General features: G+C 35.6%; 222 protein-coding genes and 1 other annotated feature (2 of these 223 only partly in view). Of the genes, 202 read left to right on the forward strand and 20 right to left on the reverse strand.

Features of this window, described 5'->3' with window-relative positions:
- From SLH52_RS06865 to SLH52_RS06890, 6 genes are all read left to right on the forward strand, one after another.
- Positions 1-236, forward strand: partial view of a peroxiredoxin gene (locus SLH52_RS06865; RefSeq protein ID WP_214480013.1) — the final stretch only. The gene continues 307 nt to the left of window position 1, outside the view; the window shows 236 of its 543 coding nt (coding positions 308-543); the start codon falls outside the window, past its left edge; its stop codon occupies positions 234-236.
- A 323-nt stretch (positions 237-559) separates the two neighbouring features.
- On the forward strand, positions 560-1,015 hold the full coding sequence (locus SLH52_RS06870) for a TlpA disulfide reductase family protein (protein WP_320208535.1): 456 nt from the start codon (positions 560-562) through the stop codon (positions 1,013-1,015).
- Positions 1,016-1,216: 201 nt separating this feature from the next.
- Positions 1,217-2,971 (forward strand): ABC transporter ATP-binding protein, encoded by a 1,755-nt coding sequence (locus tag SLH52_RS06875; protein WP_320208536.1) that lies wholly within the window; start codon positions 1,217-1,219, stop codon positions 2,969-2,971.
- Between the two features lie 12 nt (positions 2,972-2,983).
- Positions 2,984-4,804: an ABC transporter ATP-binding protein gene (locus SLH52_RS06880; protein ID WP_320208537.1), complete on the forward strand. Its 1,821-nt coding sequence runs from the start codon at positions 2,984-2,986 to the stop codon at positions 4,802-4,804.
- Positions 4,805-5,619: 815 nt separating this feature from the next.
- Positions 5,620-7,110 (forward strand): S8 family peptidase, encoded by a 1,491-nt coding sequence (locus tag SLH52_RS06885; RefSeq protein ID WP_320208538.1) that lies wholly within the window; start codon positions 5,620-5,622, stop codon positions 7,108-7,110.
- Positions 7,111-7,414: 304 nt separating this feature from the next.
- Positions 7,415-8,071 (forward strand): potassium channel family protein, encoded by a 657-nt coding sequence (locus SLH52_RS06890; RefSeq protein WP_214480008.1) that lies wholly within the window; start codon positions 7,415-7,417, stop codon positions 8,069-8,071.
- An 85-nt stretch (positions 8,072-8,156) separates the two neighbouring features.
- On the opposite strand, the gene rnjA is transcribed toward SLH52_RS06890, so the two are convergent.
- The 3 genes from rnjA to def all read right to left on the reverse strand — a co-directional run bounded on the left by rnjA (position 8,157) and on the right by def (position 11,351).
- Positions 8,157-9,824 (reverse strand): ribonuclease J1, encoded by a 1,668-nt coding sequence (gene rnjA / locus SLH52_RS06895; RefSeq protein ID WP_320208539.1) that lies wholly within the window; start codon positions 9,822-9,824, stop codon positions 8,157-8,159.
- Positions 9,825-9,830: 6 nt separating this feature from the next.
- Positions 9,831-10,040 carry a DNA-directed RNA polymerase subunit epsilon gene (locus SLH52_RS06900; protein ID WP_320208540.1) on the reverse strand — a complete coding sequence of 70 codons (210 nt, stop codon included), beginning with the start codon at positions 10,038-10,040 and terminating at the stop codon, positions 9,831-9,833.
- 756 nt (positions 10,041-10,796) lie between these two features.
- Positions 10,797-11,351 carry a peptide deformylase gene (gene def / locus SLH52_RS06905; protein WP_320208541.1) on the reverse strand — a complete coding sequence of 185 codons (555 nt, stop codon included), beginning with the start codon at positions 11,349-11,351 and terminating at the stop codon, positions 10,797-10,799.
- Between the two features lie 526 nt (positions 11,352-11,877).
- Here def and SLH52_RS06910 point away from each other — a divergent pair.
- The 5 genes from SLH52_RS06910 to lpdA all read left to right on the forward strand — a co-directional run bounded on the left by SLH52_RS06910 (position 11,878) and on the right by lpdA (position 18,095).
- Positions 11,878-12,564 carry a YkyA family protein gene (locus SLH52_RS06910; protein ID WP_320208542.1) on the forward strand — a complete coding sequence of 229 codons (687 nt, stop codon included), beginning with the start codon at positions 11,878-11,880 and terminating at the stop codon, positions 12,562-12,564.
- A 681-nt stretch (positions 12,565-13,245) separates the two neighbouring features.
- The gene (pdhA, locus tag SLH52_RS06915; protein ID WP_320208543.1) at positions 13,246-14,352 is read left to right on the forward strand and encodes a pyruvate dehydrogenase (acetyl-transferring) E1 component subunit alpha; all 1,107 of its coding nucleotides are present in this window, start codon (positions 13,246-13,248) and stop codon (positions 14,350-14,352) included.
- Between the two features lie 3 nt (positions 14,353-14,355).
- On the forward strand, positions 14,356-15,333 hold the full coding sequence (locus tag SLH52_RS06920) for an alpha-ketoacid dehydrogenase subunit beta (RefSeq protein ID WP_320208544.1): 978 nt from the start codon (positions 14,356-14,358) through the stop codon (positions 15,331-15,333).
- A 53-nt stretch (positions 15,334-15,386) separates the two neighbouring features.
- Entirely contained in the window at positions 15,387-16,682 is a 1,296-nt protein-coding gene (locus tag SLH52_RS06925) for a dihydrolipoamide acetyltransferase family protein (protein ID WP_320208545.1), read from the forward strand.
- Between the two features lie 3 nt (positions 16,683-16,685).
- The gene (lpdA, locus tag SLH52_RS06930; RefSeq protein WP_320208546.1) at positions 16,686-18,095 is read left to right on the forward strand and encodes a dihydrolipoyl dehydrogenase; all 1,410 of its coding nucleotides are present in this window, start codon (positions 16,686-16,688) and stop codon (positions 18,093-18,095) included.
- 105 nt (positions 18,096-18,200) lie between these two features.
- Here lpdA and SLH52_RS06935 read toward each other — a convergent pair whose 3' ends face one another.
- Positions 18,201-18,593, reverse strand: a complete 393-nt coding sequence (locus SLH52_RS06935; protein ID WP_320208547.1) for a hypothetical protein — start codon at positions 18,591-18,593, stop codon at positions 18,201-18,203.
- 175 nt (positions 18,594-18,768) lie between these two features.
- On the opposite strand from SLH52_RS06935, the gene SLH52_RS06940 reads away from it, so the two are divergent.
- A complete protein-coding gene (locus SLH52_RS06940; RefSeq protein ID WP_320208548.1) occupies positions 18,769-19,017 on the forward strand; it encodes a hypothetical protein in 249 nt (82 codons plus the stop codon).
- Here the strand turns inward: SLH52_RS06940 and SLH52_RS06945 are convergent.
- The gene (locus SLH52_RS06945; protein WP_320208549.1) at positions 18,988-20,073 is read right to left on the reverse strand and encodes an FUSC family protein; all 1,086 of its coding nucleotides are present in this window, start codon (positions 20,071-20,073) and stop codon (positions 18,988-18,990) included. The genes SLH52_RS06940 and SLH52_RS06945 overlap by 30 nt on opposite strands.
- A 518-nt stretch (positions 20,074-20,591) precedes the next feature.
- Between SLH52_RS06945 and SLH52_RS06950 the strand changes: the two genes are divergently transcribed.
- Complete coding sequence (locus SLH52_RS06950; RefSeq protein ID WP_320208550.1) at positions 20,592-21,461, forward strand: polysaccharide deacetylase family protein; 870 nt, start codon at positions 20,592-20,594, stop codon at positions 21,459-21,461.
- 178 nt (positions 21,462-21,639) lie between these two features.
- Here the strand turns inward: SLH52_RS06950 and SLH52_RS06955 are convergent, their stop codons facing one another.
- Positions 21,640-22,068 (reverse strand): DUF1885 family protein, encoded by a 429-nt coding sequence (locus SLH52_RS06955; RefSeq protein WP_320208551.1) that lies wholly within the window; start codon positions 22,066-22,068, stop codon positions 21,640-21,642.
- A 160-nt stretch (positions 22,069-22,228) separates the two neighbouring features.
- Here SLH52_RS06955 and SLH52_RS06960 point away from each other — a divergent pair, with 160 nt between their 5' ends.
- The 3 genes from SLH52_RS06960 (at position 22,229) to SLH52_RS06970 (ending at position 24,140) form a co-directional block, all read left to right on the forward strand.
- Positions 22,229-22,528, forward strand: coding sequence for a DUF3055 domain-containing protein (locus SLH52_RS06960; RefSeq protein ID WP_214479994.1), 300 nt, complete (start codon positions 22,229-22,231; stop codon positions 22,526-22,528).
- A gap of 347 nt (positions 22,529-22,875) precedes the next feature.
- A complete protein-coding gene (locus tag SLH52_RS06965; protein ID WP_320208552.1) occupies positions 22,876-22,995 on the forward strand; it encodes a GapA-binding peptide SR1P in 120 nt (39 codons plus the stop codon).
- 365 nt (positions 22,996-23,360) lie between these two features.
- Positions 23,361-24,140 carry an alpha/beta hydrolase gene (locus tag SLH52_RS06970; RefSeq protein ID WP_320208791.1) on the forward strand — a complete coding sequence of 260 codons (780 nt, stop codon included), beginning with the start codon at positions 23,361-23,363 and terminating at the stop codon, positions 24,138-24,140.
- Positions 24,141-24,309: 169 nt separating this feature from the next.
- On the opposite strand, the gene SLH52_RS06975 is transcribed toward SLH52_RS06970, so the two are convergent.
- Positions 24,310-25,782: an aminotransferase class I/II-fold pyridoxal phosphate-dependent enzyme gene (locus tag SLH52_RS06975; RefSeq protein WP_320208553.1), complete on the reverse strand. Its 1,473-nt coding sequence runs from the start codon at positions 25,780-25,782 to the stop codon at positions 24,310-24,312.
- 707 nt (positions 25,783-26,489) lie between these two features.
- Here SLH52_RS06975 and SLH52_RS06980 point away from each other — a divergent pair.
- On the forward strand, positions 26,490-27,449 hold the full coding sequence (locus tag SLH52_RS06980) for a nitronate monooxygenase family protein (RefSeq protein WP_320208554.1): 960 nt from the start codon (positions 26,490-26,492) through the stop codon (positions 27,447-27,449).
- Positions 27,450-27,486: 37 nt separating this feature from the next.
- Positions 27,487-27,759 (forward strand): UPF0223 family protein, encoded by a 273-nt coding sequence (locus SLH52_RS06985; RefSeq protein ID WP_320208555.1) that lies wholly within the window; start codon positions 27,487-27,489, stop codon positions 27,757-27,759.
- Positions 27,760-27,947: 188 nt separating this feature from the next.
- Here the strand turns inward: SLH52_RS06985 and SLH52_RS06990 are convergent, their stop codons facing one another.
- Positions 27,948-28,595 carry a DUF1054 domain-containing protein gene (locus SLH52_RS06990; RefSeq protein WP_320208556.1) on the reverse strand — a complete coding sequence of 216 codons (648 nt, stop codon included), beginning with the start codon at positions 28,593-28,595 and terminating at the stop codon, positions 27,948-27,950.
- 211 nt (positions 28,596-28,806) lie between these two features.
- Between SLH52_RS06990 and SLH52_RS06995 the strand changes: the two genes are divergently transcribed.
- A complete protein-coding gene (locus tag SLH52_RS06995; protein ID WP_320208557.1) occupies positions 28,807-29,001 on the forward strand; it encodes a hypothetical protein in 195 nt (64 codons plus the stop codon).
- 285 nt (positions 29,002-29,286) lie between these two features.
- Complete coding sequence (locus SLH52_RS07000; RefSeq protein WP_320208558.1) at positions 29,287-30,087, forward strand: inositol monophosphatase family protein; 801 nt, start codon at positions 29,287-29,289, stop codon at positions 30,085-30,087.
- A gap of 214 nt (positions 30,088-30,301) precedes the next feature.
- Here SLH52_RS07000 and SLH52_RS07005 read toward each other — a convergent pair whose 3' ends face one another.
- Positions 30,302-30,487, reverse strand: coding sequence for a YlaF family protein (locus SLH52_RS07005; protein WP_320208559.1), 186 nt, complete (start codon positions 30,485-30,487; stop codon positions 30,302-30,304).
- A 167-nt stretch (positions 30,488-30,654) separates the two neighbouring features.
- Between SLH52_RS07005 and typA the strand changes: the two genes are divergently transcribed.
- The 3 genes from typA to SLH52_RS07020 all read left to right on the forward strand — a co-directional run bounded on the left by typA (position 30,655) and on the right by SLH52_RS07020 (position 33,364).
- Positions 30,655-32,496: a translational GTPase TypA gene (gene typA, locus SLH52_RS07010; protein ID WP_320208560.1), complete on the forward strand. Its 1,842-nt coding sequence runs from the start codon at positions 30,655-30,657 to the stop codon at positions 32,494-32,496.
- 248 nt (positions 32,497-32,744) lie between these two features.
- On the forward strand, positions 32,745-33,062 hold the full coding sequence (locus SLH52_RS07015; protein ID WP_214483278.1) for a YlaH-like family protein: 318 nt from the start codon (positions 32,745-32,747) through the stop codon (positions 33,060-33,062).
- A gap of 11 nt (positions 33,063-33,073) precedes the next feature.
- Positions 33,074-33,364 (forward strand): hypothetical protein, encoded by a 291-nt coding sequence (locus SLH52_RS07020; RefSeq protein ID WP_320208561.1) that lies wholly within the window; start codon positions 33,074-33,076, stop codon positions 33,362-33,364.
- A 152-nt stretch (positions 33,365-33,516) separates the two neighbouring features.
- On the opposite strand, the gene SLH52_RS07025 is transcribed toward SLH52_RS07020, so the two are convergent.
- A complete protein-coding gene (locus tag SLH52_RS07025; protein WP_320208562.1) occupies positions 33,517-33,717 on the reverse strand; it encodes a YlaI family protein in 201 nt (66 codons plus the stop codon).
- A gap of 94 nt (positions 33,718-33,811) precedes the next feature.
- Between SLH52_RS07025 and SLH52_RS07030 the strand changes: the two genes are divergently transcribed.
- Positions 33,812-34,264: a pyridoxamine 5'-phosphate oxidase family protein gene (locus tag SLH52_RS07030; RefSeq protein ID WP_320208563.1), complete on the forward strand. Its 453-nt coding sequence runs from the start codon at positions 33,812-33,814 to the stop codon at positions 34,262-34,264.
- A gap of 130 nt (positions 34,265-34,394) precedes the next feature.
- Here the strand turns inward: SLH52_RS07030 and SLH52_RS07035 are convergent, their stop codons facing one another.
- Entirely contained in the window at positions 34,395-34,994 is a 600-nt protein-coding gene (locus SLH52_RS07035) for a YhcN/YlaJ family sporulation lipoprotein (protein WP_320208564.1), read from the reverse strand.
- Between the two features lie 227 nt (positions 34,995-35,221).
- Here SLH52_RS07035 and SLH52_RS07040 point away from each other — a divergent pair, with 227 nt between their 5' ends.
- The gene (locus SLH52_RS07040) at positions 35,222-36,550 is read left to right on the forward strand and encodes a PhoH family protein (RefSeq protein WP_320208565.1); all 1,329 of its coding nucleotides are present in this window, start codon (positions 35,222-35,224) and stop codon (positions 36,548-36,550) included.
- A gap of 193 nt (positions 36,551-36,743) precedes the next feature.
- Here SLH52_RS07040 and SLH52_RS07045 read toward each other — a convergent pair whose 3' ends face one another.
- Positions 36,744-37,223 (reverse strand): peptidyl-prolyl cis-trans isomerase, encoded by a 480-nt coding sequence (locus SLH52_RS07045; RefSeq protein WP_413785502.1) that lies wholly within the window; start codon positions 37,221-37,223, stop codon positions 36,744-36,746.
- 151 nt (positions 37,224-37,374) lie between these two features.
- Here SLH52_RS07045 and glsA point away from each other — a divergent pair, with 151 nt between their 5' ends.
- The 4 genes from glsA to pyc all read left to right on the forward strand — a co-directional run bounded on the left by glsA (position 37,375) and on the right by pyc (position 43,603).
- A complete protein-coding gene (gene glsA, locus SLH52_RS07050; RefSeq protein WP_320208567.1) occupies positions 37,375-38,304 on the forward strand; it encodes a glutaminase A in 930 nt (309 codons plus the stop codon).
- Between the two features lie 96 nt (positions 38,305-38,400).
- Positions 38,401-38,682 (forward strand): YlaN family protein, encoded by a 282-nt coding sequence (locus SLH52_RS07055; protein WP_320208568.1) that lies wholly within the window; start codon positions 38,401-38,403, stop codon positions 38,680-38,682.
- Between the two features lie 162 nt (positions 38,683-38,844).
- Entirely contained in the window at positions 38,845-40,071 is a 1,227-nt protein-coding gene (locus SLH52_RS07060) for an FtsW/RodA/SpoVE family cell cycle protein (protein ID WP_320208569.1), read from the forward strand.
- Between the two features lie 85 nt (positions 40,072-40,156).
- Entirely contained in the window at positions 40,157-43,603 is a 3,447-nt protein-coding gene (gene pyc / locus SLH52_RS07065) for a pyruvate carboxylase (protein ID WP_320208570.1), read from the forward strand.
- Between the two features lie 126 nt (positions 43,604-43,729).
- Here pyc and SLH52_RS07070 read toward each other — a convergent pair whose 3' ends face one another.
- Positions 43,730-44,656, reverse strand: coding sequence for a heme A synthase (locus tag SLH52_RS07070; protein WP_320208571.1), 927 nt, complete (start codon positions 44,654-44,656; stop codon positions 43,730-43,732).
- Between the two features lie 655 nt (positions 44,657-45,311).
- Here SLH52_RS07070 and cyoE point away from each other — a divergent pair.
- From cyoE to SLH52_RS07105, 7 genes are all read left to right on the forward strand, one after another.
- Positions 45,312-46,211, forward strand: a complete 900-nt coding sequence (gene cyoE, locus SLH52_RS07075) for a heme o synthase (protein WP_320208792.1) — start codon at positions 45,312-45,314, stop codon at positions 46,209-46,211.
- A 129-nt stretch (positions 46,212-46,340) separates the two neighbouring features.
- Positions 46,341-47,411: a cytochrome c oxidase subunit II gene (gene coxB, locus SLH52_RS07080; RefSeq protein ID WP_320208572.1), complete on the forward strand. Its 1,071-nt coding sequence runs from the start codon at positions 46,341-46,343 to the stop codon at positions 47,409-47,411.
- A 44-nt stretch (positions 47,412-47,455) separates the two neighbouring features.
- Positions 47,456-49,324, forward strand: a complete 1,869-nt coding sequence (ctaD, locus tag SLH52_RS07085; RefSeq protein ID WP_214483208.1) for a cytochrome c oxidase subunit I — start codon at positions 47,456-47,458, stop codon at positions 49,322-49,324.
- Entirely contained in the window at positions 49,324-49,944 is a 621-nt protein-coding gene (locus tag SLH52_RS07090; RefSeq protein WP_320208573.1) for a cytochrome (ubi)quinol oxidase subunit III, read from the forward strand. Before ctaD ends, SLH52_RS07090 begins: the two co-directional genes overlap by 1 nt.
- A 4-nt stretch (positions 49,945-49,948) precedes the next feature.
- Positions 49,949-50,281: a cytochrome c oxidase subunit IVB gene (ctaF, locus tag SLH52_RS07095; RefSeq protein WP_320208574.1), complete on the forward strand. Its 333-nt coding sequence runs from the start codon at positions 49,949-49,951 to the stop codon at positions 50,279-50,281.
- Between the two features lie 81 nt (positions 50,282-50,362).
- Complete coding sequence (gene ctaG, locus SLH52_RS07100) at positions 50,363-51,265, forward strand: cytochrome c oxidase assembly factor CtaG (protein ID WP_320208575.1); 903 nt, start codon at positions 50,363-50,365, stop codon at positions 51,263-51,265.
- Positions 51,266-51,425: 160 nt separating this feature from the next.
- Complete coding sequence (locus tag SLH52_RS07105) at positions 51,426-51,893, forward strand: DUF420 domain-containing protein (protein ID WP_320208576.1); 468 nt, start codon at positions 51,426-51,428, stop codon at positions 51,891-51,893.
- Positions 51,894-52,130: 237 nt separating this feature from the next.
- On the opposite strand, the gene ytvI is transcribed toward SLH52_RS07105, so the two are convergent.
- On the reverse strand, positions 52,131-53,189 hold the full coding sequence (gene ytvI / locus SLH52_RS07110) for a sporulation integral membrane protein YtvI (RefSeq protein WP_320208577.1): 1,059 nt from the start codon (positions 53,187-53,189) through the stop codon (positions 52,131-52,133).
- A gap of 267 nt (positions 53,190-53,456) precedes the next feature.
- Here ytvI and SLH52_RS07115 point away from each other — a divergent pair, with 267 nt between their 5' ends.
- Positions 53,457-53,810, forward strand: coding sequence for an Asp23/Gls24 family envelope stress response protein (locus SLH52_RS07115; RefSeq protein WP_320208578.1), 354 nt, complete (start codon positions 53,457-53,459; stop codon positions 53,808-53,810).
- A 57-nt stretch (positions 53,811-53,867) separates the two neighbouring features.
- On the opposite strand, the gene SLH52_RS07120 is transcribed toward SLH52_RS07115, so the two are convergent.
- The gene (locus SLH52_RS07120; RefSeq protein ID WP_320208579.1) at positions 53,868-54,224 is read right to left on the reverse strand and encodes a YugN family protein; all 357 of its coding nucleotides are present in this window, start codon (positions 54,222-54,224) and stop codon (positions 53,868-53,870) included.
- A 460-nt stretch (positions 54,225-54,684) separates the two neighbouring features.
- Here SLH52_RS07120 and SLH52_RS07125 point away from each other — a divergent pair, with 460 nt between their 5' ends.
- From SLH52_RS07125 to coaD, 11 genes are all read left to right on the forward strand, one after another.
- A complete protein-coding gene (locus tag SLH52_RS07125) occupies positions 54,685-55,284 on the forward strand; it encodes a CAP domain-containing protein (protein WP_320208580.1) in 600 nt (199 codons plus the stop codon).
- 105 nt (positions 55,285-55,389) lie between these two features.
- Entirely contained in the window at positions 55,390-55,818 is a 429-nt protein-coding gene (locus SLH52_RS07130; RefSeq protein ID WP_320208581.1) for a CBS domain-containing protein, read from the forward strand.
- A gap of 623 nt (positions 55,819-56,441) precedes the next feature.
- Positions 56,442-57,491: a CAP domain-containing protein gene (locus tag SLH52_RS07135; RefSeq protein ID WP_320208582.1), complete on the forward strand. Its 1,050-nt coding sequence runs from the start codon at positions 56,442-56,444 to the stop codon at positions 57,489-57,491.
- 93 nt (positions 57,492-57,584) lie between these two features.
- On the forward strand, positions 57,585-57,977 hold the full coding sequence (locus SLH52_RS07140) for a YlbD family protein (protein ID WP_320208583.1): 393 nt from the start codon (positions 57,585-57,587) through the stop codon (positions 57,975-57,977).
- 20 nt (positions 57,978-57,997) lie between these two features.
- A complete protein-coding gene (locus tag SLH52_RS07145; RefSeq protein ID WP_320208584.1) occupies positions 57,998-58,234 on the forward strand; it encodes a YlbE-like family protein in 237 nt (78 codons plus the stop codon).
- 85 nt (positions 58,235-58,319) lie between these two features.
- A complete protein-coding gene (locus SLH52_RS07150) occupies positions 58,320-58,751 on the forward strand; it encodes a hypothetical protein (protein WP_320208585.1) in 432 nt (143 codons plus the stop codon).
- Between the two features lie 237 nt (positions 58,752-58,988).
- Positions 58,989-59,432 carry a YlbF family regulator gene (locus SLH52_RS07155; RefSeq protein ID WP_320208586.1) on the forward strand — a complete coding sequence of 148 codons (444 nt, stop codon included), beginning with the start codon at positions 58,989-58,991 and terminating at the stop codon, positions 59,430-59,432.
- 28 nt (positions 59,433-59,460) lie between these two features.
- Positions 59,461-59,736 (forward strand): YlbG family protein, encoded by a 276-nt coding sequence (locus tag SLH52_RS07160; RefSeq protein ID WP_214483221.1) that lies wholly within the window; start codon positions 59,461-59,463, stop codon positions 59,734-59,736.
- Between the two features lie 105 nt (positions 59,737-59,841).
- Positions 59,842-61,278 carry a stalk domain-containing protein gene (locus SLH52_RS07165; RefSeq protein ID WP_320208587.1) on the forward strand — a complete coding sequence of 479 codons (1,437 nt, stop codon included), beginning with the start codon at positions 59,842-59,844 and terminating at the stop codon, positions 61,276-61,278.
- Positions 61,279-61,715: 437 nt separating this feature from the next.
- On the forward strand, positions 61,716-62,267 hold the full coding sequence (rsmD, locus tag SLH52_RS07170; RefSeq protein ID WP_320208588.1) for a 16S rRNA (guanine(966)-N(2))-methyltransferase RsmD: 552 nt from the start codon (positions 61,716-61,718) through the stop codon (positions 62,265-62,267).
- A gap of 19 nt (positions 62,268-62,286) precedes the next feature.
- Positions 62,287-62,766, forward strand: a complete 480-nt coding sequence (gene coaD / locus SLH52_RS07175; protein ID WP_320208589.1) for a pantetheine-phosphate adenylyltransferase — start codon at positions 62,287-62,289, stop codon at positions 62,764-62,766.
- Between the two features lie 383 nt (positions 62,767-63,149).
- Here the strand turns inward: coaD and ylbJ are convergent, their stop codons facing one another.
- A complete protein-coding gene (gene ylbJ, locus SLH52_RS07180) occupies positions 63,150-64,376 on the reverse strand; it encodes a sporulation integral membrane protein YlbJ (RefSeq protein ID WP_320208590.1) in 1,227 nt (408 codons plus the stop codon).
- A 176-nt stretch (positions 64,377-64,552) separates the two neighbouring features.
- On the opposite strand from ylbJ, the gene SLH52_RS07185 reads away from it, so the two are divergent.
- Positions 64,553-65,350, forward strand: a complete 798-nt coding sequence (locus tag SLH52_RS07185) for a patatin-like phospholipase family protein (RefSeq protein ID WP_320208591.1) — start codon at positions 64,553-64,555, stop codon at positions 65,348-65,350.
- Positions 65,340-66,353, forward strand: coding sequence for a SepM family pheromone-processing serine protease (locus tag SLH52_RS07190; RefSeq protein WP_320208592.1), 1,014 nt, complete (start codon positions 65,340-65,342; stop codon positions 66,351-66,353). The genes SLH52_RS07185 and SLH52_RS07190 overlap by 11 nt, the downstream gene beginning before the upstream one ends.
- Before the next feature lie 240 nt (positions 66,354-66,593).
- On the opposite strand, the gene SLH52_RS07195 is transcribed toward SLH52_RS07190, so the two are convergent.
- Positions 66,594-67,829: a nucleotidyltransferase gene (locus SLH52_RS07195; RefSeq protein ID WP_320208593.1), complete on the reverse strand. Its 1,236-nt coding sequence runs from the start codon at positions 67,827-67,829 to the stop codon at positions 66,594-66,596.
- Between the two features lie 270 nt (positions 67,830-68,099).
- Here SLH52_RS07195 and SLH52_RS07200 point away from each other — a divergent pair, with 270 nt between their 5' ends.
- From SLH52_RS07200 to SLH52_RS07215, 4 genes are all read left to right on the forward strand, one after another.
- On the forward strand, positions 68,100-68,615 hold the full coding sequence (locus SLH52_RS07200) for a YceD family protein (RefSeq protein WP_320208594.1): 516 nt from the start codon (positions 68,100-68,102) through the stop codon (positions 68,613-68,615).
- 66 nt (positions 68,616-68,681) lie between these two features.
- Positions 68,682-68,855 carry a 50S ribosomal protein L32 gene (gene rpmF, locus SLH52_RS07205; protein ID WP_214483229.1) on the forward strand — a complete coding sequence of 58 codons (174 nt, stop codon included), beginning with the start codon at positions 68,682-68,684 and terminating at the stop codon, positions 68,853-68,855.
- Between the two features lie 91 nt (positions 68,856-68,946).
- The gene (locus tag SLH52_RS07210) at positions 68,947-69,711 is read left to right on the forward strand and encodes an enoyl-CoA hydratase/isomerase family protein (RefSeq protein ID WP_320208595.1); all 765 of its coding nucleotides are present in this window, start codon (positions 68,947-68,949) and stop codon (positions 69,709-69,711) included.
- Between the two features lie 131 nt (positions 69,712-69,842).
- A complete protein-coding gene (locus SLH52_RS07215) occupies positions 69,843-70,457 on the forward strand; it encodes an RsfA family transcriptional regulator (RefSeq protein WP_320208596.1) in 615 nt (204 codons plus the stop codon).
- Between the two features lie 109 nt (positions 70,458-70,566).
- Here the strand turns inward: SLH52_RS07215 and SLH52_RS07220 are convergent, their stop codons facing one another.
- Positions 70,567-71,043 carry an N-acetyltransferase gene (locus SLH52_RS07220; protein WP_320208793.1) on the reverse strand — a complete coding sequence of 159 codons (477 nt, stop codon included), beginning with the start codon at positions 71,041-71,043 and terminating at the stop codon, positions 70,567-70,569.
- A gap of 156 nt (positions 71,044-71,199) precedes the next feature.
- Between SLH52_RS07220 and SLH52_RS07225 the strand changes: the two genes are divergently transcribed.
- The 48 genes from SLH52_RS07225 to SLH52_RS07460 all read left to right on the forward strand — a co-directional run bounded on the left by SLH52_RS07225 (position 71,200) and on the right by SLH52_RS07460 (position 124,978).
- Complete coding sequence (locus SLH52_RS07225; protein ID WP_320208597.1) at positions 71,200-72,537, forward strand: acetyl-CoA carboxylase biotin carboxylase subunit; 1,338 nt, start codon at positions 71,200-71,202, stop codon at positions 72,535-72,537.
- Positions 72,538-72,647: 110 nt separating this feature from the next.
- Positions 72,648-72,860, forward strand: coding sequence for a biotin/lipoyl-containing protein (locus SLH52_RS07230; protein ID WP_320208598.1), 213 nt, complete (start codon positions 72,648-72,650; stop codon positions 72,858-72,860).
- Positions 72,861-72,880: 20 nt separating this feature from the next.
- A complete protein-coding gene (locus SLH52_RS07235) occupies positions 72,881-74,422 on the forward strand; it encodes an acyl-CoA carboxylase subunit beta (RefSeq protein ID WP_320208599.1) in 1,542 nt (513 codons plus the stop codon).
- 292 nt (positions 74,423-74,714) lie between these two features.
- A complete protein-coding gene (locus tag SLH52_RS07240) occupies positions 74,715-75,620 on the forward strand; it encodes a 2-dehydropantoate 2-reductase (protein WP_320208600.1) in 906 nt (301 codons plus the stop codon).
- Positions 75,608-76,000, forward strand: coding sequence for a DUF3397 domain-containing protein (locus SLH52_RS07245; RefSeq protein WP_320208601.1), 393 nt, complete (start codon positions 75,608-75,610; stop codon positions 75,998-76,000). Before SLH52_RS07240 ends, SLH52_RS07245 begins: the two co-directional genes overlap by 13 nt.
- A 91-nt stretch (positions 76,001-76,091) precedes the next feature.
- On the forward strand, positions 76,092-77,720 hold the full coding sequence (gene bshC / locus SLH52_RS07250; protein ID WP_320208602.1) for a bacillithiol biosynthesis cysteine-adding enzyme BshC: 1,629 nt from the start codon (positions 76,092-76,094) through the stop codon (positions 77,718-77,720).
- Between the two features lie 421 nt (positions 77,721-78,141).
- Positions 78,142-78,573, forward strand: a complete 432-nt coding sequence (gene mraZ, locus SLH52_RS07255; protein ID WP_320208603.1) for a division/cell wall cluster transcriptional repressor MraZ — start codon at positions 78,142-78,144, stop codon at positions 78,571-78,573.
- 288 nt (positions 78,574-78,861) lie between these two features.
- Complete coding sequence (gene rsmH, locus SLH52_RS07260) at positions 78,862-79,794, forward strand: 16S rRNA (cytosine(1402)-N(4))-methyltransferase RsmH (protein WP_320208604.1); 933 nt, start codon at positions 78,862-78,864, stop codon at positions 79,792-79,794.
- A gap of 258 nt (positions 79,795-80,052) precedes the next feature.
- Positions 80,053-80,406 (forward strand): cell division protein FtsL, encoded by a 354-nt coding sequence (gene ftsL / locus SLH52_RS07265; protein ID WP_320208605.1) that lies wholly within the window; start codon positions 80,053-80,055, stop codon positions 80,404-80,406.
- A gap of 4 nt (positions 80,407-80,410) precedes the next feature.
- A complete protein-coding gene (locus SLH52_RS07270) occupies positions 80,411-82,669 on the forward strand; it encodes a penicillin-binding protein (protein ID WP_320208606.1) in 2,259 nt (752 codons plus the stop codon).
- Positions 82,670-82,740: 71 nt separating this feature from the next.
- Positions 82,741-84,675 (forward strand): stage V sporulation protein D, encoded by a 1,935-nt coding sequence (locus tag SLH52_RS07275; protein WP_320208607.1) that lies wholly within the window; start codon positions 82,741-82,743, stop codon positions 84,673-84,675.
- A 288-nt stretch (positions 84,676-84,963) separates the two neighbouring features.
- Entirely contained in the window at positions 84,964-86,427 is a 1,464-nt protein-coding gene (locus tag SLH52_RS07280) for a UDP-N-acetylmuramoyl-L-alanyl-D-glutamate--2,6-diaminopimelate ligase (RefSeq protein ID WP_320208608.1), read from the forward strand.
- Between the two features lie 2 nt (positions 86,428-86,429).
- A complete protein-coding gene (locus SLH52_RS07285; protein ID WP_320208609.1) occupies positions 86,430-86,855 on the forward strand; it encodes a hypothetical protein in 426 nt (141 codons plus the stop codon).
- Positions 86,848-87,822 (forward strand): phospho-N-acetylmuramoyl-pentapeptide-transferase, encoded by a 975-nt coding sequence (gene mraY, locus SLH52_RS07290; RefSeq protein WP_320208610.1) that lies wholly within the window; start codon positions 86,848-86,850, stop codon positions 87,820-87,822. The genes SLH52_RS07285 and mraY overlap by 8 nt, the downstream gene beginning before the upstream one ends.
- A complete protein-coding gene (murD, locus tag SLH52_RS07295) occupies positions 87,823-89,175 on the forward strand; it encodes a UDP-N-acetylmuramoyl-L-alanine--D-glutamate ligase (protein ID WP_320208611.1) in 1,353 nt (450 codons plus the stop codon).
- A 41-nt stretch (positions 89,176-89,216) separates the two neighbouring features.
- A complete protein-coding gene (gene spoVE / locus SLH52_RS07300) occupies positions 89,217-90,317 on the forward strand; it encodes a stage V sporulation protein E (RefSeq protein ID WP_320208612.1) in 1,101 nt (366 codons plus the stop codon).
- Between the two features lie 683 nt (positions 90,318-91,000).
- Positions 91,001-91,909: a UDP-N-acetylmuramate dehydrogenase gene (gene murB, locus SLH52_RS07305; protein WP_320208613.1), complete on the forward strand. Its 909-nt coding sequence runs from the start codon at positions 91,001-91,003 to the stop codon at positions 91,907-91,909.
- Between the two features lie 335 nt (positions 91,910-92,244).
- A complete protein-coding gene (locus tag SLH52_RS07310) occupies positions 92,245-93,027 on the forward strand; it encodes a cell division protein FtsQ/DivIB (protein ID WP_320208614.1) in 783 nt (260 codons plus the stop codon).
- Complete coding sequence (locus SLH52_RS07315) at positions 93,011-93,715, forward strand: DUF881 domain-containing protein (protein WP_320208615.1); 705 nt, start codon at positions 93,011-93,013, stop codon at positions 93,713-93,715. Before SLH52_RS07310 ends, SLH52_RS07315 begins: the two co-directional genes overlap by 17 nt.
- A 114-nt stretch (positions 93,716-93,829) precedes the next feature.
- On the forward strand, positions 93,830-94,552 hold the full coding sequence (locus tag SLH52_RS07320) for a DUF881 domain-containing protein (protein WP_320208616.1): 723 nt from the start codon (positions 93,830-93,832) through the stop codon (positions 94,550-94,552).
- Between the two features lies 1 nt (position 94,553).
- Positions 94,554-94,916 carry a small basic family protein gene (locus SLH52_RS07325; protein ID WP_320208617.1) on the forward strand — a complete coding sequence of 121 codons (363 nt, stop codon included), beginning with the start codon at positions 94,554-94,556 and terminating at the stop codon, positions 94,914-94,916.
- Between the two features lie 422 nt (positions 94,917-95,338).
- Positions 95,339-96,625, forward strand: a complete 1,287-nt coding sequence (ftsA, locus tag SLH52_RS07330; RefSeq protein ID WP_320208618.1) for a cell division protein FtsA — start codon at positions 95,339-95,341, stop codon at positions 96,623-96,625.
- Positions 96,626-96,671: 46 nt separating this feature from the next.
- Positions 96,672-97,799 (forward strand): cell division protein FtsZ, encoded by a 1,128-nt coding sequence (gene ftsZ, locus SLH52_RS07335; RefSeq protein ID WP_320208619.1) that lies wholly within the window; start codon positions 96,672-96,674, stop codon positions 97,797-97,799.
- A 402-nt stretch (positions 97,800-98,201) separates the two neighbouring features.
- Positions 98,202-99,125, forward strand: coding sequence for a sigma-E processing peptidase SpoIIGA (gene spoIIGA / locus SLH52_RS07340; RefSeq protein ID WP_320208620.1), 924 nt, complete (start codon positions 98,202-98,204; stop codon positions 99,123-99,125).
- A gap of 55 nt (positions 99,126-99,180) precedes the next feature.
- Complete coding sequence (gene sigE / locus SLH52_RS07345) at positions 99,181-99,891, forward strand: RNA polymerase sporulation sigma factor SigE (RefSeq protein ID WP_410629464.1); 711 nt, start codon at positions 99,181-99,183, stop codon at positions 99,889-99,891.
- Between the two features lie 65 nt (positions 99,892-99,956).
- The gene (sigG, locus tag SLH52_RS07350; RefSeq protein WP_413785390.1) at positions 99,957-100,778 is read left to right on the forward strand and encodes an RNA polymerase sporulation sigma factor SigG; all 822 of its coding nucleotides are present in this window, start codon (positions 99,957-99,959) and stop codon (positions 100,776-100,778) included.
- 1,023 nt (positions 100,779-101,801) lie between these two features.
- Entirely contained in the window at positions 101,802-102,062 is a 261-nt protein-coding gene (locus SLH52_RS07355; RefSeq protein WP_320208622.1) for a YlmC/YmxH family sporulation protein, read from the forward strand.
- 104 nt (positions 102,063-102,166) lie between these two features.
- Positions 102,167-102,991, forward strand: a complete 825-nt coding sequence (gene pgeF, locus SLH52_RS07360; RefSeq protein WP_320208623.1) for a peptidoglycan editing factor PgeF — start codon at positions 102,167-102,169, stop codon at positions 102,989-102,991.
- 7 nt (positions 102,992-102,998) lie between these two features.
- Complete coding sequence (locus SLH52_RS07365; RefSeq protein WP_320208624.1) at positions 102,999-103,676, forward strand: YggS family pyridoxal phosphate-dependent enzyme; 678 nt, start codon at positions 102,999-103,001, stop codon at positions 103,674-103,676.
- Positions 103,677-103,796: 120 nt separating this feature from the next.
- Positions 103,797-104,243, forward strand: a complete 447-nt coding sequence (locus SLH52_RS07370) for a cell division protein SepF (protein WP_320208625.1) — start codon at positions 103,797-103,799, stop codon at positions 104,241-104,243.
- A 6-nt stretch (positions 104,244-104,249) separates the two neighbouring features.
- Entirely contained in the window at positions 104,250-104,516 is a 267-nt protein-coding gene (locus tag SLH52_RS07375; RefSeq protein WP_320208626.1) for a YggT family protein, read from the forward strand.
- Between the two features lie 71 nt (positions 104,517-104,587).
- Positions 104,588-105,361 (forward strand): RNA-binding protein, encoded by a 774-nt coding sequence (locus SLH52_RS07380; protein WP_320208627.1) that lies wholly within the window; start codon positions 104,588-104,590, stop codon positions 105,359-105,361.
- Positions 105,362-105,481: 120 nt separating this feature from the next.
- Entirely contained in the window at positions 105,482-105,973 is a 492-nt protein-coding gene (locus SLH52_RS07385) for a DivIVA domain-containing protein (protein WP_320208628.1), read from the forward strand.
- A gap of 66 nt (positions 105,974-106,039) precedes the next feature.
- Positions 106,040-106,281 (forward strand) — a binding site (T-box leader).
- 378 nt (positions 106,282-106,659) lie between these two features.
- Entirely contained in the window at positions 106,660-109,428 is a 2,769-nt protein-coding gene (gene ileS, locus SLH52_RS07390; RefSeq protein WP_320208629.1) for an isoleucine--tRNA ligase, read from the forward strand.
- Positions 109,429-109,574: 146 nt separating this feature from the next.
- Positions 109,575-109,877, forward strand: coding sequence for a molecular chaperone DnaK (locus SLH52_RS07395; RefSeq protein ID WP_320208630.1), 303 nt, complete (start codon positions 109,575-109,577; stop codon positions 109,875-109,877).
- Between the two features lie 122 nt (positions 109,878-109,999).
- Positions 110,000-110,464, forward strand: coding sequence for a signal peptidase II (gene lspA, locus SLH52_RS07400; protein ID WP_320208631.1), 465 nt, complete (start codon positions 110,000-110,002; stop codon positions 110,462-110,464).
- Positions 110,464-111,372: an RluA family pseudouridine synthase gene (locus tag SLH52_RS07405; protein WP_320208632.1), complete on the forward strand. Its 909-nt coding sequence runs from the start codon at positions 110,464-110,466 to the stop codon at positions 111,370-111,372. The genes lspA and SLH52_RS07405 overlap by 1 nt, the downstream gene beginning before the upstream one ends.
- A 198-nt stretch (positions 111,373-111,570) precedes the next feature.
- Positions 111,571-112,110, forward strand: a complete 540-nt coding sequence (gene pyrR / locus SLH52_RS07410) for a bifunctional pyr operon transcriptional regulator/uracil phosphoribosyltransferase PyrR (protein WP_320208633.1) — start codon at positions 111,571-111,573, stop codon at positions 112,108-112,110.
- Between the two features lie 160 nt (positions 112,111-112,270).
- Positions 112,271-113,605, forward strand: coding sequence for a solute carrier family 23 protein (locus SLH52_RS07415; protein WP_320208794.1), 1,335 nt, complete (start codon positions 112,271-112,273; stop codon positions 113,603-113,605).
- Positions 113,606-113,786: 181 nt separating this feature from the next.
- Positions 113,787-114,704: an aspartate carbamoyltransferase catalytic subunit gene (locus SLH52_RS07420; RefSeq protein WP_320208634.1), complete on the forward strand. Its 918-nt coding sequence runs from the start codon at positions 113,787-113,789 to the stop codon at positions 114,702-114,704.
- Complete coding sequence (locus tag SLH52_RS07425; protein ID WP_320208635.1) at positions 114,685-115,959, forward strand: dihydroorotase; 1,275 nt, start codon at positions 114,685-114,687, stop codon at positions 115,957-115,959. Before SLH52_RS07420 ends, SLH52_RS07425 begins: the two co-directional genes overlap by 20 nt.
- 8 nt (positions 115,960-115,967) lie before the next feature.
- The gene (locus tag SLH52_RS07430) at positions 115,968-117,068 is read left to right on the forward strand and encodes a carbamoyl phosphate synthase small subunit (protein WP_320208636.1); all 1,101 of its coding nucleotides are present in this window, start codon (positions 115,968-115,970) and stop codon (positions 117,066-117,068) included.
- Entirely contained in the window at positions 117,053-120,265 is a 3,213-nt protein-coding gene (carB, locus tag SLH52_RS07435; protein ID WP_320208637.1) for a carbamoyl-phosphate synthase large subunit, read from the forward strand. Before SLH52_RS07430 ends, carB begins: the two co-directional genes overlap by 16 nt.
- Positions 120,262-121,038 carry a dihydroorotate dehydrogenase electron transfer subunit gene (locus SLH52_RS07440; RefSeq protein ID WP_320208638.1) on the forward strand — a complete coding sequence of 259 codons (777 nt, stop codon included), beginning with the start codon at positions 120,262-120,264 and terminating at the stop codon, positions 121,036-121,038. Before carB ends, SLH52_RS07440 begins: the two co-directional genes overlap by 4 nt.
- A complete protein-coding gene (locus SLH52_RS07445) occupies positions 121,035-121,976 on the forward strand; it encodes a dihydroorotate dehydrogenase (RefSeq protein ID WP_214483274.1) in 942 nt (313 codons plus the stop codon). Before SLH52_RS07440 ends, SLH52_RS07445 begins: the two co-directional genes overlap by 4 nt.
- Complete coding sequence (gene pyrF, locus SLH52_RS07450; RefSeq protein WP_320208639.1) at positions 121,948-122,664, forward strand: orotidine-5'-phosphate decarboxylase; 717 nt, start codon at positions 121,948-121,950, stop codon at positions 122,662-122,664. Before SLH52_RS07445 ends, pyrF begins: the two co-directional genes overlap by 29 nt.
- Entirely contained in the window at positions 122,661-123,293 is a 633-nt protein-coding gene (gene pyrE, locus SLH52_RS07455) for an orotate phosphoribosyltransferase (protein ID WP_320208640.1), read from the forward strand. The genes pyrF and pyrE overlap by 4 nt, the downstream gene beginning before the upstream one ends.
- A 212-nt stretch (positions 123,294-123,505) precedes the next feature.
- The gene (locus tag SLH52_RS07460) at positions 123,506-124,978 is read left to right on the forward strand and encodes an alanine/glycine:cation symporter family protein (RefSeq protein WP_320208641.1); all 1,473 of its coding nucleotides are present in this window, start codon (positions 123,506-123,508) and stop codon (positions 124,976-124,978) included.
- A 347-nt stretch (positions 124,979-125,325) separates the two neighbouring features.
- On the opposite strand, the gene SLH52_RS07465 is transcribed toward SLH52_RS07460, so the two are convergent.
- Positions 125,326-127,035 (reverse strand): NFACT family protein, encoded by a 1,710-nt coding sequence (locus SLH52_RS07465; protein ID WP_320208642.1) that lies wholly within the window; start codon positions 127,033-127,035, stop codon positions 125,326-125,328.
- A gap of 177 nt (positions 127,036-127,212) precedes the next feature.
- Between SLH52_RS07465 and SLH52_RS07470 the strand changes: the two genes are divergently transcribed.
- The 16 genes from SLH52_RS07470 (at position 127,213) to spoVM (ending at position 145,061) form a co-directional block, all read left to right on the forward strand.
- A complete protein-coding gene (locus SLH52_RS07470; RefSeq protein ID WP_320208643.1) occupies positions 127,213-129,885 on the forward strand; it encodes a calcium-translocating P-type ATPase, SERCA-type in 2,673 nt (890 codons plus the stop codon).
- A 156-nt stretch (positions 129,886-130,041) separates the two neighbouring features.
- Complete coding sequence (locus SLH52_RS07475) at positions 130,042-130,917, forward strand: YicC/YloC family endoribonuclease (RefSeq protein ID WP_320208644.1); 876 nt, start codon at positions 130,042-130,044, stop codon at positions 130,915-130,917.
- A 65-nt stretch (positions 130,918-130,982) separates the two neighbouring features.
- Positions 130,983-131,246, forward strand: coding sequence for an extracellular matrix/biofilm regulator RemA (gene remA / locus SLH52_RS07480; RefSeq protein WP_320208645.1), 264 nt, complete (start codon positions 130,983-130,985; stop codon positions 131,244-131,246).
- 15 nt (positions 131,247-131,261) lie between these two features.
- Positions 131,262-131,876 carry a guanylate kinase gene (gene gmk / locus SLH52_RS07485; RefSeq protein WP_320208646.1) on the forward strand — a complete coding sequence of 205 codons (615 nt, stop codon included), beginning with the start codon at positions 131,262-131,264 and terminating at the stop codon, positions 131,874-131,876.
- Positions 131,877-131,880: 4 nt separating this feature from the next.
- The gene (rpoZ, locus tag SLH52_RS07490) at positions 131,881-132,075 is read left to right on the forward strand and encodes a DNA-directed RNA polymerase subunit omega (protein WP_320208795.1); all 195 of its coding nucleotides are present in this window, start codon (positions 131,881-131,883) and stop codon (positions 132,073-132,075) included.
- A 443-nt stretch (positions 132,076-132,518) separates the two neighbouring features.
- A complete protein-coding gene (coaBC, locus tag SLH52_RS07495) occupies positions 132,519-133,724 on the forward strand; it encodes a bifunctional phosphopantothenoylcysteine decarboxylase/phosphopantothenate--cysteine ligase CoaBC (RefSeq protein WP_320208647.1) in 1,206 nt (401 codons plus the stop codon).
- Positions 133,721-136,132 carry a primosomal protein N' gene (gene priA / locus SLH52_RS07500; RefSeq protein WP_320208648.1) on the forward strand — a complete coding sequence of 804 codons (2,412 nt, stop codon included), beginning with the start codon at positions 133,721-133,723 and terminating at the stop codon, positions 136,130-136,132. The genes coaBC and priA overlap by 4 nt, the downstream gene beginning before the upstream one ends.
- Positions 136,133-136,252: 120 nt before the next feature.
- Positions 136,253-137,212 (forward strand): methionyl-tRNA formyltransferase, encoded by a 960-nt coding sequence (gene fmt, locus SLH52_RS07505; RefSeq protein ID WP_320208796.1) that lies wholly within the window; start codon positions 136,253-136,255, stop codon positions 137,210-137,212.
- A complete protein-coding gene (gene rsmB, locus SLH52_RS07510; protein WP_320208649.1) occupies positions 137,199-138,542 on the forward strand; it encodes a 16S rRNA (cytosine(967)-C(5))-methyltransferase RsmB in 1,344 nt (447 codons plus the stop codon). The genes fmt and rsmB overlap by 14 nt, the downstream gene beginning before the upstream one ends.
- 5 nt (positions 138,543-138,547) lie before the next feature.
- The gene (gene rlmN, locus SLH52_RS07515; protein WP_320208650.1) at positions 138,548-139,645 is read left to right on the forward strand and encodes a 23S rRNA (adenine(2503)-C(2))-methyltransferase RlmN; all 1,098 of its coding nucleotides are present in this window, start codon (positions 138,548-138,550) and stop codon (positions 139,643-139,645) included.
- A 5-nt stretch (positions 139,646-139,650) separates the two neighbouring features.
- Complete coding sequence (locus tag SLH52_RS07520) at positions 139,651-140,400, forward strand: Stp1/IreP family PP2C-type Ser/Thr phosphatase (RefSeq protein WP_320208797.1); 750 nt, start codon at positions 139,651-139,653, stop codon at positions 140,398-140,400.
- Between the two features lie 6 nt (positions 140,401-140,406).
- Complete coding sequence (gene pknB / locus SLH52_RS07525) at positions 140,407-142,389, forward strand: Stk1 family PASTA domain-containing Ser/Thr kinase (protein WP_320208651.1); 1,983 nt, start codon at positions 140,407-140,409, stop codon at positions 142,387-142,389.
- A 17-nt stretch (positions 142,390-142,406) separates the two neighbouring features.
- Positions 142,407-143,288, forward strand: a complete 882-nt coding sequence (gene rsgA, locus SLH52_RS07530) for a ribosome small subunit-dependent GTPase A (RefSeq protein ID WP_320208652.1) — start codon at positions 142,407-142,409, stop codon at positions 143,286-143,288.
- Between the two features lie 3 nt (positions 143,289-143,291).
- Entirely contained in the window at positions 143,292-143,942 is a 651-nt protein-coding gene (rpe, locus tag SLH52_RS07535) for a ribulose-phosphate 3-epimerase (RefSeq protein ID WP_320208653.1), read from the forward strand.
- A 261-nt stretch (positions 143,943-144,203) separates the two neighbouring features.
- Positions 144,204-144,845 (forward strand): thiamine diphosphokinase, encoded by a 642-nt coding sequence (locus tag SLH52_RS07540; RefSeq protein WP_320208654.1) that lies wholly within the window; start codon positions 144,204-144,206, stop codon positions 144,843-144,845.
- Positions 144,846-144,977: 132 nt separating this feature from the next.
- Positions 144,978-145,061: a stage V sporulation protein SpoVM gene (gene spoVM / locus SLH52_RS07545; RefSeq protein ID WP_214482780.1), complete on the forward strand. Its 84-nt coding sequence runs from the start codon at positions 144,978-144,980 to the stop codon at positions 145,059-145,061.
- 60 nt (positions 145,062-145,121) lie between these two features.
- Here the strand turns inward: spoVM and rpmB are convergent, their stop codons facing one another.
- Positions 145,122-145,310, reverse strand: coding sequence for a 50S ribosomal protein L28 (rpmB, locus tag SLH52_RS07550; protein ID WP_214482642.1), 189 nt, complete (start codon positions 145,308-145,310; stop codon positions 145,122-145,124).
- Between the two features lie 258 nt (positions 145,311-145,568).
- On the opposite strand from rpmB, the gene SLH52_RS07555 reads away from it, so the two are divergent.
- From SLH52_RS07555 to infB, 84 genes are all read left to right on the forward strand, one after another.
- Entirely contained in the window at positions 145,569-145,931 is a 363-nt protein-coding gene (locus SLH52_RS07555; protein ID WP_320208655.1) for an Asp23/Gls24 family envelope stress response protein, read from the forward strand.
- 15 nt (positions 145,932-145,946) lie between these two features.
- Complete coding sequence (locus tag SLH52_RS07560) at positions 145,947-147,617, forward strand: DAK2 domain-containing protein (protein WP_320208656.1); 1,671 nt, start codon at positions 145,947-145,949, stop codon at positions 147,615-147,617.
- A gap of 644 nt (positions 147,618-148,261) precedes the next feature.
- Positions 148,262-148,924 carry an L-serine ammonia-lyase, iron-sulfur-dependent subunit beta gene (sdaAB, locus tag SLH52_RS07565; protein WP_320208657.1) on the forward strand — a complete coding sequence of 221 codons (663 nt, stop codon included), beginning with the start codon at positions 148,262-148,264 and terminating at the stop codon, positions 148,922-148,924.
- Positions 148,925-148,966: 42 nt separating this feature from the next.
- Positions 148,967-149,854 carry an L-serine ammonia-lyase, iron-sulfur-dependent, subunit alpha gene (gene sdaAA, locus SLH52_RS07570; RefSeq protein ID WP_320208658.1) on the forward strand — a complete coding sequence of 296 codons (888 nt, stop codon included), beginning with the start codon at positions 148,967-148,969 and terminating at the stop codon, positions 149,852-149,854.
- Entirely contained in the window at positions 149,847-151,895 is a 2,049-nt protein-coding gene (gene recG, locus SLH52_RS07575; RefSeq protein ID WP_320208659.1) for an ATP-dependent DNA helicase RecG, read from the forward strand. The genes sdaAA and recG overlap by 8 nt, the downstream gene beginning before the upstream one ends.
- Before the next feature lie 88 nt (positions 151,896-151,983).
- Entirely contained in the window at positions 151,984-152,550 is a 567-nt protein-coding gene (fapR, locus tag SLH52_RS07580; protein ID WP_320208660.1) for a transcription factor FapR, read from the forward strand.
- Between the two features lie 16 nt (positions 152,551-152,566).
- Positions 152,567-153,553: a phosphate acyltransferase PlsX gene (gene plsX / locus SLH52_RS07585; protein WP_320208661.1), complete on the forward strand. Its 987-nt coding sequence runs from the start codon at positions 152,567-152,569 to the stop codon at positions 153,551-153,553.
- Positions 153,554-153,576: 23 nt separating this feature from the next.
- A complete protein-coding gene (gene fabD, locus SLH52_RS07590; RefSeq protein ID WP_320208662.1) occupies positions 153,577-154,518 on the forward strand; it encodes an ACP S-malonyltransferase in 942 nt (313 codons plus the stop codon).
- 4 nt (positions 154,519-154,522) lie between these two features.
- On the forward strand, positions 154,523-155,266 hold the full coding sequence (gene fabG, locus SLH52_RS07595; protein ID WP_320208663.1) for a 3-oxoacyl-[acyl-carrier-protein] reductase: 744 nt from the start codon (positions 154,523-154,525) through the stop codon (positions 155,264-155,266).
- Between the two features lie 253 nt (positions 155,267-155,519).
- A complete protein-coding gene (acpP, locus tag SLH52_RS07600) occupies positions 155,520-155,753 on the forward strand; it encodes an acyl carrier protein (RefSeq protein ID WP_214482652.1) in 234 nt (77 codons plus the stop codon).
- Between the two features lie 151 nt (positions 155,754-155,904).
- On the forward strand, positions 155,905-156,621 hold the full coding sequence (rnc, locus tag SLH52_RS07605; RefSeq protein WP_320208664.1) for a ribonuclease III: 717 nt from the start codon (positions 155,905-155,907) through the stop codon (positions 156,619-156,621).
- Positions 156,622-156,935: 314 nt separating this feature from the next.
- Positions 156,936-160,499, forward strand: coding sequence for a chromosome segregation protein SMC (gene smc / locus SLH52_RS07610; protein ID WP_320208665.1), 3,564 nt, complete (start codon positions 156,936-156,938; stop codon positions 160,497-160,499).
- Between the two features lie 551 nt (positions 160,500-161,050).
- Complete coding sequence (gene ftsY, locus SLH52_RS07615) at positions 161,051-162,040, forward strand: signal recognition particle-docking protein FtsY (RefSeq protein WP_320208666.1); 990 nt, start codon at positions 161,051-161,053, stop codon at positions 162,038-162,040.
- Between the two features lie 87 nt (positions 162,041-162,127).
- Complete coding sequence (locus tag SLH52_RS07620) at positions 162,128-162,460, forward strand: putative DNA-binding protein (RefSeq protein WP_320208667.1); 333 nt, start codon at positions 162,128-162,130, stop codon at positions 162,458-162,460.
- 15 nt (positions 162,461-162,475) lie between these two features.
- Positions 162,476-163,816: a signal recognition particle protein gene (gene ffh / locus SLH52_RS07625; RefSeq protein ID WP_320208668.1), complete on the forward strand. Its 1,341-nt coding sequence runs from the start codon at positions 162,476-162,478 to the stop codon at positions 163,814-163,816.
- Between the two features lie 94 nt (positions 163,817-163,910).
- Positions 163,911-164,183, forward strand: a complete 273-nt coding sequence (rpsP, locus tag SLH52_RS07630) for a 30S ribosomal protein S16 (RefSeq protein ID WP_214482658.1) — start codon at positions 163,911-163,913, stop codon at positions 164,181-164,183.
- Positions 164,184-164,197: 14 nt separating this feature from the next.
- The gene (locus SLH52_RS07635) at positions 164,198-164,428 is read left to right on the forward strand and encodes a KH domain-containing protein (protein ID WP_214482659.1); all 231 of its coding nucleotides are present in this window, start codon (positions 164,198-164,200) and stop codon (positions 164,426-164,428) included.
- A 570-nt stretch (positions 164,429-164,998) separates the two neighbouring features.
- Positions 164,999-165,385, forward strand: a complete 387-nt coding sequence (locus SLH52_RS07640) for a YlqD family protein (protein ID WP_320208669.1) — start codon at positions 164,999-165,001, stop codon at positions 165,383-165,385.
- Positions 165,386-165,397: 12 nt separating this feature from the next.
- Positions 165,398-165,913 carry a ribosome maturation factor RimM gene (gene rimM / locus SLH52_RS07645; protein WP_320208670.1) on the forward strand — a complete coding sequence of 172 codons (516 nt, stop codon included), beginning with the start codon at positions 165,398-165,400 and terminating at the stop codon, positions 165,911-165,913.
- Between the two features lie 2 nt (positions 165,914-165,915).
- Positions 165,916-166,653, forward strand: coding sequence for a tRNA (guanosine(37)-N1)-methyltransferase TrmD (gene trmD, locus SLH52_RS07650; RefSeq protein ID WP_320208671.1), 738 nt, complete (start codon positions 165,916-165,918; stop codon positions 166,651-166,653).
- A 134-nt stretch (positions 166,654-166,787) separates the two neighbouring features.
- On the forward strand, positions 166,788-167,132 hold the full coding sequence (gene rplS / locus SLH52_RS07655) for a 50S ribosomal protein L19 (protein WP_214482781.1): 345 nt from the start codon (positions 166,788-166,790) through the stop codon (positions 167,130-167,132).
- A gap of 73 nt (positions 167,133-167,205) precedes the next feature.
- Positions 167,206-167,739 carry a signal peptidase I gene (lepB, locus tag SLH52_RS07660; RefSeq protein WP_320208672.1) on the forward strand — a complete coding sequence of 178 codons (534 nt, stop codon included), beginning with the start codon at positions 167,206-167,208 and terminating at the stop codon, positions 167,737-167,739.
- Between the two features lie 22 nt (positions 167,740-167,761).
- Positions 167,762-168,616, forward strand: coding sequence for a ribosome biogenesis GTPase YlqF (gene ylqF, locus SLH52_RS07665; protein ID WP_320208673.1), 855 nt, complete (start codon positions 167,762-167,764; stop codon positions 168,614-168,616).
- A gap of 544 nt (positions 168,617-169,160) precedes the next feature.
- Positions 169,161-169,946, forward strand: a complete 786-nt coding sequence (locus tag SLH52_RS07670) for a ribonuclease HII (RefSeq protein ID WP_320208674.1) — start codon at positions 169,161-169,163, stop codon at positions 169,944-169,946.
- 6 nt (positions 169,947-169,952) lie between these two features.
- Positions 169,953-171,692, forward strand: a complete 1,740-nt coding sequence (locus SLH52_RS07675; RefSeq protein WP_320208675.1) for a hypothetical protein — start codon at positions 169,953-169,955, stop codon at positions 171,690-171,692.
- The gene (locus SLH52_RS07680; protein ID WP_320208676.1) at positions 171,689-171,970 is read left to right on the forward strand and encodes an EscU/YscU/HrcU family type III secretion system export apparatus switch protein; all 282 of its coding nucleotides are present in this window, start codon (positions 171,689-171,691) and stop codon (positions 171,968-171,970) included. The genes SLH52_RS07675 and SLH52_RS07680 overlap by 4 nt, the downstream gene beginning before the upstream one ends.
- Positions 171,971-172,068: 98 nt before the next feature.
- Positions 172,069-173,229 (forward strand): ADP-forming succinate--CoA ligase subunit beta, encoded by a 1,161-nt coding sequence (sucC, locus tag SLH52_RS07685; RefSeq protein ID WP_320208677.1) that lies wholly within the window; start codon positions 172,069-172,071, stop codon positions 173,227-173,229.
- Between the two features lie 18 nt (positions 173,230-173,247).
- Positions 173,248-174,150, forward strand: coding sequence for a succinate--CoA ligase subunit alpha (gene sucD / locus SLH52_RS07690; RefSeq protein WP_320208678.1), 903 nt, complete (start codon positions 173,248-173,250; stop codon positions 174,148-174,150).
- Positions 174,151-174,213: 63 nt separating this feature from the next.
- Positions 174,214-175,095, forward strand: a complete 882-nt coding sequence (gene dprA / locus SLH52_RS07695; protein ID WP_320208679.1) for a DNA-processing protein DprA — start codon at positions 174,214-174,216, stop codon at positions 175,093-175,095.
- 176 nt (positions 175,096-175,271) lie between these two features.
- The gene (gene topA / locus SLH52_RS07700) at positions 175,272-177,347 is read left to right on the forward strand and encodes a type I DNA topoisomerase (protein ID WP_320208680.1); all 2,076 of its coding nucleotides are present in this window, start codon (positions 175,272-175,274) and stop codon (positions 177,345-177,347) included.
- A gap of 84 nt (positions 177,348-177,431) precedes the next feature.
- Positions 177,432-178,739 (forward strand): FADH(2)-oxidizing methylenetetrahydrofolate--tRNA-(uracil(54)-C(5))-methyltransferase TrmFO, encoded by a 1,308-nt coding sequence (gene trmFO, locus SLH52_RS07705; protein WP_320208681.1) that lies wholly within the window; start codon positions 177,432-177,434, stop codon positions 178,737-178,739.
- 66 nt (positions 178,740-178,805) lie between these two features.
- A complete protein-coding gene (gene xerC, locus SLH52_RS07710) occupies positions 178,806-179,708 on the forward strand; it encodes a tyrosine recombinase XerC (RefSeq protein WP_320208682.1) in 903 nt (300 codons plus the stop codon).
- A 26-nt stretch (positions 179,709-179,734) separates the two neighbouring features.
- Entirely contained in the window at positions 179,735-180,277 is a 543-nt protein-coding gene (gene hslV / locus SLH52_RS07715; RefSeq protein ID WP_214482673.1) for an ATP-dependent protease subunit HslV, read from the forward strand.
- Between the two features lie 20 nt (positions 180,278-180,297).
- Positions 180,298-181,695, forward strand: coding sequence for an HslU--HslV peptidase ATPase subunit (gene hslU / locus SLH52_RS07720; RefSeq protein ID WP_320208683.1), 1,398 nt, complete (start codon positions 180,298-180,300; stop codon positions 181,693-181,695).
- 139 nt (positions 181,696-181,834) lie between these two features.
- Positions 181,835-182,614 carry a GTP-sensing pleiotropic transcriptional regulator CodY gene (codY, locus tag SLH52_RS07725; RefSeq protein WP_320208684.1) on the forward strand — a complete coding sequence of 260 codons (780 nt, stop codon included), beginning with the start codon at positions 181,835-181,837 and terminating at the stop codon, positions 182,612-182,614.
- A gap of 516 nt (positions 182,615-183,130) precedes the next feature.
- Complete coding sequence (gene flgB / locus SLH52_RS07730) at positions 183,131-183,526, forward strand: flagellar basal body rod protein FlgB (RefSeq protein WP_320208685.1); 396 nt, start codon at positions 183,131-183,133, stop codon at positions 183,524-183,526.
- 3 nt (positions 183,527-183,529) lie between these two features.
- Positions 183,530-183,979: a flagellar basal body rod protein FlgC gene (gene flgC / locus SLH52_RS07735; RefSeq protein WP_320208686.1), complete on the forward strand. Its 450-nt coding sequence runs from the start codon at positions 183,530-183,532 to the stop codon at positions 183,977-183,979.
- Between the two features lie 11 nt (positions 183,980-183,990).
- Positions 183,991-184,287: a flagellar hook-basal body complex protein FliE gene (fliE, locus tag SLH52_RS07740; RefSeq protein ID WP_320208687.1), complete on the forward strand. Its 297-nt coding sequence runs from the start codon at positions 183,991-183,993 to the stop codon at positions 184,285-184,287.
- A gap of 292 nt (positions 184,288-184,579) precedes the next feature.
- Positions 184,580-186,166: a flagellar basal-body MS-ring/collar protein FliF gene (gene fliF, locus SLH52_RS07745; protein ID WP_320208688.1), complete on the forward strand. Its 1,587-nt coding sequence runs from the start codon at positions 184,580-184,582 to the stop codon at positions 186,164-186,166.
- An 11-nt stretch (positions 186,167-186,177) separates the two neighbouring features.
- A complete protein-coding gene (fliG, locus tag SLH52_RS07750) occupies positions 186,178-187,197 on the forward strand; it encodes a flagellar motor switch protein FliG (protein ID WP_320208689.1) in 1,020 nt (339 codons plus the stop codon).
- Complete coding sequence (gene fliH, locus SLH52_RS07755; protein ID WP_320208690.1) at positions 187,190-187,954, forward strand: flagellar assembly protein FliH; 765 nt, start codon at positions 187,190-187,192, stop codon at positions 187,952-187,954. The genes fliG and fliH overlap by 8 nt, the downstream gene beginning before the upstream one ends.
- A 24-nt stretch (positions 187,955-187,978) precedes the next feature.
- Positions 187,979-189,277 carry a flagellar protein export ATPase FliI gene (gene fliI / locus SLH52_RS07760; RefSeq protein WP_320208798.1) on the forward strand — a complete coding sequence of 433 codons (1,299 nt, stop codon included), beginning with the start codon at positions 187,979-187,981 and terminating at the stop codon, positions 189,275-189,277.
- A 5-nt stretch (positions 189,278-189,282) separates the two neighbouring features.
- Positions 189,283-189,732, forward strand: coding sequence for a flagellar export protein FliJ (fliJ, locus tag SLH52_RS07765; protein WP_320208691.1), 450 nt, complete (start codon positions 189,283-189,285; stop codon positions 189,730-189,732).
- The gene (locus SLH52_RS07770; RefSeq protein ID WP_320208692.1) at positions 189,732-190,340 is read left to right on the forward strand and encodes a MotE family protein; all 609 of its coding nucleotides are present in this window, start codon (positions 189,732-189,734) and stop codon (positions 190,338-190,340) included. The genes fliJ and SLH52_RS07770 overlap by 1 nt, the downstream gene beginning before the upstream one ends.
- 35 nt (positions 190,341-190,375) lie before the next feature.
- The gene (locus SLH52_RS07775; RefSeq protein WP_320208693.1) at positions 190,376-191,707 is read left to right on the forward strand and encodes a flagellar hook-length control protein FliK; all 1,332 of its coding nucleotides are present in this window, start codon (positions 190,376-190,378) and stop codon (positions 191,705-191,707) included.
- A gap of 9 nt (positions 191,708-191,716) precedes the next feature.
- Entirely contained in the window at positions 191,717-192,361 is a 645-nt protein-coding gene (gene flgD, locus SLH52_RS07780) for a flagellar hook assembly protein FlgD (protein WP_320208694.1), read from the forward strand.
- 39 nt (positions 192,362-192,400) lie between these two features.
- A complete protein-coding gene (locus SLH52_RS07785; RefSeq protein ID WP_320208695.1) occupies positions 192,401-192,784 on the forward strand; it encodes a TIGR02530 family flagellar biosynthesis protein in 384 nt (127 codons plus the stop codon).
- Between the two features lie 75 nt (positions 192,785-192,859).
- Entirely contained in the window at positions 192,860-194,071 is a 1,212-nt protein-coding gene (gene flgF / locus SLH52_RS07790; protein WP_320208696.1) for a flagellar basal-body rod protein FlgF, read from the forward strand.
- Positions 194,072-194,140: 69 nt separating this feature from the next.
- Complete coding sequence (locus SLH52_RS07795; RefSeq protein ID WP_320208799.1) at positions 194,141-194,362, forward strand: flagellar FlbD family protein; 222 nt, start codon at positions 194,141-194,143, stop codon at positions 194,360-194,362.
- On the forward strand, positions 194,355-194,783 hold the full coding sequence (gene fliL / locus SLH52_RS07800; RefSeq protein WP_320208697.1) for a flagellar basal body-associated protein FliL: 429 nt from the start codon (positions 194,355-194,357) through the stop codon (positions 194,781-194,783). Before SLH52_RS07795 ends, fliL begins: the two co-directional genes overlap by 8 nt.
- A 155-nt stretch (positions 194,784-194,938) precedes the next feature.
- Positions 194,939-195,937 carry a flagellar motor switch protein FliM gene (gene fliM, locus SLH52_RS07805; RefSeq protein WP_320208698.1) on the forward strand — a complete coding sequence of 333 codons (999 nt, stop codon included), beginning with the start codon at positions 194,939-194,941 and terminating at the stop codon, positions 195,935-195,937.
- Complete coding sequence (fliY, locus tag SLH52_RS07810; protein WP_320208699.1) at positions 195,927-197,153, forward strand: flagellar motor switch phosphatase FliY; 1,227 nt, start codon at positions 195,927-195,929, stop codon at positions 197,151-197,153. Before fliM ends, fliY begins: the two co-directional genes overlap by 11 nt.
- Positions 197,154-197,177: 24 nt before the next feature.
- The gene (locus tag SLH52_RS07815) at positions 197,178-197,540 is read left to right on the forward strand and encodes a response regulator (protein WP_320208700.1); all 363 of its coding nucleotides are present in this window, start codon (positions 197,178-197,180) and stop codon (positions 197,538-197,540) included.
- Positions 197,541-197,555: 15 nt separating this feature from the next.
- Positions 197,556-198,200: a flagellar biosynthetic protein FliO gene (locus SLH52_RS07820; RefSeq protein ID WP_320208701.1), complete on the forward strand. Its 645-nt coding sequence runs from the start codon at positions 197,556-197,558 to the stop codon at positions 198,198-198,200.
- Between the two features lie 5 nt (positions 198,201-198,205).
- On the forward strand, positions 198,206-198,874 hold the full coding sequence (gene fliP, locus SLH52_RS07825) for a flagellar type III secretion system pore protein FliP (protein ID WP_320208702.1): 669 nt from the start codon (positions 198,206-198,208) through the stop codon (positions 198,872-198,874).
- Positions 198,875-198,885: 11 nt separating this feature from the next.
- On the forward strand, positions 198,886-199,155 hold the full coding sequence (gene fliQ / locus SLH52_RS07830) for a flagellar biosynthesis protein FliQ (RefSeq protein ID WP_320208703.1): 270 nt from the start codon (positions 198,886-198,888) through the stop codon (positions 199,153-199,155).
- Between the two features lie 2 nt (positions 199,156-199,157).
- The gene (gene fliR, locus SLH52_RS07835; RefSeq protein WP_320208704.1) at positions 199,158-199,934 is read left to right on the forward strand and encodes a flagellar biosynthetic protein FliR; all 777 of its coding nucleotides are present in this window, start codon (positions 199,158-199,160) and stop codon (positions 199,932-199,934) included.
- A gap of 1 nt (position 199,935) precedes the next feature.
- Positions 199,936-201,018: a flagellar biosynthesis protein FlhB gene (gene flhB / locus SLH52_RS07840; protein WP_320208705.1), complete on the forward strand. Its 1,083-nt coding sequence runs from the start codon at positions 199,936-199,938 to the stop codon at positions 201,016-201,018.
- A 106-nt stretch (positions 201,019-201,124) separates the two neighbouring features.
- Positions 201,125-203,161: a flagellar biosynthesis protein FlhA gene (gene flhA, locus SLH52_RS07845; protein ID WP_320208706.1), complete on the forward strand. Its 2,037-nt coding sequence runs from the start codon at positions 201,125-201,127 to the stop codon at positions 203,159-203,161.
- Positions 203,158-204,327 (forward strand): flagellar biosynthesis protein FlhF, encoded by a 1,170-nt coding sequence (gene flhF / locus SLH52_RS07850; RefSeq protein ID WP_320208707.1) that lies wholly within the window; start codon positions 203,158-203,160, stop codon positions 204,325-204,327. The genes flhA and flhF overlap by 4 nt, the downstream gene beginning before the upstream one ends.
- Positions 204,320-205,189 carry a MinD/ParA family protein gene (locus tag SLH52_RS07855; RefSeq protein ID WP_320208708.1) on the forward strand — a complete coding sequence of 290 codons (870 nt, stop codon included), beginning with the start codon at positions 204,320-204,322 and terminating at the stop codon, positions 205,187-205,189. Before flhF ends, SLH52_RS07855 begins: the two co-directional genes overlap by 8 nt.
- Positions 205,190-205,197: 8 nt before the next feature.
- A complete protein-coding gene (locus SLH52_RS07860; protein WP_320208709.1) occupies positions 205,198-206,292 on the forward strand; it encodes a chemotaxis response regulator protein-glutamate methylesterase in 1,095 nt (364 codons plus the stop codon).
- A 254-nt stretch (positions 206,293-206,546) separates the two neighbouring features.
- On the forward strand, positions 206,547-208,604 hold the full coding sequence (locus tag SLH52_RS07865; RefSeq protein ID WP_320208710.1) for a chemotaxis protein CheA: 2,058 nt from the start codon (positions 206,547-206,549) through the stop codon (positions 208,602-208,604).
- 22 nt (positions 208,605-208,626) lie between these two features.
- A complete protein-coding gene (locus SLH52_RS07870; protein WP_320208711.1) occupies positions 208,627-209,094 on the forward strand; it encodes a chemotaxis protein CheW in 468 nt (155 codons plus the stop codon).
- Positions 209,095-209,098: 4 nt separating this feature from the next.
- Positions 209,099-209,740 carry a chemotaxis protein CheC gene (locus tag SLH52_RS07875; RefSeq protein ID WP_320208712.1) on the forward strand — a complete coding sequence of 214 codons (642 nt, stop codon included), beginning with the start codon at positions 209,099-209,101 and terminating at the stop codon, positions 209,738-209,740.
- A complete protein-coding gene (locus SLH52_RS07880; RefSeq protein ID WP_320208713.1) occupies positions 209,733-210,230 on the forward strand; it encodes a chemotaxis protein CheD in 498 nt (165 codons plus the stop codon). Before SLH52_RS07875 ends, SLH52_RS07880 begins: the two co-directional genes overlap by 8 nt.
- Positions 210,231-210,647: 417 nt before the next feature.
- Positions 210,648-211,415, forward strand: coding sequence for a FliA/WhiG family RNA polymerase sigma factor (locus tag SLH52_RS07885; RefSeq protein ID WP_320208714.1), 768 nt, complete (start codon positions 210,648-210,650; stop codon positions 211,413-211,415).
- 387 nt (positions 211,416-211,802) lie between these two features.
- On the forward strand, positions 211,803-212,108 hold the full coding sequence (locus SLH52_RS07890) for a hypothetical protein (protein WP_320208715.1): 306 nt from the start codon (positions 211,803-211,805) through the stop codon (positions 212,106-212,108).
- Between the two features lie 6 nt (positions 212,109-212,114).
- Positions 212,115-212,720 (forward strand): DUF6115 domain-containing protein, encoded by a 606-nt coding sequence (locus SLH52_RS07895; RefSeq protein WP_320208716.1) that lies wholly within the window; start codon positions 212,115-212,117, stop codon positions 212,718-212,720.
- A gap of 160 nt (positions 212,721-212,880) precedes the next feature.
- On the forward strand, positions 212,881-213,579 hold the full coding sequence (gene rpsB / locus SLH52_RS07900) for a 30S ribosomal protein S2 (RefSeq protein WP_320208717.1): 699 nt from the start codon (positions 212,881-212,883) through the stop codon (positions 213,577-213,579).
- Between the two features lie 159 nt (positions 213,580-213,738).
- The gene (gene tsf, locus SLH52_RS07905; protein WP_320208718.1) at positions 213,739-214,620 is read left to right on the forward strand and encodes a translation elongation factor Ts; all 882 of its coding nucleotides are present in this window, start codon (positions 213,739-213,741) and stop codon (positions 214,618-214,620) included.
- A gap of 90 nt (positions 214,621-214,710) precedes the next feature.
- Positions 214,711-215,436: a UMP kinase gene (pyrH, locus tag SLH52_RS07910; protein ID WP_214482710.1), complete on the forward strand. Its 726-nt coding sequence runs from the start codon at positions 214,711-214,713 to the stop codon at positions 215,434-215,436.
- Positions 215,436-215,993 (forward strand): ribosome recycling factor, encoded by a 558-nt coding sequence (gene frr, locus SLH52_RS07915; protein ID WP_320208719.1) that lies wholly within the window; start codon positions 215,436-215,438, stop codon positions 215,991-215,993. The genes pyrH and frr overlap by 1 nt, the downstream gene beginning before the upstream one ends.
- 105 nt (positions 215,994-216,098) lie before the next feature.
- Complete coding sequence (locus tag SLH52_RS07920) at positions 216,099-216,878, forward strand: isoprenyl transferase (protein ID WP_320208720.1); 780 nt, start codon at positions 216,099-216,101, stop codon at positions 216,876-216,878.
- A gap of 14 nt (positions 216,879-216,892) precedes the next feature.
- Positions 216,893-217,681 carry a phosphatidate cytidylyltransferase gene (locus SLH52_RS07925; protein ID WP_320208721.1) on the forward strand — a complete coding sequence of 263 codons (789 nt, stop codon included), beginning with the start codon at positions 216,893-216,895 and terminating at the stop codon, positions 217,679-217,681.
- An 81-nt stretch (positions 217,682-217,762) separates the two neighbouring features.
- Entirely contained in the window at positions 217,763-218,911 is a 1,149-nt protein-coding gene (locus SLH52_RS07930) for a 1-deoxy-D-xylulose-5-phosphate reductoisomerase (RefSeq protein WP_320208722.1), read from the forward strand.
- A gap of 14 nt (positions 218,912-218,925) precedes the next feature.
- Positions 218,926-220,194, forward strand: coding sequence for an RIP metalloprotease RseP (gene rseP / locus SLH52_RS07935; protein ID WP_320208723.1), 1,269 nt, complete (start codon positions 218,926-218,928; stop codon positions 220,192-220,194).
- A gap of 118 nt (positions 220,195-220,312) precedes the next feature.
- Complete coding sequence (locus SLH52_RS07940; protein WP_320208724.1) at positions 220,313-222,016, forward strand: proline--tRNA ligase; 1,704 nt, start codon at positions 220,313-220,315, stop codon at positions 222,014-222,016.
- 58 nt (positions 222,017-222,074) lie between these two features.
- Positions 222,075-226,388 carry a PolC-type DNA polymerase III gene (locus SLH52_RS07945; protein WP_320208725.1) on the forward strand — a complete coding sequence of 1,438 codons (4,314 nt, stop codon included), beginning with the start codon at positions 222,075-222,077 and terminating at the stop codon, positions 226,386-226,388.
- Between the two features lie 962 nt (positions 226,389-227,350).
- Positions 227,351-227,824, forward strand: a complete 474-nt coding sequence (rimP, locus tag SLH52_RS07950) for a ribosome maturation factor RimP (RefSeq protein WP_320208726.1) — start codon at positions 227,351-227,353, stop codon at positions 227,822-227,824.
- Between the two features lie 68 nt (positions 227,825-227,892).
- Entirely contained in the window at positions 227,893-228,999 is a 1,107-nt protein-coding gene (nusA, locus tag SLH52_RS07955; protein WP_320208727.1) for a transcription termination factor NusA, read from the forward strand.
- Between the two features lie 28 nt (positions 229,000-229,027).
- Complete coding sequence (gene rnpM, locus SLH52_RS07960) at positions 229,028-229,312, forward strand: RNase P modulator RnpM (RefSeq protein ID WP_320208728.1); 285 nt, start codon at positions 229,028-229,030, stop codon at positions 229,310-229,312.
- Entirely contained in the window at positions 229,305-229,604 is a 300-nt protein-coding gene (locus tag SLH52_RS07965; protein WP_320208729.1) for a YlxQ family RNA-binding protein, read from the forward strand. Before rnpM ends, SLH52_RS07965 begins: the two co-directional genes overlap by 8 nt.
- A 14-nt stretch (positions 229,605-229,618) precedes the next feature.
- Positions 229,619-230,686 carry the 5' portion of a translation initiation factor IF-2 gene (infB, locus tag SLH52_RS07970; protein WP_320208730.1) on the forward strand. Its footprint extends 1,098 nt past the window's final position, so only the first 1,068 of its 2,166 coding nucleotides appear in the window; the start codon lies at positions 229,619-229,621; its stop codon lies off the right edge, out of view.

Raw genomic sequence — 230,686 nt, forward strand, 5'->3', positions numbered from 1 at the left:
CATTAGCTGCAGATTTAAACCATGCTGTATCAAGAGATTATGGTGTTTTAATTGAAGAAGAAGGAATTGCTCTTCGTGGATTATTTATTATTAGCCCTGAAGGGGAATTAATGTACCAAGTAGTACACCATAATAATATTGGACGCGAGGTTGAAGAGGTACTACGTGTACTACAAGCTCTTCAAACTGGAGGTCTTTGTCCAGCTAACTGGAAGCCAGGTCAAAAGACACTATAATTCACTAAGTATTAACAACACTTTAAATGCAAATAGACATGTGCTTACAACTGCAACATATAGAAGGAAGGGTCTAACGAATATGTTAGACCCTTCCTTAGCATCATCGGTGTAATTATATTAATAAAGGCTGTTCAAAAAGTTTGGATAAAGGATGTAGTATTTCACGGTAAGTGGCATTTTCATCTTGCACTTATGGTAATGATAATACTAATTTGTAGTATGTGCGACTTAAAGCAACTCGGAGAGATAAAAACACGATAATACCAGCATTACGCCTTTTTATCTTCCTTTTTGAACATGCTCTTATAGGAGTGAATTAAATGAAATTAAGAGAACAAATGCCAGAATTAACCGGAGCAACAGCTTGGCTAAATGGTGAAGTAACAAAAGATCAACTTGTAGGTGACAAGCCAACGTTAATTCATTATTGGTCAGTTAGTTGTGGGTTATGTAAAGAAGCGATGCCTCAAATAAATGAATTTCGTGACGAATACAAAGATAAATTGAATGTCGTAGCAGTCCATATGCCACGATCAGAAAAGGATTTAGATATTGAGAAAGTAAAGGAAGTTGCTCTAGAACATGATATATCGCAGCCCCTTTTTGTAGATAACGACCATAAGTTAACGGACGCATTTGAAAATCAATATGTTCCAGCATATTATGTGTTTGATAAAGAAGGAAAACTGAGACATTTTCAAGCAGGTGGAAGTGGTATGAAAATGTTGACAAAGCGTGTGAATCGTGTTTTAGAAGAGTCGGAAAAAGCTGAATAATAATAACAAATGTAAGCCCAAAGTTAATTATATATTTTGGGCTTTTTGTTGTGAATAGCTTCCAGTTTTATTAATTGTTTTTATTGTCATTAATGGGAATAGAATTTTAAAAATAGAAAATAGTAGAAAAATATGATGAAACACGGTATATTTATTTATACGTCTAAAAAACACACCAATAGTTAGTTAGGAGGTCATAAGATGGAAACTTTTCGTAAACTTAAAAGCTTTTACTGGCCATACAAACATCTGTTCTTATGGTCGTTATTTTTTTCATTGTTTGTAACGGGAATTATTGTAGTGTATCCAATCATCTTACAATATACAATTGATGAAGTTTTTATTGGTGGTAAACACTCAGCTGTTCCGTATTTGGCTTTAGGCTTTGTTGGAATTATGATTATAAAAGGTATTGCAACTTTTTTTCAACAGTACTTAGGTGATATGTTTGGCATAAAATCTGTGTATCATCTTCGAAATACCCTGTATGAAAAACTACAATATTTGCCTTTTCGTTATTACGACAACGCCAAAACAGGAGATTTAATGTCAAGATTAACTGCAGATGTTGAAGGTTTTAGGTTTTTCTTATCATTCGGTATTTCAGAATTTATTCGTCTCATACTTTTAATTACAGTAAGCTTATCTGTTATGTTTTATTATTCTATGGAACTAGCAATGATAACGATTGCTGCTTTACCATTTTTAGCAATTGTTGTTTATAAGTTTGATAAGCAAGTTCATCCAGCCTTTAGAGGAATCCGTAAATCATTTGGGCGCTTAAACACTAAAGTGCAAGAAAATATTAGTGGAATTAATACAGTAAAATCCTTGTCTAGAGAAGGATTTGAAATATCAAAATTTAATACAACGAATGATGATTATAAGGATAAATATTTGCATACAGCAAATGTATGGGCTAAATTTTTTCCGTTAATGGAGTTCATAGGTAATCTATGTGTAGTAGCGTTATTAGCATATGGTGGGAACATGGTTATTAATGGAGAGCTAAACCCTGGAGAATTAGTAGCTTTTTTCAGCCTTGTTTGGTACATTATTTGGCCGATAGCAAACTTAGGGTTTGTAATTAATTTGTTTTCACAGTCAAAAGCCTCTGGTGAAAGACTATTGGAAGTTCTTGAGGCAGAAGAAGAAATTAAAAATGTTGAAACACCTATTAAAAAAGAAAAGCTTGAAGGAAATATAGAGTTTGAGCAAGTTACATTAGAGTATAGTGATGAAGATACAGCTGCAATAAAGAATATTTCTTTTCATGCAGAAAAAGGGAGAGTTATTGGTCTTATTGGGTCAACTGGTTCAGGAAAGACGAGTGTTACCCAATTGTTAACAAGATTCTACGATCCTGCAGCTGGTATAGTTAAAATCGATGGTAGAGATGTAAAAGATTACGCTCTCCATACTTTAAGAAAAAACATTGGTGTTGTTTTACAAGAATCATTTTTATTCTCATCTACAATAAAAGCGAATATTGCCTATGGAAAGCCTGAGGCGACCATGGATGAAATCATTGATGCTGCGAAGCGTGCTAATGCACATGAGTTTATAATGGAACTGCCCGATGGATATGATACGTTGTTAGGTGAAAGAGGTATGGGCTTGTCTGGTGGTCAAAAGCAGCGTATTGCCATTGCTCGAGCAATTTGTATTAATCCTAGCATTCTTATTTTAGATGATGCGACAAGTGCTGTTGATATGGAAACTGAATTTAAAATTCAACATGCGCTACAGGAAGTTATGAAAGACAGAACTACCATTATTATCGCTCATCGTATTTCTTCATTAAAACATGCAGATGAAATATTAGTATTAGAAGAAGGTAGAATTGTAGAGCGAGGGCTTCATAATGAGCTATTGAAGAACAATGGAACGTATAAAAGGATATACGATATTCAATATAAAGATCAAAAACGTATTCTTGCTACTCAGATCGGATAAGGTGGTGTGAACATGAAAAAAGAAAAACTGAATGAGTTAATAAAAGAGAGATTTCACTATTCCACAGATCAAGCTATCGATAAACCGTTTAATTGGAAACAAATGGTTCGATTGCTTAGTTATATGAAACCATATGTTAAATCATACTTACCGCTAGCTATCCTAACAGTTATTATAACTACGGCTGTACGTCTCATTATTCCGATCTTAATAGGAATCTACACACTTGACCAAGCAGTGAAATATAAGGATACAGACCTCTTGATTAAACTGGTTATCATTATCGCTGTTTTATATACGGTCTCGTATGTAGCAAATATGTTGCGTATTCGTTGGATGAATTTACTTGGTCAAAATATTATTTATGACTTACGCAAACATTTATTTACGCATGTTCAAAGGTTGTCACACAAGTTTTTTGATCAACGATCAGCGGGTTCAATATTAGTTAGAATTATGAACGATATTAATTCATTACAGGAATTGTTTACAAATGGTGTCATTAATTTATTAATGGATTTAATTATTTTAGTCGGTATTGTTGTTATTTTATTCTCAAATAGTCCATCATTAACGATTGCCATTATGGTCATTTTACCAATTATGTTTATCATATCGACAAGCTTGCGTAAAAATATACGACGTTCTTGGCAAAATGTGAGGATGAAGCAGTCTAAGATGAATTCACACTTAAATGAAAGTATTCAAGGGATACGTGTGACACAGGCGTATACACAAGAGCCTGAGAATATTACTTTTTTTGATGGTATAAACACTGAGTCTTATCTTTCATGGAAAGATGCAACAAAAAAGAACGCTCTTTTTAGACCATTTGTTGAAATGTCTAATGCGATTGGTACAGCAATCTTAATTTGGTATGGATCAATCTTAATTACTGGTCAAAGCTTGAGCGTCGGGGAGTTTGTCATGTTCGCCTTTTACTTAGGTATGTTTTGGGAACCTATTTCAAGATTAGGCCAAGTTTACAATCAATTATTAATGGGTATGGCATCCAGTGAAAGGATTTTTGAATTTTTAGATGAGAAGCCACTCGTATCAAACAAAATAGATGCAAATCCACTGCCAAATATGAAAGGTGATATTGATTTTCGTGATGTGACTTTTTCATATGACGACAAGAGAACAGCACTAGACAAAGTTTCATTATCAATTAAACAAGGTCAAACTGTAGCGCTAGTTGGGCATACAGGGTCAGGGAAAACTACGATTGCCAATTTAATAGGTAGAAACTATGATGCTACAAGTGGAGAAGTAATAATAGATGGTTATAACATAAAAGATCTTTTATTGGATAGTGTTAGATCACAAATTAGTGTAGTTCTACAGGATACATTTATATTTTCAGGTTCAATTATGGATAATATTCGTTTTGGAAGACCTGATGCAACAGACGATGAGATTTATAAAGCAGCAAAAGCCGTTGGTGCACATGATTTTATTGAAAAACTAGCTAACGGCTACGAGACAGAAGTAGAGGAAAGAGGCAATGTCTTATCGGTCGGAGAGAGACAACTATTATCCTTTGCAAGAGCATTGCTGGCTGACCCAAAAATATTAATACTTGACGAAGCAACAGCAAGTATAGATACGGAAACAGAAGTGAAAATTCAACAGGCTCTAAAAGAATTATTACATGGACGAACTGCCATCATTATAGCTCATAGATTATCGACGATTAGAGATGCTGATCATATTTTTGTCCTTGAACAAGGTAAAATTATTGAAGATGGAACACATGAACAGTTAATGGAACATCATGGAGAGTACTATAAGTTGGTTGAAGCACAATTTAGAATGCTTGAAGTAGGCTAGTAACAAACCACCGAAAAGGTGGTTTGTTTTTTTAGTAAGGTTCTTTTCGATACTTTGTATTTATTATCACTAGGATTTTAGTAACCGAAAGTAATAAATGATCATATAGTCTCTAAAGAAGAAAAGATACCCCGAACGTTATTAATATTCGTAGCTAGCTGCTATTACGGAAGGCAAGAAATTATGCGAAAACAAGCATTAGTAAGGTTCTTTTCTTACACTTTGTGTTATTGTTACTAAACTATTACCATGAAAAATTGTTTTATATGTTAGTCTTCGTTGTACAGAAGAAAAGAAGCCCCGAAAGTTAGAAATTTTTCGAGTTTAGCTCATATTACGAAAAGCAACAATTGATGCGAAAACAAGCATTAGTAAGGTTATTTTCGATACTTTGTATTTATTATCACTAGGATTTTAGTAACCGAAAGTAATAAATGATCATATAGTCTCTAAAGAAGAAAAGATACCCCGAACGTTATTAATATTCGTAGCTAGCTGCTATTACGGAAGGCAAGAAATTATGCGAAAACAAGCATTAGTAAGGTTCTTTTCTTACACTTTGTGTTATTGTTACTAAACTATTACCATGAAAAATTGTTTTATATGTTAGTCTTCGTTGTACAGAACAACAGAGTCCCCAAGCGTTTTTTACAATATTAACAGTAAATTCTTACATAGCGTATACGATAAGAATTATGTATAGTACATTTTACCTAGATTGCAAATGCAAGTAGATAATTGATAAGTAGCAAGGATTCCACTAAGAAATTATTGAATATTTACAATTGTACGATAAAAATAAGGGAGGATAAAAGATGAAAAAATTAATAAGTTTGTTTTTTACTGCATTACTAATAGTAGGTGTGGCCTTACCAACTTCTGCTTCAACGAAATCAGAAGAAAGCATCTCTTATACGATTGTTTTTAAGAAAGAACAACTTCCGAATGATGTTTCTTCAATCGTTGAGGAGCTAGGTGGTACAATAGTTAAGTCCATACCGGAGATTGGTGTCATTCAAGTCAAAGCTCCTACAGATTTTGCCAAGGATGCAATAAAACACGCTGACATTTCAGTCGCAACTCCTTCGTTAGTCGTTAATGTACCTGATTTACATTCAATCGATATAGAGGATACATCAATTGATGTAAATAATGCTTCCTTATATGATTTACAATGGGACATAAAAAGGGTGACAAACGATGGTGCTAGCTATGATATTAACACAGGAAATCATGATGTTGTCGTAGGTATTATTGACTCAGGGATAGATGTCAATCATCCTGATGTTAAAGAAAACTTGTTGCCTGGCTCAAAAAACTTTGTACCTGCAGGTGGAATCACTGGTGTAGATAAGTCCGAAACGGGTGATTTATACGATATTCAAGACCGTAATGGACATGGTACGCACGTTGCAGGAACAATTGCTGGAAACGGTGAAATTTTAGGAGTTGCTCCGAATGTAGGCTTCCGATCATATCGTGTATTCGCAGCTGAAGGGGGAGCTCATGATGCTTGGATTGTAGAAGCAATTATTGCCGCTGCTAATGATGGAGTTGATGTAATTAACATGAGCTTAGGTGGGATCATGGCTAAAGGGCAAGTGTACTTCACTGATCCAGAAACAGGTGAGAGAACAAAACTAGGTGATGATGTTGCTGAATTTGTTGCATATTCTAGAGCGATGAAATACGCAGAGAAAAAAGGAGCTTTAGTTGTGACTTCTGCAGGGAATGATGGTATAAATGCAACAAACCATAAAGAAGTTACCGAACTCGCAAATTTAAAATATGGTCCAGATGGATATGAATATATTGGTGCTAGCTTCTATGCTCCAGCGAGTATCCCTAATGTAGTGTCGGTATCTGCAACAGGTCCTTTTGATGAATTAGCTCTTTACTCTAATTACGGAAATGGGTTTGTTGATGTTGCAGCACCTGGAGGAAATTATGAGTTGTATATGGAGTATTTAAATGCGGGAATTTTTGACGAATATATAGCTAATCGTCTATTTGAGGGCGAGTTTAATCTTAGTTCAGTACCGGATGTATCTTATGAATATGATGCTGAAGGAGTAATTGTTGACTATACTTATAACGGCCCTTCATACGCTTGGCAGGTAGGTACATCTATGGCTGCTCCAAAGGTATCAGCAGTAGCGGCACTTATTTATGCCACAAACGATGATATAACACCGAAGAAGGTAAAATTGCATTTACAAAAATCAGCTGAAGATATAGGTGGAAATGGGCATGATGAATCTTTTGGAAAAGGTTTAGTTAATGCTTATTACGCCTTAACGAGATAAGTAAGTTAGCGAACTAAGTAAAAATGATTAGATAAGTAATACATGCTGAGATAAGCTTGATTGCTTATCTTTTTTTGTGTTTATACTCTTTACGTGAACTTTGTTGTTTTTTCCCTTTTATTTGAGTAACTAATATGTATAATATGATTATTATAGTCTTTAGAGAAGAGAAGAAGCCCCGAACATTAGCTATATAAGTGTACTTATATCTAAGAACGAAAAGCAACAATCAATGCGAAAACAGCCTATATTTTATGGTAAAATCAATTTGAATCATTTTCTTCACTATATTGGAGGAGTTAACGTGAAAAAAGAATTTGCAGTAATTGGACTAGGAAGATTCGGAGGAAGTATTTGTAAATCTTTAAGTGAACAAGGTATGGAAGTATTAGCTTTTGATATTGATGAAGATAAAGTAAATGAGTATGCTAATATCGCTTCACATGCAGTAATAGGAGACTCTACAGATGAGTCAATATTAAAAAATTTAGGGATTAGAAATTTTGATCATGTTATTATCGCAATTGGTGATAACATTCAAGCTAGCATTTTAACTACACTAATTTTAAAAGAGCTCGGGGTTGAAAATATAACTGTCAAAGCACAGAATGATTATCATGAGAAAGTACTCTCAAAAATAGGTGCTGATCAAATCGTCCATCCGGAACGAGATATGGGAAGAAGAATAGCGCATAATATTATTTCAAATAATGTATTAGATTACTTAGAATTATCAGATGAGCACAGCATTGTCGAAATTGTTGCAAGTGAAAAAATTGATGGTAATTCATTAATTGATTTAGACATTCGGGCTCAATATGGAATAAACATTGTTGCAATTAAACGAGGCAAGGAGATCATTGTATCACCTCAAGCAACAGAGAACATACATGAAGGGGATATATTAATTGTTATCGGGGCAGATACAGATATCAATAGATTTGAAAAACATGTGATATAAGAAAGCAAAAGGGCAAACCTCTCTGTTATGTATTCTCTATTTATAGAAAATACATTTAACAAGCGGAAAGCCCTTTTTGCTTAAGTTATACTTCCATGATGATTGGTAAAATCATTGGACGACGTTTTGTCTTTTCATATAAAAATGGTGATAAAGTATCTGTAATTTCATTTTTAATTTCTGACCATTGACTTGTGCGACGTTCCATGACTTTATTTAAGTGCTTTGTTATTAAATTCTGAGCATCATTTATTAAGTCTCCAGATTCTCTCATATAAACGAAACCTCTAGATATAATGTCAGGGCCTGCTGCAATTTTAAAGTCTTTCATGTTAATGCTGACTACAACAATAACAAGCCCTTCTTCTGATAAGATACGACGATCGCGCAAAACTATATTACCGATATCTCCTATGCCATTACCGTCAATATAAACTGATCCTGAAGGGATTTTTCCTGCAACAGATGCTTCCTTTTTGCTTAAAGCAAGCACTTCTCCATTGTCCATAATAAAGCAATCTTCTTCATCTACACCACAGTCAATAGCAAGCTTGGTGTGCATTTTTTGCATGCGATACTCACCATGAATCGGCATAAAGTACTTAGGCTTAATTAAACGTAGCATTAATTTTTGTTCTTCTTGTCCACCATGTCCAGAAGTGTGAATGTCGTTTAATTGACCATGAATAACTTCAGCACCTGCTCTTGAGAGCCTATCTATTGTACGGCTAACGCTAATTGTATTTCCAGGAATAGGTGAAGATGAAAATACAACTGTATCACCAGGGATAATTTGAATTTGTCTATGTGTGCCATTTGCAATTCTTGATAAAGCTGCCATAGGTTCCCCTTGACTACCTGTACATAGAATTGTAGTTTGATTAGCTGGAAGTCTGTTGAGTTGGGCCGTATCAATAAATGTATCTTTCGGACATTGAATGTATCCAAGCTCTTGGCCTATTTCGATAGCACCTTCCATGCTTCTCCCAAATACAGCGATTTTGCGATTATTCGCAACAGCTGCTTCAGTAACTTGCTGCAATCGATGAATATTTGATGCAAAAGTTGCAAATATAATTCGACCATCAACTTTCCTGAATATATCGTGAATGCTATCACCTACACGTCTTTCAGACATTGTGAAATCAGGATTTTCACTGTTTGTGCTATCTGAAAGTAAGCATAACACTCCCTCTTTCCCTATTTCTGCCATCTTTGTCAAGTTTGCTGGCTCTCCAACAGGAGTAAAGTCGAATTTGAAGTCACCGGTATGTACAATTTGTCCTGCAGGAGTTTTTACAACAATACCATAAGAATCAGGGATACTATGAGTAGTCCTGAAAAATGTGATTGCTGTTTTTCTAAATTTTATAATATCGTCTTCTTTAATTTCATGAAAAGTTGTTCTTCGTAATAGTCCATGCTCTTCTAATTTATTTCTAATAAGGCCTAATGCTAATTTACCACCGTAGATAGGAATATTAAGCTCACGTAATAAATAAGGAATTCCTCCAATGTGATCTTCATGTCCATGTGTTATAAACAAACCTTTGATTTTATTAGCATTTTTGACTAAATAGCTATAATCTGGTATTACGTAGTCGATACCTAAAAGTTCATCTTCAGGAAATTTAATTCCAGCATCAATTAAAATTATTTCATCTTGATATTGAACACCATATGTGTTTTTTCCGATTTCACCTAATCCACCTAGGGCGAAAACCGCTACTTGATCATTTTTTACAAATTTCATTAGTTATCAATTCTCCAATACTTTAAAATCTTCATTTCTTTGTTCGAATTCTAAATATTCACCACTTACTAGCTGAACAAACTCTATATTTAGATTTCGATCTTTTAATTTTTCTCTTACATCCCGTTCTGAATCAGCGTTAATGTACACAGTTTGGGTCTTTTCTCTCACTGGTACTTCTAGTACATCTTCTTGAAAATAAACTTTAAAAATCATTCCTATCTCTCTCCTTAACCTCCGAAATTACAATTCACTTGTTTTTATTATAAATAAAATAACATATATTTCATTTTTCTGCTGAAGTATATGAAAGTATATATTTATATTAGTTACATTCACTTATTTTACAATAAAATTGTCCACGGTGCTAATTAAATAATGAGCCCTTCAGTAGAAGGGCGTAAATGTATTTATATTATTATGCAATAGATTTTTTTCCAACAAGATCCCGCCACTGTTTCAACAATTTTTTTCTGAGTTTTTTTAGCATAGCTATGTCAACTCCTTATATATTTATTGTAAACGAACTTTAGTAATTGTTAAAGGGTATTTACAATCTTTATTAGTAGTATATGTGTTCAAGGTTAAAGTTCTCATGGGTAAAAATGGAACAGAGATATTAATCTATACACTGTAAAGATTTTCTTTCAGCAGTGACATAAACTAAAGCTGAGTCAAACAATAATGTTTTTTTGAAAAAATAGGTGGTTATATTAGAACTATACATAACTAAATTTTTTCTTCTATTAAAAATGATAAGTACTAGCGGTTAGTAATGAAGTGACATCTGTAATTTAAGAGTGGGGTATGTGTGGTAGGGTTAATGTGAATAAACATAAAGGGTTTTTATTAGAACAGTAAGATATTCCGAAGCATTTTAATAAGATAAACGATCATAGGCAATACAAATGAAACAGTCGGTGCGAAAAGCAAAGGATCAGATCCAAATTAATTAGGGTCTGATCCTTTTAGTTATCTATCAAGAGGTGTTGCTTCTTCTAACAATGTAAACGGCTCTTTTTCATTGATATGGTCATAAAACATAATGCCGTTTAAATGGTCTATCTCGTGCTGGAAGACGATGGATGGTAATCCTTTCAGGCGTATAGTAACATTTTCACCTTCTAATGTGGTTCCTTTTACTGTGATTCGAGCATAACGTGGAACGTATCCAGGAACTTCTCGATCAACTGAAAGGCAGCCTTCGCCTGTTGTTAAATATGTTTTTTCTACAGAATGACTAACAATCTTTGGATTGAATAATGCGTAGCTAAATAATGTGTCATTCACATCGTGAACATGAATTGCAATCATTTTTTTTGATACATTTATTTGAGGTGCAGCTAAACCAATACCAGGTCGTAAGTCATATTTTTCTGCCAATTCTTCATCTTGACTCATCTGGACATATTCAATCATGCTTTGTAAAATATTTATATCTTCCTTTGATGGAGGCATTGCTACTTCTTCAGCGACTTTCCGAAGTGTAGGATGGCCTTCTCTAATAATGTCTTCCATTTTAATCAAGAATGTTCACTCCTATTTAAATCTTCTATTTATTTTTTTGCTGGTTTCGCATAGATTGTTGCTTTCTGTACTAAGATATAAACAATTAGCGCCTAAGGCAACTTTTCGACTTTTAGCATTTTAGGGTTCGGATAACACCTCATCTTACTATTCTTATTAATAAAATTAACAACAATGTTTACGAAAAGAGCCTTATTTTATTATAGTCTATCAAATACATATGGAATTGTTAACAAAATCAATTATTATTTTGAACTATAAATATGTCTAGTAACAAATATGCACGTATTCGAGGTTTGTATTCATGTTAATAGACCATCCGAAACATATGTGCTCATGTGTATCTCAGTTGTTTGTAAAAAATTTTTAAGAAAGCTTGTGATATATGTAAATTAATCAGTCATTTTCAAGTAGACAAGCTCATAAATATGTATTGTACTAATCGATCATTATTTTTCTTGTACATATTGTCAAATATCATAGATATCATTATAGTAGAAGGTGTTAGGTTGTGAGGGGGATTATTGTGTATAAACAACAGAAAATAATAGGAATACTCAGTGTGCTAGTGACGTTGTTGCTTGGAACAGCCGCTTGTAGTGGCACTAGTCCTGAAGAAAAAATTTACAATACTCTAGAAGAGGTCGTATCACTTGAAGCTGATTTTGAAGAACAACAAGAACCTTTGACGGAGTTAGAGCTAAAGGATAAAGAATTATTTGATCAAATTATTTCATTAAGTATGGATGATTTTGATCAGATCGTAACCCTTTCTAACGAAGCTCTTAATGTTGTTGCGAAGAGAGAAGAACATCTGAAGAATGAATATGAGAGCATAGAAGCAGGGAGAAAGCATTTTGAAACAATTCTGTCAATTACTGATAACATGAAGGATGAAGACTTAAAAAAATCAGCAACAGCTTTATTTGAGTTAATGAGCCAACGTTATACTGTATATGAAGATCTTCACCAACGGTATAATCAATCACTTTCATTAGATAAAGAACTATATGAAATGCTTCAAATTGAGGATTTACCATTAGAACAATTAGAATCCCATATCACCAAAATAAATGAAAGCTATACTAACGTCATGGATACAAATGAAAAATTTAATCAATTGACTAACGAGTTTAATGAATCAAAGTTATCTTTTTATAAAAATGCAGGATTTGAGATTGAACATTCAGATGATTCCAATGTGAGTGAATAAAAAAATAAATGTAGCTACAGAAAGTGAGGATAATATACCTCGCTTTTTTATTATGGGACGGCTCTTTTTGTGAAAATTACTACTTTTTTTATACAAAATAACAGATTGTTGAGTTTTATGAGGGTTCATAGACTTTAAAGTAGAAAAGATACAACGAACCTAGGTGTAAACGTGCTTATATGTAATTAGAAAAAGCAACAATCGATTCGAAAAGCCTATAGAAGAGAAAAGATATTACAACCGTCAGTGGTGTATATATTTTAACTTTAGTACAACAAACAACAATCAACCCAAAAACAGCCTATGAGAAAAATAAAATATATTATAACAGATGGTTGTTATGTAATATAACAGACTGTTTTTTTGAAGAAAAATATAAATGCGGTTAACAATACGATTAACTTGAAAAAACTATGAGCATAGACATTGACGACTCCTATTTTAATGGTGTAATATTTTTATGTAATAAAAATTGTATTAATCAATTACTTTGATATGAATGATACAGATTCTATTATCCATATAACTTAAAGAAACTTATCTTATTATCTACCCTTAATATGGCTTGTTAAAGTCAAAATTGGATAATCTAATAAGTAAGCCAAAGGGTTCTAAGTTAGCACTAATTGTGTAATTACCCTGAAAATAACTAATTGGAGAAGAAAGGAAGAGGTGAAGCAGATGGGAAAAACAACCCAAACTGACACTAAAGAACAACTTTCAAAAGTAGAAGAGCATTTTCAAACACTTCAAATTTTGAATGAAGAAGGCGAAGTTGTAAATGAAGACGCTATGCCTAAGCTATCCGATGACCAACTAAAAGAGTTAATGACAAGAATGGTTTATACACGTATCTTAGATCAACGTTGTATTAGTTTAAATCGTCAAGGTCGTCTAGGATTTTATGCTCCGACTGCAGGTCAAGAAGCTTCCCAGTTGGCTAGTCAGTTTGCTTTAGAAAAAGAAGATTTTATTTTACCTGGATATCGTGATGTGCCACAAATTGTATGGCATGGTTTACCATTATATCAAGCATTTTTATTTTCAAGAGGACATTTTCATGGAAATCAAATGCCTGAAGGAGTAAATGTGATTTCACCTCAAATTATTATCGGTGCACAAATTACTCAATGTGCTGGTGTAGCGCTTGGGATGAAAAAACGTGGTAAAAAAGCAGTAGCAGTTACTTATACAGGTGACGGTGGTGCGAGCCAAGGAGATTTTTATGAAGGTATGAATTTTGCAGGAGCATACAAAGCACCAGCTATTTTCATTGTTCAAAATAATCGATTTGCAATTTCTACGCCAGTGGAAAAACAATCTGCAGCAGGTACTGTAGCTCAGAAGGGTGTCGCGGCTGGAATACCTGGTATTCAAGTTGATGGAATGGATCCTTTAGCTGTTTATGCTGCAGTAAATGAAGCTCGTGAGCGCGCGGTAAACGGTGAAGGACCAACATTGATCGAAACTTTAACTTATCGTTATGGTCCACACACAATGGCTGGAGACGATCCAACTCGTTATCGTTCTACAGAACTTGATGATGAGTGGGAAAAGAAAGATCCACTTGTACGCTTCCGTAAGTTCCTTGAAAAGAAAGGCTTATGGTCTGAAGAGCAAGAAAATAATGTGATTGAAAAAGCTAAAGAAGATATAAAAGAAGCAATTAAAAAAGCTGACGAAGCACCTAAACAACAAGTATCAGATTTTATAAATAATATGTTCGAGGAATTACCATACAACTTACAAGAGCAATTGGAAATTTATCAAGAAAAGGAGTCGAAATAAGCGATGGCCCAAATGACATTGATTCAAGCAATCACCGATGCGTTACGTACAGAGTTGCGTAATGACCCTAATGTATTGCTATTTGGAGAAGACGTAGGATTAAACGGTGGGGTTTTCCGTGCTACTGAAGGATTACAAGCAGAATTTGGTGAAGATCGTGTATTTGATACACCTTTAGCTGAATCGGGTATTGGTGGCCTTGCAGTAGGTCTAGGTTTACAAGGTTTCAGACCCGTTCCTGAAATACAATTCTTCGGTTTTGTATATGAGGTTATGGATGCGATATCTGGACAAATGGCTAGAATGAGATATCGTTCTGGAGGACGTTATCATTCTCCAGTTACAATTCGTTCACCATTTGGTGGGGGCGTGCATACACCTGAGTTACATGCAGACAGCTTAGAAGGATTAATGGCTCAGCAACCAGGATTAAAGGTAGTCATCCCTTCGACTCCATATGACGCGAAAGGTTTATTGATTTCTGCTATCCGTGATAATGATCCAGTTATCTTTTTAGAGCATATGAAATTATACCGTTCATTTAGAGAAGAAGTACCTGAAGAAGAATACACAATTGAAATCGGTAAAGCGGATGTAAAACGTGAAGGCAGCGACCTATCGATTATCACATATGGTGCAATGGTTCATGAATCTTTAAAAGCTGCAACAGAACTTGAGAAAGAAGGAATTTCAGCGGAAGTAATTGATTTACGTACAGTAAGTCCATTAGATATTCCTACAATTATTTCATCTGTTGAAAAAACTGGGCGTGCAATTGTTGTACAAGAAGCACAAAAACAAGCTGGTATAGCAGCGAATGTAGTAGCGGAAATTAATGATCGTGCTATATTAAGCTTAGAAGCACCAGTATTACGTGTAGCAGCTCCAGATACAGTATATTCGTTCTCTGCAGCTGAACCTATATGGTTACCTAACTTTAAGGACGTTATTGAAACTGCGAAAAAAGTAATGAACTTTTAATTTTAAGTTCCCAAGATAATGACTTTATGCAAAAGGACTAGGAGGTCGACAACATGGCATTTGAATTTAAACTGCCTGATATCGGAGAAGGTATTCACGAAGGTGAAATTGTTAAATGGTTTGTAAATACAGGCGATGAAGTCAATGAAGATGACGTACTGTGTGAAGTACAAAACGATAAAGCTGTAGTTGAAATTCCTTCACCTGTTAAAGGAAAAGTGTTAGAGGTTCTTGTTGAAGAAGGAACGGTTGCTGTTGTAGGTGACACTCTCATTAAATTTGATGCACCAGGATATGAAGGCCTGACATTTAAAGGTCAAGAAGAGGAAGAAAAAGAACCTGAGCAAGCTGAGAGTGTGGAAGAGGTAACTGCAGCAGTTCAAGCGGATATCCCTGAAGTAGATGAAAATCGTCGCGTAATTGCAATGCCGTCAGTTCGTAAATATGCACGAGAAAAAGGCATAGACATACGTCTAGTAGCTGGTACTGGAAATAACGGGCGTGTACTTAAACAAGATATCGATACGTTTGTAGCTGGTGGAGCTGTACAAGAAACGGAAACAGTAGAGATCGTTGAAGAAATCTCTGCTGTACAAACACCTGTTAAGGAAGAAAAGCCTGCTAAGCAACCAATCCCAGCTGGTGAATACCCTGAAACAAGAGAAAAAATTAGCGGAATCCGTAAAGCAATTGCAAAAGCGATGGTGAATTCTAAACATACTGCACCTCATGTAACGTTAATGGATGAAATTGATGTTACTAAGCTTGTTGCACATCGTAAAAAGTTCAAGAGCGTTGCAGCTGACAAAGGTATTAAACTTACATTTTTACCTTATGTCGTTAAAGCTTTAACATCAGCTTTGCGAGAGTTCCCTGTATTAAACACATCAATGGATGATGCAACAGATGAAATCGTTCAAAAGCATTATTACAATATTGGTATTGCAGCTGATACAGAAAAGGGACTACTTGTTCCAGTAGTAAAAAATGCTGATAGCAAATCTGTATTTTCAATTTCTAATGAAATTAATGAATTAGCTACAAAGGCTCGTGAAGGTAAGCTTGCACCTCAAGAAATGAAAGACGCTTCATGTACGATAACGAATATCGGATCAGCTGGTGGTCAATGGTTTACACCAGTAATCAATCATCCTGAGGTCGCAATTCTTGGTATCGGTCGTATTCAAGAAAAACCAGTTGTGCAAGATGGTGAAATTGTAGTTGCACCTGTATTAGCATTATCATTAAGCTTCGATCATAGAATGATTGATGGTGCTACTGCTCAGTATGCTTTAAATCATATCAAACGCTTGTTAAACGATCCTGAATTATTATTAATGGAGGGGTAATCGATGGTAGTAGGAGATTTTCCAATTGAAACAGACACTCTTGTCGTTGGAGCAGGTCCTGGAGGTTATGTTGCCGCAATTAGAGCAGCACAGCTAGGACAAAAAGTAACAATTGTGGAGAAATCAAATCTAGGTGGAGTATGTTTGAACGTGGGATGTATTCCATCTAAAGCTTTAATAAGTGCAGGTCACCGCTATGAAACAGCATTACACTCTGAAGATATGGGTATTACAGCACAAAATGTGTCTGTAGACTTCTCTAAAGTACAGGAGTGGAAAGCTGGTATTGTAAAAAAACAAATTGGTGGAGTTCAAACTTTATTAAAAAGTAACAAAGTCGATATTGTTAGTGGAGAAGCTTATTTTGTTGATGCAAATACAGTCCGCGTGATGGATGAAAATTCTGCACAAACGTATAAGTTTAAACATGCAATCATTGCTACGGGTTCTCGTCCAATTGAATTACCGACTTTTAAATATAGTAAACGTGTTATTGATTCTACTGGAGCTTTAGCATTGGAAGAAATTCCAAAGTCATTAGTTGTTATTGGTGGTGGATACATCGGTACAGAGCTTGGTACAGCTTATGCTAACTTTGGTACGGATGTAACAATATTAGAAGGTGCGGATGAGATTTTATCTGGCTTTGAAAAACAAATGAGCAGCATTGTAAAGCGTAAACTTAAGAAAAAAGGCGTTGAAATCTTTACGAATGCTTTAGCACAAGGTGTAGAAGAACGTGAAGATGGGGTTACGGTTACTTTTGAAGCAAAAGGTGAAACAAAAACAATTGATGCTGATTACGTGTTAGTAACAGTAGGTCGCCGTCCAAATACCGAGGAGTTAGGTCTTGAACAAGTTGGTGTTGACTTAACTGATCGTGGTGTTATTAAAATTGATAAGCAATGTCGTACATCTGTCGATAATATCTTCGCCATCGGTGATATCGTCGAAGGACCACCGCTTGCACATAAGGCTTCTTACGAAGGAAAAATAGCTGCTGAGGTAATTTCAAACCACCCGTCTGAAATAGATTATCATGGAATTCCAGCAGTTGTATTTTCAGACCCTGAGCTAGCATCAGTTGGTTACTCAGAAAAAGAAGCGAAAGAGAATGGGCTAGAAATTGTAGCTGCTAAATTTCCTTTTGGTGCAAACGGAAGAGCGCAGGCACTTAATGCAGCTGAAGGTTTCCTAAAGCTCATTACGAGAAAAGAAGATGGTTTAGTGATTGGTGCACAAATTGCTGGTCCAAATGCATCTGATATGATTGCTGAGCTTGGTTTAGCAATTGAAGCAGGAATGACTGCTGAAGATATTGCTATGACAATCCATGCACACCCAACATTAGGAGAAATTACGATGGAAGCTGCAGAGGTTGCCATCGGAAGTCCAATTCACATTTTGAAATAAATTTAAGAATGTTTACGTAACTGGAAAACCTGTTAGTACGCAGAAGTAACACGTAAATATGTGTAATAAAAAAAGGCTGTCATGAATATATAATGACAGCCTTTTTTATTCTTTATTGCCTTCTAAAGCCTCTTTTATCGGATTCATAATCTCATCCTTACTTATATGACCTTCGACTTGTGCAATAATTTCGTTATCGTACATCATCACTAGTGCTGGGTATTGGTTAATACTTATATTAACCTCTTCTGCTTGTGATGAAATAATGACCATATTTGAAATTTCATGTGGAAATTCTTTTTTCAATTCTAGTAAAGCATCGTAGTAATTTATTTCATTTTGCACATTGTTTTCATCTGAGAAAAACATCAACTGTAAATCATCTTTATTTATTTGGATACTAGAAGTGTCATTCTGTTGGCAAGATGCAATGAAAATGAATGACAGTAAAAGAAATGTAGAAAGACGCTTCATTATTTGTTCACTTCTTTCAGTCAAAATGAGTGAATGTCTCTTTTGTAATTAATATCGAAATTCTTATAATATGTAGTACTATTGTAGCATGTGAAAGTCTGGGAATAGACTATGTCATCTATTTGTTACAAAAATGAAAAATAGATGTTGCTTGTCTTGCATAAGTATTAGAAAGGGGTTAATAGAAGGAGAATAATATATGAAGACTTTAACTGTTTTTATGGTCCAATTTATCATATGGAGTGCATACAGTATTATAGAATGGTTGTCACAGCATGATGGTCGCGTGTCAAAGTCAATATTACTAGCTATATTAATCTATTTTGCATATATAATCGCACAAAAAGCAATGCAGTCTAAAAAAAGAGGCATAATAATCACGATCATTAGCCTCCCTTTATATTTTTTGTGTCGTGAACTATTCTGGGCTTTTGTTGGTATTTATTGACGTATATTCTTTATCTCGCTTTGATTGATTTCTAGTCAAGTGTTCAACTTCTTCCAGCACATCATGTATAGACAATAGTTCAAATAGCAAGACTGTTTCTTTTGGAAAATGATGATAGTATTTGGTGTGTGTTTCTCCAATTTGTTCTTTACATTTTCTGAAATTTTCATCAAGATCTTTAATTAAGTTGTAATGTTCTTCAGAAATACGGTGCTTCGGATCTTTCAATATAGTATTTATTGATATAAATGCTTGGTGAAGTTTTTCTTTATCTATATTAGTTATAATACTATAATTTGACAGATGTTGTAAATTTCCAATGTGAAATAGTATTTGTTGTAGCAATGTTAATTTTTTATGTTCAATTTGAAAATCTCTCATTTCTTTCGTAGTATGCCTATGGAATTTCCACTCAGCACGCTGATAGTGACATAGTTGTAAAGTTTTTTCATAGCTTTTGGTTATAGCTTGAAATTGTTGAACAGTTTGTGTCTTTTTGGTGTTTGTAAGACCTAAAATATCATGACCAATTACTTCAATCGTTTGAGCTGTGTCTACAAACAGCTTATCAATTGATTTATGTATAATTGGAGAGAATTTTGGTGGTAATATGATCAAGTTTACTAACGTAGATACGAACAAGCCAATGGATGTTGTTAGTAGTCTTGTAAAAAACGCAAGTATAAAATTATCACCTGTCACTGGAATCATTGCAACAGCTGTTAAGGTTGCCACTAAAATGCCATCATCCAGTTTTAATCGATGGCATAATAATATCGTACTTGTTGCTGCAAGGGCATAGGAAAGAGGGTCTTCACCAATAAAAGCTGTAAAGGTTAATGAAAATGCCGCTCCAATAGCTGAAGCCGGGAAGCGAACGACACCTTTCTTAATAGATTCTGCAGCTGTTGGCTCAATTGTTACAATAGCTGTAATAACGGCAAAAATAGCCGGAAGGTTAAGTAACTCGCATATATAAGCTGTAATAAAAACCGCGAGTCCCGTCTTAAAGACTCGTCCCCCGAATATTTTGAATTTATTTACAAATCTTTTCATTTCTTCAAACTCCGTCTCATTGTTCACCTTATCTTGTTAAATTTTGGCTGTTGTGGCCACTAAGTATAGTCACGAATACAACTAGATTCATAGCACATTAGCTATTTCTAATAAAGCCCTTCTGGTTGTTTTTATGTAGTAGAACTGTGTAGTTCACGTAAGGCTGTTTTTCGTTTATTAGTTACTTTACGTAATAAGGGCTAAATACGAATATGACTAACGTTTAGGGCATCTCTTTTTTTAAAGACTATAAAAATCATATCATACATATCAATAACACAACTATATGTAAAAAAAGCAAAATATTTTACGAAAAGAGCCTTTTTATTTCATCTTTACAGTTGGGATAGTTTTGATGAGATACTTTTCAAATTTACTTGAAAGGCCATACAGGTTGTTACCATTAATATTATAATATCAATGATAAGAAATAAGGTAATCATTTTTATTTTTTTAGAAAAAAAAATATAACTATATTATAATTAATGAGTATTTTTAATAATTGGAGGATTATACGAATGAAAACCATCACAATTGCAATTTTATCAATTTTTGCTGCTTACATAACTGGCTGTAGCCAAGGTGATGTTACTAAGGAAACTGTCGCAATTGACAATGAAAAAGTAAACAGTGAGGAGATAACGGAAGTAGACGATAGTAATTCAACAAACATAAACACAACAACGAAATCTAGTGTGGAAGAGGAATTTAATAACACTGAGGAATTGGAAATAACAGAGTTAGAACCCCAATATATAATAAATCCGAATCATTGGGGAGTTGAACCAATAGGTGATGCTAATGAAAATGTATTATTATTAACAATTGATGATGCTCCAGACAAATACAGCTTGCAGATGGCTCATACTTTACAGTCCTTGAATGTAAAAGCGATCTTTTTTGTGAATGGCCATTTTATTGATAGTGAAGAAGAGCAAGAGGTATTGAAGCAAATATATGAACTTGGCTTTCCCATAGGCAATCATACATGGTCTCATAATAATTTAAGTGAATTATCTGAAGTTGAGCAATATGATGAAATTGTAAAATTAAATGATGAAATAGAAAAAATAATTGGAATGAGGCCACATTTTTTTCGAGCTCCATACGGGGTGAATACTGAATACTCGAAACAACTAGTTGCTGAAGAAAATATGGTGTTAATGAATTGGTCATATGGATACGACTTTGACAAAAAATATATGACTGAAGAGTCAATTTTAGATATTATGGTAAATACGCCACTTCTACGTAACGGTGCGAATTTATTGATGCATGATCGAGAATGGACAAACGATGCGTTACAGGAAATTGTTATTCAGTTACAAAAGAACGGTTATGACATGGTTGATCCAGCGTTAATAAAAATCAATCCAAATGTAAATTAAGATGTCATCTTAGTTATTCATTATTGATATAATTTTCTTTCGGTTGTGGGCTAAGATCGTATTTTGATAAACTTAACTCTATAGGTAATTAGGTGGGTGGATCCACCTGATTACCTATAAATCTAGCTTACCTAATAAATTCATTTATATCTAGATGTGAATGAGCATTGTACATATGTTAATAATAATAGATCGTTCTGCCATTAAATAGGTGCAATTCTCCAGAAACTTTTTTAGCTAAAAATTTACAAAATTCATTAGCTTTCCCCTTGTCTCCGTGTGTGGATTGCTTTAACAAACTTACTTGTATATATTGTTGTTGGCGTATCTCTTTAGAATCCATGTCTTCAATGCTTTCGTTACCTATACCAACAATGATTGATTTATATTGTTTATGTTCAGACTGTAAGTGGAATAAATCATTGTTGCCATCATTAATCTTTGTTATCCTGTAAGGAAAGGCTGAATCATCATATTTCCAGTCAAGCTGCTTTCCTGTTTTGTTAGTGATCTCTTTATAATATTTAAACAGGTCTTCTACATCATCTAATGTAATATCATGTTTCTTAGATTTTGGCACTAGTTTTATGTATGCGTTGTTTGCCATTCTCTTCACTCCCAATTCTGAATATGCACGTTCGATTACATTCTAGCATTCTCATTGAGAAGTTGACAACTTCTTGAACAATTAATCCATGAACTTGTCAAAGGTTTAGAATTGATTTATAATAATATTCTGAATATTATTTTGCTGAAGGAGGTTGTTTATGAACCTATTTGAAAAATTATACGATGAGCAAGAGACGGTTAAGGTACGTTTTGTCGGTTTTACAACAACAGAAACGAGATATGATTTTGGCATCATTTACACAAGTATGTTTTTTGGAAAACCGTTAGTCGTATGTATGCAAACTGGGCGTTCAACCCTTCTAGACCCTAAAGATGTTGAGGATCATGACCATTTACACCATGTTTTCCGCCTAGACTCTAAAGATGAAGCAGCAGACCTCGCTGAATTCTTCAAAGTAAACTTACCTGTATCTCCATTCCAATCCCAATATGAATAGTGCTCATTTAAAAGATGACTTTATTGTCATCTTTTTTTCTTTATGTTTTGGCTGTTTTCGCATTGATAGTTATCATATAGAACGTAAGCATGTAGCTTTCCTTCTCATATAGCGCTTATTTCAATCCAACCGTAGTCAAAAAAAGTCCCAAATTTATGAAAAGAGCCAATATTATATTACAGATATTAAAAGCAATAATTATTTTTATGTGACATACTAATTGTGCTTGACTAAATATATGTGACATATTATTATTAAATTAAATAAAAGATAACGCTTTCAATAATTCAATTTTGTGCAGTTGTCGGGGTCGTTTGAGTGGTCATAAAACGAAAGGGGTTTGATGGATGGGAACAATCGTATGTCAGTCGTGTAACAGTACAATTGACCATTATGAGGATGAAAAAGTTACGATACTGTATGGGAAAAGTACTGAGTGTTGTTGCGAAGATCACAAAGAGAACTAACAAACAAGTATGTTCGGTTTTTGGGGAGATAACATTAAAAAATAACGTTATTGGGGACACAATTCATATGAATTGGTGTCTCCTTTTTATTGTTTCATAATAGGTATGCAGTTGTTCTCTACATAATTTAGGTTGAAGTTACTCCTAAGCAACGATTGAAATTGTAAATAAATTTCTATTAATAAGATATCATTTTCTAAGGTAGTTCGCTTAATACGAAGTGAACTTATTTTTTGAAGAAAATTGGAATTTTTATGCTAAAATAAATATACATTGTGAAATGATTGGCTTAAACGATCGAGGAAGACTGTTTCATTTATTACAAAAAAAGATAAGAGAAACAAGCTAAAAGAGAGGTGGATTTTCTGGATTTACATTATCAAGAATCTGGGGATAAGAATGCTTCATTAATGGTATTTTTGCACGGTGGTGGAGTAAGCAGTTGGATGTGGGAAAAACAAATTCAATACTTCAGTCATTATCATTGCATTACAATAGATTTACCGGAACAAGGGGGAAGTAATTATACGGAAAGCTTTTCAATTCAATTAAGTGCAGAAAAAATAAATGATTTAATAGAAAAAATAGCAAACGGTAAAAAAGTAATTGTTATTGGTTTCTCATTAGGTGCACAAGTAACTATACAAATGTTGAGTATGAATCCGAATTTGATAAATTATGCGGTCATAAACAGTGCATTAGTAAGACCTAATTCATTTGTTAGAAAAATGATTAGACCTTCTATAAAATTAACTTTTCCATTAGTTAAGAATAAATCTTTTTCAAAACTTCAAGCGAAAACATTGTACGTTGGTAAAGAATACTTTGAAACATATTACAAGGAAAGTTCTGAGATGAAATTAGATACACTTATCAGAATATTAGAAGAAAATATGTCATTTGAAATTCCTAAAAATTTTAATAAAGCAACCGGAAAAATATTAGTTTCTGTCGGTGAAAAGGAAAAAGCAGTAATGAAAAAATCAGCAACAGATTTAGTATCAAATAATAAAAATTGCATAGGGATCATTATACCTAACGTCGGTCACGGAATATCCTTGTGGAATCCTAATTTCTTTAATCAGATGATTGAAAAGTGGATACAGGAAGGTGCTTTGCCACAAGATATCATAACAATTAAGTAACAAATGTTTGTTGTGCTAACGGGAGCTTTAGTACAATCAGCTTCGCAAAAATATTACATTAAATAAACGCTCAGATGTTTACTGAGCGTTTTTACTTGTTATTTTATATGATCAATTGACTTTCAAAATATTGATAATGGTTTAACATTTCTCTCCTCATTAACTCAGTTTAGCGTATAGCTTTATGCTCTTTAATGACTCTTAATGAAAGTAGATGATTATCTTCAGGCCCTTGAACAGGTAAACCTGCCTCTAGGTTTTTTATTACGTAATTTAGGTTATCCTTTGTTATTATTTCCCCAGGAATGAAAATTGGAATTCCTGGAGGATATACCATAATAAATTCAGCGCTAATTCTTCCAGCAGACTCCTCAAAAGGAACAATTTCAGTTTCTGCATAAAAAGCATCTCGAGGAGATAGAGCTAATAATGGTATATCGGGTAACAACACCGTAGTTGGATTTGTTGATTTTGCTTGATGGTAATATTCATCTGCTAAATGGCGTAATGCTCGCAACAATATTTCTGTATCATCTTCAGTATCCCCAGGAGTGATAATACACAAAATGTTGTATAGGTCAGATAATTCAACCTCGATATTGTAATGTTTTCTTAGCCAAACTTCGACGTCATGTCCAGTAATTCCTAAATTTTTAACAGAAATAATTAATTTGGTAGGGTCATAGTCAAATGTCGCTTTTGTACCTACAATTTCATGTCCGACACAATATAAATGATTAATCTCATTAATAGACGCCCTTGTTTTTTCTGCAAGTGCGATGGATTTTTCTATTAATTCATGTCCTTTAGTAGCCAACTGTTTCCTAGCAACATCCAAAGAAGCTAGCAATAAATAAGATGTTGACGTAGTTGTAAGCATGCTTAAAATAGCTTGAACACGATTCACTGAAACGAGCCCTGATTTTATATTCAGTATAGAACTTTGAGTCATTGATCCACCAAGCTTATGAACACTTGTTGCTGCCATATCTGCTCCAGCTTGCATTGCGGATAAAGGTAACTTTTCATGAAAATGAATATGTACTCCATGAGCTTCATCAACTAATACTGGAACTTTGTGTTCATGAGCCACCTCAACAATACGTTGTAAATCTGCAGCCACTCCAAAATAAGTGGGATTAATTACAAAGACACCTTTTGCATCAGGGTGCTGTTCCAATGCTTTTGACACAGCATCTACGGTAATACCGTGAGAGATACCTAAATTCTTATCAATTTCAGGGTGTATAAAAATGGGTATGGCTCCTGAAAACACAATTGCTGACATAACTGATTTATGAACATTACGTGGCACGATGATTTTGTCTCCTGGTCCACATACCGACATGATCATAGCCATAATTGCTCCACTAGTACCTTGAACAGAGAAAAATGTGTAATCTGCGTGAAAAGCTTCAGCAGCCAATTGTTGAGCCTGCTTGATCATGCCATTTGGCTGATGCAAGTCGTCAAGTGGTTCAATATTAATTAAGTCAATCGAAAACGCATTATCACCTATAAATGAGCGAAACTCTGGTTCAATACCTTTTCCTTTTTTGTGTCCTGGAATATGGAATTGATGAGGATTTTTTTGTGAATGATCTACTAAACCAGTAAATAATGGTGTTTTATTTTGGGACAACTTTCTATGGCACCTCTTTTAATAAGCTGCTTTCGCGTGGGGTGTTGTTTTTCTTACTAATATATAAACATGTACAACTACAGGTTGTGGCACTCTTTACATCTTTATAGACTTTTACGAATTGAGTTGTTCTGATATATAGAGAAAGATTAGCAACAAGTTCTACGAAAAGAGCCTTTAATAATAAGTTATTAGTTTTTACATAAAACACAAGAATTATATCACTTTATGAAAGGGTTGCATAGTACTATCAGTCATTAGAAAGTTAAAGGTTTTTGTTAACCATCTAAACAAATAATTTAATGTTAACTATCTTGTTTTAGTACTGGTTAAGTTTACATACATTGTTATTTTTTTTGATAGGACACAAAGGCATAAAAAACGCTTAGGCTTGTTTGGAATTAAGTAGGCTGTTTTCACATCAATTGTTGCTTTTCGTAATAGCAACTCAACAATAAAATTATTAACGTTCGTGGCATCTATTCTTCTGTGCAACGATGACTAACAATGAAAAGCCACTTTTTCTGGTGCTAATTTGCTAACAACACAAGAAAGTTATACGAAAAAAGCCTTAGCAAAAGAACATTTACTATTTAATAAGGTCATTTTTTTAATATAATATTATTGCGTAGTTGTGCTATGTTAAAGGATTTTGCCCTACGAAAAGCGAAATAATTATAGTACAGGGATTTATAGGAGGTGTTCATTTGAATTGGGATACAAAGATAACAAAACTATTAGGAATTAAATATCCCATTATTCAAGGGGGGTTAGCTTATTTAGCTTACGCTGACTTAGCAGCTGCTGTAAGTAATGCTGGTGGGTTAGGCCAGATTACAGCGATGTCATTACAAACTCCTGAAGAGTTAAAGAAAGAGATAGATAAGGTTAGAGAACGAACAGATAAACCATTCGGAGTTAATTTTGCCATTGGTCAACACGGAAGAAGTTATTCACATATGCTTGATGTGGCAATTAACGAAAAAGTACCTGTTATTTCTATGACTGGTGGAAATCCAACGCCAATATTTGAACAACTAAAAGGTGTAGATGTCAAAAAACTTGTTCTTGTCGCAGCTCGAAGGCAGGCAATTAAAGCGGAGCAATTAGGTGCAGATGCCGTTATGGTAGTTGGACAAGAGGGTGGAGGGCATTTAGGGAAAAATGATACAGGAACGATCGTTTTAATTCCACAAGTAGTTAACGCTGTGTCTATACCAGTTATTGCCTCAGGTGGAATAGGTGATGGTAGGGGGTTAATGGCTGCGCTTAGTTTAGGTGCAGAGGGAATAGAGATGGGTACAAGATTTATTGCTACACAAGAATGTATTCATGCTAATCAAGTATATAAGCAGGCTCTCATAGAAGGAACAGAGGATGGGACAACTGTAATAAAACGATCCATAGGGGCGCCAGCACGAGCTATTTCAAACAATTGGACGAAAAAAATTGTTGAGCTTGAGGGCGCAAATGGTGGCTATGATCAATTAAAGGATTTTATAAGTGGTTCTGCAAATAAACGTTATATCTATGAAGGGAACATCGATGAAGGTTTTGCATGGGCTGGTCAAGTGATGGGTCTAATAAACGATTCTCCTCCTGTAAGTGAACTTTTTGATCGTATTATTAATGAGGCAGAACAAATTCGACAAACATGGGGAAACTAATATAGGCTAACATGATTAACATTAAGGGGGAATACCATTGGATTATCAATATCCAATATCGTATGATTGGAACACGAATGAAATTGTTGACGTAGTAAGGTTTTTCGAGACAATCGAACATGCCTATGAAAAAGGCATTGAAAAAGAAAAACTTATGGCAGCGTATCGAGTATTTAAAAAAATTGTACCGAGTAAAGCTGAAGAAAAGAAATTATGTAAAGAATTTGAAGAAATTAGTGGGTACTCCTCATACCATACCGTAAAAAAGGCAAAAGAAGCTATTACTAATGATGCCTTTATTAAAATGTAAGGCTCATATTGTTAATATTTTTATTAATTAGTACATTTGGGTAAGTTATAAAAAATTATCATCTTCTATGTAAATATTGCCTGGCCCTATAAATATTTTGCTATGGGGCCAAGCATCAACAGATGTGCTTGGCAAAAAGCCGAAGCTAAAAGTTCTCAAGCACACTTCAAACTCTTATTATATCTTCATTATTTTGAAAGAACGGTGGAAGATGACGTTGCTAATTTATACAACGGCATAAGCGTTTTAAAAGTGGTGTCAATGGTGTTAAGTAACTGTTTCCCATTTATATTTATCACATCATCTTTGTCAATATGAACTCCGCATAATATTTCTGCCTTTTTGATCGTTTGTAGCCTGTTAAACATATGTAGTATTTGCTCATCAGTTAAATTTTCTTGAGCTGTGGCAGTAGGTTTTGTATGATCTGTTGACCAAACAAAGCTGTTTGGAATTTGTTTTTTAAGCTCATGATATTGTTCTGCAAGTGTTTTTCCTAAGTTCTCCTTATATGGGTACTCATAGATAACTGCAAATATGATAAATAAATGGCTCCCCCACAGGCCAACTTGGAAGTGTGGTAGCATTTTATATCCTCTGGCATTACTTGAAAAGGCTACCCAAGTATCATTAGGTGGGTTTTTAGTTCGACGAGCATGTTTGGCCACATGAAAAAACATCTCATTCCCAGTTAGCGTTGTAAGAGAAGGGACAAAATGGGTGCCGATAAATTCAAATTTTGGTCTAATTAATTGCTTTATGGCTGTCATTCGATCATCTAATTCAGGAATCATAAAAGTCTCAAATTCATCTGCTGAAAAGCCTTGAAAATTCATAATTACACTCCTTACAAAATATCTTCATTCAAGAATTTATAACAAATCTTATTTTACCATAAATCATGTATACAAATTCTATCTAACATAATAGGTCTACACACATTTTTGTTCCATAGACATCTAGATCAACATAAAGATATAACAACAAATTCAAATACAATCATTCTGAAGTGAGTACTAACAGTATAAACCGAGGGGGTGCATTTACTTGAAACAAGTAATGAAATCTTTGAAGCGTAGTGATAATGAACAGCGATTAGCGGTTTTACGGTTGGAATTAGATTATGAGTTGTTGACACTTTATGAAGCCATTGTGGAAAAAAATGTACCTGAAAAAAATGAGTGTTTAAAGCGTTTAGAACAAATACGAGAAGAATTAGTGTCATTAGGATGGTATAAATAAATGCTCTTTTGTTAAATTTAGTGTAAATTGTTTGACCAAATAAGTAGGATATTAAACGGCTTTCCTTGTTTTATAGAAGAAAAGGGGCTATGTTTACACGCTTTAGCCGAGTTAATTCTTAGATGGAGTAACTACAATCATGTAAAAAACATCCATAGAAAAACACCAATTAGTATAACTGTTGGTGTTTTTCTTGTACAGTTTAAGTAAGGCTTGAATGAAGCTGGTGTTTTCTGTATGCTGAATGGTAAAAGTTATACTAATGAAATAGGGAGGCCGCTCTTAATGAGTAACAATTGGGATGAGATAGATCAAAGCGCGAAGAAGTGGATCAAAGAAGCTGGTACTGTTATACGCAATTCGTTTACGAAACAAGTAGGTATACATACAAAATCAAATCCTAATGATTTAGTGACTGATATTGATCGAGAAATAGAGCAATTTTTTATAAAAAAAATAAACAACAAATACGCTACTCATTATGTGTTAGGTGAAGAAGGATTTGGTAATGAAGTTAAAACATTGAATGGTACTGTTTGGATTATTGATCCAATAGACGGGACGATTAATTTCGTGCATCAGCAAAGAAATTTTTGTATCTCAATAGGCATTTATGAAAATGGTGTAGGTATGATCGGTCTTATTTATGATGTTGTTAGTGATGAGCTTTTTCATGCAAGAAAAGGTCATGGTGCATATTTAAATAACATCTTGTTATCACCGTTGAAAGACACGCCAATCCATGAAGCAATCATTGGAATCAATGCTACTTGGGTAACAGAAAACTGGCGCATCGATCATGCTATTCTATCTCCCATCGTAAAAGACGCAAGAGGAACGCGTTCTTATGGCTCTGCCGCGCTAGAAATGGCGTATGTTGCTGCTGGAAGGTTAGATGGATACATTACAATGAGGTTGTCACCTTGGGACTTCGCTGCAGGTATTGTAATATTAAATGAGGTAGGTGGAGTTGTAACAACTGTAAAAGGAGAAGAAATTTCATTTCTAGAAGAAAATAGTATATTTGCAAGTAGTAGCAATTTACATAACAGAATGTTGCAAAAGTATAAACTGAATGAGGGTTAAATCTACCCTTCGTGTACGAGGCCTGTTCCAATGGTCTTATTAATACGTTGTTAAATTCTTGATATTAGTTTGACGACGTTGTTAATTCACATATTCAATCATATAGCCTCATTTCCATTCCACCCGTTTTGATACTAGTCGTATGGGTGGAATGGATTTACTTCCAGTTTGTTTAAAGTTTGTCAAAACCGATAGTAGGAGCTTAAGCCTTCCGTTATAACCTTCCTTGCTCACGCATTTTCTTCTTTGTCACAAACCCGAATCCCATTGCTAAAACAAAACTAATACTCGCTGTAATAATACCAATAAGATTTTGTTCAGCAATAAATATTCCGACAGACATGATGCAAATAGTTGCGAGAATAGCGAATAATAACATAGTGAGGTTGAGTTTTTTCATATTTGTTAAAAAACCCCCAATAAAAAGTCTCAAATTGAGCTTAATTAATACTTACACCTTTAGTGTACAGAAAAATATCCATCTTTTCTACTATGAATGTGATATAATAGCCTAGTTGGTTTTTTGTCAAGGTAAAATATGAACATCAAATTTAGGAGTTGAAGACGTTGACTATTCGTCAAGATATACGAAATATAGCGATTATTGCCCATGTTGATCATGGAAAAACGACGCTCGTTGATAAATTATTACAACAAGCAGGTACTTTTCGAGTAAATGAACAAGTTGAAGATCGTGCCATGGATTCAAATGATTTGGAGCGCGAGCGTGGTATAACTATTTTAGCAAAAAATACTGCGATTAATTATAATAATTGTCGAATAAATATATTAGATACACCTGGTCACGCTGATTTTGGTGGAGAAGTTGAACGTATTATGAAAATGGTTGACGGTGTGTTACTTGTTGTAGATGCCTACGAAGGGTGTATGCCACAGACTCGATTCGTTTTGAAAAAAGCACTTGAGCAGAATTTAACACCAATTGTTGTAGTTAATAAAATAGATAGAGATTTCGCACGACCTGAAGAGGTTGTTGACGAAGTGATTGATTTATTCATTGAGCTTGGAGCAAATGAAGAACAGCTTGATTTTCCAGTGGTATATGCTTCAGCGATAAATGGAACTGCAAGTACAAACCCTGAAAAACAAGATGAGGATATGAAGGCGTTATTCGAAGGAATTCTTAAATATATTCCTGCCCCAATTGATAATAGTGATGAACCACTTCAATTTCAAGTGGCATTATTAGACTATAATGACTATGTAGGACGTATAGGTATCGGTAGAGTATTTAGAGGTACTATGAAAGTTGGTCAACAAGTATCTCTTATGAAACTCGATGGATCTGTGAAGCAGTTTCGTGTGACAAAGATGTTCGGTTTCTCGGGGTTGAAGCGCATTGAGATTAATGAAGCAAAAGCTGGAGACCTTGTTGCAGTGTCTGGAATGGAGGACATAAATGTAGGTGAAACAGTTTGTCCATTTGATCATGAAGAAGCGTTACCGGTGTTACGAATTGATGAGCCGACATTACAGATGACATTTCTTGTGAACAATAGCCCTTTTGCAGGAAGAGAAGGTAAGTTTGTAACAGCTAGGAAAATAGAAGAACGATTGCTTGCTGAGTTGCAAACAGATGTAAGTCTCCGTGTAGAAAATACTGAATCACCAGATGCATGGATTATATCTGGTAGAGGTGAGCTGCACTTATCAATTTTAATTGAAAATATGCGTCGTGAAGGATATGAAATACAAGTGTCGAAACCTGAAGTTATCGTAAGGGAAATCGATGGTGTAAGATGCGAACCAGTAGAGCGTGTTCAAATCGATGTCCCAGATGAACATACTGGATCGATTATCGAGTCAATTGGCGCTCGTAAAGGTGAAATGCTCGATATGATTAATAATGGAAATGGTCAAGTAAGGTTGGTTTTCATGGTACCAGCTCGTGGTTTAATAGGTTATACTACTGAATTTCTTTCTCTTACTAGAGGATTTGGGATTCTTAACCATTCCTTTGATAGCTATCAACCAATGCAGCAAGGACAAGTTGGTGGAAGACGACAAGGTGTTCTCGTTTCAATGGAAAAAGGCAAAGCGTCATCATATGGTATAATGGGGGTAGAAGATCGCGGCACAATCTTCGTAGAGCCAGGTACAGAAGTATATGAAGGTATGATTGTTGGTGAGCATAACCGTGAGAATGATCTAGTTGTGAATATATGTAAACAAAAACAGATGACTAACGTACGTTCAGCAACAAAGGATCAAACAACAACGATGAAAAAACCACGTATTATGTCACTTGAACAATCTTTAGAGTATTTAAATGATGATGAGTATTGTGAAATCACACCTGAATCTATTCGTTTGCGTAAAAAACTTTTAAATAAAAATGAGCGAGAGAAAATAGCGAAGAAAAAGAAATATGCTGAAATGAACAGCTAAATAGTAAACATGTTATTCGTTTTCAATATAGTATGAAATTGGTCTTGTGGCTGGTATAATTGCATTATAAATTGTATCAGTCACTTGGCTTATGTTATGCAATTTTATCGTATGGCTTAATTCCTTGACCCACTAAGTAATTGCCTCCTTAGTCTAATGGAAAACGTATGTTTAAACTAAGTGATTCTATTCTTGTGGGAGAAGAGGCGATATTGCTTTCTTAATGTAAGGAGGGATTTGAAATGGAAATTGATGTTTCTTCAAGGCTGTCATTTTTTGCCTCATTATATCAAGTAGATGACAATCCAGAATTGGGCATGTGGCTATTATACATAACGATTTTTGCATTAAGTATTGTTGTATATAAGCTGGGCTTTGCTAAAAAACTACCTTTGTTAAAAAATATTGTGATTTATGCTTTTTTAGCATTAGGTTGTACAGTGTTAACTTTTTTCGGGGCATTTTTACCAATGGCTGAAGGGTTGTTTTTTGCAGCGGTTATTTTAATTATATATAAAATTAGATTAAATCAAGCAAAAAAGCACAAAGCAAATACTAATTCCTAGGATGTGCAAACATGAAATCGTTACAAGATGCCTTGTATAATTGGTTAAGTATTAAAGTCGTTGCAGATTCGAGAAAAAATGATTCTGCTGCTCAAGATACATACGCACTTTTTACAAGTATATTAGTGGATGAACATGGACTATCAAATATTTCTGTTACTAAAGATGAAGTCATGTACTATATAAGTTACTCACAAAATGGAAGTGATTTCAAAAATCGATTTCCTATAGAGTTAATTCACGTCATGATAGATCAAATTGAACTAGAACCTGAAAAGTATATTAATTATCCTAATGAATAAAGAAAAGGTGGCTCATTACTTATGAGTCACCTTTTCTGTATGTAGAGCGGGATGCTGCTCCTTTTGTATAGCAAAGGATGATCAGTTTTAGTTCATTTCACTCTTTATTGAGTTGACTCCCTGTTCAGTTCAACTTTTTCAAGCTTTTTTGTCTACCACTCGTCCTCTGTTTTTTTGTCACGGTATAGATGAAAATTCCCAGTAGCAAGCCTCATGTTTGTTTTTTCTTCTATACGAACATAACAAGCATCACACATATATGTATGAATTGGTCTGTTTCTAAGGCGTTTTGCCTGCATTGAATCATCATCAATTGTATTTATCTGGTCACAAAGGACACATTTCACTTTCATTAAAGCACCTCATTAAATAATAATAATTTATTATAGTTTTATCTTACCACAAAAAAAGGTAAGATTATTGTATATATAACTTTGGAGGTGTTTTATGGCAAATCAAGTTGAACTAAAGCTAATTGAGCCTTTGTTTATGGCATTACAGAAGGAACGTTTCGTGACTATCGCCACAGTAGATCATGAAAGTGGAGGTCCTATTGTAAGCGCTATTTCATGGGTTTTTGCCCCAGATGAAAAACGCATTTATTTTGCGGTAGATAATAGGTCAAGAATGTTGGAAAATATGAGCCAAAATTCACTCGTTGTTATGAATGTCATTGCCAATGAATCAACGTATGCTATTTCAGGGCATGCTTCTGTAAAGGAAAATAAAATAGAAGGTATACCACTAAAGCTTGCACGAGTAGAGATTCAAATTTCTGAAGTTCGAGATGTTATGTTTTATGGTTCAAAAATTACAAAGGAACCTAAGTATGAAAAAACCTATGATGAAAAAGCAGCTGCAAAACTAGATAAACAAGTAATGGATGCTTTGAAAAAGTAGGATTAATTATATATGGCCTTTTGAGTTGGACACGATTTAGCTAACTCAACAGTAGAGTGGACGGTAGGTAAGCATTGTAGACAGGGGACAGGGAACACTCGACCGCCCCCTGCCTTTTTACATAATATGATTAGTTTTGTTGCTCTTCAGATTCCTCAATTTGTTCCTTTTCCAGCTCCTGTTTGTCTTTGTCGTTAAGTTCTCTATTTGGTTTTTTTGTTGGATCTATTTTTCTGTTTGTTTCGATAAGGTCGTTGGGAACTTCAGGCATGACTCTATTAACGATTGCAGCTAGTTCATCCATAATTCCTTTAATAGGGTGACCATTCCTTATATCTGCTGCCATTTGTTTTAACCTAACGTTCGTATCTGGATCTGCAATTACAATGGCATTTGCACCGTAAGGGTCTTTTTTTAAGCTTTCAGCGACTGAGTACTTAATCGTACTAACTTTGGACCTATCTAATTGTGAATTGACATCGATTCCTACAACAGCGAATTCACCTAATACAACAGCTGTTGCATCATTAACATTAGGTATGCTACTAGCTAAATCCACTAAATGTTTAGCCGCTTCCTGCCCATTTTTTATTTCCTTCGTTTCGTTTGTTGTATTTTTAACATTTATCATTTCAGGTGAATTCTGATTATCATTTGTTTGTTGATTTATGGTACAGCCTATTAATGTGAATAATGCGATAACAATAGTTATGAGTAGTTTGTTTGTCATCGTTATCACTCCTTAGATTTTGAATTTGAATAGCTTATATATTCTTTGTGATAAACAATTTGATTTTATTGTTTATTTAACCTTCTATCTTTATACGTCCAGACATATATTTTATCAAGCCGTCTAATAGTTTAACACGATATTGAAGGTACTCTTTGAACACATACGATAAGAGGTTCTGATGTATCTGATAGAACTGAATTATATCCATACAGGGAGGCGGAGGGTTGGATAAGATCTACGTGTTAGATACAAATGTTTTACTTCAAGACCCACATTCAATTTTTTCATTTGGAAATAATGAAGTTGTCATCCCAGCAGTTGTTTTAGAAGAAGTTGATTCAAAAAAACGCTATATGGATGAAGTTGGGAGAAATGCAAGACAAGTATCTAAGTTAGTGGATAGCTTTCGATTAAGTGGGAAACTACATGAAAAGATTTTATTAGAGAATGGTGGTGTTCTTAGAATTGAATTGAATCACCGTTCTTTTCAGCAACTACAAGATATTTTTGTCGAAAAAACAAATGATAATCGCATATTGGCAGTTGCCAAAAATTTATCAATTGAGGAACAAAACAAAGAAAATGGCAGGTTAGTCATCCTAGTTAGTAAAGATGCTTTAGTTAGAGTAAAAGCGGATGTGTTGGGGTTAAATGCGGAAGACTTTTTAAGTGATAGAGTAGTTGATATCGGTCATATTTACTCAGGCTTTACTGATTTATTTGCAAGCACCGAGGATTTTCAACAGTTTTATAATAAAGGTGATCTAACATTAGCTGAATATAGTAGTAATCAATTCTACCCAAACCAATTTATTATTATGAAGGACTCATCTGGTGGATCAGCATCTGCAGTTGGGATGATTAATGAGAAAGAGCAAAAAATTAGCAAAATGGTATTTTTACAAGAACATGTCTGGGGGATTAAGCCTCGTAATGTTCAGCAGATGATGGCTTTAGAATTATTGCTAAGAGAAGATATATCACTCGTTACATTAATTGGAAAAGCGGGGACAGGTAAGACGTTACTTACGTTAGCAGCGGGACTTTTACAAACAGAGGATTTATGTATATATAAAAAATTATTAGTTGCAAGACCAATTGTACCTGTTGGCAAAGATATTGGTTTTCTACCTGGGGAAAAACAAGAGAAACTGCGACCGTGGATGCAGCCCATATATGATAATTTAGAATACTTATTTAATACAAAGAAACCTGGTGAATTAGATGCGATTCTTGCAGGGTTAGGATCAATTGAAGTGGAAGCACTAACTTATATACGTGGAAGAAGTATACCAGAACAGTTCATCATTATTGATGAAGCTCAAAATTTAACGAAGCATGAAATTAAAACAATTTTAACAAGAGTAGGAGAAGGAAGTAAGATTGTACTTATGGGCGATCCTGAGCAAATAGATCATCCTTATTTGGATGAATACAATAATGGCTTAACTTATGTCGTAGAAAAGTTTAAAAATGAAAGAATTGCAGGGCATGTGAAACTTATAAAAGGAGAACGTTCAAAAATAGCGCAATTAGCAGCTGATATATTATGAAGGAGCACCATCTATTTAAGATGGTGCTCCAATTGTTTATAGCAATCATTTAGCCACTTTTTCTTTTGCTCTACGTGCATTTTTTCATGCTAGCTTGTTGATGATATATATGATTATCATCGTTACACAACAGCAAGAATGCTACGGACCCAATGTAAGACCTTGTGCTTCTCAATAAATGTCGGAAACAGTTTTATTTAACAATAAACTTTCTTATATGTGTGATCGGCTTTTCCTCGTTAGACCCATCAGCAAAATATATATGTATTGGTCCATTATCTTTTAAAGGCTCTCCGTTGTTGGAAAAAGCTAAAATAGCATCTTCAGCTTGTGAGAGTGAGATTGTAATTGTTTCTGTGTGAGTAACTATATTCAATGATGTAGCATTTTGTAGCGGCTCAGCATTTTCTAAAAAATGTTTTAGTAAAATACCGAATGAACCAGTTAAAACTTTTTCCTTGTCAAATTTTTTTTCCGTTTGTAATGTAGGTGGTGAAATTGCCCCTTCGCGGATTTCACGTTCCCATTGTTTTGAGACATTTGTTACATTACTTTCTGACTTATCTGCCTCTTTATTTGAAGTAAAGAATGATTTTAAATCTATTCGTCTGTCATCAAATATCCATACTGCGGGATCAAGTGTGATGTTAAATGCTACATTGCCTTCTATCATTACAATTGATGTCACTAGAATCAACCTTTCTACTTATTTCATTAGCAAAAGTATAGCGTGTTTTTAAATAATTGTCATCAGTACATCATGAATCGTTCAGACCTGGACAAGATAAAGATACACTAACAGTGAGAAACTAAGGAGAGATAGTATGGCTTGTAAATCCGCTAGTGAATTAGAGCGAACTGTTAATGCAGCTAGAGAATGTATACAGTATGGAAATGTTGCAGCATACATACCTGCGTTAGCTAAAGCTAATAAAGAAGATTTAGCTATAGCTCTATATTATCCTGATGGTACGTGCAATTCTGCTGGAGATGTGAATAAAAGGTTTACATTGCAAAGTATATCAAAGGTTATTAGTTTAGCTTTAGCCTTAATGGAGCATGGAGAAAACTATGTTTTTTCTAAAGTGGGGATGGAGCCAACTGGTGATCCCTTTCATTCAATTGCTAAGCTAGAAACAACAGTTCCTTCCAAGCCTTTAAATCCAATGATTAATGCAGGTGCTTTAGCCGTAACTAACATGATTAGTGGTAGCACAGCAAGTGAACAAATTAATAATTTTATATCATTTGTCCGTAAGCTTACAGGTGATGATCATATCTCCTTTTCATCTGAGGTTGCAGATTCAGAGTTTCATACAGCATATCTTAATCGGTCTTTAGGTTACTATATGAAAGAACATGGGATCATTAATGGAGATATTGAACAGTTATTGGATGTATACACTAAACAATGTGCAATAAATATTAATTGTACTGAATTAGCGAAAATAGCATTAGTTTTTGCGTTTGATGGCACCAATCCATGCACCGGAGAGAGAATCATTCCTGCACGCATAGCGAGAATATGTAAAACTTTTATGGTTACTTGTGGAATGTATAATGCATCTGGAGAGTTTGCAATCAAAATAGGCTTACCTGCGAAGAGTGGGGTTTCTGGAGGAATTCTTGCAGTATTACCGAATAAATTTGGAATTGGTATCTATGGACCATCTTTAGATGATAAAGGTAATAGCATTGCTGGACTAAAGATGCTAGAAATACTTTCCTCAACATTCAAGTTAAGTATATTTTAGTATTGAATAATCGCTTTTTTCTTGCTTTTTTCCTTTTTTCACGGTAATATTTATAGATAGGATTGGGGTAGTCGCTCGTGAACGGAGGGATTAATTTTGACGGCTGAAATTGCAACAAATGAACGTGAAAAAGCATACAGTCTCTTAAAAGCTGATGCTGCAAAAATATTGAAGTTAATAAAAGTTCAAATGGATAACTTAACGATGCCGCAGTGTCCATTATATGAAGAAGTACTAGATACGCAAATGTTTGGGTTATCTAGAGAAATAGATTTTGCAGTAAGATTAAGGCTTATAGAAGAACAACAGGGTAAAGAGTTGCTGGATCAATTAGAGAAGGAGCTTTCTTCCCTACACGAAGCATCGACGAAAAAATAATATGCATTAACTCAAACTATAATGATGGTTTGAGTTTTTTTGTAAACACTACATATCTTAGAATATTCAGTTTTTAACAAAACGTCAAAGGTTTTTCGTAGTTTAATGGAGAATAATAATTATAAAAGATTTTGTATTAATATGTAGTTAGGAAGAGGATATATGATAAAAAAAATGTTCAAATCATATGATTATTCAATTGTAGTTGCTGTGTTGCTATTGAGTGTCTTTGGATTATTGATGATATATAGTTCCAGTACTGTTATATCGGTAACAAGGTATGATGAATATACCGGTGGGCAAAGTGACTTTTTTTTTCAGCAACAAAAGAAATGGCTAATAATTGGCTTAATAGCATTTCTATCCACCATGATCTTTCCATATAAAGCCTATGCATCAAAAAAGATTCTTCAAGGTATTGTGTTAGGTATTATTGCCTTGTTAATATTTGTATTCTTTTTGGGTCACACAGCTGGTAATGCCCAAAGTTGGATAAAGCTAGGTATTATTCGATTACAACCATCAGAGTTTGCTAAGATGGCTGTCATTATATATCTAGCTGCAGCATATTCAAAAAAGCAATCATACATAAATCAATTTGATAGGGCAGTGTTGCCACCCATAATTTTTGTGGGATTTATTTGTATTTTGGTTGTTCTTCAGCCTGATATTGGGACAGCTACTATAATTGCTATGATTGCGACCACAATAATTATGTCATCTGGTATGGGGATAAAAAATTTAATTAAACTAGGTATGTTAGCTCTAGCGGGCTTAATTTTAATTACACCTATATTCGTTATTTTCTCGAATCAGATTTTCACAGAAAAAAGGCTGGGGCGACTTTATGGTTATTTAGATCCGTTTGCAAATGAGGATATAGTTGGTGGTGGCTACCAGCTAGTTAATTCGTACATAGCTATAGGGTCCGGAGGTTTAAATGGTTTAGGCCTTGGAGAAAGTATTCAGAAGTTTGGTTATTTACCTGAATCTCATACAGACTTTATTATGGCTATTATCGCAGAAGAGTTAGGAATGTTTGGAGTTACCTTTGTGTTATTTTTATTATTGTTTATTATCCTAAAGGGATTTCTTATTGCTCGAAAAAGCAACGATCCGTTTGGCAGTTTACTTGCTATTGGCATTTCGTCAATGATAGGTATTCAAACCTTCATTAACTTAGGCGGGGTAACTGGCTTAATTCCGATTACAGGTGTTCCACTACCTTTTATTAGTTACGGTGGGTCATCATTTTTATTATTAATGATTTCAATGGGAATTCTAGTTAATATATCGATGTTTGTTAATCGTCAATTGGAAAAATCAAAAGAAATGAATGAGCAACCAATTAAGCACCAACAAACTTTCCGAAAACCAATTTCATATTAAGTCCATCGTATGTCACAATATGTGCTAACACTGTTGCACTATTTTTTCATAACTTATTATACTTACACAGTCAAGGGGGAAAACAATGAAAACAAATCGTCGCATCAAGAAACTACTAGTAGCAAATCGTGGAGAAATTGCGATCCGTGTATTTAGAGCTTGTACAGAACTAAACATTCGTACTGTAGCCATTTATTCAAAGGAAGATACTGGATCATTTCATCGATATAAAGCAGATGAAGCTTATCTTGTAGGTGAAGGAAAAAAACCAATTGACGCATATCTGGATATAGAAAACATTATTGAAATTGCAAAAACTAACAATATTGACGCAATTCACCCTGGATATGGATTTTTGTCTGAGAATATTAATTTTGCTAGGCGATGTGAGGAAGAAGGGATTATATTTGTCGGGCCTCAATCGAAGCACTTAGATATGTTTGGAGACAAGGTAAAAGCAAGAGAGCAAGCTGTTTTAGCTGATATTCCTGTTATCCCAGGTAGTGATGGTCCAGTTAATAGTGTTGAAGATGTGGAGTTATTTGGTGAAACCCATGGTTATCCAATTATCATTAAGGCTTCTTTAGGTGGTGGTGGACGTGGGATGAGAATTGTTCGCAGTGAAGCAGGAGTCAAAGAATCTTACGACCGTGCGAAATCTGAAGCGAAGGCTGCTTTTGGTAATGATGAAGTATACGTAGAAAAACTGATAGAACTTCCAAAGCATATTGAAGTACAAATACTAGGGGATCATGAGGGTAATATTGTTCATTTGTTCGAACGGGATTGTTCTGTACAGCGTCGCCATCAAAAGGTTGTAGAAATTGCACCTAGTATTAGTTTGTCAGAAAAGCTAAGAGATGATATTTGTCAGGCCGCTGTAAAACTAATGAAGAATGTTGATTATATAAATGCTGGTACAGTTGAATTTCTAGTGTCGGGAGGAGAGTTCTATTTTATTGAAGTCAATCCTAGAGTGCAGGTTGAACATACAATAACTGAGATGATAACAGGTATTGATATTGTCCAATCGCAAATTCTTATAGCTGGGGGACAAGGGCTTCATAGTGATAAAGTAGGGATTCCTAGTCAAGAGCAAATTATTACTCATGGCTTTGCAATCCAATCTCGTGTTACAACGGAAGATCCATTAAATAACTTCATGCCAGATACAGGTAAGATTATGGCATATCGATCTGGCGGAGGATTTGGAGTGCGCCTAGATGCGGGTAATGGATTTCAAGGGGCGGTTATTACACCCCATTACGATTCACTCTTAGTCAAGCTATCAACGTGGGCTTTAACTTTTGAACAAGCTGCTGCAAAAATGGTTCGAAATTTAAGAGAATTTCGAATACGTGGTATAAAAACAAATATACCATTTTTAGAAAACGTAGTTAAACACCAAAAATTCCTGACAGGTGAATATGACACTTCATTTATAGATACGTCACCAGAATTATTTGTATTTCCGAAGCGAAAAGATAGAGGAACTAAAATGCTTTCATATATTGGCACGGTGACTGTCAATGGTTTCCCAGGAGTAGAAAAAAGAAAGAAGCCAGTATTTGATAAACCTCTAATTCCTAAATTAAAGAACTCAGAACCAATGCCATCAGGTACAAAGCAAATTCTTAATGATTTTGGTGCTGACGGACTTGTTCATTGGATTCAAGAGCAAAAGCAAGTGTTACTCACAGATACCACTTTCCGTGATGCTCATCAATCTTTATTAGCAACAAGATTCCGTACAAATGATTTAAAGCAAGTTGCTGAACCAACGGCTCGCTTAATTCCTGATTTATTTTCAATGGAGATGTGGGGAGGAGCGACATTTGATGTGGCGTATCGGTTCTTGAAAGAAGATCCGTGGGAACGTTTATTAACATTAAGAGAAAAAGTACCGAATGTACTATTTCAGATGCTACTCCGAGCATCAAATGCAGTTGGTTACAAAAATTATCCAGATAATGTAATACGTGAATTCGTAGAGAAGTCATCTCATGCAGGAATTGATGTTTTTAGAATATTTGATAGTCTAAACTGGGTAGAAGGAATGAGGCTTGCGATTGACTCAGTTCGTCAAAACGGCAAGATCGCCGAAGCAGCAATTTGCTATACAGGTGATATTACTGATCCAACTCGTACAAAGTATGATTTAACATATTATAAAAACCTTGCTAAAGAGTTAGAGCAATCAGGTGCACATATATTAGGCATTAAAGATATGGCAGGATTGTTAAAACCTCAGGCAGCCTATGAACTAATTTCATCCCTGAAAGAAACAATTGATATTCCTATCCATTTACATACGCATGATACGAGTGGTAATGGAATTTTGATGTATTCAAAAGCAATAGATGCTGGGGTTGACATTGTAGATGTAGCTATGGGCTCAATGGCAGGATTAACGAGTCAACCTAGTGCAAGTACGCTATATTATGCATTAGAAGGATCTGACAGAATGCCAACAGCAGACATCAATGGTTTAGAACAGTTGTCTCAATATTGGGAAGGTGTCCGAAATTATTACCAAGATTTTGAAAGTGGGATGAAAGCTCCACATTCAGAAGTATATGTTCATGAAATGCCAGGTGGTCAATATAGTAATTTACAACAACAAGCTAAAGCTGTGGGACTTGGAGAAAGATGGGAAGAAGTCAAACGTATGTATCGAAGAGTAAATGATATGTTTGGTGATATTGTTAAAGTTACCCCATCTTCTAAAGTTGTTGGTGATATGGCGCTGTATATGGTGCAAAATAACTTATCTGAAGAAGATGTATATGAACGAGGAGAAACGTTAGATTTCCCTGATTCTGTAGTTGAGTTGTTTTCTGGGTCATTAGGTCAGCCTTATGGTGGATTTCCGAAAGAATTACAACGCTTAATTCTAAAAGGACGTGAACCAATAACTGATAGACCGGGTGAACATATTGAGTCAGTTGATTTTTTTGCGATAAAAGAACAGCTATTCCATACATTAAATAGGCAAGTAACTGATTTTGACGCCATCGCATATGCATTATATCCAAAAGTGTTTATGGATTACATTAAAACAGGAGAACAGTTTGGCAATGTCTCAAAACTAGATACTCCAACATTTTTATACGGTATGCGCCTTGGCGAAGAAATTGAGGTAGAGATAGAACAAGGTAAAACTTTAATTGTCAAATTAGTTTCCATCGGACAGCCACAAGCTGACGGAACTCGTATCGTTTATTTCGAGTTAAATGGTCAACCACGTGAGGTAATTATCAAAGATGAAAATGTAAAATCTACGGTTGCTACTAAATCAAAAATGGATAAAAACAATCCGAATCACCTCGGAGCCTCTATGCCTGGTACTGTTTTAAAAGTGTTAGTTGAAAAAGGGGAGAAAGTCAATAAAGGTGACCATTTATTGATCACTGAAGCTATGAAGATGGAAACAACTGTACAAGCACCGTTTGCTGGTACAGTAACGGCTATACATGTATCATCTGGTGAAGCAATTCAAACAGAAGATTTATTAATTGAACTATCACAATAGCTATGTAACATTAATAAAACAAAAGGGTCTGACTTTACGCTATCATAGTGCATATAAGACTTCTCCTAGTCTTATATGCAGAAATGTAGGTGTTTAGTCAGACCTTTTTTAAACTCTAATAAATATTTAATCTTTTACTTGTAGCTTCTCATTCCTGGTACTTCTAGATGCTAATAAAACTAAATAACTTAATACACCGAATAAACATGAGATAAATAATGCATGTAATAATGCAACTATCAAATTTAATTTACTAAATATGATGATGGCACCAGTGATAACTTGTAATATTACGAGTGTGCAAGCGATAACCCATCCCCATGTAATAACTCGTTGGTGTTTATGATGTTTTAATGCCCTCATTGTAATAAAGATAATCCAAATGAAGATTATTCCTGCTGCAAACCTGTGGCCCATTTGTATCCATTCATGGCTCGTCGTAGGCAACCCCCAGGCATTATTATTATTGCACAATGGCCAATCTTTACAGACTAGGCTTGCGCTTTTATGTCGGACTAATGCTCCAGAATATACTACTAAATAACTATAAATCGTTACTGCATATATATGCCATTTCATTTTAGATGCGATGACTATTTTTTCAGCATCAAACTTTTTATCAACTTCAAAGATGAGCAATGTTAACAATAGAACCGAAGCAAAAGAAATTAATGATATACCGAAGTGTAAGGCTAATACAAATGATGATTGTCCCCACATGACAGCAGCTGCACCAATTAAAGCTTGCATTAATAAGAATACAAATGAAATAATAGCTAAAGGCTTCGTTTCTCTTATATGCCCAATCGTTCTCCATGACCAAATAGAGAGGATTAGAACCATTATTCCTACTGTGCCTGAGACGACACGATGACTTAATTCGATGACTTTTTCAGGTGAAATATTACTAGGGATTACTTCGCCTTCACATAAAGGCCATGATTTTCCGCACCCCATACCTGAATCTGTTTTTGTTACAAGGGCACCTCCTATTAATATAAAGAGCATACCGATGGTCGTTAAGACCGCAAATAATTTTAATCTTTTGTTCACTATATCACCTTCATATGTAAGAAATGAAATAACAGTCACTTAAGCAAATAACCAAACTTTATGATAGCGAAAATACGTATAAATAGCAAAGGAAAAATGCATAGTAATATTTCTGACATGTGGGATGTATAATAATGAAAATAGTCAAATTATATATTAAAAAAGTTTTTGCTCATATCCTTTCATGAAAAGAGTGTTTGATCTTGTTGTATCAGAGGAAAGGTAATTGTTAATGAAATAGGGACATATAAAGTTTGTTAAACCCTACACACATAGTGTTTATAATAGCTTTTATGTAAATAATATGGATAAAATAACACAAATTTGTGAACGAATTACTAATTTTTTTGGCTTGAATTATAATGGACAAAAAAAAAACAAAATTTATTCAAAAAAAATTCACAAAACCATCTCGAAATGTGATTTAATATACAGTGATACTATTTGGCTGACTCAAAGTTGAGCATAAACAGTTAATAAATTCACACTACGTATTTAAATCTGTTCTAAGTAATACTACATAACAGTTAAAATGCTTTGATTTTACTAGAATTGAGCATCATATTATTATACTGAAGTGAAAAGTAATACTATTAGAAATTAACCGAAGGGGGGAATTTGAATGTCTAATACGAGGACGCTGGACGAAACAAATATGTTGGAGCAAAGCACTCAACATCATTTACACGAGACAAGCGTTTGGAAGGACTTTCTTGCTCTAATTAAAATAGGGATTGTTAATTCTAATTTAATTACGACATTTACCGGATTATGGCTCGCCATGTATTTTTCAGGTGTAGGTTTTTTCGAAAATATAGATGTTGTTCTTTTAACTTTAATTGGATCAGCACTAATTATTGCAGGTTCTTGTAGTCTAAATAATTATATTGACCGAGATATAGATCATTTAATGGATAGAACGAAACAAAGACCTACTGTGACGGGTAAAGTTCAACCATCACAAGTGTTAGCTTTAGGTCTGTTGTTGACAGTAATTGGCACAGGGATATTAGCGTTTACAACAATAACTGCTGCTGTTATTGGGTTAATCGGTATTATCTCATACGTTATTTTATATACGATGTGGTCAAAAAGACTTTATACTTTAAATACAGTAATTGGAAGTATTTCTGGAGCAGTACCGCCATTAATCGGCTGGGCTGCAATAGATGCTAATTTACATAGTGTTGCTTGGATTTTATTTATTATCATGTTTGTATGGCAACCGCCACATTTTCTGGCGCTTGCAATGAAACGTGTGGAAGAGTATAGAGCCGCAGGAATTCCAATGCTCCCTGTTGTTCATGGATTTGCAATCACCAAGCGACAAATGGTTGTTTGGGTTGCATGTCTATTGCCATTACCATTTTATTTATTTGCATTAGGAATCCCGTTTTTAATTTTAGCTACTGTTCTCAATATAGGATGGTTGGTTTTAGGGTTAGCAGGTTTTAAAATGCAAGATGATGTGAAATGGGCACGCTTAATGTTTGTATACTCACTTAACTATTTGACCATTCTGTTTGTAGCAATGGTTGTCGTGACAATTATATAACTTTTAAAGTTCATATATAGTTGTCTTCTTAATTGTAGAAGTTCTTTCTCTAATAACATATATCTGTTAGAAGGAATTTATTTTATTATCTTTTAGAAACAATAAATGAAAGAGGGGTATGAAGAAGCTATGAAAAAGTGGCTACCTAATTGGCGCTTGATTTCTTTAATATCAGTCATAGCGTTATTTTTATCAGGCTGTGGAAAACCATTTTTATCCACACTACAGCCAGCGGGAGAAGTAGCAGAAATGCAGTATGACCTAATGATTTTGTCAGCAGTAATAATGGTCCTAGTTATTGTTGTTGTCACAGTTATTTTCATTTTTGTCTTATTGCGTTTCAAAGAACGTAAAGGGGAAGAAAACAAAATTCCTAAGCAAGTAGAAGGAAGTCATAAACTAGAAGTAATCTGGACTGTTATCCCGATTATTTTATTGTTAATTTTAGCTGTCCCAGTTGTTAAAGCGACATTTGAACTAGCTGACGTGACTCCAATGCTAGAGGAAACACGCGATGAAAGTGCTGTAGTAGTTAATGTAACTGCTAATTTATATTGGTGGGAATTTGAGTATCCAGATTATGGCATTATCACAAGTCAAGATTTAATCGTTCCAACAGATGAGCGGGTATATTTTAATTTAATCGCTTCAGATGTTAAACATTCATTTTGGGTACCTGCTGTTGGGGGGAAAATGGATACAAACACGGATAACACAAACCAATTTTTCTTAGAGTTTGATTCTGCAAAAACAGAAGAAGCTGGCGGCGTTTTCTGGGGTGAATGTGCTGAATTATGCGGACCGTCCCATGCGAAAATGGACTTCAAAGTGAAGCCGTTATCAAGGGATGATTTCGATAATTGGGTAAGTAAAATGCAAAATGCTACTACACCTGTGGCTTCAACTGATTTAGCAGTCCAAGGTGAGGAAATATTTAATAACAGCTGTCTTGCATGTCATGCAGTTTCACCAGAAGATACAAGACCTTTTGGAGCTCGTATCGCACCTAACTTGGCTACGTTCGGTGAACGTGAAACAATTGCAGGTGTCATAGATCATAATGAAGAAAATTTAAGAGCTTGGTTAGAGGATCCAGAACAATTCAAACCAGGAAATAAAATGTCTGGTACATATGGGGATTTACAACCTAATGATATTGATGCTTTAGTCGAATATTTAATGGGACTGAAAGTAGAGTAAATACTAGGGGATTGATCTTTATATATTAAAGGGAGGTAACATTTGTGAGTACGTTAACTCAAAAAAAGGGGTTTGGTGCTACAGTATGGGATTATTTAACGACGGTTGACCATAAAAAGATAGCGATCCTATACTTAATTGCCGGAGGATTTTTCTTTGTTGTCGGCGGACTAGAAGCACTATTTATCCGCATACAGTTATGGGCCCCGGATCAAGGATTTTTTGTTGGTGAACTATACAACCAAATATTGACGATGCACGGAACAACTATGATATTCTTAGCTGCGATGCCGCTCGTTTTTGCGATGATGAACGCAGTAATGCCAATCCAAATTGGTGCTCGTGACGTAGCATTTCCATTTTTAAATGCACTAGGATTTTGGCTGTTTTTCTTTGGTGGAATCTTTTTAAACCTTAGTTGGTTTTTAGGTGGCGCACCTGATGCGGGTTGGACTTCATATGCTTCACTAGCATTAGAATCCTCCACACATGGAATTGATTTTTATACCATCGGATTACAAATTTCTGGATTTGGTACGTTAATTGGTGGTATTAACTTTCTTGTAACGATTATTACTATGCGTGCTCCTGGAATGACATATATGCGTATGCCGTTGTTTACATGGTCAACATTTGTCACTTCAGCACTTATTTTGTTTGCGTTTCCACCATTAACAGTTGGATTCTTCTTAATGATATTTGATCGTTTGTTCGGTGCAAATTTCTTCGATCCAGCTATGGGTGGTAATACAATTATTTGGGAGCATTTATTCTGGATTTTTGGACACCCAGAAGTTTATATTCTCGTATTGCCGGCATTCGGTATTTTTTCAGAGATTTTTGCAACGTTTTCGAAGAAAAGACTATTTGGTTATTCATCAATGGTTTTTGCAACAGTATTAATTGGCTTTTTAGGCTTTATGGTTTGGGCTCACCATATGTTTACAGTTGGTTTAGGGCCAATTGCCAATGCAATATTCTCTGTAGCTACGATGGCAATTGCTGTACCAACAGGTATTAAAATCTTTAACTGGTTATTTACGATGTGGGGAGGAAGTATTCGCTTCACCACTCCGATGCTTTATGCAGTAGCATTTATACCATCATTTGTAATGGGTGGAGTAACAGGTATTATGCTTGCTGGTGCTGCGGCCGATTATCAATATCATGATAGTTATTTCGTCGTTGCACATTTCCATTACGTTATTGTCGGTGGTGTAGTTCTTGCATTATTTGGAGGGGCACATTATTGGTGGCCAAAAATGTTTGGTACAATGTTAAATGAGACACTAGGAAAAATCACTTTTTGGCTATTTTTAATTGGGTTCCACTTGACTTTCTTTATTCAACATTTCTTAGGGTTAATGGGAATGCCTCGCCGAGTTTACACATTCGCAGAAGGCAAAGGATTTGAAACCGGAAATCTAATCAGTAGTATAGGTGCTATATTCATGGCAGTAGCAACTGTCATATTGTTAGTGAATGTCATTATTACGAGTATCAAAAATGAAAAAGTTGGCAATGACCCTTGGGGTACTGGGCGAACTTTAGAGTGGGCTATAGCTTCACCTCCACCGTTCTATAACTTTAAACAAACGCCATTAGTACGTGGATTAGATGCATTTTGGATTGAAAAGATGGAAGGTAAGAAAGAAATGACACCAGCTGAACCACTAGGTGATATTCATATGCCTAATTCATCTATTTTACCATTCGTTATGTCATTAGGATTATTTATTTCAGGTATCGGCATCTTATTTATCAATGATTATAGTTGGGGATTATTCGTTGGAATTTTAGGTGGTTTAATTACATTTGGTGCGATGTTCCTACGCTCTGTAATTGACGATCATGGATTCCACATTCATAAAGAAGAATTAGTTGAAGATGATAATAAGGGGGTAAAGGCATAATGCATGTTGAAGAAAAATTAACAGCTGAAACATTTCCTGCTTCACCGGAAAAAGCTACCCTCGAAGGAAAAAATAAATTTTTAGGATTTTGGTTTTTCTTAGGAGCTGAAACAGTTACATTCTCTACATTGTTCGCTACTTATTTAGCTTTAAAAAATAGTACGAATGGTGGACCTACGTCAGAAGAATTATTTCAATTACCAATTGCTTTTGTCGCTACGATGCTGCTATTGACAAGTAGTTTAACGAGTGTGTACGCTATGTACCACATGAAGAATTTTGATTTCAAAAAGATGCAACTTTGGCTAGGGATTACATTGTTCCTTGGTGCAGCGTTCCTTGGCTTAGAAATTTATGAGTTTATGGAATATGTGCATGAAGGTCATACGTTTACGAGTAGTGCATTTGGTTCTGCTTTCTATTTTCTAGTTGGGACGCATGGAGCTCACGTTGTTTTTGGTTTAGTATGGATATTAACGTTAATGATTCGTAATGCCAAACGTGGTTTAGACTTGTATAATGCACCTAAATTTTATGTTGCGAGCCTTTATTGGCACTTTATTGATGTAGTATGGGTGTTTATTTTTACTGTAGTATACTTAATGGGAGTGGTGGGATAAATTTATGACGACAAATCATTCAAATTCCAGTAACCCGAGAGTCGATATAGCTTATCGGAGGAAAAAAAGTGCTGAAGAGATGAAGCATCATGTCATATCATTTGTATTAATGATATTGTTAACGATTGCTGCTTTTATAGCTGTTGGCTATGAGTTTTCACGTTGGTTTACAGTTCCGTTCATTATATTACTAGCAGTAATACAAGTTATTTTTCAATTGTATTATTTTATGCACATGAATCATAAAGGTCATGAAGCACCTGCTTTATTTCTTTACTCTGGGTTATTAGTTGGATTAATTACTGTTTTAGCTTTCATGACAATTGTTTGGTGGTAAATAAGAAAATCGGCATTTTGCCGATTTTCTTATTGCCTTAAAATCTAGAAAAACTTGCGAACAATAAGAGGTGAAGAATATATGGATTTATCGGTATTTGGATTTCGAGCATTGTGGAGCCCCTACTTCTTCATTTGGATTTTTATACTAGTTACATGTTATTTTTTATTAATGGGTCCGTTGCGAAAGAAATTTTCGGCAAGTAGCCCAGCTTCTAAAAAGCAAATAAGTTATTTTGTAACAGCAATGGTTTTATTGTATGTTATAAAAGGTTCACCAGTAGATCTATTAGGACATCTAATGTTAAGTGTTCATATGGTTCAAATGGCAACATTATATTTAATTATTCCACCATTACTAATTTTGGCATTCCCGAATTGGTTTTACAGATGGTTATTAAATGTCCGATATGTCAAGCCGGTCTTTTCGTTATTCTCGAAACCGCTTATTGCGCTTATTTTGTTTAACGGTGCTTTTTCCTTTTATCATATACCAGTTATTTTTGATATAGTGAAGACAAATAGCTTATTACATGCCGCTGTTACAATTGGGATATTCATTGCTGCAATGTTGATGTGGTGGCCATTAATGAATACACTTGAAGAAAATCAATCCTTATCGGGAATTAAAAAGATCGGTTACATTTTTGCTGATGGGATATTGTTAACACCTGCCTGTGCACTTATCATATTTGCTCAGGAACCGCTATATACAACTTATAGCGACCCAACCGCTTGGGTAAACGCATTAAAATTATGTGTTCCCGCTGATATGTTATCTTCCATACAGCTAACTGGACCTGAGTTGTTTAATACTCTTCCATTACTAGAAGATCAGCAGCTAGGTGGGGTATTAATGAAAATTATCCAAGAAATTGTCTACGGAGCGATTTTAGCTCATATATTCTTCCAATGGGCTAAAAAAGACCGTGAGCAAGAGGAAAAAGAGCTTGAAAAATATATGACACCTCAAACGATAAAATAGGGGAATACTAAGTGGGTCTTATTCTACACCATTCATTCTGTATGTAGATTAGACCCGTTATTTTTTAATATTCGACTAGTATATCCATTGATTATGTAAAACATTTTTACTAAAATAGTTATGTATTTACATAAAAATTAATACATAGAGAGGGAGACATATGGAACAAACAATAAAAATTCTACCTACGATTAGTACAAGCTTTATTGTTCTAAGTGCGATTTTTGTAGCAATTGGTTGGTATCTCATAAAACAACGTAAGATTGAAGCGCATAAAAAAGTTATGATATGGGCTGCTATATTTGCATTAACTTTCTTCATTATTTACTTATCTAGAACAATATTTATAGGTAACACGAGTTTTGGTGGGCCAGAGGATATTAAAATTTACTATACATTGTTTTTAATATTCCATATTATTCTTGCTACTACTGGCGGTGTTTTTGGTTTAATTACATTATACTTAGGATTTAATAATCGTATTGCAAAGCATAAGAAGATCGGACCAGTTACAAGTATTATATGGTTTTTTACAGCTATTACAGGTGTAGCAGTGTATGTCCTTCTTTACGTGTTATATCCAGGTGGAGATACCACCTCAGTCATAAGAGCAATTCTAGGTTATTAGGATGGCCTACAGCTGAAAGTCTTTAAGTATTTTGTTGTCATGATTATTACTTAGTTTAAAATGGCTAGAAGTGTTTTAGATAATGGTTTATGGTAGGGAAGATCCCTCATCAAATCCTAGTTGGGATGATTGAGAAATCACAAGCAAATTACGTAACAATGATCGTAAAAAAAAAATGGAGCACCCGTCTATATGACGATGCTCCATTTTTCATCTCGTTAAACCTTAATTTACAACCTATAGTTTAAAATTTAGCTTAATTATGCCTGCTTCTCGTGCTGAATTAAAAGCTATTAAGAGTAGCGGTCCTAAAATGAACCCTAAAATCCCTAATAGCTTTAAGCCTAAATACATTGCAATGAGTGTTGATAGTGGTGATAAGCCAATATGGCTACCCATTACTTTAGGTTCAACAGTACGACGAATAATTAGAAGTGAAATTGCTAAAATAGCTAATTTAGTTCCTAATACAACGTCCCCAGCAAACAAATGGAATAGCGCCCATGGTCCTAAAATAACGATTGATCCAATAATTGGAATGAAATCTATCGCCCAAATAATTAGGGCCATCATTAATGCAATATTAGGAGTAATAAATAATAATCCTACAAGTGATACTAAAAATATAATAATGCTTACAAGAAACTGAGCTTTAAAAAAACCAAAAATAACATAGGATAGCCTAGATGTCATAAAATTAACTTTATCTGCTGTTTTCTCGGTTAAATGTGCATTTACTCTACCCCGTAAACGTGGGAGATCTAATAGAAAAAGAAAAAGTGCAATTAAGTATACGATAAGACTAACTAAAAAGTTCGGAATATTGGTAAAAATATTTTTAACATTATCAATAGTTAATGATGAAGTTACATCATCCTTGAGATTAGAAAAAAATGATTCAACTTCAATAGTTACTACGTCTACAAACTCCTGCGGTAAATCCTGTGCAGTGTTGTATAAATTCTTTTCAAACTTTTCCCAAGCACGACTAATTTCATTTATATAAGTTGGAGCATTTTCCACAATTTTTATCACTTCTGTTACAACCTTTGTCGTAACAAAGTATCCACTAACTCCAATAAAGACTAAAAATAAAGTAAAAACAAAAAATACAGATAAATTACGTGAAATGTTTGCTTTATTTTGTAATAACTTAATAATCGGTTCTAATATTAGTGCTGTGACAAGCGCTATTATTAATGGAATAGATACTGGTAATATTAAGTATCCGATTATAAATACTGTGATGAGAATCAAGGCAATCACTAAATTACGTCTAACCTGTTTATTTAACAAGATATAACTCCTTTCTTATTGTTATCTTTTCAATTGTTTTTGCTCTGCTGCATATTTAAGTAATTTTAAAAAGCTGAATGAGTTTCTATACGATTGCACTGTTTAATAGGCTTACAAAACCAAGTGAATAGCTGTTTATATAGAGATAATCAAAATATAGTCAGACTTTGTTTACATATAAAATTATATTATGAAAAGTATTACTTCAACAACATATTTTATATACATATACTAAAAGAAAAGGGAATTTGAAAGGAGTAATAATGTATGATCACTCAATTTATGTCAAAAGGCTCCCTTAGCATTGCTGAAAACGTGTTTGCTGTGATTACCTCGATTTGTATCAATGATATTGAAGAAATCGATGGAACTGTTTATGATGTAAAAGAACAACTATATCTTTTTTTAAACAATGGACAACGACAAAAGGGAATTTTAATCAAAAATGAAAAAAATGACATTATCATTGATATTCATGTATGTGTGAAATATGGTGTAAATATATCTGAAGTATGTAAAAAGTTACAAGCATTAGTGGTTACTGAGATTGAAGCATTGACAGGAATTAGACCAACAGCTATTAACGTGATGGTTGATGAAATTCAAGTTAAAAACGCATGAAAAATTCATGCGTTTTTAACTTGCTAAATTCTTTTGACAGCTAATTTGGTAGTGGGTTTATTGAAGAGCATCAATTTCCTTCATAACATTATTTAATAAGTTATCACACTGTTCAATTAAGGATTTTGGAAATTTTTCACCTTCACCGTATTCAACACCATGAGGATAATAATGCTTTCCAAGTAGTGGTGTTAACAGTTGTATCATTGCATGACGACTACCAACGTCACCCTCGACTGCATAGCCTTGTACTCTTAAATAATATACTTCATTTTTAAACTCAAATTTACGGTCATATGTAACTCGTTCATAATCCCATTGACCTGCTAAAACAAGTCCGTTTTCCTTCATAACATCATTTAACCGTGATAACTCCACTGATTTTTCTTGAATTCCAACTGCTTCAAGTTTCATTATGTATTTCCCTCCATTATCTTTGAAAAAGATAAGTTTACTCTTGTTAATAATAGTACGAAATTGATCAAGTTGCAATGCGAAGTTATTACATTAACGTATTTAACATGTTTTGAATTAGTGTTATAAAAAAGCATTATCAAATACTTTGTAGCTATTGTTCCTAAATAGGGGGAGAAACATGTGAAGACTCAACAACCATCGTTTTAATGAAGAAAATAAACAACGTACTCTAGTTTGCTGTGTTGTTTATTGCTCTGTACGAAAAAGCAACAATTAATGGGAAATCAATCTTTAAAATATGATGATTGTTACTTCTTGATTAGAAGAATAAATTTATTATCAAAATCACAAAATTAAACAAAGTACATAAAAAAATTTAGATACAAGAGATTTTTTTACTGTATTGGTAAAACTATTTTAGAAAGGAGGAACTAATGTGAAAAAAGCATGAATTTCTATGATTACCTGTATGGTTTTGCTCGTTACATGTATGCCTAGAGCTGCTGATGGAAGAACGGTGATGTACAAAGTACAACCAGGTGATTCCTTATGGGAAATTGCAGTATTATACAACATAAAACTGTCAGTATTAATAAAGGAAAACCCACAGTTTCCGAATCCAAACATTATATTTCCTGGGCAAGTTGTTTATATCCCAACAAACGATGTCAAGACCAATATAGAAGATAGAATAATTCAATTAACTAACGCTGAGCGCTCGATAAACGGTTTACAGCCATTAAAAGTAGATCCAACTCTCAGTAGCATCGCTAGAACTAAGTCGGCAGACATGCGAGATAAAAATTACTTTTCTCATATATCGCCAACATATGGTTCGACGTTTAATATGTTGAGAGCTTATGGTGTTCATTTTCACACAGGAGCAGAAAATATTGCTGTAGGACATAGCTCAGCTGAAGAAGTTGTGAATTTTTGGATGAATAATTCAGGACATAGAGCTAATGTTCTCAACCATGAAATGACACATATAGGAGTTGGTTATACGACTGGCGGTAGTTATGGCCATTATTGGACACAAATTTTAGTACAAAAATAACCAATTTTTAAACTTTCTTACCATTTTCTAGTAGGATATATACGATTTTTACGTTCTATGTATTAGCTGTTTTTTTAATATCCATATAGAAGGAGCGAATTAACAATGAATTATGTAGGCGATGTGATGTCAACGTCAGTCGAATGCTGTACGCCATTAGATAATGTATATGAAGCTGCAGTTAAGATGAAGGAAAATGATGTAGGAGCCATTCCTGTAGTGAATAAAGATGAACTAATTGGTATGATTACAGATAGAGATTTAGTTATTAGAGGATATGCAGAGAAACGCTCTGGTTCAAATTCAGTCATTAATGTAATGACTGAACAATTGATCACGTGTAATCCTAAGACAACAGTAGAAGAGGCAGCGAATCTCATGGCAGAACACCAAATTAGGCGTTTACCAGTTGTAGAGCATGGTAATATGGTGGGGATTGTATCATTAGGGGATTTAGCAATTAATAACATGTCAGATGAAAGTGCAGGACATGCGCTAACTGAGATTTCGGAAACGGACGAACTACACCATTAACAAAGGCACTGTTAATCAGTGTCTTTGTTAATGGCTGTTTTCACGTTGATTGTTGGGGTTCGTTCTAAGATATGAGCACGCATACATTTAGCGTTCGTTGCACCTTTTCTACATTTGTAATTATTGAATTCTCATTAAACCCATCATACTGTCAATTTTCAGTGAAAATAGCAAAAAAGTTACGTCAATAGCCTTGTTAATAGAGTGAATTTTATTCTCTGTTATTATTGCTTTAAATGTTGCTTTTCGTTATAAGAGCTAAACATGATTAATATTAACGTTCGTGGCATCTTTTCCTTTCTATATATAACATTTATATTATACACATCAGGAAGCAAATGTAAGTGAAATAAAAGCCAAACGTTTGTGAATAGAGCTTTCATAGAACATTCTTTGCATACTAAGAGGTAAATACGATGATAAATTTTTCATGTTCGTATATTTCTTAGCTATAGACTGTAACAATCGTATAAAACTTAAAGTATTGATCGAATTTAGTAATAATACAACATAGTGCAGAAAACTCTCATTTGATAAATAGTCCTATGAAAATTTATTGGTCTATATAGAAAAAAAAACAATATACTTTACTAGAATTATAGAAACTGAAAGGAGGTAGATCTATGAAAAGAAAAATAGGGTTTGCAATATTTACTAGTTATCTAATTATTGGGATCATCACTTTTACGAATGATTCACGTTCAAATGAAATCAGTGAACAAGAAGAAATCATTCATGTTAATCAACAGTTGAATAGTACCGTTGAAGTTGAAAAACGTGAAATTACGTTGAATGGATTAGACTCTTTTATAGGGAAACCTAGCGAAGTTATTGAAAGAGAATTTGGGAAACCAATTAGAGTTGATAAGTCCATTTATGATTACGATTGGTGGATTTATAATCAACATCCATCACAATATATTCAAGTTGGCGTTGAAAACAATATAGTTACAACGATATATGCAATTGGAGAGGAATTAAATACAGAACCATTTATCATTGGACAACCTATCGATGAGATCACAAACACATTTTCTTTGGAGCCATCAGTATCATTCATAGCTAATAACAATAACTATCGATTTGAACTAACAGAACAAGACTTAGAAATTCGGCCGTTAGTTAAAGTTAACGATGTTTATATCCAATTGTATTTTGATAGATATTCAAATAAATTATCGAGTATTAGATACATGGATGCAAATACGTTAATAAAACAAAGGCCATATGAACTAGTATATAGAGGAGATTTATTATCTTCTGAGGAGCTATCGAAAGAGGAATTAGCTTTAGTTGAACAAGGCGTCGCAAAACAAATATTGGACCTTACAAATACAATTAGAAATCAGTATAATTTACCTTCCGTACAGTGGAACGAAGAAGCTGCCATCGTTGCATATAAACATAGTAAAGAAATGTATGAAGAAAATTATTTTTCTCACACTTCTCCATTAAGTGGGGGACTACCAGAACGTTTACAAGAAGGAAATGTTTATTACTTTTCTGCTGGAGAAAATATAGCTGCAAAGTATATTGATGGGATAGCAGTTATGGTTGGCTGGCTGAATAGCAAAAGTCACAGAGAGACGTTATTAAATGAGAATTTTACAGATTTAGGAGTTGGAGTGTACAAAAAATATTATACACAAAATTTTATTGAATCCTGGGAATAGAGAAAGACTTATGATTTACGGGAAAATGGGCGAACAACGGATTAGGTAAACTGATACATTATATTAGGTACTAGTGTATATGAGGTGAATGAGATGGAAAAACGAGCCCACCCTGATGTTAAGAAGTTTAAAGAATTTGTTAAACAACATCCTAAACTCATCAGTGAAGTACGACAAGGTGAGAAGACATGGCAAGAATTTTTTGAAGACTGGTATTTATTTGGTGATGATGATGAAATGTGGGATGAATATAAAGGACGCAATAGTAACGACAGTAGTGAAGACAATAATGAAACTAAGCCAGAGATTTTAGGAACTTTTTTATCTTCCTTAAAAAATATGGACTTAAATCAAGTTGAGCAACATTTAAATACATTTGGAGAGGCGATCACTACCCTTCAAAGTGTTTTACAACAATTTCAGCCAGAGCTGAAGCAACAGCAGGTAACGAGCGACCTTACTCCTTTTTCGTTTCGAAAAGATTAAAAAAGTGAGTTGGAAAAACTATGAGACCTACAATTTATGAATATATACAGTCAAACAAAGAGCTACAGCATTTTATACGAGTTCAACCGATTTGGTACCGCAAACTCTCGAGGAATCCTGAATCGATAAAAGTTTTTGAAAATGAAGCTAGATCGTATTATGGAAAGACTTTTCAACATAGGCTTGATTCATTTTCTAACTCTTTTCAAATGTTTTCTATGTTAGCTAATTTTTTTCAAACAGATCAAAGTAGCTAGTCTCTGTCTTAGTTTTTTTTTTTGCAAAAAAATGAATGAATTTCTCTAATCATAGCTAACAATAATGTTGTAAAGGAGTGATTACATGAAAATGTTCACAATATATTTATTGTTAGCTATGTCGATTATTCAAGCATGTGGAAATGAAAAACCTACTCCAGAAACGGATGTTACAGTATTAAGTGTACGTGATAACAACCTAGATAAGGTTGCGATTCAGGCCACTACACAACAAACTACGTCTAAGATATCTATCACACACCTTGTGAAAGGACAAGATGTGTACGTTGAGTGTTATGTACCTAATTTTGTTTTCCAAAAGGAAAAAAAGGCAAATAAAAATGGTGAAGGACATATTGAGGTCTTTGTCAATAATAAGAAAGTGGAAACAATTTCTACAGCAGCATTTGTTATTAAAGGTTTACCTAAAGGAACATACAATATAAAAATTGATCTTGTTCATAATGATTCTACTAGCTACCAACAAACAAAGGAATTTCAAGTTACGATCAAATAATTATATTGTTTGTAAAAGGCTCTTTTTAAAAGCTTTGTTGTTAATTATACAAAATGATCATAGACTTCATTGCATTGTCATTGGTTTATAAAGGATAGGTTGCCATTAAGCTATAGTATTATAAATGTGTATGTTCCTTAGTACGAAAAATATCAATCAAAAACAGCCTCGTAAAAAATAAAAGGAAAGATACACGTGTTATGAGAATATGTTATGATAATGAATGGAGGTGTGATCATGCTTGCAACTTTAGAAACAGTCGAAATTATTGATGGGGCTGAAGAATTATCAAAGATGATTCTTGATTCAGAGGTTTTTGAAAACTATAATATTTGTTTAAATAAATTGAAGAAGAACGAGGTTGCTCAATCGTTAATCGATAAATTTGTTAATATAAAAGAACAGTACGAAGATGTTCAACGTTTTGGAAAATATCATCCTGATTACAAAAAAATCTCTCGAGAAGTAAGAGAGATAAAACGTGAGGTAGATTTAAACGAAATCATTTCTGAGTTTAAAAAAGCTGAGAACTCCATTCAAGTGTTATTGGATGAAATTAGCATTATTATTGGAAAGACCGTCTCTGATTCAATTAAAGTTCCTACAGGTAATCCATACTTTGATGCTGCTTCTAGCTGTGGAGGTGGTTGTGGTGTAGGTGGGAGCTGCGGTTGTCACTAGATCAATAATCAAGCGGGGGAGTATTGTAATGTTTTCCAAAAGACAAGGGATTATAGTATGGCTTTTTTCATTAAAACAAGCAAAATTATTAAGAAAGTATGGGAACGTACATTATGTATCAAAACGTTTAAAGTATGTAGTCCTATATTGTGATATGTCTGAAGTAGACCATATGTGCAATAAATTAAATGGTCTTTCATTTGTTAAAAAGGTCGAGGTATCTCATAAGCCGTTTTTGAAGATAGAATTTGAAAATTCTAAACCTGATGAAGCTAAAGAATATGACTATAAATTAGGACTATAGCCCCTCCCAACATGGAAGGGGTTATCTATATTTTATGAGTAACAAAGAGTGTGATTATGATAAAATAATCATACTCTAGTTGTTGTTATGAGTTAGGAGATAGTTATGAGACGTTCATTGTATGCAATTCTTTTTCTTTTATCAACTGTAAGTTTGGCACTCATCATATTGCAATGGTTTTCTTACACTGGAAATACAGAACAAAAAGTAATGATGACGCCTAATAATGTCCAGTTAAATGAAACAATTCAGATTGTGCGGAAAGATAACTCATTAGTTGTAACACAATCGTATAATGGTTTAGTACAACCGATGTACGAATTATCAATTCCATCAGTTATTGAGCAAGAGCAAATGTTTTGTGAAACAGAAGATGGAGAGCAATGCCAGATTGTTTATAATGACAATAATATTACCTTAATGAATGGTAATGAGCAATATATCATTTTTACATACCATATCTCAATTGATAGTTCCTTACATTCTTTCTTGTTGGAAAATTGGTCAATAAACCTTCACTCTGAACAATTGAAAAATACTCGATTAGAAATTATTGAAGATCATTCACCTCGAGGGACTTGGGTGACAGGTGCTTCGCTGCAGAAATTTATTTCTAAAGAGAATATAGATTTTTATGCATGGGAATATGTCGATATTGATTCACCTCCAATATTTTGGACAAACAAACAATTGGATAGTGAAGAGGTTGATGAAATTACATATTATGTTAATGAAGGGAATCAAGTTGAAATATTAAATGCCCCATGGATAACACGTATGCCATCTGCACCTCCATTAACGATATTAAACATTCCTGGTGAGGATTTGGTTATTACACCGTCGTTAATCATTCATGATAAAGATGATGTTAATTTTATTGAAGAAGGTTATATAGAGAAGGTTTTATTTGAGTCTTTTTCTTATGATGAAAATGATGAATGGATTTTGAAAGTCCTGAAATCAATCCTTCTTAACAGAAGTGTTGGCGATGAATTTTCTAATAGACTTTCTGAAGAAATGTTCACTCAGTTATCTAGACAAGCTCTTGATGACTTTATTGAAATGATATTTACTTATGAAAATAAGAAGCTTTCATCCGAACTATTAGATAGGTCGTTATCAGCTATTGATTTAGGTAAAACAACGTTCTTTTCAGCAAACAATAGTCAAAGGAATCAGACTATTTCACTCTATTTTGTTGACGGGCGAAACTACTTCATTAATAGTAAGGAAATTGTTAATCGACCTGCCATTAACAGAAATGGTCAGCTCATGTTCCCATTAGAGGATGTGTTGCGCCAAGTCGGGTATAAGGTTTCATTTCTATCAGATCAAGAAACCATTTATATTGAAAAAGGGCAAGATGTTTGGAGATTTTACTTAAATAAAAACTATTTTATATATAATGAGGAAGAATGGGGATTATTATCTAAACCAATGGAACAGATTGATACTTCTGTTTATATTTATGAAACGTGGCTAACTGATTTATTCGCAGTATTGGTTCAAAAAGATCAACAAACAATTGATCTTACATCTTAATAACAAAGAAAAGTGAGCATTATAGTCTATAATTGTTTGTTTTTAAGCTAAAAAATATACACGTGTACAACTTAATTTCGTGGCATCTTTTCTTCTATTGAACAATTGCTGTTATGAACTACAGCAATAACGTTTTTTTAAAAAAATCTATAAATTAAAAAAACCCTGCAGATACCTACAGGGTCCTTCTATATCATAGGGATAATTTTCGAAATATCACCCATAGATAAGAAGGCAAAGGGAGAGGAGAAACCGGAGGAAGAACTTATGGGGAAACGTAAGTCTTCTCCGCGGTTGGCAACAACATCAATAATTTGATGTTGTTACTACTAATTATGACCATTTGAAGTGACTGTATACACTTTCAAAATATTTTTTTATCATCTATAATAAATAAGGCTTAACTTATTTACAATTTTGTAAGAATGGTGATGTTAATGAGAGTAGTTTCAGGAAGCTGTAAAGGGCTGCCCTTAAAGGCAGTGCCGGGTAAATCTACACGTCCAACAACAGATAAGGTAAAAGAAGCCATATTTAATATGATTGGTCCATATTTTGATGGTGGCTATGCTTTAGATTTGTTTGGAGGTAGTGGTGGCTTAGGGCTTGAGGCTTTAAGTAGGGGGATGGAATATTGCATATTTGTTGATCGAGATATGAAGGCTATACAAACGATTAAAACAAATGTTGAATATTGCAAATTTAATGATCGTGTAGAAATATATCGAAATGATGCAGAACGTGCGCTAAAAGCGATTGTAAAACGAAATTTACGCTTTGCTAAAATATTTTTAGATCCCCCATATAAGCATCAGAAGATCAAGAATATTATTGAATTGATCGAAAATAATCGTTTATTATATGAAGGTGGGCATATTGTCGTTGAACATTCAACAGACGTTAAGCTACCTAATACAATCGGTGGTGTTTCACAAATAAAACATGAGATATACGGAATCACTGCCATAACGATTTATCAGTATAGCTAGAAATATGGAGGTGAAGAATATGGCGAATATTGCTGTTTGTCCAGGAAGTTTTGATCCCATTACTTATGGACATTTAGATATTATAAAAAGGGGTAGAAAGGTTTTTGATAAAATCTATGTTGTTGTTTTAAACAACTCATCCAAACAACCATTATTTACTGTAGAAGAAAGGTTGGAACTGATAAAAGAGGTTACGAAAGATTTTGATAATGTATATGTTGATTCATTTCAAGGGCTATTAGTTGACTATGCACGAAGTAAGAATGCACAAGCGATTTTACGTGGTCTACGAGCTGTTTCAGACTTTGAGTATGAAATGCAAATAACCTCTATGAATAGAGTTCTAGAAGAAAATATTGAAACCTTTTTTATGATGACTAATAATCAATATTCCTTTTTAAGTTCAAGTATTGTAAAGGAAGTAGCCAAGTACAATGGTGACGTATCAGAGCTAGTTCCTGATGTAGTAGAAAAAGTGTTACGTCAGAAATTTAACTAAATACATATATAAAGTATAGCCTACTGTGCGAACAGACATCTTTTATCGAATAACTTTGATAATGTTTGCGCTTACATAATAAACGACCATCACTTTGATGGTCGTTTTAATTATAGTTGTTCCGTACTAAAACATAAGATACAGCATTTACGGCACATTTCTTATTTAAAAGATGTCAGCCACTAAACGCATTTTTTACTGTGCTAATTTACTCACAATATTAAAAAAGTTAACGAAAGGTTATTTTCGCATTGATTGTTATTTTTCGTATTAAGAAGTACACCCGTACACAACTAGAGTTCGTGGCATCTTTTCTTCTGTTCAACGACCAATTTATATTACTAATTTGATAACAATAGCAACAATGTTTGAGAAAAAGAGCTTTACGAAAAGAGCCTTATTTTTTTAATATACAGTAACACATAGCAACAAAGTGTTGTCAAGGTAATAATTGGTCCGTAAGTCCACATGATATGTAAAAAATCATAAAATATACTGAAATTAGTATTTAATGAAAAAGAAGGTATGACGTTTGATCCGTGCTCGGGTTTTACTAACGTATTAATATATAGAGGCTTCCAAAGTACATATGCAAAAAGAGCAGCAAAAAATCCGTGAAAGATACGAGCGACAAAAAAGGGCCTGAAGCGTATATCGGTTTCAGCTAGAATACTTGCAACTTGGGCCTGTACAGATAAACCACTGAAAGCAAGAATAAAGCTTGTAATCACTGCTTGGTAAATCAAGCTAATATTAGGTGTTTCACTAGTTAATTGACTTCCTAAGGTTATTTCAAATAAACCCGAAAATAAAGGAATTCCTAATTCTTTAGGAAGATCAAAAACTGCTAACATATATTCCAAAAGATAAGCTACCACAGCTGTTATATGGACGATAGTTAACAATTTATTTAAAACTGAAAATAAAATAATGAAACCACCGATCATTAGTAATGTATGTACTGATGATGTGATCGCATCCCCAAGTAATTTTCCAAGTGGCCTATTATCTTGCAGTCTAGATTCATGTGCCGAACGAAGTGCCTCATGTATAATTCTGTTACTTCTCTTATTTGAAGGCTTGCTTATGACATTTTCTTTGCCGTGAAACCTCATTATTAATCCTACGCAAATATTACCTAAATAATGTGATATTGCTAGGATAATACCTAAACTGGCATTTTGAAAAAAGCCAATAGCTACCGCACCAAAAATAAACAATGGGTTAGAAGAATTAGTAAATGATACTAGGCGCTCCGCTTCTATTGCAGTTAGCTGATTTTCTTGGCGTAATCTTGCTGTAAATTTGGCACCTGCGGGATAACCAGATGCCATTCCCATTGCCCATACAAATCCACCAACACCGGGTACTTTGAATAATGGTCTCATTAGAGGCTCCAATAAAAAACCGATAAACCGAACAACTCCAAACCCTATGAGCAGCTCAGATATAATAAAAAAAGGAAGTAAGGACGGGAACACGACTCCCCACCAAATCTGTAACCCTCTTTGTGAAGCTTCAAATGATGCTTGTGGAAAAGAAATAAGGGCTATAGCTAGCAATAAGGCAGTTGTTGCTAATATTAATGAATTTACTTTTGTTATATTCAAGAGTATTGCCTCCCGTTTTATCTTCTTTCTATACAATGGATGTAGTAGGTGTTAGAATGAAAGAACAAATGTATCATAGTTAAAAGTTGTACAAACTTATATTTCAATATACGTGTATAGCACCTTTCTTTAGACCATAAGATTGAATATAGATCATTTTTTTGGAGGTATTTCTCATGCGAGATCCTATCATTGGTCTAGCTCTTGGTTCTGGAAGTGCAAGAGGTTTTGCTCACTTAGGGGTTATTAAAGTCTTAACAGAAGAAAACATAGGAATAGACCTTATTGCGGGAAGTAGCATGGGTGCCGTTGTTGCAGCCTTTTATGGAGCTGGGCTAGACATAAATCGTCTATATAAAGTGGCTAATGCATTTAAAAGAAAATATTACTTGGATTTTACTGTTCCAAGGATGGGTTTTTTGGCAGGGAATAGAGTTAAAGAACTCATTCGTATATTTACCCATGGTAAAATGATCGAAGACTTAGATATTCCGGTAGCTATTGTAGCTACCGATTTAATAAAGGGAGAAAAGGTAGTCTTTAGAACGGGACCAGTTGCTGATGCTGTCCGTGCGAGTATTGCAATTCCAGGAATATTTGTGCCAGAAAAAATAAACAATCGAGTGCTAGTCGATGGAGGCGTTGTTGACCGTATACCTGTATCAGTCGTGAAAGAGATGGGTGCTGATATCGTGATTGGTGTCGATGTGTCACATGTTAAAAGAAATGAAAATATCTCATCCATTTTTGACGTGATTATGCAAAGTATAGACATCATGCAAGAAGAGCTAGTTAGCCATAGGGAAATTGCTTCTGATATAATGATTCGACCACATGTGGAACATATTAGTTCAAAAGCATTTTCCAACATTAAGGAGATTATTGAAATAGGCGAGGAAGAAACGAGAAAACAGCTCGAAAATATTATTACGGTTATTTCTACGTGGAAGGAGTCACAGCAAGGTGAAGACTAGAGGTTATATTAGATCGTTATTTATTGGTATTATACTTGCCATGCTAATTACTTTTGTACAGCTACCATTTTATATTACGAAACCTGGAACAGCACAAGAGCTTGCTCCTATTGTTCAAGTTGATGGTGGATACGAAGAAGAAGGGTCATTAATGCTAACAACAGTTAGAATGGGAAAAGCAAATGTTGTCTCATATATTTGGGCGAAATTGAGTGAATACCAAATGATTTACCCTGAACAAGATATTCTCCAAGATAGAAGTGATGAGGAATATTCATATATTCAATTACATAATATGGAGAACTCAAAAAACAGTGCTATATCAGTAGCATACAATCAAGCAGAAAAAAGTGTAGAGTATAAGTATAATGGTTTGTTTGTCTTTACGGTACTAGACAATGTACCAGCTAAAGATTTTTTAAAAACAGCTGATCGCATTATACGAGTAGACGATCTAGATGTGAAAAGTTATGAAGACCTTACTCATTATCTATCAACAAAAAAAGAGGGCGATGTAATTGAGGTTGTTGTTGAGAGGGATGGTGAAACGGTTGTTCAAGAAATTGAGTTAATTACATTGGAAAATAAAGAGCAAGTAGGTTTAGGTGTACAACTAATAGAAGATGTGGAACTTAACGTAAACCCAAGCGTGGAAATTAACTCTGAGAAAATAGGTGGTCCGTCTGCAGGATTAATGTTTACATTAGAAATCTATAATCAATTAGTTGAAGAAGATCTTACAAAGGGCTATGACATCGCTGGTACCGGTCAAATTTTCAATGATGGTACAGTCGGACCTATAGGTGGTATCTCTCAAAAAATTGTTGCGGCGGATAAGGCAGGGGCTGAAATCTTTTTCGCGCCAAATCAGAACGGGGCTAGTGACTCAAACTATAATGAAGCTGTAAAAACAGCTCAAGATATTGGAACATCAATGGAAATTGTACCTGTAGATACATTTGAAGATGCATTACTGTATTTACAATCTTTACAGCCAGAGTAATATTACATACTTTGCTTTCCATTGATTGCAACTGAAGGCAGATCTCTTACATAAATGTAGAGGTTGCCTTCTTTATTTTTATAGCTGTTTTTCGTACAAATAGATTAACATGTATTAATTTAAACTATAGCTCGTGGCATCTTTTATTTCATCTTCATAACGATGAAAATCCTAGCTAATCCTATCTAACAGTGCTAATTTAGAAATAATAATTGAGCATCAAAGTTTATGAATAGAGCGCTATTTAAACTTCCTAGTATCTTCATCGAATCTAATCGGTGGAGTTGAGTACTCTTGTTTAATTGCTGTCGAACATAAAGGTTCTGGTAAGATACTAGCGTATACATGTGCAGCAGTAATATCTAACATGAATAATGGGTCTTCAAAAGAAGCTGCTTTCGAAATGATTGGTAGTTGTATTTTTTTCTTTACTTCATTCAAATACTGTTGACCCCTCATATTCATACCTAATAAACGAATATATGGAGATTGGGTAGATAATTGTTGTAAGTCGTCCTTTTTAGTATTCGTTATTATATGTAGACATAGTCGCTGAAGTCGAGTCCAAGTATAACGTTTTGTCTTAATTTTTTCCATGAAAGTTATAAATGACGTCGATTCTTTTATGTACTTCATAAGTCGATATTCTAACCCTTCTTCACACTCATATGTTGATTCCAGCTCTGCTAGACTGGAAGTTAATAGCTTATATTTTAGCAATGGGAAATAAGCCTCCCAGCTATGAAATCGATCGTACTGATGATAATAATTAATCAAGTGGTTCTTTGTAGATACAGGGATGTAGTTATGTATGTCATTTAAATTACCGCTCTTTGAGAATAAAGTTTGACGTATACTGGTTGCACTAGCGATAGAAGGAGATGTAAATTCCTCATCATGATATTGAGCTCCTGTTCGAGTGATCGTTAATGGAGTTAGGTTACTATGTTGATCATGGATTGCTTTCACATAGTGATAGCCTAGAATGTTATTTGGCTTTGATAAATCAAGCTTCACATTCGTAGTTTTTATTTCATTAAAGGCAATTGATGATGCTTTCGGATAACTATAACCTTTATCTATTGCATTCTTAACCTTTTCATTATATGTTGGTGCAGCTTGTTTCAAAAATTGAGCAGCATGTTGAAAATCTTTTATTTCTCCATGCTCACTTCCAAAACAAACCTCTTCACATAATAGAGCGGATAAGATTGAAATCGCTCCATTTGCAAACATTTCAGCATTTTGTGATGCATAGGCGTAAGGTAATTCCACAACGATATCTACACCAGCTTCTAAGGCCATCTTCGTCCTCGCCCATTTAGATACTAGTGCAGGTTCACCTCGTTGTAGAAAATTCCCACTCATAACTGCTACAACACAATCAGTGCCAGTTTGCTTTTTTGTTTCTTGTAAGTGAACGTAATGTCCATTATGAAATGGATTGTACTCAACAATAACACCTGCAGCCTTCACTTATACACCTCAGTTCTAGTTTAATATTGGAAAAAATGTATACAATGACTTCTTTTATTATAATGGATATGAAAATGAAGTTCCATCTCTCAAATTCCCAGAAATTATTAACTCAAATAAATTAATGAAAATAGAAGGGTAAGGAAGCTGTTTTCGATGAATAATAGTGTTAAAGGAACGACCTATGTAAGTATGTAGATGTAAAGAAAAAATATTGACAAATGTGTTTTACAAAGCTATAATTACCTTTGTTGCCTTGAGGTGATATAATTGAAATGGACAATTCATCAACTATACCAATTACAGAACAAGGACATATTAATTGACGAAACTGTAGATGTAAGTGACATAAAACATATTGAGAAGTCAATTCGTAATATTTCACCTGTGAAAGTTACAGGTGTAGCAGATGTAAGTCATGCTAAAGTTATTTTTCACTTAACAATTACTGGTTCAATGGTTTTACCTTGCTCGAGAACATTGGTTGATGTACAATTTCCGTTTACTATTAAAACGACGGAAACCTTTTTATTTAAACAATCTGATTTTGATGATGAAGATGAGGTTCATAATGTTGAAGGAGATGTCGTGGACATTCTTCCGATCATAAAGGATAATATTCTTCTTGAAATTCCGATGCAGATATATTCAGAAAGTGTACATGAAGATCAAGTATTACAATCTGGAAAAGATTGGTCTGTTATTACAGAGGAAGATGTAAAAAATCAGATAGATCCACGTTTAGCTGGATTAGCAAAATATTTTGACAAAAATAAAGAAAATTAACAAAACGAAGAACCGGCATTATCCGGCCTTCATATGATTTTAATTCTCTTTAAGGAGGTGGGAATAATGGCTGTACCTTTTAGAAGAACATCTAAAACTAAAAAAAGAAAGCGTCGTACGCATTTCAAATTACAAGCCCCTGGTATGGTAGAATGCCCAAATTGTGGTGAAATGAAGCTTGCTCACCGCGTTTGTAAAGAATGTGGTACTTATAAAGGAAAAGAAGTAGTTAGCAACTAAATGATGTTGATTGCTGACGTTAAAAAACACAAAGAGTAAATTCTTTGTGTTTTTTTCTATATTATTATAAAAGCGGGGAGAAGGTACAAGGGTGGAGAAATTGATTATTAATAAAGACGAAAATGGCATAGTATGGGCTACAATTAACCGTTTGAGCAAAAGAAATGCAATCGATTATGATGTTATGAATAAATTGGAAGAGCTTATAAACGATGTGAGAGAGACGGTTGATATTAAAGCAATGGTCATTACTGGCGCTGGTAATAAAGCATTTTGTTCCGGAGGTGATTTAAGTGTATTTCATCAATTAAAAACAAAAAGAGAAGCATATGAAATGCTTTCAAAAATGGGTGAAATACTATACTTGCTACAGACACTTCCTAAACCAACTGTGGCACTATTAAATGGATTTGCAATTGGAGGTGGTTGTGAACTAGCAACAGCATGTGATTTTCGTTTAGCTAAGCAGGGCAGTAAACTAGGATTTATACAAAGTAAATTAGCGATAACAACTGGTTGGGGTGGAGCAACCTTATTAAATGAAAAAATTCCATATGATAAGGCACTTGAATTGCTAATGACTGCAAAAATGATTTCTGCAGAGAAGGCTTATGAAATTGGTTTTGTTAATGAAGTTTTCGATAGCCAAGACTTATTGAAAGAGTGTAAAGAATATTTGAAACCCCTACTTGAAACAGATGTACACGTACTATCCTCATATAAACAGGTATTAATTAATAAATGGAAAGCGCATCATTTAAAAGAAAGAATGTTTGCAGAAATTGAACAATGTGCATCTTTATGGGCAAGAGATGAGCATCACCATGCAGTCGAGGCTTTTTTGAATAGCAATTAATATGCTTTTTAAGGATTTATGTGTTGTATATGGATAAAACATGGATTATTTGCATTGTGATAGTTTATATATAGTCTATCTTTTCTAGTAGCAGCATATGTATTAAAAAAAAGCTACTGGGAGGTAGGATAATGTCAACGACTCGGCAGGATGCATGGACAAACGATGAGGATTTACTGTTAGCTGAGGTTGTGTTGAGGAATATTCGTGAAGGTGGAACGCAATTGGCAGCTTTTGAGGAAGTCGGCAGACGGTTATCACGAACTGCAGCCGCCTGTGGTTTCAGGTGGAATTCGTATGTTCGTAAACAATATAAGTCTGGTATTGAGCTTGCTAAGAAACAAAGAAAGCAATTAAAAAATGGGCAGGAATCAACACTTACCACAGTGGAACATAAAGAAAATGACTTTCAGTCATCTGAACCTTTAGTTGATGATTTATCATTGAAAAAAGTAATAACTTATTTGCAAGTTATCGACTCATCCCAAAATGAATACGATGAATTAGTTGTAGAAAATAAACAATTAAAAAAACGTGTGGCGCATTTAGAAAACAAAATGGATAAGGTCGATGAGGAGAATCAGTCGCTGTTAACTAATCTACGACAAGTTGAAGACGATTACAAAGCGTTAATAGAAATTATGGAACGTGCAAGGAAGATGGTTGTGCTGCAAGAAGAAGAAAAGCAAAGTAAAGTGAAATTCCAAATGGATAGAAATGGGAATTTAGAGAGGGTTGAAAAATAATCAATAGCACCTATGAAATGTACAAAAAATAAAAAAAGAAACAGTTAGATTAAAATAAACTGTTTCTTTTTTATGTCCATGTATTGAATGCGTTGAATTGGTCTATATATTATCGAGTCTGTTCTTTAACACCATTAGGATGCCATAATAACGGATTTTCACCAAAGTCTCTTTCTACATCATAAGTAGCAGCAGAAAACCCCATTTTAGTCCAAAACTCTGCTGATTTCACACGGGGGTTAGTTTTGATAGGTAGGTTAAAACTTTTCGCGAAATTGACTAAAGCGGTTCCAAAATTTTTCCTTTGAAATGCAGGTAATACTTCAAGCTTCCATAGCTCTAGATATGTTTGTGGTGGCTCGAAGTATTTATCGTATTTTGCATCAACTTTATATAAACTCATTCGAGCGACTAACTTCCCACCGTAGTATATTCCATAAAATGGAGAATCACTATTATTCTCAATAATATTTGTTTGAAGATCATCGAGCATAGATAACTCTTGTAGGCCATATTCTTTAAATTTTTTAAATTCTTCTATTGTTTTATAGTTTACGAGTAATCGTTCTATTTTATAAGTTTCCATCATAATCTTCCTCCCACATAACCTTATATTTTTATTATATAACAAAATGACACAAAATTCTGTAGAAAATAATTAGAAAGCGTTTTCATAAATAGAAGGAATATTAAAAATTTTGTAGAAATATATACAAATAAGATATAGAACAGGAGTGTGCAAATGAAGAAAATACTAATTGCGAACAGAGGGGAGATTGCCTCTAGGGTAATACGAACATGTAACAATATGGGGATTGAGACAATAGCGATTTATTCTGATGCTGATAAAAATTTACCATACGTAAATGAAGCTACTAAAGCGGTCCGTATCGGGGAATCGCCTGTTCAAAAATCATATATGGCTATGGATGCTATCGTTAAATTAGCGGTAGAGGAAAATGTAGATGGCATTCATCCAGGGTATGGGTTTTTATCCGAAAATGCAATGTTTGCAAAGTTAGTTAATGATAATGGTATAACTTTTATTGGCCCACAACATGACGTTATAGCTTTAATGGGAGAAAAAATCCAAGCACGAAAGGAAATGCAAAAGGCTGGAGTACCTATTGTACCAGGAAGTCATGAACCTGTTAGTTCAGTTGAAGAGGCATGTGTTATAGCTGACAAAATTGGATACCCAGTAATGATAAAAGCAAGTAGTGGCGGTGGCGGTGTTGGGATGCAACGCTGTAATGATGAGCAAGAATTAAAGAAGGTGGTTGTGTCAATTAAAAACCGTGCTAAAGCATATTTTGGGAATGATGAATTATTTATTGAGAAATATGTTGCCGATGCGAGGCATATTGAAATTCAAATATGTGCAGATACAGCTGGAAATATTGTTCATTTGTTTGAGAGAGACTGTTCAATTCAACGAAGAAATCAAAAGGTGATTGAGGAAACACCTTCACCGTTCCTATCAGAGGAATCGAGAAGAGCAATGCTTGATTGTGCATTAAAAGTCGCGGCACATGTAGGGTATACCAATGTAGGAACAGTTGAATTTGTAGTAGATAACGATGAGAATTTCTATTTCTTGGAAATGAATACGAGGTTACAAGTTGAACATCCGATAACTGAAATGGTTACCGGGATTGATCTAGTTGAGTGGCAAATAAGGTTGTCATGTGGGGAGAATATGCCATTATTACAGCATGAGATAAATAGTAACGGGCACGCGCTAGAATTTCGATTGTATGCAGAAGATCCAGCTACATATTTGCCCTCGCCAGGAACTCTTAATGTATTAACTTATCCATCAACAGAGGGTGTCAGAATAGATAAAGGATATGATGAAGGTTGCCAAGTTACTCCATTTTATGATCCGATGATCGCAAAGCTAGTTATACATGGTCTTGATCGAAATGATGTATTACATAAAGCTGAAAAATTGCTTAAAGAAATGAAAGTTGAAGGTATAAAAACCAACTTACCTTTACTTGAAAAGGCTATTCAAAATGAGATGTTTCGAGAAGGGTGTTATACTACCTCTTTTTTATCAAGGCAGTATTCACGCTGATTTTCTCTCGTAGATCTTCTTCTAGTTGTTTTATCTTAGTTCCAATAGTAAAAGTTTGTGAAATGACCATTTAATAGGTAAAAAACACCTGATTTGGGAGGATGTATGGTATGAAAGAAATTTATGCATCGATGGCTGGTACTGTACTAAATGTATTAGTTGAAAAGGAAGAACATATTACAAAAGGCCAACAGGTCATTATTCTAGAATCAATGAAAATGGAAATACCAATTGAAAGTTCATTAGAAGGGGCTGTTAATGAAATAAATGTGGAAATAGGAGATTTCGTAAATGAAGGAGATGTTCTCATCGTATTAGGATAAAGGGAAGGAGAATTTAAACAATGGTTCATGTAAGCGATTTAGATAAAGTTTTATCAGAAAAACTAGAAAATATTGAACGCGGAGGAGCAGAAAAGTATCATCAAAAACAAAAAGAGCAGAACAAATTATTTGTTAGAGATAGATTGAAACTACTGTTTGATAGAGGGGTATATATAGAAGATGGAATGTTCGCTAACGATCAAGCTGGGGATTTACCCGCTGATGGAGTAGTTACAGCAACTGGAACAATCAATGGACAAACAGTATGTGTGATGGCTAATGATTCGACTGTGAAGGCTGGTTCATGGGGAGCAAGAACAGTCGAAAAAATTATTCGCATCCAGGAGTCAGCCGAGAAACAAAAGGTGCCGTTGTTATATTTAGTCGATTCGGCTGGTGCGCGAATTACTGATCAGTTAGAAATGTTTCCAAATCGTCGTGGAGCTGGCCGTATTTTTCATAATCAAGTACGTCTATCTGGGGTCATTCCTCAAATATGCATTTTGTTCGGGCCGTCCGCTGCTGGCGGTGCATATATACCAGCTTTTTGTGATATTGTAATAATGGTCGATAAGAATGCATCAATGTATTTAGGTTCCCCTCGAATGGCGGAGAAGGTCATCGGTGAAAAAGTAACGCTTGAAGAAATGGGTGGGGCTCGCATGCATTGTACAATTAGTGGATGTGGTGATGTACTTGCTGAATGTGAAGAAGAAGCAATTCGCTTAGCCCAAACGTATTTAACGTATTTCCCTGCTAATTCCCAGTCTAAACCAAGTTTAATTGAGGGACAAGAATCGAGTCAAAGTAAGATGTTGGCTGACATCATTCCTGTCAACCAAAATGCGCCATTTGATATGTATGATTGTATTAACACACTTGTAGATAAAGGTAGTTTTTTTGAGATTAAGAAATTATTTGCTGCCGAGCTTATTACTGGTTTAGCTAGAATAGATGGTCGCTGTGTTGGTATTATAGCCAATCAACCGAAAGTGAAAGGCGGAGTTTTATTTGTTGATTCCGCTGATAAAGGGGCTAAATTTATTCAACTGTGTGATGCATTTCATATTCCTTTATTATTCTTAGCGGATGTACCAGGTTTTATGATAGGAACAAAGGTTGAACAGGCTGGGATAATTAGACATGGTGCTAAGTTTATAGCTGCAATGAGCTCAGCTACTGTACCAAAAATCTCAGTTATTGTTCGAAAAGCGTACGGGGCGGGGTTATATGCAATGGCGGGACCTGCGTTTGAGCCTGATTGCTGTATAGCACTTCCAACTGCGCAAATAGCTGTAATGGGTCCTGAAGCTGCAGTAAATGCAGTTTATTCTAACAAAATAAGTAACATAGACGACCCGAAAGAAAGAATAGCATATATCCAGCAAAAACAAGAGGAGTATAAACAGCATATAGATATATATAAGCTAGGATCTGAAATGATTATAGATACGATTGTATCACCAAATGATTTACGAAAAGAGTTAATTGATAGGTTTGCAATTTATGAAACTAAAGAAATAGCAGATGTCCAACGTAAGCATCCTGTTTATCCAGTTTAAATGATGCTATAATGTGAGGCGGAAAATTTTATATAAGTATTAATGTAAATAAACAAAAAGAGGATGACGTTCATTATAGTGTTATCCTCTTTTTGTTTATTTACAGAATTAATGTTGTTAAAATACGTCAGTACTAATTTTGCTTAGGTCCAAATTATGAGGAACTTTGGCACTTGTTGTTAGTTAAATTAACAACATTAGGCAGGTTTTGCGAGATTATGTAACACTGTTTCCGCTATTTTTGTTAAAATAGTTTCATAATACATAGAACCTGATATAAAAGGAGGTTTATATGCAAATAGGGGTTATTGGTGCTGGTTCAATTGGACTATTATATGCGTGTTACCTTTCAATATATCATCAAGTTACGATTTATACTCGACGCAAAGATCAAGCTAAACAAATAAATTCTAATGGTATTCAATTGATTAAGAACGGTGTTCGATCCACGTATAAGGTTACTGCAAAAGTATTAGATGATGGGTTAGAACATGAGGATATGATTATTGTTACGGTGAAGGAGTATCACTTAGAACATGTTCTGAAAACGACAAATCAATTTCGAAATGTTAATGCACTGTTGTTTTTGCAAAATGGTATGAAGCATATATCACTATTTGAGAAACTAAACAATAAAGTAATACTGGTTGGGGTAGTTGAACATGGCGCGTTAAAAATTAATGACTATACAGTAAATCATACTGGTGTTGGGATAACGAAAATTTGTTCATTTAGAAATGGAGAAGGTTTAATAGAGCCGTTTCAAAAAGGTCAACACACCGACTTTGGGATTGTAGTTGCTGAAGATTGGTATAAGGTGCTTTCTGAAAAGTTAATCGTTAATGCTGTTATTAATCCATTAACCGCCTTATATTGTGTGGAAAATGGGGACTTGCTTTCCAATCGTTTTTTTCTTTCGCGAATGAAGAACCTTTTTATAGAAGTGACTACAGTTATGGATGTTAATACAAATAATATGTGGGAACGTCTAGAGTATATTTGTATACAAACTAAGAATAATCGCTCATCTATGCTAAGAGATATTGAGAGTGGTAGACAGACAGAAATCGATGCAATATTAGGATATATCATAGCTGAGGCTGAACAAATGGGGAAAAGTGTACCAGTTAGTACTTTTTTGTATGATTCTATAAAAGGTAAAGAATTGCAGAGGGGTGATTTGTCATGTCACAGTTAGTTGCTGGAGTTTTTGCAACAGTAGTCACTATTCCAATAATTGGTTTATTTCTTGTGTATTTCATCTTGTGTAAGATCACCCGTCGTAAAAGAAATTCTATGCTAATGGCTATCGACATTTCAACAGCCTTATTTATCTTGTCAGTATATTATTTAACAGAGGTTATTTGGGGACAATCTATGTTTTGGCTTATCTTACTTGTAATCGTGTTAATTGCGATGGTTGTTGTTATTTTACAGTGGAAAATAAAACAAGATATTGATATACGCAAAGTATTAAAAGGGTCGTGGCGGTTTAGTTTTTTGTTTTTCTTTTCCGCCTACATCATTTTGTTTGTTTACGGTTTAATTGATCGTGTATTGGCATTTGTTAACACTTAATAGTTTACGAGCAAGTTCTTTCCATTTTTTAAAAATCAATGCTATACTACGGGGAGTAGATATAAAAGCAGCTAGAAAGGAAGTTAAATTCATGGAGGTTAATGATCTTTTTCTCCCTTCATTAAATAAATTTGCAACTGATTACATGGGGAATTCCAAAGATTGTCATCAGTTCTTTCATTACAATATTCATGATGCATCAGTGTATAAACAAAGAAAAGATGAGCTTGCATCAAGACGATTTCAGCGTGAGAGGCTCGTAAAGCATCTACTACGTTATCACTCTAAATTTCAACATAATGATAAATCTATACAGCATATTGAGAAGCTTCTAGATCAAAATAGCCTTGTTGTAATCGGTGGTCAACAAGCTGGATTATTAACGGGACCTTTGTATACTATTCACAAAATATTGACAATAATCCAAACGGCAAAGCAGCAAGAGAAGGAACTAAATGTCCCAGTCTTACCTGTGTTTTGGATAGCTGGTGAAGATCATGACTTTGATGAAATTAATCATCTATATGTAGAGACAGAAAAGGGCATGAAGAAAAAATCGTACAACCGCCATAATACTAATAAGCAAATGGTATCAGATATACATATAGACAAACACCTTTGTGAGCAATGGATACAAGATATCATTCAATCGTACGGTGAATCGAAATATACAAATGAAATTCTATCTATGCTTAAACAGAGCTTAAAAGATTCAGAAACTGTTGTTGATTTTTTTGCTCAAATCTTAATAACATTATTTGCTGATGAAGGGCTTATTGTTGTTAACTCGGCTTCCCCTGATCTTCGTGAGATAGAATCTGAATTTTTCCACCATCTTATCTATAACAATTCACAATTAGCAGAAGCGGTGTCTATGCAACAACATGTGTTAGAAGAAATTGGGTATAACAAAGTGTTAGATGTAGATATCAATTCTTCAAATTTGTTTTTTCAACATAGTGAAAATCGAGTTCTTTTGGAAAGAGATGGGGCTGAAGGGTATTTTAAAGGTAAGAATAATGAAGTGAAGATATCATTTGATGAACTTATTCAAATAGCTGAATCATCACCCCATTTGCTGAGCAACAATGTTGTCACAAGACCGCTCATGCAAGAATACTTATTCCCTACATTAGCATTTATTGCTGGACCAGGAGAACTTGCCTATTGGGGTGAGCTTAAAAATGCTTTTTCATTGTTCGATTTTAAAATGCCACCAATTTTACCGAGAGCTAATATTACGATTGTTGACCGAACAATTACATCAGATTTAGAGAAGTTAAACATACCAATAGATGATGTTTTACAAGGTAATTTGCTCTCTTATCGTGATGAATGGGTGAAAACCGAACTGAAGTATGACTTTGAAAGTATAATTAACAATGCGAAGGAAGAGGTTGAACAAATTCATCAACAAATTAGGCATAAAGCAACAGAAGTAGATGCTAACTTACATTCTGTCCTAGTAAAAAATGCTCAATTAATACATTCTCAGTTTGAGTTTGTTTCAACATTAATTAATCGTTCTATCGAGAATAAACATGAAGTCACATTGAAAAAGTTTCAAAGGATAGAGAACTGTTTACAACCAAATCATTTACCTCAAGAAAGGGTATGGAATATATTTTACTTTTTAAATAAATATGGGTTTGGCTTTATTCAGCAATTAGTAAATGCCCCGATAAAATATAATGGGAACCATCAATTAATTTATCTATAAATGTATGAAATGCTAGCTGAAGAGCGTGCACATTCTAGTCATATCAAGGTTTTCATCGCATTAATTGTTATTATAGGCTTAATGATATAAACACGTATACATCAAGTGTTCGTGGCATCTTTGTTACTTTTATAATTGTTGGACTAGGATGATGCATCTAACTGGCCGTTTTAAACTAGTAGAGAAACAAAAGACAGCTAATTTAAACCTCTGTATTCATGCAGAGGTTTTTTGTATGCCCTAATATTTTTCTGAAATAGGGGTTTGTTGTTGTTTACAAAACAAATATTGACTTTTTTTGTACTGAAGCAAACAAAGTCGATATTTGACTACATATGCTTTTATGCCTAAATAACAAAAAAAGGGTGGAGAGAAGTGGGGAGATGTGGTACATTAATGTTAGAAAGTGGGGTTGTGTATCATGTTTATGGGAGAATTCCATCACAACATTGATCAAAAAGGTCGTATGATTATCCCTGTTAAGTTTAGAGATAATCTAGGTGATTCTTTTGTCCTTACAAGAGGGTTAGATCAGTGTTTATTTGCTTACCCCTTGAGTGAATGGAGCATTATTGAAGAGAAGCTCAAAAGCCTCCCATTAACAAAAAAAGATGCACGTGCTTTTACTCGTTTCTTTTTTTCCGGCGCTATAGATTGTGAAATTGATAAGCAAGGTAGAATAAATATACCTATTTCACTGAGGAAATACGCCTTAATTGAAAAGGAATGTGTAGTAATTGGTGTCTCTAATCGCATTGAAATTTGGAGTAAGATAAGTTGGGATCAATATGTTTCTGAATCTGAGGAATCTTTCGCTGAAATCGCAGAAAACATGATCGACTTTAACTTTTAATGAACTAGTTTAAAGCAGGTGCTTTTTTCAAACTTTGTTGCTACTATTTCATGGTCACTGATTAAACTTGATTTTATGCGAGTTTCTAGATTATTTAGAAGAAAAGCTGCCACGAAACTTTAACTAATATCATGTTTATTACTTAGTATGAAAAACAACAATCGAAATGAAAACAGCATATGCGTAACATAGTTATTTACTTAATTGATAATTTGAACAGAGAGACAAATACTACTCAATATGTAGAAAATATGGGCAAAGTATATTTGTCTCAAGGTGGTGCTAGACATGTTTAAACATAAGACAGTTTTATTAGACGAAGCAGTAGATGGTTTAAGAATTAATCCAGACGGCATCTATGTTGACTGTACTCTCGGTGGTGCAGGTCATAGTGAATTAATTGCTAGCAAGCTATCTAATAGTGGAAGATTAATTGCGTTTGACCAAGATGAAACAGCGATCGAACATGCTAAAAAAAAATTAGCTAAACATCAAGATAAGATTACGATCATAAAGAGTAATTTTCGATATATACAACAGAAGCTAGCTGAAATAGATATTAATGCTGTAGATGGTATTTTATTTGACTTGGGAGTATCTTCTCCTCAATTGGACACGCCTGAGAGAGGTTTTAGTTATAATTACGATGCTCCATTAGATATGAGAATGGACCATCAAGCAACTTTATCTGCATATGATGTTGTAAATAATTGGCCCTACGAACAATTAGTAAGAATATTTTTCCAATACGGGGAGGAGCGTTTTTCAAAACAGATCGCTCGGAAAATTGAAGCTGCTCGAGAAAAGGAACCAATTGAAACGACAAGTCAATTAGTTGACCTTATAAAGGATGGAATTCCTGCAGCGGCACGTCGGACTGGTGGACATCCTGCCAAAAGAATTTTTCAAGCTATTCGAATTGCTGTTAATGATGAACTACAAGTGTTTGAAGATGCACTTGGACAGGCTATTGACATGTTAAAGCCTGGTGGCAGAATTTCTGTTATAACTTTTCACTCATTAGAAGATAGGATGTGTAAAGTAGCTTATAAAAAAGCAAGTGAAGGTCCCCCTCTTCCCCCTGGGCTACCTGTAGTACCAGATGAGTATAAGCCAACCTTAAAGCTCGTTACAAGAAAACCTACTTTACCATCAGCTAATGAACTAGAACAAAATAACCGAGCACGTTCAGCAAAGCTGAGAATTGCGGAAAAAATGTAACTTTTTCGATATCATTTGTCCGAGACTAATTGAAGAACCTCTAAAAAGCTATATTTTCTTATCTTTTCAAAAGGCTCTTTTCGTATCTTTTGTATAAAGAATTACAAAGTGAGAACATCTAGGTATATCTTTTATGAGGTTCATAACATGTATAAGAACGAAAAGATGCCCCGAAATGTTGTTGTTTACGTGTTACCTATATACGATTAACAACAATTTATTCGATTCACAGCCTTTAAAAAAGGAGAGAAGAAATGAATGAGTAACTTAGCACACAGAGTTCAAGAACAGCGTCAACACGAAGTCAAACATAAGCGTAAATTAGTCAAAAAGAAGAGCGCGAAGATATCATTAGGTGAAAAATGTATATTGCTAATTTTTGCAACTGCAATATTAGTTGGTGGGATAACCATCATATCAAATACAGCTACGATATATGCTTTAAATAAAGAAATTCAACAAACTGAGACTTCGATAGCTGAACAAGGAAGAGTAAATACAGATTTACAGGTGGAAATTCAAGAGCTTAGTACATACGAACGGATATGGCAAAAAGCACAGGAGCTTGGGTTACAACTAAACGAAAAAAATGTAAAAGTTGTGCAGGATTGATATTATGACGATAAAAAGAAAAAATATTAACAAAGGAGCAGCGTTGTTAAGTATTGTTTTCACACTGCTCTTTTTTATGTTGTTGACCCGTTTTGTTTTTATTCAATGGTCAGGTGAAGCAGGCGGTGAAGTATTAGCAATTAAAGCTGAAGAGAAGTATAAGAGGCAAAGAACGATAGAGGCAAGAAGAGGCTCAATCTACGATAGAAATGGTGAAGTAATTGCAGAAGACATCCCTTCTTATACAATTGCGGCTGTGATTGATGAAAGCTTAACAACCGATGAAGACGATCCAAATCATGTAGTTGATCCACGTGATACTGCAGAAAAATTAGCACCGTTAATTGGCATGAATGTACATGAGATGGTAGGGATTTTAGAATTGGATAGGAAGCAAGTTGAGTTTGGACGTTATGGTCGCAATATTAGCCATCAATTGAAAAAAGAGATTGAGGAGCTAAAATTACCTGGTATCACATTTATTAGGGATGAGAAGCGTTATTATCCAAATGGCGTGTTTGCGTCGAGTGTGGTTGGGTATACAGTGAAGGAAGAAATTGAAGACGATACACAAATTCGTAAACAAACAGTGGGTATGTTAGGGCTTGAACAATTTCTAAATGAGTACTTACATGATGAAGATGGGTATATTACGTATGAAGGTGATCAACAAGGCTTTCGACTGCCTAATAAAGAGACTAAGATTGTACCACCGGAAAATGGGAATGATGTATATTTAACGATTGACAGGAAAATTCAAAGTTTTTTGGAAGATGCTATGAACAAAGTGAATGAAGAATATACACCAGAAAAAATTATTGGCGTTATTGCAAACGCAAAAACTGGTGAAATCTTAGCAATGAGTACAAGACCATCGTTTGATCCTAACGTAAGAGATATTGAAAACTATTTAAATGATGCTATTTCCTATCCTTATGAACCTGGTTCAACGATGAAAATATTTACACTTGCTGCCGCAATTGATGGCGGTGTATATGATGGCGAGGAAGACTTTAAATCAGGTTCCTATTCAGTTCCAGGGAGTAAACCGATAAATGATATAAACACTAGCTGGGGTGTTATCGATTTTAATGAAGCGGTTAGACGCTCTTCTAATGTTGGTTTTGCCATTCTTGCATATGAGAAATTAGGTCCTGATAAATTCTACGAATATTTGCAAGCTTTTCATTTTGATCAGCCTACAGGCATTGATTTACCTGGGGAGGTAGCAGGAAGTATTTTGTTTAACTATCCCATTGAACAAGTAACGACAGCCTTTGGTCAAGGAACAACTGTAACTCCTATTCAACTCGTTCAAGCAGCAACTGCTATTACTAATGGTGGTGAAATGTTACAGCCGTATATAATCGATAGAATAGTTGATTCAAGTACGAATGAAGTAATAGAGCAAGGTGAATCAAAAGTTGTAGGGAAGCCTGTTTCTAACAATACTTCTGAAGAAGTATTAGATTTGCTTGAGCAAGTTGTTGTAGGTGAACATGGGACAGGGGCAGCTTATGATATAGATGGCTATCAAGTTGCTGGAAAAACGGGAACCGCTGAAATACCAAACCCAAAAGGTGGGGGGTATTTAGAGGGACACGGGAATTATATTTTTTCCTTCCTCGGTATGGCTCCAAAAGAAGACCCTGAATTAATCATGTACGTCTCGGTGAAGATGCCGAACATAGCACCAGATGAAAAAGGGTCTGCACCAGTCTCAAAAATATTTAATCCTGTTATGGAAAGTAGTTTAAAATACTTAAATATACTTCCTACTGAAGTAGAGGACGAACAAAATAATCTACAAAACACAGCTGTAACGATAAAATCTTATATTGGAAAGTCTGCACAGGAAGCAGTTGATAGTTTACAAAAAAGCGACCTATCCCCAATATTAGTTGGGAATGGGGAAAAAATAATAGCGCAATATCCTAACAGTCAAATTGAAGTGATAGCAAATGAAAAAGTAATTTTAGTAACCGATGGAGAATTATTAATGCCTGATATGAAGGGTTGGTCATTACGGGATGTCTTAAAGGTTGTTGAACTATTAGAATTGCAGCCAAATATAGTAGGAAGTGGTTACGTTACGAAACAAAATATTTTCCCTCATTCCGTAGTTCAAAAAGGTGATTTGCTAATCATCGATCTTCAACAACCCGCGGTAACGGCTGAACTAGAAAATGAATCATCTATGGATGGTGAGGACGCCGATTTAGAACAAGGTGAAGAAGAGGAAACAATTGAAGTGTTAGACTAAATGTGATCTGTTCTAAACAATCATGTACAAGCATATATTTGAACGAGCAATTTTATGGGAGGTTCACTTATATGCGTGTGTCTCAAGTTACAGTAAGAAAAAGGTTAACTTTAACTTTATTAGTAGGTTTACTCATCTTTTTTATTATTGATGTACGGTTAGGGTATGTTCAATTTTTATTAGGCAATGAATTAACTGAGAAGGCAGAAGGCTTATGGAGTCGGGATATAAAATTTGAACCTAAACGTGGCGAAATACTAGATCGAAATGGCGTTCCATTAGCAACAAACATAAGTGCCCCTACTGTTTGGGTTGTCCCTAGACAGATAGAAGATCCTGTTCTCACGGCAACTAAACTAGCCGAAGCATTAGACATGTCAAAAGAAAAAGCATACAAACTTGTCACTGCTGAAGAGGTGAATGTCAGAATTCACCCAGAGGGTAGAAAAATATCTCATGAGAAGGCAAATGAGATTCAGGAGTTAGACCTAGCCGGTGTATATATCGGTGAAGACTCCAAGCGTCATTATCCATTTGGCAGCTATTTATCCCATGTATTAGGGTTTGCTGGCATTGATAATCAAGGTTTAATGGGTCTTGAACTTTATTATGACAAACAGTTAAATGGTGAACAAGGCTCTGTACAATTTTATGCTGATGCGAAAGGGAAACGGATGCCGGATATGGCAGATGATTACAACCCACCAATTGATGGTAATGATTTGAAGCTAACCATTGATACGAGGGTTCAGACGATCATTGAACGTGAATTAGACATTGCTCAAGCTGCTTATAATCCAGATGGGATTATTGCAATTGCTATGGACCCTAACAACGGAGAAATACTTGGTATGGCGTCTAGACCAGATTTTGATCCAGCTAATTTTCAAAATGTTGCCCCAGAAATATACAACAGAAATTTGCCAGTTTGGAGTACGTATGAACCAGGTTCAACCTTTAAAATTATCACTTTAGCAGCTGCTTTACAAGAGGAAGAAGTTAATTTAACTGAAGATCATTTTTATGACTCGGGCTCAATTTCTGTAGCTGGATCTAAGCTTAGGTGTTGGAAAAGTGGAGGTCATGGCAGTCAGTCATTTTTGGAGGTTGTACAAAATTCATGTAACCCAGGCTTTGTAGAGCTGGGTCAAAGGTTAGGCAAAGATAAATTATTTTCTTACATTACTGCATTTGGTTTTGGAGAAAAAACTGGAATAGATTTGGCTGGAGAAGGGACAGGAATTCTGTTTGATTTGGAAAAGGTAGGGCCAGTCGAACTCGCCACAACTGCTTTTGGTCAAGGGGTTTCTGTTACGCCAATTCAACAAGTTGCTGCAGTAGCTGCTGCGGTCAATGGTGGAATATTGTACACACCCTATATCGCGAAGGAATGGATTGATCCAATAACAGGTGATGTGATAAGTCGAAATACTCCTGATGAAAAGCGCCGTGTCATTTCAGAAGAGGTATCAGAACAAGTGCGATACGCTCTAGAAAGTGTTGTAGCGCTAGGGACAGGAAAAGGTGCATATGTTGATGGTTATAGAGTGGGTGGAAAAACAGGAACTGCTCAAAAAGCTGTAGACGGTCGTTATTTAGAGAATAATTATGTTGTATCGTTCATAGGCTTTGCCCCAGCAGATGATCCTCAAATTGTTGTTTATATTGCAGTAGATAACCCAAAAAATACAGTTCAATTCGGCGGAGTGGTAGCTGCTCCTATTGTTGGAAATATAATGGATGATAGTTTAAGGGCTTTAGATGTTAAACAAAGAGATGGACAAATTGAGAAAGAAGCAACTTGGTTAGATGAACCGCAAATTACTGTACCTAATCTTGTAGGATTAACTAAGAAGGATCTTCATACGCAACTCGTAAATTTAAAGATAGACAGTAGCGGAGAAGGTGATGAAGTCATACAACAAGCTCCAGCTGCTGGCGCAAAAGTAAAGCAAGGTTCCACCATTAGAGTGTTTTTTGGTGATACAGACAAAGAACGCGAGTAAAAAAATTTTGATCTATCACTCCATTTTAGTTTATGATTATTGAATATAGAAGTAATCCTCCCCACCTATAAAGGTGGGGTAATTAATCATCAAGTTGTAATGGTTGTTCAAATAAGTGTGATCGAGTTTATGGTGATCTAAGCTACATTAGAAACAAGTATTGATGAAAAAGATAATTCGTTTTATAATTTTTTTTGTGTTTAAATTATATAGTATACATATATACATAACTTTGAATACGATGATAGTCATATCTATATAGATATAATACTGAGAGGAATTGGTTTTATGGACTTACAAACTTTGCAATCATTGTTGTATGATTTTCCAAGGAAGGTTGCGGAAAATCCAACTATTACTTCAATAGAAACTAACTCACGTGACGTAAAGCAAGGAAGTCTGTTTATTTGTATAAAAGGGTATACGGTTGATGGACACGATTTTGCACAAGAAGCGATCAATAAAGGTGCCGTAGCAGTCATTGCTGAAAAACCATTAGATGTGGATGTCCCAGTAGTCGTTGTACAGGATACGACACGTGCAGTATCAGTTATTGCAGATGCTTTCTATGACCAGCCAACTAAACGGTTTAGGCTGATCGGTGTCACGGGGACGAACGGTAAAACAACAACTACCCATATTATTGAGGAAGTTTTCCAACATGCTGGACAAAATACTGGATTAATTGGGACGAATACTATAAAAATTAATAATCAAACTTATGGCGTAAAGAATACAACACCAGAAGCATTAACGCTTCAAAAAACATTTAATGAAATGGTTGATAATCAAGTTGATACTGCAATCATGGAGGTCTCTTCACACGCCCTCGATTTAGGAAGAACTTTTGGGTGTGATTTTGATGTGGCAGTTTTTACGAACTTAACTCAAGATCATTTAGATTATCACGATACAATGGCTGAATATCGCCGTACTAAAGGGTTATTATTTGCTCAGTTAGGTAATAGCTATAATCACAGTAATCCTAAATATGCAATATTAAATGCTGATGATCATGCAAGTGATGAATTTAGAAGAAGCACAGCTGCAACAGTGATTACTTATGGGGTGGAAAATCGAAGTGATTTTATGGCAAAACATATTAAAATGACGCCTTCTGGGACGAAATTTGAATTAATAACCCCTTATGAAACATTTAAAGTATCAATGAAATTAATTGGTCTTTTCAATGCATACAATGTGTTGGCTGCAACAGCAGCTTGTTTTGTTTCTGGAATCTCCCTCTCCTCAATTATTAGTACAATAGAAACTTTAGAAGGAGTAAGTGGTCGTTTTGAAGTGGTTGATGGGGGGCAAGACTACACAGTGATTGTTGATTATGCCCATACACCTGATAGCTTAGAAAATGTGTTAAAGACGATCAATGAATTTGCTAGCTCCGATGTATACGTTGTAGTAGGATGTGGAGGAGATAGAGATCGAACTAAACGTCCGTTAATGGCTATGGTAGCCGAAAAATATAGTAACTTGCCAATATTCACTTCAGATAACCCTCGTTCAGAAGATCCTGAGAAAATCTTAGCGGAGATGGAAGAAGGAGTAAAAGGAAAGGACTATACATCGATCATAGATCGTAAGGAAGCAATTTCTTATGCGATTGGCCATGCAAAGAAAAATGATATTGTTTTAATCGCTGGAAAAGGGCATGAGACATACCAAGAGATTGGCGACCAGAGGCTTGACTTTGATGATCGTGAAATCGTACTCCAACTTATAAAGGAGCGACTATAACTATGCTTCGATACCATCATCTAAAAAAATTATACCCGCATACTAGGGGTGTTGAGGATGATATCCATTTCAAATATGTCGTTACAGATTGTAACATATTAGTGAATAAAGGGTTATATGTACCAATCAATAGTCAATGTAATGATAACAAAGATTTATTCACAGCAATAGAAAATGGAGCAGTTGGATCATTATGGAATGAAGAACGGGAATTACCAAAATATATACCTAATCATTTTCCTGTTTTTATTGTTCATGATTCGTATATAGCCTTAAAGAAATTACTTGTTTTTTATGACAATTTATTGAAATTGGAAGATATAGGAACAACTGATCGAACGGTATTTAAGGGTGATATTCCAATTGAGGAAAATGAGTTGAATATAAAAATATTAAAACTAATGAAAGGGGGGGATAATCTTGCTTGAAAAAGTAGTGCTATTTTCAATATTGATGGCATTTTTAATAAGTGTATTATTATCTCCAGTTTTTATTCCCTTCTTACGTAGACTTAAATTTGGACAGAGCATTCGTGATGAGGGACCCAAATCGCATCAAAAGAAATCTGGTACACCTACGATGGGTGGAATTGTCATTTTGCTATCCATTATACTTACTGTAATTATTATGACATCAAAATATACAGAGGTAACGGTAAATACATATTTGTTACTATTTGTTACATTAGGTTATGGTCTGTTAGGGTTTTTGGATGATTTTATTAAGGTAGTGATGAAAAGAAATCTAGGTTTAACGTCTAAACAAAAATTAGCAGGACAAATTATTATTGCTATAATCTTTTATGTAGTATTAATGCAGAATAATATTTCTACTACAGTTGCTATTCCTGGATTTGATGTTTCTATCGATTTATCTTGGGCATATATTATCCTACTTATTTTTTGGCTAGTAGGTTTTTCAAACGCAGTTAATTTAACTGACGGTTTGGATGGGCTTGTTTCAGGTACAGCTGCAGTAGCCTTTGGAGCGTTTGCTGTATTAGCTTGGAATCAAACGCAATACGATATTGCCATTTTTGCTGTTGCGGTTGTTGGTGCGGTACTTGGCTTTTTAGTGTTTAATGCACATCCAGCTAAAGTTTTTATGGGGGATACTGGTTCGCTTGCCCTCGGAGGGGCTTTAGCAACTGTGGCCATTCTAACAAAGCTTGAGATTATATTACTAATTATTGGTGGAGTTTTTGTCATTGAAACACTTTCTGTCATCATCCAAGTCATATCATTTAAAACAACTGGAAAAAGGGTGTTTAAAATGAGCCCTCTACATCATCATTATGAGTTAGTAGGATGGTCAGAATGGAGAGTTGTCGTTACTTTTTGGACGGTAGGTTTATTATTTGCAATGCTTGGATTATATATTGAGGTGTGGTTGTAATTGAAGAATACTGAACGTTTTCGCGATAAAAAAATACTTGTTTTGGGCTTAGCTAAAAGTGGCTTATCTGCAGCTAAGCTATTAATAGAACTAGGTGCCGAAGTAACAATTAACGATAAAAAGCCTTACGAAGAAGATGAAAGCACGAGAAATTTAATAAATTTAGGTGTGGACATTATTTGTGGAAGTCACCCAGTAGACTTGCTCGAAGAAAATTTTGATTTAATCGTTAAAAATCCAGGGATTCCTTATACAAATCCCATTGTGGTAGAAGCATTAAAAAAAGATATTCCAATCATTACCGAAGTTGAATTAGCTTATTCAATTTCAGAAGCAGAGTTTATTGGTATCACAGGTTCGAACGGGAAAACAACGACAACAACATTAATTTATGACATCATGAAGCAAGCACAGAAGAACCCTCTCATTGCCGGAAATATTGGGACTGTTGCTTCCGATGTTGCACAATTAGCAACAAACGAGCAAATGATAGTAACTGAATTATCCTCCTTCCAATTGCAAGGGGTTGACCAGTTTCGTCCTAAAATATCAGTAATATTAAACATTTTTGATGCACATCTTGATTATCATGGTTCGAAGGAAGCTTATGTTAAAGCGAAAGCAAAAATATTTCAACAGCAAACTCCAAAAGATTTTGTTGTTCTTAATGCTGACGATAATATCCTTGTAGAATTATCTAAAGCAGCTCAAGCTAAGAAAGTATTTTTTTCTACAAAGCAAAATTTAAGAACTGGAGCGTATGTAAACAATCATACGATTTACTTTAATGATGAAGAAATTATTAGTGCTGATGAAATTGTACTTCCAGGTGAACATAGCTTGGAAAATATTTTAGCTGCTGTTGCTGTGTGTAAGCTTCTGAATATAACAAATGATGCAATAGGTGATGTGATTAAAAGATTCTCAGGGGTTAAACACCGCTTACAGTATGTTAAAACATATCATGGTCGTAAATTTTATAATGATTCAAAAGCAACAAATATTTTAGCAACACAAAAGGCACTTAATGCTTTTTCAGAACCAATCATTTTATTAGCAGGTGGACTTGATCGAGGGAATCATTTTAAAGACCTTGTCCCTTATTTACAAAACGTAAAAACACTTGTGACATTTGGCCAAACAGCTGAGTTATTAAAAGAAGCTGGAGTGGAAGCAGGAATAAAAAACATAGTTCGTGTCGATAATGTTGACAAGGCTGTTTCTGTAGCCTATGACAACTCCGATAAAGGCGATATCATCCTATTATCTCCTGCATGTGCAAGTTGGGATCAATATACAACATTTGAGGAAAGAGGAGACATTTTTATAGACGCAGTGCATATGCTTAACTAAGGGCTTGGCCGCTCTTAATTTAGGACGTTGAGGTGTTTCTATTGTCCCCCAAAAAAGCTACTCCGGATTTTATTTTAATTCTTGTAACTTTGTCATTATTAGCAGTAGGTCTAATCATGGTATACAGCGCCAGTGCGATTTGGGCAGAATACAAGTTTAATGACTCATTTTTTTTCGCCAAACGGCAGCTATTATTTGCTGGCATAGGTGTGATAGCGATGTTTTTCCTCATGAGTATTGACTATTGGACATGGCGTTCTTGGGCAAAGGTCATTTTAATTTTCTGCTTTTTGCTACTTATAGTCGTATTAATTCCTGGCATTGGCGTTGAAAGAAATGGGTCACAAAGCTGGATTGGAGTTGGTGCATTTTCAATTCAACCTTCTGAATTCACTAAATTAGCAATGATTGCGTTTCTAGCAAAATTTCTTTCCGAAAATCAGAAGGATATTACTTCTTTCAAAAGAGGCCTTTTACCATCACTGACCTTAGTTTTTAGTGCCTTTGCTTTAATTATGCTTCAGCCTGATTTAGGAACAGGGACTGTTATGTTAGGGACTTGTATCGTTATCATTTATGTAGCTGGAGCTCGGATTAGTCATTTCGTTTGGCTTGGCATGTTAGGAATTGCAGGTTTTGCTGGACTGATTATATCAGCACCTTATCGCATGAATAGAATTACTTCTTTTATTGATCCATGGCAGGACCCACAAGGTACGGGTTTCCAAATCATCCAGTCACTATATGCAATAGGTCCAGGGGGGTTATTTGGCTTAGGCTTAGGACAAAGTCGCCAAAAATTCTTTTATCTGCCTGAACCACAGACGGATTTTATTTTCGCTATTATATCTGAAGAGCTTGGTTTTATTGGAGCGTCATTTGTCATATTGCTTTTCAGTCTCTTATTGTGGCGTGGTATTAGAATAGCGCTTGGTGCACCTGACTTATTTGGTAGCTTCCTTGCGATAGGAATTATCTCCATGATAGCTATACAAGTTATTATTAATATTGGTGTTGTAACTGGTCTAATGCCAGTTACTGGGATTACATTGCCGTTTTTAAGCTACGGTGGCTCTTCATTAACTTTAATGCTAATGGCTATCGGTGTATTACTTAATGTGAGTAAGCATTCAAGGTATTAGTGTATACGTTCGAAGAGTAGCCGTTTAACAATAAATTTTTTTCAAGAGACCCTGTTAATATAACGGGGTTTCTCGTATTTTATTATAGGCTCTTTTCACTTACGTTTGAAACAGATGCTAAAATATGATTTTTATAGTCTTTAGAGAAGAAAAGATGCCACGAGCTTTAGTTAAATTTGTACTTAACTCATTCGAAAACAGCCTTATTATAAAATAGTGTAATAGGGGTCGTTATGTTTCATAAATTAACGAAAACTTGTTGTTTCAGATGGTGTTACGAAAATGTATAATAAAGTATAATAGGCTTTTTATAACAAACTTTGTTGCAGCTGTAATTAAATAAAAGAGCAAGCTGAGTTTGATGTGAGTATCACCTTTTAGAGAAAGGCTCTTTTTGTATTTGTTGCTATTGTTATCAAATTAGTACTATAAAAAATGAATTTATACCGTTAGTCATCGTTGTATAGAAGAAAAGATGCCACGAATTCTAGTTGTGTACGTGTTTATTTCTTAATACGAAAAACAACAATTAATGAGAAAACAGCCAAGAGAAGGGACTAATTGTATTGATCTATATACGAAATTCTATAATATATCCAAATAACATAATCATATCAATCTAGTTTATAAGCTCGTAGTATTATTCAATATAGATATAACCAGTACAGAAGGAGGTTGCCAAGATGGAAAAAATAGCTGCGGAGTTGCTTCATGAAAATGTCGGAAAAGTTCGGTTAAATGAACCGCTTGCTAATCATACAACAATAAAAATTGGGGGCCCAGTAGACTTATTTGTCGAGCCAAAAGACATACCAGCTTTATACAAAACGATGGAAATAGTAAATAAATATGGAGTAACATGGCGAGCAATTGGGCGAGGATCAAATTTATTGGTGTCAGATTTGGGAATCGAAGGAGTAGTAATTAAGCTTGGAGAAGGCCTTGATCATTTGGATATAGATGGTACAAACGTTACTGTTGGAGCGGGTTATTCTATTATAAAACTAGCTACCATCATAAGCAAAAAGGGTCTTTCAGGTTTAGAGTTTGCAGGAGGTATACCAGGTTCAATTGGTGGTGCAGTTTATATGAATGCTGGTGCACACGGATCTGATATTTCGAAAATACTTAAAAGAGCGCGCATACTGTTTGAAGACGGTACGATTGAATGGTTATCATGTGAAGAGTTGGAATTTTCATATCGAACCTCTATTTTGCAAAGCAGGCGCCCGGGAATTTGTGTGGAAGCCCAGTTCACTTTTGAGTCAGGTGACCGTGAACTTATTGTCGCTGAGATGCAAAAAAACAAAGATTACCGACGTGATACGCAACCATTTCATTTCCCTAACTGTGGAAGTGTTTTTAGAAACCCCCTACCAAATTATGCAGGACAACTAATAGAAGTTGCTGGATTAAAAGGGTATGCAATGGGTGGTGCACAAATCTCTGAACAGCATGCTAACTTTATCGTTAACACTGGTAAGGCAAAAGCAGAGGATGTATTGAATTTAATACAACATGTTAAACGAACAATATACGATCTTTACGATATTGAAATGAAGACAGAGGTTGAAATAATAGGAAAAAAGTAGCATGTTTTTTCTCTGATTTCAAGTATATATTGTGATATAATAATTAACAATACAAACTATTGAAAATGTTAAACGGCATATATAACCTATGCCGTTTTGTTTCTCTTTTTCAACCCTGTTGGTAATAACGGTGTGAAAATTTCTCCAAACATATAGCTGTCTTTCGCTTCAATCGTTGTTTTTGGCATAAGAAATTAGCACGCCTACAACTAGAGTTTAATTAGCCTTTTCTTCTTTAATGATGCAATTGTATAAAACCACTATTTACTGTTTTTACATAGTAACATGAGTAATAACATGAAATGAGCTTTAAATATAGATCGGGGTGACTTTTTTTGGGGAAAGAAAAAGTTGTTGTACTTGAAGATCGGGTTCCCAAACTAAAACAGCAACGAAAACAAAAAGTAAATAGAAGGCTTATTTATTATATTCTATTTTTTTTTCTTATGATCATTACAATAGTGTATTTTCAGTCCCCCTTAAGTAAAGTTTCTTCAATATCGGTAAGTGGGAATCACCATGTTTCAACTGAAGAAATCATTGATTTGAGTGGAGTTTCGACCAAAAATAGCTTTTGGAGCGTCAATGAAAACAGCATAACACAGTCCATTTCTGCACATGAAGAAATAGCAGAAGTATCTGTTCAAAAGCAATTCCCAAACAAAGTACTTATATTAGTCACAGAGACAAGGCGGATCGGTTACATGTTAAACGAAAGTCGCTTTTATCCGATTCTAGAAAATGGTAAATCCCTTACTGATGAAAAACAATCCGTTTCATCCCCAGATGCTCCTGTATTTGTAAATTGGTCGAGCAGTGATGATGTTGACATGATGATAGAAGAATTAGTTCAGTTATCTGATGAAGTGAGCAATTCAATTTCAGAAATTCATCATACACCAACACCTTCAGACCCATTGCATATTACCCTTTATATGAATGACGGATTTGAGGTAAGTGGCACAATAACAAATTTCTCTAGAAAAATGGCTTTTTATCCGTCAATTGTAAATCACCTTGATCCTTCAGTGAAGGGGATTATTGACATTGAAGTTGGGAGTTTCTTTTCACCTTACAACCAGCATAAGGAGGAGCAGGAGAGTGAAAATCAGGGGTAAACATGTCATTTTATCCTTTGTTTCTTTAGTTATCGGTTTTCTTATCGCATTTTCTTATCATGTTACCACAAGTAACGATGGGACTCCTCGTATAACGGACAAGCAGTGGGAGAGAGATTTTCGATATCGAGAACAATTGATAGCACTAGAGGAAAAAAACCGAGAATTGTTTAATACAATTAAAGAAAAGCAAGATGAAGTAAGAGAATACGAAGAGGAATTAGCTAAACAGGAAGGCATTTATTTTAATTTAGTTGAAGATGTAGAAAAGTATAGAATGTTTGTTGGAGAAATCGATGTGCAAGGTGAAGGTATTGAAGTTACTTTGTCGGATGCAGAATACGTACCTGATGAAGAGAACGTGAATAATTACATAGTTCATGAAGGGCATGTATTTAAAGTAATAAATGAATTACTCATATCAGGTGCTTCAGCAATTGCGATCAACGGACAAAGAATTTCTCGAAATTCGTACATATTATGTAATGGACCTGTTATTGAAGTTGATGGTAATCAACATGCTGAACCATTTGTCATTACAGCTATTGGAGAAGCAAACACGCTTTATGAATCTCTTTATATTATTGGTGGTATTTACGATCAATTAGTGAGTGATAATATTTTTGTAAATATAGACAAAAAAGAAAACATCATGTTTGAACCCCTTTTAGGGGTAAGTACACAATAGTTGGATTATTAGGCTATTTTTTATCCTTTGTAGTTCATTATATAAAATGATACCAAAACAAGGCAGGCAACAACGATGCGAAAACAGGCAATTATTAAGGTCAGGTGATTTTCATTGGGCAGCAAAAAAGTTATCTCAATAACAATAATCACAGTAATTATTGGATTTATGATTGCAGTTCAATTTCAAAGTATTAACAAGCCTGTTGTCCGTGATACGAGAGATACTTGGGAAATTCGTGAGGATATTAAGAAAGAACAAGAGCTTACATTTCAGTTACATCAAGAAATTTCAAATTATAACGATAAATTGGAGAAATATAAAACAGAACGACAAGATGATGCGGTACTTAAGGAAACGTTAGACGAGCTAAAATTAAAGGCTGGTTTAACTGATGTAAGTGGACCAGGTGTTATCTTAACTGTGAAGCCGTTTTTCGCTGATATCATGCCAGGTGAACGTGTTCATACAGTTTCGCCAGAACTACTGAAAAGGTTAATTAATGAATTAAATCAATATAACGCAGTAGATATTTCTATAGCTGAACAACGGGTAATAAATACTACAGTGATTAGAGACATAAACGGCATCACAAAAATAGATGGATATCCTCTTAATAGATTTCCATTTGAAATTAAAGTAATTGCTAAGAATGAAGAAGGAGCAGAAAAATTATATAACAGATTACAGGTCTCTAGCATGATTGATGCTTTCGTTTATGATAATTTACAAGTTGTGATCTCCGATCCAATAGCATCGATTGAAGTACCGGCTTTTTCAGAAATACCTCGTATCAAAAATATGAAGCCTGTAAATGCCGAAGAGGAGGAGAAATAGTATGTGGCTTCCACTTATCGGCTTAATTCTTGGAATAATATTAGGTTTGCTAACAGATATACGCATACCAGATGAATATTCTAATTATTTATCAATTGCTATACTTGCAGCATTAGATACGCTCTTTGGAGGAATCCGGGCACATTTACAAAATGTATACGATGAGAAAGTCTTTGTGTCTGGCTTTATCTTTAATATACTTTTAGCTACAAGTTTGGCTTTTCTAGGTGTTCATCTTGGTGTAGACTTGTATTTAGCAGCAGTATTTGCATTTGGGGTAAGATTGTTTCAAAATATTGCAGTGATTAGACGAACTTTATTGTCTAAATGGAAGATTACTCACAAAAAAACTGAAAAAAATTAATTTTTATTAAAGGGAATAGATAGGATTTGTTGAATATTTTCCATATAAGAATGTGTTCAATAGGGAGGATAAAAAGGACTGAGAAGAACAAGCCGGTGAAGCATTGAAGGCTAGAGTAAAACTCAAGTACATGAAAGGTGTTTTTGTTGCCTTGTATCAAGTAGTCTTTATTACCTTTGCTTCATTTGTAGACGACATAAAAGATATACGTAAGGATACAGAAAAGCCCACTATGGTGTCTACCACGTCAATTACATACGTGCACAGAACTGCTTGTTCAAGTTCAATTTTCCCAGACCTTTAAACTTTCTTTGAAGATTGATTTGTAAAGTTTGATGTACCATTTATTGAATCGATTAATAAAGGACATATGCTCAGCATGAACAGTTATTATTTATGATTGAAAAAGGAGGTGCCAAAGAATGAACAGCAATGAAGTTTTTGTTAGTCTTGACATCGGTACATCCAATGTTAAAGTGATCATAGGTGAAATGGCAAATGATACTTTAAATATTATTGGGGTAGGTAATGTTAATTCACATGGATTAAGAAAAGGTTCAATTGTTGATATAGACGAAACCGTTCATTCTATTAAAAAGGCAATAGAACAAGCCGAAAGAATGGTTGGTATTCCCATCCAAAGCGTTGTTGTGGGTGTGTCTGCTAATAGTGTGCAACTCCAAGATGCACATGGTGTTGTAGCTGTATCGAGTGAAAATAGGGAAATTAATGACCAAGATGTAGCTAGAGTCATAGAGGCAGCGCAAGTTGTATCAATCCCCCCAGAGAGAGAAATTATAGATGTGATTCCAAAACAATTTATCGTCGATGGGCTTGATGAAATTAACGACCCGAGAGGAATGTTAGGAGTCCGCCTTGAAATGGAAGGAACCATTATTACTGGATCAAAAACGATATTACATAATTTACTTAGGTGTGTAGAGCGTGCAGGTTTAGAAATAACGGCTATTTGTTTACAACCACTCGCTGCGGGTTCGATCTCTTTATCTCGGGATGAAATGGAGTTTGGTGTAGCTCTAGTTGATATCGGTGGCGGTTCTACAACTATAGCGTTTTTTGAAAATGGACATTTAAAGGCTACAACGGTTTTACCGATAGGAGGGGATCATATAACAAAAGATCTTTCTATTGGTTTAAGAGCCTCTACTGAAGACGCTGAAAAGATAAAAACAAAGTATGGACATGCTTTTTATGATACAGCCTCAGAAGAAGAAACATTTAATGTTCCGATTATTGGTAGCGATAAAGAAGAACAATATAATCAACTAATAATCTCAGACATTATTGAAGCTAGATTTGAAGAAATGTTTGACATGATTAAAAATGAAGTAAGACAATTAGGAATTCGTGAATTGCCTGGAGGTTATGTACTTACTGGTGGTGCTGTTAATATTTCAGGATCTTTGGAATTAGCACAACAAATTTTAGCAAATAACGTGAGGGTAGCAATTCCTGATTACATTGGTGTAAGAGAACCTCAATATACTACTGGAGTAGGATTAATTCAATTTGCATATAGAAATGCCAAGCTTCAAGGCAAAAGTATTGTTGAGGAAAATGGCCCTATAGATCTATCAGAAAAAAGAGTAGCAAAAAAACCTCAACAATTAAAGCAAAAATCTAAGCAAAAAAATGAAGAAAATCTGAGTGAAAAAGTCAAGAAATTTTTCGGGTTATTTTGGGAATAACAAGATGAAAACTTCTTAGTAAATCGATAAATTAGGAGGATTTGTGATGTTAGATTTTGAAACAAATCTTGATCAATTAGCGACAATAAAAGTAATCGGTGTCGGTGGTGGAGGAAATAACGCCGTAAATCGAATGATTGAGCATGGAGTACAAGGTGTAGAATTTATAGCTGTAAATACTGATGCACAAGCGCTAAATCTTTCAAAAGCAGAGATTAAAATGCAAATCGGGGCAAAGTTAACTCGAGGTCTTGGAGCTGGTGCTAATCCTGAAGTAGGAAAAAAAGCAGCTGAAGAAAGTAAAGAACAGCTAGAAGAAGTGTTAAACGGAGCAGATATGGTTTTTGTTACAGCAGGAATGGGTGGAGGTACAGGGACTGGTGCAGCACCTGTAATAGCCCAAATTGCGAAAGATTTAGGTGCATTGACTGTAGGAGTTGTAACACGTCCTTTTACATTTGAGGGTAGAAAGAGATCTACTCAAGCTGGTGGCGGTATTGCAGCAATGAAAGATTCTGTAGATACTTTGATTGTTATCCCGAATGATAGATTATTAGAAATCGTTGATAAAAATACACCAATGTTAGAAGCATTCCGTGAGGCTGACAATGTATTACGTCAAGGTGTACAAGGTATTTCAGATTTGATCGCAACGCCAGGTTTAATAAACCTTGATTTTGCTGATGTTAAGACAATAATGTCAAACAGAGGCTCAGCATTAATGGGTATCGGTATTGCAACAGGTGAAAACCGTGCTGCGGAAGCTGCAAAAAAGGCTATTTCAAGTCCATTACTTGAAATTCCTATTGACGGTGCTCAAGGAGTCCTAATGAATATAACTGGTGGCATGAACTTAAGCTTGTACGAAGTACAAGAAGCGGCCGATATTGTAGCTTCTGCATCAGATCAAGAAGTGAATATGATTTTTGGCTCAGTAATCAATGAGAGCTTAAAAGACGAAATAGTAGTAACGGTGATTGCGACAGGATTTAACGAAACTGAAATTCCTCAAGGTAGACAAATTCGTCAATCAGTAGGTGCGAATACGCAAAAAGCAACTGCAGCAACTAGCCGTGAAAAGGAAAGTGAAAGTGTATCGAACTTTAATCCTCAGCAGACTGAGGATACATTAGACATCCCTACATTTTTACGTAATCGAAACCGCAGACGTTAATAATTTCATATTAAAAACTTCTAAGAGAGAGCATGGATCGTATTTATTGATTCGTGCTTTTTTATATTAGACTATTTTCACTTGAATTGTTGTTATTAGCACAAGATGTAAACGAGTTTACTATCGTGCAATGTATTTTTTCTTATTTATAATGGTAATGATAGTGTGAAAAATCTAAATAGATGTGCTATTTAAATAGGATTGCAACAAAGTTTAAGAAAATTACCTCATATAAAAAAGTGATTGCTGCTGGATTCATAGTTGTTTGACAATATAAGCTTAAATCCAACAAAAAATTCCTCATTAATTCCTACAAAGATTGACAGACATCACAACACATTATATATATACTAGTTTCAAATAAATATACTAACAAAGGAGCTACAAGGAAGGGGAACTTGAGTGTCTATTTATATTGACATTATATGGTTTCTTAATTTGTTATTTGATGGATCATTACTGCTGTTAACTGCAGTAATTCTAAAGAGAAGAATTAAGTTTTGGAGACTTGTGGTTGGCTCGTTAATAGGCTCATCTCTCGTTCTATTAATAGTTTCTCCACTAGCTTCCATCGTATCCAATCCATTAATCAAATTTTTATTTTCACTGATTATCATTTGGGCTGCTTTTGGATACAAGCGTTTTTCTTATTTTATCAAGAACCTTTGCACTTTTTATTTCGCAACGTTTGTAGTCGGAGGTGGTATTATTGCTTTCCATTATTTATTACAAAAAGAAGTTAACATAAATAATGGTATCTTTCTTACGACGTCAACTGGATACGGTGATCCAGTTAGTTGGTTATTTGTAATAATTGCGTTTCCATCTCTATGGTATTTTTCAAGGTCGCAGATAGATGGAATTAAAAGTAATAAGATGAAATACGAGGAAATTATTGATGTTACTATAGTTATTACCAATATCAAAATAACCATTAAGGGATTGATTGATAGTGGTAATCAGCTATACGATCCAATTTCTCGGTCACCAGTAATGATTATCGATAGTACATGTTTAGTTGAACATGTGCCTGCAGGAATTATTGAACTATCAAAAAACGTTGATATGTTAATGAATGAGATGACTGTTGATGATCCTCAATGGGAAAAACGACTTCGACTAATTCCATATAGAGGTGTAGGACAAGATCATCAAATACTATTAGCAATCAAACCAGATAACATTTCACTTCGATATGAAAATAATTGGCTAGATGTGAATAAAGGGCTCATTGCCTTAAATCATGTCAAACTTTCAAGTGACGATGAGTATCAGTGTATCGTTCACCCTAAGATGATTCAATCATCCTCAGTACAATCAGCCTAGTATGTCCTGGATCTATATCTCTGTAAAAATTGAAGGAGGAACAATTTTGAGAAATATGACAGTTCGTTTTACATATTATTGGTACAAATTATTAATGAAACTAGGTATCAAAACTGATGAAATTTATTATATAGGTGGAAGTGAGGCTTTGCCACCTCCTTTATCAAAAGAAGAAGAAGGGCTCTTATTGCAAAAACTCACGAAAGGTGATAAAGCTGCTAGATCTATTCTAATCGAAAGAAACCTTCGTTTAGTCGTTTACATTGCTAGAAAATTCGAAAATACAGGAATTAATATCGAGGATTTAATTAGTATTGGTACGATAGGTTTAATTAAAGCTGTAAATACTTTTAATCCAGAGAAAAAAATTAAGCTAGCTACATACGCATCAAGATGTATTGAAAATGAAATTTTAATGTATTTAAGAAGAAATAATAAAATACGTTCTGAAGTATCATTTGACGAACCTCTCAATATTGACTGGGACGGAAATGAACTGTTGCTATCAGATGTTTTAGGAACTGAAGACGATGTCATCACGAAAAATTTGGAGGCAAATGTAGACCGAAAATTATTGCTAAAAGCTTTACATCAGTTGAATGATCGTGAAAAACAAATTATGGAGCTTAGGTTCGGACTTATAGGTGGTGAAGAAAAAACACAAAAGGATGTTGCTGATATGTTAGGTATTTCTCAATCATATATTTCTCGACTAGAGAAAAGAATTATAAAGAGGCTTAGAAAAGAGTTTAATAAAATGGTTTAACCATTTTTGATCATTACTTTTTTTCTTCAATATGAACGTTGTGCATATTTTTCCCTCCTAAGGAGATACTTAACTTAGGACATCTACTCCTGTTAGGGGGGAAAGAATTGACTAGAAATAAAGTTGAAATTTGTGGCGTTGATACGTCAAAGCTTCCAGTACTAAAAAATGTAGAGATGAGAGAACTATTCCGTTTAATGCAAAGCGGGGACATACAAGCTCGTGAAAAATTAGTTAATGGGAACTTGCGACTTGTATTAAGTGTTATTCAAAGATTCAACAATAGAGGAGAGTATGTAGACGACCTGTTCCAGGTTGGTTGCATCGGTTTAATGAAGTCCATCGACAACTTTGATTTAGGTCAAAACGTTAAATTTTCCACATATGCTGTGCCGATGATCATAGGTGAAATTCGGAGATATTTACGTGATAATAATCCAATTAGAGTTTCACGTTCATTACGCGATATTGCATATAAAGCTTTACAAGTAAGGGAAGAATTAATGGGGAAGACATCGAAAGAACCTACAGCAGAGGAAATATCCAAAGTGTTAGAAGTTCCATATGAGGAAATAGTGTTTGCTCTTGATGCAATACAAGACCCAGTATCATTATTTGAACCGATTTATAATGATGGAGGGGATCCAATTTTTGTAATGGATCAGCTAAGTGATGAAAAAAATAAAGATTCGCAATGGATTGAAGAAATAGCTTTAAAGGAAGGTATGCGAAGATTAAATGATCGAGAAAAGCTCATTTTAAGGAAACGTTTTTTTCAAGGTAAAACCCAAATGGAAGTTGCTGAAGAAATAGGAATTTCTCAAGCACAAGTGTCAAGATTAGAAAAAGCAGCAATAAAGCAAATGAATAAGAATATTCAAAGCTGATGTCGAAGAGCTGTTCAATAATGGACAGCTCTTTTTTATGTAGGGCTGTATCGCAATGATTGTTGCTTATCGTAAAAGGAGCCAAATACGTAAACCTCAAACGTTCGTGGCATTTTTTCTCCTTTCATAATGATTAAGCTCACAAGAAATACAACATACTGTCCATTATTAATGGTAATAGTAACAAAGTTAACGAAAAAAGCCTTAGTAAAGGCTGTCTTCGCAACGAATGTTGCTTATCGTAAAAGGAGCCAAATACGTAAACCTCAAACGTTCGTGGCATTTTTTCTCCTTTCATAATGATTAAGCTCACAAGAAATACAACATACTGTCCATTATTAATGGTAATAGTAACAAAGTTAACGAAAAAAGCCTTAGTAAAGGCTGTCTTCGCAACGAATGTTGCTTATCGTAAAAGGAGCCAAATACGTAAACCTCAAACGTTCGTGGCATTTTTTCTCCTTTCATAATGATTAAGCTCACAAGAAATACAACATACTGTCCATTATTAATGGTAATAGTAACAAAGTTAACGAAAAAAGCCTTAGTAAAGGCTGTCTTCGCAACGAATGTTGCTTTTCGAAATAGGAACTGAACACGTATATATCAAACGTTCGTGGCATTTTTTCTCCTTTTATAATGATTAAGCTCAGAAAAAACACAATATACGGTCCATTATTAATGGTAATAGTAACAAAGTTAACGAAAAAAGCCTTAGCAATAACGATTTATCTCTGTAACTTTCATTACGATATGTTGATTACTCATTAAACGTTGTTTTTCCATGACGATATACACATATTTTACGAGCGGTAGTAGCAGCATCTTTCTTATATAAATCGCTATTATTGGAGAACAATCCCTAACAACAAAAGAGTCTAACAAAAAAATTCCACATTTTGATGTCTTCTAATTGTTCAACAAAAAATTGCTCATGAACTAGAGTAGCTTACACATATATTGACTATAAGGGACGTTAATTTTTGTGGAATGCCAGAATACGAGGACAGGGGAGAGTTTTTTATGGTAAAAATCTCTGAATTTCAAGCAAAAAGTGTAGTTAATGTAGCTGATGGTACAAATTTAGGCCATATTGGTGATATAGATATAAATTTGAGTACAGGAGAAATAGAATCAATTGTTATTTTTGCTAATGGCAAAGTTTTAGGGTTTTTTGGACGAGAAGAAGAAGTAGTAATACCGTGGGTAAATATTGTGAAAGTTGGTAAGGATGTTATTTTAGTTAGATATCAATCACACGAAGCTAAGCTAATAGAGGAGTAATAATACAAAATATGTAAAACGTTGTGAAAACAAATCTAACGAAATACTACAATTTGTGTTAAAATAAACAAAAGTAATGAGGCTCATAGTGAGGACTGACTGTTATGTACGAACCTTTTCAACAAATTGAACATGAAGAAATTCTTTATTTACCTTGGCATGTTTTTAATTCTAAAGTCGTAGCTGGGTTTACAACGAAAAATGGTGGATATAGTAAATTTCCGTATGAGACGTTAAATACAGGTTTACATGTTAATGATAAACCTGATACGGTGGTGAAAAATAGAGAGGCGGTAGCAAAGTTAATTAATTTTCCTATTGAAAACTGGGTATGTGCTGAGCAAATTCATGATCATACGATAACTAAAGTAACAAAGAAGGATATAGGGAAAGGCATCTACTCCTATTCTACATCTATAGATGGTACAGACGGCTTATACACTACTGATGCCGGTATATTGTTAACATTATGCTATGCAGATTGTGTCCCTATATATTTTCGGGCTAAGAATAAGGAAATAATAGGCGTGGCCCATGCAGGATGGAAAGGTTCAGTGAAAAATATTGTTGGGAAGATGGTACAGCAATGGACTGAAAATGAACAAGTTAAAAGAAATGACATATATGTTGCTATTGGACCATCAATAGGAAGTTGCTGCTATAATGTGGATGAACGTGTAATTAAACAAGTAGATACTATCTTACAAAACCATGATCTCCTTCCATATACTTTTATTGGTAATGGAGAATATAGTTTAGATTTAAAACAATTAAACCAACAATTATTGGTTGAAGCTGGCATACTAGTTGACAATATTGAAGTTTCAAATTATTGTACGAGTTGTCAAGAAGGGTTATTTTACTCTTACAGACGTGACAATGGTAAGACTGGTAGAATGATGAGCTTTATTGGTATGAAGGAGGTATAATGTCAGATTGTCTGTTGAGGTAAATTTAGCTATTATTGAAGAAAAAATAAACGAAGTGTGTGCAAAAGTTAAGCGTGACAGGAAAGATATAAATATCATAGCTGTGACAAAATATGTAACTGTTGAACGGGTAGAAGAAGCCATACAAGCAGGGATTACTCAATTTGGTGAGAACCGAGATCAAGGTTTCAACGATAAATGGGAACAAATTGGAGCAAAGGTTACCTGGCATTTTATTGGGACATTACAAACGAGAAAGGTAAAGAATATTATTAATAAGGTTGACTACATTCATTCTTTAGACCGACTATCGTTAGCTGAAGAAATTCAAAAGCGTGCTACGAAGCAAATTAAATGTTTCATCCAGGTGAACACTTCAGGTGAGGGCTCGAAACATGGTATGTCTCCGGAAGAAGTAATACCATTTATTGACCAGCTAAAAGGTTTTTCAAATGTTTTCATCGTTGGGCTGATGACAATGGCACCACATACCGATGACGTTTCAATCATTCGATCGTGCTTTCAGAAATTAAAAGAACTTCAGCAACAAGTACAAGCATTATCTTTAGCATATGCACCTTGTAAAGATCTATCAATGGGTATGTCAAATGATTACGAAATTGCGATCGAAGAAGGGGCAACATATTTACGTATAGGTTCTTCTTTAGTTGGCAATGAGCAGTAGTTAAGAAGATTGTTAGCGCATTGAAGGGTACTTTTGTATTTAGCAAAAGGTTCGATTATGAAAGCTTATATGGATTATCGTCTGAAAGGCTATTTACTAAGATGAGAGGGGAGTGTCAATATGAGCATGATGTCAAAGTTTAAGAACTTTTTTGCACTTGAAGATGAATATGATTATGTTGATGAGCAAGAAGAATATGAGCATGATGATGAAATAGACGTATCAAAACAGCCAAAAGCGGCTAATCAGAAACAAAATATTGTGAGTTTACAGAGCGTACAAAAATCTTCTAAAGTCGTATTAATTGAACCAAGAGCGTATAGTGAAGTTCAAGATATAGCTGATCAATTAAAAAATAGACGTTCTGTTGTAGTAAATTTACAACGAAACCAACATGACCAAGCAAAAAGAATTGTTGATTTTTTGAGTGGGACAGTGTATGCTCTCGGTGGGGATATACAAAAGGTAGGATCTAATATTTTTCTATGTACGCCTGATAATGTTGATGTTTCGGGAACAATTTCTGAGTTGTCAATTGATGAAGACTCTATAGGACAGAGGTGGTAAACTTATATGGAACTATTACTTAGTATTATTTTATTTGCAGTAGATATATATTTTTATGCTCTTTTTATTTACATATTAATGTCTTGGTTTCCAAACGCAAGAGAAACAAGTATCGGTCAAGTTTTAACTTCTATTTGCGAACCTTACTTGGAACCATTTAGAAAAATAATTCCACCTCTTGGTATGATTGATATATCACCAATCGTTGCAATTCTTGTATTGCGGTATGCAAGTTTTGGTTTACAGTATTTGTTTAGCTCTTTTTTACTTTAATATAGCAGTATAGATGTAAGGAATCTTTCTTAGATTCCTTTTTCTTACGCAAGATAAGGACTGAATTGCACATGAATATTTACCAACATTTTCGCAAAGAGGAGCACAATTTTATAGACCAGGTGATAGATTGGAAGAATACAGTTCAAAATACGTATAGCTATAAACTTACTGATTTTTTAGACCCTAGAGAACAAGAAATAACTAAATCTATTGTAGGCGAGAATCAAGATGTTCACGTGGAATTATTTGGTGGTGCTGAGTGGACCGAAAGAAAGAGGGCGCTTATCTATCCTGATTATTATGTTCCTAGTGATGATGACTTCAAGCTTGCTGTTTTTGAACTTGGATACCCTGAAAAATTTGTAACGATTGAACATCCGCAAATGTTAGGTTCGTTAATGGGGCTAGGGATGAGAAGAGCTAAATTTGGTGATGTAATTATACAGGATCGTATTGTTCAATTCGTCGTCGCAGAAGAGGTCGAAAACTATATACAAGTGAATCTCCAATCAGTTGGTAAGAGTAAAGTCTCAGTTAAAAGGATTAATTTATCAAGCATAGTAAACCGTAAGGAATTGTGGAGAGAAAATGTAACGACTGCATCCTCACTTCGTCTAGATATTATGATAGCAACAATATTCTCAATTTCTAGACAAAGAGCTCAACAGCTTATTAAAAATGGACTTGTTCGCATGAATTGGAAAACGATCGAGCAAACTTCATTTGAATGTAAAGAAGGGGATATCATCTCTGTACGTGGAGTTGGTAGAGGGAAACTTTTGTCAATAGAAGGTAAGACAAAAAAAGAAAAATGGCGAATTGTCGTGGGAATACAAAAATAAATTGGGATAAGAGCAGGAATTATTAATAATATGTCGAATAACTTAAAAAAACATTTACGTAGTGTATAACAAAAGTTTTTCGTCATAAAACATACATACGATTTTGTGGAGGTGGCACATGTGCCTTTAACACCATTAGATATTCATAATAAGGAATTTAGTAAAGGATTCCGAGGTTATGATGAAGATGAAGTAAATGAATTTTTAGATCAGGTTATTAAAGATTATGAAATTGTAATTAGACAAAAAAAAGAGTTAGAAGACAAGGTTACAGATTTAACTGAGAGAATAAACCATTTTACAAGTATTGAAGAAACACTCAATAAATCAATCGTTATTGCTCAAGAGACAGCAGAGGAAGTTAAAAGAAATGCTGAAAAGGAAGCAAAGTTAATTATTAAAGAAGCTGAAAAGAATGCTGACAGAATAATTAATGAATCACTTTCTAAATCTCGTAAGATTACCTTGGAAATAGAGGAATTGAAGAAGCAATCAAAAGTATTTAGAAATCGTTTTAAAATGCTTATAGAAGCTCAACTTGATATGCTTCAACATAACGATTGGGATAGTTTAATGGAGTATGAAGAAGATCCACAATCAGTTGTGAAATAGGAAAACTAGACTTGACTAACTGAAGCACGATAGCATATAATTTCTAAATATGTGTCATAACTTTAAATGTAGACGATGATAGGGACAGTAATTCTTTAACGAGTTTATTATAAAAAGCGAATCGAGGACGGTGGAAGCTCGATATAAACAAAAGGAATGAACATCACCCTTGAGTTCCTAGCTGAAATTATAAAGTAAGCAATGGCGTTTATTCACGTTACGAATAGAAAGCGGACTAATTGTTTTTTGTATTATAACAAGTAACAGTCTACAAGGGTGGTACCGCGGGAGACCTTCTCGTCCCTATTTAGGGATGAGAAGGTCTTTTTTTAGGTTCTTATCGCTACTTGGTGTTATGATAAGGCTTTTTTCGTACACTTTGTTGCTTTTTGTTACTTAAATTTGATTAACTAATGTGGATGATATGATTTTTATTGTTTGAAGAAAAGAAAAGAAAAGGTATCCATAACGTTAGTTATATTCATGTATAGCTCTTATTACGAAAAGCAACAATTAATGTGGAAACAGCTTCTTATAAAAAAGCCATCTATGTAACGTATTGTGCATACTAAAGAAGACAAGGTTTCACCACGAATGCTAGTTGTATGCTTTTATAGCGAAAAACAGTTACATATGGAAAACAGCTTTTTAATAATTATTTTATGTTAGTTTTGGAGGAATGGATAATGGAGTATAAAGATACCTTACTTATGCCGAAAACAAGCTTTCCAATGCGTGGAAATCTTCCGAATCGAGAGCCACAAATGCAACAGCAATGGGACGAGCAACATATATATGAAATGGTTCAAGAACGAACAAAAGATAGACCATTATTTGTATTACATGACGGCCCTCCATATGCAAATGGTGATATTCATATGGGGCATGCTTTAAACAAAATATTAAAAGATTTTATCGTACGCTATAAATCCATGAGCGGTTATAATGCGCCATATGTGCCAGGTTGGGATACTCATGGTTTACCTATAGAAACAGCACTAACAAAAAATAAAAAAATAAAACGTAAGGAAATGAGTGTTGCTGAATTTCGTAAGCTCTGTGAAGAATATGCGTATAAACAAATCAATAATCAACGCGAGCAATTTAAACGCTTAGGTGTTCGTGGAGATTGGGAAAATCCGTATATTACATTAGAGCCTGCTTATGAAGCACAACAAATTAAAGTATTTGGCGAAATGGCTAAAAAGGGTCTAATATATAAAGGCTTAAAGCCTGTCAATTGGTCACCATCAAGTGAATCAGCTCTTGCAGAAGCTGAGATTGAATATAAAGATAAAAGATCACCTTCTATTTATGTAGCATTTGAAGTGAAAGATGGGAAAGGGGTACTCCAAGGGGATGAAAAAATAATTATTTGGACAACGACACCTTGGACACTTCCTGCAAATCTTGGAATTACAGTTCATCCTGATCTTGATTATAGTATTGTTCAAGCAGATGGACAAAAATATGTTATTGCAACTGATTTACTAGAAGTTGTACAAAATGAAATTGGCTGGGAGAATACGACAACAGTAAAATCCATAAAAGGACATCTTTTAGAGAATGTCGTTGCTGCACATCCGTTTTATGAGCGTGATAGTCTTGTCATGTTAGGAGATCATGTAACGACAGATGCAGGTACTGGATGTGTTCATACTGCACCTGGTCATGGGGAAGATGACTTTATCGTAGGAAAAAAATACGGTTTAGACGTACTTTGCCCTGTAAATGAAATGGGTTATATGACTACTGAGGCACCAGGCTTTGAAGGGTTGTTCTATGATCAAGCGAATAAGCCAATTACTGAGAAATTAGAGGAAGTTGGAGCTTTACTCAAACTTACCTTTATCACTCATTCATATCCACATGACTGGAGAACAAAAAAGCCTACAATATTTAGAGCAACAGCACAATGGTTTGCTTCAATAGATAAAATACGAGAAGATTTACTTAACTCAGTAAAAGAAACAAAATGGGTGCCGGAATGGGGCGAAACCCGCTTGCATAACATGGTGAGAGATCGTGGGGATTGGTGTATTTCTAGACAACGTGCCTGGGGTGTACCTATTCCTGTGTTCTACGGGGAGAATGGAGAGCCTATTATTACAGATGAAACGATTGATCATGTATCGAACCTATTTAGAGAGCACGGCTCAAATATTTGGTTTGAACAAGATGCAAAAGGCTTGCTCCCAGAAGGCTTTTCACATCCTTCTAGTCCAAATGGAAAGTTTACAAAGGAACAAGACATAATGGATGTATGGTTTGATTCAGGATCTTCTCATCAAGCCGTTCTCCTCGAAAGAGACGATCTACAACGTCCAGCAGATTTGTATTTAGAAGGTTCTGACCAATATCGTGGTTGGTTTAATTCTTCCTTATCTACATCTGTTGCGGTTACTGGACATGCTCCATATAAAGGTGTATTGAGCCATGGCTTTGTACTTGATGGAGAAGGTAGGAAGATGAGTAAGTCTATCGGGAATGTCGTCGTTCCAGAAAAAGTAATGAAACAATTAGGTGGCGATATTCTACGCTTATGGGTAGCTTCAGTAGATTATCAATCAGACGTTCGAATCTCAGATGCTATATTAAAGCAAGTAGCTGAAGTATATCGCAAAATTCGTAATACATTCCGCTTCTTATTAGGGAATTTATTCGATTTTGAACCAACTAAAGACACAGTGGCATATGAAGATTTAAGAGAAGTTGATCGATATATGCTCATTAAACTCAATAAAATCATTAACAAAGTAAAGAAATCTTATGAAACATATGAATTTGCGAGTATTTTCCACGATGTTCATAATTTTTGTACGATTGATTTAAGTTCATTCTATTTAGATTTTGCTAAGGATATTTTATACATTGATGCACCAAATGATATGAACCGTCGTGCAATTCAAACAGTCATGTATGAGTCTTTATTAGCACTTACGAAGCTTGTAGCACCTATACTACCTCATACAGCAGACGAGGTATGGTCACATATTAATACTGTATCAGAGCAAAGTGTGCAGTTAGTCGACATGCCTGAAGCAACAGAATTACAAAATGCTAAACAAATTGAAGAGAAATGGGATGCATTTATGTCTCTTCGTGACGATGTGTTAAAGGCATTAGAAGTGGCTCGGAATGAAAAAGTGATAGGTAAATCATTAAATGCTCATATTGCATTATATACTACTGATGATACTAAACATCTCTTAAATGCCATTGAAGAAGATGTGAAGCAACTGTTTATCGTTTCAGGATTTGACATTGCAGGAATGCTAGAAGATGCACCAGCGAATGCACAAAAATTTGATCAGACTGCAATTGTTGTATCACCAGCTGAGGGAGAGACGTGTGAACGTTGTTGGGTTGTTTCTCAAACAGTAGGTGAGGATAAAGATCATCCAACGATATGCTCAAGGTGTGCTACGGTAGTTAAGGAACATTATACTGAATAAATGAACAACCTTAGCAGTGTGTTTTCTGCTAAGGTTTTCTTTGTTTTACGTTTATGTAATGGAAAAATGTAGTTTACAGGATATGTTGTAAATAAGCATATACTATTGTCATCAAACAACTGCTTCGTATCTTAGGAGGTTTATGTATGTATGAACAAACAGCAGAGATAAAAGCAGAATTAGAGCTTGCAAAGTTGGAACTAGAAACACGGTTAGGGCAAGTAGATAAAGATGACGAATGTACATTAAATGATGAGAAACATATGGAGATTATTCATTATGTCAAAGAAGACCTAGAAGATGTAAATAGAGCATTAGTGAAAATTGATTTAGGCGTTTATGGCTTATGCGAATCAACAGGTAAAAGAATCCCCCTAGACAAACTGCGAATATTCCCGACTGTTAGAACAATTGATGAAGTAAATTATCCAAACAATTATATACATTAAAATATAAACGTATTATTTATACAATAGCATTATTGGTGAATATATTATTATGAATTCGTTGTTTCTTTTCAAGACAATATGCTAAAATGCAGAAGTACATTATATTTCATGGAGGTACTTCTGTGTATTATTATATCTTAGCATTAGTCGTTATTTTAATGGATCAAGTAACAAAGTGGGTGATTGTTACAAAAATGGAGTATGGTGATCATCTACCAGTTATAGAAAATTTTTTATACATAACTTCACATCGTAATAGAGGAGCGGCTTGGGGCATATTGGAAGGGCAGCTGTGGTTCTTTTATATCGTCACAACAATTGTCATCATTGGCATTATTTATTATATGAAAAAACTCCCTCAAACACAGGTGTTGATACGTGTTGCGCTAGCATTAATGCTTGGAGGAGCAATCGGTAATTTTATTGACCGTCTGTTTAGAAAAGAAGTTGTTGATTTTATTAATTTTACGAATATTTTTAGTTATGATTACCCAATTTTTAATATTGCTGATGCAGCATTAGTTGTTGGAGTCATACTGGTAATTATCCATACACTACTAGATGGACGAGAGAAGGAGAAAAATTAATGGATGTTATTGAGTTAATTGTAACAAATGAACAGCGTAACGAAAGGCTTGACAAAGTGATTTCAGAGCATGGAAATGAATGGTCTCGTTCTCAAGTACAGCAATGGATTAAAGCTGGAAATATTACGGTAAATGACAAGAATGTTAAGCCTAATTATAAATGTAATATAGGGGACGCTGTGAAAATAACTGTACCAGCAGCTGAAGAACTAGATGTGATTCCACAGGATATGGGTCTAGATATTTACTATGAGGATGCAGATGTAATCGTAGTTAATAAGAATAGTGGAATAGTTGTTCATCCTGCACCAGGACATATGGAAGGTACATTAGTAAATGGACTTTTAGCACATTGTACAGATTTATCTGGTATTAACGGCGTGCTAAGGCCAGGAATTGTTCATAGAATTGATAAAGATACATCAGGACTTATAATGGTAGCCAAAAATGATGTGGCTCATGAATCATTAGTCAATCAATTAGTAAATAAAACTGTCACACGTAAATACAAGGCGATCGTTCATGGTGTTATTCCGCATGATAAGGGAACGATTGATGCACCAATTGGACGAGATAAACGTGATCGTCAAAGTATGACAGTAACTGACGAACATTCAAAAGATGCAGTTACGCACTTTAAAGTACTAGAAAGATTTAATGATTACACTTTAATTGAATGCCAACTTGAAACAGGAAGAACCCACCAAATTCGTGTTCATATGAAATATATTGGTTATCCTCTGGTTGGAGACCCAAAATATGGTCCAAAGAAAACATTACAAACAAATGGACAAGTACTTCATGCAGCAATTCTAGGTTTTGATCATCCTAGAACGAATAAATATATGGAATTTGAAGCTCCATTGCCTACAGAATTTGTCACAGTATTAAATGAGATTCAAAAATAATATTGACATTACCTTATCGTTAATATATTCTAAATGTAGTTGCATACAAGATCTTTAACCCAGTCCCGTGAGGCTGAGAAGGATACGGAAATTTATTTATGAGTAATTGTAGTAGCGCTACAATTACGAGTCCTCTCGCCACAGGTGTGAGGATTTTTTTATGCTGTTGACCACCATTTATAATCAGAGGTGATAACGATGCAAAAAGCTGTAGTATTAGATAATCAAGCTATTCGCAGAGCACTAACTCGTATTGCACATGAGATTATTGAAAAGAACAAAGGTATTAAGGATTGTGTCCTCGTTGGAATTAAAACTCGGGGTATATATCTTGTTAATAGGTTGGCAGAAAAGATTGAGCAAATCGAAGGAGACAAAATCGCAATAGGTGAACTAGATATCACATTATATAGAGATGATCTAACAAACACGACATCGAATAAAGAACCGCTTGTGAAAGGTTCTCATTTACCGATAGATATTACAAATAAAAAGGTAATATTAGTAGATGATGTGTTGTTTACTGGACGGACAGTTCGTGCGGCAATGGACGCGTTAATAGACGTAGGTAGGCCAGCTCAAATACAATTGGCAGTTCTAGTTGATCGAGGCCATAGAGAGCTACCGATAAGAGCAGATTTTGTTGGTAAAAACATTCCAACTTCTAATGCCGAAAAAATAGTTGTTAAATTAGAAGAAATTGATCAAGTTGATCAAGTAGGTATTTACGAAATTTAATCCCCTTTTTAAGGTTATCCTGTGAGATGGCTAAGAGGGTACAACCTCAAGTATGTCCATACTTGAGTAGTTTGCACACCCTCTTTGTATATAAAACAAAGAGGGTTTTTATATGGATTTTTCTAGTGTGCGTTTTACAGAGGAGGAGACAAAGTTGGAGATGAAGCAAAAGGATGTAACTCTTAATGTACAGGAAGTCCCACCCTTAAGTAAATGGATTATATTTAGCATCCAACATTTATTTGCAATGTTTGGAGCCACAATTCTTGTGCCCTTTTTAGTAGATTTAAGCCCTGGAGTAGCACTTGTTTCAAGTGGTCTTGGAACTTTAGCCTACTTATTAATAACTAGAGGTCAAATACCTGCATACTTAGGCTCCTCATTCGCATTTATTGCACCTATTATTGCAGCAAAAGCAGCTGGAGGTCCACAAGCTGCAATGTTGGGAAGTTTTTTAGCAGGTGTTGTCTATGGGATTGTAGCTCTACTTATTAAAGGATTTGGTTTGAAATGGATTATGCGCATCTTACCACCTGTAGTTGTAGGTCCTGTGATCATTGTAATTGGTTTAGGCCTAGCAAATGTTGCTGTTGGAATGGCAATGTATGAAAATGCTGGTGCACCATCAAACGAATTAATTTATAATCCAACGTATTTGTCAGTAGCTGTAGTGACACTTGCATTAACAATTATCTGTTCTGTGTTTTTGAAAGGGTTCTTTGGACTCATTCCAATTTTAATAGGTATTGTTGGTGGGTACACATATGCATTTTTTATGGGCATTGTTGATCTTACTCCGATTCGTGAAGCAAAGCTTTTCGAAGTGCCAGATTTCTATATTCCCTTTGTAAACTATACACCAAACTTGGACTGGGAAATTGCTCTTATCATGGTTCCAGTCGCCATAGTAACAATTGCAGAGCATATCGGTGATCAGATGGTCTTAAGTAAAGTTGTAGGACGTAATTTTATAGAAAAACCTGGGCTCCATCGCTCAATCTTAGGCGATGGAATTGCAACAATGATTGCAGCAACATTAGGGGGGCCACCTAATACTACTTACGGAGAAAATATAGGTGTATTAGCAATTACGAAAGTGTTCAGCGTCTTTGTTATCGGAGGTGCAGCCGTGTTTGCAATATGTTTTGGATTTATCGGTAAAATAACAGCATTGATTGGCTCGATCCCATCTCCTGTCATGGGCGGTGTATCGATATTATTATTTGGAATCATTGCATCATCAGGCTTACGTATGTTAATAGATAATAAAGTTAATTTCGGAAATACAAGAAACTTAATCATTTCTTCAGTTATTATAGTCATCGGTGTTGGTGGAGCTTTTGTTCAAGTTACAGATCAGCTGCAAATTGCTGGTATGGCATTAGCAGCAATTTGTGGTGTTATACTCCATCTTATACTACCTGGCAAAGAGTCTAGTTATGGTACTAATGAAATGTTTGAACTATCGGAAGACAAGCAACAAATAAGCGGCTAAACCTTTTAAATAAGTCCTGTGAGACTAGTAAGGGTGTAAGGTTATAAGTGTTTTTGATACGCAGAATGAATCATGATCGTATCATAACACTGAAAAGTCTTTAAAAAACACCCTACACAAATTTGTAGGGTGTTTTTTCTTAAATAAATGTAACACTAAAAACCAAAAAGGGGATCATAATATGAAACATTTACTCGCGATGAATGAGCTATCAACCAATGATATTGAAATGATATTACAAGATGCGCATCGGTTTTCTAGTGGTGAATGGACTGATATTGCTCAGAATAAATTTATAGCTAATTTGTTTTATGAACCAAGTACACGAACGAAATTTAGCTTTGAAGTAGCAGAGAAAAAGCTTGGTGCACATGTGTTAAATTTCGATGCGTCAAACACAAGTGTCCAAAAAGGCGAAAGCTTATACGATACTGTGAGAACGTTACAAGCAATTGGAGCAAATGCGGTTGTAATTAGACATCAAGAAGACCAATATTATGATGAATTACGTGAACAAATAAGTATCCCTATCATTAATGCAGGTGATGGATGTGGACATCACCCAACACAATCTTTGCTTGATTTATACACGATTAAAGAGGAGTTTGGGACATTTAAAGGGTTGAAAGTTGCGATCGTTGGCGATATTCGTCATAGTCGTGTAGCACGTTCTAACTCTGAAGTATTAACAAGACTCGGAGCTAATGTGATGTTTTCTGCACCAGATGAATGGCGTGATGAAACGAATCAATTTGGTAAGTATGTTGACATAGATGAGGCGGTACAGACATGTGATGTATTAATGCTATTGCGTATTCAACATGAACGTCATCAAGAAGGAAATGATAATGCGTCACAAAGCTATCATGAATCTTATGGACTAACAATTGAGAGAGAAAAGCAAATGCAAGCACATAGTATTATTTTACATCCAGCCCCAGTGAACCGTGGTGTAGAAATAGCAAGTGAGTTAGTGGAATGTGATCGATCTAGAATCTTTAAGCAAATGGAAAATGGAGTATATATTCGTATGGCTGTTATTAAAAGAGCATTACAATCTGTACAAGGGGGATTAATAAATGAGTATTGTACTAACTAATGGTAAGTGGTTCAACGAAAATGCGTCATTAGAATCAATTAATTTAAAAATTGAAGATGGAAAGATTGTGGAAATTGGCGAGGATATTGATACGACAAATGCACAGGTAATTGATGTTAAAGGTAAGGTCATTTCTCCAGGATTTGTTGACTTACATGTACATTTGCGTGAGCCTGGTGGTGAACATAAAGAAACTATTGAAACAGGTTCATTAGCAGCAGCCAAAGGTGGGTTTACGACGATTGCAGCAATGCCTAATACCCGTCCTGTTCCTGATACGAAAGAACAAATGAATTGGCTCCAAAAACGCATCGAAGAAACAGCACATGTCCGTGTCTTACCGTACGCTGCTATAACAACTCGTCAGCTTGGAGAGGAGCTAACGGATTTTGAACAGTTAAAAGATGCAGGCGCGTTTGCCTTCACAGATGATGGAGTAGGGGTGCAATCAGCACATAAAATGCTTGAGGCAATGAAAAGGGCAGCCGATTTAAATATGTCGATCGTTGCGCACTGTGAGGAAAATACGTTGATTAATAAAGGTGCTGTGCACGAAGGAGATTTTTCAGCAAAACATCACTTGAATGGCATTCCTTCAGTATGTGAATCAGTTCATATTGCGAGAGACGTACTTTTAGCAGAGGCAGCAAATTGTCATTATCACGTTTGCCATATTAGTACAAAGGAATCAGTAAGAGTAGTAAGAGATGCGAAACGCGCTGGGGTTAATGTTACAGCTGAAGTGACTCCACATCATCTACTGTTAACAGATGACGATATACCAGGGCTAGATTCAAATTATAAAATGAACCCACCACTTAGATCGAAGGCTGATAAAGAAGCATTAATTGAGGGATTGTTAGACGGGACAATAGATTTTATTGCTACGGATCATGCTCCTCACACTGTAGAAGAAAAATCAGAAGGAATGGAGCTTGCACCATTTGGCATTGTTGGTCTAGAAACAGCGTTTCCGCTTCTTTATACACATTTTGTTGAAAAAGGCATTATTACATTAGAAGAGCTAATAAATTATTTAACTAAAAAGCCAGCAGAAGTGTTTAATCTTCCTTTTGGAAGTTTACAAGTTGGATCCCATGCAGATTTAACAATTATAGATCTTGAATTGGAACAAACAATTGACCCTGAAACATTTGCTTCAAAAGGGAAAAATACGCCATTTGCTGAATGGACTTGTAAAGGTTGGCCTGTAATGACAGTAGTTAACGGAAAAATTGTATGGCAGAAGGGATGAATTCTTATATGAAACGACAATTAATTTTAGAAGATGGAACAGTATTTGTTGGAAAAGCATTTGGTAGTGAGAAAGATACAGTTGGTGAGGTAGTTTTTAATACAGGTATGACAGGATATCAAGAAATACTTTCAGATCCATCATATTGTGGTCAAATCGTAACTTTGACTTACCCTTTAATCGGAAATTATGGCATTAATCGAGATGATTTTGAGTCAATTACGCCTGCGATAAATGGGTTCATTGTGAAAGAATTTAGTGAACATCCTTCTAACTGGAGAAATCAATATACAATAAATGAATATTTTAAAGCGCAAAACATTCCAGGGATTGCTGGAATAGATACTAGGAAATTAACGAGAATTATTCGTCATCATGGAGCTTTAAAAGGTGCTATTTGTTCCATGGACGTTGATGTAGCTGAAATGATCAAGCATTTATCTTCAACTACACTCCCAACAAATCAAGTCGAGAAAGTATCAACGAAAAGCCCATACCCTAGTCCAGGCCGTGGTTATAAGGTCGTATTAGTGGATTACGGGATGAAACATGGGATTTTACGAGAACTAAACAATCGTAATTGTGATGTAATTGTCGTTCCATATAATGTTACAGCAGAAGAAATATTAAGACTTAGTCCAGATGGTGTCATGTTAAGTAATGGACCAGGAGATCCGATGGATGTACCAGAAGCAATAGACATGATTAACGGCATTATCGGCAAAGTACCGCTATTTGGAATTTGTTTAGGGCATCAATTATTTGCTCTAGCTTGTGGAGCAAGCACAGAAAAAATGAAGTTTGGTCATCGTGGATCAAATCATCCAGTTAAAAATCTTGAAACTGGAAAAGTAGATATTACTTCACAAAACCACGGTTATACAGTAAATGAACAGTCAATTTCAAGTACAAAATTAAACGTTACTCATATTGCTTTAAATGATGGAACAATAGAAGGCTTAGCTCATCAAGATTATCCAGCTTTTACAGTTCAATATCATCCTGAAGCTTCACCGGGTCCAGAAGATGCGAACGGTTTATTCGATGAATTTATGAGCTTAATTGAAACATACAAGAGAGAGGGAGAAAAAGTATGCCAAAACGTGTAGACATTGAGACGATTTTAGTAATTGGATCAGGACCGATCATTATTGGACAAGCAGCAGAATTCGATTATGCAGGAACGCAAGCTTGTCTAGCGTTAAAGGAGGAAGGATACCGTGTTATCTTAGTTAACTCCAATCCAGCTACAATCATGACCGACACAGAAATTGCAGATAAAGTTTACATTGAACCACTTACTACCGAATTTGTGAGTAGAATTATTCGCAAGGAAAGACCTGATGCATTAGTACCAACATTAGGTGGGCAAACTGGTTTAAATTTAGCTGTTGAGCTCTCAAAATCAGGCGTGTTAGAAGAATGCGATGTTGAGATATTAGGTACAAAACTGGATGCTATTGAAAAAGCAGAAGATCGTGAACTGTTTCGTAATCTAATGAATGAATTAAATGAGCCTGTACCACAAAGTGAAATTGTTCATACACTTGAAGAGGCACAAAGTTTTGTTGAAGAAGTAGGCTATCCAATCATCGTTAGACCCGCATATACGTTAGGTGGCACTGGTGGCGGTATATGTCATAACGAGGAAGAGCTCCATGAAATCGTATCTAGCGGTATAAAGATGAGTCCAGTTAATCAATGTTTACTGGAAAGAAGTATTGCAGGTTTTAAAGAAATTGAATATGAAGTGATGCGTGATTCAAATGATAATGCCATCGTAGTATGTAATATGGAAAACATTGACCCAGTCGGCATTCATACCGGGGACTCTATTGTTGTTGCGCCAAGCCAAACTCTTAGTGATCGTGAGTATCAATTGTTACGGAACACTTCTTTAAAAATTATTCGTGCGTTAAAAATTGAAGGTGGTTGTAATGTTCAGCTTGCTATAGACCCGCACAGCTTTGACTATTTTATCATCGAGGTAAACCCTCGTGTAAGTCGCTCATCCGCATTGGCATCAAAAGCAACGGGCTATCCGATTGCTAAACTAGCTGCAAAAATAGCAGTTGGACTAACGTTGGATGAAATGATTAACCCTGTTACGGGAAAAACATATGCTTGTTTTGAACCAGCGTTAGATTATGTTGTCTCAAAGATTCCAAGATGGCCTTTCGATAAATTTGAATCAGCAAACCGTCATCTTGGTACACAAATGAAAGCTACTGGAGAAGTAATGGCAATCGGTAGAAACTTTGAAGAATCGATCTTAAAAGCTGTTCGTTCACTAGAAGCTGATGTATTTCACCTAGAGCTAGATGAAGCAAGTACTCATAGTGATGAAAAAATTGAAAAACGCATCCGTAAGGCTGGCGATGAGCGGTTATTTTATGTAGGAGAGGCACTCCGTCGTGGTATTACAATTGAACAGCTACATGAATGGAGTGCAATTGACTTATTTTTCTTACAAAAATTTCAAAATATCGTTCATTTTGAAACTGTTTTGCAGAATAACATTGGTGATAAAGACGTGTTACATGAAGCAAAAGAACTTGGCTTTGCAGACATAACAATCGCTAAGCTATGGAATCAAACAGAACATCAAGTGTATGAATTCAGAAAACAGTCGAACATCATTCCTGTATATAAAATGGTTGATACATGCGCTGCAGAATTTGAATCTACAACACCGTATTATTATGGAACATATGAGGAAGAAAATGAATCAATTGTTTCTGAGAAAGAGAGCGTGGTTGTTTTAGGTTCGGGTCCTATACGTATCGGACAAGGTGTGGAATTTGACTACGCAACAGTTCATTCAGTTTGGGCTATTAAAGAGGCAGGATATGAATCAATTATTATTAATAACAACCCAGAAACGGTTTCAACAGATTTTAGTGTATCAGATAAACTCTATTTCGAACCGTTAACGATTGAAGATGTCATGCATATTATTGACTTAGAGAACCCTATCGGTGTTGTAGTCCAGTTTGGTGGACAAACAGCAATTAATTTAGCGAATGAACTTGCAGAACGTGGAGTGAAAATTTTAGGGACATCTCTAGAAGACTTGGATCGCGCTGAAGATCGAGATAAGTTTGAACATACAATAACACAGTTAGGTATACCACAACCTAAAGGAAAAACGGCTACTTCTGTAGAGGAAGCTGTACAAGTAGCTGACAGAATCGGTTATCCAGTACTTGTTCGTCCATCTTACGTTTTAGGTGGAAGAGCAATGGAGATTGTATATAAAAAGGAAGAGCTGCTTCATTACATGAAAAATGCTGTAAAAGTAAATCCACAGCATCCAGTACTAATTGATAGGTATATGATTGGTAAAGAAATAGAGGTTGACGCGATTTCTGATGGGGAAAGTGTATACATCCCTGGCATTATGGAACATATTGAACGAGCTGGTGTACACTCAGGTGACTCGATCGCTGTGTATCCACCACAAACATTATCGTCTGATGTAAAACAGAAAATAGTTGATTATACAACGTCACTGGCAAAAGGATTAAACATTGTCGGGCTACTGAATATCCAATTTATCGTGTATAAGCAAGATGTATACGTCATAGAAGTAAATCCACGATCAAGTCGTACGGTACCGTTTTTAAGTAAAATCACAGGTGTGCCTATGGCTAATATCGCAACAAAAGTAATACTAGGTGCGAAACTAGAACAGCTTGGTTATTCGACTGGTTTACATGAGGAAAGCAAAGGGGTATTTGTAAAAGTACCAGTCTTTTCGTTTGCAAAATTACGTCGCGTTGATATTACATTAGGACCAGAAATGAAGTCAACTGGAGAAGTAATGGGTAAAGACAATACATTAGAAAAAGCTTTGTATAAAGGGCTTGTTGCAGCTGGTATGAGAGTCCAACAATTTGGTTCGGTCCTTCTAACTGTTGCAGATAAAGATAAAGAAGAAGCTTTAATAATCGCTAAAAGATTTCACCGTATAGGTTATCAAGTATTAGCGACAAGTGGTACTGCTGATTTTCTAGCAAAAGAAAATATTCCTGTGACTGTCGTTAACAAAATCGGAACAGACAAACCTAATTTACTTGATGTTATTAGACAAGGAAAAGCCCAGTTTGTCATTAACACGTTAACGAAAGGTAAGCAGCCTGCCCGGGACGGTTTTAGAATTAGAAGGGAATCAGTTGAAAATAATGTACCATGTTTGACAAGTCTTGATACAGCACAAGCAATACTTCGTGTTCTCGAGTCGATGACATTTTCAGCAGAAGCAATGCCTCAATTTGAGCAAGCTAAAGAGGTGACACATTCATGATAATGAAAGAGGACATGGAGGTAGTTTCTCAAAGAGAAATTGCGCAAGATATTTATGAATTGATATTACAAGGTGAACTAGTAACACAAATGGGAGAGCCAGGACAATTCGTGCATATTAAAGTTTCAGAAGGGGCAGAGCCTTTGCTTCGTCGCCCAATTAGTATTGCGAATGTTGATAAAAAGAATCGTCAATTTACAATGATTTATCGTAAGGAAGGACTCGGCACACGAGTCCTTTCTAGAATAAACAATGGGACAGTCAATGTATTAGGGCCATTGGGCAATGGTTTCCCAATTAACGAAACTAAACAAGGAAACACAGCTTTATTAGTAGGTGGCGGTATCGGAGTTCCACCATTATATGAGCTTTCAAAGCAACTCGTTGCAAAAGGTGTGAAGGTTATACATGTTTTAGGCTTTCAAGATAAACAGGTGGCTTTTTATGAACAGCAGTTTTCAGAGCTTGGCTCAACATATATTGCAACGGTAGATGGATCGTTAGGTATGAAAGGCTTTGTGACTGATGTAATCGATCATTATCAATTTTCTTTTGATGTTCTATTCTCATGTGGTCCTACCCCAATGTTAAAAGTAATAGAAGACCGCTATAAAGATAAGAAGGCTTTTATTTCTCTTGAAGAACGTATGGGATGTGGGATCGGTGCATGTTTTGCATGCGTTTGTCATACACAAGAAGATCCTGAAGGTACATCGTATAAGAAGGTTTGTAGCGATGGTCCAGTGTTTAAGGTTGGAGAGGTGGTATTATGAATCGACTTAACATAGAGTTACCAGGGCTTAAGTTAAAAAATCCAATTATGCCTGCTTCCGGTTGCTTTGGCTTTGGTAAGGAATATGCAAATCTATATGATTTAAGTAACCTTGGAGCAATAATGATTAAAGCAACTACACTCGAGCCACGCTTTGGTAATTCTACTCCACGTGTCGCTGAAACTTCAGCAGGTATGTTAAATGCCATAGGATTACAGAATCCAGGGCTTGAAAAAGTGTTAGCTGAGGAATTACCATGGTTGGAACAATATGATGTCCCAATTATTGCGAATGTAGCAGGTTCGCAAGTCGAAGACTATGTTGAAGTTGCTCAAGAGATATCTAAAGCGAAAAATGTTCATGCGCTAGAGCTGAATATTTCTTGCCCAAATGTGAAAACTGGTGGCATAGCATTTGGAACAATACCTGAAGTTGCACATGATTTAACAAAACAAGTAAAAGAAGTATCTACGGTGCCAGTATATGTGAAGCTTTCACCGAATGTAGCCAATATCGTTGATATGGCAACAGCAGTTGAAGAAGCCGGAGCTGATGGCTTAACGATGATTAATACACTTTTAGGGATGCGTCTTGATCTAAGAACGGCTAAGCCTATTTTAGCGAATCGTACAGGAGGGTTGTCTGGACCAGCGATTAAACCTGTTGCAATTAGAATGATTTACGAAGTGAGTCAAAAGGTCTCCATACCAATCATTGGGATGGGGGGAGTTCAAACAGCTGAGGACGTTATTGAATATTTATATGCAGGAGCAAGTGCAGTAGCTGTAGGAACAGCAAATTTCGTGGATCCATTCGTTTGTCCAAATATCATTGAAGAACTGCCATTATTACTTGATAAGCTTGGTATTGATCATATATCAGACTGCATAGGAAGGAGCTGGAAGGAGCGTGAAAAGACCATTAATCATTGCTCTTGATTTTGCAGAACAGGAGCAAGTGAATCAATTTTTAGCGAATTTTCATGGTGAAAACCTTTATCTCAAGGTAGGTATGGAACTTTTCTATCAGGAAGGCCCTCAAATTGTTTCACAGCTAAAAAATGCCGGTCACAACATCTTTTTAGATTTAAAACTACATGATATTCCTAATACAGTAATGTCTGCCATGAAAGGAATCGCACGATTAGGTGTTGATATTATCAATGTTCATGCTGCTGGTGGGAAGCAAATGATGGAAGCTGCAATGGAAGGTCTTGAAGCGGGTACGCCTTCTGGAAATAATCGTCCGAGTTGTATTGCTGTTACACAACTGACGAGCACCTCACAACAAATGTTAAGTGAGCAACTACTTATTGATCATTCACTTGATAATGTTGTGCTTCAATATGCAAATAACGCAAAACAAAGTGGGTTAGATGGTATTGTTTGTTCAACACTAGAAGTACCGACGATTCAGAAAGAACTAGGAAAAGCGTTTGCTACTGTAACACCAGGAATTCGTCAATTAACAGACAATCAAGACGATCAAGTCCGTATTGCAACTCCAGAAAAGGCTCGCCAGTTAGGTTCCACCGCTATAGTCGTCGGGAGAAGTATTACGAAAGCGCAAGATCCGGTAGCAGCATATAAAAAAATGAAAGCAGAATGGGAAGGAGTCTCCATATGAAAGCAAAAATAGCTGAACATTTATTAGAAATTAAAGCGGTTTTTTTACAACCAAATAATCCTTTTACATGGTCTTCAGGAATGAAATCACCAATCTACTGTGATAATCGCTTAACTTTATCTTATCCTCGTGTTCGAACAGATATAGCGGACGGCTTAGTAGAATTAATTAAAGAACATTTCCCTGAAACAGATGTCATAGCTGGTGCAGCTACAGGCGGCATTGCACATGCTGCTTTGGTAAGTGAAAGAATGAATCTACCTATGTGCTACGTTCGAGGCAAGGCGAAAGGCCATGGGAAAGGAAACCAAATAGAAGGTGTAGTGTCTGAAGGCCAAAATGTTGTCGTGGTTGAAGATTTAATCTCTACTGGAGGAAGCGCGTTAACAGTTGTTGAGGCACTCAGAGCAGAAGGGTGTAATGTGTTAGGAATCGCCTCAATTTTTACGTATGGACTACTTGCAGGTCAGCAAAAATTAGATGAAGCTAATGTAAGTGCTTATTCGTTAACAGATTTTGAGGCCTTAACTGAAGTAGCTGCTAAGAATGGCTATATTACTAAAGAAGATATTTCCAAACTGTTAAAATGGAGTGAAAATCCTCAAGACGAAACATGGATGAATATCTAATAATAGTCAAAATTTTCTTTTATTTGACACTTCTTACAATTTGAATAATAATGTTATTATATGAATAAATATCCCTATTGTTTTGATAAACTGAGAATTATGAATAATCATACTAATACACTACTTAATGAAAAAAATCTTCATAGCAAAGATTTTTGAATAAAACTTTATTATTATTCTACTAAACTAAAAAACAAGGGGGATAAAATGTAATGGCAAGTGTTGTTGGGTGGCTAAATGATCATATTTGGAGTAATTATCTGATTTATTTATGTTTAGGAGCAGGCCTATTCTTTACGATTGCTACGAGATTTCTTCAAATCAGATACTTTAAGGAAATGATTAAATTAATGTTTGAGGGGAAAAGTTCCAAATCAGGAGTGTCATCCTTCCAAGCGTTAGCATTATCTTTATCTGGGCGCGTAGGTACTGGGAACATTGCTGGTGTTGCTTCTGCGATAGCATATGGAGGGCCTGGAGCAGTGTTCTGGATGTGGCTAATTGCCTTTTTAGGTGCAGGCTCTGCTTTCGTAGAATCATCCTTGGGGCAAGTTTTTAAAACAAAACAAGATGGTGAATATCGTGGTGGGCCAGCGTTCTATATCGAAAAAGGTCTTAAAATAAAATGGTATGCAGTTTTATTTGCGCTTGTTACTGTTATCGCAACTGGAATGCTTTTACCAGGTGTACAAGCTAACAGTATAGCAGCAGGAATGGACAATGCATTTGGGATAAACCCTACGATTACTGGTGTGTTGTTAGTTGTATTCCTCGCGTTAATTATTTTCGGTGGAATTAAACGTATTGTCCATGTTGCTCAAGTAGTAGTACCATTTATGGCTATAGGGTATATGTTAGTTTCAATGTACATCTTAATTACAAATATCTCACAGGTTCCTGAAGTGTTTAGTCTTATCTTTAGCAGTGCTTTTGGGACAGATGCTACTTTTGGTGGTATTTTAGGTGCAGCTATTGCATGGGGAGTCAAACGTGGTATTTACTCTAATGAGGCTGGACAAGGTACGGGACCTCATGCAGCAGCAGCAGCTGAAGTTTCACATCCTGCAAAACAAGGACTTGTTCAAGCGTTCTCAGTATACATTGACACGTTGTTTGTATGCTCAGCAACGGCATTTATGATTATTATTACTGGAATGTATAATGTTACACCAGAAGGGGAAGCGCCGATTGTCAATAATTTAGCAGATGTAGAACCAGGACCAGTATATACACAACAAGCAATAGAATCACAAATACCTGGCTTCGGAGCACCGTTTGTTTCGATTTCACTTCTTTTCTTCGCTTTTACAACAATTATGGCATACTATTATATGGCTGAAACAAACCTAGCATATCTTAACCGTAAAGTGCGACGTGTTTGGTCTGAATATTTATTAAAAGTTGCGTTGTTATTTGTTGTCTTTTATGGAAGTGTAAAAACTGCAGATTTAGCTTGGGGCTTAGGTGATGTTGGTGTTGGTAGTATGGCATGGTTAAATATAATAGCAATATTACTGTTGACGAAACCAGCGTTAAAAGTACTTAAAGATTATGAAACTCAGAAAAAAGCAGGTAAGGACCCAGTATTTAACCCTAGCAAGTTAGGTATTGAAGGTGCTGATTTTTGGGAAGAGAAATATAAAAATCACGAAGCTGATGAGTCTAAATCAACTAAAGCTGTTTAATTGTAAAGTTCTTTTCGAAAAATTTGTTGCTACGTTTACTGACAGAATGATGAGTTTTATGATAACTCAATAATTGTAAAATGTAGCGAAGATGCTACGAACCTAGATGTATACGGGCTTTTATATTAGAACGAAAAGTAACAATCAATGCAAAAGCAGCCAAATGAAAAAGTAGAGGGGGCCTGTGGCCCCCTTTTGTTATGGAAAATTATATTATAAGTTTACTATTTTTAAATTGTTTGTTTAGTTCCAATCCTTAACCTTAAAGGGTGGGTAAGTAAAAACACCTTTGAATGCTATGTATGTTCCAGTGCTTTTCAAAAATGGTAAAGGAACTTAAATATGTCTTACTCCCTCATTGATATTAATAGATCTTCATCTGGTGTGACAAAGACCGTTTGCTGGTTGTCATAAATAACATAGCCTGGTTTTGAACCATTTGGTTTTTTCACGTTTCGAATTTTTGTATAATCAACGGGTACTGAACTTGAATGCTTTGCTTTACTAAAATATGCAGCGAGATTAGCTGCTTCTAAAATCGTTTGATCGGAAGGTTGATCATGTCGTATAACGACATGTGAACCTGGAATATCTTTTGTATGTAGCCATACTTCTTCCTTTCTTGCGACTTTACTCGTTAAATAATCATTTTGTTTATTGTTTTTACCCACAAGTATTTCTGTCCCGTCACTTGCTTTATAACGTTCAATTTGAGGCTTTTCTAGTTTATTTTTCTTGTGTCCCTTTTGCTTTTTAGATCTGATATATCTTCCTTCAACAAGCTCTTCACGGATTTCTTCGATATCGCTAGCGGTTGCAGATTGAATTTGTTGCTTAAGTGTATCGAAATATATAACTTCTTCCTGAGCATGGCTAATTTGTTCATGAATGAAGGCTATAGATTTTTTCGCTTTTTGATACTTAGTGTAGTAGCTTTGGGCATTATCTGCAGGTGGTTTTCTTGGATCTAAAGGTATTGTTATAGTAGTTCCATTTTCGTCATAATAGTTCACTACTTCAACTTCGCTATCACCTTGGTTAACCATATATATATTTGCTGTCAACAGCTCACCGAGTAGTTTATATTGATCAGCATTTTTGGCTTTATTTAATGAGTTAGTTAATTTTTTTATCTTTTTCTCGTTTTTCTTTTTTTCATTATCAATAAAACGTTCTAGGTCTACTGCTCTTTGCTTGACCCTCTCTCGGTCGGCCTTGCCATAGTAGTATCGATCTAGCAAGGTGCTGAGTGATGAAAAAGTTTTAACCTCTCCCTTTATATGGTCTAAAGGGAATAAATAAAAACTCTCTTTCAAAGCATCCCTTGTTATTTGAGGGGAAATATCCATATTTTTCACTTTTTGTATGAGAGTCAAAAACGTTTTAGGTAATGAATTTCTGTTTGCAATTCCAGCTTGAAACATGACTTCTTTGGCGAACATGGGAGAAACCCCAGCAAACGTATTAACTAGTTGTTGATCAAGTTTACCAGCGTTAAAATCGAGTTTTTTCAATATACGATCTTCAGTTATTGAAAAAGGGTTTTCCTTATCTTGTGACGGCGGTGCTACATACTCAAACCCAGGTAAGATTGTTCTGTGACGATTTAAGGCTGGTGTTATATGTTTAATGGAATCAAGAATCACCTGCTCATCTTTGTCAACAAGAATAATGTTACTATGCCTTCCCATTAATTCAATAATTAATTGTTTATGAGAAACATCACCTATTTCATCCTTCCCTTTTAACTCAATAATCATAATTCTATCAAGTCCAACCTGTTGAATGTTTTGGATTATACTACCTTCTATATGCTTTCTTAGCAACATACAAAACATCGGTGGCTCAGGTGGGTTGCTGTATTGCTCTTCTGTCAAATGTATTCTCGCGTATGTGGGATGGGCAGAAATTAGTAATTTTTGATTTTTTCCTTGCGAACGAATTTGTAGTATTAATTCATTTTGAAAAGGTTGATAAATACGGCTAATACGGCCATTTAATAATAATTGTTCTAATTCGTTAGTTATCGCATATGTAAACAGACCATCAAAGGACATTGTCATTCACCCAATTCTATTTCTAATTTTGTTTTGCGTAATTTCTATTAAAACAAACCCTGTTCATCATTTGAATACTCATTAACATGAAAAGTATAGCATTTTTTTGGACAAGTGCGAATAAGCTGTCCTTAGAGATAATTGAAATAACCGTATAGTATAAGGGGTGAAGGTTGGATGAACTGGCATGAAATGCGCTTAGAAGAAGTGGAAAAAGTGATGAATTCCAACTCTGAAACAGGCTTAACAGAGCAAGAAGTAAACCAACGGCAACAAAAAAGTGGTTTGAATGAATTGGATGAAGCCGAGCGACCTTCTGCTTTTTTATTGTTTTTAGCACAATTTAAAGATTTTATGGTTTTAATACTTTTGATTGCAACTTTTATTTCTGGATTGTTAGGTGAGTATATTGATGCCATTGCAATCATTGCTATTGTCTTAATTAATGGGTTTCTTGGTTTTTATCAAGAAAGAAGAGCAGAGAGGTCAATGCAGGCTCTGAAAGAATTAGCAGCCCCCCAAGTACATGTGTTACGAAATAAACAATGGTTTCGGATTCCATCTAAGGAACTTGTGTCAGGAGATGTAATTCAATTTGTTAGTGGAGATCGGATTGGTGCCGATGTGAGGTTATTACAATCTAACAGTCTAGAGATAGAGGAATCTGCTCTAACTGGAGAATCTGTACCAGTTATGAAGGATATAAATCCAATTTTAGGTTCAAAAACTGCATTAGGTGACAAAAGCAACATGGCATTTATGGGAACGATGGTAACAAGGGGCAGTGGAACCGGGATTGTAATTGGTACTGGAATGAAAACAGAAATGGGGAAGATTGCCGATTTACTCCAGTCACAAAAAACGCTTGAAACACCATTGCAACGCCGCCTTGAACAATTGGGAAAAATCTTAATTGGTGTTGCATTAATATTAACTTTTCTTGTTGTAATTGTTGGGGTGCTTCAAGGGCACGATCTATACACTATGTTTTTGGCTGGGGTCTCCTTAGCAGTAGCTGCTATACCAGAAGGACTACCTGCTATAGTAACTGTAGCATTATCTCTTGGGGTTCAAAGGATGATAAAGCAAAAATCAATCGTACGTAAACTACCTGCAATTGAAACTTTAGGTTGTGCGTCAGTCATTTGCTCAGACAAAACGGGAACATTAACACAAAATAAAATGACAGTTACCCATATGTGGACAGGTGGGGAAACCTGGAATGTAACAGGGACTGGATATGAGCCAAAGGGAAGTTTCTTTGATGGGCGTACAGAGGTAGACCCAACAACTAGCAAATCATTTTATCAACTACTTACTTTCGGATTATTATGTAATCATGCTCGAATTGTTGAGAAGGATAATCAATTTATTGTTGATGGTGATCCAACTGAAGGTGCTTTAGCTGTTGCTGCTATGAAAGGGAAACTTTCAAAACACCAACTACAAGAAGAGTTTAAGATAATTAAAGAATTCCCGTTTGATTCTTCTCGGAAAATGATGTCTATGATTGCTAGTGATAAACAAGGAAAACAATATGTAATTACAAAAGGTGCTCCTGATGTCCTGTTAAAACAATGTGATTCAATTTTGTGGAATGATAAAAAACAGCTACTAAATAACAATTATCGTAATGAAGTGGAAAAGTCGATAGCACGTTTAGCCAATCAAGCTTTAAGAACAATTGCGATAGCTTACAAACCAATCTCTTCAAATAAAAAAATAAGCACGGACACTGAAGCAGAAAAAGACTTAGTTTTCATAGGGTTACAAGGGATGATTGACCCACCTCGTCCAGAAGTGAAGCAGGCTGTGAAGGAATGTCATGAAGCAGGGATAAAAACAATTATGATTACAGGGGATCATGTAAATACTGCACAAGCGATCGCAAAGCAGATTAATATTTTACCTGAACATGGTGTAGTCCTCGATGGCTCGTCATTATCATCTATGAGTGTTGAGGAATTAGAGGAAATTGTTGATGATGTCTATGTTTTTGCTCGTGTATCACCTGAGCATAAGCTGAAGATAGTCAAAGCGTTACAACAACAAGGTCACATTGTAGCTATGACGGGTGATGGAGTAAATGATGCACCGGCAATTAAAGCAGCCGATATTGGAATATCGATGGGTATTACGGGTACAGATGTGGCTAAAGAATCCTCCTCTTTAGTTCTCGTTGATGATAACTTTGCAACAATTAAAGCAGCGATAAAAGAAGGAAGAAATATTTATGAAAATATTAGGAAGTTTATACGTTATCTACTTGCTTCCAATGTAGGGGAAATTTTAGTTATGCTTTTTGCTATGATTTTAGCCCTTCCGCTACCGTTAGTTCCTATACAAATTTTATGGGTTAATTTAGTAACGGACGGCTTACCAGCCATGGCGCTCGGATTAGATCAGCCGGAAGAAAATGTGATGAAAAGAAGACCAAGAAGTGCTACTGAAGGTGTCTTTGCAAGAGGTTTAGCATGGAAGGTGATTAGTAGAGGCTTTTTAATTGGGATAGTTACTTTAATAGCATTTATTATCACATATTCGCGTAATCCAAATGAATTACAATATGCACAATCAATTGCTTTTGCAACGTTAGTCATGGCACAATTAATTCATGTATTTGATTGTCGTTCTGAACGATCAATATTTGAACGGAAGCCATTTGAAAACATTTATCTAGTGTTAGCAGTAATATCTTCAGTTTTACTATTAATGGTTGTTATATATTTACCATCACTACAAGTTATATTTCACACTTCCTCAATCATGTTAATAGATTGGTTGCTAATTTTAGGATTATCTGCAATTCCAACTTTTTTACTTGCTACTACACATTTTTCAAGAAAATAATTTAATTATATGATATAATACAATTGGTAATGGAGTGTACTCTATTACCTTTTTATCTTAATGCGTGAATTTATATGTGTAAAATAGTGGAATAGAGGCTAGCTCTACCATTAAACTTTACTTAGACAAGATCTCTTGAAATGGGTGTGTGTTTATATGGTATACAGTATGACTGGCTTTGGAAGAGCGACAGTTGAGTTGGAGCAATATTCTGTAACTGTTGAAATGAAATCCGTAAATCATCGGTTTAGTGATGTTAGCATTAAAGGACCAAAATACATATATGCATTAGAAAAAAAAATAAAAAAATTAATTTCTACATATGTAAAACGTGGTCGTATAGAAGTATTTATTACTATAGAAGGTGATGAATTAGTAGAGCGGTCGCTTCAAGTTGACTGGCATCTTCTAGATCAATATTACGAAACGATTAAAACTGCAGTAGATAAATATAAGCTTCCAGAGCAAATAACGATAAAGCAATTATTTTCACTACATGATGTCGTCATGATTAAAGAAAAAGACGGTGGAAATGAACAAATTGAACACACAGTACTTGAAGCGATTGAGGATGCTGTAGTACAGTTGAAAAGAACACGTTATTCTGAAGGACAGCAACTGTTAATTGATATATCAACTCAATTAGAAAATATGCAAAATAGTGTGAATGTCGTTTCAAAAAGATCAGAAATTGTGTATGATTTATACCGAGAAAAAATAACGAAACGTATTTCTGAATTTTTATCAGGTACAGTCGATGAACAGCGACTACTAACTGAAGTTGCTATTTTCGCCGATAAAGCGGATATTAATGAAGAATTAACACGAATTAATAGCCATATTAGCCACTTTTTCGACACGATGCAACATAAGCAAGAAATTGGCAGGAAACTAGATTTTTTCGTGCAAGAATTAAATCGTGAGATAAATACAATTGGCTCGAAAGCAAATGACGTATTAATTGCTCAGCATGTTGTTGAAATGAAAAGCTTTCTGGAAAAAATTAAGGAGCAAGTACAAAATATTGAATAAGTTTCAGTGGTTACAGCAGAGCTATGACGGCTAAACTAATTAAGTAACATATAGGAGGAACCGTTATGTCTATAAAATTAATTAATATAGGTTTCGGTAACATCGTTTCAGCAAATCGTATCATTTCTATTGTCAGCCCTGAATCTGCTCCTATAAAAAGGATTATTCAAGAAGCTCGTGATCGTGGAAAGCTTATTGATGCAACTTACGGTAGAAGAACGAGAGCTGTCCTTGTTATGGATAGTGAACATGTTATCCTTTCTGCCGTACAGCCTGAAACAGTGGCACAACGTTTAATAAACAAAGATGATTTATCTGATGAAGGGTAGGGTCAATAAAAAGTTATGAAAGAAAGAGGTTTATTAATAGTACTTTCTGGACCTTCTGGTGTTGGAAAAGGTACTGTACGTAAGGCATTATTTTCACAATCTGATATAAAGTTACATTATTCAATTTCAATGACTACCCGTAAGCCGCGTGAAGGGGAAGTCGATGGGGTGGATTACTTTTTTAAATCAAGAGAAGAATTTGAATCGTTAATAGCACAATCTAAACTGCTCGAATGGGCAGAGTTTGTAGGAAATTACTATGGAACCCCTGTAGATTATGTTGAAAAAACTCTTCAAGAAGGTAAGGATGTCTTCTTAGAAATTGAAGTTCAAGGTGCAATGCAGGTTCGTAAAGCATTTCCTGAGGGCTTGTTTATTTTCCTTATGCCTCCGAGTTTAACTGAATTAGAAAACAGAATTACTACTCGAGGTACTGAATCAAATGAAGTAATTAATAATCGAATGAACGCTGCTAAGCAAGAAATTGAAATGATGAACGCTTACGACTACGTTGTAGAAAACGATGAGGTTGAACTAGCGTGTGAACGCATAAAAGCAATCGTTACGGCAGAACATTGTCGCAGAGATAGAATTGCTAACCGATATAGAAAAATGCTGGAGGTTGAATAAAAAAATGTTATATCCATCTATTGATTCTTTAATGGGGAAGTTACATTCAAAATATACCCTTGTAACTGTTGCGGCAAAGAGAGCTCGTGATATGCAAGAAAATAATAATGCAATGCTTGAAAAGACAGTATCAGAGAAATATGTAGGTAAGGCGTTAGAAGAAATAAATGAAGGTATTTTAACATATAAGAATAAATAAGAAATTTCAAATAGATCAATGACAACCTATATTCTTAGGTTGTTTTTTTATCAACAATAGTTTTTCATACATTGTTTCTTTTTATCTTAGCTTTTTTCGCTTTAAGAGCTTAACATGAACATAGCTAACGTTCGTGGCATCTTGTCTTCTGTACAACGATGACTAACATATAAAATCACTTTTATGATGCCTATTTGGTAACAATAGCAAAAATTCTATGAAAAGAGCCTTTTTAAATGGCTGTTTTCAACATTGATTGTTTTTTCGTATTAAGAGCTTAATACTTATATAGATAGCATTCGTGGCATCTTTTCTATTGTACAACGATGACTAACATATTAAATCACTTTTATGATACCTATTTGGTAACAATAGCAAAAAGTCTATGAAAAGAGCCTTTTTAAATACAGAAATAGTAATTTCATTTCAAGGTGGCGAGAATTATGTTGTTAAATAAAAATATATTGTTATGTGTGAGTGGAGGCATTGCTGTGTATAAAGCAGCTGCTTTAGCTAGTAAGCTGACTCAAGCTGAGGCAAATGTAAAAGTTATAATGACAGAATCTGCTTGCGAATTTGTAACACCATTGACATTTCAGGCACTTACTAGAAATGACGTATATATTGACACTTTTGATGAAAAAAACCCGTCTAAGATTGCTCATATCGATGTAGCTGATTGGGCTGATATCGTCTTAATTGCTCCCGCTACGGCAAATGTTATCGGCAAACTTGCGAATGGGATAGCTGATGATATGTTAACTACTACGTTATTAGCAACCACTGCTCCCGTGTGGGTTGCTCCAGCTATGAATGTCCATATGTATGATCATCCTGCTGTAATACAAAATATTAGCAAATTAGCAAGCTTTGGATATGAATTTATTGAGCCTAGTGAAGGATATTTAGCGTGTGGATACGTTGGTAAAGGAAGGTTAGAAGAACCTGAAAATATTGTTAAACTATTAACTGAACATTTTTCTAACGGTAAAAAGCCTTTAAAAGGGAAAAAAATGCTTGTGACTGCTGGACCAACACGTGAAAGAATTGACCCGGTACGTTATTTCACAAATTATTCTTCTGGAAAAATGGGTTATGCAATCGCTGAAGAAGCAGCTCATTTAGGTGCAGACGTCGTTTTAATATCTGGACCTACAAACATTGATCCACCGTTAAATGTTGAAACCATAAAAGTAGAATCTGCTCAAGATATGTTGAATGAGATACTGAAATTATATGATCAAAGTGATATTGTCGTTAAATGTGCAGCTGTAGCAGATTATCGTCCAAAGAATGTGCAGAAGCAGAAAATAAAAAAACAACCTGATGATTACTTTGTTGAAATGGAACGTACAATAGATATTTTAAAAACATTAGGTGAAAGAAAAGAGCATCAACTTCTAATCGGTTTTGCAGCTGAAACCGATCGTGTTGAAGAGTATGCCCTAGCCAAGATGAAGAAAAAAAATCTAGATATGATCGTAGCGAATAATGTTGATGATCACGGTGCTGGTTTTGGTGTAGATACGAATATCGTCACAATTTATAAACAAGATCATACGAAAATAGCGCTTCCTTTATTAACTAAAAAAGAGGTTGCCGAATCTTTATTATTAGAAATAAGAAAAATGGTTGATGTTCATATATGAAAATAGCAAGCGTAATTGTTGATGTTCCAGCACATCAAACTGACAAAACATTTGATTATGAAATTCCTGCCAAATGGACGGTGATAATTCAAGCAGGGATGAGAGTGATTGTTCCGTTCGGCTCAAGAAAAGTACAAGGTTTCGTAGTGAAAATAAAAAACCACTCAGACTTTGATAAATTAAAACCTATTCATACAATATTAGACGTTACGCCAGTGTTGAATAATGAGCTACTTAATTTAGGGTCTTGGTTATCGAATTATGCACTTTGTTATACTATTTCAGCTTATCAAGCAATGCTTCCAGCAGCGTTGAGGGCAAAATATGACAAGGAAATAAAGTTGAGTCCGTCAGCAAGTTTTGAGGATTTACCAAAGCAATTACAACAATTGTTTAGCAGCAAACAGACAGTGCTTTGGAAAGAACTTGAACAGTCAGATATGTTGTATGAGATTCAAAATGAAGTGCGGCAAGGCAATTTAGAAGTGATTTATCAAGTCAAAGATCGTGCGAAAATGAAAAAAAACAAAGTAATTAGCTTAGGAATCCCTATTGATGAAATTGATCACATTGTAGAGAGCTTACCAAAGCGAGCGGGTAAGCAAAAGGAAATACTCAGCTATTTTCGTGAACATTCTTCTGAGATCTCCAAAAAGGAGCTAGCACAAATGTTTGGGAACACTTCTGCTATTAAATCATTATTGGATAAAAGCTTTTTAACCGAACGTGAAAAAGAAGTGTATCGAAATCCATTTGAAGGTCGCCTATTTGAGAGAACTCATCCATTGCCATTAACAAATGAGCAACAGGAAGTCATTTCACCAATATTAAGTGAAATTGAAAAAGAAATTCATAGAGTTTTTTTAATGTACGGTGTAACGGGTAGTGGGAAAACTGAAGTATATTTGCAATCAATTGATGCAGTTTTAAAAAAAGGCAAAGAAGCAATCGTATTAGTTCCTGAAATATCATTAACCCCTCAAATGGTCAAAAGGTTTAAAGGAAGATTCGGATCAAAAGTTGCTGTTATGCACAGTGGTTTAAGTACGGGTGAAAAGTACGATGAATGGAGAAAAATACAACGGAATGAAGTGAGTGTTGTAGTTGGAGCACGGTCTGCGATCTTTGCGCCATTTGAAAATGTAGGAATAATCATTATTGATGAGGAACATGAAACGAGTTATAAACAAGAGGAAAACCCTAGATATCATGCACGAGATGTTGCAATTTATCGAGGTGAGTATCATAATTGTCCAGTTGTGCTTGGTAGTGCAACACCGACGTTAGAATCATTTGCTAGAGCAAAAAAAGATGTGTATAAACTATTAACACTGTCTAAACGAATGAACGAACAGCCATTGCCAACAGTAGATATCGTTGACATGCGAGAAGAGCTTAGGAGTGGGAATCGATCAATGTTCTCTACCCTATTATTTGAGAGATTAATGAATCGGATTGAAAAGGGAGAACAAGCTGTGTTATTGCTAAATAAACGTGGCTATTCTTCTTTTGTCATGTGCCGGGATTGTGGTTTTGTCATCCAATGTCCACATTGTGATATATCTCTCACGTACCATAGAACTGAACATCAGCTGAAATGTCATTATTGTGGATACGAACAACAAGCTGTTAATGAATGTCCCGAATGTCAAAGTGATCATATACGTTTTTTTGGAACGGGTACACAAAAAGTCGAGGAAGAATTAACTAAAGTAATTCCGAATGCACGAGTAATTAGAATGGATGTTGATACAACGAGTCGTAAGGGTGCACACGAGCGTTTATTAAATGACTTTGGTGAAGGGAAAGCAGATATTTTGTTAGGTACGCAAATGATAGCTAAAGGGCTAGATTTCCCAAATGTTACATTGGTTGGAGTACTAACAGCAGATACAATACTTCATATTCCAGATTTCCGCTCATCTGAAAAGACTTTTCAATTATTAACCCAAGTAAGTGGTAGAGCAGGACGCCATGAATTACCAGGTGAAGTCGTTATTCAAACATACACACCTGAGCATTATAGTATTCAATTAGCAAGTGAACATAATTATGATATATTTTATCAAAAGGAAATGGTTCTTAGAAAGCTTCATCAATATCCACCATTCTATTATCTTGCTTTAATTACAGTTTCGCATGCACAGTTATTAAAAGTCGTAGATATAACTGAAAAAATCACTGCATATTTAAGACAACAATTAAGTGACCGAACAATCATATATGGTCCTGTAGCATCACCAGTCGCTCGAGTAAATAATAGATATCGATACCAATGCATGGTAAAATACAAAAATGAACCCAAACTAAGATTAGCTCTAAAGAAAATAGTAGATAAATACCAAGCAGAAATACTTAGAAACAATTTATCTGTTGCTATTGATTTAAACCCACACATACTCATGTGATTAAATACAGAAGAAATGGAAAGTTAACGTATGGACAAGTAATGTAAGAACGTATAATGAAGGGTAATAGGTAAGGAAATGTTTACGAACTTATTCATTCTTTAGAAGGGCAGGATGAGCATGACAAGAGTAGTATTTATGGGAACCCCAGATTTTTCTGTTCCCGTCTTACAACAATTAATAAATGATGGATACGATGTAATAGCAGTTGTAACACAACCAGATCGTCCGAAAGGAAGAAAGAGGGTTTTGACCCCACCCCCTGTGAAGGTTGAAGCTGAAAAGCATGGTATACCAATTTTACAACCAGAAAGGCTTAGTTCAAAAGATGAGTATGAAAAGGTGCTCAGTTTACAACCAGATTTAATTGTTACGGCAGCTTTCGGTCAACTTTTACCGATAGAAATATTAGAAGCTCCTAAGTTTGGCTGTATTAATGTTCATGCTTCACTACTTCCTGAACTTAGGGGTGGTGCGCCAATCCATTATGCAATTATGGAAGGGAATAAGAAATCTGGTATTACGATCATGTATATGGAAAAGAAGCTTGATGCTGGAGACATTATTACTCAAGTAGAGGTTCCAATATCAGAAACTGATCATGTTGGTACATTACATGATAAGTTAAGTGTTGCTGGTGCTAAGCTATTATCAGAAACAGTTCCATTGTTACTAAACAATAAGATTACCGCAAGAAAACAAAATGAAGACGAAGTTACTTTTGCTTATAATATTAAGCGTGAACAAGAAAAAATAGATTGGTCTAGACCTGGATATGAAATTTATAATCAGATTCGTGGCCTTCACCCGTGGCCTGTAGCATATACAATGCTAGATGGACAGGTAATGAAAGTTTGGTGGGGAGAAAAAATGAGTACACATAACGATCACGTAGCTGGAACAATCACCTCTATTGAACAGGATGGTTTCATCGTTTCAACTGGTGATGATATAAGCATAAAAATTACTGAGCTACAGCCAGCAGGCAAGAAGCGCATGACTGCTGAAGAATATTTACGTGGCATGGGTTCTTCATTGCAAGTTGGTGTACAATTAGGAGAAGGACATGAAAAAAAGTAATGTAAGAAATGTTGCACTTGATATACTACTTTCTATAGAAAAAAATCAATCGTATAGCAATATTTTGTTAAATCGTATGATAGAAAAAAATCATCTAAATAGCAAAGACATTGGTCTTCTTACAGAAATAGTTTACGGGACGATTCAACGAAAAATGACGCTTGATTATTTTTTACGTCCGTTTACACAATCTAAACGTAAGATAGAAAAATGGGTTTACATCCTTTTAAGAATGTCTGCTTATCAAATGGTATACCTTGACCGTGTTCCTGATCGCGCGATCATTTTTGAAGCAGTAGAAATTGCTAAGCAACGGGGGCATAAAGGTATTTCTTCAATGGTAAATGGGGTTTTAAGGGCCTTGCAACGGGAAGGAGTTCCTTCCTTAGCAGAAATTACTGATCCTAATGAGCGTCTAGCTATTGAAACAAGTCACCCTAAATGGCTCATCAAACGTTGGGTAGACCAATTAGGTTATGAAGCTACTAAACAAATGTGTGAAGTAAATTTGATGCCTCCAGTTCAAACTGTTAGAGTGAATACGAATAAGTTAACGAAAGACGAGTTGTTAGCCCATCTAAGTGAAGAAGGGTATAATGTAGTACAAGGTGACCTGTCAGACGATGCAATAAAAAGTATGAAAGGAAATCTTGCAAAAACAACAGCCTTTCAAGAAGGTTTGTTTACGGTTCAAGATGAAAGCTCTATGCTTGTAGCTAAATCTTTAAATGTAAAGGAGCATAACACTATTCTTGATGCGTGTAGTGCACCAGGTGGGAAGGCTACACATATAGCAGAACTATTAAAAAATACTGGACGAGTTGTGTCGATTGATCTTCATAAACATAAGGTGAAGCTTGTTCAAGAGCAGGTAGATAGGTTAGAGCTGTCAAATGTTGAAACAAATGTGCTAGATAGCAGAGAAGTTCAGCAATATTATGCACAAGAAAGCTTTGATAGAATTCTTGTTGATGCACCTTGTTCGGGGCTAGGAGTTGTTAGAAGAAAACCGGACATCAAGTACGCTAAGACAGAGGAAGATGTATTGAAGTTAGCTGAAATCCAAATGAGTATTTTAAAAGCTGTAGCACCTTTATTAAAAAAAGATGGGATATTGGTATATAGTACATGTACGATAGATAAAGCTGAAAATAGCGATGTCATCGATAAATTCTTACTAGAACATAAAGAATATGAACAGGATTTAACAATTAATGAGAGGCTCCCAGAAAATGTACGTCCATATGTTCAAAATGGACAACTACAGCTATTGCCTCATTATTTTAAAACAGATGGTTTTTATATAGCATGTTTAAGAAAGCGGGTGTAATGTAAATGGAAGATACAACAAAAACAGAACAAAAGAACAATACAACTAATGATGTGATTAAACCTTCTATTTACTCGTTGAAATTAGAAGAATTACAAAGCTGGCTCAAGTCGAATGGTGAAAAGTCTTATAGAGCTAAACAGATTTTTGAATGGCTTTATATAAAAAGGGTTGATTCATTCGATGATATGACCAACTTATCAAAAAGTTTGAGAGAGTTATTGGTACAACATTTTTCGATCACTACCCTAAAAACGATTATTCAACAAACATCATCGGATGGAACGATGAAGTTTTTATTCGAATTGTATGATGGTTACTCAATAGAAACCGTGTTAATGACACATAATTATGGAAATTCTGTTTGTGTAACTACACAGGTTGGATGTCGAATAGGTTGCACATTTTGTGCATCAACTTTAGGTGGTCTAAAACGGAATCTTTCTGCTGGAGAAATCGTTGCACAAGTTGTAACAGTTCAAAAGGCGTTAGATGAATTAAATGAACGTGTTAGTCATGTTGTGATAATGGGTATTGGTGAACCATTTGATAATTATGATCAAATGCTATCCTTTCTAAAAATCATCAATGATGATGCAGGTTTAAACATAGGTGCGAGACACATTACGGTTTCAACGAGTGGTATTATCCCTAAAATTTATCAATTTGCTGATGAGAACATGCAAATTAATTTTGCTATATCATTACATGCACCAAATTCAGATATAAGAAGTAATTTAATGCCTATTAATAGGGCTTATAAATTGCCAGAATTAATGGATGCGGTACGTTATTATATTGACAAAACGGGAAGGCGCGTGTCATTTGAATATGGTTTGTTTGGTGGGGTCAATGATCAAGTTGAACACGCAGAAGAGTTGGCCAAGCTGATAAAAGGAATTAACTGTCATGTGAACTTAATTCCAGTTAACTATGTACCAGAACGCGATTATGTACGCACACCGAAAAACCAAATATTTGCTTTTGAGAAAACGTTGAAGAAACGTGGAATCAATGTAACGATCAGACGTGAACATGGACATGATATCGATGCAGCCTGTGGTCAATTACGTGCAAAGGAACGTAAAGAGGAGACGAGGTGAACGTTGTGAATTCAGTATTTCTCACAGACAAGGGGAAAGTTCGTCCTCATAACGAGGATAATGGTGGGATATTCAAAAATCAACAAGGAGATCTTCTTGTAATCGTAGCAGACGGTATGGGAGGTCACAGAGCAGGTGATGTTGCTAGTGAAATGACGAGTAATCATTTACGAGATTTTTGGGAGAACAATGAACGTATCAACACACCAGAAGAAGCTGAGAAGTGGATGATGGAGCATGTGGTGAAAGTGAACGAAGCCCTGTTTAAACATGCTCATGACAATCCCCACTGTAATGGAATGGGTACAACTTTAGTCGTAGCTTTATGCACATCTAACTTTACAACAGTCGGGCATATAGGTGATAGTCGTTGTTACCTTCTAAACGATACGGGCTTTTCTCAGCTAACAGAAGACCATTCTTTAGTTAACGAATTGGTTCGTTCAGGTCAAATTACCAAAGAAGACGCAGAACATCATCCAAGAAAGAATGTGTTACTTAGAGCATTAGGAACTGAGGAGGATATCCAACTCGACATAAAGACCATTATTTTAGAAGAGGATGATATACTCCTATTATGCTCCGATGGACTATCTAATAAAATATCAGAAGATGAATTTATTTCGACATTACAGTCTGACATTTCGTTAAGTGAGAAAGCTCATGCATTCATCGATCTTGCTAATGAGCATGGGGGCGAGGACAATATAACGCTTTCGATCATCGAATATACATCGGATTACGAGAGCAGGTGATCTAAAATGTTAATTGGAAAACGTCTAAATGATAGATATGATATTGTTGAGGTGGTCGGTGGAGGCGGAATGGCAAACGTTTACCTTGCGAAAGATATGATTCTTGACAGGGAGGTTGCCATCAAAGTTTTGCGCTTAGATTTTTCTCATGATGAGGAGTTCATAAAACGCTTTCGCCGTGAAGCTCAAGCTGCAACGAGCTTAGCCCACCCTAACATAGTGACGATTTATGACGTGGGAGAAGAGGATAATATTTATTACATTGTTATGGAATATGTACGCGGAAAAACATTGAAGCAATATATTCAAGCATACGCTCCGTTGTCAGTGCAGGAAACTTTAAATATTATGGAACAATTGACATCAGCCATTTCTCATGCTCACCAAAACCAAATCGTTCACCGAGACATTAAACCACAAAATATATTAGTTAACAATAACGGAACAGTGAAAATTACGGATTTCGGTATTGCAATGGCATTAAGCTCAACAACTATTACACATACTAATTCTGTATTAGGTTCTGTTCATTATTTATCTCCTGAACAAGCCCGAGGTGGTTTGGCGAATAAAAAATCTGATATCTATTCATTAGGTATTGTCATGTTTGAATTGCTGACAGGAGAAATACCATTTTCTGGCGAGTCTGTAGTGTCTATCGCACTAAAACATTTACAATCAGAAACACCATCACCAAAAAGGTGGAATCCGGACATCCCTCAAAGTGTAGAAAACATTATCTTAAAATCTACTGCAAAAGATACATTGCATAGGTATGATTCTGTAGACGACATGGAAGTTGATATAAAGTCGGCTCTTGATCCAGAGAAAATGACAGAAGAAAGATTTACACTGCCTGTTGAGGATGATGAGGTTACGAAAGCGATTCCAGTGTTAACTAACGAGCAGTTGTTAGCTAATGAAAAAACGACGGTACATGAGCCACAACAGCTATCATCTGAGGAAACAACGAAACAACTTAAACAAAGCAAGCGAAAAAGGCTTCCGGTGATTATTACTACGACGTTTTTTATGTTAGTCATTGCGGCGGTCTTAGCTGTGACCCTCATTCCTTCTTTATTAACACCAGATGATGTTGCAGTACCAGACGTTAAAAATATGGAGTATGATGAAGCTGTAAAAAAGCTTGAAGCATTAGACCTTGTTATTACAAAAACAATAGATCAAACAAGTGATGAAGTCATTGAAAGCCTTGTTATTAAGACTGACCCTGAAGATGGTGCTATGGTAAAACCTGGTGCAGGAATAAACATTTATAGAAGTAGTGGGAAAGAAAAATTTGAGTTTGGTGATTATATCGGGGACGATTACAACAGAACGAAAGAACAATTGCAAGAAAAATATAATTTTACAGATGTTACTAAAAGGGAACAGTCAAGTGATGAATATGATGCTGGAATAATCATTGATCAATCCCCAGATCCGGATTCCCTTGTCATACCTGATGAGCAGGAAGTAATTTTTACTGTCAGTAAGGGACCCGAAAAAATAATATTGAAAGATTTGACTCTAAGATCACAAAAAGGAGTCATCGACTATGCTGAAGAGAATGGCTTAAATCTTGATATACGAGATGGATTTGATGATGATGTCGCAAAAGGTTTGGTTTTTAAACAATCACCAGAAGAAGGTACAGAGTTAGATAAAGGTGCTGAAGTGATAGTTTATTTATCAAAGGGCAAAGAGGAAGAGCCGGAAGAGACTGTAAAGACGTATGAAAAAACTTTTACAATAACCTTTGAGCCTAAGTATGACGAAGATATTGTTAATGAAGTCGTTATTTATATTGACGATGCGGAAAGATATATAAATGAGGTATACGATACATTCCCTATACGTGAGAATGAGACTCGTGAAGAAACGATTGAGTTTAAAATAGAGAAGGGCAGCAAAGCAGAATATAAAATTGTACGTGATAATATAGTCCTTTATGAAGGAACAATTAAATACAAAGATATTCAAGACTAGATAGTAGGAGTGAGTCAATGCTAGAAGGTAAAATCATTAAAGCTTTGAGTGGATTTTATTACGTGTATAACAACGGACAAATGGTTCAATGTCGAGGTAGAGGTGTATTTCGCAAAAAAAATATTACACCACTAGTTGGTGATCAAGTTGTCTATCAAGCAGATAATGATCAAGAAGGATATATATTGGATATTAAGGAACGAAAAAATGAATTAAACCGTCCGCCAATTGCTAATGTTGATCAGGCTATCTTAGTATTTTCTGCATTTGAGCCTGCTTTTAGCACAGCATTACTAGATCGTTTTTTAGTATTGATAGAGTCAAAGAATATTGAACCGCTTATTTGTATAAGCAAAATTGATTTAGCCAGTGAGACATTGATTCAAGAAATTCACCAATATGCTAATGATTATCGCCAAATTGGATATGAGGTAGTTTTGACATCGTCGATTACAACGGAAGGTATTCAAAAGCTCACACCTTTCTTGAATAACAATATTTCTGTTTTTGCAGGCCAATCAGGTGTTGGGAAATCTTCATTACTCAATGCACTCAAACCAGAGTTAGATTTAAAGACAGACGATATTTCTTCACATCTAGGTAGAGGAAAACATACGACACGACATGTAGAGTTATTATCCATCGGTACGGGGTTAGTCGCCGATACCCCAGGATTTAGTTCTTTGGATTTTACCGATATTGAAGCAAATGAGCTTTCTTATTGTTTCCCCGAGATGAGGGAGATAAGCCCGCGTTGTAAATTTCGGGGATGCACTCATGTATCGGAACCTAAGTGTGCTGTAAAAGATGCTGTAAAAACCGGTACCATAGCTTCTTATCGATATGATCACTATATTCATTTTTTACAAGAAATTAATGATAGAAAGCCGAGGTATTAATGTATGATAAAGGTAGCACCTTCAGTATTATCAGCAGATTTTTCACGATTAGCGGATGAAATAACAGATGTGGTCGAAGGAGGCGCTGATTATATTCATATTGATGTGATGGATGGTCATTTTGTCCCAAACATTACGATAGGCCCTTTAATTGTTGATGCAATTCGTCCAATTACAAATATACCACTAGATGTTCATCTTATGATTGAGAATCCAGATACATACATTCCGATGTTCGCGAAGGCAGGAGCTGATATTATTTCAGTTCACGTAGAAGCATGTCCTCACTTGCATAGGACAATTCACCTTATTAAAGAACACGGTGTGAAAGCTGGTGTAGTACTTAATCCATCAACTCCAGTTGAATCTATTCAACATATACTAGAGGATATTGATTTAGTATTACTAATGACAGTGAACCCAGGTTTCGGAGGTCAACAATTTATACATTCAGTTATTCCGAAAATAGAAGCAGTATCAAAGATGATACAAGATAAAGGGTTACAAGTCGAAATTGAGGTAGACGGTGGTGTAAATGTTGAGACAGCCCCGATATGTGTAAAAGCAGGAGCAAATGTCTTAGTGGCTGGATCTGCAGTGTATAATAAACAAAATCGTAAAGAGGCTATTGAGAGTATCCGAGGGATAAACTAAACTCGCTAAATGGTAGCTTGCATACGAACTTGAAAGGATATCTTAGGTGATATCCTTTTTTACGTAGGCTATTGATTTCTGTGTGTTATCCTAAAATCATAAACACTTTTTCATATCAATTTCGTGGTATCCTTTCTTCAATAATTCAATGGCAATCGAATATACGGCTGTTAGCTACGCTAATTTTGTAACAATAGTAATAAGGATTAATAAGAGGGCTTTTACAAATATAACGTAATATAAAGATAGGTGATGATAGATATGATCATAAATATTGTAGGTGGAGGTCCTATTCGTTATGTTCCCTCTCTTCAACAGTATAACTGTGAAGATTGCTTATGGGTTGGTGCTGACAGAGGTGTTTTATATTTAATTCATTCAGATATTGTTCCTAGCCACGCATTTGGAGACTTTGATTCTATTACAGCAGATGAGATGAGGTATATTGAACAAAAGCTAAAACACGTTCATTTATTTCCAGAAGAAAAAGATTTAACTGATATAGAAATTGCTCTTCAATGGGCTTTAGCACAACAACCAACGACAATTCAAATGTTTGGCTGTTCTGGAGGGAGATTAGATCATCTGTTAGGCAATATACAGCTTCTCGTGAATGGACTGACAAAAGATGTACAAATTCATTTAATTGATACCCAAAATAATGTGACGATGTATGAACCAGGTTCATACTATGTAAATAAACATGAAAGTTATCGTTACATATCTTTTCTTCCTTTTTCTAAAGAAGTAGAGCAACTATCTTTATCTGGGTTTAAATATCCATTAGAAAATTGTCATATAACATTAGGATCGACATTATGTATTAGTAATGAACTAAATGATGATCGAGGTACTTTTTCATTTACTAGTGGCATATTATTGATGGTAAGAAGCACAGACTGATACCGCTAATGAGAGTGTTAATAGGTACTTTTTTTGCATTCTTGAATATACTTATAGAGGAAATTATACAGAAAAATTACAGGCTTATTGAATCGAAATGTCATGCGTGGACCATTGGTGAGGAGGGAAACAATGAAATTTTATACGATTAAATTACCGAGATTTTTAGGTGGAATTATTAGAGCAATGCTTGGGACTTTTAAGAAAAAAGAATAGTAAAAAAAGCACCGATAGTCAGGTGCTTTTTTTACTGATGCAAACGGTTAATATACTTTATTAAACGCGTTCTACCTTACCAGATTTTAGAGCTCTAGCAGATACATATACACGTTTAGGTTTTCCGTCAACTAAAATACGTACTTTTTGAAGGTTCGCACCCCATTTGCGCTTTGTAGCGTTCATTGCATGGGAACGTGCATTACCTGAACGAGTCTTTCTACCAGTAACAACACATTTACGTGCCATGTCTATCTCCCTCCTAACTTCCATAAAGCTTTCAAAAAGACTTCAATATTTGCTATAAGAAATACTTATATAATTTACCACACATCAATTCATATTGCAACAGTTCAATAAGAAGCTTTCAAGAAAATCTACTTGACAGATACGTATTGGGGCAGATTATAATTAGCCGTCGGCTAATTTACAGTATTACTTTTAAAAAAATTGTTATTATAGTAAAATGACCTTAATCAGGTGTACAATTCCAAAGGAGGAACGTTTATGTCCATTGAACTAAAAACAAAATACGGGCAGATTGAAATCTTGAACGATGTGGTTGCAACGATTGCTGGCGGAGCTGCAATAGACTGCTACGGGATAGTTGGTATGGCATCAAAGAATCAAATTAAAGATGGCTTAACGGACATATTACGCAAAGATAATTTTACCAAGGGAGTCATTGTTCGACAAGAGGATGATAACCTTCAGATCGATATGTATATTATAGTTGGTTATGGAACTAAGATTTCCGAGGTTGCAAATAATGTACAAACAAAAGTGAAATATACGTTAGATCAAACAATCGGACTAGCAGTAGATGCTGTAAATATTTATGTACAAGGAGTTCGTGTTACGAACGCATAGTAAGGAGGAAACATCTTGTCTTTAACGAAATTAAGTGGAGAACGTTTTATTAAAATGGTCATCCAGGGGTCTAAAAATTTAGCTAATCATTCAAAACTAGTGGATGCACTAAACGTTTTTCCTGTTCCAGACGGTGACACTGGAACTAATATGAATTTATCTATGTCGTCTGGAGCAAAGGAAGTTTCCAACGTTACTTCCGACCATATTGGGAAAGTAGGAAAATCGCTTTCAAAAGGTTTGTTAATGGGCGCGAGAGGTAATTCTGGTGTTATATTATCTCAACTTTTTCGAGGATTCGCTACAGCGATAGAACATAAGGAAAGTATTAATAGCGTGGAGTTTGCTGAAGCGTTTGCCTCGGGAGTTAAAACTGCTTATAAATCTGTGATGAAGCCTGTTGAAGGGACGATCTTAACAGTCGCAAAAGATGCTGCAAATCGAGGACTTTCAGTTGCTGAACATGAAACAGATATAATCCTGTTAATGGAAGAGATTGTGAAGGAAGCGAGATCTTCTCTTATTAGAACGCCTGAATTGTTACCAGTATTAAAGGAAGTTGGGGTTGTTGACAGTGGAGGTCAAGGCCTTGTTTTTGTGTATGAAGGTTTTTTGGCGGAACTTAAAGATGAAACAATTATACAATCATCTACCATCCCTACTATGACTGAATTAATTAACGCAGAACATCATAAAAGTATACAAAGCCATATGGATACAGAAGATATTGAATTTGGGTATTGTACAGAATTTATGGTGAAGTTTAGTGAAGACAACCAAGATACGCCATCTTTTTCTCAAGAGCAATTTCGTAATGATTTAAGTGCACATGGTGATTCATTATTAGTTGTTTCTGATGAAGAGGTTGTGAAGGTCCACATTCACACTGAAGAACCAGGAGAAGTACTGTCATATGGGAAACGATACGGCTCTTTAATTAATATGAAAATAGAAAACATGAGAGAGCAACATAGTAATATAGTTAACACTACGGAAGAAATAATACAGCCAAGAGAGGTTGCTCAACAAAAGCCTTATGGAATTATTTCAGTAGCAATGGGGTCAGGAATTGCAGATTTATTTAAAAGCATTGGCGCACATTCTGTCATTGAGGGCGGACAAACGATGAATCCGAGTACTGAAGATTTTGTTAATGCGATAAATGAAGTAAATGCCGATAATATTATTATTCTACCGAATAATAAAAATATCATCTTAGCTGCTCAACAAGCAGCTACAGTTGTTGAAGGAAATGTAGTAGTCATTCCGTCTAAAACAGTACCTCAAGGTATGGTTTCATTACTGGCTTTTAACCCGACAATCGAATTAACTCAAAATGAACAGTTAATGACAGATGCACTAAGTGGTGTGAAAACTGGACAAGTTACTTATGCCATTCGTGATACGAATATTGATGGCTTAGATATATCCAAAAACGATTTTATGGGAATAAATGATGGCAAGATTGATGTAACGAATGAAGACAAAGTAGCTGTTGCGAAAGACTTGCTCGACAATATGATAGATGAAGATGATGAAATTATTACGATTCTCTTCGGTGAAGATGCAGCTGAAGACGAAGTAGAGGAGCTTGTTTCATATATAGAAGCTCAGTATACAGAAATTGAAGTTGAAGTGCATAATGGGAAACAGCCTCTATACTCATTTGTTTTTGCTATAGAATAATTGGAGTAGATTAACAAATTATAACATTCATATACGCTCTTTCATTTTAATCTAGCTAATATTCTTCTTCGCTAGAGCTTCTTCACCCATTCTCCAAAGATAAAGTCTTAGGTGAATGGGTGAAGCACTTATAATAGGTAAAGTACTAACAAGCAGCTACGTAATTGTAACCGGCTGTTTTTACGTTAAATGTTGTTTTTCAAATGCTGTTTGCGCATAGCTTGTTACTTTTCGTTCTAAAATATATACGCTGTATTCATCTAGCTTTTGTAGCATCTTTTCTACTTTAGATTTATGTTGAGCTCTCATAACAATGATTATATTGTTCAATTTTAGTAAAAATAACAACAGTGTTTACGAAAAGAACTTTTATTAATAAGAAGTTTACACACCTTCGGGATGAGCGTTGTGGTAAACCACGCCTTTATCCTCAATTATAGGAACAAGTATGCGAAAACAATCTTATAATAATTGAAGGTGTTGCACATATATATGTTGTCTAGCTCAGGTGCTAATCCCATCGAGGTTGCTTCACCAATGCACTCGATATCAGAAAGCGCATTCATTGAAATGGCACCAGAACTGTCTGGATGCTATTTGTCTTTAGTGCATCTCAAATATGATAATAAAGGGAGAAGTTTATTGTGAAATATAAAAGTGTATTTGATATTATCGGCCCTATTATGATTGGTCCATCAAGTTCACACACTGCAGGTGCTGCAAGAATAGGTAAAGTTGCGCGAAGTCTATTTGGACGTCAGCCGAAGTGGGCACAAATATCTTTTTATGGGTCTTTTGCTGAAACGTATAAAGGACATGGTACTGACATTGCACTTGTTGGTGGACTGCTCGACTTTGAGACAGATGATGAACGAATTAAATCGTCCCTAGATATTGCCAATCAGTTAGGCATAAATATTATTTTCCGAAGAGCAGAAGCTATTACTGACCACCCTAATACTGCAAGGGTACGTATAGGAGATGATGATGGAGAATTAGAGCTAGTTGGTATTTCCATCGGCGGTGGGAAAATTGAAATTATTGAACTTAATGGATTTGAACTTAAGCTATCTGGTCATCATCCAGCTATACTCATTGCTCATAATGACAAATTTGGAGCGATAGCTGCTGTTGCCAACGTATTGGCAAAATTTAAAATTAACGTAGGACATATGGAAGTTTCACGTAAAGAAAAAGGCAAGCTTGCATTAATGACAATTGAACTAGATCAAAATATTGAGCAATTTGTTTTAGATGAGCTTGATTCACTTCCGAATATTTTACAAGTGACGAAAATCGTAGATTAAGAAAAGAATATGTCCAGCTAAGTATATAAGGGGGAAATCTAAATGTTTCGTAACGTAGCTGAATTAATTAAGTTAGCGAATGAGCAGAATGTAAAAATTTCTGAAGTGATGATTCAACAAGAGATGGAAGTAAAGCAAAAGAGTCGTTCAGAAATACTCGATCAAATGGAAAAAAATTTAGAGGTTATGGAAAAAGCTGTTGAGAAGGGTCTTTCAGGAGTAAAATCATTTTCTGGATTAACAGGCGGAGACGCATTATTATTACAATCATATATACAAAAAGGAAATTTCTTATCAGGTGAAACGATTTTGGATGCAGTAAGTAAAGCAGTAGCGACAAACGAAGTTAATGCTGCAATGGGAACGATCTGTGCTACACCAACAGCTGGTTCAGCAGGAGTTGTACCAGGCACACTCTTTGCTGTCAAAAATAAACTAAATCCATCTAGGGAACAGATGGTTGAGTTTTTATTCACTTCAGGAGCTTTCGGTTTTGTAGTAGCTAACAATGCATCAATTTCAGGTGCTGCAGGTGGATGTCAAGCTGAGGTAGGTTCAGCCGCAGGAATGGCAGCAGCAGCAATCGTTGAAATGGCAGGTGGAACACCTAGTCAATCAGCAGAAGCGATGGCTATTACTTTAAAGAATATGCTCGGCTTAGTTTGTGACCCAGTTGCAGGGTTAGTAGAAGTTCCTTGTGTAAAAAGGAATGCGATGGGGGCTGCAAATGCAATGGTTGCAGCAGATATGGCATTAGCAGGTATAACGAGTCGAATCCCTTGTGATGAAGTAATAGATGCTATGTATCAAATTGGTCAAAATATGCCAACTTCGTTAAAAGAAACAGCGCGAGGAGGGTTAGCGGCAACGCCAACTGGTAAAGAGCTTGAACAAAAAATATTTGGCGTTTCGCTAGGTACAAGTGAGTAAGGAAGTAACAGATTTAGTAACTTCAATTAAAGGGATTGGTGAAGAAACAGCACTATCATTAAATGATATGGGTATACAAACCGTATTAGATCTCCTTGAGTATTTTCCTTACAAATATGAAGACTATCAATTGCGGGATTTAGCTGATGTAAAACATGAAGAAAAAGTTACAGTGGAAGGGAAGGTCCATAGTGAACCTTCTCTAACTTATTATGGAAAAAAGAAATCTAGACTCACATTTCGTTTACTTGTCGGTAGGTATTTAATTACGGTAACTTGCTTTAATAGACCGTACTATAAAAAACAGCTTTCTATCAATGCAATTATAACCGTTACTGGCAAATGGGATCAGCACCGCCAAACAATAACAGTGAGCGAACTTTCTTTCTCACCTCATCAAAAAAATAGTGAGATAGAGCCAACCTACGCAATCAAAGGGAAGGTAACTGTTAAAGGAATGCGAAGATTTATGTCTTTAGCACTAAATCAATATAGCACATTAATTGAAGAAAATTTGCCTATCTCTTTACTACAAAAGTATCGATTAGTTGATAAGAAAGATGCTATACAAGCGATTCACTTACCTTTATCACATGAAGATTTAAAACAAGCAAGAAGAAGGTTTGTTTACGAAGAATTTTTACTATTTCAATTACAAATGCAAACACTTCGAAAGTTCGAGAGGGAACAATCTGTAGGTGTAGTGATGGAATATCCAAAAAATGAGCTTGACAGCTTTATTGACCAATTACCTTTCCCACTAACTAATGCCCAAAATCGTGTTGTCCACGAAATTACAAGTGATTTAGCAACACCTTACCGCATGAATCGGTTATTACAAGGTGATGTTGGATCTGGAAAGACTGTTGTAGCAGCGATTTCACTTTTTGCAACTGTGTTGGCAGGATATCAGGGAGCCTTGATGGTTCCAACGGAAATATTAGCAGAACAGCATGAATACTCATTGAAGCAGTTATTTAGTGCTTTTCCAATGCGTATTGAGTTGTTAACGAGCTCTGTGAAAGGGAAAAAGCGTAGAGAAATAATTGACCAACTAACGCGTGGTGAAATCGATATTATCGTTGGAACACATGCATTAATTCAAGATGAGATTTCATTCAATAAATTGGGTCTTGTTATTACTGATGAACAGCATCGTTTTGGAGTAGCACAACGTAGAACGTTAAGAGAAAAAGGTGAAAATGCCCATGTTCTATTTATGACTGCTACGCCTATCCCTCGAACTCTAGCAATCACTGTTTTTGGAGAAATGGATGTTTCAGTAATAGACGAAATGCCAGCTGGTAGAAAAGAGATAGAAACATACTGGGCAAGACACGACATGCTTGAGAGAGTCCTTGAGTTCATGAAACAAGAGCTGATCAAAGGAAGACAAGCTTATATCATCTGTCCACTCATTGAAGAATCTGATAAATTGGACGTGCAAAATGCGATAGATGTCCATAGTATTTTGACACAATATTTTAGCAATAAATATCATATTGGACTAATGCATGGTAAACTTCCTTCTGCAGAGAAGGAAGCTGTAATGAGAGACTTTAGTACAAATAACGTTCAAGTGCTTGTTTCAACAACTGTTGTTGAAGTTGGAGTAAACGTTCCAAATGCCACATTTATGTTAATTTATGATGCAGATCGTTTCGGGTTGTCACAATTACATCAGCTTCGAGGTCGTGTTGGTCGTGGTGAGAATCAGTCTTATTGCATATTGCTAGCGGACCCAAAATCAGAAGTAGGTAAAGAGCGAATGAATATCATGACAGAAACAAATGATGGTTTTAAGCTATCTGAAAAGGACCTAGAGCTTCGTGGGCCTGGTGATTTCTTTGGTAAAAAGCAAAGTGGTGTTCCAGAGTTTAAAGTGGCTGATATGGTACATGATTATCGTGCATTGGAAGTAGCCAGAGATGATGCTGCTAAGCTTATTCAATCAACCGCATTTTGGCAAAATAATGAGTATGAGGAACTAAGAAAATACTTGCAACAAACCGGTGCTTTACATGGAGAAAAACTGGATTAATAACAGATTGATTATTTGCAAATTGAAGCATTTAATTATATACTACTATTAGTACCTAGTCATAATAATACGGATGGTGTTTTCTCATATGCGTAAAAATAAAAAAGTACGACAGGAGCAATTGCAACAAACAATAACTGAAAATCCATTCGTCACCGACGAAGAATTAGCAGTAAAATTTTCTGTGAGCATCCAAACGATACGACTCGATCGAATGGAGTTATCGATTCCTGAATTGCGAGAGCGAATAAAATATGTTGCAGAAAAGAATTTTGATGAACAAGTTCGTTCGCTTCCGATTGAAGAGGTAATTGGAGAAATTGTAGATATTGTTCCTGATGAAAGTGCTATTTCAATTTTTGATGTAGAAAAGGAACACGTTTTTAAAAGAAATAAGATTATGCGTGGTCATCATCTTTTTGCTCAAGCTAACTCCCTTGCAGTTGCAGTTATTAATGATGAACTAGCGTTAACTGCGCAAGCAACAATCCGTTTCATGCGCCAAGTAAAAGAAACTGAGCGTGTGATAGCTAAAGCCAAAGTTAAAGGATTGGATAAGAAGAAAGGGAGAACAATAGTAGAAGTAAACAGCTTTGTCGGAGCAGAAATGGTATTTTCAGGGGAATTTGAAATGTATCGTTCAAAAAGTAATTAAAAGGTAGGTTCAACAAATGAGAATCGCAATCGATGCAATGGGTGGTGACCATGCACCTAAAGAAATTGTTTTAGGCACTCTAAAAGCGCTAGAAGCTTTCCCTAGCTTACATATTACTTTAATAGGGGATGAAGACAAAATTAAGACATATGTTTCTGAACAGAAACGTCTTTCTATAATACATGCCAATGAAATAATTGAAGCAACTGATGAGCCTGTAAGGGCAGTTCGTAGAAAGAAAAATGCCTCTATGGTACTTATGGCAAAAGAAGTGAAAGAAGGGCGTGCGGATGCTTGTATTTCTGCAGGGAATACGGGTGCTCTAATGGCAGCGGGTTTATTCATAGTCGGTAGAATCGATGGAATTGATCGTCCTGCATTAGCTCCAACATTACCAACTGCAGATGGACGTGGTTTTATAATGCTAGATGCTGGAGCTAATGTGGATGCCAAAGATCAACATTTGCTACAGTATGCGATTATGGGGTCGATTTATGCTGAGAAAGTACGGGGTGTTCCATCACCTAGAGTGGGCTTGTTAAATATAGGAACAGAAAAGAATAAAGGAAACGACCTTATGAAGCAAGTCTTTTCCTTATTAGAAAAAACGTCATTACACTTTATTGGTAATGTTGAGGCGCGAGACTTATTAGATGGGGTTGCAGATGTAGTCATAACAGATGGCTTTACGGGTAATGTTACATTAAAAGCAATAGAGGGAACAGCACAATCAGTTTTTTCTATGTTAAAAACAACATTAACAAGCAATTTTAAGAGCAAATTTGCAGCTTCTGTATTAAAGCCTCAACTGTTAGATTTAAAAGCTAAAATGGATTATTCAGAATACGGTGGAGCTGGGTTGTTTGGTTTAAAAGCTCCAGTAATTAAAGCACATGGTTCTTCTGACGCCAATGCGATCTTTAACGCTATTCGTCAAGCAAAAGATATCGTTGATAACAATGTTACTGAATTGATAAAGCAACAAGTTGAATCTGTTGATTGATTAGTAAAGAGAGGAATGATCATATGGGGAAAATTGCATTTGTTTTTCCAGGCCAAGGTTCACAAATTGTTGGTATGGGACAAAGCCTTGCACAAAAATATGACAATGTGGCAGCTGTTTTTAACAAAGCTGATGAAAAACTAGGTATTTCATTAACTGACCTTATTTTCCAAGGTCCAGCTGATAAATTAACGTTAACGATGAATGCACAGCCAGCTTTATTAACGACGAGCATAGCTATTCTTGAACGGTTCAAAGAAGAAAATATACGACCTGATTATGTTGCGGGTCATAGTTTAGGAGAATATAGCGCACTTGTGGCTGCCGAAGCATTGTCATTTGAAGATGCAGTGTATGCAGTAAGGAAACGAGGCGAATTAATGGAAGAAGCTGTTCCTGCAGGAGAAGGGTCAATGGCAGCTGTACTAGGGATGGAACAAGGTCAGCTACAAGAAATCACAACCCAAATTACAGCTGATGGATATCCAGTTCAACTCGCTAATTTGAACTGTCCTGGTCAAATTGTTATTTCTGGAACAGCTGAGGGAGTATCAATCGCAACGAAACAATGTAAAGAACAAGGTGCAAAACGCGTCATCCCTTTAGTTGTAAGTGGACCATTTCATTCATCACTCATGCAACCAGCTGCTAATAAATTCGATCACATATTAGACGAAATAACAATTAATCATGCAAAGATTCCAGTAGTAACGAACATTCATGCAAAGCCATTAACAAAGAGTACAGAAATAAAGCAAGCTTTAATTGAACAATTATATTCTCCAGTTTTGTGGCAACAGTCTGTAGAATACATGCTTGACAATGGTGTAGATACCTTTATAGAAATTGGTCCTGGTAAAGTTCTTTCAGGACTCATCAAAAAGGTTAACAGAAGGGTTAATGCCTATTCAATAAATGATGAAGAGTCAATGCTATTGACAATTGAAAGATTGAAAGGGGAATAAAAATATGACGTTGCAAGGAAAAGTTGCCTTAGTGACAGGTGCATCTAGAGGGATTGGTCGTGCTATTGCATTGGAACTAGCGAAGCAAGGTGCTAGTGTAGTAGTAAATTTTGCAGGAAGTGAAGCAAGGGCAAACGAAGTGGTGGATGAAATAAAAACAATTGGTTCTGAAGCAGTTGCGATTCAAGCTGACGTTGGAAATTCTGAAGCGGTATCTTCTATGATTAAAGGTGTGATCGCTAAATTTGGCAAGCTAGACATTCTAGTAAACAACGCCGGAATAACAAGGGATAACTTGTTAATGAGAATGAAAGAAGATGAGTGGGATACTGTCATTAATACAAATTTAAAGGGCGTATTCAATTGTACAAAGGCTGTTACCCGCCAAATGATGAAGCAAAGAGCTGGAAGAATAATTAATATTGCTTCAGTCGTTGGAGTAGCAGGTAACCCTGGACAAGCAAACTACGTTGCTGCAAAAGCTGGTGTGATAGGTTTAACAAAAAGTTCTGCTAAGGAATTAGCAAGTAGAAACATTACAGTAAATGCAATAGCCCCAGGCTTTATTACAACTGATATGACCGATGAATTAAATGAAGATATTCGTAATGAAATGTTGAAACAAATTCCACTTGTGAAATTTGGTGAACCGACAGACGTAGCAGCTGTTGTGGCATTTATAGCTTCTGAAGCAAGTGGGTATATGACTGGACAAACATTGCACGTTGATGGCGGAATGGTCATGTAAAGAGTTTAACAAAAAGGTGCTTTTAATAAGGCTGTTATTGTAAAATTTGTTGATTTTTTAATAGAATGTGAACAGCTAGATGGTATTATTATCCGATTGTCCTAAAAAGAAGAGAAGGTACGACGAACGCTTTAGAAAGACGTGATCTCTTAGAATGAAAAACAACAATCGATACGAAAACAGCCTTTTAAAATAATACAACTAGTTTTTTGAATGAAAATACACTATAATATTTGAGGGGAGGTGAGCAATAATGGCAGATGTTTTAGAACGTGTAACTAAGATTATCGTTGATCGCCTTGGAGTTGAAGAGTCAGAGGTGAAATTAGAATCTTCATTTAAAGATGATCTTGGTGCTGATTCCCTAGATGTAGTAGAGCTAGTGATGGAGCTTGAAGACGAATTCGATATGGAAATTTCCGATGAAGATGCTGAAAAGATAGCTACAGTTGGTGACGCTGTTAACTACATAAACGGTCAGCAATAATTCCGTTTTATCTATTAAAAGTCCCGTTTAAGGCGGGACTTTATCATCATAATAGGTGCCATATTAGTACATAGGCAATAAAGTGCAATGATCAACCTCTAGAAATGAACAATTCCGAACATCAAGTTTTGTTGGAGGTACCTAAAATAACATGAAAAAAACAGGTATTGAAAAGCATGCGAAATTTAATGAATTTCAAGAAAAAATAGGTTTTCGATTTCAAAATAAAAAATTGTTGTTGCAAGCATTTACGCATTCATCTTATGTGAATGAGCATCGAAAACGGCTCTATGAAGATAATGAGAGATTAGAGTTTTTAGGAGACGCAGTTCTTGAGTTAACAATTTCCCAATATTTGTATAAAAAATACCCATTGCTAAGTGAAGGCAAATTAACGAAACTTCGTGCTGCTGTAGTTTGTGAATCTTCTCTTGTTTCTTTTGCAAATGACCTATCCTTCGGTAAGCTAGTTTTGCTAGGTAAAGGAGAAGAGTTAACTGGTGGACGAGAACGACCAGCATTATTAGCGGATGTATTTGAGGCATTTATTGGAGCATTATACTTAGATCAAGGAATTGACGCTGTTTGTTCCTTTCTAGATATGGTTGTATTTCCTAAAATAAATGATGGTGCTTTTTCTCATACGATGGATTATAAAAGTCAGCTTCAAGAATTAATTCAGAGAGATGGAGCTGGTTTACTCGAATATAAAATCTTACAGGAAAACGGTCCTGCTCATAATCGAGAGTTTGTATCTTCAGTTTGTATAAATAACAAAACACTTGGTGAAGGTAGGGGGAAGTCAAAAAAAGAAGCAGAGCAAAACGCTGCGAAAAAGGCTTTGCAAAAAGTAAAAGAATCATTATAACACCATTAATGCCCCCTTTATGGGGGTATTTTTAAAAAGGCTCTATTCGTATAGCTTGTTGCTATTCAAACATTTATTACTAGGCTAGAGCTATGGAAATTATGGTTATAAAAAATAAGATGCCAAAGAATGTTATTTGTGAACGTATTAATGTCTTAGTTCAGAAAGATACGAAGATAGCCATTAATCAACAACACATACCAAATTAAGTAAACTATAAGGCTGATCAAATGAAATGCTGCCTGTGCTAGGCAGAGATAATCAAGTGTACACACGTCATAATAAAAGAATTTTTAGTAATAGGAGGGATATTCATGTTCCTCAAACGGTTAGATATCGTTGGATTTAAATCGTTTGCAGAAAGAGTTTCTATTGATTTTGTGCCAGGTGTAACTGCAGTAGTTGGGCCGAACGGCAGTGGGAAAAGTAATATTACCGATGCTATTAGGTGGGTATTGGGGGAACAATCTGCAAAATCTCTACGCGGAGCGAAAATGGAAGATATTATTTTTGCAGGTAGTGACTCAAGAAAACCATTGAATATAGGAGAAGTAACGTTAACATTAGACAATGAAGACCAGTTTTTACCGATAGATTATCATGAGGTAAGTGTCACAAGGAGAGTTTTTCGTTCAGGAGAAAGTGAATTTTTAATAAATAAACAGCAGTGTCGACTAAAAGATATTGTTGATTTATTTATGGATTCAGGTCTTGGAAGAGAAGCTTTTTCAATTATAAGCCAAGGTAAAGTAGAAGAAATTTTAAGCAGTAAAGCTGAAGAAAGGCGCTCTATTTTTGAAGAAGCTGCTGGAGTGTTAAAATATAAAACTCGCAAGAAAAAAGCAGAATATAAATTAGCTGAGACCCAGGAGAATTTACACCGTGTCTCTGATATCGTCCACGAGCTTGAAGGTCAAATTGAGCCACTAGAAATTCAATCATCAATTGCTAAAGATTATATCGAAAAGAAGGAGGACCTCGAAAAAATTGAGGTTGCCTTAACAGTATTTGAAGTAGAAGACCTTCATAAAAAATGGGAGGACCTTCGTAATATATTTCAACAACATAAAAATGATGAAATCGAATCCTCTTCTTCTTTACAGAAATTAGAATCTGAAATTGAGCACCATCGTGAGCAAATAATCGCGCTTGATGAATCTATAGATGATCTTCAAGAAGTACTACTGCTCGCTAGTGAAGAATTAGAAAAGCTAGAAGGCCGGAAAGAAGTTCTGAAGGAACGCAAGAAAAACGCCTCCCAAAATAGAACACAATTAGAAAAAATAATTGATGAATTTGAGGTAAAAAGACACGATCATTTAGCTCAAAGAGATGAAGAAGCTCAGCTACTTAAACATTATGAAGAAGATGTTAATGTTAAGCAGCTTGACTTAAAGCAGAAAACACAAATGTTTGCATCTTATGATCAAAATATTGAAGACGTAATTGAAGGGTTAAAAAGTGACTATATTGAATTATTAAATAAGAAAGCTGCCTTGAATAATGAACTTACAAATATTGAAGATCAGCTGAAACAACAAAATGTCCGTAAATCACACTTAGAAGAAGTAAATCAAAAATATATTATTCAACGAAAAGAAACGAATGATCAAAAACTACTACTCCAAGCTAAAATTTCGAAAGTTCAAGAAGAAATTAACGAACAAATTAGTACATTTCGAAATAAACAAACAAACCTGGAACAGTTGAAGACCAAGTACCAAAAAAAGGAGAATTTACTTTATCAAGCTTATCAGTACTTACAGCAGACCAAATCTCGTAAAGAAATGTTGGAAGAAATCAAAGAAGATTATTCCGGATTTTTTCACGGTGTTAAAGAAGTATTAAAAGCTAGAGATAAACATTTGCAAGGTGTTGAAGGTGCCATCGCAGAATTAATTCAAGTACCTCAGGAGTATGAAATTGCTATAGAAATAGCATTGGGAGCAGCAACACAGCATATTGTCGTTCATGATGAACAAAATGCTAGGCAAGCTATTAGTTATTTAAAGAAAAACTCATATGGCAGGGCTACATTCTTACCATTATCAGTCATCAAAGAGCGTAAAATTTCAGATCTGCAACTAAATCAAATAAAAAACCATCCATCATATGTAGGGGTTGCTTCAGACTTAATAACATTTGATGAAAAGTATAGCGCTGTATTGAAAAACGTACTAGGGACAGTAGTCATTACTACTGATTTAAAAGGTGCAAATGATTTAGCAAGGCAATTACAATTTAGGTATCGCCTCGTTACACTTGAAGGTGATGTTGTAAATCCTGGTGGGTCCATGACAGGTGGGGCAGTAAAACAAAAATCAAATTCGTTATTAAGCAGAGGACGTGAGCTTGAAGAGCTTTCAGTGAAAGTACTTGATATGGAGCAAAAGACTTCACAGCTTGAAGCTCAAGTAAAGGAACTGAAGGACACCATTAAAGAAGTCGAGGCAGGGCTTGAAGTTTTACGTGAAACGGGAAATACGCTTCGTTTGAGTGAGCAGTCAATAAAAGGAGAAATTCGAGAGCTAGAAATAGAAGAAAAAAATGTTAACGATCGTTTAACTGTTTACGACTTTGAAAAAGAAAATTTCTCACAACAAATGAATGAAATGAATGCAAGAACAAGAACGATTAAAGAACAAGTGAGCGTCATCAAAAACCAAGTGATGAATCTTGATCAAGAAATTGAAAAACTTACTTTAGAAAAGAATGACCAACAAATATCAAAAGAATCATTACAAAAAGAAATAACAGAACTAAAGGTTGAATTAGCAAGCCAAGAGCAGCTGTTAGCGAATCATCAAGAGAAAGCAGGTCGCACATTACATGCTATGGCTGAAATTGAAGATAAATTGCAGGAAGCGAAGGAGGACCTTTCATTACTGCAAAATGAGATGAGTTCAAACTCATCGGGTGAAGAGGTTTTAGTCTCTGAAGCTGTAAAAAAGAAACATGATAAATCAGCTACTGTTCAACTTATCGCTGAACGTCGCGATCAACGGCTTCATTTACAGCAGAAATTAGAGGATCAGGAGCGCGAAGCGAAAGAACAAAAACGACAATATAAGCAGCTTGTAGAGGTTTTACGCGATGAAGAAGTAAAAATTAATCGTCTAGACGTGGAATTAGAAAACAGATTAACTCACTTACGAGAAGAATATATGTTATCTTTTGAGGCTGCGAAAGAACGATATCCTTTGGATTTGAATATAGAGGAAGCTAGGCAGAAAGTAAAATTAATTAAGCTTGCAATTGATGAGCTTGGAAATGTTAATCTTGGTGCAATTGATGAGTTTGAGCGTGTAAATGAGCGTTATTCCTTTTTACAAGAGCAGAAGGAAGATTTGCTACAAGCAAAGGACACATTATATCAGGTTATCGATGAAATGGACGATGAAATGAAGCGAAGGTTTCAAACAACATTTAACAATATCAGTTCTCACTTCGAGCCTGTTTTCCAAGCATTATTTGGTGGTGGAAGGGCAGAATTGAAGCTTACAGATCCAGGGGATTTATTAAATACTGGAGTTGAAATTATTGCACAGCCACCAGGGAAAAAACCTCAAAATCTTAGTTTATTATCAGGTGGAGAAAGAGCTTTAACTGCTATAGCATTATTGTTTGCAATTTTAAAGGTTCGTCCTGTTCCATTTTGTGTTTTGGATGAGGTAGAAGCTGCGCTAGATGAAGCTAATGTCCATCGTTTTGCACAATATTTACAACGTTATAGCTCAGATACACAATTTATAGTTATTACCCACAGAAAAGGAACAATGGAAGAAGCTGATGTTCTTTATGGAGTTACGATGCAAGAATCGGGTGTGTCTAAGCTAGTATCAGTTCGACTCGGTGAAACTGCTGAATTGGTTAAGTAAGGATCTTTTCATCAAATAAGTACAATAAAAAAAGTAGTATATATTGTTATTCATCGATATACAAAAGAAAAGATGCCACGAACGTTAATGGTGATTAGCTCATAATACGAAAAGCAACAATTAATGCGAAAACAGCCTAAAGTAAAGAAACGTTAACAATGGGATCTTTTCGTAAACTTTGTTGCTATTGTAATCAAATTAGTACTATAAAAAGTGGTTTATATTGTTATTCATCGTTATTCAAAAGAAAAGATGCCACGAACGTTAATGGTGATTAGCTCATAATACGAAAAGCAACAATTAATGCGAAAACAGCCTAAAGTAAAGAAACGTTAACAATGGGATCTTTTCGTAAACTTTGTTGCTATTGTAATCAAATTAGTACTATAAAAAGTGGTTTATATTGTTATTCATCGTTATTCAAAAGAAAAGATGCCACGAACGTTAATGGTGATTAGCTCATAATACGAAAAGCAACAATTAATGAGAAAGCAGCCTAACTAAAAGATACTTGAGAAACTATTTTATGAAATAAGAAGGGAAGAACAAATGTGAGCTTTTTTAAAAAATTAAAAGAAAAAATTACTAAACAGACAGATTCTGTAACAGAAAAATTCAAAGATGGTTTATCGAAAACAAGGGATTCTTTTTCAGAAAAGGTGAATGACCTTGTTGCGAGATACAGGTCTGTAGATGAAGATTTTTTTGATGAGTTGGAAGAAATCTTAATTGGAGCAGACGTTGGTGTAGCAACTGTAATGGAATTAATTGATGAATTAAAAATGGAAGTAAAACGTAGAAATATACAGGACACGAGAGAAGTTCAAGATGTTATAACAGAAAAGCTAGTTGAAATTTATGAAGGGCAGGACGATTTATCTGCTAAGATAAATATTCAAGAGCAATCTTTAACTGTCATTTTGTTCGTTGGAGTTAATGGTGTTGGTAAAACAACTACTATTGGAAAACTTGCAAATAAATTTAAAAATGAAGGAAAATCAGTATTATTGGCTGCAGGAGATACATTTCGTGCTGGTGCTATAGACCAACTGGAAGTATGGGGAGATAGAGTTGGTGTGGATGTAATTAAGCAATCTCCAGGCTCTGACCCTGCTGCAGTTATGTACGATGCAGTTCAGGCAGCTAAAGCGCGCAACGCTGATATTTTATTATGTGACACAGCAGGTAGATTGCAAAACAAAGTTAATCTAATGAAAGAACTTGAAAAGGTAAAGCGTGTGATCGAACGGGAAGTTCCAGGAGCTCCTCACGAAGTGTTACTCGTTTTAGATGCTACCACAGGTCAAAATGCGATGAGCCAAGCTAAGCAATTTGCAGAATCAACAGATGTGTCAGGAATTGTTTTAACAAAGTTAGACGGTACTGCAAAGGGAGGTATCGTATTGGCTATTCGAAATGAGCTATCGATTCCTGTTAAATTGGTCGGTCTTGGGGAAAAAGTTGATGATTTACAACAATTTGACCCAGAACAATACGTCTATGGCCTTTTTGCTGGTTTAATCGCTGATACTGAAGCATAAAAGAGCTGTTAAGAAAAAAACTTGACATTAATGATTTGACCTAGTACAATTTGTAAAGGTAATTCACTTAACATAGGGGGAAAGACCATGCTTGAAAAAAAGACAAGAATGAATTATCTATATGATTTTTATCATTCGTTGTTAACGGAAAAGCAACAAAGCTATATGTCTTTATATTATTTAGACGACTTTTCCCTTGGTGAAATTGCTGAACTGTTTAATGTTAGTCGCCAGGCAGTATATGATAACATTAGACGGACGGAAACGATGCTTGAACAGTATGAAGAGAAGTTGTTGCTATTTCAAAAATTTCAGCAACGTCAAACACTTTTTTCTGATCTGAAAGAAATCATGTCAAGTAGCGTTCAGGACAATACAAAACAGCTTGCAGTACTTAATGAACTCGAGAAATTAGAGTAAGGGGGCGGCATAGAAATGGCATTTGAAGGATTAGCCGACCGACTGCAAAATACAATTAAGAAAATCACAGGCAAAGGAAAAGTAACGGAAGCAGATGTAAAAGCGATGATGCGAGAAGTGCGTCTTGCATTATTAGAAGCGGACGTTAACTTTAAGGTTGTTAAGGATTTTGTGAAACGAGTCAGTGAAAGAGCTGTCGGTCAAGAGGTTATGAAGAGTTTAACCCCTGGTCAACAGGTTATTAAAGTAGTAAAAGAAGAGCTGACTGAACTGATGGGTGGAGAGCAAAGTAAAATTGCTGTAGCAAATCGTCCGCCAACTGTTATCTTAATGGTAGGGTTACAAGGTGCAGGTAAAACAACTCATACTGGGAAAATAGCAAATTTACTTAGAAAAAAATACAACAAAAATCCACTTATAGTAGCTGCTGATATTTATCGACCTGCTGCTATAAAACAGCTACAAACGTTAGGAAAACAGCTGAGTATGCCGGTTTTCTCTCTTGGTGACCAAGTGAGCCCGGTGGAAATAGCTAAACAGGCAATCGCGCAAGCAAAAGAACAACATAATGATTATGTTCTTATTGATACTGCTGGGCGACTCCATATCGATGAAGCATTAATGGATGAGCTAGCTCAAATCAAAGAGGTAACAAACCCTCATGAAATTTTCTTGGTCGTCGATGCAATGACGGGTCAGGACGCTGTTAACGTAGCTGAAAGCTTTAATAGCCAACTTGGAATTACAGGTGTAGTTTTGACGAAGCTTGATGGAGACACACGTGGTGGTGCTGCATTATCGGTAAAGGCTGTTACAGGTAAACCAATTAAGTTTGTTGGTTTGGGAGAAAAGCTTGATGCTCTTGAAGCATTTCATCCTGAACGCATGGCATCTCGTATACTAGGTATGGGGGATGTACTAACATTAATTGAAAAAGCTCAAGCTACAGTTGATGAAGATAAAGCCAAAGAGTTAGAACAAAAAATGAGGACAATGTCCTTTACGTTTGATGACTTTTTAGAACAACTATCCCAAGTTCGTTCAATGGGCCCTCTAGATGACTTAATTAATATGTTACCTGGAGCAAACAAAATGAAAGGTCTGAAGAACGTTCAGGTGGATGAAAAGCAAATTGGTCATGTTGAGGCTATTATTCGTTCGATGACGAAAGCTGAAAAAGTCCAGCCAGAGATTATTAATGCAAGTAGAAAGAAGCGAATTGCAAAAGGAAGCGGAACTTCTGTTCAAGAAGTTAACCGTTTGTTGAAGCAGTTCGAGGACATGAAGAAAATGATGAAACAAATGACCAACATGTCCAAAAGTAAGAAGAAGGGTATGAAATTCCCGTTTATGTAGGGAAAATAATACTGTTAAGAAAAAACACTTTACAAACATATTGATTTTTTGATAATATACTATTCTGTGTGAAATATTTTCGGAGGTGCTTATAATGGCAGTAAAAATTCGTTTAAAACGTATGGGAGCAAAAAAATCTCCTTTTTATCGTATTGTAGTAGCAGATTCACGTTCACCACGTGATGGTAGAATCATCGAAACAGTTGGAACATACAACCCAGTTGCAGAACCAGCTCAAGTAAACATCAATGAAGAGTTAGCTCTTAAGTGGATGCAAGATGGAGCAAAACCATCTGATACTGTTCGTAATCTATTCTCAAAACAAGGGATTATGGAAAAATTCCATAATGCTAAAAACAGTAAGTAACTATTGTGAATCGGATGAGACAGTTAATTGAAACGATCGTAAAAGCCCTTGTCGATTATCCGGATGATGTATTGGTGAAAGAAACATCTGATGAGCGCAACATAACATACCATTTATCTGTCCATAAAGAAGACATGGGAAAAGTAATTGGTAAGCAAGGTCGAGTGGCAAAAGCGATACGCACTGTTGTTTATGCAGCAGGCGCAAGTGAAAAGAAACGAATTCATCTAGAGATTAATGATTAATAGCAATGTTAAACAAATCACATGAACGGGAATAATGTCGACAGTAAGTCTCACTAACCAGAGCCGCAACCTGTGGCAAACGTGCGAACAGCATGACGTATACGAGCGTAGTCGCCAGACATATTTCCCGGACGATTTGAACATCCGCTAATTGTACGTGTTCAAATGGGAGGAGAAAAAGGTCGGAGAAGAACAAGGCGGCGTAGGTTTGAGCACCAGAGTGTACGTTTAAAGGGTACATGAGGAGCGGAAAAACAAGCCAACGCAGTAATTCGCCAGACATATTTCCCGGACGATTTGAACATCCGCATATAGAGAAAAGGGTGGGGGGTAACCCCCTCCCTTTCTTTACATTTAGACGTGCTTTGTTTAGGGAAGAGAAAACTACTAACAAAGGTCGTCACTTCACCCATCCATATGAAGTCAAGAGATTTCGTGTGTATGGGTGAAGTACTAAGCTTTAATGAGAACGATATATTTCTTTGTTATACTTATGGGTATACAGGTACTGTTAACGTGAGTTTCAATGCACAATAAGGGTAGAACGAACCTATTAAAGGGATGGTTGCCATGAAAATTATACAAAATATAATTGTAAAGCAAGTACTCACTGAGAAAAGTAAAGACGGTCTACTAGATAAGTTTCAAAAGTCAAAATTTCAATTGCAAAAAGAATGTGATCAGCTCCGATTTGAACGAAAGAAAATGGAAAATAATAAGAAGTATCAGGCATCAACACTACATACATATTTTGAACGAGAAATAAATTCGAGGCTGGATAAAATAAAAGTTTTGGATTTTCAAATTGAACAGCTAGAAATTTTACCTATTGGCAGTGAATTAAGAGAAAAAGAAGTACAGGCGATTGTCGATATAAATGTTGGTGATAGTTGGGACGACATATCTCATGACAAAACAATTATTATCAAGGAAGGTATTGTAGTAGAAATGAGATAGAGGTGAAGTTAAATGGGCAAGTGGTATAATGTTGGAAAAATTGTTAATACTCATGGTATTAAAGGAGAAGTAAGAGTCATTTCGAAGACGGATTTTGCAGAAGAACGTTATCAACTAGGGAATAAGCTCTATATTTTTACAGATGAAAATAATCAACCTATCGAGGTTGTAATTAAAAGCCATCGTTTGCATAAAAATTTTGATCTGTTGACATTTGAGGGCTACCACAACGTAAATGAAGTTGAGAAATATAAGGGCTCCTTACTAAAAGTCCCTGAGGATCAATTAGGTGAACTTGATGAAGGTGAATTTTATTTCCATGAAATTATCGGTTGCCATGTATATACAGATGAGTCAAAAGAACTAGGTACAGTTAAGGAAATATTAACACCTGGTGCAAACGATGTGTGGGTCGTCAAAGGACATAATAATCAAGAAATACTCATTCCTTATATCGATGAAATTGTGCTAGATATTAATATTCATGACAAGAAGATTATTATTAAACCATTAGAGGGGTTACTGTAAATATGAAGATTGACATTCTTACATTGTTCCCTGAAATGTTTGAAGGCGTATTTGGTCATTCTATATTAAAAAAAGCACAAGACAAAGAAGCTGTATCATTAAAAGCAACTAATTTTCGTGAATATACGACTAACAAGCATGGGAAAGTTGATGATTACCCATATGGTGGTGGGGCAGGCATGGTATTAACCCCACAACCTATTTTTTCAGCCATCGAAGACTTGAGCAAAGAAATAAATACGAATCCGCGAATCATATTAATGTGCCCTCAAGGTGAGAAATTTAATCAAAGTAAGGCAAAAGAACTATCAACAGAGGATCATATTGTGTTCATTTGTGGCCATTATGAAGGGTACGATGAAAGAATACGCGAGCATCTAGTTACTGACGAAATATCCATTGGTGATTTTGTTTTGACAGGTGGAGAATTGGCTTCGATGGTCGTTATTGATAGTGTTGTTAGACTCCTTCCTGGAGTGTTAGGGAATGATGAATCAGCTGTTGAGGAGTCATTTTCTATGGGTTTGCTTGAACATCCGCAATACACAAGACCAGCAAACTTCCAAGATCATCAAGTGCCTGATGTTTTATTATCTGGGAATCATCAAAGAATTTCAGAGTGGCGTCAAAAAGAATCTTTGAGGCGTACACTACTTCGCCGACCAGATTTATTGAGTCAAGCTGACCTTACACCTCAACAAGAAAAATGGTTAGACGAGTTAAAAAAACAACAAAGCTAGTTATTGCATGTCATTCATTTTTATGCTATGATGTTTTTTGTGACTAAGGATGAATATCTTTATGTTACGGATGACTGATGTTCCGCTGTAATGTAAAACATTGGAATGAACATCTGTGGAAGGAGTTGAAAACGATGCAACAATTAATTGAAGAAATCACAAAAGAACAGTTAAGATCAGATCTACCTGAATTCCGTTCTGGTGACACTGTACGTGTACACATTAAAGTTGTCGAGGGTAGCCGTGAGCGTATTCAGGTGTTTGAAGGTGTAGTAATTAAGCGTCGTGGTGGCGGGATTAGCGAAACATTTACTGTCCGTAAAGTATCTTACGGTGTAGGTGTTGAACGTACATTGCCATTACATTCACCTAAAATTGCTAAACTTGAAAGAATTCGTCGTGGTAAAGTACGCCGTGCAAAACTTTACTACTTACGTAACCTTAGAGGTAAGGCTGCGCGTATTAAAGAAATTCGATAATAGAACTAAAAAGGAGCTTGTCTATCAAGCTCTTTTTTCATATATAAGATTAAAAAGCATAGGTGGTAGCGTTATGACAACTAAAAAAAATGAATTGTTTGAGTGGGTTAAAGCATTAATTATTGCCATATTGTTAGCTGCGGTCATCAGATACTTTCTTTTCGCACCCATCGTAGTTGATGGAGAGTCAATGATGCCAACCTTAAATAATACAGACAGAATGATTGTCAATAAAATCTCATATACAATCGGCGAACCTCACCGCTTCGATATCGTTGTATTTCATGCTAATGCTGAAAAAGATTATATAAAAAGAGTGATTGGCTTGCCAGGTGATCATGTAGAATATAAAGATGATACTCTTTATATTAATGGTGAAAAGTTTGAGGAGCCATATTTAGATGAAAAAAAGAAAGAGTTAATAGCAGGTACACCTCTTACAGACCCATTTGAAGTTACAGTTCCGGATGGAGAGTTATTTGTTTTAGGAGACAATCGTCGTGCAAGCAGAGACAGCCGCCATATTGGAACGATACCTATTGATGAAGTCCTTGGAAAAACTAGTGTTGTGTATTGGCCATTTTCTCAAATAAGGATAGCAAACTAGTAAGAGAGGATGAAATGAAAAAATGACAATTCAATGGTTTCCGGGGCATATGGCTAAAGCAAAACGCCAGGTCATTGAAAAAATAAAACTCATAGATATCGTCTTTGAGCTTGTAGATGCACGTATTCCAGCTTCTTCAAGAAATCCAATGGTTGATGAAATGATTAGTAATAAGCCAAGACTTATTTTACTTAATAAAGCTGATATGGCTGACCCAAGTAAAACAAAAGAGTGGATAGACTACTTTCAACAACGAGGGGATCGAGCTATACCAATTGATTCTCAGTCAGGTAAAGGGATGAAGCAGATTGTTGCCATTTCAAAAGAAATGCTGCAAGACAAATTTGATAAGATGAGACAAAAAGGCGTGAAACCACGTCCAATTAGAGCTGTTATAGTAGGAATTCCTAATGTAGGTAAATCAACGTTAATCAATCGTCTAGCAAAGAAAAAAATTGCTCAGACAGGTGATAGACCTGGAATAACAAAAGCACAACAGTGGATTAAAGTTGGTAAAGAATTAGAACTCTTAGATACTCCGGGTATTTTATGGCCGAAGTTTGAGGACGAAGCTGTTGGGTTAAAGCTTGCTACAACAGGTGCTATAAAAGATACGATTTTAAACTTACAAGATATTACTGTATACGCTTTAAGATTTTTAAGCAATCAATATCCAGATCGGTTGAAAGATAGATACAATTTGCAAGAAATTCACGATGACATCGTCATAACCTTTGATGAAATCGGCAAAAGACGAGGCTGTATCATGGCTGGTGGAATAATAGATTACGATAAAGTATCTGAGTTAGTCTTGAGAGAGATACGTTCAGAAAAACTTGGACCATTAACATTCGAAAGTCCTGCCGAATATGAGTAACAAAGTGTTTTAAGAGGTCATATACATAACACCTCTTTTCAATTGACTTCAGGGTGACTTAAGTACTTGTAGTAGGTGATAAAGTCACTAGCCCTTTTCTTTGTGTAACAAATGTAATCAAATGACCTTGCTCAGTAAGGACTTAGCTTATCTGAGCTTATCTTGTTTTGCTCGCTTATGTTAGCGGGCCTTTATTTTTTTTATTTAGAACCGATATAATGAATAAGCTGTTGTAGTATATAATGTGTTTTTCCTATGAAGAAAGAAAAACACATTATATACTAACTAGTGTTTGTCGCATCTCTAAAAGATAAAAGACGCAAATAATAGCTTCTTACTGTTCTAATTTAAAGACGATTGCAACGAAGTTTAGACAATGCTGTTTGCGCATTGCTTTGATTTTCCTACTAAAAGATTAACACGAGAATAGACCTTGGCATCTATGCCTCAGACATACATCTACAATGGCATTAGACCTCATTTTGCTACTAATCTTAACTGAGTGACAATAAACGCAAAGAGCCATATTGAAAGAGTGATTAAGATGAATAAACTTACTGTTAAACAAATAAAACAAATTTTAGATGGTACGACTAATATTAAAGATCCAATTATTAAAATATGCAAGGATGATGACCGAAAAGGTGTTCAACAGCTGTTGACTAGGTGGCTGAAGCAACAGGAGGAACATCACACACAACGACAGTTATTTATCGAGATGAGTACATATGAACAAAGCTTATACGAACAAGGGTATAACAGCATTGCAGGTATAGATGAGGTTGGTAGGGGGCCACTTGCTGGTCCAGTTGTCGCTGCAGCTGTGATACTGCCTAAAGACTTTTATTTACCAGGGTTAAATGACTCGAAAAAGCTCTCAATGAAGAAAAGAGATTATTTGTATGAATATATTGTGGAACATGCGGTAGCGACAAGTGTTGGCATCATTTCAGCACAAAAAATAGATGAAGTAAATATATATCAAGCAACAAAACATGCGATGAAACAGGCAATTGAAGACCTTACAATACAGCCTGACTTCCTATTAATTGATGCGATGGAGTTGTCAATGGACTTACCCCAGTTATCTATTATCAAAGGGGATTCGAAAAGTATTGCAATCGCAGCTAGTTCTATTGTCGCAAAAGTGACTCGGGACAGGATAATGCTAAACTTAGCAGAAGAGTTTCCTCAATATCAATTTGAAAAGCATATGGGGTATGGTACGAAAGAGCATGTCACAGCATTACAACAGTTTGGAGTAACGAGAGAACACCGTAAAACGTTTAGCCCAGTGCGTGAGACATTAGAACTTGTCAGTGAGGTGTAAACAAATATGATTCATCCGTCGCTTATGCACACTCTTATTAACGATATGCAAATTCAACATACTAAAGCTATATCAATTAATCAAGGAGATATTTTTAAAGGGAAGGTAACGAAGCTTTTTCCTAATAATATTGCTGCTGTTCAAATTGGTGCAATGAAATTATTTGCTTCATTTGAAGTACCGTTATCGGTAGGTGCGAACTATTGGTTTCAGGCTTCAAATCATGAAGGACAATTATATTTAAAAGTACTAGAAAATGCCACATTTACAAAAAATCAAATGAATGAGTCTAGTATGATTAGCAAACTCCTCAGCCAATTTCAATTAGAAGACTCTAAGGTTAACGTTGCTCTTCTCCGTTTTTTGATGAAAGAAAACATGCCCTTCACTAAAGTGGAGATCAACCATGCTAGTAATTGGTTTCAACAATCTACTGATCGTGAAGGAACGTTACAAACGATTAAAACGATGCTCGTTAATGACCTCCCATTTACGGATGAAGTTTATAATTCAATTTCTTCTACATACGGCAAAGAGCCGTTGAGCAAACAGTTGCATCAAATTCAAGAATTATTAGGAGCTCAAAAATTCCAATCAACAGAGAATAAACTGCTGCAGGCGAAATTAGCGTCGATTATTTCGGTAAATAGTCAATCGCAAGAAAATACTTTAAGTAAGCTTCTGCAGACGCTCATTGATGACAAAACTCACATCACTGACAAACAAACTATATTATCAATACTCGATAAAATTACTGTACAAACAACCAATTATAACAAGTCTATACGAGTAGATGTTGATCCAGCCAAGGATCAAGGACAAAGGTCAGCTATATTACCAAATATCGACAAAACGATAGCTCAGCTACAAACAATATTACCGGCGGAGGGGTTGACTAATAAAGATAAAAGTATCATTGGCACAATCTCTTCACGTCTAGGCTCAAATGTGGATGTGAGTAGCATTAGCAATAAACTTAATGAAATTGTTGTGCAAATAACTAAAAGTGGTAAGGATGATTTAATAGGTTTTAGTAATAAGGAGAAACAGCTTCTTTCCCAAATGGGTCAATCAGTTCAAAATAATGAAGGATGGGGAAATGGTACAGTAGTTAAAATGGCATTTCAACAAATTAGTAAAGCGTTGGGTTTAGACTATGAATCACTATTAAAAGACTTTACAAAAACCCCCCACGATATCGAAATTGAAAGGGTAGAGTCAATAAAACCATTACTGTTAACCATCTTACAGCAATCTGTATCTAAGCAGCTAAATGACAACATTGAGACAGTATTATACAAATTAAATGCGCAACAATTGTTAAGTCAGGAACAAGGTCCATTTCAACATATAATGATGCAGCTACCTGTACCGTTATACGATCGCTTGACTGATGTATCAATACAATGGAGTGGGAAAAAACAACAGAGTGGTGAAATTGATCCGAATTTTTGTCGAGTCATCTTTTATGTTGAGTTAGAAACAATAAAGGAAACAGTCATAGATGTGCACATTCAGAATCGTATTATTAATATTTCAATTATTAATGATACAGAAGGATTGGCTAACCTCATTAAAAATATGCAGCATGTGTTAAAAGAAAACTTGCTTACGTTAAACTATCAACTATCTTCAGTTAAAGTTTTACAGTCGAGTGAAGGAGAGAGGAATTTGGCAATCACTCGGTCTATAGGAGAAAAGGTGCACGTAGATAACAACTATTATGGAGTAGATATACGTATATGAGTGAAAAAGTAGATTTAATGAGAGAAGCGATTGCACTTAAATATGATAGAGAAAAAAAAGATTCCCCAACGATTATTGGTAAGGGAAAAGGGATTGTTGCAGAGAATATTATTTCTGTAGCTGAAGAGCATAATATCCCTCTTCAAGAAGACCCAACACTCGTAAATTTGTTAAGTCAGCTAAATATTAATGAAGCAATTCCCGAAGAATTATATGAAGCAGTAGCAGAAATTTTTGCTTTTATTTACCGTGTGGATAAACAACAAGGTGAAAGATAAAAATATTAATTTTGTTGGAATGCTAGACAATATACTAGCCATTATATAAAATGAAAGCGCAGTCTATTTTATTTTGTTATTTAGTAGGAGGATGGGAAATGAATATCCATGAATATCAAGGGAAAGAAATCCTCAGAAGTTACGGGGTAGCTGTTCCGAATGGTAAAGTGGCATTTTCAGCTGAAGAAGCAGCTGAAGCAGCGAAAGAATTAGGAACGGAAGTTTGTGTTGTGAAAGCGCAAATCCACGCTGGTGGTCGTGGTAAAGCAGGTGGCGTGAAAGTTGCGAAAAGCGTTGATGAAGTTCGTACATATGCAAATGACCTTTTAGGTAAAATACTTGTTACTCATCAAACGGGTCCAGAAGGTAAAGAAGTCAAACGCCTATTAGTTGAAGAGGGCTGCGATATTAAAAAGGAATATTATATAGGTCTTGTGTTGGATCGTGAAACTTCCCGTGTCGTCTTAATGGCGTCAGAGGAAGGTGGAACAGAAATTGAAGAAGTAGCAGAAAAAACACCTGAGAAGATTTTTAAGGAGTACATTGATCCTGTAGTTGGATTAACTGGCTTCCAAGCTAGACGAATTGCATTTAATATTAATATCCCTAAAGAGCTAGTGAACAAGGCTGTCAAATTTATGATAGGTCTTTATACAGCATTTATCGAAAAGGATTGTTCCATTGCTGAAATTAACCCACTTGTTGTAACAGGTGATGGGAATGTTATGGCGCTAGATGCAAAATTAAACTTTGACTCAAATGCTCTCTATCGTCAAAAAGATGTTTTAGCTTACCGTGATCTTGATGAGGAAGACCAAAAAGAAATTGAAGCTTCGAAATATGACTTAAGCTATATTTCATTAGACGGTAATATCGGTTGTATGGTTAACGGAGCCGGCCTTGCGATGGCGACAATGGATATTATTAAACATTACGGCGGAGACCCAGCAAACTTCCTTGATGTTGGTGGTGGTGCAACTGCTGAAAAAGTAACAGAAGCTTTCAAAATCATACTATCTGACGAAAGTGTTAAAGGGATTTTTGTTAATATTTTCGGTGGAATTATGAAATGTGATGTTATTGCAACAGGTGTTGTAGAAGCTGCTAAACAAGTAGAATTAAGCGTTCCTCTTGTTGTCCGTTTAGAAGGAACAAACGTCGACCTAGGGAAGAAAATTTTACAAGAGTCAGGTTTAAATATTATTGCAGCAGAATCAATGGCTGATGGTGCTCAAAAAATCGTAGAACACGTAGGGTAAGAAAGGCAGGGGAACGAAATGAGTGTATTTATTAATAAAGATACAAAAGTAATCGTCCAAGGTATCACAGGTTCAACAGCTCTTTTTCATACTAAGCAAATGTTAGAATATGGCACGCAAATCGTTGCTGGTGTGACACCAGGAAAAGGTGGAACTGAAGCTGAAGGCGTCCCAGTATTTAACACGGTTGAAGAAGCAGTGAAGGCAACAGGCGCTAATGTATCTGTCATATATGTGCCTGCTCCATTTGCAGCAGATGCAATTCTAGAAGCAGTAGATGCTGAGCTTGACCTTGCGATTTGTATTACTGAACATATTCCAGTTCTTGATATGGTAAAGGTTAAGAAGTATATGGAAGGTAAAAAGACCCGTTTAGTTGGGCCAAATTGTCCAGGGGTTATTACTCCTGAGGAGTGTAAGATCGGTATTATGCCTGGTTACATTCATACAAAAGGGCATGTAGGTGTAGTGTCTCGTTCAGGAACATTAACCTATGAAGCAGTACATCAGCTATCACAAGCTGGAATTGGTCAATCTACTGCAGTAGGGATTGGTGGAGACCCTGTGAATGGGACGGATTTTATCGATGCTCTCAAGGCATTTAATGAAGATCCAGACACATATGCTGTAATTATGATCGGAGAAATCGGTGGTACAGCCGAAGAAGATGCTGCATTATGGGTGAAGGAAAATATGACAAAACCTGTAGTCGGATTTATCGGTGGGAGAACAGCACCTCCAGGAAAACGTATGGGACATGCTGGTGCCATTATTTCTGGTGGAAAAGGGACTGCTGATGAAAAAATTAAAGTGATGAACGAGTGTGGAATTCAAGTTGCTGATACTCCAGCAGTAATGGGAGAAACTTTAATTTCTACCCTTAAGGAAAAAGGCATTTACGAAAAATGTAAAACTCATTAATCTATAAATAAATAGTCCCATACCACTCGGTTTGGGGCTATTTAATCTGAAAGGAAGGAGCTAATGGACACTTTTCGCAACAGATTAATACATCTACATCATTGTCGTGGCATCGGATGGAGGTCAATAAAAAACCTCTTAACTTACGATCCGAATTTAACAAAAATCTATCAATCTTCTTTTACAGATCTTCGACCGCATCTCCCAATCTCCACTACTCAACTGAAAAATCTCATGAAAGATTTGCATTCTTCTAACATCCAAAGTATGCTAAATAAGTATAGTGATTACAATATTCACATAGTTACAATATTTGACGATGAATATCCAAACATGCTAAAACAAATATATGATCCCCCTTGGGTAATCTACGCCAAAGGAGATATTCGATTACTTTCAGATCATAAATGTCTTAGTGTTGTTGGGGCGAGATCCCCTTCTCCGTATGGTTTGAGAAGTTTAGAAAGGGTCATTTTACCTTTAATTCAGTCGGGGTGGACCATTATTAGTGGCTTAGCAAAAGGTATTGACTCTAAAGCACATGAGTTAACTTTATTACACAACGGAAAAACAATCGCTGTAATTGCAGGTGGTTTTCAATATATTTATCCAAAAGAGAATGCAAAACTTGCAAATATGATAAGTAAGGAAAATTTACTATTATCAGAATACCCGCCCTTCGTAAGGCCTGAACGTTGGCAATTTCCTATGAGAAATAGAATTATCAGCGGTTTATCGTTTGGTACAGTTATTATAGAAGCAAGAGAATCGAGTGGTTCGCTCATTACAGCTGATCAAGCCTTAGAGCAAGGAAGAGAGGTATTTGCTATACCAGGATCAATTTTTGCTGAGCATTCAATTGGAACGAATAAGCTCATTCAACAAGGGGCAAAGCTCGTTATGTCGAGCAACGATATTGAAGCTGAAATTATATCACAAATATAATGTTTGTTAACTTTTTTGAGAGTAGTGTTTGACAAACTGTATGTGAATATTTAATAATAGTGAAGATTTTATAAATCAGAAAAAATTATATTAATATTGAGAGTTGAGAATATAGATAGGCCATTTGTGAACGCCTAGAGAATTATTATCATTACCCTCTTGAGGAGGACATTTGAATGTCAGATTATCTTGTTATTGTGGAATCGCCTGCTAAGGCTAAGACGATTGAACGATATTTAGGAAAAAAATATAAAGTAAAAGCTTCCATGGGACATATTAGAGACTTACCAAAAAGTCAAATGGGTGTCGATATAGACAAAAACTTTGAGCCAAAGTATATTACGATAAGAGGTAAAGGGCCAGTTTTAAAGGAATTAAAAAATGCCGCAAAAAAAGCAAAAAAGATTTACTTAGCGGCTGACCCCGATCGTGAAGGAGAAGCGATCGCTTGGCATCTTGCTCATAGCCTAGCAATCGATGTTAATTCAAACTGCCGGGTCGTATTTAATGAAATAACGAAGGATGCGATTAAAGAGTCATTTAAGCATCCTCGTGCGATAAACATGGATTTAGTCGATGCCCAACAAGCTCGAAGAGTACTTGACAGATTAGTAGGGTATAATATTAGTCCTTTATTGTGGAAAAAAGTAAAAAAAGGCTTAAGTGCTGGGAGAGTACAGTCAGTAGCACTCAGATTAATCATTGATCGTGAAAAAGAAATTGAAGAATTTACTCCAGAAGAATATTGGTCAATAAAATCCGATTTTGTTAAAGGCAAAAAACAGTTTGAAGCTTCCTTTCATAGTATGGATGGGGACAAATTAGAGTTAAAATCAGAAGACGATGTAAAGAGTGTGCTTAGTAAAATAAACGGGAATGAATTTCTAGTAAATAACGTGACAAGAAAGGAACGAAAACGTAATCCAGCGCTGTCATTTACGACATCATCATTACAACAAGAAGCTGCGCGAAAGCTAAATTTCCGTGCAAAAAAAACAATGATGCTTGCACAGCAACTCTATGAAGGGATTGAGCTTGGTAAGGGTGGTACAGTCGGTCTCATTACATACATGCGTACTGACTCAACAAGGATTTCTGATACTGCTCAAAATGAAGCTGCTGCTTACATAGAAGATAAATATGGAACAGAATTTTTATCCGAGGATAAACGCAACAAAAAAAAGAAAGCTAATACTCAAGACGCACATGAAGCAATTAGACCAACTGCTACACAACGGGACCCAGCTTCAATCAAACAGTATTTAAGTAGAGATCAATTTCGTTTATACAAGCTTATTTGGGAACGGTTCGTTGCAAGTCAAATGGCTCCAGCAACGATGGATACGATGACTGTTGCGCTAGAAAATGAAGGTGTGATGTTTAAAGCACATGGTTCAAAAGTAAAGTTCCCAGGGTTTATGAAAGTGTACGTTGAGAGTACAGATGATCAAGTAGAAGAAAAAAATCATATGTTACCTGATCTGCAAAAGGGTGATACAGTTATTTCAAAGGACCTAGAGCCAAAGCAGCACTTTACACAACCACCGCCGAGATATACAGAAGCAAGGCTAGTAAAGACGCTTGAAGAGTTAGGTATTGGAAGACCATCAACGTATGCGCCTACTTTAGACACTATTCAAAGGCGTGGTTATGTTGCGCTAGAAAATAAGCGGTTCACTCCAACTGAATTAGGTGAAATAGTATTGGACCTCATAGTTGAATTCTTCCCAGATATTATTGATGTAGAATTTACAGCTAATATGGAACAAAACCTTGACGAAATTGAAGTTGGAGATGTTGAATGGATTTCAATTATTGATCAATTTTATCAAGACTTTGAAAAGCATTTAACAAAAGCAGAGAAAGAAATGGAGAAAGTGGAGATTAAGGATGAACCTGCAGGTGTTGATTGTGAGCTTTGTGGGAATCCAATGGTCATAAAGATGGGAAGATACGGTAAGTTCATGGCCTGCTCAAATTTCCCTGATTGTCGTAACACGAAGCCGATCGTAAAAGAAATAGGTGTTCAATGTCCAAAATGTAATAAAGGGAGTATTGTTGAACGCAAAAGTAAAAAGAAAAGAGTATTTTATGGGTGTAACTTGTACCCAGAATGCGATTTCGTTTCTTGGGATAAACCGATTGCACGTATGTGTCCTAAATGTGACCACATGCTTGTTGAGAAAAAACTGAAAAAAGGTATGCAAGTTCAATGTGTAAATTGTGACTATAAAGAAGAGCAACAGAAGTAACCATAAAGGTGAGCTAACTTGACGCTCACCTCTTTTAGATAGCAAAAAAACTGAGAAAGTTAATGCAATAATGGAGGAAAAAGAATGACTACTAAAGCTATAAACGTAATTGGTGCAGGGCTTGCTGGAAGTGAAGCAGCTTGGCAAATTGCTAAGCGTGGTTTTCAGGTGAATTTATATGAAATGAGACCTGTTAAACAAACTCCTGCACACCATACAGATAAATTTGCTGAACTAGTTTGTAGTAACTCTCTGAGAGGAAACAGCTTAACAAATGCTGTAGGTGTACTTAAAGAAGAGATGCGTATGTTAGATTCAGTTATTATTAAAGCAGCGGACGAATGTGCTGTGCCAGCAGGTGGAGCGTTAGCTGTTGACCGCCACGAATTTGCGGGCAAAGTAACAGATTATGTAAAAAATCACCCGAATGTTAAAGTTTTTAACGAGGAAATTACTGCTATAGATGATGCTCCTACAGTTATCGCAACTGGACCTTTGACATCAAAGGCATTATCTAACAACATAAAAGAGCTAACAGGTCAGGATTATTTTTATTTTTATGATGCTGCTGCACCGATTATTGACAAAGAAAGTATTAATATGGACAAGGCTTATTTAAAATCTCGCTATGATAAAGGTGAAGCTGATTATATTAACTGTCCTATGAACGAAGAGGAATTTAATACATTTTACGAAGCTTTAATTAATGCAGAAGTAGTTCCACTAAAAGAATTTGAGAAGGAAATTTATTTTGAAGGCTGTATGCCAATTGAGGTTATGGCACAACGTGGTCACAAAACAATGCTATTTGGCCCGTTAAAGCCCGTTGGTTTAGAAGACCCACGTACAGGAAAAAGACCGCATGCTGTTGTTCAGCTTAGACAAGATGATGCAGCAGGAACGTTATACAATATAGTGGGCTTTCAAACGCATTTAAAGTGGGGAGCACAAAAAGAAGTGTTACGACTTATTCCTGGTTTAGAAAATGCTGAGATCGTTAGGTATGGAGTGATGCACCGAAACACATTTATTAATTCACCTCACCTACTTAAGCCGACATACGAATTCCATAATAAGCCAAATTTGTTTTTTGCAGGCCAAATGACTGGGGTAGAAGGATATGTTGAATCTGCTGCTTCAGGTTTGGTAGCCGGAATTAATGCATCCAGATCAGTGGATGGAAAGAGCTTGTTAGTATTTCCTGAAGAAACAGCGATAGGAAGTATGGCTAAGTATATTACAACAACAAATGAAAAAAACTTTCAGCCAATGAATGCGAATTTTGGCTTGTTTCCTGACCTAGGTGTAAGGATAAAGAATAAAAAAGAACGCTATGAACGCTATGCAAATCGTGCGTTAGAAACAATTCAGAATTTTATAAAAAATGTATAGAAATTGTTTGCAAGGGGCTACTAAAGTATGTTACTATTTAGTAGCCCTTGCGAGGTGTATGCCGAATTGAAAAATGTGAACAAACAATTACAATTATTTATTGAATATTTACAAATTGAAAAAAACTATTCAGAATATACCATTATGCATTATAAAAATGATATCTTGCATTTTCTTCAGTTTATGAATCAACAGGCGATTGATAAGCTTTTGGATGTTTCATATGCTGATGTTCGCATCTATTTGACTGAACTACATAGCAAGAAATATGCAAGAAAGTCTATCGCAAGAAAGGTTTCGTGCCTGCGTAGCTTTTTCGCCTTTTTGTTAAGAGAAGAATTAGTGAACGAAAATCCCTTTTCCATCGTTGCTTTGCCGAAGCAGGAACAAAGGATACCGCAATTTTTATATGAAGAAGAGCTAGAACAATTATTTGCTGTCAGTGATATTACAACGCCTTTAGGGCTGCGTAATCAAGCAATACTAGAATTGTTGTATGCTACTGGTATTCGTGTTAGTGAGTGCTGTAATATTCAAATACAAGACTTAGATTTTTCAATTGGTACAGTATTAGTTACTGGAAAAGGAAATAAACAACGATACGTGCCATTTGGTAGCTTTGCTCATGAATCAATAGAAAAATACATTTCTGAAGGTAGACAAATCTTGCAAGATAAGTCGCAAGTAAAAACAGGACATCTGTTTTTAAATTACAGAGGTGAGCCTTTAACTGCAAGAGGTGTTCGTGTCATACTCGATAAGATGATAAAGCAGGCTTCCATCACAATACATATTAGTCCACACGTTCTTAGGCATACATTCGCCACACATTTATTAAATGAAGGTGCGGATATGCGATCTGTTCAAGAACTTTTAGGGCATGAGCATTTGTCATCAACACAAATATATACGCACGTAACTAAAGATCATTTGCGTAATATTTACATGAAGCACCATCCAAGAGCCTGAGTGAGTGTAAAAAAGGAGGATATGTCATGTCAACGTTTCATGCTACAACAATTTTTGCTATTCACCACAATGGGCAATGTGCGATGGCAGGTGATGGTCAAGTGACTTTCGGTAATGCCGTTGTAATGAAACACACTGCCAAAAAGGTTCGAAAACTATTTCAAGGGAAAGTTATAGCAGGCTTTGCGGGCTCAGTTGCAGATGCCTTTACGCTGTTTGAGCTATTCGAAGGCAAGCTTGAAGAGTATAATGGAAATATTAAAAGGGCTGCGGTTGAACTCGCGAAAAAATGGCGGTCAGATAAAGTTCTCCATAAACTAGAAGCGATGTTAATAGTAATGGATAAAACGCATTTATTACTTATTTCAGGTACAGGTGAAGTAATCGAACCTGATGATGGAATTTTAGCAATTGGGTCAGGTGGTAATTATGCATTATCAGCAGGTAGAGCACTTAAAAATTATGCGGGAGATAATTTATCAGCTGAAGAAATCGCCAAAGCTGCTTTAGAAATTGCTGGTGAAATTTGTGTGTATACAAATGATCAGATTATTGTTGAACAACTTTGAGCAATGAAGGAGGGTTTTTAATGAGAAAGAATCTCACTCCGAGACAAATTGTAGAGCAGTTAGATAAGTTTATTATAGGTCAAAGTGATGCAAAAAAAGCTGTTGCTGTTGCTTTAAGAAATCGTTTCCGTCGAAGTCTTCTCGATGAGAAGCTTAGAGATGAAGTTGTACCGAAAAACATCTTAATGATAGGCCCTACTGGTGTTGGTAAGACTGAAATTGCTAGACGTTTAGCTAAGCTTGTCGGAGCTCCATTTGTTAAAGTAGAGGCGACTAAATTTACTGAAGTAGGTTATGTTGGTCGTGACGTTGAATCTATGGTCAGAGATCTTGTGGAGACGTCGGTCCGTCTTGTCAAAGAGGAAAAAATGTTAGCAGTGAAAGAAAGAGCCGAAGAAAACGCCAACAAACGTCTAGTTGAGTTGTTAGCGCCAGGGAAATCTAAACAAACAAATTATAAAAATCCATTTGAGATGCTGTTTGGAGGACAATCTTCCCAAAGCGACACTGAGGAACAAGCTGACGAGGTTTCAGTAAAAGAAAAGCGCAAACAAATTGCCCATAAACTTGCATTAGGAGAGCTTGAAGATTATTATGTGACTGTTGAAGTAGAAGAACAACAACCGTCAATGTTCGACATGCTTCAAGGCTCAGGTATGGAACAAATGGGTATGAACATGCAGGATGCTTTGAGCGGACTGATGCCAAAGAAACGGAAAAAGCGCAAACTAACTGTACGTGAAGCTCGCAAAGTATTAACACATGAAGAGGCACAGAAGCTTATCGATATGGATGAAGTAACACAAGAAGCTGTCCAAAAGGCAGAGCAAACAGGAATTATATTTATTGATGAGATTGATAAAATCGCAAGTAAAAGTCAACAATCATCTTCTGGTGACGTATCTCGCGAAGGTGTGCAGCGAGACATTCTACCGATTGTTGAAGGTTCAACCGTCGTTACAAAATATGGATCGGTAAAAACAGACCACATATTATTTATATCAGCTGGAGCTTTTCACATCGCTAAACCGTCGGATTTAATTCCAGAGTTACAGGGGAGGTTTCCGATTCGTGTAGAATTAACGAAGTTGACGATTGAAGACTTTGTTAAAATCTTAACAGAGCCAAATAATGCCTTATTGAAACAATATTCAGCATTATTAGGTACAGAAGGTATACAACTTGAATTTTCTGACGATGCTATTCGTAAGCTTGCTGAAATCGCATTTGACGTAAATCAAAATACTGACAATATAGGAGCACGAAGACTTCATACAATCTTAGAGCGACTTCTTGAAGAATTATCTTTTGAAGCACCTGATATTACGATGGAAAGCATTACGATAACACAACAATATGTTGAAGAAAAACTGAGCATGATAGCAAAAGATAAAGACTTAAGTCAATTTATATTATAACTAGGTGTTCTAACGGAGGATGAAAAGAACGGCTAAGAACAGAAATTCTACTAAGGTCTACTTAGTATTATCATTCTGTATCGGACTTTTTTCATACCCTCTGAAGTTGATGAATGCAAAGTACAGGAGGAAGAAAGAAATGAATTTGTTAGAAAAAACGAGAAAAATTAATGCTATGCTCCAAAGAGCTGCTGGAAAACCAGTAAATTTTAAAGAAATGTCTGATACTTTACGTGATGTAATTGAATGTAATATCTTCATTTTAAGCCGCCGTGGTAAACTACTTGGCTTTTCAATTAATCGATTAATAGAAAATGAGCGCATGAAGAAAATGCTAGAAGATCGCCAATTTCCAGAAGAGTACACTAATAACTTATTCAATATTACTGAAACATCTTCTAATTTAGACGTACAAAGTGAATACACAGCTTTCCCTGTAGAAAATAGAGAATTATTTAAATCTGGGCTTACAACGGTCGTACCAATTAATGGTGGGGGAGAACGTCTTGGAACATTGATTTTGGCCCGCGTTGAAGGAGAGTTCCATGATGATGATCTCATTCTTGCTGAGTACGGAGCAACTGTTGTAGGAATGGAGATTTTACGTGAGAAAGCTGAAGAAATTGAAGTAGAGGCGAGAAGTAAAGCTGTCGTACAAATGGCTATCAGCTCACTTTCTTATAGTGAATTAGAAGCGATTGAGCATATTTTTGAAGAATTAAATGGAAACGAAGGTCTATTAGTCGCTAGTAAAATCGCTGACAGAGTTGGTATTACCCGATCTGTTATCGTAAATGCATTGAGAAAGTTAGAAAGCGCTGGTGTAATAGAGTCTCGTTCACTAGGAATGAAAGGTACGTATATTAAGGTGTTAAATGATAAGTTTTTAGTAGAGCTAGAAAAGCTTAAATCTAATTAATCATCACACTTTATATTAAGAATAATTGCCCCCGCCTATATAGGGTGGGGGCTTTGCTATGTGATATAGCATTGATTTTAAGGCTCATTCACAAGGTACTAGCTTTCCTAATTAACCATCTAATACCTCGTATTAGATGGTTTTTTGAGTTTGAAAAACGTCTTATCGTAAGCATTGTTCGCGGATCGTTATGCTGCAATAATACGTTCAAGATCGACCATATATGACATATTCAGTTACATAAATGATAATAGGTGGAAATCAAGGGTAAATTTACCCATAAATTCTACATCCAAAAATAGTATATTCGACTTTTATCGCCTTTTTTATGGGGGTAATTTGTCGTTTTTTTAGATGTAGTGTATAGACATGCAACCTAAAGCTGTTATAATGAAATTATGATTTTTTGGTAATTTATCCTACTATTTCTAAGGTGTGTTTTACTAGTTAAATGACCACTTCATATATAATATGAAATGCAAAAATAAGTAATTTAAAAGAATAGAGGGGAAATATATGAAGCTATTTTCCGATACGATTAATACACTGCAAACTGGACTGAATTACTCGTCTCAAAAGGAAAAAGTGATAGCTAATAACATTGCTAACGTTGACACTCCAAATTATAAAGCTAAATCTGTAAGTTTTAAATCAGAATTAGCGAGTGCAGTAGATGAGGTTAGAGGTTATAAGACCAATGATCGACACTTTGATTTATCGTCTTCTACTTCACAGCATCCAATTTCTATTACGAGTCAAAGTGAGCAGATGTATAGTCATAATGGAAACAATGTCGATATAGACAAAGAAATGACAAATTTAGCAGAAAACCAAATTTACTTCTATGCATTATCGGACTTATTAAACGGGAAGTTCTCATCGTTAAAGTCAGTGATAAAAGGAGGAAGATAATAAATGTCGATTTTTCAGAGTATGAATACAACAGCCTCTGCTTTGACTGCACAACGCCTAAGAATGGACGTAGTTTCATCCAATATGGCAAATGTTGATACTACACGTGCTACTTTAGTTGATGGAGAATGGCAGCCTTATAGAAGAAAGATGGTCGTCACAGAAGAAAAGGGAGGAACGTTTTCATCATTTTTGAATCAAGCGATGAATGATAGTCATGTCGGTAATGGTGTGAAAGTGACTGAAATTATTGAGGATGAAGCACCTTTTAAATTAGCCTATAACCCAACCCACCCTGATGCAGATGAGCAAGGATATGTTCAACTTCCAAATGTTGATCCACTAAAGGAAGTTGTTGATTTAATGAGTGCTACAAGATCGTATGAAGCGAACGTAACAGTTTTGAATGCATCAAAAGGCATGTTAATGAAAGCATTAGAAATAGGGAAGTAGGTGAATAACTAATGATTAATCCAACTCAATTAGTCGGTCCAACTATCATTCAAGAACATAATAAGAACGTCACACCCGCACAAGCACAACAAAGCTTTGCTACAATGCTAAATGATGCAATAAATCAAGTGAATGAATCACAAGTAGCATCAGACAAAGCAATTGAAAGTCTCGTAAACGGTGAAGATGTTGATTTACATAATGTTATGATTACAGCTCAAAAAGCTAGCATTACATTGCAAACGACACTAGAAATCCGCAATAAAGCAGTTGAAGCCTATCAGGAAATTATGAGAATGCAAGTGTAATGTTCAACAGTCATGAATTCATAAGGCTCTTTTCGTAAACTTTGTTGCTATCGTTATAAAATTAGTAACAAAAAAGGTTTTACATTGTTAGTTATCGTTGTACATAAAATAAATGCCACGAATTCTTGTTATGTACGTGTTTAAATCTTAATACGAAACAGTCAATGCGAAAACAGCCATTCATAAAAACATAAATTCTTAACCGTTAAATCATTAAGATGGTAATAAGTATAATAATCACTAACGGTTATTTACTCAACCGAGAATTTGCCAAAATAACCGGGGGAATAAGATGAATGAATTAATTCAGAAATATAAAACAAACACTTTAAATTTTTGGAATGAACGATCAAAAACTCAAAAAGCAGGTATCATTGGGGCGTTTGCCCTAATGATTGTAATCATTTCAGTCATACTTCTCTTCGTTAATAATAAAAATTTTCAACCGCTTTATGTCGATTTAACACCACAAGAAACAGGACAAATTAAAGCTACCTTAGATTCCAGAGGTATTGCATCGGAAATTTCAAATAACGGTACAACAATTTATGTGCCTGCTGACATGGTTGATTCACTCTTAGTGGAATTAGCAGCAGAAGGAATTCCTGAAAGCGGGAGCTTTGACTATGCAGATTTTGGGAACGATTCTGGCTTAGGAACGACAGAAAATGAATTTAACATGTTGAAATTAGAAGCAACACAAACCGAATTGGCTAATTTAATTAAAGGTATTGATGGTGTACAGGATGCAACGGTAATGATCTATCTTCCTGAACCGGCTTTATTCGTAAATTCAGTTGATGAAGAAGCTACAGCATCAATTGTTTTGCAAACAAAGGACGGGTATAAATTTGAAGATAACAATATTAAAGCACTTTATCATTTAGTGTCAAAAAGCATACCAAACCTTCCTACTGATAATATCGTCATTATGAATCAACATTTTCAGTATTTTGACTTAAATAATGAAAATAATTATTCTGCTGGCTCAATAATTGCGAATCAATTGGAAATTAAACGTGATGTTGAAAGAGGGATTCAGCGTCAAGTTCAGCAAATGCTCGGCATGATGATGGGGCAGGATAAGGTAGTCGTTTCGGTTACGACTGACCTTGATTTTACACAAGAAAATCGCCAAGAAAATTTAGTTACTGCGACAGATCCAGAAAATAATGAAGGTATTGCGATTAGTGCTAAACGTATTACAGAAACGTTTACAGGCAGTGGAGCTCAAGCGGGTGGTATCCCTGGAACAGGTGAAAATGAAGTAACGAATTATCCTGGTGTTGATGGTGAAACGTCTGGCGATTATGAACGGATCGAAGAAACGATCAATAACGAAGTAAACCGAATTACTAAAGAAATAGTGGAGAGTCCATATAAGGTACGTGACCTTAGTATTCAAGTGATGGTAGAGCCACCTGTAGCAGATGATCGTAATTCTCTACCAGTGCAGCAAGAAGAGGATATTAAACAAATTCTAAGTACTATCGTCCGTACGACCATCAATCAAGAGAACGACGTCGAGGAACTTACAGAAGAGGAATTGCAGCAAAAAGTCGTTGTTTCTGTTGCTCCATTTAATGGGAAGACAGTTTTTGAAGAGGAAGTAAAACCATCAGTACCGACATGGGTATATATTGTTGGCGGACTATTATTATTAACAATCATCATTCTGATCATCCTGTTAGTGAGAAAACGATCGAAGGCAGCTGTTGAAGATATTGATCTAGAAGAGCAGCCACCAATTTCACTTCCTGATGTAAATAATGAACAAGAAACAGAAACACTCGTGCGTAAAAAGCAACTAGAAAAAATGGCACAAGATAAACCAGAAGATTTCGCAAAATTGCTAAGATCATGGTTATCTGATGATTAGGAGGAAAAAAGATGGCTATTAAGGATGGTAAGGTAAAATTAACCGGCAAACAAAAGGCGGCCATTCTCTTAATTTCTCTTGGGCCAGACGTCTCTGCTTCGATTTACAAACATTTATCTGAAGAAGAAATTGAGAGACTAACATTAGAGATTTCTAATGTTAAAAAAGTAGATTCAAAATCAAAGGAAGATATTATGGAAGAGTTCCACAATATCGCTCTTGCGCAAGATTATATCGCACAAGGGGGTATTGGATATGCCAAAACTGTCTTAGAAAAGGCTCTAGGTAGTGAGCAGGCAGCTGTCATAATTAATCGTTTAACATCTTCCTTACAAGTAAAACCTTTTGATTTTGCGAGGAAAGCAGACCCAAGTCAAATTTTAAACTTTATCCAAAATGAACACCCACAAACGATTGCGTTAGTTTTGTCTTATTTAGAACCTACACAAGCTGGTCAAATATTATCAGAACTTCCACAAAAATTACAGGCGGATATAGCAAAAAGAATCGCTTTAATGGAAGGGACCTCACCGGAGATTATTAATGAGGTTGAGCAAATATTGGAGAAGAATCTGTCAACAACTGTGACACAAGATTATTCTCAGACGGGTGGAATCGAATCTGTTGTTGAAGTCTTAAACGGTGTTGACAGAAGTACAGAAAGAACGATTCTCGATTCGTTGGAAGTACAAGACCCTGAGCTTGCTGAAGAAATTAAGAAGAGAATGTTTGTATTTGAGGATATTGTTACACTTGATAATCGTGCTATTCAAAGAGTTATACGTGATGTTCAAAATGAGGATCTTATTCTTGCCTTGAAAGTATCGAGTGAGGAAGTTACAGAAATCGTCTTCAAAAACATGTCGAAACGAATGGTTGACAACTTTAAAGAAGAGATGGAAATTATGGGTCCAGTCCGCTTACGGGATGTAGAGGAAGCGCAATCACGCATCGTAGCTACGATTCGTCGCTTAGAGGACACTGGTGAGATTGTCGTTGCCCGTGGTGGAGGAGATGATATTATTGTCTAAAGTCATTAAGGCACCATTTGCGAACGTCTCTCCTATTGACAAAAAGGTTATAGGGTTGCAATCATTTTCTCACCCTGAGCTTACTGAACATCAAAGTAATAATGATGAAGATTGGAAACAAATATCACAACAAATGCTTGCAGCAGCAGAGCAAGAAGCGATGCAAATGAAAAAGCAGGCTGACATGTATGTGAACCAAATAACTGAAGCTATTGAAGCTGATAAAACAGCTTGGGAAAGTGAAAAGCAGCAGCTTATCGCTGCTGCAAAGACTGATGGTTATAGCGTAGGGCTGCAATCTGGTAAACAAGACGGCTACGCTCAATATACGAAAGTGATCGATGAAGCACAAGCTATCGTTAACATGACTAAGCGAGACTATCATGAGAAATTGGACTCAACTGAGGAAACAACTCTCAAACTAGGAATGCTAGTAGCTGAGCGTATCCTCGGCCAACATCTTGAAGAGAACAAAGAACATTATGTGCAAATTGTTAAGCGGGCTCTAAAAGAAGTTAAGGAGCATAGTGATATTAAAATTTATGTTCATCCTTCCTATTACGAGTTAGTAGCAAATAACATGAAAGAACTATTAGATATAGTGAATCATAATACAGATATTTATGTTTATCCAGATGAAGAGAGAAATGAAACGAGTTGTATTATAGAATCTTCATTTGGCAAAATAGATGCAAGTATTGATAGTCAACTTAAGGAAATCAAAACGAAGCTCTTTGATCTTTTAGTAGAGGAATGATTGTCGTTGAAACTACATGACCTTATGACTGAAATTCATTCTATAGATTCATATAAACGGTACGGAAAAGTAACGAGAGTTGTCGGTTTAATGATTGAATCAAAAGGTCCTGAAAGCTCAATAGGAGACGTTTGTTACATATACGTAGATTCAAACAAGAGCAATAAAATTATGGCTGAGGTCGTTGGATTTAGAGATGAATTTGTCGTGCTAATGCCATATACGAACGTCAACAGCATATCATCAGGCAGCATCGTGGAAGCAACGAAGAAGCCTTTACAAATTAAAGTTGGCTCAGCATTAATAGGAAAAGTCCTTAATTCGCTAGGACATCCGTTAAATGGTGATGAATTACCAAAGGGCTTGTCCACAATAAAAGCTGAGCAACAGCCACCAAATCCAATGGATCGCCCTCCAATTGCGGAGGAAATGGCAGTAGGTGTAAAGGTCATAGATGGCTTACTAACTGTAGGAAAAGGGCAGCGCGTTGGTATTTTTGCAGGGTCTGGAGTTGGTAAAAGTACTTTAATGGGCATGATCGCGCGAAACACGAGTGCAGATATAAACATCATTGCACTTATAGGAGAGCGCGGTAGAGAGGTCCGTGAATTTATTGAGCGAGATCTAGGAGCTGAAGGCTTGAAGCGTTCTATCGTCATCGTAGCAACCTCAGACCAGCCTGCTTTGATGAGAATAAAAGGAGCGTATACAGCAACAGCAATCGCTGAGTATTTTCGAGATCAAGGTCTTGATGTCAACCTTATGATGGATTCAGTTACCCGTGTTGCGATGGCACAACGAGAAGTTGGATTAGCTATCGGTGAACCACCTACTACGAAAGGGTATACGCCATCAGTTTTTGCGATATTGCCAAAATTGTTAGAGAGAACAGGGACAAATAACTTAGGTACGATCACATCCTTTTATTCTGTTCTAGTTGACGGTGATGATATGAATGAACCTATCGCAGATGCAGTAAGAGGGATTTTAGACGGTCACTTCGTCTTAGATCGTAATCTCGCAAATAAAGGTCAGTTTCCTGCAATCAATATTCTAAAAAGTGTAAGTCGAGTCATGAACCAAATCGTACACTCAGAACACCGACTAGCCGCAGAACAATTTAGAGAATTATTATCAACGTATATAAACTCAGAGGATATTATCAATATAGGTGCATATAAACGTGGTTCCTCTAAGGAAATTGACAATGCGATAAGCTTTTATCCTAAACTAATTCAGTATTTGAAGCAAAATACAAGTGATAAAATTAGTAGTCAAGAAAGTGTGACGAGCTTACTTCGCTTAATAGAAAAAGGTGAATAGACATTATGAAATATACTTATAAATTTCATCACATCTTATCAATTAAGGAACACGAAAAAGATTCAACTTTAACAGAATATAACAGTGCTGTTCAACGTTTCGAAGAAGTAGGAAATAAATTGTACGAACTATTGAAGCAAAAGGAAGATTCTCAGGCAAAACAAATAACAAAAATATCTTCCGGATTGTCTATCCAAGATATTCGACATCATCAACAACTCATTTCACATATTGATAAATCAATTAATATATATCAAAATTTAGTCGCTGAAGCGCGGCTACAAATGCAGATGAAAGAGAAAAAGCTTATTGAAGCAAATATCGAAATGAAAAAATATGAAAAAATGAAAGAAAAGGATTATGAAAACTTCCTTTTAACAAATAAAGCAATTGAAAATAATCTAATGAATGAAATTTCAATGCAGCAATTTCTAAAAGCGCAGGTGAACGGATAATGGCTACAAATTCTACAAAAAAAAAATCTAATTGGTTCCAACGGCTTCTTCTGTTTTTTGTAATCCCGTTCACCTTATTGTTAACCATTACACTCATCGTTCTTACATTGTTAGGAGTAAACGTCTTTCAAACTGCGAAACAATATACTGAACAAATTCTTTTCATGCCAACTACTGCTAGCACTGAACAGCAGCAAGAAGAATCACGAGAACAAATAATAGATTTACAGGAAATTATAGATAATCAAAAGGCTGAAATAGCTAATTTAACTAATAAAATTTCCGAAATACAACAAGAAGTTGAAGGTTTAGAAGATGAAAATAGCAATTATAAATATCAGCTAGAAATGAAGGAAGAAGCCGAGATGGATGCAGAGAAATCTTTGAAGGATATCGTGAAAACATATGAAACGATGTCGGCAAAAAGTGCAGCTGCAGTTTTATCTGAAATGCAAGAGGTAGATGCATTCCCAATTTTAGCTACTATGAAAAGTGATGAACGTGCTGCTATTTTTGCAAAAATGGACCCAGAGACCGCTGCTAAATTTACGAAGCTATTAACATATGGGAGTAGTGATGTTTCTAGTACAGCTGATATTGCTGAATAATATGAGTGAGTTTTTTGGAAGGAGGTGAAAAAACGATGAACGTACAAATGCTTCAACCTGCACCGAAAAACACGATGGAAATAACAACACATTCAAATAACGTTGATGCCAATTCATTTAAGGAAAAATTAGTAGGAGTTCTTAATAACAAAAATCAAGATGGAGCGATTGATGATCAAGCAGCAGTCCCTGGCGAAGCTACCATTTCTGATTTAGACGGGGAAGCTGTAATCGAGGAACTTATTAATATGGACATTGAGCAAGCTATACAGCAGCTTAATCAGTTATTAAGTGAGCTACAACCAAATGAAGATATAGCTCCGTTGCTAACAGATATTGTACAAATCTTATCAACGATCCAAATGTCAGCTGAGTTGCAACATTTGGATGGCGAAACAATGACTGCTTTGAATACACAATTGGCAGCACTCGTAGAAAATCATTCGCAAGTAGGACTTACGGACATGATCAATAAGGTAGATGATCCAGCTATCCTACGACAAAATGAGCATATAAAATCGAGCTTACAGCTACTAATGAATGTTCTTGAAGCGATGAAAATGAATGCTGGTATGAAAAGTACGACAGATGAGTCATTATTAAATGATGACGTTCTTGCTAAACTACAGCAATTAGTCGCTAACGTTGCAGGTAAGGCAACAACTGACTCGTCAAATAAACAAAATGAGACGACAAGTAACAATAGGCTCTTTGTGAACGCGCAACCATTGCTAATTGGTCCCAATCGTCAGCCTGTTGTGAGGAGTTCAACACATCAAGCTACAACAAACAACGTGGCAGAAAGTGAATTGTTGTTAGCTGGAATGACTGTTAAACAGCCAGTTGACATAATAACTAGCCCAGTTATTGCAACTGATGTACCACAAGGGCCAATGGATAAAATACAGCAATATGTGCTGTTTGTTGACCAACCAACAAAACAGGTCAATCAAGAGCAGTTTATTAAAGATTTTCAGAACATCTTAGCGAAAAGTAATTTGTCTTTTTTGAATGGCAATAAATCATTACAAATTAAGCTGTTTCCAGAGCATCTTGGAACATTACGCATAGAGTTATTACAAAGTGAAGCTGGCATGCTAGCCAAAATTATTACATCCTCTACTGCTGCGAAAGATTTAGTAGAATCACAGCTTCATAGCTTAAGGCAATCTTTTCAAGCTCAAAACATTCAAGTAGATAAATTAATTATTGCTAATCAACAAGAGCAACAATTTGAAAGGTTTCTTAATCGTGACTCTAACGATCGACAAGGCGGTCAGCAAAAGCAAGAGGATGACTCCAACGATAATGAGCATAATGAACAAGCAATTTCTTTTGAGGAAGAATTACTTAATTTGCAAGTGTAGGTGATAAAAATGGTTAGTTCAATTCCATCAACTTATTCTTTAGCTACTTATGAGCAGGAACAGCGAAATACAGGCTCTAGTGCGCTAGGTAAAGATGAATTTTTAAAAATATTAATGACACAATTACAAAATCAAGATCCGTTGAACCCTATGGAAGATAAAGATTTTATAGCCCAAATGGCAACATTTTCTTCCTTAGAGCAAATGACAAACATGAACGATTCAATTGAAAGGTTAATCGAACAAACGGTTCAAACAAATCTCGTTTCTTACCAACAATTTGTCGGTAAAGAAGTGCTGTATCATCAAGTAGTCGAGAATTCTGAAGATACCGATGAACCAACGATTGTAGAAGGAACAGGCGTTATCACATCCGTTCAATACAATGATGGAGAAGTGTCGTTTGAGTTAGAGGATGGTACTATCATTAATACAGGGAATATATCTGGTATTAACAATACGACAAGTGATAATCAAATATTACAAGGCAGCGAGCTAATCGGCAAAACTGTAACTTGGATAGGTGAGGATGAAACCGAAATTACTTCAATCGTTCAGTCAGTTTTGTTTAGCAACGGGCAAACAACTTATCAACTAGACGACGAAGACGGTACAACGATTTCAGCATCACAAATCATTAAAATTTCTAACTAATTTTTGATCCTGTTCCTCTTTTAACTTGGAGGTGAACAAGTGACACAACGAATTTTTCAGCCACATCCACAATACATACAACCAAGATCTAATAAAGCAACAACGGGTGGACATTCGTCTAATGCTAATTTTAAAATGCAATTAGCTTCAGCACTAGAAACGACTGATGAATTAAAAATTAGCAAACATGCAAAGCAGCGGCTTGAACAACGTGGTATTTCAATAGAACCGAGTCAGCTACAACAAATGACTGCAAAGGTAAATGAGGCTAAGAAGATGGGTGTTCAAGACTCTCTTGTCCTATTTAATCATGCAGCGTTTATCGTAAGTGCCAAAAATAATACGATCGTCACTGCAATGGATCGTACAGAGGCATCATCACAAATATTTACGAACATTAACGGCACGATCATTATGGATTAATTGGCTGGACCGAATGCGGAGGCCAAAGGTTGTGGAATGACAGAAGCAACCAACTATCGAAAGGAGCAACGAACTATGCTACGATCAATGTATTCAGGAATTAGTGGAATGCGTAATTTCCAAACGAAACTTGATGTAATAGGAAATAACATTGCTAACGTTAACACTTATGGCTTCAAAAAAGGTCGTGTTACATTCAAGGACACGATGAACCAAACGATTTCAGGTGCCACTGCTTCAACTGATAACCGTGGTGGCCAAAATCCGATGCAAGTCGGTTTAGGTGCAACGATCGCTACGATCGACACGATTCATACACAATCTAGCTTGCAAACAACTGGGCGTTCGCTAGACTTAGCGATCGACGGTGACGGCTACTTTATCGTTAACCAAGGTGATGCACAGTTTTATACACGTGCGGGGAACTTCTATTTAGATGACAACGGTACGCTCGTAACTGGCGAAGGCTTTAAAGTTCAAGCTTATGATGAAACAGGTACACTCGGAGATGTCGCGGTAAATGTAAATGCGGTGTCACCTGCTGTACAAACGGAAGAAATTGTGTTTTCAGGAAACTTGTCTAGTACAGCTGCTCAAGACTTTGTATATAACCAACAGATTAAGGTCATAGATGATGTAGGTATAGCCCATACGGTTGATGTTTACTTTAAGAAAACAGCGACTGCTGATGAATGGGATGTATATATAAATCAAGATCCAGATGATCCAGCTTCAGCTAAATTAGATACAATAACATTTGATAGCACAACCGGAGAATTTGATTCAGCGGATACAGGTGATCCTTGGGAATTTGACCATGATGGGGATGGGACTAGTGGAACAGCAACTATTGATATAGACCTAGATTTCTCAGCCCTAACCCAATTCGATGACTCTACTACTGCGTTAGCTAATCCAGATGGTAACACTGAAGGAGTTCTAGAAAGCTTCAATATCGGTGCTGGTGGGGAAATTAATGGTGTGTATTCAAATGGTTTAGTTAATCCGTTAGGGACGCTTGCGATTGCAAAGTTTAGTAACCCTGCTGGTTTAACGAAGTCGGGTAATAACTTATTCCAGGAGTCGATTAACTCCGGTACTGCAAATGTAGATATGCCTGGTGAAGGGCGTGGACTCATTGCTTCTGGTAGATTAGAAATGTCCAATGTTGACCTCTCAGAAGAGTTTACAGAAATGATCGTTGCTCAGCGTGGGTTCCAAGCGAATACACGTATTATTACAACGTCTGATGAGATTTTGCAAGAGCTCGTTAATCTGAAGCGTTAATATAACAAAGGGGGAATGGCAAGTAGGTTCCGCGGTTAATAGCAGTTAGGAATCTACTTGCCGATACATATGATCACTGTTACGAGGCTGAATGGCAAGCAACATACGTTGAACGCCATTTATATTCTTCAAATTGAAGCATTTCCAGATACGACAATCACGTTAACAGATGGCAAGAAATTCGTTGTCAAAGAAAGCGTTGATGAAGTAAAAGCACAAGTTGAACAGTTTTATAAAAGGATTACATTAATTGGATCCCATCACGATCTGGAGGGTGAGGATTGTGGGTAAAAACAAATGGTATATATTTATGATCGTAATGCTAGCAATACTAGCCATCATAGGTTCAATATTAATATACATTCTACTAGATAGCAGCAATGCCAACGCAGAAGAGCCACCGACGATAGATGAGATTATAGTTAATTCAGTGGACATAGATGATATTACAACGAATTTATTGGATCATGGCTTTATAAGAGTGTCATTTAAAGTTGAAACAGATGGTAAGGATGCGAAAAAAGAGCTAGAAAAACGTGATTTTCAAGTACGTAATATTATGATTCAAGAGCTTTCTGAAATGAAGGCAGAGCAATTTGATGGAAAACAAGGGAAAATAGCACTTCAGGATAAATTGCTGACACAAATGAATGAAATTATGCAAGATGGAACAATACAGAATGTTTATATTACCTCCTTTCTCCTCCAGTAAGCTAGTTCAACGTTAACTTGAACACCGAGGACACAGGGGGAGCCTGGACTCAACCTGATTGAATAACTATCAATAGTGGTAGGGGAAACCCTGAACAATCAATGAACTGTTTGACATCAAAGGCAGGGTTAGAGGCAAGATGGAGGTGAAGAAATTTGTCAGGAGAAGTTTTATCGCAAAATGAAATAGATGCCTTATTATCTGCTATTTCAACAGGTGAGATGAATGCAGAAGAATTAAAAAAAGAAGAGGCTGAAAAAAAGGTCAAAGTATATGATTTCAAAAGAGCATTGCGCTTTTCAAAAGATCAAATTCGTAGTTTAACAAGAATTCATGAAAACTTTGCTAGATTGTTAACTACCTATTTCTCTGCACAATTACGGACATATATACAGATTTCGGTTGCATCTGCAGATCAAATTCCGTATGAAGAGTTTATCCGTTCAATACCGAAAATGACCGTCTTAAACGTATTTGAAGTTCCACCGCTTGACGGTAGAATACTTATTGAAGTAAATCCTAACATCGCTTATTCGATGGTAGATAGAGTATTAGGTGGTAGAGGTATAAGTGTCAACAAAGTTGATAATTTAACAGAAATTGAAACAAGTATTATGACGAATCTCTTTGATAAAGTAGGAGAAAATTTACGTGAAGCTTGGAGTACGATCGAAGAAATTGATCCGATATTAGCTGATTTTGAGGTGAACCCTCAGTTTTTACAAATGGTTTCACCAAATGAAACAGTAGTTGTCATCTCTTTAAACACTCAAATTGGTGAAACGAGCGGCATGATTAATATTTGTTTTCCACATGTCGTATTAGAACCTATCATTCCAAAACTGTCTGTTCATTATTGGATGCAAACTGAGAAGAAAGAGCGCGAGCCTGAAGAAATAGAAGCTTTGCAAAAACGAATCAAAAGAGCTGTTTTACCAGTGACTGCTGAGCTAGGAACATCAGAAATATCAATAGCAGATTTTTTGAACCTAGACGTAGGAGATGTCATTCAATTAAATCAACAAATCGATCAACCGTTAACGATCAAAGTGAATGAAACACCAAAGTTTCTTGGGCAGCCAGGAAAAGCTGGCAATAAACAAGCAATACAAGTAATTGACCAAGTGAAAGGGGGAGACGAAGATGGTAAGTGATGACATGCTATCACAAGATGAAATAGAAGCATTATTGAATGGAACAGTAGACCTAACTAGCGAAGAGGAGGACCAAACTCCCCCTGTTGAACAATTTTTATCAACCATTGAGCAAGATGCTCTGGGGGAAATTGGAAATATTTCATTTGGTAGTTCTGCAACAGCACTTTCAACACTATTAAATAACAAGGTGGAAATAACAACTCCTACTGTATCAGTTGTGCTTAAAAGAAAATTGGAAGAGGAATTTCCTCAACCATACGTTGCGATTCAAGTAAATTATACTGCAGGTTTTTCTGGAGCAAATTTATTAGTTATTAAGAAGCACGATGCAGCAGTTATTTCAGATATTATGTTAGGCGGAGATGGACTTAATCCGAATGAAGAAATTGGTGATCTGCAATTAAGTGCTGTTCAAGAAGCAATGAATCAAATGATGGGCAGTGCAGCGACATCAATGTCAACAATTTTTAATAAAAAGGTCGATATTTCGCCGCCGAGTATTGATATACTGGATATCAAGGAAGGTAATGGAACAAATAAAATTCCTGAAGATGATAGTCTCATAAAAATCTCCTTTAAACTAAAAATAGGTGAGATTATCGACTCTAGTATTATGCAGCTTCTTCCAGTCTCTTTTGCGAAAGAACTAGTGAAAGGGTTACTAGAGCCTGAACAAAATGAGATGAGTCATCCGAGTTCAAATACACAAAATGATTCATCTGCAGTGACTCAAGCAGCACACCATGCTGAACTACAGGGAAGTCCGATGCAACAAACTGCAAACGAAGTCGCTGCAACAGCAGTCATGGAAGGGGTTGGACAAGCAGTGAGAGATCGTACAACGCCACAATACATTGGAGCTGGTGTAAACAGGTCATCTCAAATGCAGCCAACAAATGTACAACCAGCTGTATTCTCAAACTTTGAACCTGTCCATTTAACAGAAGCAGAGTCAAGCAATCTAGATATGCTATTAGATATCCCATTAAAGGTTACAGTTGAATTAGGTCGTACGAAAAGGACAGTGAAGGAAATTCTAGATATGTCATCTGGATCAATTATCGAACTAGATAAACTAGCAGGTGAGCCAGTTGATATTTTAATTAATCAAAAGAAAATCGCACAAGGTGAAGTAGTTGTAATTGAAGAAAACTTTGGCGTTAGAGTAACAGATATTGTTAGTCAGACTGATCGTATTAACAAAATGCGATAATTTACATGGAGGTATGAGATAAATATGAGCCATAAGATTTTGATCGTTGATGATGCAGCATTTATGAGAATGATGATAAAAGATATATTAACTAAGAACGGATTTGAAGTAGTTGGTGAGGCTGCTGATGGTGTTCAAGCGATTGAAAAATTTAAGGAATTCCAACCTGATCTTATAACGATGGACATCACGATGCCAGAAATGGATGGAATCACTGCTTTAAAAGAAATTAAGAAGTTAAATTCAAATGCCAAGATTATTATGTGTTCAGCGATGGGACAACAGGCAATGGTAATCGATGCTATTCAAGCGGGAGCCAAGGATTTTATCGTTAAACCTTTCCAAGCAGATCGTGTGTTAGAAGCTATTAATAAAACATTAAGTTAAAAGAGGTTTTCTATTTTGCAACAAACAAAAATTATACTATTTATAGCATTCATGATTTTCATACACTCTGTTCCGCTACAAGCTTCGATAGCTTATGCGGAACAGGATCAAGAAAATAATACTGTAACAGAAGCTGTGAATAAAGGTCTACTTAATGAAAGTAATAATCCAGAGGATACTCAAATAGATGATGAAATTCCAAATTCTGTTGGGGTTTGGGATTTATTGAAAATGATCTTTGCTACGATATTCGTCCTTATATTAATCTATTTACTTATTAAATTTGTAAATAAAAAGAGCAGTATACAAAGCAATTTACGCTATGTTGAAAACTTAGGTGGAACGAGCTTAGGTTCCAACCGCTCCGTTCAACTTATTAAAGTCGGAAAACGTATTTTAGTAGTAGGCGTAGGTGAAGACATTCAATTATTACGCGAAATTGATAATGAGCATGAAGTGCAACAAATCGTAGACGATCATCATAATAAGCTAAACCAAATGGTGCAGCCAGCCCATTTAGTTAAGAAGCTAATATCGTCTCGTCATAATAAGCAACATGAAGATGATGAAAATTTCGCCAGCGTGCTTAAATCACAGTTGGATGAGCTATCTGTAGAAAGAAAGCGTGTTTTACATGAGCAAGATAAAGAAAGGGACTAGAATGAATGAATGAGTTTATGGAATTTTTCAATTCGAGTGATCCCCAAAATGTGTCAACGACAGTCAAAATGCTACTTTTACTGACAGTCCTTTCTTTAGCTCCTAGTATTTTAGTATTAATGACGAGCTTTACTAGAATTGTCATCGTATTATCGTTTGTAAGGACATCGTTAGGAACACAGCAAATGCCGCCAAACCAAATAATCATTGGCTTGTCATTGTTTTTAACATTTTTTGTGATGGCGCCAACGTTTCAAGAGGTGAATGATCAGGCGTTGACTCCTTTGTTTAATGAGGAGATTAATCTTGAAGAAGCGTATGAGCGGGCAAGTATTCCAATGAAAGAATATATGAGTAATCATACGAGGCAAAAAGATTTAGCCCTGTTTTTGTCTTATGGTGAATATGACAGTCCATCAACTATCGAAGATATTCCTTTGACAGCATTAGTACCGGCTTTTGCGATTAGTGAGTTAAAAACAGCATTTCAAATTGGCTTTATGATTTTTGTGCCTTTTTTAGTTATTGATATGGTTGTAGCAAGTATTTTAATGTCAATGGGGATGATGATGTTACCACCAGTTATGATTGCACTACCGTTTAAAATATTGTTGTTCGTACTCGTAGATGGCTGGAATCTAGTAGTTAAATCATTATTAACAAGCTTTGGATAGGAGAACGAGACATGAATGCTCAAACTGTTATTTCACTTGCTGAAACAGGTGTATATACGGTATTGCTAGTTGCTGGTCCGCTGTTGTTATTAGCATTAGGGGTTGGGTTAGCTGTTAGTATCTTTCAAGCTACAACACAAATTCAAGAGCAAACCTTAGCTTTTATACCGAAAATTGTCGCAGTTTTTATTGGTTTAGTTATATTTGGTCCTTGGATGTTATCAAGAATGATCAGCTATACTTTTGATATATTTAATAATTTGCATAAGTTTGTAGGTTAAATATGAATGATATAATAAATTACTTTCCAATGTTCTTATTAATCCTTGTGAGAGTCACAGCTTTTTTCGTTACGATACCTATTTTTTCTTATCGTAATATTCCGTCAACACATAAGATTGGACTTGCTGTTTTTCTAGCATGGATGATGTTATTTACAATTGACCCTGTTGTTATAACAATAGATGAAATGTTTATCTTACTAATTATGAAAGAAGTATTAATTGGGCTCTTAATCGGATTTACTGCCCAAATTCTCTTTGCAGCTATCCAAATAGCTGGTGGATTTATTGATTTTCAAATGGGATTTGCGATTGCTAATGTCATTGATCCTCAAACTGGGATACAAAGTCCATTGATTGGACAATATTTACATACGTTTGCATTACTATTTTTACTATCCGTTGATGCACATCATTTATTACTTGATGGCATTTTTTATAGCTACGAATTTATACCGATTGATCAACCTTGGATTCCTTTTGGAGACACTGGATTTAGCAACTTTTTAATTAAGACGTTAAGTATGATGTTCATTATTGCATTTCAAATGGCACTCCCAATTGTTGGATCACTCTTTTTAGTAGATGTAGCTTTAGGAATTATGGCAAGAACGATGCCTCAGCTCAATATTTTTGTAGTGGGAATTCCGATCAAAATTATCGTGAGCTTAGTGATGCTAATTGTCGTAATGGCATCATTTATTTATTTAGTTAGGGACTTATTTGAGAATATATTAGTTACTTTAAGAACCTTGATGAAAATAGTAGGAGGAGTTTAATTTGTCTTTTTTACGATTAGATCTTCAGTTTTTTGCTGGGGAAAAAACTGAAAAAGCGACTCCGAAGAAACGTCAAGAGTCAAGGAAGAAAGGTCAAGTAGCGAAGAGTCAAGATGTTAATACCGCCATTGTATTATTCGTTGTATTTCTATTTTTTTGGTTTAGCGGCCCATTCATGATGGGGAAATTAGTAGATATATTTATTACTAGTTTCCAAGATTATTTACTTGTCGGTGCTACAGAAAGTAATGTTTATGACATCTTTTTAACGTTATTATTAGATATGGCGTTAATCATGGCTCCAATCATGCTTGCGGCGATGATCGGCGGGGTAGCGGCAAATTACTCACAAGTAGGATTCTTATTCTCAACTGAGCCGATTAAATTTAAATTAGAAAAAATCAACCCAATCAAAGGGGCTAAACGAATTTTTTCAATGCGAGCGATCGTTGAATTGTTGAAATCGATTCTAAAAATCTCGTTAGTTGCTGGGGTTACTTTCTTTATACTATGGCTTAATTGGGGTCAAGTAGAAATGCTTTCGCAAATAAGTGTTGGTGCTTCGTTGTCTTTTCTCGCAAAGTTAGTTTTTCAAATGGGCTTAGCAGCAGCTATCGTCCTTTTGTTCTTAGCAATCATCGATTATTTATACCAGAAGTATGATTTTGAGAAAAGTATACGCATGTCGAAGCAAGATATTAAAGATGAATATAAAAATATCGAAGGTGATCCTCTAATCAAGTCAAAAATTAAACAAAAGCAACGTGAAATGGCGATGCAACGAATGATGCAAGAGGTACCAAATGCAGACGTAGTCATAACAAACCCAACACATTTTGCCGTCGCATTAAAATATGACGAATCAAAAATGGATGCTCCATATGTTGTAGCTAGTGGAGTGGACTTTATAGCACAAAAAATCAAGTCAATAGCTAAAAAACATGATGTCGTAACGATAGAAAATCGGCCACTAGCGAGGGCGCTATATGACCAAACAGAAATTGGTCAAGCCATTCCAGATGAATATTTCAAAGCTGTTGCTGAAATTTTAGCTTATGTTTATCGCTTGAAAAATAAAGTATAGCTTTGTTGAATAAATGAATGTCAAATGGAACATCAGCACGGTTGAAGAATATGGTAAGAGGCTTATCAGCAAAATTTGAACAGCATATGTAAGGAGAGAATGTCATATGAGAGCAAGAGATTTACCAGTTATTATCGGTGTCGTACTTATTATTATTATGTTAGTTATCCCGTTACCTACGTGGTTATTAAGCGTCTTAATCATGTTAAATATTTCTCTTGCCTTATTAGTCCTCCTCGTATCAATGAATATGAAGGAGGCACTTCAGCTTTCTGTGTTTCCATCACTGTTGCTAGTATTAACACTTTTTCGACTTGGGTTAAACGTGTCAACAACCCGCTCAATTTTAGGAAATGCCGATGCTGGTCAAGTAGTAGAAACGTTCGGTAATTTTGTTGTTGGTGGAAATGTTTTAGTTGGTTTTGTCGTATTTGTTATCCTCATTATTATTCAATTTATAGTAATTACAAAAGGAGCTGAGCGTGTTTCAGAGGTTGCAGCTCGTTTTACATTGGATGCGATGCCAGGTAAACAAATGAGCATTGATGCTGATTTGAATGCAGGTCTTCTTTCCGAAAAAGATGCTACAGCTCGTCGAGAAAAAATACAGCGTGAGGCTGATTTTTATGGTGCAATGGATGGGGCTAGTAAATTTGTTAAAGGAGATGCGATTGCAGGAATCGTTATTACGTTAATCAACATCATTTTTGGGATGATTATTGGTGTTATACAAATGGACATGGACATCTCTGAAGCTTCGAGTACTTATGTGCTATTGTCTGTGGGAGACGGCTTAGTGAGTCAAATCCCAGCTTTAATGATCTCAACTGCAACAGGTATTATCGTTACAAGAGCAGCATCTGAAGGGAATTTAAGTGAGGATATAACAGGTCAGTTATTTGCTTATCCGAAAATGTTATATATAGTCGGTGCAACGATTGCTAGTTTTGGTGTTTTTACAACGATGTCATTCACATTAACGTTACCGATTGCTGCATTGCTCATCATTGGTGGATTTATGATTAGTCAATCACAAAAAGCCTCAATTGAAATTGAAGAAGAACTTGAAGAAGAAGTAGAAACAGAGGAAATGAAAAGTCCTGATAGTGTCGTAAGCTTACTCAATGTTGATCCGATTGAATTTGAGTTCGGTTATGGCTTAATTCCTTTGGCTGATACAAAACAAGGTGGAGACTTATTAGATCGTATTGTTATGATTAGAAGGCAGTTGGCGATAGAGCTTGGCCTTGTTATTCCAGTCGTTAGAATTCGAGATAATATTCAGTTACAACCGAATGAATATCGATTAAAAATAAAAGGGAACGAAGTGGCAAAGGGAGAGCTATTGCTCGACCATTATTTAGCGATGAGTCCTGGGGTAGATGATCCATCTGTTGAAGGAATTGATACAATAGAACCATCATTTGGTTTACCTGCAAAATGGATTTCTGAAGACATGAGGGAAAAAGCTGAAATGCTTGGATATACTGTTGTCGATCCAGCTTCAGTTGTCTCTACACATATTACCGAATTAATTAAATCAAATGCACATGAATTATTAGGTCGTCAAGAAACGAAACAGCTCGTTGAACATTTGAAGGAGTCATATCCAATACTTATTGAAGAGGTTACACCGAATCCTTTAGCTATAGGGGATATCCAAAAAGTGTTAGCGAAATTATTAAAAGAAAATGTTTCAATCCGAAACTTACCGGTCATATTCGAAACATTAGCTGATTTTGGTAAAATGACATCCGACACAGAACTATTGACAGAGTATGTAAGGCAATCACTTGCACGCCAAATTACTGCACAATTTGTCGCTAACGGAGATATGTTAAAAGTGATCACATTATCAGGTGCTGTTGAAAAAGTTATTGCGGATAGCATTCAACAGACCGAGCACGGGAATTATTTATCTCTTGCTCCTGATTCATCAGAAGCGATAACGAATAGTGTCGTGCAAAATATTGAACAACAGCATTTTCAAGATCAATCACCAATTTTGCTATGTTCACCTGCCGTTAGAATGTATATGAAACAAATCATCGAAAGACTACTTCCGCACGTCCCAGTGTTATCCTATAATGAACTTGATGGAAGTGTAGAAGTTCAAAGTGTTGGGGTGGTGAACATGCGATGAAAATAAAAAAATATTTAGCACCTTCTATGTCTGAAGCAATGAAAAAAATACGTCATGAATTAGGAAGCGATGCAGTCATTCTTAATTCTAAAGTTGTTCAGAAAGGAGGATTCCTTGGTTTCTTTTCAAAAAAACAGTTTGAAGTTATTGCTGTTCAAGACCCAGAGCCTTTTTCTCACGAACAACAAGTAGTGAGCAAGAAACAGAGCATACAAGGCTCGAAAGGAAATGAAATGTCGCAGCGCGAGCTTCATTTGCCAAATGAGACAGCAGCCACACAACAAGCTGACGACGTTTTAACCGAATTAAAAGATATAAAAGTATTAATGGAAAACTTAAACATCGATATTCATACAAATTTTGAGAAATATCCAGATCCATTGAAGGAAATTAACGAAAGATTAGTCGTTCAAGAACTATCCGACTCATTACGCTTGAAAATTATGGATGAACTATTAGCGAAATGGCATACAAATTCCAATAGAGATAACGATGTGAACTTTTTGAGCTGGACGAAGCAATGTATCATCGAAAGAATAACTCCATTTAACTATGGAGGTGTCAGCTTTTCGAAAAAGTTTGTCAATGTAGTAGGACCAACTGGTGTTGGGAAAACGACCACCTTGGCTAAATTAGCTGCACAATGTGTACTAAATGATAAGAAAAAAGTTGCCTTTATAACAACTGATACATACCGAATTGCAGCAATTGAACAATTAAAAACATATGCGAAAATATTAGATGTCCCAATTGAAGTTTGTTACAATATTGAAGATTTTCAACGTGCTAAGGATAAATTTGATCACTATGATGTCGTCTTTGTAGATACAGCTGGCAGGAATTTTTTGAACCAACAATATGTAGAGGATCTTAAAGAAATAATAGATTTTAATGAGGACGTTGAAACGTTTCTTGTCTTATCACTCACATCAAAATTTACTGATATGAAGCAAATTTATAAGCAATTTTCAATGATTCACATCGATCAGTTTATTTTTACAAAAGAAGATGAGACATCAACCTACGGTTCTATGCTTAATCTGATCGACCATTTCCAAATTGGTGTAGCTTATATTACGAATGGTCAAAATGTACCGGATGATATTAAAACAGCTTCACCGCAATTAATCGGCCAAATTATTCTTGGAGAAGAATCCAATGTTTAAGGATCAAGCAGAAAGCTTACGTGTACAAATGGAACGTCAACAAACCAACACCTCTGCTAAGACGATCGCAGTTATAAGCGGTAAGGGTGGTGTTGGTAAATCCAATATTTCCTTAAACTTTGCTTTGACTTTAGCTAGGCAGGAAAAAAAAGTACTTATTTTTGATATGGATATTGGTATGGGGAATATCGATATTTTAATGGGGTTATCTTCAAAACATACAATCTTGGATGTCTTTCGCAATGACATTACTATCGATCAAATTATTACTAAAGGACCAGAAAATTTATCCTATATAGCTGGAGGTTCTGGGTTAAATCACGTGTTTAAGCTAGATTCTAAAAAAGTTCATATGATTATTCAGCATATGCAAAGCTTAATAGACAAATATGATTATGTCATATTTGATATGGGAGCGGGCATGACCGAGGAAAATTTATTGCTAATACGAGCGGTAAACGAAGTGTTTGTCGTTACGACTCCAGAGCCTACTTCAATTATGGATGCATATGCTGCAATTAAGTATATTATTTTGAAAGATCCAGCGATGCCACTATTCTTAATAGTTAATAAAACTCAGTCACAACATGAAGGAAATCATACAACTCAGAGAATTACGAATGTCATGAAACGGTTCTTAAATAAAGATATAAAGATACTAGGACAAATACCTGAGGACAAGCAAATTACAAAAGCAGTAAGCCGACAAACCCCATTTTTATTATATGCTCCAAAAGCTAGTGCCAGCAGAAATATTCAACAAGTTGCAAGTACGTATATGTCATATTCAAATAATATAAAACAAAACTCAACAACTCATTCATTTATGTCGAGATTACGGAAATTTTTAATAGAAAGGTAGGTACCACCGTGAAAAAAGTAAAAGTTCTTATCGTAGATGACTCAGCATTCATGAGAAAGTTGATTTCAGAATTTTTAAAAGAAGATCATCAGATTGAAGTTGTAGGAACTGCTCGAAACGGTGAGGATGCACTGGTCAAAATTAAACAACTTAATCCTGACGTAGTAACGATGGATGTGGAAATGCCCACTATGGATGGGTTAGAGGCTCTAAAGAAAATAATGAAGTTGAACCCATTACCGGTCATCATGTTATCAAGCACGACTAACGAAGGAACGGATAATACTATTGTTGCGATGCAATATGGAGCTATTGACTTCATTACGAAACCTTCTGGTGGCATTTCTTTAGACCTTCATAAAGTTAAGGACGAAATAGTCTCGAAAGTGCTACTAGCTAGCAAAGTAAATATGAAAAATTTCCAAATTCCGACTGAAAAAGCAAAAACTATTACTTCATCATTAGCAGAATATAGTAAAATAGAACCAAGATTCAATTCCCGCTTGAGTAGTAACAGCTCAGTGAAGACGAATAAAAAAATATTATGCATCGGTACGTCCACGGGAGGACCGAGAGCTTTACAAAAAGTATTGCAAGGGTTGCCTAAAAATATTAATGTACCGATTATCGTTGTACAGCATATGCCAGCAGGATTTACGAAATCACTAGCATTACGTCTTAATTCCCTGTGCGATATATGTGTTAAGGAGGGCGAGAATGGCGAAATAATTCAAAATGGTACTGCTTATATTGCACCAGGAGGCTCTCATTTGAAAGTGAAGAAGGTAGGTACTTCGTTAGTTTTACAAATAGATCAATCAGAGGTTAAGAATGGTCATCGACCTTCTGTAGATGTAATGCTTGAATCAGTTAGTGACATTTCAGGATATATGAAAATTGCAATCATTATGACAGGAATGGGTTCAGATGGTACTGAAGGGTTAAAGAAATTAAAGTCAAGCGGCAATGTGATAGCTATAGCAGAATCTCAGGAAACTTCAATTGTTTTTGGTATGCCTAAGTCGGCAATAGCTGCAAATGTCATAGACGATATTGCAGATCTAGGTGATATAGCGCCAACCGCCTTAAAATATATTTATTAATAAACTCTATAACAAGATGTATATGTATTTAGAATGGGATATTAATTGAAAAGCTCAAACTAAGAACAGAGATGTTTATAACCCTTCAAGTATGTTTGCATTAAGTAGGACAAAAAGAGCAGGAAAATGATTTAACGGCTACTATCATAAAGCTGTCAAGTATTGTTACACAGTGGAGTAACCGAATGCAAAGTCATTTTTCTCGGACTTATTGAACGTCCTAGTCTAAAATCCGAATAAGGGGTGTGTATGTTATGGATATGAATCAGTATTTAGATGTATTTATTGATGAAAGTAAAGAGCATTTACAAACAGTAAATCAACAATTGTTAGAATTAGAAAAAAATCCAGATAATTTAACGATAGTTAATGAAATCTTCCGTTCGGCTCATACATTAAAAGGCATGTCAGCAACGATGGGTTTTGAAGATTTAGCTAGCTTAACACATCAAATGGAGAACGTTCTTGATGGAATGAGGAATGAAAAGATTTTCGTAACACCTGAAGTATTAGATGTTGTATTCGCTGCGGTGGATGATCTTGAAACGATGGTTATCTCTATAGCTGAAGGTGGAGATGGTAAACACGATGTTACTGCGGTGGTAAATCAATTAAAACAAATTGAAGAGGGGCACCCTTTAACGCAAACTGCAGCTGAAGCAGCCGTTACAATACAAGAAGACGTAGTGAATGATAGTCAAACAGTCGTGGAATATGACGAATTTGAATATACTGTGATCCAGCAATCGAAAGAACAGGGGTTTGAAGGCTTTGAGATAAACATCACTCTACGAGAAGATTGTTTATTGAAGGCAGCTCGCGTTTTTATGATTTTCGAAGTGTTGGAGCAAATTGGAGAAATCATAAAGTCTATCCCTAGCGTAGAGTTATTAGAAGATGAAAAGTTTGAGAATGAATTTACTATAGCCTTCGTGTCTAAAGAACCTAAGGAAGAAATACATAATCGTATAATGAAAGTATCGGAAATCGCTAATATTGATATTAAAGCTCTTAATTTAGAAAGTATGAGGCAAGGAGAAGCAGAAGTAGAAAAAGAGTTAACACCAACGATTCAAGAAGATGAGATTACTATAGATGAACCTATTGAAAATCAACTACATAATAATGATAAGAAACTTGCTAGTAAAAAGAGTGCAACTGCGTCAAACAAGACGATTCGTGTCAATATTGAACGCTTAGATATACTTATGAATTTGTTTGAGGAACTTGTCATTGATAGAGGTCGGCTTGAGCAAATTTCACAAGATTTAAATAATAGTGAGCTTCATGAAACTGTAGAACGAATGTCTAGAATATCTGGTGATTTACAAAATATCATTTTGAATATGAGAATGATTCCTGTTGAGACGGTGTTTAACCGCTTTCCTAGGATGGTTAGGCAGCTTGCAAGAGACTTAGGTAAATCTATTAACATTGAGATCCTGGGTGCTGAAACAGAACTAGACAGAACTGTCATTGATGAAATTGGTGACCCTCTCGTCCATCTCATTCGCAATGCTATAGATCATGGGATTGAATTACCTGCTGAACGTTTAAAGCAAGGCAAAAGCGAAGAAGGCACAGTGAAATTAAAAGCATACCATAGTGGTAACCATGTATTTATTGAAATTGAAGATGATGGTGCAGGAATTAGTCGTGACAAAGTATTAAATAAAGCTATTAAAAATGGCGTCATTACTAAGCAAAATGCTGTTACTTTGACAGATAAACAAGTATATGAACTTATCTTTTCATCTGGTTTTTCTACCGCAGACAAAATTTCTGATGTTTCAGGCCGCGGCGTAGGGCTAGATGTAGTGAAAAACACGATTGAGTCACTTGGTGGTTCTGTGACGATTGATTCGATAGAAGGGCAAGGGTCTATATTCTCGATCCAATTACCTTTAACGTTGTCTATCATTTCAGTCATGTTAGTAGAAATCCAACAAGAGAAATATGCTATCCCTCTTTCTTCAATTATTGAAACTGCGATTGTTAAAAAAGATGATATTTTGAATGCTCATAACCAGAAGGTCATTGATTTCCGTGGAAAAGTAGTTCCTTTATTATTTTTAAAAGATATTTTTCAAGTACCAGCTTCAACAGATGAAGATGAATACTTATCAATTGTTATTGTTAGAAAGGGTGAAAAACTGGCTGGTTTAGTAGTCGATTCATTCATAGGACAACAAGAAGTCGTATTAAAATCCTTAGGCAATTATTTAACTTCAGTATTTGCTATATCAGGTGCGACCATTTTAGGAGATGGCCAAGTTGCTCTAATTGTTGATTGTAATGCTCTTATAAAATAGATGACAAAGGGAGGTCATGATCGTGACAGGAGGAACAGTAACAGAACAAAAAGTCATCGTTTTTCAATTGAAAGATGAGGAGTATGGAATTCCAGTAGACCAAGTTCGTTCAATAGAAAAGGTTCAACACATTACACGCGTCCCAGGGACGAGTGATTATGTGAAAGGTGTTATTAATTTACGTGGCGTTGTAACCCCGATTATTGATTTACGAAATAGATTTGGAATAATGACAACTGACTATTCAGATAGCACGAGAATTATTATCGTAGCGCTTGAGGATATTGAAGTAGGCTTAATTGTTGATTCTGCTAATGATGTCATTGATATTCCATATGAATCGATTGAACCACCACCTGAAGTAGTCGGTGTTATAAAAGCAGAATATCTAAAAGGGATATCAAAGGTTGCTAATAGATTACTAATTTTGCTAGACCTTACTGAGGTACTCAATATTAATCTTATCGATGCGGAAAAACTGGATAGGTGATTATATGACTTTCATTGAAAAGTTTAATCGGGCACATCTAGATATTTTAAAGGAAATTGGAAATATCGGTGCTGGTCATTCTGCTACTGCCCTTTCTAAGCTTCTAAATAAGAAAATTGAGATGGATATTCCTGAGGTAAGAATTGTATCCTTCGATGAAATGATGGATTTAGCTGGAGGTTCTGACAATGTTGTTGCCAGTGTCTTTTTACAGATTGAAGGTGACGCACCCGGTACGATGTTTTTCCTTCTCCCACTTGAACAAGCTTCTTTATTAGTTCAACAGTGGACAGGCTTGAGCAATTTTACGTTCGAAGGCCCGCCTTATGATCAACTAGCCTTGTCTGCTTTGGAAGAGTTAGGGAACATCTTGTCTAGTTCTTATCTATCTTCATTATCTGATTTTACGAAGTTGAATATGTATCCGTCAGTGCCGCAAATTAGCATTGATCTTGTTGGAGCAATTATAAGTGTAGGTTTAATACAATTATCTCAAGTAAGTGACTATGCGATAGTCATAGACACAAGTGTCATAGAGTCAGATCAATCCATTCTTGAAGGTGTGAAAGGACATATATTTTTGCTGCCTGATCCAAATTCTTTTACGAAGCTTTTTCATGCCCTGGGGGTATCAGGGCATGAATGAAGCATTATCTGTTGTAAAAGTGGGTATTGCAGATATGAATATTGTAAGAGGCCCCAATATCATAAGGACATCAGGATTAGGTTCTTGTGTTGGAGTAGTTATATACGACAGATTCAAAGATATTGCAGGTTTAGCACATGTGATGCTACCTGATTCCTCCTTGGCTAAAGCAGGGGCGCTTAATAAAGCTAAATATGCGGACACGGCAATTGAAGTACTTATTGATCAACTTATTATGCAAGGTGCATCTAAATATCATTTGCTTGCAAAAATAGCTGGTGGAGCACAAATGTTCCAGTTTACTAAAGGAAATGATCTTATGAGAATTGGAAACCGCAATGTTGAAGCTGTGAAGCAGTATTTATATACGGAAAAAATCAATATTGAATCAGAAGATGTTGGTGGAAACAGTGGTAGGACAATTGAATTTAGTCCTCAAAGCCGTCTCTTAACAATAAGAACAGTTAATCAAGGTATTATTATTATATAAAATTATTTAGCGTATAAAACACGTTCATTTTAGCTGTAAAAACAAAAGAATCACATAATACATGCATTTATGGACTTCTCTAATAATCTAGCAACAATAATAGATGTAAAGGGCATTATATTTTGACATGAGCACAAATGAGTTTATAGATTTTATTCATTCGGTTTTAGGGATTTGACCCCATACTCAATCGGAGGGATCTTTTTAAGCTAAGCTTTGTGGCTATTTTTCCTAAACTAGGAGATAAAATTTGTCGTTTTTTACATCAGCCATCGTTTTATCATAAACAAGATGACCTGAACGATAGGTAAGCAACAGGTTATGCGAAAGCAGTCTTTACATTAATGGAGTAGACTCTCCAACTGGTTCATCGATGTTCAAGTTTACTTGAACGAGTTCATTACAAGGAGGATAATAATGGCGCTCAAGCTAGAAAGTGAGGATCAGTTACTCTGGGAAAAGTGGATACAAACTCGTGATGAAAATGCTGGGAATGCACTTGTGAAAAAATATATGCCGCTCGTAATGTATCATGTTCAACGGATATCTGTAGGGTTACCGAAGACAGTTAATCTAGATGATGTGAAAAGTTATGGTTTATTTGGGCTTTTTGATGCCTTGGAAAAGTTCGACACTTCACGAGATTTGAAATTTGATACGTATGCATCATTTCGAATTAAAGGTGCTATACTTGACGGGCTTAGAAAAGAAGATTGGATGTCACGAAGTGCAAGAGAAAAGGCTAAAAAGCTAGAAGCAACTACTCAACAACTTGAACAAAAGTTGTTAAGGAACGTAACAGCTGATGAAATTGCTAATGAATTAAATATTAGCGTTAATGAAGTATATTCTACGATCCAGGAAGGCTTTTTTGCTAATGTATTATCCATGGATGAGCATAACAAAGAATCGGAAGAAAAAGATCCAATTGCGTATACAATCGTTGATAAAAAATCAATCATCCCTGAAGAACAATTATTAAAAAATGAGTTAGTTAATCAACTAGTAGATGTTCTTAAGGAATTAAATGAAAAAGAACAACTTGTTATTAGTTTGTTCTATAAAGAAGAATTAACATTAACAGAAATTGGAGAAGTGATGGGATTATCAACATCAAGAATATCACAAATCCATTCAAAAGCACTATTTAAGTTAAAGGATATTTTAACAAAGATCTTTTCGTAAGGCTCTTTGCGCAAACTTTGTGGCTATTTCCACTAATATTTGAGTTAACTGATGTGTATGAATTGATTTTTATAGTTTTTAGAGAAGAGAAGATGCCCCGAATTCTAGTTGTGTACGTGTTTGTTTGTTGATATACGAAAACAACAAACAATGCGAAAGAAGCCTTCTAAACTTTGCTGCTATTGTTTTTATCATAGAACAAGAAAGTGAGGTTATAGGATTTTCCTCTTTTTTAATAAGTATAAAGATGTGAAGGATGTATTTGTATGCGTGCCTATATCTTAGTATGAATAACAGTAATTAATGCGTAAGCTGCCTTTATGGAATATTCAAAACGAATGATAAAACACCGCAAATTATAATCCTTTGAGAAGGAAGTGAAAAATTATGAGTTTAAAATTAGTTGAACTACAAGTTGCACTTCCTAGAACACAAGACATCGGAAAAATACAAGAACAGCTTGAACAGCGAGGACAGCATATGCAAGAGCAACTCGCAATTGGTATAGAAGAAGAAGAAAAGCGTAAAAGAAAGCAAGTAAACAACAAGAATAAAAATGAAAAGGCTGAACTTACAAATGGTAATAATGACGCAGAATTTCAGCAATCAAAAACGAAAGAAAACGAGGAAGAAGAATTTACAAATGATGAGCAGCACCCATATAAAGGAAACATCATTGATTATAAAGGATAGATTACGATGAATCCATTGTTAGCAATATTATATTTTTTATTATTAGCTATAGCTTTTTGGCTAATTATTATCCTCTATTTGAGACTATCAAGATTACACGAAGTTGAAAAAAAACAAGAAAGAATGATTAAGGACCTTGAAAGTGTTATAGCAAGCTTTGTTGTCGAGATGAAAGAACAAAATGATCAATTTCTAAATCGAGTCCAAGCAGTTAAGTCAGAAGAACAATCTTCACCGCCAACTGCGGGTGAGACTACTATAACTAACGAAGTCCAGCAATATGTTGACAATCAGACTAACACGAAGGTGAATAACGATAAAATAGAGCAAGGAAATTCATCCATCTACGATATTGATACGTTATCAAATGAGGATATAAAAGATTTACTTCCAGACTATCGTAATAATGGCTATGAAAATGTAAAGCAAACGAACAGAAATGATATTAAACCTTATAATCAAGAGCCAGCAATGAGTGGCGAAAAGAAACAAACTTTCAAAGACAAAGTATTGGATTTAAGAAGTCAAGGGTATGGTATTGAAGAGATTGCCAAACAATTAAATAAGGGTAAAACAGAAATAGAACTTCTTCTTAAATTTAACGAAAACTAATATTTAAACTTGATTGTATGCTATGAATATGTTATATTTTTTTTTGGTGTTAATACACACGGTTGCTGATTTAAACAATGGTGCTGTTATTATTAAGTTATAACAGATTTGTTTAAAAATGAAGCAAGCGGAGGCAAAAACCATTTTAGGAGGAAAACACATGTCAGTCATTTCAATGAAACAACTTTTAGAAGCTGGTGTTCATTTCGGTCATCAAACACGCCGTTGGAACCCAAAAATGAAGCGTTACATCTTTACTGAGCGTAACGGAATTTATATTATCGATCTTCAAAAAACAGTTAAAAAGGTTGAAGAAGCGTACAACTTTGTTAAGGAAGTCGCTGGTAACGGTGGTAAAATCCTTTTCGTTGGAACGAAAAAGCAAGCTCAAGATTCAGTTAAAGAAGAAGCTGAACGTTCAGGTATGTACTATGTAAACCAACGTTGGTTAGGTGGAACGTTGACTAACTTCTCAACAATTCAAAAGCGAGTTAATCGTTTAAAAGATATCGAAAGAATGGAAGAAGACGGTACTTTCGATGTTTTACCTAAAAAAGAAGTTGTACAACTTAAAAAAGAACAAGAACGCTTAGAAAAATTCTTAGGCGGTATTAAAGAAATGAAGGGTCTTCCGGATGCTATTTTTGTCATCGACCCTCGTAAAGAGCGTATTGCAGTTGCAGAGGCTCATAAATTAAACATTCCTCTTGTTGGAATCGTTGATACAAACTGTGATCCAGACGAAATTGATTACGTAATTCCAGCAAACGATGATGCAATTCGTGCTGTTAAATTGTTAACATCTAAAATGGCTGATGCAATTTTAGAAGCAAAACAAGGTGAAGAAACTTCAGCTTAAGTAAAATTTTTACAAAAGGTGATAAGAGGGATTTGCCTTCTATCACCTTTTTTTGAGAAAATACACAAGTTATATACCATTGAGTTAATACTATAAGCGAGTAGAACATCTTATTAATATTTAAACTATGATACATATATATAAGGAGGAATTTTCATAATGGCTATTACTGCACAAATGGTAAAAGAACTTCGTCAAAAAACTGGCGCAGGAATGATGGATTGTAAAAAAGCGTTAACAGAAACAGATGGTGATATGGAAAAAGCAATTGACTTTTTACGTGAAAAAGGTATTGCTAAAGCTGCGAAAAAGGCAGACCGCATTGCTGCAGAAGGTTCTGCATATATTGAAGTATCAGGAAATGAAGCTGTTATACTAGAAGTAAATTCAGAGACAGATTTTGTTGCAAAGAATGAAGGGTTTCAAACGTTAATTAAAGAATTAGCTCAACATTTATTAGTTAACAAGCCAAGCACGGTTGAAGAAGCTCATGAACAAAAGATGGACAACGGAACGACTGTTCAAGAATACATCAATGCTGCAATTGCAAAAATTGGTGAAAAACTGACTTTACGTCGTTTTGAAATTGTTACAAAAACTGATAATGATGCTTTTGGTGCATATCTTCATATGGGGGGCAGAATTGGAGTTTTGACTTTATTAGAAGGAACTACTGATGAAGCGACTGCTAAAGATGTTTCTATGCACATCGCTGCGATCAAACCAAAATATGTTTCACGTGATCAAGTTTCTCAAGATGAAGTTGAACGTGAGCGTGAAGTTCTGACTCAACAAGCATTAAACGAAGGAAAGCCTGAAAAAATCGTTGCAAAGATGGTTGAAGGACGCCTAAGCAAATACTTTGAAGATATTTGTTTAGTAGATCAATCATTTGTTAAAAACCCTGATTTAAAAGTAAAACAGGTTGTTGAAGCTAAAGGAGCTACTGTAAAAAGTTTTGTACGCTTTGAAGTTGGAGAAGGAATTGAAAAGCGTCAAGAAAACTTCGCTGAAGAAGTTATGAGCCAAGTGAAAAAGTAAGCACCAAATTTTAGCTAAAATAGTGGGAGCACAAGTGTGTTCCCTTTTTTTAAAGTCATTTAGCTTAAAGAACTTCTAGTGGAGGTTAGTATGAATAATCCAAAGTATAAACGAGTTGTATTAAAACTAAGTGGAGAAGCATTAGCAGGTGAACAAGGATTTGGTATTAACCCAGCAGTGATCTCCTCAGTAACTGATCAAGTAAAGGAAATTGCAGAACTAGGTGTTGAAGTTGCTGTTGTAGTAGGTGGAGGAAATATATGGCGTGGAAAAATAGGTAGTGAAATGGGAATGGACAGAGCTACAGCAGACTATATGGGTATGTTAGCTACTGTCATGAATTCATTAGCGCTTCAAGATAGCCTTGAAAATTCCGGTGTACAAACTCGTGTACAAACCTCTATAGAGATGAGACAAGTTGCTGAGCCATATATTCGTCGTAGAGCAATACGCCACCTTGAAAAAAAACGTGTTGTCATATTTGCTGCTGGAACGGGTAATCCATATTTTTCAACAGACACTACTGCAGCACTTCGAGCAGCGGAAATTGAAGCAGATGTTATACTCATGGCAAAAAATAATGTTGACGGTGTATATAGTGCAGACCCAACAATTGATCAAACTGCAAAAAAATATGATACACTATCATATTTGGATGTACTAAAAGAGGGATTAGGTGTCATGGACTCAACAGCATCTTCTCTTTGTATGGATAATGACATACCACTTATCGTTTTCTCTATTATGGAGCAAGGAAATATTAAACGAGCGGTATTAGGTGATAATATCGGAACATTAGTAAGGGGGAAAAAATAATGTCAAAAGAAGTTATTAATAGTGTGAAATCTAAAATGGAAAAAGCTATTCAAGCATTCTCAAGAGAGTTAGCGACAGTAAGAGCTGGTCGTGCAAACCCTTCATTATTAGATAAAGTGACAGTAGATTATTATGGTGCACCAACTCCGGTAAATCAACTAGCAACAGTTACTGTACCTGAAGCACGTATGTTAACTATTCAACCTTATGATAAATCATCTTTAGGTGATATCGAAAAAGCAATCTTAAAGGCTGACCTCGGATTAACACCATCTAATGATGGTTCAATTATTCGAATTACGATACCAGCATTAACTGAAGAGCGCCGTAGAGAATTAACAAAAGTAGTAAGAAAATACGGTGAAGAAGCAAAAGTGGCAGTGCGTAATGTACGTCGTGATGGAAATGACGAATTAAAAAAGCTTGAAAAAAATAGTGAAATCACTGAGGATGAGCTTCGCGGACTAACCGAGGATATTCAAAAAATAACGGATGATCATATTAAAAAAATTGATCAGGTTGCTAAAGAAAAAGAAGCAGAAATTATGGAAGTATAAGCATAATCGTTGTACAATATGTAAAGTACCCTCTATTTTAAACAGGGGGTTTTTTTGTTAAACTAGAGACAATATAGATTGTTAAGGGTGACGGAGGAAACCTGTATGCTACATAAATTAAACTTTTGGAAGAATCGTAAACCAAATTCTTCAGAGCAAGTATATACAATAGATACGATTAAAAAGAATCCAATACCTGAGCATATTGCAATTATTATGGATGGCAATGGAAGGTGGGCACAAAAAAGAGCATTACCACGCATTGCAGGACACCATGAAGGAACGAAGGTTGTCCGAAAGATAACGAAGCTAGCAAATTCTCTAGGTGTAAAAGTACTAACGTTATATGCATTTTCAACAGAAAATTGGAAGCGACCAAAAAGTGAAGTTGATTACTTAATGAAGCTACCAGAAGAATTTCTCCAAACTTTCTTACCTGAATTAATTAAGGAAAATGTACAAGTTCGAGTAATGGGGATGAAAGATAGCTTACCAGAACACACTTTCCGTGCTGTGCAAAATGCTATTAACAAAACAAGCGATAATGATGGAATGATTTTAAATTTTGCATTAAATTATGGCAGCCGCAATGAAATTGTTCAAGCGGTAAATTCGATTATAGCAGACCAAAAATCAGGTATATTAAAAGAAGAAGAGGTCACAGAGGATATATTTTCAACTTATTTAATGACGCAAGAATTATCAGATCCAGACCTATTAATTAGAACGAGCGGTGTTGTTCGTCTAAGTAACTTCATGCTTTGGCAGCTATCGTATGCAGAGTTTTGGTTTACTGAAACGTTATGGCCGGATTTCTCAGAGCAACATTTTCTAGAGGCGATTGACGAGTTTCAAAAAAGAGCTCGACGCTTTGGCGGCGTGTAAAGGATGATATAAATATGAAGCAAAGAATTATAACAGCTACTATTGCGCTAGCAGTTTTTTTGCCTATCGTCATTTATGGTGGCCTTCCATTTATTGCGGTGATGTATTTAATAGCTACGATAGGGCTATATGAACTTTTACGTATGAAACGCATCTCAATTTTGTCATTTCCAGGGGTAATTAGCATACTTATGTTATGGGTAATACTCGTACCAGATCACCCCCTGTTACTAGACAGAATTCCATTTATGAAAGTTGAGTTTTTATTATTCGCTGTTTTACTTTTTTTATCGTATACTGTGTTGACAAATAACAAGTTTTCTTTTGATGATGTTGGATTTATCATAGTTGCTACATTATATGTTGGAATTGGATTTTATTATTTTATAGAAACGAGACAAGTTGGTTTAACTTATATATTCTTTGCATTTGCAGTTATTTTCTCAACAGATTCTGGTGCATACTTTGTCGGTCGCAAATTTGGCAAGCATAAGCTTTGGCCTGAAATTAGTCCAAATAAAACAATAGAAGGATCAATAGGTGGTATTGCTTGTGCACTTATTGCTGCGGTTTTGTTTAAACTGTTTGCTCCTATTGATGATTTTACAATGATTAGTATTTTAGGCATTGCTATCGTTTTATCTATTTTTGGACAAATAGGCGATTTAGTCGAATCAGCGTTTAAACGTCATTATGCGGTAAAGGATTCTGGACGTATTTTACCTGGGCATGGGGGAATATTAGACCGTTTTGATAGCTTGATTTTCGTTTTACCGATATTATATTTTTTAATCAAGTTGTAGCGCATTAGTGTATGGCATGGATAGGATTTAACAGAAAAAAAGACGTTTGTCAATTTTGAATGGATATGGGGAGTGTATCGTTTGAAGCACATTAGTTTATTAGGGGCTACTGGCTCTATAGGGAAGCAGACGCTAGATATTATTAAGCTACACCAAGACCATTTTAGCCTTGTAGCAATTTCTGTAGGACAGAATATACCAGAAGCGAGGAAAATCATTCATGAATTTTCACCTAAGCTCGTATCTGTTAAATATAAAGAAGATGCTGATCGATTAAAGAGTGAATTTACTAATGATATAAGGTTTGTTTATGGTGAGGATGGTTTAGTTCATGCCGCAACCCATGAGCAAGCATCGATAGTCGTCAATGCAGTGGTTGGAAGTGTAGGTCTTATACCAACGATTGAAGCTATTAAAGCCAAAAAAACAATTGCTCTTGCCAACAAAGAAACGCTTGTAACAGCAGGACATATCGTTATGGAAATGGCAAGAAATAACGGAGTTTCAATTCTACCAGTTGACAGTGAACATTCTGCTATTTTTCAATGTTTACAGGGAGAACAAGAAAAAACGATTGAGAAGCTCATTTTAACCGCTTCTGGTGGAAGCTTTCGTGATAAAAAGAGAAATGAACTACAGCATGTTACTGTTGAGCAAGCATTAAATCACCCTAACTGGTCGATGGGAGCAAAAATAACGATAGACTCTGCAACGATGATGAATAAAGGTCTTGAAGTTATCGAAGCGCACTGGCTTTTTCAAATTCCTTATACACATATTGATGTCGTCCTCCATAAAGAGAGCATTATACACTCAATGGTCCAATTTCATGACAGTAGCATTATTGCCCAATTAGGAAATCCTGATATGCGTGTTCCTATTCAATATGCGCTATCATACCCTGATAGGCTTGTGTTTAACAATACAAAGAGATTGGATCTTGTGGAGATTGGAGCTCTGCATTTTATGAAAGCAGACGTTAATCGATACCAGTGTTTACGTTTTGCCTACGAGGCAGGAGTAGAAGGGGGAACAATGCCCACAGTGTTAAATGCTGCAAATGAAGAAGCTGTTGCTGCCTTTCTTAGAAAGGAAATTACCTTCCTTCAAATTGAAGAACTTATTGAAAGATCACTTGAGCAACACCGTACAATTAAAAACCCTAATTTAGAGTGTATACGCACAGTAGATTCGGACACTCGTAAGTACATAAAAACACTAATAAATTAAAGGTGGTTGGATATGTGGATACGCTAAATACGGTAATTGCTTTTGTAATTATTTTTGGAGCGTTAGTTTTTGTTCATGAATTAGGTCATCTAGTTTTTGCAAAACGAGCTGGAATTTTATGTAGAGAATTTGCGATTGGATTTGGACCGAAAGTGTTTACTTTCAAAAAGAAAGAAACGCTTTATACGATTAGGCTTCTTCCTATCGGTGGTTTTGTAAGAATGGCTGGTGAAGACCCTGAAATGATAGAAATCAAACCAGGGCATAGCATCGGTCTGTTGTTTGATCAACAAGGAAAAGTAACAAACATCGTTCTAAACAATAAGGACAAATACCCTGATGCAAGAATCGTTGAAGTAGAATTTTCTGATTTAGAGCACGATCTGTATATAACAGGCTATGAAGAAGATAATGATGAAAAACTTGTACGTTTTGAAGTGAGTGAAACGGCACATTTTATTCAGGATGAACAACACATCCAAATCGCCCCATATTCTAGACAATTTAGTTCGAAGACGTTGTGGCAACGAACACTAGCTATTTTTGCAGGTCCACTTATGAATTTCGTCTTAGCTGCCGTTCTTTTTATGGTCATTGCTTTCATTCAAGGCTACCCGTCTGATGATCCACAATTAGGGGAGGTCATCGAAGGTGGTGCTGCAGTGGAATCTGGGTTACAGGAAGGTGATATTGTATTAGCAATTAATAACAAACAATTATCTTCTTGGGATGAAGTCGTTCAAATGATTCAAAATAACCCTGAAAAGCAGCTGTTATTCACAATTGAACGTGATGGACAATCAGAAACAATTGCTGTTACTCCGAAGTTAAATGAGGTTCAAGGGGTGAAAATTGGACAAATTGGTGTATACCCTTCGGTGAATCAATCGATACTCGGTTCAATTGCATTTGGAGCTGAAGAAACTTTTGTTTGGACAAAAGAGATCATCATTTTACTTGGGAAATTAATAACTGGTCAATTTTCATTTGATATGCTATCAGGCCCAGTTGGCATCTACAAAACAACAGAGGAAGTAGCTCAATCTGGTGTGTTATATTTAATGAGATGGGCAGCTTTATTGAGCATTAACTTAGGTATTATGAATTTACTACCATTACCGGCCTTAGATGGAGGTCGATTAATGTTTTTTGCCATTGAGGCTGTTAGAGGAAAACCAATTGATCGTCAAAAGGAAGGTATGGTCCACTTTATTGGTTTTGCTTTATTAATGTTATTAATGTTAGTAGTGACATGGAACGACATCCAAAGGTTCTTCCTATAAGCTGTTCTGTATTATCTCTTCTCGTTGTTCTAATTTAGTAGAGATATCAAAAAGAAGAGTCTTTCAGTAAGTTTTAAGCTTTTAAAAGTCCGTTAAGAAATAAGAGGTGTAAATTGAAATGAAGCAAAGTCAAACATTTATTCCAACATTGCGGGAAGTGCCTGCTGATGCTGAAGTGAAAAGCCATCAGCTCTTGCTAAGAGCAGGCTTTATACGTTCAAATGCCAGTGGTGTTTATAGTTTTCTTCCATTGGGCAAGCGAGTGTTACACAAAATTGAGACAATCGTTCGTGAAGAACTCGACCGCATAGGCGCAGTTGAGTTATTAATGCCAGCACTTCAACAAGCAGAGCTGTGGCAAGAGTCTGGACGCTGGTACTCATATGGCCCTGAACTAGTAAGACTAAAAGATCGTCACAACCGAGATTTTGCTTTAGGGCCAACCCATGAAGAAGTAATTACGAATCTATTAAGAGATGAAGTAAAGAGTTATAAGCGACTCCCACTTACTCTATATCAAATTCAAACTAAATTCCGTGATGAAAAAAGGCCGCGCTTCGGATTGTTGCGTGGTAGAGAGTTTATTATGAAAGATGCATATTCCTTTCATTCTTCGCAAGAGTCATTAGATGAAGTGTATGACAAGATGTATGAAGCATATGGAAACATCTTCAGAAGGTGTGGCTTAGATTACAGGGCTGTTATTGCTGACTCTGGTGCAATGGGTGGTAAAGATACGCATGAGTTTATGGTGTTATCAGATGTAGGAGAGGATACTATTGCATACTCCGATAGCTCTGATTATGCTGCAAATATTGAGATGGCACCTGTAGTTGCTACATACGTTAAGAGTGATGAAGCTGCCGCAGACCTACAAAAGGTAGAGACCATCGATAAAAAATCGATACAAGAGGTTGCTCATCATTTACAAGTTGATGAGCATAAATGTATTAAATCTCTATTATTCAAAGCTGATGATAAGTTTGTACTGGTTTTAGTTCGTGGTGATCATGAAGTAAATGATATTAAAGTGAAAAACCTGTACAATGCATCAAGCGTTGAATTAGCATCTGCTGAAGAAACAAAACAAATGATGAATTGTACTGTTGGGTCGTTAGGTCCTATTCAAGTACAAGATGATATAGAAATTATTGCAGACCATGCTGTAAAAGCGATTGTAAATGGAGTTTGTGGCGCGAATGTTGAGAACTACCATTATACAGGGGTAAACCCTGATCGTGATTTTTCCGTATCAGCATATGAAGATTTACGCTTTATTCAAGAGGGTGACCCTTCCCCAGATGGTAATGGTACAATTGTCTTTGCAAAGGGCATCGAAGTTGGTCATATATTTAAATTAGGCACGAGATATAGTGAAGCGATGGATGGTATGTATTTAGATGAAAATGGTAGAAATCAACCGATGATTATGGGTTGTTACGGTATCGGAGTATCAAGAATCCTCGCTTCTGTTGCTGAGCAATTTCATGATGATAATGGTTTAGTTTGGCCATCTGTCCTTTCACCTTATGATGTTCATCTTATTCCAGTAAACATAAAAAATGATGAACAACGACAATTAGCTGAAGAATTATATGGGGCTCTCCAAGAAACTGGCATCGACGTCCTATTTGATAATCGACAAGAACGTCCTGGAGTGAAGTTTTCAGATTCAGATTTAATAGGCCTGCCTGTTCGTATAACAATTGGTAAGAAAGCTGCTGAGGAAATCGTTGAAGTGAAGTTTAGGAATTCTGGAGAAACGATTGAAGTTCATAAGACTGACCTGATAAATACGATTAAAAAAAACATAGCAAAATAATATATAGAAAACTCGGCTTGTGCCGAGTTTTCTATATGGTAGATAGGAGGGGGATAGAATGGAACAATTATCACAAGAGCAAAAAGAACGGTTTCAACTCCTGCTCCAACAGATTAATTTTACAGACGATGTATTTGTTAAGCATTTTCATCAAGCAGGAATAATAAAGCTTATTATCGATAAAGAAAAGAAGTCTTGGCATTTTCTATTTCAAGTAGCATCCATCCTACCGATAGACATCTATAAGTCATTTAGCCTAGCCTTGCAAAAATCCTTTGCTCATATAGCAAATGTAACTTTTTCAATATTAGCGAAGGACAAGCAGTTTACAGAAGAGGACTTTCAGGCTTATTGGACTGTTTGCTTACTTGAGTTTGAAGGTATTCAATCACCCTTACTGAACCTGCTACATGAGCAAACTCCTCACTTGAATGGAATTAATGCAATTGTCAAAGTTCGAAATGATACCGAAGCTGTTGCTTTAAAGAGAAAATTTGCTAAAGATATTGGGGAAGTGTATCAACAATTTGGGTTCCCATACCTACAGCTAGAAACAGAAGTGAACTACTCGGAAAAAGAATATGAAAAATTTGTTGAACAAAAGCAACAAGAAGATCAACAAAAAGTTATGACAGCCATTGCAGAAATGCAAAAGAAAGAGGATCAAAATACTGATAATGTAGAAAGAAAAGGACCGCTAACAATCGGTTATACGATTAAAGACGATGAGGATATTCGCAGAATTGAACAAATAGAAGACGAAGAGCGGAGAATAGCCATTCAGGGATATATTTTTCATGCTGAAACGAAAGAGCTCCGCAGTGGTCGAACATTGTTAACATTTAAAGTAACCGATTATACGAGCTCTATTTTAGTGAAAATGTTTTCTCGAGATAAAGAGGATGTATCTCTTTTACAAGCGGTCCAAAAAGGCATGTGGGTTCGAGTTAGAGGTAGCGTTCAAAACGACACTTTTGTCCGTGATTTAGTCATGATTGCGAATGATATTAATGAAATCAAGGGTCAAGTACGACTTGATAACGAACCAGCTAATGAGAAACGTGTGGAACTACACCTGCATACGCCGATGAGTCAAATGGATGCCGTAACTTCTGTTACTAAATTAGTTGAGCAAGCAAAAAAATGGGGTCATAAGGCAATAGCAGTTACTGATCATGCAGTCGCACAGTCTTTCCCAGAGGCTTTCTCTGCAGGTAAAAAGCATGGAGTGAAAATACTATATGGCTTAGAAGTGAACTTGGTAGATGACGGGGTTCCTATAGCATACAATGAACAGAATAGACTACTATCAGATGACACTTATGTTGTATTTGACGTAGAAACAACGGGCTTGTCTGCTGTTTACGATACAATTATAGAGCTGGCAGCCGTTAAGATGAAGGATGGGGAAATCATTGATCGCTTTGAAGCATTTGCCAATCCACACCATCCATTATCAGCAACTACGATTGAATTGACAGGGATTACTGATGATATGGTTAAAGACGCACCTGACATTGATGTTGTCATAAAGCAATTTCATGATTGGGTTGAAGATGATATTTTAGTTGCTCACAACGCAAGCTTTGATATGGGTTTTTTAAATGTAGGATATAAAAAAGTTGACTATGATAAAGCCAAAAACCCGGTAATAGACACTCTAGAATTAGCACGTGCATTATATCCAGAACTAAAAAACCATCGGTTGAATACGTTATGTAAAAAGTTTGACATAGAACTTACGCAACATCACCGTGCTATTTACGATGCTGAAGCCACTGGATACCTTTTAGCAAAATTGTTAAAAGATGCTCATGATAAAGATATAGAAAATCATAATGAGCTTAATCATAAGATGGCTAGGAATGATTCATATAAACGATCGCGTCCATTTCATGCGACGATAATAGCACAAAATGATGTTGGACTTAAAAATCTTTTTAAGATCGTATCACTTTCCCATCTGCAATATTTTTTCCGTGTACCGCGCGTTCCTAGGTCACTATTGCAAAAATACCGTGAAGGAATCATCGTCGGTTCTGCTTGCGATCGAGGAGAAGTTTTTGAAGGAATGATGCAAAAATCTCCAGATGAGGTCGAGAGCATAGCACAGTTTTATGATTACTTAGAAGTTTTTCCACCTGATTTATATAAGCATTTAATTGAGCTTGAACTCGTTAGAAATGAAGATGCAATAAAAGATATTATTACAAAAATCGTTGATTTAAGTGAGAAATTAGCCATTCCTACTGTTGCTACAGGCAATGTCCACCATCTGGATCCAGAAGATAAGATTTATCGGAGAATTCTAATCGGTTCTCAAGGTGGTGCTAACCCGTTAAATCGACACAAACTACCTGATGCACATTTTAGAACTACTGATGATATGCTAGAAGCAATGGCATTCCTAGGTAAAGAACGGGCTAAAGAGATTGTTGTTACAAACACGGTAAGCATTGCTGATCAAATTGATGAAATAAAACCTATTAGAGATGATTTGTATACACCAAAAATTGATGGGGCTGATGAAGAAGTCAGGGCAATGAGTTATAATCAAGCCCGTGATATTTATGGCAATGAGTTACCAGAAATTGTGGAAAAACGACTGGAGAAAGAATTAAAAAGCATCATTGGTCATGGTTTTGCAGTTATTTATTTAATCTCTCATAAATTAGTGAAAAAGTCATTAGATGATGGCTATCTTGTCGGCTCTCGTGGATCCGTTGGATCTTCCTTTGTAGCAACAATGACTGAAATAACTGAGGTAAACCCTTTACCTCCTCATTATGTTTGTCCAGAATGTAAACACTCGGAATTTTTTAATGATGGATCAGTTGGTTCAGGTTATGATTTACCTGACAAAGATTGTCCTCAGTGTGGCGCTAACTATAATAAAGACGGGCACGATATTCCTTTTGAAACGTTTTTAGGATTCAAAGGGGATAAAGTACCTGATATAGATTTGAATTTTTCAGGTGAATACCAGCCAATTGCTCATGATTATACGAAAGTTTTATTTGGAGAAGATAATGTATACCGTGCTGGTACAATCGGTACTGTTGCAGAAAAAACTGCATATGGCTTCGTAAGAGGATATACGAATGATCACAATTTGCATGTAAGGGGAGCGGAGATTGATCGATTAGTATCTGGGTGCACAGGGGTGAAGCGTACTACTGGACAACATCCAGGTGGTATTATTGTTGTCCCAGATTATATGGATATTTATGACTTTTCACCAATTCAATATCCTGCTGATGATTCAAGCTCTGAGTGGAAAACGACTCATTTTGATTTCCACTCAATCCATGACAATCTATTAAAGTTAGATATACTCGGTCATGATGATCCAACAGTCATTCGGATGCTACAAGATTTAAGTGGAATTGACCCTAAGACGATACCTACAGATGATCCAGAGGTAATGAAAATATTTAGTGGAACAGAGACATTAGGTGTCACTGAGGAACAGATTATGTGTAAAACAGGAACACTCGGTATTCCTGAGTTTGGAACAAGATTTGTTAGGCAAATGCTAGAAGATACGAAGCCAACAACCTTTTCTGAGCTCGTGCAAATATCTGGTCTTTCACATGGGACAGATGTATGGCTTGGTAATGCACAAGAGTTAATCCATAATAAGATTTGTACATTGAGTGAAGTGATCGGTTGTCGAGATGATATTATGGTCTACTTAATATACAAGGGACTGGAACCTTCACTTGCATTTAAAATAATGGAGTCTGTTCGTAAAGGGAAAGGGTTAACAGATGAATTCATGCAAGAAATGAAAAAGAATGACGTGCCTGATTGGTATATCGATTCTTGTCTTAAGATAAAATACATGTTCCCAAAAGCCCATGCAACTGCGTATGTATTAATGGCTGTTAGAATAGCTTACTTTAAAGTTCACCATCCTCTACTATACTATGCAGCATATTTTACTGTACGCGCCGAAGACTTTGATATAGAAGCAATGGTGAGAGGATCGAATGCAATTCGAGCCAAAATTGAAGAGATAAATGATAAAGGTTTAGAAGCTAGTACAAAGGAGAAAAATTTACTCACTGTATTAGAAATATCTATGGAAATGTGTGAACGTGGTTTTTCCTTCAAGAAGGTAGACTTATACAAATCAAGTGCGAATGAATTTATCATCGACGGAAATACGCTCATTCCACCATTTAATTCTATACCTGGTTTGGGAACTAACGCTGCTATTAATATTGTGAAGTCACGAAAAGAAGGTGAATTCCTCTCAAAAGAGGATTTACAAAAACGTGGTAAGATTTCTAAAACAATTCTTGAGTACTTAGACAACCATGGCTGTTTAGAATCCTTACCTGATAAAAATCAATTATCACTATTTTAAAAGGCTCTTTTCGTAAAGTTTGTTGTTTTATGACCAAATGCGAAAAGGCGAGAGAGGACTTAAGTTTATCAATTTTTCATGCTACAGTCCTCATTTCATCAAGTGCATGTCGCTACTCCAGCGAGTTTAGGGGAATGAGGATTAAGACAACCTTCCGTTGTCCATAGGGTGTGTGTGGTTTTAAATAGGATTGAGAGTCGCTTCACCCCAACACTCGAAGGTAAAAAGCACCTTCATGTGTTGTGCTTCCAGCGCTTGTCGCCGTTAAGCGAGTGCCTTCCGCTTTTCTTCTATTGTCTAGCTGCAATGCCTATCCCCTCGAGGTCGCTTCGCCATATTAATTGAAGGCAAAAAGCGCCTTCAAGCGATATGTCTCCAGCGCTTGTCGGGGATGACCGATGCACTTCCGCTTTTCTAAAGTATTTGCATTAATATGGTGATTATGATATAGTTTTTATGGAGATACTATCATAAACGGCAAAGAAAAGAGTGGGGAAACCCACTCTTTCGTTTGTAGTAAATGGGAATTTTTTGTAGTGTCACGTTAAGTGTAGGCTATTTTCGTATACTTTGTTGCAATAGGCTCAATAAAATAAAATAGCTGTAAGAGGCATTATCTACTGTCATCGTTTCCATACGAAGACAAGATGTTAAGAGCTAATTTTTTGAGCAAATCAACAAACATTGAGTAAACAGCCTAATAGCTGTCGACTTGTACTTAGGTAAATGATCATCAGCTTTGGTCATAAGTCATGCCATAGTAAAGATGAAAGATCAATCATCTAGCTGGCTTATCTTGACATATGCTTGTCATCTATATGTGTAGCACAAGTGGTACCTATCTCAAGCATTACGTATCTTAATGAAATGAAAAGTTTAAAGTGCTTGTATGGACTGATCAAGCTACATGAATTTTCTTTATTTTAAGCTAAGGCTTTGGTTCTCAAGTTAGGAGGAAGAAAATGAGTAAGAAGGTAACACAAATTGTTGAAGAATTAGTGATACCTATTTTATCAGAAATGCAGTTAGAATTAGTGGATATTGAATATGTGAAAGAAGGACAAAACTGGTTCCTTAGAGTTTTTATTGATTCAGAAAACGGAATTGATATAGAAGAATGCGGTATCGTTAGTGAAAAACTTGGAGAACAATTAGATGAAATTGATCCGATTCAACATAATTATTTTCTAGAAGTATCATCTCCAGGTGCCGAAAGACCACTGAAAAAAGAAAAGGATTTCGTTAATTCAATAGGTAAAAATGTATATATTAAAACCTATGAACCAGTAGATGGAGCAAAAGAGTTTGAAGGCGAGTTGACTGGTTTTAACGGTACAGTTGTTACAATATCAATGAAGGTTAAAACGAGAACAAGAGTTCTTGAAATACCTTATGATAAAGTTGCCAGTGCTAGACTTGCAATAGCATTCCACTAAAATAGAATTTAATGAAAAAGGATACTTAAGTTGTAGAAAGTTTTCATTGTGAGGGGGATTATTAGTAAATGGGTAGTGAACTTTTAGATGCCTTGACACAGCTGGAAAAGGAAAAGGGAGTTAGTAAGGATATAATCATTGATGCGATTGAAGCTGCTCTAATATCCGCGTACAAAAGGAATTTTAACCAAGCTCAAAACGTGCGTGTAGACCTAAATTTAGCTGTTGGATCTATGAAAGTATTTGCGCGCAAAGATGTCGTTGAGGAAGTGTTCGATCCTAGACTTGAAATTTCAGTTGAAGAGTCTAGACAAATCAATCAGAACTATCAAATCGGTGACGTAGTAGAATTAGAAGTGACACCAAAAGATTTCGGAAGAATTGCAGCTCAAACAGCAAAACAAGTCGTAACTCAACGTGTTCGCGAAGCGGAGCGCGGTGTCATTTATACTGAATTCATTGATCGAGAAGATGACATCATGACTGGTATTGTACAGCGCCTTGATCCTAAGTTTATTTACGTCGGATTAGGAAAAATTGAAGCGTTGTTACCGGTCAATGAACAGATGCCAAATGAAAGATTTCAGCCTCATGACCGAATCAAAGTATATGTTACAAAAGTTGAAAAGACAACAAAGGGTCCACAAATTTTTGTTTCTAGAACACACCCAGGTCTGTTAAAACGTCTTTTTGAGCTTGAAGTACCAGAAATTTACGATGGGACCGTTGAAATTAAATCAGTTTCAAGGGAAGCTGGCGACCGTTCAAAAATATCAGTACATTGTGATAATCCTGAGGTTGATCCTGTTGGAGCATGTGTTGGTCCTAAAGGGCAACGGGTACAGGCGATTGTAGATGAATTAAAGGGTGAAAAAATTGACATCGTCCGTTGGTCGGAAGATACCATTGATTTTGTAGCAAATGCATTAAGTCCTTCAAAGGTATTGGAGGTTATCGTTAACGAAGAAGAAAAGGCAACGACAGTAATCGTTCCTGATTATCAACTATCTTTAGCAATCGGAAAACGGGGTCAAAATGCTCGCTTAGCAGCAAAGCTAACAGGGTGGAAAATAGATATTAAGAGTCAATCAGAAGCGGAACAGCTTGGAATATATCCAGTTGATGATGCACCACTGTTTGATAAGCTTCCTGATGACGAGACATTCGATTTATAAGGAAAAATCGAGTGAGGTAGGTGCAAAAATGAAACAAAAGAAAATACCAATGAGAAAATGCGTGGCTAGCGGTGAAATGAAGCCAAAAAAAGAATTAATACGTATTGTCCGATCCAAAGAAGGCGAAGTATCTATCGACCCAACTGGTAAAAAAGCCGGTCGTGGTGCCTACTTAACGAAAGATAAGGACATTATTCTTCTTGCAAGAAAAAATAATCAATTATCAAAACATTTGAATGCACAAATTGAAGACGCTATTTATGAACAGTTAATAGAGCTTGTCGAGAAGGAGAAACAGTCATCACATGAATAAATGGATGTCTTTGTTAGGGTTAGCGAATCGAGCGCGAAAAATTGTTTCAGGAGAAGAACTTGTTCTGAAAGAAATTCGTAATAATCGAGCAAAAGTAATATTATTGTCTGATGATGCCTCTCCTAATACTATGAAAAAGATAAGTGACAAATGTAATTATTATGGTGTACCATTGCGCATTGTTAATGACAGATACACACTTGGGCAAGCGATTGGTAAAGAGGCACGTGTCGTCATCGCTGTCACTGATGAAGGATTTGCTCGAAAGTTGATTTCATTGCTCGAAATCTAATTGGGGGTGACCATATGGGAAAAATGAGAGTTTATGAATATGCAAAAAAACAAAACATATCTAGTAAAGAGGTAATTAATAAACTTAAGTCTTTAAATATTGTAGTGTCCAACCATATGGCTATGATCGATCAAAACATGATTGATAAGCTAGACAATAGCTATAATAGCTCAAAGCAAAACGAAGCACCGAAAATGAATGAACAAAAGCCAAAACAGGAGCAGCCAAAAGTAAACACTAATAATTCAGCACCTGTAAACAAGGCTAATAATCAACGAGAAGGGAAAAAACAAAATTTGCAAGTCCAACATCAGGGTCAGAAAGTAACAAATAAAAATAAAAAGAACAAAAACAATAAAAAAAATAACAACAACAAAAATAAACATCACCAACAGTCTCATCAGCCAGCAAAAAAAGTGGTAAAGGAACTACCATCAAAAATTACTTTTACAGGGTCTTTAACTGTTGGCGAACTTGCTAATAAATTAAACAAAGAGCCTTCTGAAATCATTAAAAAGTTATTGCTTTTAGGAGTAATGGCAACAATCAATCAAGATCTTGACAAGGATGCAATTGAGTTAGTTGCTAATGAATATGGTGTTGAGGTCGAAGAAGAAATCGTATTTGATGTGACAGAGTTTGAAAAATATGAAATGGAAGATTCAGAAGCTGACTTGAGCGAGCGTCCTCCAGTTGTAACAATTATGGGACATGTTGACCACGGTAAAACAACTTTGTTAGATTCAATACGAAATTCTAAAGTTACACAAAAAGAAGCTGGTGGGATTACACAGCATATCGGTGCATACCAAATTGTTGCAAATGATAAGAAAATCACTTTCCTTGATACACCAGGACATGCTGCATTTACAACAATGCGTGCACGTGGAGCCAAAATTACAGATATTACGATTTTAGTTGTTGCAGCTGATGATGGTGTTATGCCACAAACAGTTGAAGCAATTAACCATGCAAAAGCTGCAGAAGTACCAATCATTGTTGCTGTTAATAAAATGGATAAGCCATCAGCAAACCCTGAACGTGTCATGCAAGAGCTAACAGAACACGGCTTAGTCGCTGAA

The organism is Cytobacillus sp. IB215665 (assembly GCF_033963835.1).
In the GTDB taxonomy this organism is placed as follows: Bacteria; Bacillota; Bacilli; order Bacillales; family SM2101; genus Nanhaiella.

Coding starts and splice junctions, on each gene's coding strand:
- SLH52_RS07865 (WP_320208710.1), top strand. CDS start 206,547: ATGGATATGAATCAGTATTTAGATGTATTTATTGATGAAAGTAAAGAG.
- SLH52_RS07005 (WP_320208559.1), bottom strand. CDS start 30,487: ATGAAAAAACTCAACCTCACTATGTTATTATTCGCTATTCTCGCAACT.
- ftsZ (WP_320208619.1), top strand. CDS start 96,672: ATGTTAGATTTTGAAACAAATCTTGATCAATTAGCGACAATAAAAGTA.
- fabD (WP_320208662.1), top strand. CDS start 153,577: ATGGGGAAAATTGCATTTGTTTTTCCAGGCCAAGGTTCACAAATTGTT.
- SLH52_RS07375 (WP_320208626.1), top strand. CDS start 104,250: ATGGAACTATTACTTAGTATTATTTTATTTGCAGTAGATATATATTTT.
- SLH52_RS07445 (WP_214483274.1), top strand. CDS start 121,035: ATGAATCGACTTAACATAGAGTTACCAGGGCTTAAGTTAAAAAATCCA.
- rlmN (WP_320208650.1), top strand. CDS start 138,548: ATGGAAGATACAACAAAAACAGAACAAAAGAACAATACAACTAATGAT.
- rsmD (WP_320208588.1), top strand. CDS start 61,716: ATGAGAGTAGTTTCAGGAAGCTGTAAAGGGCTGCCCTTAAAGGCAGTG.
- fliG (WP_320208689.1), top strand. CDS start 186,178: ATGGCTATTAAGGATGGTAAGGTAAAATTAACCGGCAAACAAAAGGCG.
- SLH52_RS07130 (WP_320208581.1), top strand. CDS start 55,390: ATGAATTATGTAGGCGATGTGATGTCAACGTCAGTCGAATGCTGTACG.
- SLH52_RS06955 (WP_320208551.1), bottom strand. CDS start 22,068: ATGGCAAACAACGCATACATAAAACTAGTGCCAAAATCTAAGAAACAT.
- SLH52_RS07920 (WP_320208720.1), top strand. CDS start 216,099: ATGCTACATAAATTAAACTTTTGGAAGAATCGTAAACCAAATTCTTCA.
- bshC (WP_320208602.1), top strand. CDS start 76,092: ATGGAGGTTAATGATCTTTTTCTCCCTTCATTAAATAAATTTGCAACT.
- flgF (WP_320208696.1), top strand. CDS start 192,860: ATGCTACGATCAATGTATTCAGGAATTAGTGGAATGCGTAATTTCCAA.
- sucD (WP_320208678.1), top strand. CDS start 173,248: ATGAGTGTATTTATTAATAAAGATACAAAAGTAATCGTCCAAGGTATC.
- rsmH (WP_320208604.1), top strand. CDS start 78,862: ATGTTTAAACATAAGACAGTTTTATTAGACGAAGCAGTAGATGGTTTA.
- SLH52_RS07470 (WP_320208643.1), top strand. CDS start 127,213: ATGAACTGGCATGAAATGCGCTTAGAAGAAGTGGAAAAAGTGATGAAT.
- SLH52_RS07555 (WP_320208655.1), top strand. CDS start 145,569: ATGTCCATTGAACTAAAAACAAAATACGGGCAGATTGAAATCTTGAAC.
- lepB (WP_320208672.1), top strand. CDS start 167,206: ATGACAACTAAAAAAAATGAATTGTTTGAGTGGGTTAAAGCATTAATT.
- coaD (WP_320208589.1), top strand. CDS start 62,287: ATGGCGAATATTGCTGTTTGTCCAGGAAGTTTTGATCCCATTACTTAT.
- SLH52_RS07770 (WP_320208692.1), top strand. CDS start 189,732: ATGGCTACAAATTCTACAAAAAAAAAATCTAATTGGTTCCAACGGCTT.
- gmk (WP_320208646.1), top strand. CDS start 131,262: ATGAAAGAAAGAGGTTTATTAATAGTACTTTCTGGACCTTCTGGTGTT.
- SLH52_RS07675 (WP_320208675.1), top strand. CDS start 169,953: ATGATTCATCCGTCGCTTATGCACACTCTTATTAACGATATGCAAATT.
- SLH52_RS07415 (WP_320208794.1), top strand. CDS start 112,271: ATGAAGCAAAAGGATGTAACTCTTAATGTACAGGAAGTCCCACCCTTA.
- lpdA (WP_320208546.1), top strand. CDS start 16,686: ATGGTAGTAGGAGATTTTCCAATTGAAACAGACACTCTTGTCGTTGGA.
- SLH52_RS06990 (WP_320208556.1), bottom strand. CDS start 28,595: ATGAATTTTCAAGGCTTTTCAGCAGATGAATTTGAGACTTTTATGATT.
- trmFO (WP_320208681.1), top strand. CDS start 177,432: ATGACTACTAAAGCTATAAACGTAATTGGTGCAGGGCTTGCTGGAAGT.
- SLH52_RS07105 (WP_320208576.1), top strand. CDS start 51,426: ATGGAACAAACAATAAAAATTCTACCTACGATTAGTACAAGCTTTATT.
- SLH52_RS07280 (WP_320208608.1), top strand. CDS start 84,964: ATGGACTTACAAACTTTGCAATCATTGTTGTATGATTTTCCAAGGAAG.
- ctaF (WP_320208574.1), top strand. CDS start 49,949: ATGACGACAAATCATTCAAATTCCAGTAACCCGAGAGTCGATATAGCT.
- SLH52_RS07815 (WP_320208700.1), top strand. CDS start 197,178: ATGAGCCATAAGATTTTGATCGTTGATGATGCAGCATTTATGAGAATG.
- rnjA (WP_320208539.1), bottom strand. CDS start 9,824: ATGAAATTTGTAAAAAATGATCAAGTAGCGGTTTTCGCCCTAGGTGGA.
- sigE (WP_410629464.1), top strand. CDS start 99,181: ATGACAGTTCGTTTTACATATTATTGGTACAAATTATTAATGAAACTA.
- flgB (WP_320208685.1), top strand. CDS start 183,131: ATGAAGCTATTTTCCGATACGATTAATACACTGCAAACTGGACTGAAT.
- rsmB (WP_320208649.1), top strand. CDS start 137,199: ATGAAAAAAAGTAATGTAAGAAATGTTGCACTTGATATACTACTTTCT.
- SLH52_RS06870 (WP_320208535.1), top strand. CDS start 560: ATGAAATTAAGAGAACAAATGCCAGAATTAACCGGAGCAACAGCTTGG.
- SLH52_RS07475 (WP_320208644.1), top strand. CDS start 130,042: ATGGTATACAGTATGACTGGCTTTGGAAGAGCGACAGTTGAGTTGGAG.
- rpoZ (WP_320208795.1), top strand. CDS start 131,881: ATGTTATATCCATCTATTGATTCTTTAATGGGGAAGTTACATTCAAAA.
- SLH52_RS07355 (WP_320208622.1), top strand. CDS start 101,802: ATGGTAAAAATCTCTGAATTTCAAGCAAAAAGTGTAGTTAATGTAGCT.
- SLH52_RS07395 (WP_320208630.1), top strand. CDS start 109,575: ATGTATGAACAAACAGCAGAGATAAAAGCAGAATTAGAGCTTGCAAAG.
- SLH52_RS07895 (WP_320208716.1), top strand. CDS start 212,115: ATGAATCCATTGTTAGCAATATTATATTTTTTATTATTAGCTATAGCT.
- SLH52_RS07240 (WP_320208600.1), top strand. CDS start 74,715: ATGCAAATAGGGGTTATTGGTGCTGGTTCAATTGGACTATTATATGCG.
- SLH52_RS07125 (WP_320208580.1), top strand. CDS start 54,685: ATGATTACCTGTATGGTTTTGCTCGTTACATGTATGCCTAGAGCTGCT.
- rimM (WP_320208670.1), top strand. CDS start 165,398: ATGGGCAAGTGGTATAATGTTGGAAAAATTGTTAATACTCATGGTATT.
- SLH52_RS07120 (WP_320208579.1), bottom strand. CDS start 54,224: ATGAAACTTGAAGCAGTTGGAATTCAAGAAAAATCAGTGGAGTTATCA.
- SLH52_RS07115 (WP_320208578.1), top strand. CDS start 53,457: ATGATCACTCAATTTATGTCAAAAGGCTCCCTTAGCATTGCTGAAAAC.
- SLH52_RS07460 (WP_320208641.1), top strand. CDS start 123,506: ATGGCAAGTGTTGTTGGGTGGCTAAATGATCATATTTGGAGTAATTAT.
- pyrE (WP_320208640.1), top strand. CDS start 122,661: ATGAAAGCAAAAATAGCTGAACATTTATTAGAAATTAAAGCGGTTTTT.
- SLH52_RS07540 (WP_320208654.1), top strand. CDS start 144,204: ATGATCATAAATATTGTAGGTGGAGGTCCTATTCGTTATGTTCCCTCT.
- SLH52_RS07940 (WP_320208724.1), top strand. CDS start 220,313: ATGAAGCAAAGTCAAACATTTATTCCAACATTGCGGGAAGTGCCTGCT.
- flgC (WP_320208686.1), top strand. CDS start 183,530: ATGTCGATTTTTCAGAGTATGAATACAACAGCCTCTGCTTTGACTGCA.
- SLH52_RS07430 (WP_320208636.1), top strand. CDS start 115,968: ATGAAACGACAATTAATTTTAGAAGATGGAACAGTATTTGTTGGAAAA.
- flhF (WP_320208707.1), top strand. CDS start 203,158: ATGAAAATAAAAAAATATTTAGCACCTTCTATGTCTGAAGCAATGAAA.
- SLH52_RS06875 (WP_320208536.1), top strand. CDS start 1,217: ATGGAAACTTTTCGTAAACTTAAAAGCTTTTACTGGCCATACAAACAT.
- trmD (WP_320208671.1), top strand. CDS start 165,916: ATGAAGATTGACATTCTTACATTGTTCCCTGAAATGTTTGAAGGCGTA.
- SLH52_RS07230 (WP_320208598.1), top strand. CDS start 72,648: ATGAAAGAAATTTATGCATCGATGGCTGGTACTGTACTAAATGTATTA.
- SLH52_RS07185 (WP_320208591.1), top strand. CDS start 64,553: ATGCGAGATCCTATCATTGGTCTAGCTCTTGGTTCTGGAAGTGCAAGA.
- ffh (WP_320208668.1), top strand. CDS start 162,476: ATGGCATTTGAAGGATTAGCCGACCGACTGCAAAATACAATTAAGAAA.
- fliP (WP_320208702.1), top strand. CDS start 198,206: ATGAATGAGTTTATGGAATTTTTCAATTCGAGTGATCCCCAAAATGTG.
- coaBC (WP_320208647.1), top strand. CDS start 132,519: ATGTTGTTAAATAAAAATATATTGTTATGTGTGAGTGGAGGCATTGCT.
- rpmB (WP_214482642.1), bottom strand. CDS start 145,310: ATGGCACGTAAATGTGTTGTTACTGGTAGAAAGACTCGTTCAGGTAAT.
- rimP (WP_320208726.1), top strand. CDS start 227,351: ATGAGTAAGAAGGTAACACAAATTGTTGAAGAATTAGTGATACCTATT.
- SLH52_RS07045 (WP_413785502.1), bottom strand. CDS start 37,223: ATGATAGAAGGCAATGTAGCATTTAACATCACACTTGATCCCGCAGTA.
- ileS (WP_320208629.1), top strand. CDS start 106,660: ATGGAGTATAAAGATACCTTACTTATGCCGAAAACAAGCTTTCCAATG.
- SLH52_RS06960 (WP_214479994.1), top strand. CDS start 22,229: ATGAACCTATTTGAAAAATTATACGATGAGCAAGAGACGGTTAAGGTA.
- SLH52_RS07135 (WP_320208582.1), top strand. CDS start 56,442: ATGAAAAGAAAAATAGGGTTTGCAATATTTACTAGTTATCTAATTATT.
- fliF (WP_320208688.1), top strand. CDS start 184,580: ATGAATGAATTAATTCAGAAATATAAAACAAACACTTTAAATTTTTGG.
- fliJ (WP_320208691.1), top strand. CDS start 189,283: ATGAAATATACTTATAAATTTCATCACATCTTATCAATTAAGGAACAC.
- SLH52_RS07145 (WP_320208584.1), top strand. CDS start 57,998: ATGAGACCTACAATTTATGAATATATACAGTCAAACAAAGAGCTACAG.
- glsA (WP_320208567.1), top strand. CDS start 37,375: ATGGCTTGTAAATCCGCTAGTGAATTAGAGCGAACTGTTAATGCAGCT.
- cyoE (WP_320208792.1), top strand. CDS start 45,312: ATGTTGGAGCAAAGCACTCAACATCATTTACACGAGACAAGCGTTTGG.
- SLH52_RS07620 (WP_320208667.1), top strand. CDS start 162,128: ATGCTTGAAAAAAAGACAAGAATGAATTATCTATATGATTTTTATCAT.
- SLH52_RS06880 (WP_320208537.1), top strand. CDS start 2,984: ATGAAAAAAGAAAAACTGAATGAGTTAATAAAAGAGAGATTTCACTAT.
- SLH52_RS07420 (WP_320208634.1), top strand. CDS start 113,787: ATGAAACATTTACTCGCGATGAATGAGCTATCAACCAATGATATTGAA.
- sdaAA (WP_320208658.1), top strand. CDS start 148,967: ATGTTTCGTAACGTAGCTGAATTAATTAAGTTAGCGAATGAGCAGAAT.
- SLH52_RS07215 (WP_320208596.1), top strand. CDS start 69,843: ATGTCAACGACTCGGCAGGATGCATGGACAAACGATGAGGATTTACTG.
- fapR (WP_320208660.1), top strand. CDS start 151,984: ATGCGTAAAAATAAAAAAGTACGACAGGAGCAATTGCAACAAACAATA.
- rnc (WP_320208664.1), top strand. CDS start 155,905: ATGAAAAAAACAGGTATTGAAAAGCATGCGAAATTTAATGAATTTCAA.
- SLH52_RS07880 (WP_320208713.1), top strand. CDS start 209,733: ATGAATGAAGCATTATCTGTTGTAAAAGTGGGTATTGCAGATATGAAT.
- SLH52_RS07090 (WP_320208573.1), top strand. CDS start 49,324: ATGCATGTTGAAGAAAAATTAACAGCTGAAACATTTCCTGCTTCACCG.
- SLH52_RS07635 (WP_214482659.1), top strand. CDS start 164,198: ATGAGACAGTTAATTGAAACGATCGTAAAAGCCCTTGTCGATTATCCG.
- fliY (WP_320208699.1), top strand. CDS start 195,927: ATGGTAAGTGATGACATGCTATCACAAGATGAAATAGAAGCATTATTG.
- mraZ (WP_320208603.1), top strand. CDS start 78,142: ATGTTTATGGGAGAATTCCATCACAACATTGATCAAAAAGGTCGTATG.
- smc (WP_320208665.1), top strand. CDS start 156,936: ATGTTCCTCAAACGGTTAGATATCGTTGGATTTAAATCGTTTGCAGAA.
- dprA (WP_320208679.1), top strand. CDS start 174,214: ATGGACACTTTTCGCAACAGATTAATACATCTACATCATTGTCGTGGC.
- SLH52_RS07235 (WP_320208599.1), top strand. CDS start 72,881: ATGGTTCATGTAAGCGATTTAGATAAAGTTTTATCAGAAAAACTAGAA.
- codY (WP_320208684.1), top strand. CDS start 181,835: ATGAATTTGTTAGAAAAAACGAGAAAAATTAATGCTATGCTCCAAAGA.
- SLH52_RS06950 (WP_320208550.1), top strand. CDS start 20,592: ATGAAAACCATCACAATTGCAATTTTATCAATTTTTGCTGCTTACATA.
- spoVM (WP_214482780.1), top strand. CDS start 144,978: ATGAAATTTTATACGATTAAATTACCGAGATTTTTAGGTGGAATTATT.
- rpsB (WP_320208717.1), top strand. CDS start 212,881: ATGTCAGTCATTTCAATGAAACAACTTTTAGAAGCTGGTGTTCATTTC.
- SLH52_RS07155 (WP_320208586.1), top strand. CDS start 58,989: ATGCTTGCAACTTTAGAAACAGTCGAAATTATTGATGGGGCTGAAGAA.
- pdhA (WP_320208543.1), top strand. CDS start 13,246: ATGGGAAAAACAACCCAAACTGACACTAAAGAACAACTTTCAAAAGTA.
- SLH52_RS07000 (WP_320208558.1), top strand. CDS start 29,287: ATGAGTAACAATTGGGATGAGATAGATCAAAGCGCGAAGAAGTGGATC.
- pknB (WP_320208651.1), top strand. CDS start 140,407: ATGTTAATTGGAAAACGTCTAAATGATAGATATGATATTGTTGAGGTG.
- SLH52_RS06920 (WP_320208544.1), top strand. CDS start 14,356: ATGGCCCAAATGACATTGATTCAAGCAATCACCGATGCGTTACGTACA.
- SLH52_RS07270 (WP_320208606.1), top strand. CDS start 80,411: ATGACGATAAAAAGAAAAAATATTAACAAAGGAGCAGCGTTGTTAAGT.
- SLH52_RS07140 (WP_320208583.1), top strand. CDS start 57,585: ATGGAAAAACGAGCCCACCCTGATGTTAAGAAGTTTAAAGAATTTGTT.
- SLH52_RS07220 (WP_320208793.1), bottom strand. CDS start 71,043: ATGGAAACTTATAAAATAGAACGATTACTCGTAAACTATAAAACAATA.
- SLH52_RS07380 (WP_320208627.1), top strand. CDS start 104,588: ATGAATATTTACCAACATTTTCGCAAAGAGGAGCACAATTTTATAGAC.
- ctaG (WP_320208575.1), top strand. CDS start 50,363: ATGGATTTATCGGTATTTGGATTTCGAGCATTGTGGAGCCCCTACTTC.
- SLH52_RS07945 (WP_320208725.1), top strand. CDS start 222,075: ATGGAACAATTATCACAAGAGCAAAAAGAACGGTTTCAACTCCTGCTC.
- SLH52_RS07925 (WP_320208721.1), top strand. CDS start 216,893: ATGAAGCAAAGAATTATAACAGCTACTATTGCGCTAGCAGTTTTTTTG.
- SLH52_RS07030 (WP_320208563.1), top strand. CDS start 33,812: ATGGCAAATCAAGTTGAACTAAAGCTAATTGAGCCTTTGTTTATGGCA.
- SLH52_RS07150 (WP_320208585.1), top strand. CDS start 58,320: ATGAAAATGTTCACAATATATTTATTGTTAGCTATGTCGATTATTCAA.
- SLH52_RS07680 (WP_320208676.1), top strand. CDS start 171,689: ATGAGTGAAAAAGTAGATTTAATGAGAGAAGCGATTGCACTTAAATAT.
- nusA (WP_320208727.1), top strand. CDS start 227,893: ATGGGTAGTGAACTTTTAGATGCCTTGACACAGCTGGAAAAGGAAAAG.
- SLH52_RS07325 (WP_320208617.1), top strand. CDS start 94,554: ATGTGGCTTCCACTTATCGGCTTAATTCTTGGAATAATATTAGGTTTG.
- SLH52_RS07440 (WP_320208638.1), top strand. CDS start 120,262: ATGATAATGAAAGAGGACATGGAGGTAGTTTCTCAAAGAGAAATTGCG.
- SLH52_RS07855 (WP_320208708.1), top strand. CDS start 204,320: ATGTTTAAGGATCAAGCAGAAAGCTTACGTGTACAAATGGAACGTCAA.
- fliE (WP_320208687.1), top strand. CDS start 183,991: ATGATTAATCCAACTCAATTAGTCGGTCCAACTATCATTCAAGAACAT.
- rpsP (WP_214482658.1), top strand. CDS start 163,911: ATGGCAGTAAAAATTCGTTTAAAACGTATGGGAGCAAAAAAATCTCCT.
- SLH52_RS07405 (WP_320208632.1), top strand. CDS start 110,464: ATGGATGTTATTGAGTTAATTGTAACAAATGAACAGCGTAACGAAAGG.
- fliQ (WP_320208703.1), top strand. CDS start 198,886: ATGAATGCTCAAACTGTTATTTCACTTGCTGAAACAGGTGTATATACG.
- ftsL (WP_320208605.1), top strand. CDS start 80,053: ATGAGTAACTTAGCACACAGAGTTCAAGAACAGCGTCAACACGAAGTC.
- SLH52_RS06965 (WP_320208552.1), top strand. CDS start 22,876: ATGGGAACAATCGTATGTCAGTCGTGTAACAGTACAATTGACCATTAT.
- remA (WP_320208645.1), top strand. CDS start 130,983: ATGTCTATAAAATTAATTAATATAGGTTTCGGTAACATCGTTTCAGCA.
- rnpM (WP_320208728.1), top strand. CDS start 229,028: ATGAAACAAAAGAAAATACCAATGAGAAAATGCGTGGCTAGCGGTGAA.
- fabG (WP_320208663.1), top strand. CDS start 154,523: ATGACGTTGCAAGGAAAAGTTGCCTTAGTGACAGGTGCATCTAGAGGG.
- SLH52_RS07165 (WP_320208587.1), top strand. CDS start 59,842: ATGAGACGTTCATTGTATGCAATTCTTTTTCTTTTATCAACTGTAAGT.
- coxB (WP_320208572.1), top strand. CDS start 46,341: ATGAAAAAGTGGCTACCTAATTGGCGCTTGATTTCTTTAATATCAGTC.
- SLH52_RS07225 (WP_320208597.1), top strand. CDS start 71,200: ATGAAGAAAATACTAATTGCGAACAGAGGGGAGATTGCCTCTAGGGTA.
- SLH52_RS07035 (WP_320208564.1), bottom strand. CDS start 34,994: ATGACAAACAAACTACTCATAACTATTGTTATCGCATTATTCACATTA.
- SLH52_RS07160 (WP_214483221.1), top strand. CDS start 59,461: ATGTTTTCCAAAAGACAAGGGATTATAGTATGGCTTTTTTCATTAAAA.
- sucC (WP_320208677.1), top strand. CDS start 172,069: ATGAATATCCATGAATATCAAGGGAAAGAAATCCTCAGAAGTTACGGG.
- SLH52_RS07245 (WP_320208601.1), top strand. CDS start 75,608: ATGTCACAGTTAGTTGCTGGAGTTTTTGCAACAGTAGTCACTATTCCA.
- SLH52_RS07060 (WP_320208569.1), top strand. CDS start 38,845: ATGATAAAAAAAATGTTCAAATCATATGATTATTCAATTGTAGTTGCT.
- SLH52_RS07020 (WP_320208561.1), top strand. CDS start 33,074: ATGAAATCGTTACAAGATGCCTTGTATAATTGGTTAAGTATTAAAGTC.
- SLH52_RS07795 (WP_320208799.1), top strand. CDS start 194,141: ATGATCACTGTTACGAGGCTGAATGGCAAGCAACATACGTTGAACGCC.
- hslV (WP_214482673.1), top strand. CDS start 179,735: ATGTCAACGTTTCATGCTACAACAATTTTTGCTATTCACCACAATGGG.
- flhA (WP_320208706.1), top strand. CDS start 201,125: ATGAGAGCAAGAGATTTACCAGTTATTATCGGTGTCGTACTTATTATT.
- fliR (WP_320208704.1), top strand. CDS start 199,158: ATGAATGATATAATAAATTACTTTCCAATGTTCTTATTAATCCTTGTG.
- pyrH (WP_214482710.1), top strand. CDS start 214,711: ATGAATAATCCAAAGTATAAACGAGTTGTATTAAAACTAAGTGGAGAA.
- SLH52_RS07890 (WP_320208715.1), top strand. CDS start 211,803: ATGAGTTTAAAATTAGTTGAACTACAAGTTGCACTTCCTAGAACACAA.
- SLH52_RS07285 (WP_320208609.1), top strand. CDS start 86,430: ATGCTTCGATACCATCATCTAAAAAAATTATACCCGCATACTAGGGGT.
- SLH52_RS07875 (WP_320208712.1), top strand. CDS start 209,099: ATGACTTTCATTGAAAAGTTTAATCGGGCACATCTAGATATTTTAAAG.
- SLH52_RS07275 (WP_320208607.1), top strand. CDS start 82,741: ATGCGTGTGTCTCAAGTTACAGTAAGAAAAAGGTTAACTTTAACTTTA.
- rplS (WP_214482781.1), top strand. CDS start 166,788: ATGCAACAATTAATTGAAGAAATCACAAAAGAACAGTTAAGATCAGAT.
- SLH52_RS06925 (WP_320208545.1), top strand. CDS start 15,387: ATGGCATTTGAATTTAAACTGCCTGATATCGGAGAAGGTATTCACGAA.
- SLH52_RS07370 (WP_320208625.1), top strand. CDS start 103,797: ATGAGCATGATGTCAAAGTTTAAGAACTTTTTTGCACTTGAAGATGAA.
- priA (WP_320208648.1), top strand. CDS start 133,721: ATGAAAATAGCAAGCGTAATTGTTGATGTTCCAGCACATCAAACTGAC.
- SLH52_RS06940 (WP_320208548.1), top strand. CDS start 18,769: ATGAAGACTTTAACTGTTTTTATGGTCCAATTTATCATATGGAGTGCA.
- SLH52_RS07885 (WP_320208714.1), top strand. CDS start 210,648: ATGGCGCTCAAGCTAGAAAGTGAGGATCAGTTACTCTGGGAAAAGTGG.
- SLH52_RS07025 (WP_320208562.1), bottom strand. CDS start 33,717: ATGAAAGTGAAATGTGTCCTTTGTGACCAGATAAATACAATTGATGAT.
- topA (WP_320208680.1), top strand. CDS start 175,272: ATGTCAGATTATCTTGTTATTGTGGAATCGCCTGCTAAGGCTAAGACG.
- pyc (WP_320208570.1), top strand. CDS start 40,157: ATGAAAACAAATCGTCGCATCAAGAAACTACTAGTAGCAAATCGTGGA.
- hslU (WP_320208683.1), top strand. CDS start 180,298: ATGAGAAAGAATCTCACTCCGAGACAAATTGTAGAGCAGTTAGATAAG.
- plsX (WP_320208661.1), top strand. CDS start 152,567: ATGAGAATCGCAATCGATGCAATGGGTGGTGACCATGCACCTAAAGAA.
- SLH52_RS07775 (WP_320208693.1), top strand. CDS start 190,376: ATGAACGTACAAATGCTTCAACCTGCACCGAAAAACACGATGGAAATA.
- murB (WP_320208613.1), top strand. CDS start 91,001: ATGGAAAAAATAGCTGCGGAGTTGCTTCATGAAAATGTCGGAAAAGTT.
- rsgA (WP_320208652.1), top strand. CDS start 142,407: ATGCTAGAAGGTAAAATCATTAAAGCTTTGAGTGGATTTTATTACGTG.
- ylqF (WP_320208673.1), top strand. CDS start 167,762: ATGACAATTCAATGGTTTCCGGGGCATATGGCTAAAGCAAAACGCCAG.
- ftsA (WP_320208618.1), top strand. CDS start 95,339: ATGAACAGCAATGAAGTTTTTGTTAGTCTTGACATCGGTACATCCAAT.
- fliI (WP_320208798.1), top strand. CDS start 187,979: ATGACTGAAATTCATTCTATAGATTCATATAAACGGTACGGAAAAGTA.
- fmt (WP_320208796.1), top strand. CDS start 136,253: ATGACAAGAGTAGTATTTATGGGAACCCCAGATTTTTCTGTTCCCGTC.
- SLH52_RS07965 (WP_320208729.1), top strand. CDS start 229,305: ATGAATAAATGGATGTCTTTGTTAGGGTTAGCGAATCGAGCGCGAAAA.
- rpe (WP_320208653.1), top strand. CDS start 143,292: ATGATAAAGGTAGCACCTTCAGTATTATCAGCAGATTTTTCACGATTA.
- SLH52_RS07670 (WP_320208674.1), top strand. CDS start 169,161: ATGAATAAACTTACTGTTAAACAAATAAAACAAATTTTAGATGGTACG.
- rpmF (WP_214483229.1), top strand. CDS start 68,682: ATGGCTGTACCTTTTAGAAGAACATCTAAAACTAAAAAAAGAAAGCGT.
- SLH52_RS06945 (WP_320208549.1), bottom strand. CDS start 20,073: ATGAAAAGATTTGTAAATAAATTCAAAATATTCGGGGGACGAGTCTTT.
- SLH52_RS07425 (WP_320208635.1), top strand. CDS start 114,685: ATGAGTATTGTACTAACTAATGGTAAGTGGTTCAACGAAAATGCGTCA.
- acpP (WP_214482652.1), top strand. CDS start 155,520: ATGGCAGATGTTTTAGAACGTGTAACTAAGATTATCGTTGATCGCCTT.
- frr (WP_320208719.1), top strand. CDS start 215,436: ATGTCAAAAGAAGTTATTAATAGTGTGAAATCTAAAATGGAAAAAGCT.
- pyrR (WP_320208633.1), top strand. CDS start 111,571: ATGCAAAAAGCTGTAGTATTAGATAATCAAGCTATTCGCAGAGCACTA.
- SLH52_RS07640 (WP_320208669.1), top strand. CDS start 164,999: ATGAAAATTATACAAAATATAATTGTAAAGCAAGTACTCACTGAGAAA.
- SLH52_RS06885 (WP_320208538.1), top strand. CDS start 5,620: ATGAAAAAATTAATAAGTTTGTTTTTTACTGCATTACTAATAGTAGGT.
- SLH52_RS07465 (WP_320208642.1), bottom strand. CDS start 127,035: ATGTCCTTTGATGGTCTGTTTACATATGCGATAACTAACGAATTAGAA.
- SLH52_RS06900 (WP_320208540.1), bottom strand. CDS start 10,040: ATGATTTTTAAAGTTTATTTTCAAGAAGATGTACTAGAAGTACCAGTG.
- flgD (WP_320208694.1), top strand. CDS start 191,717: ATGGTTAGTTCAATTCCATCAACTTATTCTTTAGCTACTTATGAGCAG.
- tsf (WP_320208718.1), top strand. CDS start 213,739: ATGGCTATTACTGCACAAATGGTAAAAGAACTTCGTCAAAAAACTGGC.
- carB (WP_320208637.1), top strand. CDS start 117,053: ATGCCAAAACGTGTAGACATTGAGACGATTTTAGTAATTGGATCAGGA.
- pgeF (WP_320208623.1), top strand. CDS start 102,167: ATGTACGAACCTTTTCAACAAATTGAACATGAAGAAATTCTTTATTTA.